The sequence below is a fragment of the Paenibacillus chitinolyticus genome, from assembly GCF_045038035.1.
Classification (GTDB): Bacteria; Bacillota; Bacilli; order Paenibacillales; family NBRC-103111; genus Paenibacillus_F; species Paenibacillus_F chitinolyticus_A.
The window spans coordinates 4890458-5121143 of the sequence record NZ_CP173427.1; the positions used below are offsets into that span (position 1 = coordinate 4890458).

The window sequence follows — 230686 nt, forward strand, 5'->3', positions numbered from 1 at the left end:
CGGGGACGAAAGAGCTCTTGTACAACCCGTACAGCTTTGAAATGGCCAACAGCAGCGGGATGACCAGCGACAAAGTGCTCGCTTCCTTCTCCGGGGAAACCGGCCTCAAATACGGCGAACTGGCTCCGGGCGGCAAAGTTTCGGGCACTCTGGTGTTTGAGCAGCCCAAGGGCGATCCCAAGCTCCAGCTTCTTCACAAAGAAGACGTCCGGCCGGACAAGGCGGTAAAAATCAATCTGCAATAAATTTGCGGTTAAAGCCGAACAATGATAAATGCCCTGTTCCGCCGACGGAACAGGGCATTTATTTTTTTCATGACCGGCTTCATTTCGTTTTCTGTAAGCCTGTCCTTAGCAAGCGCCTCTTGCGCAGGGGGACTGAATCTTCAGGCCAGGCCTGGCCTTCAAATGCGCCTGGCCTTTATAGCGCTCAGTTCCCGCCTGTACAGTCTCCGGTTTTCTAAAACTTTGCTCCAGCCTGCTTTTCAACCGCGTCTTTAAGCATCATGTACACATCCCCGTCGCTTAACTTCTCTTTATTGGCGATGATGCCGAGGGTCGCTTTGCTGAGCAGCCCGCCGTTTTCCAGTGCGGCTTGCGCTTCCGCGGCTTCAACCTTCAGCCCTGCGGCCAGCGCGATGGTGTAGCTCGCCTGCTGCAGAGTCAGCGTTTTCTTCGCGGGCTCCTCCATCCCTTTTACGGCAGCGGAAGGATCTCCCGGGAAAGAAGCGAAGTACATCCGTCTTACGCTGTTCATCTGGTTTACCATCCGCTGCGCGTTCGACGGATTATCCAGATCCTTAAAGCCTACGTTGGCATATGAGCCGTAAGCGATGCCCATAGACACGGCCGCTTTCAGGCCGGGATACGCCTTATGCTTCATAAACGCCGCCTCGTCCAGCTTGTAAGGCTTGAGGTCCATTCCCTGATCGTTCAGACGCTTCTGCAGCTCCGCGATCAGGGATTTGGATTCCGCCATGGCGCGGAAGGTCGTGCCCTTCTCCGCGGCCAGCTTGGCCGCCGTTCCGGCCGCTTCGCCCTCCGCCATGCCGACGGGGATGACGCGGGCGCTGCCGTGCGCCAGCGTGTCGTAACTGGCGCTCCGGCCGACGACGAGAAGGCCGTCTACGTTCTGCGGCACGATGCTGCGGAACGGAACCGCGTACTTCGTCGGATGAACGACGATCGCGCCGTTATCGTTAGGCGACGTTCTTTGGATATCCGCGGGATAAGATCCGAAGGCGATCCGGTCCCATTGGTCGCGGTTTTCCAGCAAATCCACGACGTTGAGTCTGTACAGCCCCTGCATATGGCGGGTTTCACGCACATACAGCTCGGGAGCGATGCTGTCCAGCTCGACGTTCTTGAATTCATCGAACGTCTTCAAAAACTTGACGACATTCGGAATTTCCTTGGCTGCGATCTCCAGTCCTTCCTGCTGGGATTTCGCGTTCAAGCCGTCGATATTGAAAATATGCAGCGCATTGATCAGCACCGTTCCGTCAAGCTGTCTGCCGATATTGAGTCCGCGCATCTTCGTCCGCTCTTTATTGAGCGGCACATATCCCGCCATCTCTTTGCCGTATCCCCAGGCGGACATTTTGTCCAGGCCCGTATCCTTATCGTTGTCGCCGTTCAGCCTTTTGGCCACCTTGGCCCACACATCGTCCGTAACATTTTTGAGCCGGAATACGGCCGTGACGGCCATCCGCGCTTTTTTATCCCCGATATCTTCCCGTCCGATCGTAAAAGGCACTCCCGCGGCCGCGGCGAAATCCGCATCCTGGGTCGCGTCGATAACGCTTTTGGTGCCGATGGTCTGTTTCGTACCATCCTGTTTGGTTACGGTAATGCCGGTTACGGTTTGAGCCGCACCTTCTTGTTTGAGAACCGGTTCCACTGTGTACCCGTCCATCGAGACATCCATGTTTTTCTCATCGGTAACGAGTTTGTTGAACGCATTGGCCGCTGTCGTTACGTCAAAGGAATGACCTTCGATTTTCTCGTACCATTCTTTGAAAATGCCCTGATTGAAATACTCAGGCTCATTGCCGGGCATTGTCGGCACGGTTTTGTCCCAGTTCATATCGATGCTGTTCAGCCAGCCTTCCGTCATAAGGCCGCCCAGAACCGTACGCTTGCGGGGTTCGATCAAAAGAGTCTTCAGCCCGCTGCGGGAAGCGGACACGGCCGCGCTGACGCCTTCGGGATCGGTGCCGACTACAATAACGTCGTAATTGTCTTGCAGCTTGCCGGCCGATACGACTTTGGTCAGCTCCTGCTTGGCCGGAAGCGGTCCTCCGACAGCGGCCTTCCATTTAGAAGAGTAATAATACCAGCCCCCTCCGGCACCCGCCAGAAGGACCAATACCAGAATGAGTAAAAGACCTTTTTTACCTGTAAAAAAAGAACCTGACATTTTCGCACCTCGTAACTTTCATTTTCATTTACATTCATTTCGATTTCATTTCATTTCATTCTTTTCATGCTTATTCATGCTTCATTTCGTTATTTAATCGGGTTCGAAACGACGGTTTTCTGTGTCCGCCTGCCCTTCCACCACATAACCGCACGCCAGCCCAGGACACAATCCAGAATGATGATCAAGGGCATCATCGTGACGTTGTAGCGGTAATCCGCCACGAAACCGAGACGGATCAGGCTCATCACGATGACCGTGAGAGCCAGCAGCGTAACCGTCTCCCTCCAGCGCCTCAGTGCGGCCAGAACGGCTATGGCGCCGGACAGCACAAGTGCGCGGTGAAGCAGGTTCGCGTCGAACGGGATGACCGGATAATAAGGCTGATGGCCCCCGCCGCGGTAGACGCTCTGGTACACGTACTGCATTTTACCGATCGTATACCACTTGATAAACAGCCCCGGCTGGGTCGTGAAGCCCGCTTTCAACCGGGCTATGGCCAGTTCCTTTTCGGTTTTGCCCGCGGGGTCTACCAAGCTCTCGTCGTTAAACGTATTGTACGGATACGTTCCCGCCCGGAACGGGTTTTCCTGAGTCGCCGTCGCGACCCATTGATGCAGCGTGACGGCATTGCGAATCCACCAAGGCGCAAGCAGCAGCACAACGGCTGCGGCAGTGCAGACAAACAGCCGGATCGTCCGCTTCCTCGCTTCTTTGTCCCGCAGCCACTGGAACGCGAAGGCCACGGCAATCAGCGGCAGAAATTCCGGGCGTACCAGCACGGTCAGACCGAGCCAGATTCCGGCGGCGGCAGCCCGTCCGTAAGAAGGCGTTTCGAAAACCCGGATCTGAGCAAGCAGATACCCCAGCAAGAGGAAAATGGCCAGCACCTCGGTCAGAATGGCCCCGTTGGCCCAGACGAACGGCGGATATACGGCCGCGATCAGAAGCGCAATGAGTGCCGTCAGCTCGCCGGAAAACCTTCTCGCAATCCGGTAGACCAGCCCCAAAGCGGCCAGACTCAGCAGCGCCTGTATGTACCGGACCCAGGGAAGCGGATCGTGCTCCTTATAATCCGCGATCTCATATACCGCCGCCAAAAAAAGCGGATAACCGGGGGTCACGAGCGCGTTCGGGGTCTCGCCGTTATAGGCGTATACTCCCGTCTCCAGCAGTTGTCTGACCATCTTATCGTAATTCAGCGAGTCGTGGGGCATCTCGTGATCGACCGAACGGAGAAAATCGATCCTCACATAAGCCGCCAGCAGAAAAATTACCACCAATGCGGCCCATACCCGTTTTTTACGGTTCATGATGCTGCTCCTTTCGGCGTTCCCGTGATTTCTAGTATACAAGAGAGAGTTTAAGGCGCGGTTTAGGACCGCTTACCGCCCGCTTAAAGCATTCTTAAGAAAACTTAAGAAATTCCCAGCCGATAGAAAAAAAGAAGGCCGCTGATAATCGGCCTTCCTTAGCTGTCTGTTCCGGGTTGTCGTGAAGGCTGCAGAGGGAGCCGCGTTTCAAAAACCGTCTGCTTCCGGTTGCTGCGCGCCGCTATTTCCCCGCCGTGCATCTCGATAATGCTCTTGGCGATAGCCAGTCCGAGGCCGGTTCCGCCCGTACGGGACGATCTTGATTTCTCCGCCCGGTAAAACCGTTCGAAGATATACGGCAGGTCCGATTCCGGAATGGGCTCTCCGTAATTGACGATCTCCACGACAGCCGCGTGCCCGCTGCGGGTGATTTTGATATCGACAACCTTGCCTGCGCTGCCGTACCGGATCGCGTTGGAGATCAGATTCTCGTAGGCCCGGACCAGCTGCCTGCCGTCCGCCCGGATATATAGCGTGTCGTCTTCCGCAGTCACCCGGCACGTCATGCCCGCTTTCGATAAAATCGGGACGAACTCCTCCGCCAGCTGCTTCAGAAAGCCGTAGATGTTCACTTTCTTCATTTCAAGCTCGATGCCTTCGCCGGGCAGCGACGTGTATTCGAACAAGTAGTCGATGAGCTTGTTCAAATTTTTCGTTTTCTCAAAAGCGATGCGCGTATAATACCGGAGTTCGACTTCATCCTTGTACCGGTCCGTCTCAATCAGTTCCAGATAGCCCAAAATCGACGTCAGAGGGGTACGGAGATCGTGCGAAACGCCCGTGATCAGCTCGTTTTTCGTCCGTTCCGCTTTTCTTTCCTCTTCGATGGACTTTTTCAGCTTCCGGGTCATCACGTTGATCGTTTCCGCAACTTCGCCAAGCTCGTCGGAAGAACGGGCCACGATTTCGTAGTCCAGATTGCCTTTCGCGATTTCCTGCACGCCCTGTGTGATCTCTTCCAAATACCCGATAATCTTGCGGCTGAAAATAAAAAAATAAACAAGAAACAGCACGCCCCCGACCACGACCATCACGGGCGTAGAACCGATGTTGTTAACGACCCAGCGCAGGGGGCCCGAGTAATAGCTGAGGCCGATGATCGACTTCATTATCCGGTAGGCGAGAAGCACGGTTCCCGCGGCAAACACAATACTGAGAATAAAGATAAAAATAAACTGCCAGCGCACGGTGTGGATAAATTTGTTTTTCAAGTTTGTTCACTCCAGTCTTGCCCCTCCGAGCCGAACTTATTCGATGGTGTAGCCGATTCCCCAGACCGTCTTGATCATTTGCGGACGGCTTGGGTCCTTTTCGATTTTTTCGCGGATTTTGCGGATATGAACCATGACGGTATTGTTCGATTCAAAAAAAGGCTCGTCCCATACGGCTTCGTAAATCTGCTCCATGCTCAGCACCTGCCCCCTGTTGCGTGCCAGCACCTGAAGAATCGCAAACTCTCTGGGCGTCAGTCTGACCTCGCTGCCCTCCACATATACTTTATGGGTTCCCAAATTAATGAGCAGGTCCTCGATAAGAATTTCATTCTCGTTTTTGGCGGGATGGCTGTTGAGCTGCCGGTACCTGCGGAGCTGCGATTTGACCCGTGCCAGCATCTCCAGCGGGCTGAACGGCTTGATCACGTAATCGTCCGCCCCGATGCTCAGCCCCGTGATCTTGTCGATCTCCTGGCTTTTGGCCGACAGCATGATGATCGGCATATGCTTTTCTTCCCGTATTTTCATGCACGCCTCGATTCCGTCCATCCGGGGCATCATGACGTCCAGAATAATCAGATCGACTTCGTTTTCGTTCAAAAGCTCGAGAGCCTCGGAGCCGTCGGATGCTTTCAACAACCGGTAACCTTCATTTTTCAAGTAAATCTCCAGAAGATTGGTGATTTCGGTCTCGTCGTCGACAAGTAGTATCGTTCCCCCGTACATAACTGTACCTCCAACACGGCTAACGGTTTGCTTGGGTAACCGCCCGTTTTCTGTCTTTGTCCTTAATGATACCATATCCTATTTTGTGGGATTTCTTAAACTATTTTAAGATAAGCGCCCGAAACATAGTAAAAAAACCCCGCCCGAAGGACGGAGTTTACGCTTGGCGGCGCCGGAGCTTCGCCAGTTATGTTTACTTGATGTCGTAGAACTTGTACAAATCGTCGAGAAGCAGATTAGCCGCTTTAACGCCGCCTGCCGTGTTCCAGGTTACGTCGTTCACCTTCTGGGCCTTGCCGTTCTTCACCACGTTCAGGTTCTGCCAGAGCGGGTCCTTGGTAATCGCTTCTTCCTGCTTCATACCGTTGCCGTCGCCCGTTTCATACGTGAAGTAGAACAGACGGTCGGAATCCACTTCCGGCACGCGCTCTTTCGTAATTTCCTCCACGAACGTATCCTTGGCTTTTACAGGCGTACGGGCAATGCCGATCTGTTTGAAAATAATGCCGGTAAACGTATCGTCGAGATAGATGCGGGTTTTGCCGGCCATAAACCGTACGATGGAAACTTTCTCTTTCAGCTTGTCGCCCGCTTTGGATTTGAAATCTTCAATGCGCTTGTCGAAGTCCGCGATCAATTTCTCGCCGTCCGCTTTTTTGTTCACCGCCTCGGCATAGAGGCTGAAGTTGTTCTTCCACTCGCCGCGCAGCGTTTCGGAGAATACGGTCGGCGCAATCGCGCTGAGCTGGGCGTAAACCTTCTCCTGGCGCATTTTGTTGCCGATGATCAGATCCGGTTTCAGGCTGATGATCGCCTCCATGTTCGGCTGATGCTCGTCGCCCACGACGGTTACGCCTTCCATATCGGCTTTGATGTGGTCGTACCAAGGGTTACCGGTGAACGATTTAACCGCTCCGACCGGCTTGACGCCCAGCGCCAGCAAGGCTTCCGTTCCTTCATTCGTCAGAATGACGACGCGTTTCGGCGCAGCCGGCACTTCGGTCTCGCCCATGGCATGTTTAACCTTGATCGTTTGTTTCGCTGTATCTCCGGGCGCGGGCGATGCCGCTCCCCCATCCGAAGCCTGGTTGCCTTTGCCGCAGCCTGCCAGAGCAAGCGCCATCGCAAGGACGATCAGACACAATACGTAAGATTTGCGTGCTGCTGATTTCATTCGTTCTATTCTCCCCTGTCCGTTCTCGGTGATAATGATTATCATTCACAAGGAATGATACCTTTTTACTTCGAGGTTGTCAACCTGAAACCTCTCGTTTTCCGCCCAAACGATCCGTTTTCCCGTGTAAAAATCTTCCTCTGTCTGCCGGGTTCTCTCGCTTATAGGAAAGGTTCCTTGTATAATTCCACTAGAAAGACCGGACGGCAAAATGAACACGCCGGCAGTAACGCACAAAAAATAAACGAACGGCAATGCCGCGCGGCATATCGTGCCGTACTTCCTATGACCCTTGCCAAGGTACGAGTCCCGCAAGCACCGGACCCGACGGGGGCGCGATTCCATTCCTTCAAAGGAGAGTCGATATCTCTTGACCATGCTTCTCCTCGCCTGTCTGTTCACCCTGATTATTCACGCGGCCGAAACGTCCGCCTACGCCTTCCGTCTGGCCGGAATCCGGACCGCCAAACTGGCTGTCGCCCTTTCGCTGGCGGGTATGATCGTCCTGATCTCCCGGACCTCGAACATGGTGCAGGGCCTGATGATCTCCGGCATTGCCGATAAGGCCGGACAAACCGATCCCCATCTGGCGCTGGCCCCGTTCCGCTTCGTCCTGATGTCGGCATCGGTCGGAACGGCAGTAGCGATCGTGCTGTTTCCGACCCTCGTCTCCTTGTCGGCGCGGATGATCGCCCATTTCGAAGTCACGGGCTCCATTCCGTCCCTGCTGAAGGCTACGGCTAACGTGCACGGCATCAAGCAGGCCCGCAAGCACCTGCGCCCGCCCCGCCTGCAGATGCTTTCCCGCCTGCGGATCGGCGGGGTGCCCAAACGCCTCGTGCTGCTCAACGTCGTCGTCACGGCCATCTACACGGTCGGCGTCCTGTCGGCCCTGTACGCATCGGCCTTCAGCCCGGACAACAAGTCGCAGGCCACCATGTCCTCCGCCCTTATCAACGGCATCGCCACCATTATTATGACGCTGCTGATCGATCCGAAAGTCGGGCTGCTGACGGACCGGGCCATGCACGGCAAAGCCAGCCAGGAGGCCGTTAACAAAATGTTCGGCCTCCTCATGCTGTCCCGTCTCGCCGGAACGATTCTGGCCCAGGTGCTGCTCGTCCCCGCCACCTCGTTCATTCTGTGGGCGCTCACGCTGTTCTGAGCGGGATAGCGGGCGCGGCCGCGGAACTGCTGCCGGAAACGGACGGCCAGGCAAGCTGTCAGCCGTGTCGGAAGCGCGGCCGTGTGCGGGAGAACGAACCCGCCCGCCGACAGCGCAGCCGGACAGACCGCACAGACCGTCACCCGGACCGTAACGGCTTCCGATTAGAGCTTCGGGGCTTGCCCGTACCGCCTCGCTTCCGTTTGTAAGCCCCCGATTTGCTACCGGGGGCTCTTTCACGTATGATGAGGAAAAAATCGCCTTTCAGGGCTATGACGGGACGGTGTTACTCCTATGATCGGCCCCTCCGCAGGGACTGAACGCATCATCGCGCTCGATATCATCCGCGGCTTCGCTCTGCTCGGTATTTTCCTGGTCAATATGCCGACTTTCAGCGGAAGCGAATTTGCGGTCTACCACGGCGCGGACAGGTGGCTCCGGCTGCTGTTCGATTTGTTCGTCCAGGGAAAATTTTACCTGATTTTCTCCTTCCTGTTCGGGCTCGGATTCTACATCTTCATGTCGCGAGCCGAACAGAAGGGATACGGTCCCGGCCTGTTCCGCAGGCGCCTGCTCGTGCTGCTGTTGATCGGCTTACTGCATTTGGCGCTCTTCTGGAGAGGAGATATCCTGACTCTTTACGCCATCACAGGCTTCCTGCTTCCCGTTTTTTACCGGATGAAGACGGAAACCGTCCGCAAGTGGGGACTCCTCCTCGCGCTCGGCTACCTGCTGCTGATTCTCGGCCTGCCCGCCCTGATCGTGGCGCTGATCGCCTACGCGAGGGGAGGGATCGATCCCTCCCTGGGAGGCCCCTTATACACGGAAGCCGAAGCCGCCGCAAGCCTTCACGCGTTCCGGACGCTCTCCTGGCCCGACTGGCTGGCCTGGCACTGGCGCAGCGAAGTGTGGGACTCGCTGTCCAGCCAGCTTTCCATGCTGCCCGTGGTTCTGGGCATGTTCTTGCTCGGGCTCGCGGCAGGAAGAAGCGGCCTGCTCCATGACGTAAGCGCCCACCGGGAGCGGTGGCGCAAGATCCGCAGCCGGTGCCTTGCGCTCAGCCTCCCGCTTTTGGCGGCCATCGCCGCCATTTACGTGATCGGGGCGGAAACCGATCTCAGCCTCGTGACGTTCTTCCTCGTCTACATGAGCGGGTTCACGCTGGCGTTTGTCTACATCGCCGGCCTTGCCCTGCTTCTCGAAAATCCGGTCTGGCAGCGGCGGCTCCGGTTTCTCCAGCCTTACGGCCGGATGGCGCTGACCAATTATTTGTCGCAGACGGTCCTCTGTGTGGTTCTGTTCCTCGGCTTCCGCTTATACGGTCAAGTCAGTCTGTGGCAGGGCACCCTGCTCTGCCTGGCCATTTACCCGCTGCAGATCGCCTTTTCGGCATTCTGGCTGAAAAGATTCCGCTACGGGCCGGCCGAGTGGCTCTGGAGAAAATGGACCTACGGCCGCCTGTCGCCGGGACGCGGGCAAAGCCGGTGATTAATCTCCGTAATCCGGAATCCCGGAATCTCGGGGGCCCGTACTGCGGCGCTTGCGGCTAAGTTCTGCGGACCCCGGTCCAACGGAAACCCTACACGGCCGGAGCGCTGCAGGACGTCAACGGCGTGCAGCCTTCATCATCCCGCCGACATTCCCGCCCGGATCACGCGTTCCCGCTCCGGCCCACTCTTCCCAGAACTTTCTCAGAACTCCGCGGCCGCACAAAAAAACAGCCCCTTATGCAGGCAAGCATAAGGGGCTGTTTTCGCTGGCTAATAAAGCCTGAATTCTTTCTTGTAAACCGCCTCGTCGTCGTTGGAGTCCATAATCCGGACTTCCAGCGTACACTTGCCGGGAAGCGGCAGGTAAGGTCCCTGGGTGTAATAGGTGTACATGTTGTACCCCTCCAGCCAGTTTTCTTCCTGATTCTCCTGAAGCTCCAGCGGAATCTGGATGGGAGCCAGCGTGGCCTCCTCTTCTTCCTTCGGCTCGTACTGGGCGTTCATCTGCACATGCTTGGGCGGTCCCATCGTATCCAGCACCCAGACCGTCACCTTGAACGTGTTGGTGCCCGGCGCTTTCGGAGACACTTCGGTCGTCATATGCACGCTTTTACCCATCTCGTGCCAGTTCAGCGGCTCATTCGGGGGAGCCGGAGACAAGTAAGTGAGGATGCCGACCACCGCAAGGATAACCAGCATCAAGCTGAAATCCGTCTTGTAGAGCTTCGCTGTCGCCTTGTCCCGCTTGTTCTTCATCGTATAGCGCAAGAAGGCGGCCGTCCCTACGACAAGCACGACGACGCCGACCTTAACGAGCAAAAGAATACCCCACTGGGTATAAATGATCCTATCCAGACTGGGCAGGAATAACAGCGTCAGCACGACACCGCTCACGGTAAGCGCGATAATCGACCCTAGCGCCGCTCCTGAGAAACGGGCCAGGAAGGAGGTAAACTCCTCCCTTCTGTTCCGGTACACCGCCGCTGCCGTCGTCAAGCCGCCTACCCAGACAGCCGCCGCTACCAGATGGATAAAATCGGCGGCTACGCTCGCCGAGACGGGCGAGAATGTCACCGCATGCCCGGACAGGGATTTAACCGCCAGCAGCGCGGCCGCCCAGGCATAGTCCAGCCAGGCGGCTCGTCCGAGCAGTACGAAGCCCGCCAGAGACAAGCCGAGCGCTGCGAGCCAGGAAATACCGATTCCCGTACCCGTCAGCAAACTGCCGAGCTGGGAAAGTCCTCCGTCGCCGAGGAGAGCTTCCACATGTGTAAGAATGACAAAAAGCAAAGCAACCAAGTAAAACCGCTGCAGATTCAGCGTCCATTTCGCGGAAACTTCCTGCGGCAGCTTGCGGCCGGATTCCGAGCGCCTCCAGAGCAGCCAGCCGGTCAGCGCGAGCATCGCCGCGTACCACAGACCGCGCGCCGTATACTGGATCAGCCCGTCCACGCCCGTGCTGCCGAGATTATGGTTGTGCGAAGCGGACGTGCCGCCCGTGTTCCCGTTCTGCGCGGCGGGCGCCGCATTGCCGACCGTGAGCGGATAGCTCCCGCCCACCGGATGACCGTCACCCGAGATGACGTGGTAGGACACCACGTACAGCCCGTCGTCCAGCTTCGGCAGCTGCAAAACGATCCCCGTCCGGTCTTTCGTCATCGTCGCCGCATTGTCCGTAACCTTCGCGCCCGACTGGTCAAGAACACGTATATAGTAGACGCCTTCTTCCAGCGGCTCGTTAAAGGTCAGTTTGATCTGTTCCGGCGCCTGCGCCAGCGTACTGTTCGGAGCGGGGTCCGTCCCGGTCAGAATCGCATGCGCAAAGGCCTCCCGGGGAAACAATCCTCCCAAGATAACGAGCAGGCACAGCAGACCGGCCGTAAAAAGGGCCCGCCGTGCCGTCTTCACTCCCTTTCCTTCCATGTTCAGTCTATCCGCCTCCAGTGTCTTTGTAAGTCACGCTGCCCGGACCTTTAATCTCCGGGAAGCGGTTTGCGGCCCGTGTATCCGTCCTGCCGGCTATGATAATAACCGATGCGTTCCTCTCCGCTGCGCCAGCAGAGGAGGACTTCTTCGCCACCCAGAATGGATGGAAAATCAACAAGGCCGGAATCAATGTCCTTAAGCTCGATACCTTGATGATAAAAGTGCTGAATCATTCCGCGGGCTTCGATCTGCAGAAATTCAAGATCGCATTCCAGCTCGAAGAGCGGATCGTACGCTTCTTTTCCGCCCAGCCTGCGGACCGCCTGTCTTTTTTCACGCAGCTCCGCATACTTGTCCTCAAACTTCTTCTTGATTTCCTTGAGACCGGAGATCTGATCCTGTACCGCAGGCAGCAGGGCGTTGGCTTCCTCTACCGTAAAATACCGTTTGGCCATTTACTCCACCCCCTAAGATGAGTGTACCAGAAACAGGTTGCCCGAATCGAATATCTTGAGCTGTCGGCCTCCTCCAGTATACGCGATGAAAAAGGCGGACAAAGAAAGCCCAGATGACAATTCCATGAAAGAAGGGAGAAGTCCTGCTTCTGTTTCTGCGCTGTACTTTCACAAAAAATTTCATTAAAATTGTTTCAAATCCTATTTCCCGATAAAAAGGCGGTGCCCCCATGAGCTTGTCCAAGCAGGAATTTTATATCGTCGATGTGTTCGCCGAAAAGAAATATGCGGGAAATCCTCTCGCCGTCATCATTTGTCCCGAGCCGCTGCCCGCCCCGGATATGCAGAGCATTGCCCGCGAAATGAATTATTCGGAGACCACATTCCTCCAGCCGGAACCGGATGCGGACGGAAGCTACCGGGTCCGTATCTTTACGCCGAACAGCGAGCTGCCGTTCGCGGGTCATCCTTGTCTGGGAACCGCCTGGATCATCCGTCACCTTTACAGTCCCGATGCACAGGAAATTACCCTGAAAGTTCCCGCCGGAAACATTCCGGTCACCTTCGGCAGCGACGGCGTGCTCTGGATGGAGCAGCTTCAACCTTCCTTCGGAAGCCGTGTGACCGCTTCTGCCGCCGCAGCGGTAATCGGGCTGGAAACGGAGGAAATCGACGAACGCTACCCTGCCCGGGTGGTATCGACCGGCATTCCTTTCCTCCTCATTCCCGTGAAAACCCTCGCTTCCGTGCGCAGCGCGGTTTACCGGGCCGAAGCGGCGGCGGCGCTTCCTGCCGAGGCCGCCGTCCCCGTTATGCCGTTCTGCCCGGAGACTTACGATAACGCGAACGGAATCAACGCCCGCGTGTTCGTGGATGAACTCGGAGTGCCGGAAGATCCGGCTACGGGCAGCGCTAACGGCTGCCTGGCCGCTTACCTGGCGCGTTACCGCTATTTCGGCGGCCCGTCGGTCGAAACGGCTGTCGAGCAGGGCTATGAGATCGGCCGCCCGTCGCGGCTATATCTGCGGGCAAGCGAAATGGACGGCCGGTTCGCCATCCATGTCGGCGGACGCGTATTTTTTACGGCGCAGGGACAGCTCGTGTAAAGCGCTCTTGCTGCCGATGTCCGACCGGGCAATTCCGGCGCCCGGCTTACCTTCCATTAAAAAAACCATTTCAGCCTGCGGCAGGCCTGAAATGGTTTTTTTAATTGGATGAAGCGGACGCACGCCTCTCACTCCAGGAGCCGCTTCACGTTCATTTCCAGCTCGACCATCGAGAAGGGCTTGGTCATGTACTCGTGAACGCCTAGCTTTTGAAGCGTGTCCATGCTTTCTTCTTTTTTCCGACCGGAAAGCATAATCACCTTGCACATGGCTCCCGTCACGGGAGGCTCGGTGTTAAGACGCTCCAGCAGCTCGATTCCGCTCATTTTGGGCATAATGCCGTCCAAAATGCACAAATCTATGCCGCCTTCGCGGATACGCTCGTAGGCGGCTTCTCCGTCCTCCGCCTCTTCGATGTCAAGAGGCAGGTGCTGCAGGCCCGAGACCACAATGGCGCGCAAAATCTTATCGTCGTCCACGACGAGCAGCTTGGGACGATACCGGAGGCTTCCTTCGGAACCGGCCGGAGCGGCTCCCGTTTCCTCCTCGATATAGATCCGGTCTTTGCCGTGCTGCTTCGCCCGGTACATCGCCCGGTCGGCCCGCAGAATCCATTCGTCTATGGACAGATCCGGGTGCCAGGCCGACACGCCCGCGGAGAACGTAATCCAGTAGTTCTCCCCCTCGTCGGACACGATTGGCTGAAGATGAGCCATCTCTAGCAGAGCGCGCACCGAATCCGCCGCCGCTTCCGCTCCCGTCCCCGGCATGACCACGACAAACTCTTCTCCTCCGAAACGGAAAACAAGGTCCGTCGAGCGCATCCGGGTCTGCAGCAAATGCGCGAGACCTTGAAGAACCAGATCTCCCGTATGGTGACCGTGCCGGTCGTTGATCCGTTTGAAATTATCGATATCGATAAAGGCGAGCGAGATGGCGGACGGATAGCGCTGCACCCTCTCCAGCTCCAGCTGAATCTGGTGATCGAAGTACCTCCGGTTAAACACCGCCGTCAAGGGATCGCGGAAGGCCAGCTCTTCGAAATTTTTGGTTCTTTTCACAATCCCGTAAATGCGTGCGGCCAGCTCTTCATATTGAAAAGGCTTCGTCACGTAATCATCCGCGCCCAGATGGAAACAGCGCACTTTATCGCTTAAATCGTCACGGCCGGACAACACGATCAGAGGCACCCATTTCAAAGTCGGATCTTCCTTCAGAAAATCGAAAAGTTCATAACCCGACTGCGGGTACATCATAAGATCCAGCGTAATCAAATCGTAGACCTGCTCCCGCAAAAGCAGCTTGGCGGACGGAACGTCGCTCGCTTCGTCCACTATGTAGCCGTCCAGTTCGAGCCGCCGCACCAGATACGTGCGCAGCACATCGTCATCGTCTATGATCAGCAGGCGCCTTTTGCCGCCCATTGTGTGTACGATCCCGTTTTCCTTCTGTTCGTCCACCTCGAGCTCGATCACCGAAACCTCGTGTTCCATCAGCAGATGACGGATATATTCGCTCGTATGCGTGACGCTTTCATTGACCAGAGGGGTAAAATCCGCCGTTAACGCCGCAGACGGATGAAGGGACTGCGTCCATTCCCACACGCGGACGAGTTCCTCGGCGATTTTGCCGATTCTCCCGAACTGGAACATGGGGGCGCTTCCTTTCAACATGTGCACGATCCGGTACATATCCTGAAGATCCTTCACTTCGGGTGAGGAAGCTATGATCACCAGCAGGTCGTCCATCTGTGCGATTTGATGGGCCAATTCCTTAATGAACAGCCTCCGCCCCTGCTTCAGCAGCCGTTCGTCTCTTCCCTTGGCATTTGCGCCATGCCCCCGGGAGCTCGGTTGATTCATGGTTGAGATTCACTCCGTTCGTTATCGCGTAATCGCTGTCATGCGCCGCCTATAAGAGCCTCCACGGTATCGACCAGTTGAAGAGGGCTAAACGGCTTGACAATATAAGTGCTGACACCGGCCGCAGTCGCTTTCTCGCGATCCTTGTCCAGAGCCTTGGCGGTCAGCAGGATAACGGGCACTTCGCGGTTGACCCCGCCTTCCGAACGCAGCCATTCGCACACCTCGACCCCGGTTCTCTCCGGCATCATGTAATCCAGAATAACCAGATCGTAACGTTCTCTAACGAGCTCGGCAACCGCTTCTTTACCGTCCATAACCTCCGTGATGGCGTATCCTTCGTCCGAAAGCGTCTCGGTCAACAAAAACCGGAGCGCGGCTTCGTCGTCTGCGAGCAAAATGCGGTATGGATTCAAGTCCATTCCTCCTGTTCGTCTGCGGTCTGCTCTACACCGATAGGGTTCGATTAAAATTTCCGAAATCCTTCCATAAACCATCTACCGCAACTTTTTATCTATGATAGCACACGAGCCCGATCCGGGTAAAAAAATTTCCAGCCTCTGGGGGAGACTGCCGGAAGACATAGAAAAACGGCGGCCTTAGAGGTCGCCGTTTTATGGTGTCGCGGCAGCTTCTTTGAGCCGCTCGCGTGTTTTTCCAATGATCTTGCGTATGCTGTCTTCCGATAGATGAAACGTCTGAATCAGCTCCAGCACGGTTGAACCGTTTTGGTATAACCGGAATATTTCGCGGTTGCGCCGTTCTATGATGAGGCGGGTTCCGTTATTTTCTCCCCAGCCTGCGCGCTTCTTCTCTTTCTTCGGAACGTAAATGATCTCTCCCTGAATGTAATTCTGCAGCTCTTTAAGCAAGCTGGCCGGAAGAATATCCTTGCCGTTCTTGTAACTCATCGGATGAAAACCTCCTCGAATTGGTCGTGTATGATCCGTACCGCATCGTCAAACGTAGAGGGTCTTCATCTTCTGCACCTGCTATCATTCTTAAGGAAAGATATACACGATAGGTATCGTGCCGCAGCTTGTATGTATATACAAACAGGTGAACGGTACTTCCATGATGATAGCAGTTAGAAAATGAGCACCTCTACGGTGACTTTCACTCTTACTGTTTGAACAAATTTCATGGAAACCATCTCCTTTCACCTAGTTTTTTTGGGTTTACTATTTCCAATTATATGGAGTCGGCCTGTTTTTGTCACGCATATTTCACATCATCTTCAGGAAAATAAAAACCGGGGGCGCTGCCGCCCCCGGTTCGACACGGGCTTCCGCTTACGCAGAAGCCACCTCCATTGTCGTGTTCATTGTTCCGAATCACTCCTTTCCTGATAGAGTGGAGCCGGCCGGCTGCATCTCTATTAACGCATATTTGCAGGCCCGTTCTCAAGGGGAAGATTCGTTATAGTCGTTCTTTCCAGATATTCCTGGAAAACGCAGCAGCTCCGCGGTTCCAGGCCGGATTCGGCTCTCGCCGTCAGCCGTCCTGAGGCACCTGAAGCGCGCCGCGAACGCGTCGCACCGCGGGCTGTGCACCCGGTTCCGATGGCCCGGCGGTCCTGCGGCGCCTTACCGCCCCAGCCCGCACGAGGCTCCTCACGCGCCCCAAGGCGGTCGGACCGCAACGCCTGCCTCGTCCAGCGCCGCACGGACCGATCGGGCGATGGCCGCCGCGTGCGGGCCGTCCCCGTGCACGCAGACCGTCTCCGCGGCCAGCGGCACGGTCTCGCCGCACGCGCCGGTCACGACGCCGTCGCGCACGAGGCGCAGCACCTGCGCGGCCGCCTGCGCCGGGTCGCTCAGCAGCGCTCCCGGCTCCGTCCGGGGCGTCAGGGTGCCGTCCGGCCGGTACGTCCGGTCGGCGAACGCCTCGGCCGCCGTGCGCAGCCCGTGCGCCTTCCCGGCGCGGAGCAGCTCGCTGCCCGGCGGTCCGAGCAGCACGAGAGCGCCGCCGCTGACGCGCAGCGCCGCCCGGGCGACCGCATCGGCCAGATCGCCGCGTGCGGCCGCCATGTGGTACAGAGCGCCATGGGGCTTCACATGGCGGAGAGTGCCGCCTTCGGCCTGCACGAAGGCTTGAAGGGCTCCGAGCTGATACAAGGTCAGCTCGTAGACTTCTTCGGCGCCGACTGCCATCTCCCGGCGGCCGAAGCCGGCCAGGTCGGGCAGCCCGGGATGCGCGCCTACGGCGACGCCTTGCTCCAGGCAGAGCGCCACTGTCCGGCGCATAACGCCGGGATCTCCCGCGTGGAACCCGCAGGCGATATTCGCCGATGAAATGCTCTCCAGCAGCTCCTCGTCCCGGCCGAACCGGTAAGCGCCGTAGCTTTCGCCCATATCGCAATTCAAATCGATCGAGACCATGTCTTATCTCCCCATCCTTGCGCGTACTCCGGTCTGGAGCAGCCTCAGGTTCATTTCCTGGCGCATCAGCTCCGCCTGCGCCTCATGCAGCGTCACTTCCGCGAAACGCACGGATGCTCCGGGAGCAAGCTGGCCCAGAACCGGCAGATCCGCTCCGATAACATGCCCGATTCGAGGATACCCGCCGGTCGTCTGGCTGTCGGCGGCCAGCACGATCGGCTGTCCGTCCGGCGGAACCTGGATCGTCCCGGGCGCCGTGCTTTCCGATAGGAGTTCGCCCGGAACGGACAGCTCCAGGGCGGGTCCCTGCAGCCGGCAGCCCATGCGGTCCGATTGGGGCCGCACGCGGTAAACACTCGCGGTCAGGGCGTCCAGCCCTCCCTTGAACCGGCCGGTCTCACTGCCGCGGACGACACGAAGCACCGCAGGGTTCGCCGCCGTCCCGCCAGGTCTGACGGCCCAGGATGCCTCCCACGCGGCCGCCCGGACATCGACGTCTTCAGCGGAAGCCTGAAGCCGGAGCTCTGCCGTTAACCGCTCGGCGGCCGGAGACGGCCTGCCCGGCAGCAGCTCGTCGCCCGCCTGAAGCGGCCGTCCTTCCAACCCGCCCAGCCCGGCGCGGGTGTATGTGCTCCGGCTGCCGAGCGCTAGCGGAACGTCGAAGCCGCCTGCAAGGGCGAGATAGCCCCGGCACCCGTTACGCCCGGTTCCGAGCGTTAGTACCGTCCCCGCCCGGATATATACGGGGCGCCAGCCGGGAACGGGTGTCCCTCCGGCGTATACCGCAAGCTCCGGGCCGCACCATGCGGCCAGCGTGTCTTGACGCAGCAGCAGCCGCGGACCCTGCAGCGTCCATTCCAGCACGGCCGCATGCCGGGTATTGCCCGCGAGGATGTTGGCCGCCTGCATCGAGAGGACGTCCATCGCCCCTCCGGAGACAAATCCGAAGCGCCGGAAGCCGAAGCGCCCCGTATCCTGCACGGTCGTGTACAACCCCGGATTTTCAACAAGCAGGCTCATCGGCGGTTCCCCTCCTTAGCCGTCTCCGTTTCTTCATGGCAGAGCCGCTCATAATCCGTTTCGTCTACGGGCACGAAGCGGACCGTGTCCCCCGCCTGCAGCAGCACCGGAGGATTGTGACGCGTCCGCAGCAGATCAAGCGGCGTACGGCCGATAATATGCCAGCCTCCCGGCGAAGGAAGGGGATAGATTCCTGTCTGGCTGCCTCCGATTCCCACCGATCCGGCCGGAATGGCGACCCTGGGATTAAATCTCCGCGCAAGAGCCAGAGAAGAAGGAAGTCCTCCCAAATAAGGGAATCCGGGTACAAAACCGATCATATAGACCCGGTATACGCCTCCGCTGTGCAGCCGCACAACTTCCTCCGGGCTCATCCCGAGAGTACGTGCGGCGTCCTCCAAATCCGGACCGAAGGAGCCTCCATAACATACCGGAATAAAAATTTCCCGAGACGGAGAAGCTGGAAGAACCGGATGCTCCGCGGCGCCGTTTTCCAGAACACGCTCCAGATGCCGGCGGACCCAGGTGTAAACGACAGGCTCCCCGCCTGCCAGCATGGCCTCGGTTTCTTCCAGCTCCGAAGGAGAGAAATGCCTGCCGGCGGCAACCGCCGCCTCTACGACGGAGTACCAGACCGTGACCGTCGTATAAGTAGGTACGATCTCGACCAGGCCCGGAAACGGGCTGCGGCTGATCGTCTCCGCCGCCTCCAGAACACGCCGGTGTACTTCTTCGGATATGCTTTCACCCAGACGAAGCACGACGGCCTGGTCTCCAAGCGGCTCGAAAACGATTGCAGAACTGCATTTAGGCTCCACTTTTTACGTCTCCCCGTTTCAAAATATCCCCTGCCGTGTATTATTTAGTAGACATGAAAAAAAGACCTCTGGCGGGAGATCTTTTTTCGAAAGTCGAAGGAATCAACGGACTCCTTATATTTGAATTGTAATGGACCTTTGGGATACGATTCGATCAACCGATCAAACATATTTGTAAGTCGCTAAGACAATTAAACCACACCAAATAAGCTTTGTCAACCATGTATTTCCGAGGCGTTGTCAGGACGCTCATACAAATCCAGTTTTTCTTTGAGCGCGTAATTTTCCTGCAGCAGGCGTTTGATAAACGCTTTGTCCCTCTCTTTTTTGTCGAGAAGATCTTTATATTTTTTGAACATGCCCAGAGAAACCATCACTTTTTCTTCGATCTCGTCCATCTCTCCGCGGATGTTCGCCAGGCAGCTCCCCGTAATGCGCGACTTGCTGACAGTCATAATATTGGCCAGCAGTACGTAACCGGTAAGCTGCTTTTCTTTGCCCGCTTCCAAATACGTATAGTTGCCTTTAAGTTCTACGGATACGCTCGGAATACCCGCGGTGTGCGTAATAGGCGCGATGATCGTGTTCCCGGAATGTTTGTTGCCGACGTCGTTTTGTAAAACGATGCATGGACGCTCTTTCTCTTCTTCGCTTCCGATGCCTTTTCCCAGATTGCATTTGTAGACTTCGCCGCGGCGCAGGGCGCGCGTTTTCGCTTTATCGGACATGGAGTCCAGATAGATTTTCGTTTTAAGCCACTCCAAGTAATCCTGAATGCGGGTAAGATCCGTTTTCAAAGGGCCACCTCCGTTGTGATTGCGGTTTGCCATGAACAAAATTCCCCTTTCGTGCTGTGTAAGAAATATTCTGTTTTAAGGTAAACTGGGTAACGGATGAATCTGCCGGACACGGACACCGCTTCTGCCCGAGAAACCATTCCGGATTTCATTCGTTATACTAATGTATAAACCCTTTTTTACGAAACATTAAAACAGTGCAGTTGATCTTTCACTACCCGAAAAAGGAGCTCTTGAAACCGCCGTGACTTGGGAATCTATAAAAAGTGTGCTGACCGAAGAAAATATTGCGCAGCTTTTGTCTCATTATAACTCTCTCGGTCCTTTGCCCGGTATTCTGCTGACGTTTATCGAAGCTTTCATTCCCGTTCTTCCGCTGTTCGTGATTGTCATGGGAAACGCCGCGTCCTACGGGCTCGGACTCGGCTTCCTGTACTCCTGGCTCGGCACGAGCCTGGGCGCGACCTGCCTGTTCCTGCTGTTCCGGAGACTGTCCAATACGGCGTTTATGCAAAAGCTGACCCGTTCGCCCAAATTGCGCAACGGGATGAATTGGATTCATAACCACGGGTTCGGCACGATCTTCCTGCTGAGCTGCTTCCCGTTCACGCCTTCTTCGCTGGTTGTGGCGGCGGCGGCTCTGTCCCGGGTCGACAAAATGGTTTTTCTGCCGGCTATCGTAGCCGGGAAGGCGGTTATGGTGTTTACCATGGCGTTCGTCGGGTACGACATCATGTCTTTTATCCGCCAGCCCTGGAAGTTCCTGATCGTCCTGGGCGTGATCGGCCTGCTTTGGCTGCTCGGAAAAAAATTCGAGACCCGCATGCACCGGGCTTAAAAAAACCTTCGCTGTGGGAAAAGCCGCTACGCAGCAGCTGCTTTGAAGCTCCTTGTCGAGGGGCTTTTTTTATTTGTATGCCGTGCCGCTCGGGCACGGCTTCAAAAAAAGGCTTGGAAGCGGGCGGGCATGGAGTAAATCATTGACAGTTTGCTCCGCCTGCCCGGTCTTTATTCCCGCTGCCGTAAAGGATCGGTCCGTTCCACGCAATCCGCGGCGTCCGGCAGGACTTCCGGTGACCGGTCAACGTCACGAACGGATTCTCTCCTGCAGGAAGGCCAAGCGGAATATTTGCTTGGGGCGTCCTTTGGAAACGCCGCGTTCTTCGCCGATAACGTCGACAAGCCCGGCATCCTGCCAAGCCAGCAGGAAGCGGTGGGTGCTGCGCACCGTCACGTCGAGGACGCCCGCAAGCTCCTGCGCCGTGTAATCCAGCTTCCCGAAGCGGGTTACGTACGCGACCAGCCGGCTCAGGTAAGCGGGCGTCATTCCGGCCCTCCCCGCTTCCTTGATCAGCTCGGCGTCGAGCAGGGACAGGTCGAAGCGGTTCGGCTCCGTCATCTCCAGCGGACCGATGACACTGCGGTCCTCGCGGACGATGAACGTGATGTTGCCGCCCGCGTCTTTGGAACGCCGCAGGGCAAGGCGGGCATGCGTACCCGCTTCGTTGGCGGAGCGGCCGAAGCCTATGCCGATGCTCAGCGTGAGGTCGTGCATGAGCGACAAATCTTTGGCCAGCGGGATCGATTTGTAGCCGCCCGTCTCCCGCTCGAATATCCCCCTGGTCGTCATGAACAGAAACTCGTCCCCGCCGAGCGTGTTCAGATACCCGTCGAGATGTTCGACGTAGTCCAGCACGATCCGGTGAAGGTCCAGCTTCATCCGCTGCACTTCGTGCTCGGAGCCCGACCTGGCGGCAAGCCGTTCGAATCCGTCGATGTTAATGAACCCGATGACGATCTGGCCCTCTTTGCTCCGGCGCGTCTCCGTGGAGAGCAGCGCGCGCTGCAGCGAAATCGTCATATCGTGCTCGGTCGGGGCGATCCATTCGCTGCGCAGTCCTTCCTTCGTCAGAGCCTCCGCAACCGCCTTCATTCCCGTTAGGGCGACTGTGTCCGCCGACGCCCCTGCCCGGTGGAAGTCGATCAGCTCCTGCAAGTTGCCGTCGCTCTGTCCGCCGTAACAGACCACGTCCATGCCGTTCTCCCCGAGTTCCCTCAGCGCCTTGGCTACGACAGGCTCCGTCAGCCCGTCTACGGTCAGTTTCCCGGGGGAGCCGGTATGGCCGGCCAGATAGAGCGCACGGTATAAGCCCGTGCCCGTCAGCGGCACATAATGCGCCGGAATCCGGAACGCAACGCTCTGCTTGGCGAGGCGGTATGTGTCCGGGTCCGTAAAAAGCAGCACCTCGGCCTGCTCGCCGAGACGCTGAACGTCCGGAAGCCGGTGCGGCTCCCCTTCCCATTTTAAAGACAAAGGATGAAAAGAAGGAAAAGCTCTGATCGTCTCCTCCGCTTTTTCGAGAAGCTCTTCCGGACCTATCAGTCCGATCACGATTTCGTCCCGGCTGGGGGGTCGTTTTATTTCCAAGCTGCACATCCTCCTTGTCCCTGGCCGGATTTCCGCTGCGATAAGCACGTACCTCGGCAATCCATGCGTTGTAGGCGTTTACATTCTTACTCTATTCTAAAGAAAAACTTTATTTAAAGACAAATCTTTAAATTGTCTTTAAATAAATTTAATGTTCTTTCTTTTTAAAAAACGGTGTGACGAATATCACAGAGGACTTGTCATATCTTAATAGAGAGGTGAGTTTATTTATGTTTGATATACTCATATACCAGAAGCAGAAAGTTAAAGTCAGCTGCGGCAATGATACCATTACCGGTGTCATTTCCAATCACTACGAACAGTTTGGTCTGATTAAGATGGATAACGTCCTTCTGCCGATCGAACACATTCTCATGATTGAAGTTGTGGAGGAAGAGAGCGATCCGTTCTGTTATGCGGTCCTGCCCGCTCAACCGATTAATAAAGGAGCTTCCTTACGGGAAATGCTCTATTGAGTGATCCGCAGCCGGCCCTTTGACCCGAGGGGCCGGTTTTGCTATGCCCGAAGGCTTTTTTTTCGTCCGGAAAAGGACGCTAAACCCATTAGACGAAAGTTTCTCCAAAAAGTCGCGGTCTGCGAAGAGGAAAATTTCTCTCGCCTTGTTGCTCCGGACGCGTTACGGTATATTGGGTACATCCGTTAAGACAAGAATCATTAATCTATGCAAAGGACGGGCTGTTATGTCGCTTAAAACCCTCAAATGGCTGGCCGCTCTGACCCCTGCCCTGTTTATCGGAGGATTCGAGTTTATCCGGCATGAGTTCATGCTGAGCTATATGTCTATGGAAACCGGAAACTGGTACATTACGTTCCTCACTCTCCTCGTCTCCTACGTATTCGCCACCTGGATGTTCCGCAGTATTGAGCGTACCAATAACCGGCTGGCCCGCGAAACGTCCAAACGCGCCGTCTATGAAGAACGCGAACGGCTGGCCAGGGAGCTGCACGATAATCTCGCCCAGACGCTGTTTTTTATCAACGTGAAGCTGAAGCAGGGGAAGACCGAGGAAGCCAAAGCCGCCGTCTCCGAAATCGACCATCATCTCCGTCAGGCGATTTTCAATCTCCGGACCCTGCCCGAGGAAGGGACCTCTTTCACTCTGCGCATCGGCAAGTGGCTGCAGGACTGGGAAGTGCTGACCGGCATTGAAACCGTCCAAAATCTGCGGGCAACCGACGAAGTTCTCACGGCTGCCGAAGAAGTGCAGATTTTCGCCATTATCCAGGAAGCTTTCACCAATATCCGCAAGCATTCCCGCGCGACCCAGGCTTCTATCGACCTGGAAACGAGCGGCCCGGAATGGTCGCTCAAAATCGCCGACAACGGAGTCGGATTCGCGGAGGACGAATCCCAGCGGCACCGCTACGGCCTGACCATGATGCGCAAGCGGGCCGCCGAGCTCGGAGCCTCGTGGGAACTTCAGTCTTCGCCCGAAAACGGTACGGAGCTCTCCGTCACTTCATCAAGGAGGAAACCCCATGTCAGAGACCTGCTATCGCGTTCTCATCGCGGATGATCACCCCCTTGCCCGCCAGGCCATCCAGAGCTTGCTGGAAGACGATTCTTCATTTACCGTCGTCGGCGAAGCCTACAACGGCGAGGAAGCGATCGCCCTCTGCGGCAACCTGCAGCCGGATGTGGTGCTCATGGATATCCATATGAGCCCCGTGAACGGCCTGGAGGCGACCCGCCAGATCAAACAGCGCTACCCTCATATCCGCATCGTCATCCTGACGGTGTCGGACGATGTAGCCGATCTGTTTACGGCCGTCCAGTTCGGAGCACAAGGCTATCTGCTCAAAAATATGGACCCCGACGAGTGGCTGAGCTACCTGCACGCCCTGCTCGACGACAATTCCCAGGTGGCCCGCCAGATGGCGGACCGGCTTATGCGGCGCTTCCGTCAATCGGGGACACCGGCCGCGTCCGGTCAGCCCCTGCCTCAGCTTACGGCCCGCGAACATGAAATCGTCCTCTATGTCGCCGAAGGATACAACAACCGGCAAATCGCGGAAAAGCTGCTTATTTCGGAAAACACCGTTAAAAACCATATGAAAAATATTTTCGAAAAGCTCGGCATGGATAACCGCGTCCAGCTTACCGCCTATGCCGTGAAACACGGTATGTCACGAAAAGATCATAACTAGGGGGCAAAAATAGCCCAGTTGAGTCATACTTTCTCCCGCCCGCTTTGGGTACAGTAGAAGTACTACAAGATTGCGAGAGAAAGGGAGTTACTCATGAACAAGCTCAAAATACAAGCGGCCGCCGTTGTAGCCGGTTTGATGCTCTTTGCCGGCGTGGCCAGCGCTCACGTTACCGTTAATCCTGCCGAAGCGACGGCGGGTTCCTATCAGAAATTTACGGTTCGCGTACCGACGGAAAAAGATGTGCCGACTACCAAAATCGAAGTGAAATTCCCGGTAGACGCCGTATCCGTCTCGCGTTTCGAGCCGAAACCGGGCTGGAAATACGAAATTGCCAAAGACGGAGCGGATAAAATCACGGGTGTGACCTGGACCGCGGAGAACGGCGGCCTGACCAAAACCGAATTCGGCGAATTCAACATGCAGGGCAAGGTGGCCGACAACGCCACTTCCATCGTCTGGAAGGCTTATCAGACTTACCAGGACGGCAGCGTAGTGGAGTGGACCGGCGCCGAAGGCTCGGACAAGCCCGCTTCGGTAACGAAGGTTACCGCTAAACCGGCCGGCGGGGCGACGGACAGCCACGGCCATACAAGCACGGCGCCGGGCAGCGCCACGGCGGCTCCCGCCCAGCAGGCGGGCGCTTCCGCGAGCAACACGCCGCTGTATCTTTCGATTGCCGCTGTGGTACTGAGCGCGGCTTCCCTGCTGCTCAGCCTGTTCAGAAAACGCGCCTAACGTTTCCGTCCCGCTGGAGCAGCCGGGCGGAAACGGGAAAAAGCTGCGGGAATGACGATTCCGCAGCTTTTTTTGTTTACTTTAAAAGGCCTGAACCGCTCTATACGGCGGTTCAGGCCTTTTTTTGCGACGTGACGGAGCGGGGCGGCGAAAGCTAAGCGAGCGGCCTAAGACGCTCCGAGAGAGACGCTGGAGACGGCGCGAAGCGGCCAATGCAAGACGTCGCAAGGCGGCCAAAGGCGCAGCGATGCGAGACGTCGCGAGGCGATACAGTCGGAGCGCCCCCTCGGAGGCGAAGCTCCGTCTACAACAGGACCCGTCGGCCCGTCTCGCGGCTCTCGTTCGCCGCTTCGATGAAGCGGATCACTTCGAGCGTCTCCCGTATGCCGACGGCAGGCTCGCCGCCGCGGAACAGCTCCATGACGCGCTCAAGCAGGCTCGCGTAGAAGGGCTTCGCGTCCGCGGAGATATCGACCGCGCGGCTCCCCCCTTCGCGGTGCACCACCGCGCCGAACGCGGGACTGCCCGCGCGGCTGCCGCGCACGGTCCCGATGCGGCCGTCGGCCCAAACGCCGACCACCACCTCGTGCGACTCCGCGGCTGCCGCCGTGACGTGCACGCAGCCCGGGCCAAGCGCGGCGTACAGCATCTCCACCATGTGGATGCCGTACCAGAACAGGCCGGGCTGCGTCGGCTCCAGCGCCAACGGGCCGAAGCAGTCGGCTCCGGTGACCGCTCCCTTCTCCGAGCCGCCAAGCGCTTCCGTTAAGCCTTCGGCGAAGCGGAGAGACGAGCCGCTCAGGAGCGCAGCGCCGTGGCGTACGGCCAGAGCGGCGATCTCGCCGGCATCCCGCGAGCTGACGGCCAGCGGCTTGTCGACGAACACCGGCTTGCCGTACGGGGCGATCTGCCGGAACTGTTCGGCGTGTACCCGGCCGTCCGCCGATTCAAGCAGGATGGCGTCGCATGCCGCCGCGACGGCCGCGGGAGAGCCGGCCATTTCCACGCCGTATTCGCCGCGGAGTTTCTCGGTGAACCCCTGCACGCGGGAACGGCTCAGCTCGAAGTCTTCCGATCCGCCCGGATAGGCGATCACGACCCGGCCGCCCGGCACATGCCAGGGATGGCCCGGGTCGTTGAGCAGTTTAGTAAATTCGACGGCATGGGAAGTGTCTAATCCGATCATGCCGATTCGTAAACTTGGTTGCTGCATCCTTAACGCCCCCGTTCAGCTTTCCCGACTTATGCAAGCCCCGGGTTAATTGTGTAGCGGTTTTCGAAGGAACTCCGGCAAGAAGACCTGGCAGCCGCAGGGGCAGCAATAACCGGCCTGAGTCCCGCCTTGTTTACCGTCCTTCCGAGTACCCTGCGCAGCCGGATGATCCCCCCGCTGCCGTGCCGGACTCCCGATACTATTCTGACGTATGGGTATCCGCTTGCGATTTCCATTCCGGCACCGGCATTTTCGGCGTCACTGCGCCCGCTCGTACACCCGGAACGTGTAATCGTACGGATTTTTCTCGTCCCGGATACCGGGCTCGTCGGAAACCAGCGTCCATTCGCCGGGATCAATCTCCGGAAAGAACGTATCGGCTTCGAAAGTATCGTCGATAAACGTCACGTACAGCTTGTCAACGTGAGGCCAGAACAGCAGGAACACTTCCGTTCCGCCGATCACGAAAACTTCCCCTTCCGTGTAACGTTCCAGCACTTCTTCCACCGTATGGACGACCGTGCACCCTTCGGCTTTAAAGCCGCTTTGCCGGGTCAAGACAATATTTTCACGATTCGGCAGCGGACGTCCGATTGAATCGTATGTTTTCCGCCCCATCAGGATCGGATGACCGGTCGTCATTTTTTTAAAATATTTCAAATCCGCCGGCAGATGCCACGGCAGCTTGTTATCGTTCCCGATCGCATTGTTGCGGTCCATCGCAAAAATAAAAGAAATACTCAACTGGCCAACACCTCTTCCCGCGACCCATGCGAACCTTGCGGCCGTTCATGGATCATCCTATTTTCCGTCCTAATCCGGTCCGAAACGCGCTCTGCTGACGCCCTGCGCAGTCAGATCGCGATCGGAGCCTTAATACCGGGATGCGACTGGTAGCCGACAAACTCGAAATCTTCATAAGCGTAATCGAAAATAGAATCCGGCTTGCGCTTGATTTCAAGCTTAGGCAGCGGAAACGGCTCTCTCGCAAGCTGTTTCTCCACCTGTTCCAGATGGTTCAGGTAAATATGCACGTCCCCGCCGGTCCATACCAGGTCCCCGACTTCGAGATCGCACTGCTGCGCGACCATGTGCGTGAGAAGCGCGTACGAGGCCAGATTGAACGGCAGACCGAGGAACGTATCGACCGAACGCATCTGGAACATGCACGACAGCTTGCCGTCCGCGACATAGAACTGGAACGCGTAATGGCAGGGCGGCAGCGCCATCCGATCTACCTCTGCGACATTCCAGGCGCTTACGAGATGCCTGCGGGAGTCCGGGTTGGTTTTAATCTGGTCGATCACTTGGGTAATCTGGTCGATAGTCCGTCCGTCCGGCGCCTGCCAAGTGCGCCACTGGGCGCCGTACACACGGCCCAGGTTGCCGTCCTCATCGGCCCACTCGTCCCAAATGGTGACGCCATTGTCGTGTAAATAGCGAATGTTGGTTTCACCTTTCAAAAACCATAAAAGCTCGTGGATAATCGAGCGCATATGAAGTTTTTTAGTCGTCAAAAGCGGAAAGCCTTCCGCCAGATTCATCCGCATCTGACGCCCGAACACGGAAATGGTTCCGGTTCCCGTGCGATCTTCTTTGCGGGTTCCGTTTTCCTTGATATCCTTAAGCAGTTCCAAATACTTATTCATTTCCAAGCGCACCTCAAATCATCGGTTTTCCTTTTTTCCGGATTAAGTCTGTCCTTAGTATATCAGTTTCCTCCTCCCCGGAAAATGAAAAAGAACTTCTCCTTATTCAGAAAAAGTTCCCTGTTCTCCGTTCCCTTCCGGCAAACCGGAAAGAAGCGTCCCCTTTCTTAGGAGGAGAACGCTTCTTTTATAGACCCCGGACGGCTCTGCAGAAGCAGAATCGTCTAGACTTCGGCCCAGATCCGTCTCACGTTATCCATGGCGATTTTGGAGCCTTGTCTGCACTCTTCCATGCCTTCGAATTCGATGGACAGATAGCCCTCGAAGCCGGAACGCTTCACCAGACGCAGTACTTCCCACATGTCGATATCGCCCTGACCGGCAATAGCTCCCCGGAGGTAATTGCCTGCCGTGGTCTTGAACCAGCCTTCACCCGGATTCCGGTAAGAAGGGCGGAGATAGAAATCTTTGATATGTACAATGGAGGCAAACGGCAGATTTTTCTGCACGGAAGCGACCGGATTTTCATCCGCGCACATAAAATTGCCGATATCCAGCGTCGTCTTGAAGTTCGGACGGGCCACGCCTTGAACGACGGTAAGCACCCGATCGCTCGCCTGCACCAGATAGCCGTGATTTTCAATGCTGGTCGTTATCCCGTACTGAGCGGCGTAATCGGCAATCGTCCGGCACGCTTCGATCATGCGGTCCAGATTCGCGTTGAACGTACGGATGGAAACGTCTTCATGGCGGGCCACATCATGGCGCATCAGCTTAACGCCCAGCTCGGCCGCTACATCGACTTCCCGCTTCACCCGGGAAATTTCGTCCTGGTAAGCGCCCTCATTTTCCGTCAGGAAGTTGGCTCCGATCGCATAATTGGAAAGCTCGATGCCTGTGGACTTCGCTTTTTCCTTGATGTTCTGCACAAGCTGGGGTTCCCGGGTAAAATCGATTTCCAGCGGAACGACTTCCATATGTTCGCCGCCGTTAGCCGCAATCCAATCCAACGCACTGACATAGTCCAACTCCCCGGCTCTGATGGCACGGTACAAACTGTAAGAGCTTAATCCGATTTTCAAAATGGGCCGCCTCGTTTCTCTGTAAGGGTTAATAAGTACACCTGTATCATAGAAAACCGTTCCGCAAGAAGCAAGCTCTCTTCTTCTTCATATAGGAGCGTAAACGGCGCCCAGACCCCCTTTTTCGTAAAAATAGCCCCCTATAATCCCTCTTCCTTCCAAAAGCGGCTTCGTACGGATACCTTGTGACCGATTTCGCTGTTTCCTTTAAAAGAGACGGAGGTAATACAGGGTACGGTAAAAAGTCGTCCGTACTCTGCGTACAATTCCGGCAACCAGGCGAAGGAGGAAAACACGATGAATAACGGGCCAAAAAAAGAATATGACCTGCGCCGTCTGGCCGGATTCATTTTTTTGCCGCACGGCATCATCCTGTGCCTCTGCGGCCTGTTCAGCCAAGCAGCGACGCTCTGGAATCCTTACATGTGGTGGGGAAGCGTGATGCTTCTTTTCAGCGCCACTTTCCTGTTCTGGACCGGGTTCGAGCGGGATGCGGAAGAAGAAACATTTTGAGGACTTCCTATGCAATATGACTGGTCCTCCATTTCCCGGACGGTCGGCTTTTACCGGAGGCATCAGGTCATTCCGTCGATTGAAGAGATCGAAGACACCTGGCAGAGGGCCCAGGACGGCAGCCGCGAGGCCGCCATCCGTTTTCTGGACTGGAGACGCCACTGCCTGCTGGCCAAGACGGACGAGCAGCGCGCCGCCATGATCCTCGTGATGAACTATTCGTATAAGCTGTTTAATCGCGGCTCTACATCCCGATAATAAACCGGCCGACCCGGGCATCCCCCTCCCGTCCGGCCGGTTTTTCCATGCCGTTAACGGCGGACAACGGCAAAAAAATCCCCGGCTTCCATTAAGGAAACCGGGGATTTGTCTTGCGCGCGACCGGAGCGATTGTTTACATGCCGGAAGCTTGCATTTTTTGCGAGAATTGTTCGATCGTCAGCGTATCGGTAGGAAGAGGCTGCAGGTTAGCCTTCTTGTTGATATTGCTGTACTCGGTTTTGATTTTCGTACCGATTTTGAACGTGCCCTGCTTTTCGTCGGTGATGTCCAGGTTAGCGTTAATTTCCTGATAAGCCGGGAATTTATCTTTATTGATAGCCGTCAAAATGTTGAAATCGTTGATTTTCAGCACTTTTTTCAGCTCGTCGATCGCCTTCTGGGTATCTTCCTTACTCGAACCGGCGGCCAGTTCTTTCTTTGCCTTCTCGATTTCGGCCGGATCGACTTGAAGCATGTCTTTATACTTGTCGCTGGATACGAGATCCAGAAGCTGCGGAGCTACCTTCTCGACAATCGTTTTGATGGTAGGTTCCAGGTTCTCGTTGGTAATCTGGAATTTCACGACTTGCTTCGCGTCTACGCTCTCGGGCAGTCCCGCGTTTTTCTTATCGACATCGACAAAGTACGTTTTTTCGTCAAAGTTGGTCGTAAAGATTTTCATCGCGTCTTGACCGAACTGCTGCTGTTTCTTTACGTCGATGGCATTTACGTTCACTTTGCCTTCCGTCGTCTGATTCAGCTCGTTGACATCCACGACGATGTATTTACCGACGGTATCTTTCGGAATAGGCAGAAGCGGAATGTTCGGAACTTTCACATACATCTTGTCTTTGGTCATGACCATAGGCAGGGAAATCTTCATCGGCATGTCGCCTTTGAGGTTGGCTTCCAGCGTCATTTCCAGCTGCATAGGATCGGCCTGGTAAACACCTTTAGCCGTAACATCCAGATTTTTCAGGAAGTTAGCTCCCATCGCCAAGCTCGGGTCCGCTTTAAGCGCGGATTCCGGGAAATCCAGGTTCAAGGTCATATTCATGTTGAAATCCGCACTGTTCATGGTAGAAGCAGCGGTATAGGATTCCTCCAAAGCCGTTTTCGGTGATTCTTTTTTGCCGCAACCCGCCAATACGACAGTAAAAGTCAACAGTAATACGAGTACAGACATCCAAATTTTCTTATTCACACGATTTCTCCTCTCTCTCTCCCTCACGATAATTAAGAACATGAACGATTATAATACAGCTTTCAAAGGAAGCAAAGACAAAAATTTGTATAAAGGAGGAAATTGAAGAAATCCTGCCCTATTTGGTGATAACCCGAAATGGAAAGGTGTGAAACGCCAGGAACGGCTTATTTTGGAATTTGGCGCCCCATGCGGAGGTTAGAACGGGATGAATATCCGGGTCATATGGTTTTCCTCGGTATGTGGACATATTCCGCCCGGAATAAACCGAACCTTTTCCGCAAAAAGGGCGAATATAGAGCATACGCGCTTATGGAGGAGGTAAAACCGATGGTTGCAAAACGGAAGAATTGAAAGAGCAAAGAAGGCGTCCGCTCCGTCTCCTGCGGCTTAAGCTTATCCCTGACAATGGCTGCCGGCCTTCTCTCTCTTACGGATAACGCATGAAACGAAAATGCCTTTACTCCGGACGGCGGAGCCGGGCCCCGGGCAGGAACAGCCGGGTATCCCGGATTCAATCCTCGTCGGGATTTTCCCATTTTCTGGAGTATGCCTTATTGGTGATCCAAATCGTTGCCCATAAAATCAGACCCGCCAAAGCCAGGCCGATAATCAGAGATGCGATCATCATAGCTGCTGCCCCCCTTCTTGTTACCCCCATTGTAGCGAATGAAATGGCAAGATGATAGTGTTTTCACCGCTTAGTCACAATTGCCCCGCGTTGGGTTTTTCAATCCGCTTAAGGTATAATAAAACCTGTTGTACTTCGGGCCTGTCCCGCATAAGGATGCGCCTTTTTTAATTCAAGGAGGAACTACCATGACCCCGAAAAAAAGAATCACCCGGCTTCTGATCCTGGCGTCCGCCGTCGCGCTCTTCGCCGGCTGCGAGAACAGCAAGGAAACGGGCGGGAACTCCCCGGCCGCCACGTCGACTCCGGGTACGTCTGCGGTAACTTCGCCTTCCGCAAGTCCGTCCGCGGCACCGGGAAGCACAAGCAAGCCGACGACTTCGCCGACACCGGATTCTACTTCGAAAGGAACCGGAACGGGCAAAGGAACGGATGGCGCGGAACAGGTGGCCGCCAAGCCGGAAAGCATGACCGTGCTGGTTAACAAACAATTCAAGCTTCCGGACACGTACAAGCCTTCCGATCTGGTGTACCCGGATGTGAATTTTGTATTCGCCGAAAAAATCGAAAAGCGCATGATGCGCAAAGAAGCGGCCGGCGCGCTGGAAAACATGTTCGCCGCGGCCAAGAAAGACGGGACGCCGCTGGCCGGCGTGTCCGCTTACCGCTCCCACTCCACGCAGACGACCCTGTTCAACCGTTACGTACAAAAGGACGGCGAGGCCGCGGCCAAAAAATACAGCGCCGTACCGGGACACAGCGAGCATGAAACGGGACTGGCCATAGACGTTACGGGCAGCACAGGCAAATGTGCGGCCGAAGACTGCTTCGGCGGAACGCCCGAAGCCAAGTGGCTGGAAGACCATGCCCACGAATACGGGTTTATCATCCGCTATCCGAAGGGCAAGGAATCCGTCACCGGCTATCAGTACGAGCCGTGGCATCTGCGCTATGTCGGCACCCAGATGGCCAAAGACATCAAGACGAAGAACACGACGATGGAAGAGTATCTGAATGCCGTACCGGTAGCGAAGTAACGCCGGATCATCGAACGGCAATAGAGCCTGGTCATAATGAGAAAATGCCGCCCCTTTTTGAGGGGCGGCATTTTTTTGCGGCCAGGCTGGCTGCCGCGGCCTGACGACGCCGGACTTGACGGGTGAAACGTCTCCGGCCTTTGGCGCGTATCCGCATAAAAAGTAAGAACCGTTTAGGAACTGCCGCTCGGAAACGGCAGTTAGAATGTTCGTTTGGTCCCGCAGGCAATCCGCCGGTCCGTCCCGGCACGGACGGCTAGCAGCCTTCCACCACAAGCGCGTAGACAATACCGGGACCGTGCACGCCGATGGTAAGGTCGTTCTCAATATCCGCCGAACGGCTCGGGCCCGACACGAAATGAATCCCGGCCGGCCTCGCTCCGGCCTCCAGCCCGTCAAGCGGACGGAGCACCTCGCCGAGACGCATCTTCATCCGGCTGGCGGGAACCACCGCGACGAGGACCGCCGGAAGCAGGCTGACGCTTCTGCCTTTGCGGGGCGAGGACATCAGCACGACCGTACCGGTATGAGCCGCGGCGCTGTCGGCCGCCACAATCCCGATATCGGCTCCGGCAGCGTCTGCCAGCCCGGCCTCCTTCTCCGCGTCCGAGGCATGCTCCGCGTTCCAGACGGTCAGGCGGTCGATCCCCCCTGCCGTCTCCAGCCCGGCCGCTATCGCCTCCAGCTCCGGCTGGTCCTGGCGGATAACCCGCCTCGCCTCCAGGTCGCGGATCAGCTGCCGCACGAAAGCCGCCGCCTCCTCCATGGAGGCCAGCTTCTCGGCATGACCGCCCGCCTTGCGCCAGTTGTCCATAAAGAGGCGGATGCGCGCCTCTTCGTCCAAATCTACGGCGTTCCAGAAGTCAGGCGCTCCCCGGAACGGTCTTGCCGGGCGCTCCGTTATCCGGGGACGCCCCAGCCGGGAGGCGATGCCGCCCAAGAACGCCTCCTGCTTCCGCCTGGACTCGGCTTCCAGCCTGTTCAGGAAATCCGCAGCGGATTTACTCATGACGGCCCGCCTCCTTCCCGGCGGTCAGCCATAATCCGCTCCATGCGGCTCTTCACGTCCGCGTCCATCTCCGGCAGGCTCCCGGCGGTTTCTTCGGCGAGGCTTTTCCATTCCTCCCGGAATGTCTTCGGCGGGAGCGCCGGGGCATAGCGGTACGTGTTCCAGCCCTTGAGCGGACCGATTCTTGCTTTGATTGCCCCGCCGCGGGCCACGAACCGCTGGCCGAATCTGCCCAGCGCCGCAGCCCGCCTCAAGCGCTTGGCATCGGCCATGATATAACCGAAAGCGGACATTCCCGCCTTCTCCGCCGCATCCCCGTGGCCCTTCTCGACCTTGCGGCCGCGTAAATAGACCAGCATGTCGTGCAGCGGGATTTTGACCGGACAAGCCTCGTAGCAGGCGCCGCACAAGGTCGAAGCACCGGCGATATCGTCCCATTCGGCCGTGTTCCGGTTAAGCGCCGGGGTGAGGACGGCCCCGATCGGCCCGCTGTAAGTGCCGCCGTACGCATGCCCGCCGATGTGCCGGTACACCGGGCAGGCATTCAGACAAGCGCCGCAGCGGATGCAGTTCAGCAGCTCCTGGAAATCCGGGTCTCCGAGCTGAAGCGAGCGCCCGTTGTCCAGGATAATGACGTGCATCTCCTCCGGACCGTCTCCGTCCGGTTCTCTTCTCGGCCCGGAGATGACCGACATGTACACGGTCAGCTTCTGGCCGGTGGCCGAGCGCGGCAGCAGCGTCGCCATGACCTCCAGATCATCCAGCGAGGGAATGATCCGCTCCATTCCCATGAAGGTGATCTGCGTCTTGGGGACGGTGCTGACCATCCGGCCGTTGCCTTCGTTCTCGAAGAGAACGATGGAGCCGGTCTCGGCGACGGCGAAATTGCAGCCGGTCATTCCGATGTCCGCCTCCAGGAACTTCTCCCGCAGCTTCCGGCGCACGAAGCCGGCGAGCACGGCCGTGTCGGGCGGGAGCGTTTCGCCCGCTTCTTCCGACAGCAGCTCCGCGATCTGGAAGCGGTTTTTGTGGATCGCGGGAATGATGATGTGAGACGGCGCTTCCCCCGCAAGCTGGATGATGTACTCGCCGAGGTCCGTCTCCACGGCTTCAATGCCGAGCTCTTCGAGCGCGCGATTGATGTGAATCTCCTCGGACACCATGGATTTGGATTTTACGACGCTCTTCGCTTTTCGGTGCCGGGCGATCTCCATCGTAATCGAGACCGCCTCCTCCGCCGTTTCCGCGAAGTGGACATGGACGCCCTGCGCCCGCGCATTGTCAACGAAGGCGCCGAGATAATAATCGAGGTGAGCGATCGTATGCAGCCGGATCTGCCGCCCCCGTTCCCGCCATTCTTCCCAGTTTCCCTGCTCGGCGGCCGCGTTCAATTTGCCGGTCTTCAGACGCTCGGTCGTGAACTTGACGGCTTTCCGCAGGAAATCGTTGTTCAGCGCTATTTTCGCCCGGTCTTTTACACTGCCCCCACCGCTAGACATGCTCATCGGCCCGTCTCACTCCTTCCTCCAAAAGTTCCGCCAGATGCATGACCTTAACCGGTCTGCCCCTGTGCAGCAAATTCCCGGATATATTCATGAGGCAGCCCATATCGAGACCGACGAGCACCTCCGCTTCCGTTTCCAGGACATGATCGGATTTCTCCGCGACCATCGCGCCCGATATGTCGCTCATTTTGACGGCAAACGTGCCTCCGAACCCGCAGCAGTCCTCCGCATGCGGCAGCGGAACAAGTTCGAGGCCGCGCACATGCTCCAGCAGGGAGGCCGGTTCGTCCTTGATGCCAAGCAGCCGCGAGCCGTGGCAGGACGGATGGTAAGTGACCCTGCGGGGAAACACCGCACCGAGATCCGTAACGCCCAGCACGCCGACGAGAAATTGCGTAAACTCGTACGTTTTCTCCCGGAGGGCTTCCGCCTTGGCCAGCAGCTCCGGATCGTCCTGAAACAGCTTCGGATAATAATGCTGAACCATGCTCGTGCACGAGCCGGAAGGCGACAAGACAAAGTCGCTGTCGTCAAACGCTTCCAGCAGAGTCCGGGCCGACTTGCGCGCATCGTCCCAGTAACCGCTGTTAAAGGCCGGCTGCCCGCAGCAGGTCTGCACCTCCGGAAATTCGACCCGGATGCCGTACCGGGCAAGCAGCCGCACCATCGCCTGCCCCACCCGGGGATACACGAGGTCGCTCAAACAGGTGATAAATAAGGAAACCTTCAAGATGAATCGCCCCTTTCGGTTGAAAGCGCTCTCTTTTATATGGAAGAAACACGTCGTGATGATTGAAAAATAGCCCTTTCCGCTCCGTGAATAAGATGGGGGAACGGGCAGGGCGGATGTGCGGCGGCTCAGGAAAGCCGGGTAACCTTTACGCCTTTCTCGCGCAGGGTTTCCAAGCTGTCCGCGCTCGTCGCCGAATCGGTGATGACATGCCCGATCCGCTCCCATGAAGCGACGTGGGCAAACGACTGAAGACCGAATTTGCTGTGGTCCGCCAGCAAAAAAACTTCGTCGGAAATGGCGACCATTTTGGCTTTGACCAGCGCCTGCAGCTCGCTCGATTCGGAAATGCCGCGCGCCGTATGCACGCCTTTGCACGACAGGAACGCTTTATCGACATGGTACGTATCCAGGGAGCGTTCGGCCAGCGGACCGGCGTAGGAAAGCGACTGCGGAAGAAGACGGCCTCCGGTGGAAACGACCTGTATTTTCTCTTTGGAGCTGAGCTCCACGGCGACTTGGATCGAGTTGGTCAGCACCGTGAGCGGTTCGTCCGGCAAAATTTGCGCCATATACCACGCCGTCGTGCTCGCATCGAGTATGATCCGGTCGTTCTCCCGGATATGCTTGACGGCTTCCCGGGCGATGCTCCGCTTGAGGTCCGCGTGCACCGTTTCCCGTTCCTTGAACGGAATCTCGGGCTGGGATTCTCCCACGCGAACCGCTCCGCCGTGACTGCGCATCAGCCGGCCTTCGCTCTCCAGCTTGTCGAGATCGCGCCGGATCGTTTCCTCGGTGACTCCGCAAAGCTCGCTGAGCTCCGTCACCCGTATGCTTCCTCTTTCATTGACCAGCGCGAGTATTTTCTGCCATCTTTCCGCTACAAGCATCGTGCATCCTCATTTCATGGTTCCATTCTTGCCGAGGCGGGCCTGCTCTGCTGCCGTACGCACGGATGCAGGCATAGTCCGGGCTTCGCCTCCGTTTCTTTTATTGTACAATATCGGGCGGGAAGGGACTAGACGAACGGTTTTCGGGCGGCCGCCTATGCCGCTCGAAGGCCGCGGCGGCACAGGCGGCGGGCCGGGGCGGGCACGACGATGGGCGTTTGCACACGAGTCGGCATCAACGATGCGGCGCCACGGTCGTATGCACACGAGGCGGCCTCAACTGATGCGGCGTCACGGCCGTATGCAGCGAGGCAGCCTCAACTGATGCGGCGTCACGGCCGTATGCACACGAGGCGGCCTCAACTGATGCGGCGTCGCGGTCGTATGCGACGAGCCTGCATCACCCGGCTCAACGTTCCGTCCCTCCGCCACGAAGCAGCTTAAGCGGGCTCGCCGCGCCTCCAACCGGCTATCGCGTAAACGCCGCCGGAACGCCTCCGTCCACGGTCAGCATGCAGCCGGTCGTCTTCTCCGATTTCGACGAGGCGAAGTAGGCGATCGCTTCCGCGATATCCTGCGGATAGACGTTCACGAGCAGCGTCGTCCGCCGGCGGTAATACTCCTCCAGCTGATCCGGCTCGATGCCGTAAGCCGCGGCGCGTTCGCTGCGCCAGCCGGAATTCCAGATGGCCGAGCCCTGGAGGACGGCGTCCGGCAGCACCGAATTGACGCGGATGCCGTAGGCGCCTCCCTCGGCGGCAACGCAGCGCGCCAGGTGAATTTCGGCGGCTTTGGCGGTGCTGTAGGCGGAAGCGTTTTTGCCCGCGTAGACGGAATTTTTCGAGCCGACGAATACCATGCTGCCGCCGGTTCCCTGAGCCTTCATGATCTTGAACGCTTCCCTCGCTACGAGGAAATAACCCGTTCCCAGCACGTTCATGTTCAAGTTCCATTCTTTCAGCGTCGTATCTTCAAACGGACTCGAGGTCGCCAGGCCGGCGTTGTTCACGATGATGTCCACCCCGCCGAAGGCAAGGACGGTTTGCTTGTATGCTTCCGCGACCTGTTCCTCGCGTGTAACGTCCATTGCGGCGGCTATGACGCGTCCTTGCCCGTACTGCCGGTTAAGCTCCGCCGCCAGCGTCTGCGCCCCCTCCAGATTCAGATCGGCCAGCACGACGTGGGCGCCGCCCTTCAGCAGCTCGCGCGCCGCCGCGCCGCCTATGCCCCCCGCTCCGCCGGTGATGAACGCCACTTTCCGGGAGAATTCGGCTTCCGCCGGGGCAAGTGTCAGCTTGTACAGCTCCAGCGGCCAATATTCGACGTTATAGGACTCGTTTTCACTCAGCGAAACGAAGTTTCCGAGCGCCGTCGCCCCCCTCATCACGGCGATGGCACGATGGTAAAGGGCGCCGCTCACCTGGGCCATGGCCCGGCTTTTGCCCGTATTCACCATCCCGAGGCCGGGAATCAGAATCACTCTCGGCGCCGCCTCGAACATCGCGTCACCCTCATTCCTGTTGCGTTCGAAGTAGGCCTCGTACGCTTCCTTGTAAGCGGCGATGCCGGTCTTCAGCGCTCCGATAAGGGCCGGAACATCAGCCCCGGCGGGGTTCCAATCCACATAGAGCGGCTTCATCTTCGTATGAACGAGATGGTCCGGACAGGCGGCCCCCACCTGGGAAAGCGTCTGCGCCTCGCGGCTGTTCACGAAAGCCAGCACATCTTCTCCGGCGTCGGCCGTCAGCAGCATCTTCCGTTCTCCGCCGACAGCTCCGCGGATGACCGGCAGCACCTGCGCGAGGATCTCTCTGCGTGCGGAATCCGGCAGCGTTTCGTACTTCGCGCCGCCGAACGGCGCAGCGCGGTTCACGCGCGTTTCGATGAAATTTTCCGCCTCCGAAATAATCTCAATCGTCTTCTTGTAGCAGGCCGCCGACGTTTCTCCCCAGGTAACCAGTCCGTGTTTTTCCATCAGGACAAGCTCGGCGGCCGGGTTGCCGCGTACGCCTTCGGCGATCATTTTCGAAAGGGTGAAGCCGGGACGCACATAGGGCACCCAGACAAACCGGTCGCCGTATATTTCGCGCGCCAGCTCTTGGCCGTTATCCGCGCAGCAGAGGGCGATGATGGCATCGGGATGCGTATGATCCACATGCTTAAAAGGAAGAAACGCATGCAGCAGCGTTTCGATCGAAGCCCGCGGGTGCCGGCTGTCCACCATGCAGTGTCCCAGATAGGCGACCATTTCTTCGTCGCTCATTTCTTCCCGCTCCATCAGCGGACGAATATCGTCCAGACGCAGACCCGTGAAATTTTCCGATTTCATGGACGCAAGGTCCGAACCGCTGCCTTTTACCCACATGATCTCGATTTCCCGCCCGCGAAAATCGGTGACTGCCGTTTTGGCCGAGGTATTGCCGCCGCCCCAGTTGGCGACCGTACGGTCAAACCCGAGCAGGTTCGAGCGGTATACCAGTTCGTCCAAACCTTTCTTAACGCGTGCCGCGACTTTCGCATCCCATAAATTTGCCGTCATTTTGTGCTCCTCCTCAGGAATTGAACGAGTATTGGTTTGCTTCATTTGTGTTTGTTTCCTTTTATTGAATACTATCATATCTTTATTTATTTTTGAATGTTTATTTTTATGTTTGTTTTTCTTTGAGTAAATAAAAAAAGACAAAAACGGGAGGGTTCGTCCTGTCCTTGTCTTTATTTTATGGAATTGTCGGTATACTTATCGGGTTGCGGGCTGCGGGCTGCTTCTTGCGGATTAGCGGAAATGGTCCCAGAAGTCCCAATACTTGAAATACTTCGTGCGCAGGAAATATCTCGACGGCAAATGGTCGGCAGGGAGACGGTCTCGCTTCCCCTGTTTCTGTTCATCGCTTCGCACCCTGGGCGGCGGCTGAGTTTCCGTACGGCTCGGCATCCGATTTTCCGGCTGCTTTTCAACCTGGTTTGCGGGCCGGTTTGCCGGCTTTGCTTTTGTACCATCCGTTCCTTCATTAGAATAGGCTTCCGACCGGAGGTTGGCGCAATGTCTGCCGCAGCCTGTCCCCTCTCCGCCGTTGAAAGCCCCCCTGCATGTCCCGTTCCGGCACATGGCGTTCACCTCTTTTGTAAAATTTATTCGCCCGGATTTCCATCCGTCTTACTTCCTCCGTTTAAGAGTTTGCCGCCAGTCCCGGCTCCGGCGCCGTTTTGCGGGAAGCCCACAGCCGGTACGGGATAATCAGAGCAAGACACACAAGAGAAAGCGCGTAGAACTGCGGATTCGGAATCCGGTTGATCCGGAAGACGGCGTCCAGCAGTGCCACGAAAAAGGAAAACGCGATGCGGGCGCTCCTCGTCGCAGGCGTGGACTTGGGGTCCGTGATCATGAAGAAGGCAAACAGTTGAAGGGAGGCGCCCATGAGGGGCCCCAGGGCCGCAAACAAAGGCGCTCCGAAGAAGAAATGCCGCACGAACGCAAACAGCGTAAAGCTCCCGAGGAAAGCCAGCACCGCATCCAGCCGGTTGGCGATGTAGCACACCACGATGCCCAGGCACAAGATCAGAATCATCACGCCGATACCGTTCGTCCATTGCTTGGGAGTACTGACCGCATACTGGGGCAGGGAGTAGAGCATGATGACCATCGCCACGTTGTTGGGGTTGAAAATATGCCCGCCTTTGAAACGGATGGCATATTTCAGCGCAATCGCGATAACGGCAGTGAGCGCATAAGGCCACAGCTGATTGGAACTGAGCAGCAGAGAGATGCCGATCCCCGTGATCAGGGCGCTGAGCGGAAACATCCACGTTTTATTTTTCAGCCGGTTCAAAATGATTTCCGTTCCCGTGGTACAAACGACTGCCGCAAACACCGCATCCCATTTCTGGAAAAAGCCCAGGTACACTTGCCCGGCTATCGCAAAGCTGCTCAGGAACGCCAGAATAAAGTATCTCGGGTCAATCCGGTAATCCCGCCAGGATACGACCGAACGCGGATGCGTATTCATTTCGTTGCGCATGAAATTCCTCCGTTATTTCGAAATGGTATGAGCTTACAAGAACCGACTTAAACGTTAGAAATCCTCCCTTCTCAACATGTCACCCGTCAGGCAGCACGAATGACATCCTTTGAATTTATACCCTGTTCCGATTCGCGATCTGACTTTATTATAAGGACCGCTGCCGCCCTGCCACTCGGCTTTCCATGCGGATGCGGCTCATTCTTAAGGATGTCTCACCTTATAAACAAAAGAAGGATACCCGCTCGGGTACCCTCTCTTATGGATCTGTTTTAGGCTCTGCCGCCACCGATTTGTTCAGTTTGTACGTCTCAACTATGCAGATAGTTTGCCTGACCTGCCCGGCTGCGCCGACGGTATGAAGGGGCTCATCTCTTGCCGGCGAGCTGCATAACGCCTATTAAATTGCCGTTAAGGTCGTAAAACTTCAGGAATTTTGCGAATCCTCCATCGTCAAAGCTGGCAATTGCGACACTTTTCTCCTTCAAATGTTTCACGAGGTTATCGATATCGCCGCTGCTGAAAAACAGGACCGGTTTTAGCTCTCCATCCTTATTGAAACGAACGGGCGAGTAATTCTTCGTTTGCCAAAGCATTAGGTTAGGACCTTTATGAACAGAAAGCATGGCGCTCTCTCCATAATGACCGATCACCTGAAAGCCAAAAATTTCACCGTACCAGTGAATAGACTCTTCCAGATCGGTAACGGGCAATTGAACATGGTCAATCCCGCTTAAAAAAGCTTGGGGCATCATGCGCCTCCTTTGCTATCACAAGGTTTTTTCCACAATTTGTTTAATTGCACCTAATCTTATCCGCTTCTCCAAAAGGCGTCAACCTATTGCTGCCGCACGAAATCTTTCATTCGCAAGTCCCCGAAAGTATACACTCCCCTAACATTCGGCTCGTACAATGGGAAGAGACCGGCCGCTTTCCCACCAAACGAGTAAGGAGTTCCTGCACGATGCCGTTCAACAAAACCAGACCGACCTCTCTTTTTCTTGCGACGCTGATCAGTTTTCTCGTCATTATAGGATTGTTTGCCGCGTTCGACCTGGCGGCCTTCGCTTATTTCAAGACCAAATATCACGGCGAAATTATCGCTCACAACCAGTCCATGCTTAAAAATACGGCCGAAAAATACAGCACGCATTTTTCCCGGATCAAAACGCTTCTCTTCAACACCTACAACGATCCCGGCGTGATCGCTTTCAACCGGCATCTGCAGGGCGCGACGGATGAAGAGCTCCGTTATCTGGAGGCGAAAAGCATCGTTACCCGGCTCCGTTCGGATACCTCGAACCCGCACCTGTTTCTCGACAACCTCGTGGTGTATTTCCTGCCGCACGGCGTCACGCTCGACAAGGACGGCAGCAGCGGTGCGGAAGACCAGTACAACCGGCTGTACAAAAGCGCCGCTTATCCGCTCCCCTTCTGGGAAAACCGCCTGAAATCGGCAGATGCGTTCTCCCTGCTGCCCGCAGCGGATTTCAAGACGGTCTGGAATTCGCCCGACGAGAAGAAGCTGCTGCCCGTCAGCTTTCATCTGAGCGGCAGCAGCTACCTCGTTACGGCTTATCTGGACGTGGACAAGACGCAGCGGGATTTTCTCGGGGAAGGCGGAGACGGGCGCCTCTTTTACGTGCTGAACGGCGATGGAAGCGTTCTTTTCCGGACGGGCGAAGGAGGAAATACGGCGGGACTTCCCGCTTTCGATGGGAATAGCGGAACATCCGTGGCCGGCGGGATGGTTTATTTCCGCTATACCGGCGAGGACGGCCTGACGTACATCACCGGCGTTCCCAATGCCAACGTGGCCTCCCAGCTCCGCAAGCTGAACTGGACGCTGCTCGCGATATTCCTCCTGTCGCTCGGCATCGCCCTTGCCGTCTCTCTGCTGAGCAGCCGCCGGATCAACCGGCCCGTCAAACAGCTGGTTTCGGCATTTATGAGCGGGAGCGGCGGCGGAGAGCCCAGCGCGATCCGGGAATTCGCGTTCATTCAGGAGAAAATCGCCGATCTGCTCAAGGAAAAGGCCGAAATCCGCAGCGAGCTGCGCAGCCGGCAGTCGCTTCTTACGAAGTACAGCTACATTAACAAGCTGAGAAGCATTCATACGGATATTCACGAATGGCAGGATTTTATCGCGAGCGACCAAAGCTTCCAGATTATCGTCTATGAACTCCGGTTCCGGCAGGCGAAACCGGACGGGGAACCTGTCCCGCACGAGCGGCTTGCCTCCTATTACCGTGAGCATCTCGACGTGCTTCTGAGAGAACACAGTCCCGGTTCGCATACGTTCCAGATGGAGAAGAACCAGATATTAACGGTCATCAGCGGCGCAGTCGCTGCCGGCACGCTTCAGGCCATGCTCGGGGACATCCGGCACCTGTTCGATTCCGACAAGGAGCAGTGCCTGGCGGCCGTGGCGGTCAGCTCGCGGTTCGAGCACGCTTCCCAGTTCAACGACGCCTACCTGCAGGCGCTGGAAAGAGCGGGCCAGGCCACCCTGGCGGAGGAGACGCAGCTCATCCTTGAAACGCGGTCCGGCCTGCAGGCTTGCGCGCTAAGCCCCGCCCGGGAGCAGGAGCTGAACGCCTGCCTTCAGGCCGGGGACGACAAGGGGGCCCTGGAGCTGATGGGCCGCCAGCTTGCCGAAATGCGCGAGTCCGGGGCCGGCGTCGTCCAGTACAGGCAGCTTGCGGAGTCCACCGCGGCCAAGATCTGGAAGCTTATGGACATCTACAAAATCGCGCAGGACGCTGCCTGGCCCGTCAAACCGCTTATGAGGCGGCTTAAGGAGTGCTGCACCTTCGAAGATTATATCGAAGGCTACCGGGAACTGTTCTTCTCCGCGGCCTCGCTCATTTACGAGAAGAAAGATACGGAAGATCCCGTGATCCGATTCGTTATGGACACGCTCCGGGACGGCTACGGGGATGAGCTTTCCCTCGAAAATCTTGCGGACCGCCTCCAGATGTCGAGCGCCTATTTATCGGTCTATATCAAAGAGAAAACGGGAGCGAATTTCAGCGACCACCTGAATGCCATCCGGGTTTCCAAAGCGCAGGAACTGCTGACGGGGACTCAGCTCAATATTGTGGAAGTCGGTCTTCGCATCGGCTACCGGAACATCACGTCGTTCAACCGCATGTTCAAGAAGTGGACGGGACAGACGCCGGGCGAATACCGCAGAGCCGCCAAGCTGAACGCCGCGGAATAAAAAAAGCGCCCTTGGGGGGCGCTTTTTGCCTATGCTTATGCGTATACGTTTGCGTCTTGCCGTTGCGTTCGGCCTTGCGGTTGCCTTCGCGACTTGCGTTTACATTCGTGACTTGCCTATCCGTTCTTGCCTTGCGATTGCGTTCGCGTTCGCGGCTTTCGTCGCTTACGTCAATACCCCTCAATCTGGAGGGCTTCCGTCAATTTCTCCGCAGCTTCACGCGTGCGTTCGAAAGCTTCGGTTGCTTCATGATCCGCCGCATTGGCTGCTTTGATGGCTTCCAAAGCCTTCAGCGTAGCTTCCGCGGCTCTCGATGCGGCTTCGCGGCTGGCATGAATCAGCTTGGATAAGGAGCCTGATTCCGTGTTTTCTCTCACGATTTCCGCCATCAGAGCGGCATGTTCAGCCGCTGCCGTAGCTTCGAAACCTATCCGAACCGCTGTTTGCCGGAGTTCGTAGGCCCGGCTGTTTGCCCTGTTCGAAATTTCGCGAGCTTCATTCATCAATTCGACATAAGCGGCAATCTTTTCATTTAAGGTCATCCGGTCCCACTCCTAAAGGGCGAAATAAGAGCTTATACTCCTTCTATAATAAGCTATTCGGGAGTAAGTTCAAACCCAGGTCCGTTCTGCCGGTCCCTCCGGTAGGGAGCTAAATTTAAATGGTTTATTTTAATGTCTAATACTGGAAAATATTTTCAACCTAAATAAGCAACCTTTACTCTTAAGGAGGAGTCCATGAATAACTTGGCAAAAATACTTCCTTTAGCAGTTGCCCTATGCATCATTGTAATATTCATATACCGACTCTCAAGCGGAACGATCAAGACCCGTAAACGAGAAAATATAGGTCTTCTCCTATTCTTAATTTTTATGTTGTGGTTGTTTATTTCATATAAATAACCGCTCATGGGATCAAGACGCCTTTGACGAACGTTTTTCTCGTTCTATAGAGTTAAAAAGGCTGGCCTTTCAGATAGCAGAACGCCTTTTTTTCCTGCGGGACAAAGGCGTTTGTCTAAAGGCTAGAGAGATCCTCGCCGTGCACTTCCGTAAAACAAAAAAGGACAAGCCCATGCTTGTCCTTTTTTCTATTCTCTCCCGTCATGCTCTGTCCGGCCGGCTTCCTGTGAAGCGGGTTCCCGGGGCTCTTTCGGAATCAGCTCGAAGATCTTCCCGGTTTCCATCGCCTCGATCAGCCTCAGCAGCCACTTGTAATAGTCCATGGCGTGAGCGATTTTGGCTTCGTCCGCTTCCAGTACGGCCTGTAGCTCCGGACTCTCTTCGTATTCCTTCTTCATATGCCGCAGTTCGACGAGCGATTTGTTGAGGGCATTCATATTCCCTTCCACCGCTTTACGCCATTTAATGGAGAAAAAATCGCTGAAATTCTGGTACCAGTCCGGTTCCACCTCGTACAGGTCTTTGCGTGTGCCTTTTCCCCATACCTTATCGATCATTTTCAAATCCATCAGCGTCCGCACGCCGGTGCTCATGGATGTCTTGCTCATCCCCATCGTTTTGCTCAGTTCATCCAGTGTGACGGGTCCGTTATTGAAATACATATAGCCATATAAGTGCCCGATCGACAAGGTAATGCCGTATAAATCCATATTTTTGCCGATGGAATCAATAACACGTTCACGGTTTTTTTGAATTTTCTGGCTCTGCTCTGTCGTAAAGCCGCTGAGATCGTTCATGGTTTCCCTCCTGAGGAACAAGCTGCTGCTTCTCAACCTCTAAATTGTATTGTAATCAAAGACCCCTCGATAAGTAAAGAAAACACGAAAGAAGGAATACGGCGTTATACGGAGTATACTTAACGTATCGTACGTAAAGTTAAAACTGTACAAACATTTATAAGCTTATACGGACTTTGACGGTCAAAAAAGAATGCCGTTACACTGAAACAAGTCAGCAAGCCAGTCAAAAGACCCAGGAAAGGAGGTCCACATGCCTATCATTGAGGTAAAACAACTTACCAAAGTATTCGGATCGGACCCCAAGAGAGCTTTGACCCTGCTGGATCAAGGCCGCACCAAAGAACAGATTTTGAAAGAACACAAACTGACCGTGGGGGTCAATAAGGCGGAATTTTCGATTGAGCAAGGAGAAATCTTCGTCATTATGGGACTGTCGGGAAGCGGCAAATCGACGCTCGTCCGTCTGTTAAACCGGCTCATCGAGCCGACGGGAGGCCAGGTTCTTTTTAACGGAACCGATGTGCTTAAAATGAACCCCGAGCAGCTCCGTCAATTCAGACGGAAAAATATCGGGATGGTTTTTCAGAAATTCGCTCTTTTCCCGCACCGGACCGTACTTGAAAATGCGGAATACGGACTTGAAATTCAGGGTGTCGAACGTAAAAAAAGAACGGAGATGGCAACCACCGCTTTGAAGTCGGTCGGCCTGGAAGGCTGGGAAAACAGCCTGCCCGACCAGCTCAGCGGCGGCATGCAGCAGCGCGTCGGCCTTGCCCGCGTGCTGGCCAACGATCCTGAAATCCTGCTTATGGATGAAGCGTTCAGCGCACTGGACCCGCTCATCCGCAAGGATATGCAGCTCGAGCTGCTGGAACTCCAGTCCAAGCTCAAGAAAACGATTGTCTTCATTACACATGATCTGGATGAAGCGCTGCGCATCGGAGACCGGATCGCCCTCATGAAGGACGGCTCCATCGTCCAGATCGGCACGCCGGAAGAAATTCTGATTCAGCCGGCCAACAAGTACGTGGAACGCTTCGTCGAAGACGTGGATTTGTCCAAAGTCCTTACGGCGGCCCATGTCATGAAAAAACCGGAAACGATCTCCCTCGAAAGGGGGCCGCGGGTAGCCCTTCAGCTTATGCGGGACAGCGGCGTGTCCAGTTTGTATTTGACGAGCAAAGGGATGAAGCTGCTCGGAATCGTGACCGCGGAAGACGCCCTCCAGGCTCTTAAGGAAGGCAAGTCGCTGGAGCAGGTCATGCAGCGCTCTATTCCGACTGTTTCACCCGGAACACTGCTGAACGACCTGTTCGAAATGATGGCCGAAACCCGGCTTCCCGTTGCCGTCGTCGACGAGGAGGACCGGCTGAAAGGCATCGTCATTAAAGGAGCGGTGCTTTCGGCCTTGGCCGGAAATGCGGAACCGGAAGCGGGTGTTGCGCGATGAACCTGCCTAAACTTCCGCTCGGCAGTTGGATCGAATTTCTCGAAAGCTGGCTCACCGATCATTTCGGGCCGCTCTTCGGCGCCATCAAAGCGGTCATCGCCGCTATGGTCGGTTCCATCGAGACCGCTCTGACCGCTCTTCCCGCGCTCGTTCTGATCGTTCTGATCACGGCGCTTGCCTACTGGATCGGCCGCTGGAGGATCGCGCTTTTCGCGTTTATCGGCCTGCTGCTGATCGACAACCTGGGCTTCTGGGAGCTGTCCATGCAGTCGCTTGCGCTCGTCCTGACGGCGTCCATCCTGTCCATCGTGATCGGGGTGCCGATCGGTATTCTCTGCGCGCGTCATACGCTGCTGCAAAATATCGTGACGCCGGTGCTCGACTTCATGCAGACGATGCCCGCCTTTGTCTACCTGCTTCCCGCCGTGTCGTTCTTCTCTCTCGGCGTCGTGCCGGGCGTCATCGCTTCGATCATTTTCGCGATTCCGCCTACGATCCGCCTGACCAACCTCGGCATCCGGCAGGTGCCGGAAGAGCTGGTGGAGGCGGCGGACGCCTTCGGCTCGACACCGGCCCAGAAGCTGGTCAAGCTGCAGCTGCCCCTCGCGATGCCGACCATTATGGCCGGCGTGAACCAGACCATCATGCTGTCCCTGTCCATGGTCGTCATCTCCTCGATGATCGGCGCGCAAGGGGTCGGCGCTTACGTGTACCGGGCCGTCACGCAGGCCAAGACGGGCGTCGGCTTCGAAGCCGGTATCGCCATCGTCATTATGGCTATCCTGCTGGACCGTCTGACCCAGAATGTGTTTAAAAAGAAAAAATCGAACTAAGGGGTGTCATCGTTATTTTTAAAAAATGGAGTTTGTTGTTGTCCGTCGTTCTCGCCGTTGCACTGGTCGCCGGTTGTTCCACCGGCGGCGGAGCCAAAGGCAAATCCGTCAAGCTCGCGTATGTAGCCTGGGATTCGGAGATAGCCAGCACGAACGTTGCCAAATACGTCCTGGAGAGCAAACTGGGCTACAAAGTCGAAATGCTCCAGGTTGACGCCGGGCCGATGTGGGCCGGTATCGCCGACGGAAGCGCGGACGCCATGGTTGCCGCCTGGCTTCCCGGCACTCACGCCTCCTATCTGGAGAAATATAAATCCAGCGTGGAGGATCTCGGCGCGAACCTGAAAGGCACCAAGACGGGACTGGCTGTTCCCGCTTACATGAAGATCGACTCGATCGAGGATCTCAAGAAAGCCGATGTAAGCGCGTCGCTGAACAACCAGATCATCGGGATCGAACCCGGAGCGGGCATTATGATGTCCACGGAAAAAGCGGTCGCCGACTACGGCCTCTCCGGCTACAAGCTGGTCGAAAGCTCTTCGGCCGCCATGGCTCAGGAGCTGCAAAAAGCTTATAAAGAACAGAAGCCTATCGTCGTCACCGGCTGGACCCCGCACTGGATGTTCGCCAAGATGGAGCTGAAATATCTGGCCGATCCCAAGGGCGTATACGGCGGCGAAGAAGAAATTCACACGCTCACCCGCAAAGGGTTAAAAGAAGATCAGCCGAACGCCTACAAGTTCCTGGACCAGTTCGAATGGACCCCGGACGACATGGCTAAGGTGATGGTTGCGATCCAGGAAGGCAAATCGCCGGAAGACGCGGCCAAAGAATGGGCCGACGCGAATGCCGACAAAGTGAACGCCTGGATCAAGGGCATCGAATAAAACCCGGATTTCAAGGAGGCGAACTATGTGCTGCCCCCGGCAAAATCGTATAAAACCAGTCTGTATCTGAGCTGTGCCTGGAATAACAAGCCGGCCTTCCGCGAGCTGGTTGCACGGCTGCAAACCTGCCGGAGCCGGGGGTTCCGCTTCGATACGTTTCTGCTGCCGGAAGATCATCCGGCGGCCGCCGCGGATAACGAGCGGTCCCTTTACGAGGCCGTGCGCGGCAAGATGAAATACTGCCAAGCCGTGCTCATTCCGGCCGACGCGCCTCCCGCCTACAGCAGATGGATCAACAAAGAAATTATCGCGGCCACAAGCGAAATGAACAAGCCGCTTATAGCCGTCCGGACCCCGGATTCGGGGGAGCCTTCCCTGATCGTGAAGCAGAATGCCGACCGGATAGTCGGCTGGGACGCGGAAGCGATCGTGCAGGCGATCCTGGAGCTGTCCGCACAATAAGCGCGCACGCCTAGCACCACTCTCCTCCGGGACAGTGGTGCTTTTTTTGTGTGTCACTTTTTCGGGCACGGTGCGTGTTTACAGTTCAGTTCTCCCTCTGCCTTCATCATCACAGCATTCCGCTCGCGATTTCAGTTTCAATTCGATAGAAGCGGCGTAGGGGTATTCGCATATCCAAAACGGGAATAACTACTCTAGTCGAATAAAAAGAGAACGAGAAACGGAAGAGGAGTGCTCCTTAATGACAACTGGTAGGACGAATCCTAAGGTAGATGAATTTTTAAGTAAGGCTAAAAAGTGGAAGGAAGAATACGAAAAGCTGAGAACTATCGTTCTAGACTGCGGGCTGACCGAAGAATTTAAGTGGATGCATCCTTGCTACACGTTTCAGAATAAAAACATCGTTTTAATACACGGATTCAAAGAATACTGTGCGCTTCTGTTTCACAAAGGCGCCTTGTTAAAAGATACCCACGGCATCCTAATCCGACAAACGGCAAACGTACAGGCGGCGCGCCAGATTCGGTTCACCGCTGTTCAAGATATCGTTGAGATGGAAACCGTCTTGAAAGCCTATATTCATGAAGCCATTGAAGTGGAAAAAGCCGGCTTGGAAGTGACTTTTAAAAAGAATACAGACGTCGTCATTCCTGAAGAACTTCAAACTAAATTCGATGAAATCCCGGCCTTGAAGACCGCTTTTGAAGCATTGACGCCGGGACGGCAAAGAGCCTACATTCTTTATTTCTCCGATCCCAAACAATCCAAAACCCGCGTGTCGAGGGTTGAAAAATGGATGCAGCACATTCTTAACGGCATGGGATTGAATGATTAATCTATGAACACAGCCAAAATAAAAAAGCGGCCCTCCAAACCGGATGAGGCCGCCTTTTGGCGATAAGAACTTGCTCGTTTTTTAATTCCTATTAGATAAAAAAGGCATGCTTGTTCCCTCAAGCTCTTACCTTGACCCGGCAGGAGGCCCCACGGGCACAAGGTTCGATTTCACGGTATAGCGCACGGGCTCGCTCAGGCGGCCCAGCTTGTTCTTCGCCGTAATCTCGATCGGATTATCGCCCGGAACGAGCTGAACCTGCTGGGAAACGCTGCCTGTCCCGGCAAGCTGCCCGTTAATATAAATCTCCGGGCTCGGATCGTTGCCGTCCTCCGCTTTAGCCGTCACGGTAACCTTGGCGGTTTTGACCGTCAATGGCGGCTGCTCCGCTTTCAGCAGGGGGCGCGGTACGAGCGTCACCTTTTTGCTCACGGTTTCGGAGGCTTTGCCCGACTTGCTCACCGCCTTGAAAACAAGGGGATTTTCCCCTTCGTTCAGCTTCAGCTCGATGCTCCCGTTCTCGATGATCTTGTCGTTGACATACAGCTTTGTATTTTTGTCGGGGTCCTTCAGCGAGGCTTTGACCGTTACCGTTTCGCTGCCGGTTTTCTCCTGCAGGTCTCCCACGATAACGACCGGAGTCGGAGCCATCCACCCCGATACGGGCTTCCAAAGTACGGCGATAATGGCGATAAACAGGATCAGAAAAATGGAGCCCCTGAGCACGATTTTCCGTTTGTTTTTGGCCCAGATCCGGGCCCATTTGCCGGACTGCCGCAGTCTGACGGTTTCGAACAGAGCCGCGAATGAAGGATTTCCGGTCTCCAGCAGCTTCCGGGACACCGCCTTATTGCGGAAAGCCTGCGGAGCGTGAACATCGAACGCGCGGCTGAGTGCCGCCTTGTAGTAAGGATGAATGGCGCCCTTCTCGTCCCGGAAGCGGATATCCTCCGCGGACCAGGCGGCGAAATCCGTAAACGTATCCGTTCCTTGCCCGGCCGAGGCCACAAAATTCAGCAGCCGTTCGTAATCGTAGCCGGGCTGGCGATCCGCGCTTCCTCCGGTTCCCGGTTTATGGAAAGCCGTCACCAGCTGCCCGAAACGGGCCGGGGTAACCTCGTTTTGCATCAGCTTCTGCAAAAGAAGCTGCGCCCGGTCCAAATCGACAGGGTCCAGACGGGCCATCACATCTTCCGCTTCGGACTGTTTCTTCCCGTCCAGCGTCAGCACTTTGTACGCCGCTTGCAAGACGTGAAGAACTCCTTCCTGATCCCGCGATGCCTGACCGTATAGGTCCGGATTGACCGGATCGAGCAGAAATCCCAGGCTCTCGATATCTTCGATGCCGAGGCCGCTCGGCTTCAAGTCATCCGCCAGCTCCAGATGCACCGCGAGTTTCATCCACCGGCTGAACTGCCTGATGCCGCGGTTCTTCTCCCCGGGCGAATTTTTCCCCAACTGGTCAAAATACGCGGATAACGTCTGAGCCAGGGAAATTTTCTTCCTGACATCCGTCCGCATCAGCCTGCGCAGCGGATCGTAGCATTCCCGGGAGAACAATTCTTCTCCCATCAGCTCTTCGCTGTGCGACTGCCAGAAGCCGATCTCGCCGGTAAAGGCCTGCACCGACTTGACCCGCTTCATCCGATAGCGGATGTAGCCTTCGCCTAAGGCAGGACTGCTCTTCATCAGCCCGCCGAATACTCCGGTGAAAACAGCCGGGTAAGCGGCCAGCAGGTCCAGCAGCGGAGCGGCGCCCTCGATACCGTCTCCAGCCGCCGCATCGGCGGCCCGCGAGACGAAGATGCCGAGGCAGCGGACGATCAGGGCTTTTACCTGCGGATCGGCAAACTTCTCGTAGCGGATAACGGCTTCCACGTAATCCGCCCCGGCTATGCGGTCCCGGTCCGACGCCTCGCGGGTGAGAAGACCGACGAACAGCTCCTTCAGGCGCGGTTTACGCGGGTAAGATTCAGTCGTGAAGAACGACAGAATCCCGTTCATAACAGCGGCCCGGTCCTGTTCGTACAGCTCCGTGCGGCCGCCTTCGATCTCATACAGGACGCACAACCGGGAATAGGCTGCGGCGCTCAGCATCGTCTGGGTATCCAGCCCGGAGACCGCTTCGTCGCAGAAGTCGAAGTACTTCTGCAGCTCAGCCGGGTTGTTCCGGTGAGTCCACACGTAATCCAGGTACGCGTGGTCCTGGGCAGGCAGCTCCGTGTTCAGGAAGCGGCCGCCGGCGAAATCGAAAATGAAATCTTTTTCGATTTTACGGTCGGGCAGCCGGATGCTCCCTTTTTCCGTGAACACGACGTGCAGATGCTGCTTCGCTTCCGGCTCGCTGTTGAAGGTCATAAAGCCGAGCTGCCGGCGTACCGCGTAAGGAAGGCAGCGGTACACAAGTTCCAGCAGACGCTTGGCGTAGATGGCGCTCTCGGAGATGTCCGTGTTCAGGGAAATGAACACTTTCTTCTTGTTCGCCACCGAGGCAAGCACCGCGAAGACGAGCTGGCGGAACAGCTCCCGGTCGATCCCGAGCGTCTCCAGCAGCTTGTCCCCTTCGCCCGCCCGGATTTCCGGCTCGAACGGGATATCCTCCAGCTCGGGGATTTCCTTGCCGCCCCGGATGTCGTAGCGGCTCTGGAAGCCGCGGATGCCGAAGATGCGTCGGGGTTCGCGGATGAACGCTTCTTTGCGCTCCTTCGGAATCACGTACTGGTGCGTGAAGGAAGCGCTGCGCTGCCCCGTAAAGTCCGTCGCCACGTAAACGCTGCGCCCGATTACTAAATCCCCGTTCTCCGCGTTGTAAGCGACGACTGACTCCGGATACAGCCCGGAGTTTTCTTCCCCGCGCTCCAGAAGCTCCTGAGGCGCCTTATAGACGCAGTAGGGATGCAGCGCCGATTTGATAAAGGAAGGGTCCAGCCCGGGCGACTTGGCGACCGTATCGAACCCTTCGCTTGTGCGGAAGACCCCCTCGCGGTCCCGGGTAAACAGCTGCTGTTGAATGTTTTTCTGCATCACGTCGCATCTCTCCTTGCGATATAGCCCAGCTTATGCAGCAGCCAGATGAACGGCTCGTCGACCCGGGTCGGATTAATGACGCCCGAAATCTGCTTGTTCACGGGATTGGTGCCGAGCGCGGAAACCGCGAAGTAAGCCGTATTCGAGAAATACACGTCCACCGCGTCTTTGAACGGGCGGTCTACTTTTTCAATAAAACGGCCGATTTCGCCGTTAATGTTCTCGAACTCCGATGCATCGAGGTAGCCCTGGTGGACGACATTACGGAACACGTTGCTGTTCGGCTGGATGTACTCGCTGTCTTCTTCCTTCAAATACTGGAGCATGTCGCTCTTCGTCAGGACGATAGCCGTCGGGATGTCCGTCTTGGAATTGCTCTGGTGGGCGATAAAATTCTCGAACAGCGAAATAACCACCTCGCGCGGCTCGTCGTACCGGTTGGCGAATTCGCCCTGCTCCCCGCCGACATTAATCTGGATTTTGTCGCGGATGCTCCGGATTTGCAGAGGGTCGACGAGAAACAGAATGCCGGAGGAATTTTTGATATGGGACGCATAAATATCGAGGTATTCTCTCTGAACCATGCCCTCGCCCGCCACGTCGAAAAAGACGATCGTCAGCGGTGCCTCGCGCTCATCCTTAAAAACAAACTGGAAAATAAACGGCTCCTGCTGTTCGTTCGGGTTCGTCGATTGCAGCATGCTGCCCCGTTCGAAAATCGGCTCGTGGTAGTGCTGCCGGAATTTGCGGGAAATTTCCGCGCTCAGCGGCATGCAGGCGGCGTTAAAATTCGAAGCCGTCGTATGCTGGAGCGTATGGATCAGCGAGGTCATATAGACAGACTTGCCGACCTGCGAAGCGCCCACGATGGAAATAATATTGCTCGGCACTTTACCGGCCGAAATCGGCAGCTCGTTGTGGCAGTACGGGCACAGACGCCTTCTGGTCGTTTCCCCGTAACGGTCGGTTACGGCGACGAGCACATTCTGTACATACGTCTTGTACGAGTCGGGAATCGTAGAAGGCAGAATAACGGCCTCCATATCCACCTCGGACAAATTGAACTTGCGCCTCCAGCCGTTCAGACGCGCATCCTCCTGGAGCATAAAATCATCGTCGTTATCCTTGATATGACTGGCCCGGAACACGACATCATCCGGCTCGAATTTATTAAAACAATACGGGCAGACGATGCTGTAATAAGGCGGCCGCTCTTTCTCGGGCGGCTTTTTTTCGAAAAGACTTTTCAGATACCCTAGCATGTGCGCCTCTCCTCATTCCTGGATTAGTTCATAAACATCCCCGTAACGGGAATCCGTGAAAAAAAGCCGCAGAAAATCGTTCTTGCCGATTTCGATCTCCGGCAGGGTCTGCGTGCCCGCCTCGAAATCCCGGCGGAAAGGATAAGCGGTGCCGTCCTGCCGTCCCGCCGGATGGCCGCCCTCCTTCTTCACGTAGCAGAGCGCTTCCTGCGGCACCGGAATCTCGCAAAACAATTGAATTTTCGCGGACTTGTATTTGCCGAACAACCGGCCTCCGTATTTAATCGAATACCGGATCCGGGCTTTGCCCGCGCTGACGCGAATGACGTTGTCCGTGCCGGTCTGGCGGTACGGAGTCACGCGGCCGTCCTTCATGACGCACGGGAAAATGCGGTAACCCCGCATTCCGATGTATTCCATGCGCTCGCGGTAACCGCCGGCCGCCTTGTACTCTTCCCGCGTAAACAGCTTAAGCTGATGCGGGGCAAGCTGCTCGGGCGGCTGCTCGCTTCCGCTCTCGAAGCTGTACACATAGACCGCGCCGACTTCCTTGGGCCACTGCCATGTCAGCAGACATTCCCCTTCACGCGCCGGCTGCGAAGCCAGCTTCGCGATCCGGTTCTCTTCGTTGATTTCTTCCCATAGCATGCGAATCGCCTCACTTGATCACTAGCCTACTTGTTAAATGCCGTGCGCCGGCGCTGCGGCCCCTCTGTGCCGCTAAGTTCCGGTGGGGCTGATTTCTGCGACGTCCCCATGTACCGCCGGTCGTTCAGCGGAACTTCTTACTGACCGGCGAGCTGTCTTTTCTGCCGTAACGTCCCTCTTCGAGCCGGGCCCGCTGATAATTTTTGCGCAGACCCGAATGGGAATCGTTCGTGCTAACCGGGATAATCAGAGCCCCCAGCGATAAAACGAAGGCAAGCACGATGTCCGCTACCGCCCGGTAAAAGAACGGAATGTTCGTTCCGGGCATTCCGGTTTCCAGCACAAGTCCGGCCAGAAGCCCCGCAAGCGTACCGCCGATGGCAAAGCTGAGCGCAAGATGGCGGTTGTCGAAAATAATGCCCAGCGAAAGGCCGATCAGCGTACCGATCAGCAGAATAAACGCCACCCGCAGGAATGCGTGGAACCCGTCCGAAGCGGCGGCTCCGAGGCGCTCGCCCGCAAGATGCCAAGGCTGCTGGGCCGTGTAGATCTGCTCGAACGCATCCGTGATGCGGTCCGCGCTCTTCACGTCGTGGAAGGAGCCGCCCGTCTGCTCGGCGATGCGCTGAAGCAGCTGGATGCCTTCCACTTGCGAATCGTCGATGCCGACCGTATGGACGCTGATCCCCGCCTTAACGAACGGAGACAGCACCTCGGTCGTATTCACATCGCTGTAGCCGTCCGAGATCAGGATAACCGAAGAGGAGCCGTCGGCCGCCCCTTCCTTCTTCAGCTGATCCATAACTGTCGTCAAAGCCCGGCCGATATCCGTCTGGCCCGTCGGCTCCCCGATCTTGTCCAGTCTTCCGCGGACTTCTTCCCTGCCGGAACCGGCAAGCTTCGTAAGCGGCGCGATCAGCTGCGTTTCCTCATTAAACGTAAACACCGCCGCGCTGTTTTTGCCGTCCATTCGGCCGATCAGAGACTTGGCCGCCTGAAGGCTCTGCTTCTGCGGATCGTTCTGCGACATGCTGTCCGATTTGTCGATGACCAGCACATAGTTTTGCGGTGCCTTCTTCGTGCCGAGCACCTGGAAGCCGTACAGGACTTGAAACAGCGCTCCCGCTATAAACAGCATCACGAGCGTGGCCGGGACGAGAAACTTCCACCCGTCGCCCGCGTAACGCAGCCGCCAGTTTTTTCCGTTCAGCTGCGGCGAGATCATCTCCGCCACGAGGCAGAACAGGCCCACAAACAAGGCCAGCTGCCCGAAGTAGACTCCCATCAGCACCGTTTCATGCCAAATTCCTTCCCAGCGGCTCAAAATAAACTCGCCGACGATAAACCCGACGAATCCTCCGATTACGCTGAATAAGGTCAGCAGCGGATTCCATTTTCTCTGTTTCACAGGTCTCCCCCTCTTTTCTTTATTGCCCTACGAGCAGAGTGCTGTCAACTAGCCGTCCTTATGAAAGCTTCGTGCCGTCCGTTCCTGTTTCGGGCAGTTCCATGCAGTGAAAGCGATAGCCGTTCTCCGTGTACGTCTCGTAATAGCGCCTGCCGTTCCGGTACACCATCAGATCCTCCAGCCTGAAGCCGCCCATGAGCCGGAGCTTTTCGATCCCGCCCGGTTTCTTCTCGTGCACGCAGCCAAGCTTGTACGTCCGGCTTCCGCCGTCAACCGCAAACGCATATTGGATAAATTCACTCCGAGAATCGCCGAAAAAGTACTTTTCTTCGTGACGGTTGCGGTGGGTGGAATGATACACATCGATCCGGATCGCGGCTTCGTTTTCAAGCGTCGTATAAAGATCTCGGAAAAGGTCTTCCTTCGAAAGCACGTCCCGGTTGTCGTAGCTCGCGGCGACATTCGCCCGCTCCAGCAGCTCCGCCTCGAACGTCTGATGGAAAAGAGGATGAACGAGCACGTCCCGGCGGGCCGTGTCCATAAGCTTCCGAAGCCACTGCCCGGCATCCCGGTCGATTTCAACGGAAACGTTCCCCAGGAACCGTTCGTCGAAATAAAACCGGCTCTCTCTGCGCCCTTCCATCTCCGTCAAAATCTGCTTCACCACGTGCTCGTAATACTCGTTGATGTTGCGGCCCAGATAGTCGCTCGCCGCCGTAATTCCGCTCCGGCTCGTATCGCGCAGAAGCTTCTCCAGGCTGTCCATCTGCCGGACGGCCGCGGATGCCCGTTCCCTCAGCTCCTCGAGCTTGTCAAGGTAGGCCGTCATCAGCTTCTGCTTCAGTTCCAGAACGAGCAGGTCGCGTCGTAGGCCGTAGGCTTCATCCATCAGGCAGCGGATCAGATTCTTGACCGAGGCCTTGTCGGATTTCCAGCCGAACAGCGAGCCTTTGCCTATCGGCTGCCGGTCCACGCGTTCGCCGTAAAAATTGTCCAGCTCGCCCCGGAGCTGCTCGGCACGGTTCCCCGCGTCCTTCAGCTGCTGCCTCAGTTCGCCCGGCAGACTCCGGCTCCCGGCGCCTTCCTCCGCAAGCCAGCCGTTCAGAGCGTAGTACCCGTAAGCCGGGTCCTCTACAATGCGCTCCTTCACGATGCGCTCCAGCCTCTTGGCGAAGCCGCGTTCCGCGAAGACCGCCTCCGCTCTCTGCCGGACGTTCATGTCGAAAAACCGGCGGGCGCTGTCCTGAAACAACGCAAGCTCCGCCTCCTTCAAGGACATCGACTTCAGCTCCCCGTAAGAAACCGGGTCGTGCATAAGCCCGTACATCTCCTCCACGGCCTGCTCGCGTCCCGGTACGACCGATTCGACTTCACGGTCCCACAACTGGGGCTCCATGGAGATCAGATCGGGCAGGAGCCGGGCGCCGCCCTGGACGTTCTCCTCCATCTTCTCCCGCACATGGCGGTACAGATGATACAGGACGGTCAGGGCGATAGCCTGATTCGGACGGCTCACTCTGGAATAGCCGGCCGATACGTAGCCGACGCCTTCTTCTCCGGGCGGCGCTATATTTTGTTTGAAATGCTGGTGGTTGTATGTGCCCGCCTTGGACGAATCGCCTTCGTTCTCGGCTTTGATATGCCGGTATTTCAGCAAATTCAGCGAGCTGATCGTTTCGTATCCGCCTTTCATGCCGTTCTCGGTAAAAATGCCCCGCTCATCCTTGTCGCTCAAGAGATAGACCGTGTCGAAAAGCGGGGAAGGGCCGTGCTGAGCGGGAAGGGTGATGCCTTCGCCCGTCACTTGAAGCGGGCTCGAGAAGGTATAATCCCTGCTCTGCAGCACGTCCAGCTCTCTGAGGAAGCTGAAGCTCATGGAAGCGCGGAGAGCGAATTCTTCCCCGACCTGCTTCTCTTCGAGCAGCCCGTACAGGTCCACGATCACGGAGCGGAAATGCTCGCCGAAGATCGTCTCCATCAGCGCGGTCAACTCCGGCAGCAGCACGTTGCAGGGGGCGTCGAGCCTGGTGACGACCGCGATGTTCAGCCTTTGGAGATTCGAGTACAGCCTGCCGAATTCGGAAATCCGGCTGTTCATTCTGCGCAGCAGAACGTTCAGCTCCAGCAGCTTTTCCCGGTTGGACCGGAAGCTGTCGTGGAGGTCCGGCCTTGCCGAGCGCGGATTATTCCCCGGGACAGGCAGCGTCCAGGTGTAGATATTAGCGGCTTGCAGGCCGCCGGGATCGGTCCGGTCCGTCCGTAATTCTTCGGCCCCGGTGCTATGCAGCCTGCGGTAGTCTGCGGCATCCTGCCTGTAACCCTCTCCCGTTCCCGGCGGTTCAGTCATCCGCCGTTCCTGCGGAGCCTGCTCCCCCGCATTCTGCGGATCGGCATGCCGCCAATCTCGCGGCGTCCCGCTCTCCTGCTCCGCATGCTGCTTCCCGGTCTCTTCAAGAGACTGCTCGGTTCCGACATGGAGATAAACAACCCCCGTGCTGTTGTTCCAACTGCGGTTGTTGATTTCCGCCATCGTCTGCAGAGCTTCCGCCGATTTATCGCCCAGGAACAGAAAAACGAGCGGATGGTGAATGCTGCGCTGCTCATCTCCGTCCAAACCCGTGCTGTCCGTTTCCGCGGCATATTCGTTTGCGAACGCCACCAATTTCTCCCGCATGGTTTCCTCACTCCTATCCATAGGCGTTATGGCAGAGAAGGACGGTTCGTGTGAACACGCCGTCCCGCCTGCATCCTTTGTTTCCGCGGAATAACCGAGAAAATCTGCATATTTCTCACAGTATTTCTTACGGTAATTCTTATGGTAACTTTGTGGTAACTCTTGTGGTAACTCTCACGGCGCTTCAAGGCATTTCACGATACTTCATAGTACTTCACCGCAATTCACGGCACTTCACGGCACTTCGCCGCACTTCACAGTACATCGCGGAACTTCCACGATAATTGCAGTGTATTTCCCGCAAATTTTACTGCTGCTTTTGACGTGATGTTTCCGGCTAAATTTCCGCTGCTTTGTCTCTGCTTTGTCTCTGCTTGATCCTAATCTTCACTGCGCTACTTCAAGCTTTTCACCATGTCGTTTACTTTGCCCGCCACCAGCTTGTAGAACTGGTACATGTCTTCCCCGGCCGCATATTCGGAACGGTCGTAATCGAGCGCCGATTTGGCCTCCTGATAAGAGGCCGCCATGCCGCGCAGCGTCTCCACCAGTCCCGAGATATCTTCGGAAGCGATCATCTCCTGGCTGCGTCTGGATGATTTGCGCTGCAGCAGGCTGAGCCGCTTGGCGTCGAGGGCGCGCATTTTGCTGTAAATCTCGTATTCGACGAATTTGTTCGTCTGCATGAGATTCACGAACGGCTCCCAAGGATCTTCGTCCGCATCGTGGTCGTAGACATACAGAGCGCCCTTCTTGGCAATCGTCGACGTGTACATCGCTTCGATATACTGCGCGACGAATTTTTCCTCGTCCTGGTGGGCGCTGAGGGCCTGCTCCAGTTCACCGATTTTGCGGACGATGCCGTCGTACTTGCGCACCTCTTCCCTTACCTGCTTGAGCAGTTCGGGAGAACGGATGAGATTTTCCTTCGCCAGCTCTTCGTTAATACTGCCGAAGATATCTTTGCTGCGGTCCGCCTCCAAACCCTTCTGAAGAAGGGCCTTCAGATCGTTGACGCAGCGCTGCAGCTCGCCGAAGTTCGGACGCTGAGAATTCAGCTGGAGATTATAAGCCGAGAGGAACGCTTCGACATCGAACGGCTTCGTCAGCACGCATTCGTAACGGTTGATCGTTCCGCTGTCTTCGCCCTTCAGGCGGACGGAGCGGTAATCCGCGGCGCGGTCGAACAAGCTGCGGACACTCGCGTTGTAGGATTTGACGCGTCCGTTCTCATACGTCTCGCCCCAGGATTTCTCGGGAATCGGAGACGGCAGATACGTCCAGTTCACGCGGTCCGTCTGCACGAGGTGGCGGCCGATGCCTTCCGGCTCGAGAATGGTTCTCTCGTAGCTTTCTTCGTAAACCTTAAGCGGCGTATAAAGGAAGAGCGGAATTCCGTTCTGGGTATTGAGCCAGAAAATCCGATTCTTCACTTCGCTCTCTTTAATCGTAAAGCGCGAATTCGCAATCGCGTTGTCCTGGAAGTTCCGGATGCCCTTGAAAATGTTCGGGGCCTGGACCGGAACCGATACGAATCCCCAGGACGGGAAGTTGAAATGGCCCGAGCTGTTCGTCAGATGGAAAACCGGCTTCGCTTCCTCGTATAAGCGGCTCGCGATGCGGCCTTCCACCAGCTTCTCGATGGAATCTTCGTGGCCGTACTTGATGACGAGATACTCTTCCATCGACTTCGTAATCAGCTCGCCGAAGTGATCCGTCAGGAACTCGGAAACGGAGCCGATGACATCGACTTCCTGCTCCTTGATCCACTGATTGGACTTCTCCAGCAGCTCGTTTGTGAAATCACGGATCAGCTCGTCGGCGTTGCGGTCTTCCGTCACCTGGCCGATCAGCTTCGCGATGTCGGGAACGCTGACCACGTTCCAGTAGTACGTGCGGTTGCCTTTGTGGTCGATTTCCTCGTCGCCTCTTGTGAGGATGTCGCCGTTTTTCTCGAAAATTTTGTTGAGTTCGGAAAGAAGCTCCGTAAATACAAGATAAATGCGGGAGTTTTCCTGGTTGATCAGATTGTACAGATCTTCGTAAAACTCGATCATCTGCTCCATCCGCTCGCGATCGGCATGCAGAAGATATTCCTGGATTTTCGCTTCGATGTAAGCGTCTTTCTTCCGGTCCTTGGAAATGAACGCGCTGCGCGCTTCGGTCATTTTCTGCTCGGAATTTTCCTCGGCCGCCTGGATGTCCCGCGGAATACGGTACAAGCTTTCCTTAAGCGACTCGATATAGGAAGAGATGAGCTTCAGCAGACAGAAACCTTTGTCCTGCAAAATAATCCGGGACACGTAAAACGGCCCCTGCTCCGGATTGCGGAATATTTTCGTCACCTGCTCGGAGAAGGCTTCCTTCACCTGCCCCGGCAGCTGCTTGCGGGATTTGATGTATTCTTCGCGCGCCCGGGACAAGAAGCTCTGCTCCAGCTCGGTGTCGATGTTCACGACCTGCTGCTTGATCACGTTCGAATAGCTGAGCCTCTCGCTGTTCTGGTAGCCCGGGATCGGCTCCGGCACCCGTTTGTCGAACTCGCGGTGCAGCGAATCGGGATCGAGGCCCAGCTTGTGCGCGAGCTTCTCGACCTCTTCCTGCGAAGGGCCGGCGTCGAACATTTTTTCCATCCGTTTGAAGACTTTGTACGCCAGATAGGTGGTCATTTCCTCGATCGGCAGCACCGCCGAAGAAGCCCCCAGAATGTTGTACTGGTAGTTGGCGGCGTACGCCTTCGGCATCTGGTTGATGTTCGTGCGGATGTTGCTGATATAGTCGTGAATGGCAAATTCTTCGCCGGACTGCTTGTCCTCGCTAGCCATGAAGTTGGTGATGTTCTCCGCCGTTACGTTCATGCAGTAGTCGTACGCGTTTTCCAGCAGCTTGCCTTCCAGATTGGTCGCCGAAATGAGGTGCGCCAGGTTGAAAGGCGGCATCGGCGAATTGACCGTCAGGATATTCGCGTACTGCTGCTTGAAGCGTTCCGTACGCTCGTCGACGTTCATCCAGTAGTCGAGTTCTTTGAGCGCCGCGTAGCCGTTCTTCTTGATATACTCGCGCGAATGCTCGGTCAGGCTCTTGTTCGCCAGGTTCACGTCCGGCGTGAACAGATAGCCGAGCAGGCTGACCTTGTCCACGCCCGCGGAGCCGTAATCGCGCTCCAGGATGCCCCGGACAATGTACGAAATATCGAGGAAGCAGCCGCTTCCCGTACCGCCGGACAGGCCGGTCAGAATGAACACCATCAGCTTTTTGTTCGTGCCGATGGATAAGGTTTTGATCTTGCGCTCCAGCGTCTGCACCACCTGCACGATCTTCGTGAACAGAAGCAGACGGCCCGCCTGGCGGACGCCCGAAGCGCCGTTGATGCCGTCGGTGATCGTCAGCTCCGGCGACAGCCATTCCTTGATGTACGGCTCCAGGATGCTGCGGTTCTGCAGCACGCTGCCGATCTCGGCATTGGACAGGAGCACGAATTCCGTCAGCGGATCGAGCCCGATGCCCTTGTATTTCTTGTTGCGGTCGTGCTCGTTCGTTTCAATCGCGAGAAATTCGACGTTGTTCGGCTTTTCTTTCTTTTTCTTCGTAAAAGGATCTTCCGGCAGCTTGAATCTCCGGTTGATCTGGTATTTCAAGCGCAGCAGCGCATCGATGCCCGTACCGCCGAGACCGATGACGAGCATCGGGTTGTCGATCGTATCGACGCGGATTTTATCGCTGATAATTCCGCCGCCGAGAGAGACGTCGAGCTGCTGGATATGTTCCCTGACTGTTGCTTTCATATCAAAAGGCCCCCCATGAGTGCATGTTTTTATTGGTTTTAAGCATGGTTGATTGCGGGATTTTTATTTCAGATATTCCAGCGAAACGGACTTCTGGATGTTCGGAACCGTCACGCGGATGCGGTCGTTTTTCTTGACCTCTTTGCCTTTCGACGCATCGAAGACCCGACCGCCTTTCTCGATGGTGCAAGCGGACTCGTTAAACAGAAGAAGCGTGTCGTTCGGGCCCGGCTTGAAGACGATGCCTTTGGTTTCCGCAAATTCCGGCGCAAGCGAGAGCAACTGGTGGAGCTGAACCTTGCCCTTGAAGCCGCTGAGCTTCTTGTACTGCGGGTTCGTCCGCTCGCCGGTCTCTTCGTCCTTGATCTCCACGACCAGTTGCCCGAAGAAGCCCTTGTTCGCTTTCTTCCAGAAAGCGAGTCCGAACAAGGCGGCCGCCAGCAGGACAACCGCTCCGGCGATCCACGAGCCGGTTTTCACCCAATTGACGCCCTTATCGCCGGACGCTTCTCCCGAAGAGGAGGCGCCGCCGCTTTTGGCGGAAACGGAGGCGGGTGCGGATTCACGCGTGAAGTTGGCGCTTTCCACCTTCACCTTCACTTCGTAAGCGTGGGAATCGGCAACCTTCCAGCTGCCTTCGATGCCTTTGTCCGTAAGCGTCAAAGGCGCTTCGGACGCCTGCTTCGTATCCAGGTCGGTGACGACCAGCGAAGCCTTGGCATTCTTGTACAGCTCGGCGTCGGCCGCCTTCTGGCCTCCCGACTCCAGGTGAGCCTTGACGGCGATGCTGTCGCCGGCTTTAGCCGTTTTGGGGAACTGCGCGTCCAGCACGACCTGCACATCGTAGTTGTACACGAGGTTGATGTCGATTTTTTCCTGCGGGACCCCTTTTATCTTAAGCGTCCAGTCGCCCTGCGCGGGATTCAATATTTTGATCAGCGAATAGGCGTTTGACGAAGTATAGACGATTTTGTCGGACGGAATGTTTTGCTCCTTGCCTTTGGGATCGAGCAGCTTGGCTTCCACCGGTTTGCCCGACATAATGGAGATGTTCGCTTCCAGGACGCTTCCGTTCGGGATCGTCACTTTGACATCCTGAAACTGGCCGTTTGCCGTAAAGCCCTTCAGCGGAACGACTTTCAGCTTCAAATGACTCGCATAAATTTCGCTCAAAATTTTCGGCAGATCTTCCGCCGAGCTGGTGACGAACAGCTTGCCGCCCGTTTCCTTCGAAACCGACTCCAGCTTGTCTTTGTTCAGCTTGCCGTCCGCGTTCAGCCCGATGGTGTAGACGGGGATGCCCTTGTCTTTGGCTTTCTGCACGGCTTCGCCGAGCACTTTGTCCGAATCCGCCTGCGATTTGCCGGGATTCAGAGAGTTGTTGCCGTCCGTCAGCAGCACAATCAGAGGCACATGGCCCTGTTCCGCGCCGGATTCCAGCACCTTCACCGCTTCGCTCAGTCCCACCGCCACGTCTGTATACGGCCCGCGCGTCAGCTGGTCGATAAAGGTTTTCAAATCTTTCTTGTCGCCGGCATTATTGATCTTGAGCAGCGCTTTCTCTCTCAAAATCTGGTCCGTATAAGCGACCACGCCGATCTTGTCTCCCTGTACGGAAGCCATGTCCACAAACATTTTCATCGCTTCGTAGCTGACTTTATTGACGTCGCTTTCGTTCATAGAAGTGCTGACGTCCGCCGCGAGAACGGCGTCGATCTTCGTATCGGTTGCGACATCCGCCGCGAAGACTCCGCCCGGCACCGCCATGACAAGCAGCAGCAATGCCAGAGCCGTATAAGCGTATCGTTGTAATTTCATCACGGGATCGTTTCCTCCAAAGCTTGTAAGTTTACGCACGTCGGCAGGTGTTGAGAGCCGTCCGCGCTTCTTTTGTAGTAAAATGTAAAAGGTGGTAGAATGTTTGAACATCTCATTCACATCTTAACTTTTTCAAGAAGCTAATTCCACTTTTACGGGGGTCCGGAACCTAAAAATCCGGCAAATTTATGAAATTGTCCGATAGGAGAAAGCTATGCTGACGATAATTGTTCTTGCCCTACTGGTCCTCTTCGTCCTGATCCGCTGGCTGACGTGGGCCTCCGCGAAACGCGCGGCCCTGACTTCCGAGAGCATCGACCGGGAATTTATAAACGAGCTGAACGAAGGTGATCCCTCGTGAGCGGCAAAATTCCGGTAGAGCTGCGCAAAGCCCGACAAACGGTCCATACTTATGAACGATTAAAACAGTGCACGCGTTGCGGCACTTACTCCGTGCTCTGGCACGATAACTGCCTCTCATGCGGAGCCGAGCGGAAATTTCTGTCCATCGGGGACATTATCTCTTCCGTGCTTAGACGCAATATCCAGAGAGATGCGCTCATTCTGGCCGCCATCGCCTGCGCCGCCTTCTATCTCGCCCGCACTTTCCAGGAGATGGCCCTGGCGGCCGGAGCGGGCGTTCTGCTCATCGCCGTCTACGCGCTCCTGCGCAGAAGATACGCCGAGGCGCTGATGAACGCCACGCTGCGCAAGCTGCTGCTCGGCGAAAACCGGGCGATCCGCAAAGGCATCCTGCTGGACGTCGACGACGCCGCTTCCGATATGGAGGACGGGGATTTCAAGTCCGCCTACGAGAAACTGAGGGAAATCGGAACCCTCATTACCGGCAGCCATATCCGCAACCTCAAGGTGTACTGCCTGAACCGGTTTATTCTGCGCAGCGATATGGAGCTGGAACTGGGCACGCTCATTCCCGACGAGTTCGAGCCCGGCTTCATCGCTTACCTGTACGAAGCGGCCAAAGTCAATCCGGGCCTGGTACAGCGCGACACCCTCGATTATGTGCAGAAATACCGCGTCCAGATCGGCGGAATGCTGGAAGGGCAGGCGATGCTCGCCCTGGTTGCCGCAGCCGCGCTGCGCGTGAAGGAATACGCATTCGAGTACGCTTCCCTCCTTTACGATTTCGTGGACGAGCTGCCCCGCGAGCGGTTCCTGCGGCTGTGCCGGCTGGTGAAAGAGAGCCCGGACCGGGCTCCCGAGCTGCGGCAGAAAGTACTGGAAACGGCCGCCCGTAAATACGGGGACGATCCCGAATTCGAGGGCTTCCTATGAAAGGACTCCACGTTATGCTAGGTTCTACGTACCACCGGTCCATCCGTTACAGAAACGGAGCCGTTCTCTTGCTGGTCCTCATGCTGGGCCTGGCGGGATACAAAGGATACAGTGTCTGGCACAAGGCCGACCTGTACGCCCGGGCCGCCGCCGAACAAGCCGCGGGCCGCGATGTCGAAGCGGAGAACCTCTACATGCTGGCCCGGGACATTACTTCCTTCGATTATAGAAATGGCGAAATCGACGCTGCCCTGTCCGCCCTGCGCCCGGTTACCGAATTGAAGCGCCTGTTCGCTTCGCTGGCTTCCGAAATCGCCGTAACCAACGGGGGCTCGCAGGAACAGGCCCGGCTGCTGCAGGCTTATGCGGCCTATCAGGCCAAGAAAGCGGAAGTCGCCGCCGCAGACGAATCCGCCAAAAAACGCTTCGGCGAGCTGACGGACGCCTACAAGCTGGACGAGCAGTTTGCCGCCGCCTTGGCGGGAGCGAAGAAGTCGCTTACGGCCTTGCTCCAGCAGGGAAACGGCGCCTCGGCGCAGGAAGGCGAATCCGCCATGTCTCTGCTGCTTCAGCTTCCGGCTTCCGTCTATAAAGACGAGAAAACCAAACGAAAAGATTTGAACACTCTTTTCCAAAAATATGATACGACCCGGCTCCAGACGATTTTCAATCAGAACTCTTTCGAAGAAGCGCTCGGGGAAATCGTCCGGATCCGCCAGTTCTACTCGGAACGCAAAGTGGAGGCGGCCTGGGTGCTCCCTAAAGCGGAAACCTATGTGCAGAGCACGCTGACCCGGCTGCTGGATGCAGGCGACGTCCCCGGATTTCTGACTCATGCGAAAACGTTCCAGAATCTGAAAGAGCTCTCCGGCTCTTCCTCCAAAGTGAATGCCTTTATTCAATCGTCCTTGCGCAAGCAGACGGCCAAAGCGGAGCAGCTTGCTGCCGCAGGCAAGTTTGCGGACGCGATCGCGCTGTACAAAGTGCTCGGGGACTACGAGGATACGGGCAAAGAAATCCGCCAGACCGAGATCCGGTGGATGGCGGCCGAGCCCGGCGTCCTTCTGGCGAAGGCGAAGGACAACGTCCGGTTCGTGCAGACCGCCGGAGCCAAGGGGCTCTGGGGCTCCGAAGCGATCGCCGCCGGCGTAACCGACCGCGGGACGCTGGTAACCGCGCGCCTGCAGGCCGACGGCTCGGTCGTCTCGACGGAAGGCGAGATCGCCGGCGGAACGGCCGTCAAGGCCGTCTCCTTCGCCGACGGGCTGAGCGCGGGCAAGCTCCCGGTCGTGATGCTGGAGAGCCAGTCCCGCACCCGCAATGCCCGGTACACCGCTTACGAAGTGGACGCCTCCAGCCTGAACGTGCTGCTCGACGTGGAAGCCGACGGCTACAAGCTGCAGAGCGCGGGCGTGCTCCTCGTGAGCAACCCCGCCGGGGCGGGCGGCGGCGAAGCGGTCTACAAGCTTCAGGGAAAGCAGTACGCGCTGGCGGAAGTTCCGCAGCAGCTGCCGGACCCTTCCCTCGAAGCGAAGGACATCCAGCCGTCCGAGCTTCCGCAGCAGCAGGCGGAAACGGTTGTCCGCCTGCATCTGGCGATTACCCGGACCGGCAGCGGCATGGCCGTGGCGGAGATGGACGGCCTGTACGTCCTGCTGAACGGCAAGTTCTCCTGGAAGCCCGGCAATGCGGTCGTTACGGGCACCTATACCGGCGAGACGAAGATTCTTCAGGGCGACCGCTCCGTGCCGGCTTACAAAATCAATGTGAGCCATATCGAACAGTGATTCCGGGCTTGTGCTGAAACATGACGGCTCGGAACCGACCGGATTTACATCATTTGAACTTCTTTATCCATGTTAAAACAACGGCAAAGGACATTCCCCCGTCTAAAGACGGGGAAATGTCCTTTTGTTTTTTTATTGAGTTAAATCTATCCGTGTAAAATCAGCCTTGTAAGACCGAGACTGCATGGGAGCCGTGCCCCTGCCTACTTCCATTGGAAGGTCGGTTTCAAGCTCTTGATCCCGTCGGACAGATCGTGATACTCCGCGCTCAATTTGGCGTCTTCCAGACTGTACTGCACATCCGACGGATAGCAGATGTATACGTGCCGGTCCCCTTTGGCGCCCAGATAGACGGTGCGGATCAGTTCGTTGGTCTGCTCGTAATCCTCTTCGAGGCCCACATTTACCGAAAAGAGAAGGCCGCCGGCGGCGGCTTTGCTCGCGCGATGAATGAACCGGACGGACGTGCCTTCTTCTTCGATGTCGATTTGGCCTTCCCACTCCGCCGGAAGTTTGAACGAATATCCGTACGTCTTGTTGGCGTAGGCCACCGTATTCAGCTTGCTCAAATCATAAACCTCCAAACTGCCGGGGCTGGGCCGCAGACGGCTCTCGTTTACTTTAAGCCGCTGCACGAACGTAACGGCCTCGGCCCGGCTCAGCGTATCGTCTTTGCCGAAGCCTTCCGGGGTACGCGCTTCTTTGCCTTCGGCCAGCCCCACATCCAGCAGATAGCGGATGGAATCGTCCACGCTGTAATGTCTGCCCGATGCGCTTGCGAGAAGCTGGGCCGCCCTGCCTCTCGTCAGTCCTTTCCGAGCGGAAGCGTTCCTGTCGATGTCGGACGTTTGAACGACCGGCCACCCCAGCCGGCTCGCATAGTCCACGTAAGGCGAAGCCCAATCGGGACTGCCCGGGTCCGGTTTGAAATCCGCCGGCCGGTAAGCGCGGATCAGCATGGCCAGAAACTCGTTTTGCACCACCGCCTGGGCAGGCTTAAATGTCCCGTCCGGGTAACCGTCGACAAATTTATCGCCCACCGCCCATTCGATTGCTTCCCTGCCCCAGAAATCGCCGGGAACGTCTTTGAACGCGCTCCCTTCTCCGTAAGATGCGGAAGCGCAGACACCCGATAAACCGAAAGCCAACAGCGCAGCCGTGGCCGCTTTAGCCCCTTTTTTCATAGCACCGGTCACTCTCCAGTCCCTTTAACGTATAAAACAAATAAAAAAGACCGGACTCCCTTCCAGAAGTCCGGCCGCTTTCGCCTGATTTGGATCAAATGGAAGACTATTCCATGCTACCAAATTCAGGCAGTCTTTTAAAGTTACAACATTCTCCGCTTTCGTAACCATTTCAAGGATCTCCGTTCGGGCACGGGTCAGGCCGTACGCCGTTATTGCGGGTACAGCCGTGTGACGGAAGAAGACCTCCGGGACGACAGCGATTGAATCAGCACCGCGATCAGGTAGGCGGCAAAAATCGTAAAGATAAACAGGATCGGATACATGTATCTTGAGAACTGGACGAACGGAATATGGACCCCGATCACATACACGACCGTTAACGCCGCCACGAGAATATCTCCCCTGCGCTTGATCAAGGCCGCTATAAAGCCCGCGACTCCCAGCACGCACAAAATAATATGGAGAGCAAGAACGAAATGGTAAGACATGCCCCAGAAGTCCAGCCAGTAGAACGTCTGCTCGAAAGCCAAAATCGTTTTGTCGAACAAATACCATTTGAGCGTTTCAAACGGTTTCGTTTTCAGGCTGTATAAAATAATATGGCCGACTTTCTCCGTCGAGTCGTCGTAGACGTCCGGCGAATATTGCGGATATTCTTTAAAAAATCCCGGAGAAGGCTCGCCCGGAAGCACCCCCATCAGCATCGGATTACCCGACGAGTCCGTAAACGGGATAAACTTGCCGAAATGGACATAGTTCCGGACCCACCAGGGACTTAACAGCAGGCAGGCGGTCAGAACGATGGTCGCCGTGTACAGAACCATTTTCTTGAACGGGACCCGCCGGATCAGCCAAGTGACGCCGATAATAAGCGGAAATAAAATAAATTGCGGCTTAAAATAAGCGCAAAGGGCCAGAAGAGCTCCGATTGCTATGTATTTGCCGACGGACGGCTTCTGGAGCGCGTACAAGGTCATGCACATCATCAGCAGGAAGATGATCTGGAAAATCCCTTCCGACAAGATTACACCGCTGGTGTAGTAGTTCGGCGGATAAAGAGCGGCGATGATACAAGCGACGAGCGCAACCCGGGAATTGAACATGTGCCGGGCGATAACGAACAGCAGATAAACGGAAGCCGCCTGCAGGACACATTGAAAGAGCCTGACGGCGATCGCCGTGTTCTCGTAATCCCCGAAGATCCACATAAAAAAAGCCAGCATCACGGGAAAGCCCGGCATAATGAACAAGGTCGGGTTCGGATAGCTTTTGTAAACGAGCGTCCCTTCCTCCAGAAGCACCTTGGCCGCATACATATATTTGACGTCGTCATTGTCCATTTTCTCGTAGGTACCGAGTAAAAAAGCGTCCCCGTAATAAAGCGCCGTAAATGCGGAAACGGCCAGTACAATTGCCATGAGCGCATATAAAATCCGTTTCGTTCTCAGGCTTTCTTCCTTTAAAGTAAACATTTTCCTATTCTCCCTTCCTCACCGGATCATCATACACTATCTTGGAGGAAGGGTTCAATACTTTGCCTTTATTTCCAAACGGGCCCATCTAAAGGACGTCGGACGTTTCTATTTTACGGATGGACCAGAACGCGATCAGCACACCGGCGGCCGCAAAAACAAGCGGAAGGATATATCCGGCACTCAGCGAGAACCCCATGTTGTTCGAATCGGTGATGGTCACCAGAATGACGGCGGAGACAATCGTCGCCGGAACCGATTTCTTCATCATGCCGAACAGAAGCGGAATCAGGCAAACCCCTGCCGCCGACACGGCGTTCAGCAGAATGCGCAGGACGTGATCCACGACCATTGGGGCGGTTAACGTTTCGGGCACTATATTCAGCCAAGCGTCCGCCAGCAGAAAAACGCCGGTTACAAACAAGCCGGAGAACAGAACCGTAACGAAGGTCCAGAGACTGACCAGCAGCAGCTTGGCTGCCATGATCTTTTTCCGGCGGACCGGGTAGGTGAACAGAATGTTGACCGTTTTGGCATTATACTCCCCGATCACAAGCTTGGCAAGAATGACGGAGGCAAAAATAACGAAGGTGATCTTGACGAACCCGGTGATGACACCGAATGCCATCTTATAGTTCTGGTAAGCATCAATGACGTTGTCTATCTGTTCCGCCACATGAACACCGCCGATAAGCAGCAGAATCACGGCGTTGGCGATCAGAATGCCCGGGAAGTATCCGCCGATTTTATATTTTTTAAGCTCGAGTTTCATCAATTTAAGCATGGACGCCGCCTCCGTGAATGGATTGCAGGAAATAATCTTCAAGCGAGCTTGCCTTCTTGTTCAAGGCCTCGATTCCAACTCCGTTTAGAAGCAGACCTTTGGAAATTTCCGCCTGCGAGACTCCCCGTTCGTAAATGCGCAGCGTTGTATCGCCGACGACTTTGTAGTTGTGCATACCCAGCTTGCTTTCCAGCACATAGACCGCTTTGTTAAGGTCCGGCGTAACCACTTCGATATATTCGGTATGTCTGCCTCTTACCTCGTCCATCGGCACCTGTTCGATCAGCTTGCCCTCACTGATGACGCCGACCGTATCGGCGATTTGTTCGATTTCGCCCAAAATGTGACTGGAGATCAGCAGGGTGATGCCGTATTCCTTGCTCAGCATCTTGAAAAGATTTCTAAGTTCCTTGATGCCGACGGGATCCAGTCCGTTAATCGGCTCATCGAGCAGCAGCAGTTCGGGACGGGTCGTGATGGCCCGCGCGATACCGAGCCGCTGCCTCATGCCGAGCGAGAAGTCTTTGACCGGTTTGCGGTCGATATTTTTCAGCTGGACCAGGTCCAGAGCCTCCCCGATGGCTGCTTTATTATAGAAGCCCATGTATTCGCAGTGGAGCTCCAGATTTTCCAGCGCGGTCAGCCTGTCGTAGAACACCGGATATTCGATAATGCTGCCCATCCGTTTCAAAATTTCGTAAGAATTCTCCGTCAGCTTCTCCCCGAAAATTTCAATTTCCCCGCCGGTCGGTTTAATCAGATTCGTTATCATTTTCATCACGGTCGTTTTGCCCGCTCCGTTCAATCCGAGAAACCCATAGATTTCTCCCTGCCGGATCGTCATATCCACGTCCGAAATCACTTCTTTGCCGTCAAACACTTTCGTCAGCCGCGTCGTTTTCAGCAATGTGCCCATTGGATTGACCCCTTTCGTATCTCCTCTTTCTGATTCTTAGTTTAGCTTCCGGTTTTCTCTTTTTTATTACTCGATTCTTACAAAAATCTTACGTCCTTCCGTAAGCTGTTTTTTTGAGTCTTACGGTGAACGACGTTTTCACGTAAGGCTTGCTGGTCAGCGTGATAACGCCGCCGAGCTTCTCCACCAGCCGTTTCGTGATCGTAAGCCCGAGACCGCTTCCCTGATAAAGAGAGTTGCGGGAATCCTCCAGCGTATACATGCGCTCGAAAACCCGGTCTTGGTGAAACTCGCTGATCCCCTTGCCCCGGTCCCACACCTCGACATAGGCATGTTCCTCGTCCTCGCGCAGAGTGAGGCCCAGCGTGTTCCCGTCGCTGCCGTATTGGGAGGCGTTGGAGATCAGGTTGTTCAAAATGCGCACCAGCGCCTCTTCGTTCCCCATCACGTAGACCGGAGTCTCCGGCATCGCGATTACAACCTCCACCCCCTTGGAGGTCAGCGGTTCATAGAAAGCGAGGATCGTCTGCGAGCACACTTCGTTAAGCAGGATACGGTTCAGGGGGATGTCCCGGTCACCGGACTCCAGGCGGGCGAGATCGAAAAACTGATTGATCAGAGCGAGGACTTCCCGGGCCTTCGCATGGACTTTGTCCAGCAGCCGTTCCCGTTCCTCCGCCGGTGTGGACGGATTTTGAATGAGCGTTTCCATGTAGCCGAACACGACCGTGAGGGGCGTTTTGAGATCGTGAGAAATGTTCGCGAGCATTTTGCGCATCGAATCTTCGGTTTTATTGTACGTAGCCGTCATCCGCTGATTGGTTTCCACAAGCCCGTTTAGCCCGTTCAGCAGAGCGATCAGCTGCTTGTCGTCCGTCACGTGCAGCAATTTCCCCCGGGCGGCGCCTTCGCTTAAAATCTCGTTTAACCGGGCCGTTATGTAAACGAGGCTTTCGTCCCGCTTTTTTTTGCTTCTGTACTGAACGAAGTGAAGAACGAGAGAAACGGCAAGCAGGGTGAGCAGCAATCCCGTCCACCCGGTCATTCGCCGAATTCCCCCAGTTTATAGCCGATTCCCCACAGCGTCTTGATGTAAACGGGATTCGACGGATCGTCTTCGATCTTTTCCCTCAGTCTGCGCATATGGACGTTGATGACATTTTCATCTCCGTAATAGTCGTCTTCCCATACCGAGCTGTAAATTTGCGCTTTCGTAAAAACTCGTTTGGGATGAACGGCAAACAGTTTCAATATATGAAACTCCTTGGATGTCAGCTTCAGCTCCGCCCCGTTTTTGCTTACCGAAAAGTTTTCGAGGTCGATAACCAGCTCGCGGACGCGCAGCACTTCGGGCGGGGCCGGTGTCCGTTCCACGGGCGCGGCCGCCGCATACTGCGTCGCCCTGCGGATCGCCGCTTTGATCCGGGCGGCCAGCTCGATCATGGAGAACGGCTTGGCGATATAATCGTCCGCGCCGAAACCGAGACCGAGCGCCTTATCGACGTCGCCGTCCTTGGCGGACGTAATCAGGACGGGGACGAGGCTCGTCTGCCGCACCTTCTGCAGGAAGTCCATGCCGCCCAGTTTAGGCAGCATCAGATCCAGCAGAATCAGATCGAACGGCTGACCGGCAAACTTGCGGACCGCTTCTTCCCCGTCGTAGGCGCGCACGACAACGAACCCTTCCTTCGTCAAATAATCGCTTACCATATCGCTGATTTCCGTATCGTCTTCCACAAGCAGCAGTGTATTTTGCATGTTCATCCCGTCCATTCCTGCAATCTGTTTCGGTTGAATCATATCATGTTTCGGAAAAGCCCGGTAGAAAGTTCCGGAAGTTTTACGGCAAAATAAAACCTGCCTCGTCGTCCTGGGACGCCGGGCAGGTTGTTAAAACATGGCTCTGTTTCTTGGGGGAGCTGTCTTCCCCCGGACCTCCCTCCGGCACTCAACGGAATGCGGAACATGAGAGCTTCTATTAAATCCGTAACGCGATCGGCGCTTCTCTCCTTATCTCAGTTCCGCACCTTATCAAATTCCCAGAGGCAGGAAGGATTCCTCATGTTACTCATGTTACTCATGTTACTCATGTTACTCATGTTACTCATGTTAATCGTGATACCCGTGTTACCCCGTACCCGCCTTTCCGCGTCTAGCGGATGACGCCTCCCAGCTTATTCAGCAGGTTAGCGGTCACCTGCGCACTTTCGGCGCGAGTGGCGGTGCCTTCCGGCTCGAATCCGTCGGCCGTGCGCCCGTTCACGAGCCCCAGGCGCGAGGCGGCGTCAACGACTTCCCGCACCCATGCGGGAGAAGCCTCGACGTCGGCGAAACGGACGGGCTCGCCTCCGGCTGCCTTCTTGCCGGCCGCAGCCTCGTACGCCCGCACGATCATCGCCGCCATTTCCTGCCGCTTAATGACCGCTTCCGGCGCAAATTCGGAGGCGCTGACGCCATTGACGAGTCCGGCCTTGGAAGCTGCGGCAACGGCGCCCGCGTACCAATCCTGTCCGGACACGTCGGAGAAAGTCGGCACTCCCTCCGCCTTCAGATTCAGCAGACGGACGAGCATGGCGGTGAACTCCGCCCGCGTCACTTTCCGCTCGGGAGCAAACGTGTTCTCGGTCATCCCCTCAATCAGGTGCCGGGCCGTCAGCTCTTTGATGACTCCGGCGGCCCAGTGGTCTGCGGGCACATCGGCATATGCTTTGCCGTATTCCAACACGGCGTACGCGCTGAAATGACTCACATCGGCCGAGAGCTTGCCCAGACGCCAAGTGCCGCCGACATATTCGAGAGCGCCGCTGCCGCCGACATGATAAATGCCGGCAAGCCTTGCGTCCACGCCCGCGCCGACCGGAAGCTCAATCGTGACCGGCTTCGCAAACTTCGTCAGCTCGCTCGTTTTGCCGTCCTTCGTCGTGACGGTCAGACGGAAATCCAGCAGATCGCTTCCCGCCGCAAGCCGTGCGCCGGAAGCGGCCGATGCGCTGCCGAGCAGCCTGCGGGCGTCTTCGCCGGCGATCCGTGCCGCGCTCAGCTTCAGCGTGCTGCCCTCCCGCTCGGCGGCAGGGGCCAGCTCGCCCAGCTCGCGCAGGACGGCTGCGGAAAGCGTCACCGCCACGTTGTCCGCTTCGACGCGGACGGCGGTGCCGTCCAGCAGCTCGCCGGCATTCCCCGGCAGCGCCAGCTCTTCAAACGGCGCGGACGTCGCGAACGTGACCGCGCCTGCGGCTTTCATCGCCGCCAGCTCTGCGGCGGTGGCGGCAAGCTTGCCGGCGGAGCCGGGCTGCGGCTTCACAGGCGGCTCTACCGGCGGTACGGGCGGAGTTCCGCCGCCGTTGTCGCCGCCGGAGCCTCCTCCGCTGCCGCCGTCGCTGCCTCCGCTGCCGGAAGCCTTCACCGTCAGCTCATACTTCGCGGTGAATCCGCCGTAGACGGCGGACAGGACGGTCGTTCCTTCCGTCAGGGCCTTCACCGCTCCGTGCGGGTCGATCTGCGCCACGGACGGCCGGCTGCTAGCGTATGTCACGCCGTCCAGCAGGTCGAACCGGCTGTTATCCGTGTAAACCGCGCGGGTAACCGTCTGATCGGTTTCCCCGACTTTAAGCGAACCCTTGCCGGACAGCTCGATGGAAGCAAGCTGACCCGAAGGTACCCGGTCCACCGTCACGGTCGTCTCTCCGTACACAGCGGGCGCCGTGCCGCTCGTCGCCCGGATCACCGCGGTACCGAGACCCGCCGCCCGGACCACTCCATCGGCCGTCACGGTGACGGCGCCCGCCGGAGTCGAGCTGTACACGGACCATGTCACGCTCTGGTCCGTCGCGTCGGCCGGTTTGACGGCGGCAGTCAGTTTCGCGTTCTCCCCTACGGCCAGCTTAAGATTCTGCTGTTCAATTTCAATTGATGCCGGAGGAACCAGTTTCTTATATAAGCTGAATTCGTCCACGACCCGGCCGCCGACCGTTTTCGTCACAAATTTCAGCTCGTCGCCGTTAATGTCGATGGAAGCGTACATTTGCGTCTGCTCCTCGTCGATCACCCGCTGCCAGTCCCGTTTGGTGACCGGATAAAATTTCGGACCGCTGGAACCGGCAACCACATAGGTCGTTCCCTGTCCGTCCGCCACGATCTGGTTATTTTTCATCGGGTACGTTCTCAAATAAATGTGATCATGCCCGTTCAGCACGAGATCCACCTTGTTCTCCTCAAGCACAGGAGCCCACAAACTCCGCAGTTCGGCGGTATCGTATATACTTCCGTACGGCCCCCGGTGGAAAAGGGCGACCTTCCACTTCTTATTCGTTTTGGCCAGATCCCGCTTCAGCCATTCTTTCTGCTCTTCATACTGATATTCACTGTTCAGCACCACAAAGTGAACGTCCTTATAGTCATAGGAAAAGCTGCTGCCCTTCAAGCTGTCCAGCCCGGTGCCCGGCTGGTTAAAATGCGCCAGGAAGTCGCTGTTTTCTCTCGTTCCCATGACTTCATGGTTGCCGATCGTTCCCACGAGCGTCGTATTCAAAAACGCATCCTGGGCCGCACCGAACCACATGTTCCATTCTTTTTCGTTAAAGCCTTTGTCGACCATGTCCCCGGCATGAACCATGAACTCCGCGTCCGGGTTGTCGGCGACCGCTTTTTTCACCGTGTTGCCCCACAAATTAAAACCTGCCTGATCCCCGGCCTGGGAATCCGCAAAATACAGAAATTTCGTACGGTCTCCCGCAAGCTCCGCCGTCTTGAACGTCCCCTGCTTGCTCGTATGGCCTTTACCGTCTCCTACGCGGTACACGTAAGAGGTTCCCGGCTCCAGGCCGTCCGCGACCGCTTTATGAATACGGATCGTCCCGATATCCAGCGTGCTGTACAAGCTGCTGTCTCCCGTAATCCGTTTCACGCCGCTGCCTTGAAAATCCGTAAATTCCGACTGCTTGACGAGTTCGACCACAGTCGGTTCGGTTCCGGGATTCGTATGCCAGATAAACGCGCGCGATGCGGCCGGGTCCGGACCCATGTTCACGCCAATGTTATAAGGCGTCTCGCTCCCTCCGAGAGGAGATACCGCAAAGACGGAAACCGCGCTGTAGGCGTTCCCTTTCTCCGCCTGCAGCTTGTAGCTTTTGACGGCGGCCGTCAGCGCCTGCGTACGGAGCTTGCCCTGAGCGTCCGTCGTTCCGATGGAGGAACCGTCCGCGAGCACCGTGGCCCCTTCGACAGCGGCTCCCCGCTCGTCTTTCACGGCAAGCTCGGTTTCGTATCCCTGCACGTGACCGTAGTCGTTCCACTCCAGCTTCAACTGGTTGCGGATCTCCGAAGAGAGCGGCAGGCCGAAGAAGGAGAAGCTCGTATCCCCCGTATTCGCAAACGAAACGGAGCCGGACTTAAAGGCGATAAGATTCGTGCCGGCCGCATCCTTGCGGACATCGTACTGAATTTGGCCGATGATATCCTGATCCGTCAGGGATGCCGTCTGAAGCTCTTTCATCTTAAGACTTACCAGACCCGCTGCGCCGTCCATGTCCGCTGTCAGCTGTGTATCGCCGAGCTTCGGACCGCGGACAAGCCGGATGTTTTCGACTTTACCCGGATCGAAAGCGAAGTCGATGCGGCCGTTTTTGATGCTTGCGGCTTTGATGCCTTTAACATCGAGGGAATACGTCCCGCCCGCATACACATCTTTGGGCGTGTCGTACACAATTTTGGCCGAGCCCGTATCGACGTTGAACGTCCATTCTTTGGTCGTCTGGTTGCCCGACAGGTCACGGACCGAAACCTTCGCCTGATGGATTCCGTCCGCCAAAGGCGTACCCGGCGTGTAGTAAATCCGGCCTTCCGGCGGGTACAGGGTATGCTGGATCAAGTCCCCGTCGAGATAGAACCGGATTTTATCCGGATCGATCAGAGTCGTGCCGGGATGCTTGGCGGGATCGTAGCCGTAGTCCTCCCCGTACACTTTGATCGTCGGCAGGTTCGATTTAATCGTCTCGCCTTCGGCCGGCGAGAAATTTTTCAGGACAGGCGGGTCCATATCGTCCTGCGCAGGCCCGTAAAGCGCCCGGATCTGGTCGACGTAGATCGCTCCGGCGTCTTTCTTGGCCGACGAGGTCTCCATATAGCGGACCGGCATATCCATCGTCAGCGGGAGGGTTCTTCCTTTGGGCACGACGGCCTCCAGGTACTTCCACCCCTTGAAATCGACCCCTACCGTCTGGTCGACAAAATCAAGCGCCACGGCACCTTTGCCGTCGCGCATTTGCGCACGAAGCCAGTGCTTGTTCCCGTCCCCGTATACCCACATGCTGATTTTCTCGGGGTAGCCCGGAATCTGGATCGGCTGGGCGCCGCTTTTTACTTGCAAATAAGCACCCGAAGTTCCCGGCATCCCGGTAAAATCGTAGGCCAGCTTTAATGAGTTTTTGCCGAAACGCACGAATTCTTCATCCGTTTCGATGCTCACGCCGGTGCTCTTGAACTGGGCGCCCGCACTCGGATTGTAGCGGTCCAGCCCGTTCTCGAAGTCTTCCAGAATAACCGGAGGGACACCGACATGCACATCCAGAGATGTCTCTACGTTCTTGTATGTGGCGTAAATCTTTCCGGTTTTCTCGGTTTCAGCCGTGGCGGTAAAAACCCCGGCGGCGTCAATCGAGCCGATCGGCCCCTCGGTGCGCCACTGAATCCGGCTGTTGTCCGCCTGAACGACCTGCCCGTCACGTAAAGCCGTTATTTTCAGCGTTTCCGAGCTGCCGGACGTGAAGGTTTTGACGGCGTCGGCAAATTTAAGTTCGGTCAAATCTTCCACGACTTCCACCTTCCCGGTTCCCGTCAACCCGCCCGAGGCGGCCGTGATGACAGCTTCGCCCGCTTTGGAGCCGGCAGTAAACGTACCGTCCGGGGCAAACGTCCCGACCGCCGGATCGATGCTCCACTGCGGAGTCCCGTTAAAAGGCGCGGGATGCAGATTGGCGTCCACGGCAGCCGCATTGAACGCAGCGGACGAGCCGGTCAGCACACGCTCCGTTTGCGGCTGAACGACCAGTTTGTCCGCAGCGCCTTCCGGCGCTTTGTTGACGAGCAGCAGACCGTTGGCGGTTTTACGTTCTCCTCCGTCGGACGGCGTGTTCAGAATTTTCCGCGTTTTCTCGCCGGGCATCCGCGCCACGAAGGTGGAAGATCCGCCGCCGTCGAGGTTCAGCGCATTGACGGCGCCGAGGTCTTTCATCAGTCGGCCCAGCTCCGTCAAGTCCACGCCTTCGCTGAAACCCGGCTGACGGCCGTCTATTTCCAGCAGGATGACGGAACCGTCCGCTTTCGTCCCGATGGCCGTTCTCGGATGGGCCGCCGGATCGCTGTTCGGCTGGGCGGCACCATCCTTGACAAGCAGCCCCGAGCCGCCGATGGCCACCCGGACGTCTTTCCATTCGCCTTCCAGCGTAAAGCTGGCGGTGACGTCATCCCCTGGTTTCAGTTGGGCCAGCGTATCCCGGAACTTGCCCGAGGCCGACAAAACCGCCTGATTTGGGGCCAGCGGGGTATTTCCCTTGTTTTTATGTACTTCGGATACTTTCATCACGAGCGTCTGGCCGCTCTGCACGGCTCCGCCCGTCACATCGAGCATCACCTCGTCCCCAAGGTCGTTGGTCATCGTCGACGTATGAAACTCGGGTGTGTAAAGAACGAGCGACTCCGTCCCCCGCAGCCGGTTGATGTCCGTAAGGGGAGTGCTCTGACCGCCGAACGCAAGGGTCCGGGTCAGCTTCGGGCTCGGCCCGTAAAGACTCGTCCCGTCGGTTTTTATGCCGAAGGCGTACCAGCCCGCGGGGGGACTCGCAAGGATTTCGCCTTCGCCCATAAACAGCCCGGACGGAATTCCCGTGGACATATCGTAAAAATCTCCGTTAACGGCCGCAATGACCCGGTTGCCCGTCCGGTCCGCATCCGCAGCCATTTGGCTGACGCCCTGCATCCCGTAAACCTTGCCTCCGGTTTTGCCCGCCTGCAGCTCCAGAGCCGCGTTTTTGGGATCGAATTCTACAAAATGGAGCTTTTCCGGTCCCCGGTCCAGCTTCATATTCCTCCATTGGTACGTCGCGCCGGGTCCTATTTCCACTACCCGTTCGTCCACGATTTGCCCTGCCGACGCTGTCGTGCCGGGCACTGCCGCTAATCCCCGTCCTGCAGGCAGCAGGATGGAACACAGCATCATTCCGCTTAGAAATGATGCCAGTCTCCGTCTGTTTTTCGCCATTATCGTCACATACCTCCCAAGCTGGTTCAAAGTTTGTCGTCATTTCCGCATTCCGGCTGTTGAGCAGTGGGCCATGCCAGGAAAGTATACGGTTGTCTTGTAAACTCCACCCCCTATCTTTATAAAGATTTTATGAACCGGGAGCACTTTCATTCATGATTTAGAAATACCCCCACCTTTTCTATTATCAGGGAAAGAAAGCGCTTTTTGAAGTATTATTTTATTATTTAATTTAAATATGGTAAAAAATTTTGTTGATTTTCTCTTTTTGAAACTAGAAAAAGACACCGGAACCGTCCCGAGAGACAAAGTTCCGATGTCTTTTGCTATTGGAAAAGATTTTGGCGATTCCGGCCGCTTAGACGGGTCCGCCCACAAGCTCCAGCCTGACGCCGCCCGGATGACAGCCCTCTTCGTCATAGAAAAGGACCTCGTTGCGTTTCTTCAGCAGACTGACCGGAATCTTGTAGGATTCCTGGGGACCGATCTGCCAGTAACGGCCCAGGCAAAATCCGTTAACCCACAAAATCCCTTTGCTGAGCCCGTCGAGCGTGATTTTCAGCTTGGCTCCATCCGGCTCGCCCGCTTGCTCCTCTTGGACGCTGTCCGTACGCTTCAAGCTGTCATCGCCGCTATATTCCGGCCAGTCGAAAGCAGCTTTAAACCAGCGGGGAAGCCTGTCCCGGTCCGGGACCGCCTCCTGTGACGCTGCCGCTGCCGCATTCGGCCCAGGCCCAGACCCCGGCTCCGGCTCCAGTGCCGACCAGTTCGCCGCACCGAGCGGATCGGCCGCGCCCGTCGTAACCCAGCCGGAAATACGGGAAGCCGAAGCATACAGGTAAAGCTTCATTTTCGGAATATGGCTGATTCCTTCGGCGTCGAATTCCAGCTCGTTGCAGCCTTCCCTGAGCAGCTCGCCGATGTCCGCCACCCCATACGGGGCATCGCCGCGGTTCCAGGCCGTCTCGTTGCAGAGCTGAGGAACGACCTTCCGCCCGTTCACGCGCAGCCTGGATAAGCCGTACCCGACGATGACGCCGCTGTCGTACTCTTTGCCGGTATGCAGCGTCCGGTACAGGCCGATCCGGCCTTCGATTTCCGGCAGCGCCCGCAAGGAATGGGAGCGTCCGGCGCCGTCAACCTGCCAGCCCTCCGTCAAATCGGCGGCTGCTCCGTCCAGGCTCGGCATCGCGCTAAGCCCCTTCGGTTCGGCAAGCGTCTGGGTGAAATTGTAGCGGCCCATATTCTGCACGAGAATCCGCAGACGGTTGGCTCCCTGCCGAAGCGGGATATCGAGCGCCGCCGCTCCGATTTCCGTCGTTTGCCCGGCGTACCGGCCGTTTACGTAGACCCGTGCCGGGTCCTCGATGCGCGGAAGCGTGAGCGTACGAAGCGCTTCCTCAGCGGAGTGAACCTCGGCCTCGTAAGCCAGGTACCCGCTGAACCGGCCGAAAGACGTGAAGTCGAGCGGACCTTCGGCTTCGCGGGCAAGCTCCTTCCCGGCATCCGGTTCCTCATCGGCCTGCTGCCAGTCCGTCAGAACCGGGGCCGTTCCCCGGACCTCCGGAATAGAAGCCGCTTCCGCTTCGACGGCCGCACGGTCCGTCACGGTGATGCGGGCGAGTTCCTCGCCGGCGTGTCTCACCGTGATCGTCTGCGGACGTTTCCCGTGGAACAGCGTGAAGACGAGGCGGCCTTCTTCGTCCGTGCGAACGCGCTGCGGCAGCGGACAGTCCGCTTCCAGGCCGGTGAGTCCGGCCGCGGAGAGAACCAGCGCGGACTGCTGGCCCGCTTCGTGGTACACGGCGCCTCTGCCGCGGTCGAAGCCCGTCGTGAAGCCGGTCATCGCCTCCAGCGTGACAGGCTGGCCGGCCCCGGTCCTGCCGATTTCCACGCCGCATACGACCGGCAGGATAGCTCCCGCTTCCACCGTGTAAGGGAGCGGGGAGATCGGCTTCGCGGCTTGGCCGGAAGCGGAGGCTGCGTGCTCGTGCCGACCGGCCGCCTGCGGCGCCCCGGCTTGCATGGAATCGTTGTCTCCTGGAAGAGGACATCCGATTCCGAACTTCTGCAGATCCAGCTCCCCGCTGAGCCGCTCCGTATCGTCGTTATGAATAAACAGAATCGTGCCCTGCGGGCCGGATTTCTTTTTGGCGGACGAGTGTTTGCCCAGTGGAATAAAGGCCGTGCTGCCGGCCGTTTCCGTCAGAAGCGGCTCCATCCAGCGCACGAAATCATGGACAAGCTTCAACGCTTTGTATTTGGCCGTCGGTCTCAAATATTCGTCGAGCGCGGCGTCGTAATCGTAGGAGGTCGTCATAAACGTATGCTCTCCGATCGTTCTGCCGCCCCAATGCCCGAAATTCGTGCCGCCGAAAAACATATAATAGTTAATCGCCGTAAACCCCTCGCGAATCAACTCGTACGTCTTGCGTTCCACCTGGGAGGCCGTTTTCTGGTTGGCCCGCGGTCCGCCCCACTGTTCGAACCAGCCGATCCAGAACTCCAGGACGCCTTTGGGCTGGCCGGCGAAACGCTCTTCCAGCGTGCGGGCATGCTCCTCGGCATGAGACCAGAAATTGCGGAACTCCACCGCTCCGTCTACGGCCCCGTAGCAGGTAACCAGGGGAACGTCGATCCCCCGTTCTATCAGACCGTCCCGCAAATATTCCATATACGCTTTATCCGGCTTGCCGAGCGCCTGGAATTCGTTTTCCACCTGAACCATAATAACGGTGCCCGAATGCGAAAGAAGACGGGGCAGAACGACCGGTACGAGACGATCCCAGTAAAGATCCACGTAATGCAGGAATTCCCGGTGGAATTTCCGGTACTGCATATCCGGCTTACGCTCCAGCCAGTAGGGCAGCCCGCCCATATCCCATTCGGCGCAAATATACGGCCCCGGCCGCACGATCACGTACAGGCCGCGCTCGGCGCAGAGGTCCAGGAAGGCTCCCAGATCTTTGTCTCCGCCGAAATCCCACTGCCCTTCCTCTTCTTCGTGCCAGTTCCAGGGAACGTAGGTTTCGATGCAGTTGCAGCCGGCCTCCTTGGACTTGTCCAGCACCTCCGCCCACTCCGCTCTCGGCAGACGGAAATAATGGACGGCGGCGGATAAAATAAATACCCGTCTGCCGTCGATGATCCAGCTGTTGCGGTCGTATTGTACACGGGTCATGCGCATGTAGCCTCCTTATACGAAAATGTCTCCTTCCAGGAGACATTTTCAATTCTTTATTAAGATTTTTTCATCTATATTCAATGTTCAAGGAAAAATATTCCACCGTTTGTTTTACGCTATCTTACGTGGATTGTTTCGATGCCTTCCGGCGTTTTTTTAATGAGCACAACTTCGCCGAAAATTTGAACGCCTTCCACGACGTAAGACATAATGCTCGTCGATGGCGTCTGGTGGCAGACCACCACAATATGCTGCTCTCCCGTACTCGTCCAAGTCAGGCGGCAGGCTTCTGCGACGGAATCGGGCACTTTGGCTCCGTTGTAGGTGAAGACGTCCGCCTGCTCTACGACCGGAACCTCCGTCTTTCCGGGACGGACCGGGTAAAGAACCTGCATCATGGAAGCCGGGCCCGTCGAGCCGCAGGAGAAGGTTACGGCCGGAGCGGGCGTCATCTCGTTGTACCGGTAGGACACGTAGGCGTCCTCCGTCCGGACGAACAGCGGGCCGCGTCCGGCTGCGCCGCTGCCCGCGGGGACCGCTCCCTCGCCGGGAGTGGGCACGGTGAGGGAGGCCTGGCCGCGCTCATCCGATTCAGCCCCCGGCGATGTGCCGGCGGCCGCGTCCGTATGCGGCGGTGCGCCTGCCCCGCTGACGTCTGTGCCCGCCTGTGCCGGAGCTCCCGCCGTGATCGGCCCGCCGAGGCGAGCTGCCTCCGCACGGTCCCGCAGACCGGCGTCACGCGCTGCCGCATCCGCTGCCAATCTGGCTTGATCGGCGCACCCGGCGCTCCGCTCGTACGTCGCCTTCCCTGCCGGAGCTCCGGCGCCGTTTCCACCGGTCCCCGGCTCCGTTTCCGTCCGTAGAGGCGTCCGCGTAACCGGCAGCAAGTGCAGACCCGCCGCTCCGTCCTCCGTCGTAAAGCCGACTCCCCGCTCTTCGACGCGCACCTGGCCCGGCGCAAAGTGGAACCGCTGCTCGAAACGGTGAGCGTCCCCGCAGCGGAAGCTGTCGGCCAGCAGCCAGTAGTCCGGCTTGACGAAGATCAGACGGCGCTTGGGGATAACGGGATCGGCCAGATGAAGGTAGCCGTCGTGGCTGCCTTCCGCATAGTCGGCCGCCGGTCCCGATGACCACCGGGTTCCCAGCGGAGCCGCAATACGGCCGTAGTCCCACGTGTCGAGGTACTCCGTAAATTCTTTGCCGTCCACGAGGGTCGTATTGTGGGCGGCTCCCAGCTTGAAATACCGGCGGAACTCATCCCCGCCGTAATACGTGTAGCGGCCGGGGTCCATCAGCAAATCCCGGCCGTAGGCGCAGAGATCCACATGCAGCATATCCGCATGGCCGTGACCGCCGCCCATCGGCCCGCAGTTCATGCTGGCGAACCGGGCGTCCGGCTCCCAATCCGAGCGCATGACATACTGCCCGGCTTCCTCGAAAGCTCGGGATGCCGCTTCCGGCCGTACCGGCGTCAGGCGCTCGTAAGCTTCCGCTTTGTGCAGGCCGTACAGCCACAGGTTCGCAAGATCCACGCGGGCGTGGCCGGCGTATTTCAGCTCCGCATCCCCGAACTGGATCGCGCCTGCGGTCAAAGCGTCGCGCATATCGTTGTCGTCGCTGTCGCCTTTCATCAGCTGCCTGCCGCCCGGCTTCACGGAATACAGATTCGCCTTCGCCATACGCCTCACGGCCGAGATCCACTCGGGATACAATCCGATGCCGTTATTCTCAGCGAGGTGCAGCACGTGCATATATTGGAAGAAAACTTCATTATGATAGAGCGGGGACTGCTCCCAATGCATGCCGTCCCGGCCGATCTGGAGGGCCGCCGTCTGCCGCAGCCGGTCGGCGCTTACTTCCAGCCAGAACGCCGCATTTCGGAACTCGGGCATAAAGACGCCGAGCGCGAAGAGGCCCGCGTTTTCGAGCACGCCCCAGTTGCTGAGACGCCTCCAGGGATCGAAAGCCGCGGCAATATACTCGCCGTGTTCATGCAGCGATTCCAGCATCCGGCCGAACAGCTCCGCCGTGAAACCCGGATAGTCCCGGAAGCACTCGTACGCCCGGATCCAGTTGATGCAGCGGAGCCCCGCCTCGATCGTCCGCCACGCCAGAGTGGCGGACGCTTCCGCCGGTCCGGCGGGCACGGGATTGCGGCGCAGCCAGTCGTCCAGCTGCATGCAGAACGCTTCCGCGTACTTGTCGTCGCCCGTGACCAGGTACGCCTGTCCCAGATCGACCCAGTACGCATGCCGGTTCAGCATGTAAGCCCACTCCACATCGCCTGCAGGCACATGCTGCCAGTCGATGTCCTCCGCGAAGGTGACCGGAACGCAGGTCGGCTCCATGTCCCACTCACCGCGGAAAAGGAACGTCTTCGCGGCAACGCGTTCGGCGGAGGCCAACACTTCCCGCATGTCTTCCCCGTAATGATTACGGACATGACTCACAAGCCGCTCTCGTTCTTCCCGGCGGATAAACAGCACCGGAGAGGTGCGTGTTGCGTAGTGCCTTTTCAACGTAGGATAAGCTTCGTTCCGTCCCTCTCCGCCCGGCTCCAAGAGCGCTGCGGCAGCGGCGGCAAGCTCCGGCTGTCCGGCATTCGACCCTTCCCATATCCGGCCGCTCTTCATCCTAAGGTCCGCTCCTTGCGGTCATACCAGTAGCCGGGAATGTTCCGTTCCATGCGCATCAAGGCTTCCAGATAGTAGTAGTCGCCCCACACCATATAGTCATCGAGGCCGAGATTTCCCCGTACATGATAGGACCCGTGCTTAAGCAGCCCTTCCGCATCGGGTTCGCCGGCCGTCGAATACTTTTGAACGAGAGAAGCAAGCGAACGTTCCAGCAAATCCGCGAACTCGGCCCGGTCCGGGTCATCCGGCTCCAGAAGGCCGATCAGCTCATGCAAGCCCGCGGCAACGATAGCCGAAGCCGAGCTGTCCCGCGGCGTCTCCGGCGTTACTTCCGCATAGAAATCCCAATACGCCACGGAATCCTCCGGCAGCTGGGACGCGAAGTAGCGCGCCATCCGCTTGGACGTTTCCAGATACGCCGTATTGCCGGTATACCGGTACGACAGGGCAAACCCGTACACGCCCCAAGCCTGGCCGCGGCTCCATGTGGAACCGTTCGTAAAGCCCTGATGTGTCGCGCCTCCGATCGGCTCCCCCGTAACCGGCTCGAAAAAGAACGTATGGTAAGAGCTGTCGTCCCCGCGCACGAGGAACCGTCTGCTTTTATCCGCCTGAATAACGGCGGTATTGCGGTATTTTTCGTCCCCGGTATGCTCGTAAGCCCAATAAAGCAGCGGCAGGTTAAGCAGACAATCGATAATGATGCGGCCGCCTTCCGTTTCGTCACCCATGGGTCCCCAAGCCTGAATAAACTGCCCCTTGTCGTTCCAGCGTTCGAGCAGCTTGTCGGCCGCCTCCAGCGTTAAATTTTTGGCGTCCTCGTCCCCGAGCACGATCCACTCCGCTTTGGAGGAAAGCGAGTACAGAAATCCGATATCGTGATGGGCGAGCACCTTGTTCTCTTCCATCCGTTTTTTCATGCCTCTCACGGTGCTCCGCGCCGCTTCCAGAAACACTTCGTCCTTTGTATATTCGTAACAGAGCCAGAGCATGCCCGGCCAGAATCCGCATGTCCATTCGTCGTTATCCCGGAGTTCGTACCTGCCGCCGCCGCTCACGTGCGGGAACTTGCCGCCGAACTTCCCGATATTCCGGCGCGTTTTGAGCACCGCATCTTCAATTGCCGCCTTCCACATGGCCATTCCCCTTTCCCGTCTGAAAACCTGTCCTTCTACAATCTGAGTGTGATGCGTCCATTGTAACGGGAGCCGCACCTCCGACACAGGTGTGATTTTGGCAGGGATGTGCACTATTTTGACTTGGGGTCCCGCGGACGAAGCCCTCTGCGCACGGAAATTCGAGGCTAGGCCCACAGCCCCGTTAAGGCACCGCCGCCGGTTCCGCAGCATGCCCGCGGGTCTCTCACAAGCCGACGGCCCGCCTTTTTTACACAAAAAAAGAGCACCGGGTCATCTCTCCCGATACTCTCGCGGCGTCCGGCCGGTGTACTTTTTAAACACTTTGGAAAAATATGTCCGGTCCGAATAGCCGAGCTTGGCGGCGATCAGCTCCACCGGGTCTTCCGACATCTGAAGCGCCTTGCAGGCGATTTTCACTTTGTACCGGTGCGCGTAATCGGTGAAGCTCTCACCCGTCAGGCGTTTGAAGTAGCGGGAGAAATAGCTCGGATTCATGAACAGGTGCTCCGCCACGTCGATCGAGCTCACGTTCTCTCCCAGGTGCCGGTAAATGTAATCGTCGATCACCTGCAGCTTCGGCTCTTTCACGGCAGGGGCCGCACCCGTGTCCCCTCCGATCATCAGGCGCTGAATCATCCAGCCGAAGACGGCGAGCGCATCATCCACGTGCAGAGCCGTCTGCAGATACGGAATCCATTCGTCTTCCTCCGTGTCCGCGCCGGGCCGGGCCTGCTGAATAAACAGCTGGCGGGCCTTCCGGACGCACAGCCGGTTCAGCTCTTCGGGATCGGCCAGCTTGCCGCACGCCGTCCGGCGGATGCGCTCGATCGCCCCTTCCAGCAGCGCATGGTCGCGATGGGCCGCGGCCGCTCCGATGTCTTCCAGCTCCTGCCCGAACAGCCCTTCCGCGGGCAAATAGTACACCTCCGACCCGTCGTCGAACTTCGGCGCGGCATATCCCGAATCCGCGTAATAGAAGCGGTACCGGTTTTTGACCATGCTCCGGAAGGTCGGGCCGGCCGAAGACAGCTCCAGTCTCGCCGGGCTGGTTAAAAACCGCAGGCCCACATGCAGAAACCGGTCGCACTTGTCCCGCAGATCGGCCGTGTAATCGTGCAGGTACTGCTTCTCGTTAAACGTCAGCCCGGGCCGGTAATTGAGCAGGATGACGAGAAAATCGCCCGTGTTGAAAACCGTGACGCCTTCGTACGTCTGGGCTACCTCGCACGCGATGTTGTAAACGCCGTAGCGCAGTAGCGGCATGTCCCGGCTCGCGTATTTTTCGGGAAGCCCGGCGAGAGACAAGTGCCCAAGCAGCAGCGCGTAAGCCGGATGCTTCCACTCCACTCCGAGACGCTCGGCGTATCCGAGCAGGCCGTCCGCCTCCGTCCCCTTGATCAGCCGCTGAAACAGAGATTCCTTCAGGAGATCCCGGTTGCGGTTTACGTCTTCCCGGTAAGACACCTGCTCCAGGCTGACGACGGACTGCTGAATCCGTCCCACGGACTGCTTCAGGCTTCGGAGAAGCTGGTCTTCCGTCAGCTCGTCCTTGATGAGATAATCGTCGGCGTTAAGCAGCAGCGCTTGTTTGGCATAATGAAAATCCTCGTGGCAGGTCAGAAAAATAATCCGGACTCCCGGCTTGATACTCGAGAACTGGGCGGCAAGCTCCAGTCCGTTCATCTGCGGCAGGCCGATATCGGTCACGACAATGTCGGGCAGCAGCTCCTTGAACATCTGAACCGCCCGCACGCTGGAGTAGGTTTCTCCGGCTACGTGAAGACCGCACGCTTCCCAGTCAATCAGCTTGTGCAAATATTTCAGCATCGGCACATCGTCGTCGATCAGCATGACGTTATACATGGCTCTCCCCCTCCAAAGGTTGAATCGGGAACGACAGCCGCACTGTCACGCCCCCGCTTTCGCTGCGCTCCATTCCCATCTCCGCCGACATGCCGTAGGTCAGCCGCATTCGCTGCAGGACGTTCAGCAGGCCGACCCGTCGGTACGAGGACTGCTGGTCCGGGTCCCGGTTCAGCACGGCTTGAAGTTCCCGGAGCTGTCCGTCCGTCATCCCTCTGCCGTTATCGGAGATGCGGATCACGATCCGGTCCTGCGCGCGTTCTGCCGTGAGCGCAATGGACCCGCCCTCCTCCTTGTCGACGAAGCCGTGCACCACCGCGTTCTCGACGATCGGCTGGAGCAGCAGCATCGGCATCGGCTGCCTCTCGAGCTCGGCCGGAATCCGGACGGAAAGCTCCAGCGCGAGATCGTTTCTCATGTTCATGATCTCCAGGTAATGCTTCAAGAGCACGCTCTCGCTGCGCAGCGTGGAGGGCTCGTTCACTCTCATATAAGCGCGAAGCAGACTGCTCAGCGAATCGATCATCCGCCCGTGCAGCTTGTCGTCCGACACGTACAGACTGCATTTGATCGAATTCAGCGTATTGAGCAGAAAATGCGGCCGGATCTGGGCGAACAAGGCCTGCAGCTCCAGCACGCGCTTCTGCTCCTGCTCGGTTTCGATGCCGGCGATAAGCCCGTTGATCTCGTCGAGCATCGAGTTAAAGGAGCGGCCGAGATCGCTGATTTCGTCTCTGCCTTTATCCGGGAAGCGGATGCTGCGGTTTCCTTCCCCGAACTGGTGGGCAATCCGCTGAAGCTTGCGGATCGGACGGTGGAGGCTGCGCGCCAGGAAGAAGGACAGCATCAGGAACATGATGATAAACACCGCTACGGCCATGGCGCTGACAAAGAACGTTTTCGTAATTTGTCCCGTTGCCGTTTTCTCCGGCGTCTCGTACACCAGCTTCCAGTTGCCCTGGGCGATGACCGCCTCGCTGCGGATATTCCGCTCCCCCTGTTTTCTCGGAAGCTCCGGCTCCGTAAAAGCGATGGAGGCATTGCCCGCGATGCGCTGCCCGTTCTTCTCGAAAAGCGTAAATTGGCCGGAAGTCGACGACGAGAAATACGGATCGAAGTACGTGCTGGAAATGCCGATCATCAGCGTCCCGAGCAGGCCTCCGTTATCCGTATCCCGGATGACCCGCGACAAGTAATAGTACGTGTCCTTGTCCGGACCCGATCCAGCGACCGTTCCGAGCCACTGGATACTGGTCGGGTTGTCCAGCACAATCCGCGGCTTGACCGTCTTCCAGTCGCTCTCCATCTGCGGCAGCGTCTGCCCGCTTCCCACGTCCATATACGGCACGATAAAGCCTGTATCGTTAACCAGGAACAGCCGCACATACTTGTTCAAAGCGTTAATCGACACTTGATCGTAGCTGTTGCGGATTTTGGTGTATTTGTTGAAATCGTCAAAGGTATGAATACCGGTCATGCCTTGAATTTCGCGGAGATTATCCCGGATCTCCACGTTTTGCACGTAGAAATGCGAAGCGAAAGAGATGTCGTCCAGCAGCTTCTCGATGTCCTTGGTCATCAGCTGCAAAATCGACTGGTTCGCCGCTTCCATTTTATCCATGGTGGTCCGTTTGATCGTGATGTAAGCGAGCGAAGATACGGTCACGATCGGCAGCAGGATGAAGATCAGGAACGAGAATTGAATTTTGCGGTAAAACGAACTCTGCAGCATGACGCTCCTCCTCTGTCCGGACCTTCGCAAGCGCTTTCGTACCGGGTGTTTTTTCACTATACCAAGAACGTCCGAAAACGAGCTACGGCAAAAACCCCCAGTTCAGGAGGTCTTTGCCGCAGAATCGTCCTTGAATTACTTTTTATTTTTCTCGATGACCTTGTTCGCTTCGTCTACCATCCATTTCTGAACGTCTTCCACTTTCTTGTTGTCCAGAATGAACATGCTGAATCCGTCCGTCAGGATTTTGTCCAGAGCAGCCGCGTAAGAAATGCTGTTCTTGGATGGCGGCAGGGCCTTGATGCCTGCACCGAATAGCGTGTACATCAGGGAATCCACATCGTACAGGTTCTTGTTCTGGCCGATCAGACGTTCCACAAGCGGCTTGGAATCGCCTTTCTTCCAGCCCGGAAGCTCGGCGCGCGCGTCCGTCAGGTTCGTGGACATGAAGCGCATGAACTGGTAGGCTTCCTGTTTATGCTCGGAGCTTGCGCCTACGGACATGTAGTTGCCCCCCATGAACATATCGGTCGAATCGCCTTTCTTTTGAACAGGTACCGGCGCGACGGCCGTTTTGAACGTATGCGGGAATTTTTGCGTATCCCCGATTTCGCTGATCATCCAGGAACCGGACAGCAGCATAGCCGCTTTCTGGTTAAAGAATTCCGCGCGGTAGTTCAGCTTCGCACCGATCACGTCCGCGTAAGGCTTAGCCGTCTTGTCTTCCTTCTCCATCGCGCGGCGGAGATTGAAGAAATAGGTGTAGGTCGGGCTGTCGAAGTTCGTTTTGCCTTCTTCCGTCAGGAACGGGTGCTGCATGTAAATTTGCGCGTCCGGGTTGGCGTACATCGGCCAGTTGTGGAAGTAGGCGCCGTAGCGTTTTTCAGTGCCCTCGCCTTTGTTCAGCTTCTTGGCGTATTCGCGGAACTCGTCCCACGTCCAGCCCAGTTTCGGAACCGGCAGGCCGGCTTCGTCCAGAGCGTCTTTATTCAGAAGCACGAAGTTGGTCGTGATGTTGTTTTGAATGCCGTAATATTTGCCTTCGAACTTCGGATTGACGAAGTATTCTTCTTCCGGCTTAACGTTGTCTTTGGCGTAAAACTCATCCAGCGGAGCCAGCACTTTGTTGGCTACACGCGTATCCAGCTCGCTGATGCTGGGGAACATGACCACATCGACTTTCTCGCCGGATGTCAGCAGGACGTCCAGCTTTTTGAGAGACTCCAGCGAGTTCCCCGGTACCAGAGAAATATGCTGAACCTTGATGTTCGGATATTTTTCCTGGAATTGATCGATATATTTCTTGGTCGATTGCGCCTGGGTTTCGTTATCCCAGTTATAATACTTGATGGTGACCGGTTTGCCGGAGCTGTCTTTGCCTGCGGAGCCTTGTTCGGACTTGCCGCAGCCGCTGAGAACCGTGATGGCCAACATGACGCAGATAAGTACCCATGCCGTCGCCTTTTTCATTGTGTTGTTCCCCCTCAACCTGTATGTTATTTCCTTTACAATCGGTATTATAGCCCCCGCGCCAGGCAAACGTTGTGCAACAATTTGACTACTTCTGTGAACAATTTTGACTCTGTGCACGATTTTGCGCGTTCCGTCGCTATCCTTTCACACCGCCGAGGGCGATGCCCTTGATCACTTGTTTTTGCAGGGCGATAAAAATAACCAGCAGCGGGATAATGGCGGATAAAGAAGCCATCATGAGCACCGCGAAGTTGTCCGCATAATCGTCCTTGAAGAGTTGAATGCCGAGCGTAATCGGATAAAGCTCCTTGTCCAGCAGGAAAATAAGCGGCATCTGGTAGTCGTTCCACGTCCAGATGAATTTGATAATCGCGACTGTCGCAAGAATCGGCTTGCAGAGCGGCAGCATAATCTGCCAGTAAATGCGGAAGTAACCCGCGCCGTCGATTTTGGCGGCTTCGATGAAGTCGCTGTGTATGCTCATCATAAACTGCCGCAGCAAGAATGTGAAATAGATCGAGAACATCATCATCAGGATCAGCGCCGCGTGCGTATCGTACAGGCCGAGCCAGCGGATCAGCAGGAAGCGCGGAATCAGCGTCGCCTGCTCCGGCACGATCATAAACGTCAGTAGCAGCGTAAACGCGATATTGCGTCCCCGGAAGTTCAGCTTCGTGAACGAGAACGCGGCCATCGAGGAGATGATCAGCGTCAGAGCCGTAACGATTACGGACAGTTTGATAGAGTTAAAATAAAACAGGTGAAACGGGACATTTCCGGCCCAGACGGCCTTGAAGTTCCCTAACGCGTTCCATGCCTTCGGAATCCACTGGATCGGGAAGACCATGACGTCCTTCTCGTATTTCATGGCCGCCGAGGTCATCCACAGGAGCGGAATGAGAAAGCACAGGGAGAACAGGCCGATAATCACGGTGTTAAATAATTTCCAGAAGTCGAATTTGCGCAGACTCATACGTGCTTCCTCCTATCCGTAGTGAACCTGGCGTTTCTGAATCTGCCAGGAAATCAGAGTGATAATGCCGACAATGGCGAACAGCAGCCACGAAATCGAAGAAGCGTAGCCCATCCGGAAGTTGCGGAAGCCTTCTTCGTAAATCCGGTAGACCAATACCGTGGAAGCGTTATTGGGTCCGCCGCTCGTCAGGAAGGCGATCAGATCGAATACCTTGAACGAACCCATCAGCAGCGTGATAAACAGAAACGTATTCGTCGGGCCGAGCATCGGCATCGTGATTTTGTAAAACTTCTGCAGGGAGCTCGCGCCGTCGATGCTGGCGGCTTCGTACATATCGTCCGGGATACCGGACAGGCCCGCCATATAAATAATGATCTGGTAGCCCAGTCCCGCCCAGATGGCGATAATCGCGATGGACAGCAGGGCATACTTCGGATCGGCCAGCCACATCGGCGGATTGTCGATCCCCATGCTTTTCAGAAAGCCGTTAATCGGTCCCAGCGAAGGGTGGTACAACGCGCTCCAGACCGCGCCGACCGCGATGATCGACGAAATGTACGGAATAAAAAACGCCACTTTAAAATAGCTCTGCGCGTACACTTTCGTGTGAATCAGCACCGCGAGCACCAGTGACAGCGCCATGCCGACCGGTACCGTAAGAACGGTGTAGATCAAGTTGTTTTTGATCGCGGCAAGAACCTTATCGTCCTGAAACATTTCCACATAATTTTGCAGACCGACGAATTTGACGGAAGACATCCCGCCCAGCAGGTTCCAGTCGCATAAGCTCATATAAAGGGAAAATAAGACCGGAAATAAATACAGCAGCACAATGCCGATCAGCTCCGGGGACAGAAACAGCCAGCCTATCGTCGCTTCTTTCCTCCGGTGATTCCAAAACGGCTTCTTGGGAGCCGACGCGGCCGCCCTGCTCACATTCGAGCTGTCCAGTTTCATACTCAAGCACCTCTCTACCTTGATGGTACTTTCACTATACGATGGCCGGACGGACGGGACCGATTCGGATTCTGACCTAAATGTGCATTATTTTGACTTTGCTTTCGGGGAAGGCTTGAAGGAACCCAGGGTGAAAAATGACTGCCGGACGGTTACCGGAAGGAGACGGAGAAGAAGGGCCGGAAGAGGGCGACCGGCTCAGATCCGAGTTTGTTTGAAAAAAAACGGCAGCATGATCAGCCTCGTCATCCTGACGGGAGAGCCTCAAAACCGCAGCAAATAACCACGGTCGCCGCGACCGTGGTTATTCCGGATGATGACCGGTACTTGAGACAACCGCTCTGTCACAAGGATGTTTTCCCGTCCGCCGGGAACACAAGCCCGATTTGCCTGCGGGCTTCGTCCATAATTTCCATCGCGGTCAGCGAAACCTCGTGGGAATTGACGGCGGATTCCGTCTTGCCGTCCCGGATCAGGTCGATAAATTCCTGAACCTCGTAATACATGTTCCGCGCGATCTGAGGCTGCGTAAGATCCTCCACGGAGCCGTCCCGGTAGCGGATTTCGACTTTTTCCGGCTGACTGATCTTGTCGATCACCATCGTGCCGTTCTCGCCCTGAATCTCCGAGGACTGATAGGAATGCGTAATTTTCGAATGCATGATAACGGCGTCCATCTCCCCGTACTTGAGCAGCACGCTGCCCTCTCCGTCCACACCCGATTCCAGCAGCATGCCGCCGGCTTTGACGGCATCCGGTTTGCCGAACAGCTGAACGGCCGGATGCACGCAGTACACCCCGAGATCCATCATGGACCCGTTGGAAAAAACGGGATTGAACGCGTTCAGGACGGTGCCCTGCTTGTACGCGTCATAGCGCGAAGAATACTGGCAGTAGCTGCCGAAATACCGGCGTACCGGACCGATTTTGTGAAGATTGTCCCGGATGGCCTTAAAGTTCGGAAGCAGCGTGGATTTCAAAGCTTCCATCAGCAGCACTTTGTTCTCCTTCGCCGCCTCGATCATCGCGCGGAGTTCCCCCGTATTGGAAGCGATAGGTTTCTCGCACAGCACATGCTTGCCGCCCTTCATCAGCGCGATCGCCTGCTCGGCGTGAAAAGAATTGGGGCTGGCGATATAGACCGCGTCGAATTCGCCGCTTTGCGCCATGGCTTCCAGGTCCGTATATAGGTGCGGGATATCGAATTTGTCCGCAAATTGCCGCGCGCGCTCCGCCGTGCGGGAATAAACCCCGGTAAGCCGGAAGTCTTCCGATTCCCGGCCGGCATGAATGAGCTCTTCCGTAATCCAGTTCGTTCCAACGACTGCAAATCTGATCATCCTCGTCTCCCTTTCTGTTGAAGCGGTATGTACATGTTCTAGTTTATCATGGCCGGTACTATCGGCAAAATAGCGTCAGCTTGCGCCGCAAGGGCTTCGATCAACATGTGCTCCTGCTGCAAAATCGAGCGGAGAACAGAAATCTGAGGCAAAACGGCGCCGTCCTCCCGTTTATTGAAGCTCGGGTTACGGTTGAGATTTCGGTTAGCGAGAGAACAAGAAGTAAGACAGAAAAGAAACATTCATGTTATATAAATGTTAATAAAATTAACACAAACGATTGATTCACATAAATCCTATACCAAATTCGCAAGTTTAATGTTAGGATAAATAACATAAAATTAAAAGGGGGCTGCCGCCATGTTTGTTGGTTTGCGTGTCGTCAAGACCGTGATCGCGATAGCCGTCAGCATAACGATCGCCCGGCTCCTCCATCTGGAACCGGATCATTTCGCAGGCATTGTGTCGATGCTGGCCGTCCAGCCGTCCGTCTACCGTTCTCTCCATCATACCTTGTCCCATATGGCCAGCGCCCTGCTGGCCTCGGCGCTGGGTATTACTGCGGTCCTGACGCTGGGCAGCGGCCCGCTCGTTATCGCGGCCGCCGCCCTGGTCGTCATGGCGCTTCACGTCAAGCTCGGCCGCACGGCATCCCTGGCGCTCGCCGTCATTGTGACCGTGAACACGATGGGCACCGCCGACGAGCTGACCGGAGGGATGGCCGCCTACAACCAGTTCCTGCTTGTCCTTGTAGGGATGACCGTCGGGACCGCCGTCAACGCGATCCGCAAACCCGTGCACCGGGAACGGGAAGACGTGCTTCTGGCGAAGTCCGAGACGATGCTGCGCGTTCTGCTTTATTACATCCAGCTCGACCTGCGGGCAGGCAAAATGACGCCTTACAAGCCGGACATGCGGCTGCAGATCGAAGAAGTCCGCTCGTATATCGAGAGCGGCAAAGCCGTCTCCCAGCTCGTCCGCGAAGACCGCTGGCTGAGCCGCGGGGACGATCCCGGCGCCGGGGAGCTGTTCCAAACCTACGAGACGATGATCGAGCGCATCCGCGATCTCGTCAAAGCGCTCCAGAAAGCGGATCTGTCCCATCCCGAAGCGGTCCGCCTCGTCCGAGTGCTGGGACTTCTCATCCGCGCTCAGGAGAGAACAACGGAGCGGGGACGATCCATCCCGCTCCGTTATCTGCTTCCCGTCCTGAAGCCCGCCGCCGTCCGGGACGGCCGGACCGGAGCCGAAGACATCGCGCGCCTGTTCCCGTACTACCAGGCGTACGAAGCGATGGCGGACTACGCCCGGGAGCTGGAAGCGAGCCGCCGGGCCGTCGATGCGCGGCCCGCTATCAGACCCGCGCCCGTCAAACGGCTCGGAACCGCTCTGCGCAGCAAGCTGTTCGATCATCCGGCGGGTTGAAGCCGCGGCGGCAGGCCCGTCACGGCATCGGCACAATGCTCGCGGAAGCAGATTCTGCCGGCGCCTCCCGGGCTGCCCGCCATGCGCGAAAAAGCGCCTGCCCGTCGGCTACCGGCGGAAGGCGCTTTTTATGTTTGCAGTCCGTGCGGTATGCGGCCGGTGCCGTTTTAAAAGACTGCCGAATCCACCGGCGTCTCTTCCCCATTTTCAGGAAAGAGACGGTTCCGGCCGACTTGGCATTGCCGATAGCCCAAGAGCAGAGACCGCAGCACCAAGGAAAAAGGGACTGCCTCCCCCTACAGTTTTTTCGCGTCCGGCACCCTCAGCCGCCCGTCTCCCGTAAACCACAGCGGCGCGCTGAGCAAACCGAGCAGCATGGCGGTAAGCGCCGCGGCCGAAGACAGCACGAACATGATCAGAATCTGATAGCGCACCGCCTCCACCGGGTCGGCTCCGGCCGCAATCATGCCGGTCATCATGCCGGGAAGCTGGACGAGTCCCGTCGTCTTCATACCGTCGATCGTCGGAATCATGCCGGAGCGGACCGACCGTTTGATCGACGCGTGAATCGCCTGCTTCGCGGTGGCGCCCAAGGCAAGCAGAGCCTCGATCTCTCCGCGGGCGGCTTCCATTTCCCTTTTCATCGCATTGAGAAAAAGACCCGCCACGATCATCGAACTGCCGATGGTAATTCCGCTGATCGGGATAATAAACTGCGGAATCGCTTCGATGATGCCAAAACCGAGGAGCAGCGACATCGTCACGGCTTCCGTGCAGGCCAAAGCCAGGGCGATCCGGGTTTTGATGCCGGGAATCTCCTTGGCCCGCTTGCCCACGTTCCAGGTAGCGACCGATATCATCGCCGCCACGATTAAGACCATAAACAGCGGGTTCTTGGCATCGAACACCATATGCAGCACATACCCGACAAACAGGAGCTGCACGGCGGAGCGGATCGTGCCGACGATAATTTCTTTCTCCAGCCCCAGCTTCTGCCTCATGGACAGCAAAATCGTCACGGCCACAAACACCAATGTGCTGGCCAGCGCAAGATTGGACATCAGCGCTCCTCCCTTTCCCGGTCCAGACGCGAAATAAAGCGGCGCGCCTGCTCGGTCGAAGGCCCCCCGAAGAATTCTCCGGTCTTCGCCGACTCCATCAGCCGCCCTTCGTCCATAAACCATACGAACTCGCTCGTTTGAGCCGCCTGTTCCAGATCATGCGTAATCCAGACAAGCGACGTGCCGCCGCTTTGCGACCAATCGACGAGCAGGCGTTCGGCCGCCCTCTTGCTGCCGGGATCGAGCGACGCCGTTACCTCGTCAAGCAGCATCACGTCCGGTTGAAGGAGCATAGCCCGGACGAGAGCCGTCCGCTGCTTTTCGCCGCCGGACAAATCTCCGCCCTGCTTCGCCCAGTCCAGCCCCTCGAGGCCGAGCGCGGCCATATACCGCTCTGCGAGTCCGCGGTCGAACGGGGTTCCGTGCAGTCTGCTCACCGTCTGCAAATTCTCTTCCACGCTGCCCGGCAGCATAACCGGCTGCTGGGCGACGTAGCATATTTTTTTACGCCACTCCTGCGGCTTCCATTCGTCGGCGCTCTTGCCGTGAAGCCGGAGATCACCTTCGTCCGGCCGGTCGAGACGGGCCAGGATGCGGAGCAGCGTCGTTTTCCCCTGCCCCGACGTCCCGATCACCGCAACCCGTTCCCCTTCTCCCACCTCCGCCGAAATGTCCCGGAACAAGTAATCGGAGGGACGGTCGTGCCGTTTTTTTGAAATACCGTGCAAAATCAGCCTCGTACCCACTATGTAACCCTCCCTGCCGCAAAGCAAACGCCTCAAGCATCCGCTAGTCGTTATCCCCCATTATAGCCCGGGACGGACCGGACGAAAATACACGGAGGGAAAGCCATCGTTCCGGAGGAAACGTTGGAGACGCACTTCAACCTCACCTTAACCCGTTCTTTTCTAAACATAAGAGAAAAAAATCCGTGCAGCGTTCGACAGGCAGACCGGACCGTCCCGAAATGAACTTGATATCCGCCTCAATATACATAGGCCGTTAATGATGAAGCTCATCAACTAAACAGTTCGCGAAAGGAGCCGGAACAGGCTGCTCCTTATAAACGACAGGCTGCTTAACATCCCCCCTCTGCGAGGTCAAAAATGAACAAGTTTATGGAACTACACCGCCTTTTCAGAGAGTGCCAGCTAATGAACCACATATAAACAACTAAGCCCCATCCAATTGGACGGGGCTTTTATTTATTGCCTAATGTATGGAGTGCTGACCTACTCTTCTTTTGATCCTCCAGCCGCCCAATATCCAGCCGGAAAAGCAACCAGGAATGCAGCAAGTAAGCGAATAGTCATGTTTGAATCATAGTAAAAGTCAAGTCTTGTTGCAATCGTAATGACTGCAAGCACAAAAGGGACGGTCAGAAGTGTTCTTTGGGTGCGAGTTTTCACAGCATCACCACCGCTTTACTACTTATTTCGTAAATTAAAGATCTTAGAAATCTTTAGTAGTCATTACCATTAAATATTACCAATAATTTACATGTAAGTCAAAGATAAAATGTAGCCGCTTTCGCAAAAAAGAAATGCAAACAAACCTATTTTCATGTGTTACTTGGCGAAAACATGTCAATGACCTTTTAACCAGAAGTAAATCCCGTGCAAAAGAAAAGCTGCGACCTCTCCGGTATTCCCGGCAAAGACCGCAGCTTTTTATGTTTTCTATCACCGTTTCCGGGTTGAGCGGAAGTCAATCTTTCATCTACAGGGTTTCGTCCAGCGAATGTCCCTGCTGCGCTTTATTTCAAAAGCTCGCATATCCACCAGAGCTTTCCGCCGCCAAAGACTTACCCCGCTCTAACTTCTCACCACGTACAGTTCCCAGCGTGCTTGCAGTGTGGCGTCGCAGTCAACGAAGGTTGCCTTCGGCCGTCTAAAGCGGAGCGGCGGCCCGGGTGCGGCTGTTACCGCCACCCGTCTGCCGCGGCATCCCCGCTCACTCCGGCCGCTCCAGCGAGAAGATCTCGCCGAGCTTGCTGTAGCTGCTGCCGGCGAGCCGGCTGACCGGCCGGAGCGCGGCCGGGTCGATGCGCCCTCCGCTGTACAGCTCGTCGGCGATGTGGAAGCGGACCACGCGGCCGATCAGCAGATCGCAGGCCGGCGCCGACTCGATGCCGCCGAGCGGGATCGCCCGCTCCAGCACGCACTCCATGCGGATCTTCGCTTCGGATACGCCCGGCACGGCGATTTTGCCGCTCTCGACGAGCGTCAGTCCCGCAAGCTCGATCTCACTCTCATCCGGCGGCAGCCCGGCCGCAGTCGCGTTGATCGCGCCGATGTACGATTCGTCGCTGATGTGAACGACGAACGCGCCCAGATCCCGTGCGTTGCGCGCCGTATCCTTCGGCTCTCCGTTCTTCCGCTGAACGGAGACGGAAATCAACGGCGGGTTTGCCGCCACGATGTTGAAGTAACTGAATGGCGCCGCGTTGACGACGCCTTCTGTGGACAGCGTCGTCACGAACGCGACCGGCCGGGGAATGATGCTCCCGATCAGCAGCTTATACGTCTCGCGTTCGCTCTGGCTTTCCGGATCGATCTCAATCATATTCGCTCTCTCCTTTCCCGCCCGCCTCCGCTTCCGTGGGGCAGGGTACTATGACGCCGGCGTGGTAGTTGCGTCAGGCGGGGTACTGACCTACGAGGGAGTTCCGTTAGCCGGCGCTTCCCTCCCCGCTGGATTCTCCCGTTACGCCGCCGCGATCCTGACCGGTGCCTCGTACGCAGCCTCAGCCCTTAAAATGTTCCGCAAACCAGAGGGCCGCGGCGTTTACTTCCGATCCCGTCAGCTGGTGCCCGTAGTTCTCCCAGTGAATGTCCACTTCGGCGCCCGCCGATTCCAGCAGATTCTTGAGTTCCTCCGTCTCGCCCGGCGTGCAGAGCGGATCGTTCTTGCCCGCTCCGATAAAGACGGGCAGACCCGCGGAATCCGGCAGCTCGATACCTCTGCGGGGCACCATCGGATGATGGAGGACCGCCCCTTTCAAAGCCTGCTTGTAATGGAAAAGCAAGCTGCCCGCAATGTTCGCCCCGTTGGAGTAGCCGACGGCAACGAGATTGCCGCGGTCGAATCCGTACCTTTCCGCCGCCTCGTTCAGAAATCCGTAAAGCTCCTCCGTGCGGAATACGAGATCTTCCTCGTCGAATATCCCCTCCGCCAGCCTGCGGAAAAAGCGCGGCATCCCGTTTTCGAGCACGTTGCCCCGGATGCTCAGCACGGAGGATTCCGGCGAAATGCGCTCGGCCAGCGGAAGCAGATCGCGCTCGGTCCCTCCCGTCCCGTGGAAAAGGACCAGGACAGGCGCCGCCGGATTGCTTCCTTCGCGGTACACATGCTTCATCGTCATTGTTTATCCGCCTCCAATACACGGACTTCGATAGGAGGAAGTCCTTTCTGAATAGTCGCCCGGTGAGGTTCATACCACTCCGGCAGCACAAGCTCTTCGCCCAGCGCGTCGAACGGTTCGTCGCGTGTGAAGCCCGGAGGATCCGTCGCGATTTCGAATAAGATTCCGCCCGCCTCGCGGAAATAAATCGCGTTAAAATACTGACGGTCGATTACCGGCGTCGGCTGGAAGCCGTTCGTCTGGACATGATCTCTCCAGTCCTCGTGGTCTTCGAAGTCTTTGGCCCTCCAAGCGATATGATGGACCGTGCCCGATCCGCCCGAACCTTGAGGCACCACGTCTTTTTTGATATCCACCACGTTGCCGATGTCGCCCTCCGATACGAAACGGACCAGGCCGTCTTCTTCGGCGGTTCTTGTCAGCCCCATCACATGCTCAACGGTATGCATCGTGCTGTCCGGATTCAGGCTGTACAGTACCGCGCCGCCGAAGCCTTTGATCGCTTTGTCGGCAGGCACGCCGCCGAACGACCATTTGCTCTCCGCTCCTTCCGCGCGCTCCACCAGCTCAAGCTCCAGGCCGTCCTTATCCTGGAACTGGATGTACGTTTCCGAGAAACGCTTCGTCTCCCGGAACGGAATATCCAGCTTCCGCAGCCGCTCTTTCCAGAAAGGCAGAGCTCCCTGGGGAACCGCATAGGTCACGATGCCGACCTGTCCGCCTCCGATACGGCCTTTGCGCGACGTTGCCCAAGGGAAGAATGTAATAGCCGTGCCCGGGCTTCCCGATTCATTTCCGAAATACAGATGATACACTTCCGGCGCATCGAAGTTGATCGTTTTTTTCACGAGTCTCAGACCGAGCACACCGGCGTAAAAATCAACGTTCGCCTGAGCGTCTTTTACAAAAGCGGTAATATGATGAATGCCTGCTGTTTTTTTCGTCATGATTCAGCACCTCTTCGGTTTTAATATAGGTTGGCTTTACAGGAGAAAATTAGTCGGGAGCTTCTCAGAACGAGTCCCTGCTTACGAATTCGCCGACCGGCTTGCGGTAGCCCCGCGGCCTTTGGCCGGAAACGTCCTCCTTGCCTATGGCAATGAGAAGGGCCGGTACATACCGGTCCGGGATGTTCAGCGCTTCGCGCATCGCGTCCGGATCGAAGCCGATCATCGGGCAGGTGTCCCACCCTCTGTCTTTGGCGGCCAGCATGAAGGTCATCGCCGACAAGCTCGCGTTGCGGATCGCTTCGTCGCGTTTGAACGCTTCACCTCTGTCCTCGTAAAATGCCGTGACCGCTTCAATCGTCTGGTCATACTCCTGCTTGTTGATCACGCCCAGATTCAGCAGCCCTTCGTTGATCTTACCGGCCTCGTGATGGGCGTCCATATGACCGAGCACCAGAATCGCGGCCGACGCCATTTTTACCTTGTATTGCTTGTTAGCGGCCTCATACACCCGCTCCTTTACCGCCGGATCTTTCACGACCACGTAATGCGCATGCTGCAAATTAAAAGCCGACGGCGTATATTTGACCAGGCTGAAAATCGCATCCAGTTCCTGATCCGGCAGCTCGACACCTTTCACGAATTTGGTGGCCGACCTGCGTTCTTTTAATACCGTTTCGAATTCATTCATGAAAATCTCTCCTCTATTTCGGCAGTGGTAAGTTTGCGTCTATATCAACCGTCAAGCGGATGCTTGCGGGAAATGTGTGTCGGTCGCGCCGCGGCTTCTTTTGCGGGTAATATGCCGGACAAAAGACCGCTTACGGCAGGTCGATCAGCATGAGACGGGCTCCCGTCTCCGAATGCAGGTCGAGCCGCTCCTGCTCCGTAATGCGCGCCGCGTCCCTGCGGGAGAGCTTGTAAGCGCCGTCCGCCGTGGCGGAGCCTTCGATGACGAAGACGTACATCCGTCTCCCCGGCTTCTGGCTGAAAGTCAGCGTATGTCCCGGCTCCAGCTCGGCCAGATAGAGCGTCAGATCCTGATGAATACGGGCCGGCTTCATCCCGTCACCGTCGGCGCCTGCGGCGGTCTCCCGCTGCCTCCCCGTTACGACGGGGACCCATTCGTTACGCCGGGCGCCCAGGTCGTAGGAAGCCTGCTCATAGGAAGGGGTCAGCCCTTCCTCATCCGGGGTAAACCAGAGCTGGAGCAGCTCCACTTCTTCCGAAGCCGAAGGATTCGTCTCGGAATGCTCGATGCCGGTCCCTGCGGTCATCCGTTGGACCTCTCCCGCACGCATGACTGTTTTGTTGCCCAGCGTGTCTTCGTGCTGAAGCTCTCCCCGGAGCACCACCGTCACAATCTCCATCTCCTCGTGCTTATGGAAACCGAAGCCTGTAAGCGGCTGCACCCGGTCATCGTTGAACACCCTCAGCGGACCGAATTCCGTATTCCCCGGATCGAAATACCCGCCGAATGAAAAACTGTGGCTCGTATAAAGCCAGCCGTGATTTCTCGTAATGCGCGCCAGTGCTCCATATACTTTGATCATGAGAACCGCTCCCCTCATCCGAATCGCCGCAATTCGAAATCTTAAATTTGATTATCTTAATTTTAAGATAGTTGTCAAAAAAATTTTCAGCTCTGTTTTTGAGCCGCCGTGCCCAGCTTTTTGATCAATCCGACCGCCAGCTTCTTCTCTTCCGCCGTCAATCCGCCCATACTCGCTCTCACAACCTCGGCATGCTCGGGAAAAATATCGTTAAACAGCTCCGTACCCTGTTCCGTTATCTCCGCATAAGTCACCCGGCGGTCACTTGCACACGAGACGCGTCTCAGAAGCTCTTTCTTCTCCAGTTTGTCGATGTTGTAGGTGATGCTTCCGCTGGTTACGAGAATCTTGTCTCCGATCTGCTGAAGCGGAAATTTTCCTTTATGATACAAAAGCTCCAGTATGGCGAACTCCGAAGGAGACAAGCCGTGTCTTTTCATATCCTTGACCGCGCGGTCCATAATGACCTTCTGGGCTTTCGAAAGGACGACAAACAATTTAAGCGCCAAGTCGGTTTCTTCATTTACCAAAGTGCTGTCCTGTTCCTGCATGGGGTTCACCGCCGTTCCGTTGATATCTCAAATTTAAATATCTTTAATTTAAGATAAATATACACCTCTTCGAAAGAGGTGTCAAGTTGATTTTCCATTGTTTAACCTTCTTAACATCAAACAATCACAAAAAAACAAACCGACCATAAAAGATCGGTTCATTTTTGATTATTTTCATCTTGGCTTCCCGGAAGACGTAGAACTTTCCAACCCTCATTAGTTTGGATCATCGTAAAAGTGTGGTCTTGTACGGTCTCACCACTTGTATTCTCAACTAATTTAACTGTGGTTTTAATTTTCACTTTTTCGTTTGATTCTTGCTGAATCTCTCGTATGGAAACATCTAGAGACTTAATATTTTGAATTTCACGTTGATAGAACTCTTTTTGCAATTTTTTATCCGTGTAGTCCCGGTCATCTAATAGCTGATTGACAGTATCAATATCCTTTTTGTTCATGGCTTCCACGTATTTTTGCAAAGTGATTTTCGCTTCCTCTTTGACGCTAGAACTTTTAGCAAGTGGAAACTTAAATGCTGTCAATAGAACAGCAAGAAAAATCACTGCTGAAATAATTGCCACAAATTTTATTTTTTTCATAAATTATTCCATTCACCCCCTCACTTAGAGTATACTTACTCTTGGATAAATATACCACAAAAAAAGGTAGATGGAAATTTCGAAAAAAACAGTGACCACAGCAATTTTATCTCTTTCTTTACTCAGTGTATCAGCTATTCCAGCAATGGCGGCAGACCATCTAACACCAAGCGATAACCCAGCTAAACCAGAACACAGAGCTAATGCACAAGCTGACATTCTCAATGGAAATGCTCTTCCTGCTAAACATTTTGTTCCTAACAGTTTCACAAATACACTCATTCCTGCCGGTGATCCAGACCATACACAAATTTATGAGTTCACATTCAGTGGTGTATCTGGAACTGGTATTGATTCAAAGAAATTTTATAGCAGCGGTGTAACTCTCGAAATCGATTCATTCGCAGAACGTTCATCCGGGTCAGATGGCAACTACCAAATAACCTTGTACAAAAAAGGTCCGATTTTCAATAAAAATCTAGGTACAAAAACATATAAACATTCTTACGCGGGAACATGGGGTTCAGGTGTTTGGTCAGGTGATGGTTCTGGTGATTATTTCTTCTGGCTTGGCTCAGAAGTTTATCAGCAACTTATCTCTGGAAGAGGTGTAGTTTACGACATTAATTAGATAAAAAGAGGGGTGCGCGGAATGCGTACCTTTTTCTTTTTTAATTTCCGCGCCGAAGTTCCTCTTGCTTGTCCTCAATCCCGAATTAATCATCTTCTAAACGGAAACAGCGAGCGGTAGCTATTTCTAATTTTGTTTCCTGAATCATCAATCAGGAGTTCTAATTCAGAGTCCTCTTCGTTCAGAGAAACGTGGTTCAAGGCCATTTTCTATTAGCAATTCATCAAAATCATCACGTTTTGTAATCATTATTCTGCTGATTGGCATCTACCGAAAAGTGCATAGCAAAAGAGATGGCCCCCGATAACAGAGCCAACTCTAAATTAATATTCAATCAGTTTTCGTTGAGGAACTGAAGTGAGCTTTCATGTTTAAATTAATTTGTCAGGCGCCAGGTAGATCTACGCAACTTGAACCTATAGCTTCTTAGAGTCTTTATCGTTCCAGCGATAAAGATTCTTTTTTTTACCCTTAAACGGGTTGTGATACATAATGTTACAACAATACGTTATGATGCATAAGGTGTCTTTAAGACATTTTAAGTTACCTTAGTGCAACACATATGCAACGCATTATGTTTCTTTACGAAACACATTAAGTGTAACACATAGTGAATACATAAACCTATATCCAAGTAATAGGACTACCTATACCATCAAAAGTCGGATATACAAAAGTAACAAGGTCTCTTCCAAATAAATCCCTCTCCGCGGTGAACGAAGATGCGCTTATCACCAGAAAAACAGCAGGAATGCTTGCATCTATGTTTTGTCCAATATGAGGAGCAAAAGCAGAAGGAAGAAGACCCGGAGGTGTTTGCCTTATTGCATATGGGTCAACATAGGAATAAGCATACATTGAGCAAACCACTTTTCTTAAATGTGTAAACTTCTCCCCTCACTGTATTCGGGTATTTGCCTAAACGACTGGGCCAATAACTAAACTTTCTCAAAAAGCATAAACAATGATTCAACCCAAAAATGCCCTTGCATATGTAAGGGCATTTTAAGAAATTACTTTTCACTCCGGCGAAGGCCCCAGCGGGATGCGGTACTGCGAGCATTCTTCCACGATATGCTCCCCTTGCGAATAAATCCAGCGGAAGCGGAAGTGACTGCCGCCATAGCCCGTTTTCTCGCGGATATCGGGCACGACGACCGTTTCCATATTGTCCAGCAGCGTCCGCTGCATATCCGTCAGTCTCTGCTCGTTTGCCTTCCGGCGCTCCTCCGCTTCCTCTTCGGACGGCGAAGTCTGGAGATAATACTCGCGGCCGACCTCTTCGGCACTCCAATTCTGCGGCAGAGGCGCTCCCGAACCGCGGAATATTTCCTTCACCGTTTCAATCCAATCGTTGTAAAGATCCATTTCTACTTTCAAAATCGGGTCCGTCCCTCCACATTATTATCTTTCCAGCTTTATTTTACTCTATTTTACTTTCCTTTTCTCATAAAAGTTTGTGATACCAAACAGAACAATTCGCCTTACTTAATCGATTCTAACAATATTTTATTCTCTTCCGTTGTTAGCAGCCTTGCCCGATTGCCAACTAATAATTGCATGATTTCTTTTTGTATTTGATCCAATTTTTCACTTGGAATCCCGTAATCAACTTGCTCTCTCTCATCCACATTAGCAAAAAGTTCACTGAAGAACTCGTTATTTTCAGGAATTAATAAGGTGACAGGGACTTGAAAACTTTTGTTATCTTTATAAAGTTCATACACAGTATGAATATGGTAAAAACCCTCACTTTGTTTATCCCCTGGTTGATAATTAAGATCCATCTTTATATTCCTGAACGGCGGAAAAGGATCGTTTTCACTTAATGGCAGTACTTTTTCCTTATATAAATTTTTCAACACTTGAAAATCGGGCTGCTTCTCTATTTTCGTTTTAAAAGCCTGTTTGCTCTTTTCCGAAGTATGCCAAGTGATGCGGGCGTAAGTTTCAAATAGTGCTTCTTCATCCTTTTGCCAAAAGAGTTGGGGATAAAAGTCAGTCAAAAACTCGGTTGCAGTGGATAAAGATCCTATTCGCTCAACCGGGGCTAATTTTTTAGCTATTTCAAGTTGGCGATTTGCCAGTTCTATTTTAGTCTGTGCCTTATCATCGGATGTAGAATTTTGAGCTTGCGGCTGATCCTCCTGTTTTTTTAGTTCACAGCCTGTAAAAATGACTAAGGTCATGATTAGCAATGGAACCATAAACTTATGTTGTTTCATTACATTTCAACCCTTTCTGTAAACCTAGATGAGTAATAAACATGACAGCAACACCAGAAAACCATTGCTTTCTGGTGTCAGAGTACTAAATTCCATAATAATTTAATTTAAGTTCTCGTTCCTTTTCATTTGATATTTCAAAGTATTCTTTGAAATTAGAAAGTTTTACTTCATCTTTCTCAATTGTTTTCTTCCAATTTTCAAATTTGTCTCTTCCAACAAAATCTATCAATGCATTATCAAAGAATAATTCATCATTTTCATCTTCATCGACTTCATATGTTCCTACATCTTCTGCGGAGAATAAAGCATTGAGATAGGTAAAAGTAATGCGAGGATAGGGATAAAAAATCTTTGGATCAATCATATCTGCTTGAGTTAAACCAGTATATTTACCAGCATTATTTACATCAAAGTGAAGATGTGGGTCTACCCCGCCAGAATTCCCCGATACTCCTATTATTTGATCTTTGGTTACTCTCCCACTTTTAACATTTTGTTCGCTTAAATGAAGATATCTTGCAATAATTTTTTTACCTGAATCAGGATCAGTATTATCAGTTTGTAAGATTATATACAATCCACCATTGCTACCCCAGTTACCCGCTCCCAATATGGTTCCATTTTGTGCAGCGTAAACATTAATGAATTTAGCTCTTAAATCAATTCCCTTATGAAACTCGCCTGGCCTGTTGCCGTAATCCGAGGTAATCGTATGTTGGCTACCAGCCAAAGGAAAACCCCACCAAAAATTTGAATAGGGGTTACTAGGATCAAACTGTGGATTTACAAATCCACTGTGACTTTCTGAAGAAGCATTTACTGCTAATGCGGTAGTTTGCAAAGCTCCTGTGAACAGTAAAGCAACAGATGAAGCTAATAAAAGTGTCTTTTTCATATTCGCCTCCAAATCAATTAATTACATTCAATTACAAATGTACCATAAAATACAATTGTATCAAGATATTTTAGATATATTTCCAATATGTTTTGAGCCTTATCAGCTAAAATTTTCATAAAATTTATACAGCGGTGTCCAGCAAAGCCGCGAGCCCTCTCTTCTTATCCGGACTGATCCCACGGACTATGGCCGCAAACAAACGGTAGCATCCGTACCCGACCATAACGCCGGTAAAATTCAGCAGCACATCGTTCACATCTACCGTCCGGTATCCGGCACGGATAAGCAGGGAAAGAACCAACTGGGCGCCCTCGATTGCCAAGCCGAACCTGACTCCAGCCAGAATCATACGTTTAAAACTCACCTTCCGGAGAAAAGGCAGCCCGAACCCGAACGGAACCGAAAGCAAAATATTGTTGTAAATTTGCGCTTCGTCCCAGCGGATGAAGCCGATCGGATTAATGTCATAGGAAAACCGAAACACATTCTGCTCCCCGACGAATAAGGGTATCGGAAACAAGGTGTAGCGGAGCACGTTCACGATATAGATATAAAAAACGGCATAAAGAAACAGATATAAATAGCTGCGATTATGCTTGCTTTTCAGCCGAACGAGTAGAACGATCAGCACAAGGAAAGCCAGCAGCACAGTCGAAGCGTCGAAATCCCAAAGCATCCACACTTCCTCCCAAACTATTCACGATCCGCGATAACAACCTCGATATCCTTATAGAGGCTGTTGTCATACAGAGTTACATTCCAGATGTTCTTTTCTTTGTTAAAAAAAACTTTCTTCACCGTCGGGATCATGCTCTTTTCCTGTTCGAACGCTTTCCGAAGCGCCTCTTCAGGCCCCATAACCGCGCCTTCAGGCTTCTCCGATTTTTCTTTAGAAAGGAAGGTTCCGCTTGTTTGTCCCGGATAGGACGTCATGATTATCCCTATAGTCTCAACCGTAACTTTTTCACCGACATTAACTTGATCCGCAATTCCCGCTATCCATTCCGCATCGTACCTTTCATCGTTCGATATCCTTTCCGTATCGCTCACAAGCAGCGCCCGATTCGCCTCCTTGTCTTTTTGAACTACATATCCGGTAAAAGTGCCTTTTGCCTGTTCCGGACTTTCTATACATCCCGGCAGGCAGACAAGCAACAAAATAACTAGAAGGATGTTTCGGATCATAAACGGCCTCCTATTCTATCCATTTACTTCCACATCCTTACAGACTCCGTTTCTTTAAAAAAGTTTCCTTTCCGTCGGATATTGTTCCCTGCTGAAAAAAAGGACAAAAAAAGATGCCCGGGATCGGGCATCTTTCTTGGATCGTTAAGGCGTCCACCAGTTGCCGGACACCATAATCATGCTCAGCACGCGGATGCTGTTGTCGTAATAGTAGCTGTCGGAGGTCGGCGAGTTCACGATGTCGCTCCACACCTTGTTCAGCCACGCCTGGTTGGACGAATCCACCATCGCACTGACGGCAAAAGGCGCAGTGAACGCGATCGCGTGATCCGCTTCGATCACTTTGCCGCTGAGCTCGTAGCCCGAAGCGATCTTGGCCGGGTTGCCTCCGGTTGCGGACTGGATCCAGCTGTTCATCTTGCGGACTTGGCTCAGCGCCCGGGTATCCCCGCTTATGAGGTAGTCCGTCGCGATCCGCCAAGGCGTCCGGCAGGAATTCCAGCTGTAGTCGTTATCGGTCGGCTCCTCCAGGTAACCTTCCGGCGCCGGCGCGTAAGTGCCGTCCGAATTGCGCACGACGAAATCCGGAAGCAGTCCCGTATTCGGGGAGTTATTTTTGAACACCGTATTGATCACGTTGTAAGTCGTGTCCGACACTTTATCCCAGTTGGCATTGCCTGTGGCGGCCTTGAATGTCTTGAGATGATTCAGCATAAAGTCGGAAGGGCGCGTGCCCGGACCGTATTTGGAATCGCTGTCGGAAGCCCAATCGCCCATCTTCAAATGGAAATATTTCGCGTGCACTTCACGCTTCATGATCGCGTTGATAATTTTCACGGCTTCACTCTTGTAGTTGACCGTTCCCGAGCTGCCCCACTGCTTGTCGGCAAGCAGCAGCGCATACGCGATATCCATATCGCCGTCCGTAGCCGCGTCGCTGCCCGAGGTGTCCACGATATTGCCCGATGAATCTTTCGCCTGCTGCCACGCCATCAGAGCTGGATCAATCGAACTCGGGTGAGCCTTATAGAACCGGTATAAGCCGTCGAAATACGTCTGGGCGTCGGCATCGTGACCCGCCATATAAGCGGTGATCAGCATGCCGTATCCGTGGCCTTCCGAGCAGGAAACGACGTTCTTCGGTTCCGTTACGATTTTTTCTTTATTATAAAATACGTAGTACTGGTTTGAAATCTTCGGATGCTTGACGAGGTATCTCGATTTCCATTCGTCATATTTCGTTTTGACCTGCTGATCGAGCTGGGCCTGGGTATAATTGTTCGGTTTGATCGTGCCGGACGTATACGAGACATGCTGAGGGAACGGTTTCAGGGCGGCTGCCGCGACTGCGTTAACAGCCTGACTTTGTACCAGGGTATCTTCCGAAGCGGATGCGGCCGGTACACCTTGAGCGCCCGCCATAACCGGAGCGGCCACCAGGCTGCATAACAAACAAGCGGATGCGGTGAATCCCAGTAATGTTTTCTTCATCGTTCATTCTCCTCTCTGATTTGCACTGCGTATGAATCGGACCAGCAACATCCCCGCCCATTCGCGCGGGCCACCACCTCCCGGAACGCATCGGCCAGACCACACTCCACAGTCCGGTACATAAAAGTTAAAGCGCTTTAACTTTTGACCGTAAAAAAACAGCTGTCCTTACCTGACCCAACAAATTCGTGAACGAAATTGCGATTTTCAGAGTAATGCGGCAGCTGCTGCGTTTTAATCCTAACTAAAACTATAAGCGCTTTCAATTTCCTTGTCAACCAAAATTTAGGAATCGTTTTATGATTCTATTGTAAAAAATGCTAAGTTATTTAACTTTCCTTATTTTCCGGGCAAGCTTCGCCGGCAGATACGGCTTCGATCACATCCGTAAAGGAGATACCTAAACAACTACGGACGATATAAGCCGATTCATTAAACGCTTCCGCTTTATGAGCGTACCTTTTGGCTTGTCCTTTATATCCCAGGGAATCGTAAAGTTTTGCCGTTAACTGATATTCATTAGCTTGATTAAAAAGCAGGACACACACTTGAAATGCTTTCTCCAATTCTTTCAAGCCTCCAGTTTTCAATTCTATTTTGGTAAAATTGAGGGGCCAAACCGTTTGACGCCTTCATAAAATACCGGTCGAGATGAAATCTTAATTCACCGGCGCTTTACAATAAATGGGATTCTCAACACTCTGATCATACACGATTTGTATAGTTATGTCTATACAAAATAACCGGAGAAGAGCCGACATAGGCTCATCCTTCATGGAATTCATAAAGCTCCTCCATATGGCAACCAAGAGTGAAAGCGACTGTGGCGGCCGCATCGAAAGACATTTTCTCCCGATCGTTGACCCAATTGGAGATTTGATGCCTCGAATAGCCCGTCCTCCGTGCCAATTCAGCCTGTTTCATCCCGGCCCTTTGAAGCAGCAGCCTAAGTCGGCAGTTCCCGCGGGTGTATGCCAACCTTTATTTCTCCCCTCAGTAATTCATGATGTTGGGTTCATTGTATCATTCACGTCATTAATAAGTAAGCGTACCGGCGGCATTTCGGCAAAGATAACAGGTAACGAATCGCGGCAGAAAAAAAGAAAAACCCTTCTTTATAAACGAAGGGTTTAAAAATCACAGACGGCCTTATCTGTCCCCGAGCATCCGCTCATGGAGAAAATCGACGACATGCATGACCTTCATGCTGCCGTCCCCGTGACGCTCGTTGCCCAGCTTCATTTGGAGCAGGCAGCCGGGATTGCTCGTCAGCAGATATCCGGCATCCGTGGCGTTGGCGTGGACCATTTTGTGATCCAATATCTGATTGGCCATATCCGGCTGGGTCAGATTATAGATCCCCGCCGAGCCGCAGCAGCGGTCGGCCTCGAACATCTCCACGTACTCGACGCCCGCCACCTGCCGCATAAGCTTCCGCGGAGCGTCGGAGGAGCGCATCACATTGCGCAGATGGCAGGAATCCTGGTACGTGATGCGCACGGAAGGCGCGGCCGCCGAGGCGTCAGCGGACGCGGCAGACGGCCACGCGGACGCGTCGCCCGCGGCCGCAAGCTCGGCGCCGATGTCCGCGGGAGCGGCCGTCGTGCCGCCGCCGGCGGGTGCCGGACCGCCCGGCTCGGCGAATTTCGGCACCCGGCCGAAGTTGACGAGCAGGTCGCTGACGTCCTTGACGCGTGCGGCAAACCACGCCGCGTCGTCCTTCCACTGCGCGTCCTCATGCAGCAGATGGTCGTACTCCGTCAGGATGGCTCCGCAGCCGCCCGCGTTGGAGACGATATAATCCACGCCGGCTTCCCGGAAGGCGCGGATGTTGCCGCGGGCCAGCGAGCGTGCCCCGTCCGCCTCGCCGCTGTGCGCGTGAAGCGCGCCGCAGCAGTTCTGCGTGTCGGGGATGACCACTTCGAAGCCCGCTTGCGTAAGCAGCTCAACCGTATGGACGTTCGTTTCCGTGAACATCACGTCCATCAGGCAGCCGCGGAAAAGCCCCACGGTCGCGATCTTGGCCCCGACAGCCGGATGGTGGCTGCCGATCCGCTCGATTACGCCCCGCGAGGACGACTCCGGCAGAATCTGTTCCATTTCCCTCATATGATCGGGGAACAGCTTCATGATGCCGCTGCCCCTCGTGATTTTCTGAAGCCCCGAACGCTGATAGAATCCCAGCGCGCCGCCCAGCAGCTTCATCCGGTTCTGCTTCGGGAATACCGCCTTAAACGCCGTGCGGCGGGCAAGCTTCACCCAGCCGCGGTGACTGTCCGTGTGATCCTCGATCGCATCGCGCGCCTGCTCGATAAGCTGCCCGTACTTCACGTCGGCGGGGCAGGCCGGCTCGCAGGCCCGGCAGCCGAGGCAGTGGTTCATCTGCTCTTCGAAGGCGGCGTCCGGCGCCATAATTCCGTCCGCGACCGCCTTCATGAGCGCGATGCGGCCGCGGGGCGACTCTGCCTCGATGCCCGTTTCGCGGAACGTCGGGCAGGCCGGCAGGCAGAAACCGCAGCGCATGCAGTTCGTCAGCTGGTCCTCGTCCAGGCGGAGCTTCAGCTTCTGTGCCAGCGGATTGCTCGTGGTGCATGCCGCTTTCTCAGCCACGGTCGATCACCACCCTTTTACGTGATTCTTTGGCGAAAACTTTGCCGGGATTGAGCAAATTAAGCGGATCGAACGCCTGCTTGATCCCCTTCATGACCTCAATGCCCGCCGCGCCTACTTTCCACTCCAGGAAAGGGGCTTTGACGAGGCCGACTCCGTGTTCCCCGGTAATCGTACCCCCGAGCCGGATCGCCGCTTCGAAAATTTCCTCAAAAGCGGCCTCCACCCGGTGAACCTCCTCCGGATCGCGCGCGTCCGTCGTCGCCGTCGGGTGAAGGTTTCCATCGCCCGCATGGCCGAACGTGCAGATGGTTACGTCATGCTTCTTGGCGATCCGGTTAATCTCCATCACCATATCGGCGATTTTGGAGCGGGGCACGGTCGCATCCTCCAATATCGTCGTCGGACGCAGCCTTGCAAGCGCGGTAAACGCGCTGCGTCTTGCCGTCAGCAGCTTCAGCGCCTCCTCTTCGTCCGCCGCGACGGCGATGCGGGCCGCGTTTTCGCCGCGGCAGATGTTCTCGATCATCGCGATATCCCGCTCCACCGTGGCGGGGTCGCCATCCTGCTCGATCAGCAGAATCGCCTCCATATCGAGAGGCAACCCCAGCTTGGCGAAATCATCGACCACCCGGATGGTCGGATTGTCGAGAAATTCAAGCGTGGCGGGGATGATCCGGCTCTCGATAATTTTCGAAACGGTGCGCGCCGCGCCGTACAAATCTTTGTACATCGCCAACATCGTCTTTTTCGCCTTCGGCGGCGGAATAAGCTTCAAGGTCGCTTCCGTTATAACGGCCAGCGTTCCTTCCGATCCGACGAGCAGCTTCGTAAGGTCATACCCGGCCACGTCTTTCATCAGCTTGCCGCCGGTACGGATAATTTCTCCGTTCGGAAGCACGGCTTCCAGGCCAATGACATAATCCTTCGTCGTTCCGTATTTCAGCCCGCGCAGCCCGCCCGAGCACTCGGCAATGTTGCCTCCGATCGTGGAGATCGACATGGAGCTCGGGTCCGGCGGGTAAAAAAGCCCCAAAGACTCCACATGGGTAATAAACTGTTTCGTATTCAAACCCGGCTGCACGACAGCGGTCAAATTTTCCAGATCCACCTCCAGAATGCGGTTCATCCGGTGCATCACCATCACGACACCGCCCTGCACAGGCACGGTTCCCCCACACAGATTCGTCCCCGATCCACGGCTGATAAGCGGTACCCGGTGTTCGCCGAGCACCTTCATGATGGCCGACACCTGCGCGGTATCGGCCGGATAAATCACGCCGTCGGGCAGCGACTGGAGCATCGGCGTCCCGTCGTAGGAATGGGTTACGAGCGACTGAGGATCGTCTTTGAACCCTTCCGCGCCCGCAATGGCGATCAATTTTTGTCTGACTTGTTCGTTCAGCAAATTCAGCACCCCTTTTATAAAATCGGTCCGTCCTGAAAACGTCTTCATTTCCATGCGACTGCTCTTACTGAAGCCGTTTGGAAGTTGAATAAAATTTCATTAATAGATCAGGTCATCTGATGACTTTCTTTACAATTAAGTATACACTAAAATAAATCAACCGGAAGCCGGAAAATAAAATTTTTGATACGGGGGCTTAACAGATGGATGTAAATACGAACGGACGGCCGCTTAAAAGTCATGAATGGGTGTTGAACGATCTCCGGAAGCAGCTGGAGGAAGGACGGCTCGCGGTCGGCGACCGCCTCTCTTCCGTCGTGGACCTTGCCGCACAGTACGGCGTGGGCCGTTCCACGATCCGCGAAGCGCTGAGCGTCCTGAAGGCCATGGGCCTGCTCGATATCCGGCAGGGCGGCGGCACCTTCATCAAGGCGCTTCCCACAGGGCCCCCGCATCCGGGCCTCCTGCGCCCGGAATGGGTCGGCCGGGCCGAATCGCTGCGGCACATCCTCGAGGTCCGGCGGGTGCTGGAGACCGGCTGCGCCTCTCTTGCCGCCGTCAGCCGGACGGAGGCCGATCTCGCCGCGCTCTCGGGCACCCTCCGCAGCATGGAGGAGCATCTCGGCGACGAAGCGCTGAGCGAGCAGGCGGATGTCCGCTTCCATGAGCAGATCGCCGCCGCCACGCACAATCCCGTGCTGGCCGATCTGATGGCATCGCTTTCGCAGAAGCTGCACGACAGCATGAAAGACACGCGGGCGCTCTGGTTTTACGCCGAGCGCTCATCGGCGGAACGTCTGCTGCGCGAACATCAGGCCATTTACGATGCCATCCTCTCCAGGCAGCCGCAGGAAGCCTCGGCTCGAATGGAGCAGCACATCACCAAAGTGGAGCAGGTGCTCGGGGAAAAAGGCGCCGATGTTCCGTCCCGGTAAACTTCCCCGCCGGACGACGTACATGCGTCGCATTTTTATTGGGCGTGCAGGCACACGCTTGCAAGGCAAACCCTCTTCGCGATCGTCACGCGGCTACGGTGCAGGCAGGTTACCGGCCGGTTTCGTCCAGCCTGTTAGCTGCCGAACGACCTTGCCCGCAATCCCCGCAAGATTTTTCACCCGATTATGTACGTCGCGGCCCGCAGCTCGTCACGCTCCTAACCCGAAAGCCATAGGTTCATGTCCCGTCCCGCAGCCTGTCACGGCTCGCTTCACATCTGCGGGTTCTCTCCGCCAGGGGGCAGTGCCTGCCCCGGCAGCCGACAGCGCGTGCCCAGGCAGGCGGCAGCGCGCGGTGTCCCGGCAGGCGGACAGCCCGTCACACCCTTCCGCAAGCTGAATAGGATGCTACAAGCAACCTTCGGGAGGGATTGTCGTGCCTACCATCAGCCTTTGCATGATCGTGAAGAACGAAGAAGACCATATCGGGCGCTGTCTCGCGTCCGTGGCGGCTCTCGTGGACGAGATCGTCATCGTGGATACCGGGTCCACGGACCGGACGGTCCCCATCGTGCGGGAGTATACGGACCGCGTCCATCATTTCCGGTGGATCGACGATTTTGCCGCCGCCCGCAATTATTCGTTCAGTCTGGCCGAAAAAGAGTACATCCTCTGGCTGGACGCGGACGACGTATTCGAGGAGCCGGACCGGATCAAGCTCGCCGCGCTCAAGAGAACCCTGGAACCTTCCGTGGATGCGGTTAATATGGTTTACAACCTGGCTTTTGACGAATTCGGCCAAGTATCCGCCAGCATCCGGCGCAACCGCCTCGTCAAGAGAAGCTGCGGTTTTCTCTGGCACGGACCTGTACATGAATATCTGGAAGTCCGCGGGATTGTCCGTACGACAGATATCGCCGTCACCCACCGGGCCCTGCACCACGACAGCGGCCGCAATTTGCGCATTTACGAAAACCGGCTGGCCCAGGGAGAAACCTTCTCGCCGAGAGACTTGTTTTATTTCGCCAATGAGTTGAAAGACCACCGGATGTACAACCGGGCCATTCATTATTACGAGGAGTTTCTCGGGACGGGGAACGGTTGGATCGAGGACAACATCTCCGCATGCGGCAGGCTGGCGGACTGTTTCCACGCGCTCGGGGACGAGAAGCGGGAGCTGGACAGCGTGTTCCGCTCGTTCCTCTACGCAAGCCCACGCGCTGAATTTTGCTGCCGGCTGGGTTATGTTTTTTTACGGAAAAAGGACTACCGCACTGCCGCCTACTGGTACGAGGCCGCTTTGCAGGCGGGCAAGCATACCGATTCGTGGGCGCTGACCCATGTCGCCTGCTCGACCTGGCTCCCCCATCTGCAGCTGTGCGTCTGCTACGACCGGCTCGGCAAGCACGAGCTGGCGCACCGGCACAACGAGACGGTGCTGGAGTACCGTCCCGGCGACCGCCAGGCTCTGGCCAACAAGACTTATCTCGAAAGCGTGCTGGCCGGAAAAGAAGGAACCCCCGCGGATTAACCCGCGGGGGTTTTGTTTGCGTTACTCGGCCGGAAGCCCGGAAGCCCGGCCGCCTGAAGGCGATCAGCCCTCCGGCTTCATTGATAACCCATGAACCGCCCGGACCGGACAGCCGGGCTCCCGCGGTTTCCTCCGCCGACGCTAACCCAGCACCGGCGGCTTCCTGCGCGGGCGAAGCTGCTCGAAGGCGTAAGCCAGCTTGATGAGCACGGGCTCCGCGAAAGCTCCCCCCGTGAACATCACGCCGAAAGGCATCCCGCTCCGCAAATACCCGCCCGGCACCGCGATCGAGGGATAACCGGCCTTGGCCGCGATTTCGTCGCCCGCCGTGTTCGGGAACAGCAGCGCATCGAGCTGATGCTTCTGCATCGCGCAGTCGATCCCTTCCGTCCGGGACAAGCGGAGATCGGCCAGCCGGTGAAGCAGATATTCGGGTTCGGTCAGCTTGCCCGAAGTGGCTTCCGACCGGATCAGCACCTGCTGCCCGTACTTCAGCGCTTCGTCCGCGTGAGCCTCGTTAAAGGCGATCAGTTCCTCCAGCGTATGCACAGGGAGTACGTCCGGAAGCCTGCTCAGATACGCGTTGATACCCGCCTTAAACTCGTAGTAGAACACCTTCGAACAGTGACCGGACAGCTCTTCCAGCGAAGGAATCTCCACCGGATCGACGATGACCGCGCCCGCCTCCCGGATTTCCTCCAGCAGGCTTTCGAAAAGCTCCCGCTCTTCGTCGGTGAGCGGGTCCAGATGCTCGCTGCGCGGAACGCCGATCCGCGCGCCTTTCAAGCCGTCCTTGTCCAGATGGACGGTAAAATCCGGCTCTTCCAGGCCGGCCGCGCTGCCTGTCGCCGCATCCTGCGGGTCGTACCCGCAGAGCACGCTAAGCAAAGCGGCGGCGTCCGCCACCGTCCGGGCCATCGGTCCGGCGGTGTCCTGGCTGTGCGCGAGCGGAATGATGCCGCTGCGCGAAATGCGGCCCAGCGTCGGCTTGATGCCGACGACGGAGTTGTGGATCGCCGGGCTGAGAATGGAGCCCGACGTCTCGGTTCCGACGGCAACCGCCGTGACGTCGATGGCGACGGAGGCGCCGCTCCCCGTGCTCGATCCGCCGGCGAACAGGTCCGCCCCGTACGGGTTCAGCACCTGGCCCCCGCGGGAGCTGTAGCCCGAAACCATATCATCGGCCATGAAATTGGCCCACTCCGTCATGTTCGCTTTGCCGAGGATAATCGCCCCGGCTTCCCTCAGCTTTTTGACAAGGAAGGCGTCTTCCCCGGCGTAATGATCCTTGAGCGCCACAGAACCCGCGCTTGTATGCATATTATCCGCCGTCTGAATGTTGTCCTTAAGCAGGACGGGAATGCCGTGAAGCGGTCCGCGGACTTGTCCGAGCCGCCTTTGGGCGTCCGCCGCCTCCGCCAGATGCAGGGCGTCCGGATTCAGCTCCAGGACTGAATTAATGCCGGGCCCCTGCTGATCGAACGCCGCGATCCGTTCCATATAATACCGGACCAGCTGGAACGATGTGCACTCTCCCTGCTCCATGGCATGCTGCAGCCCGGCAATGGTTGCTTCCGCAAATATAGCCATCATGCGGTTCCCCTCTCTTTTTCATCGCTAAGATTAGCTCCGGCTGTTTCCCGGTACTTCTCATCATTCCATTATCCCAGAAGGGGGAGCATGCCTACAAGCGTAAGATTCGTTATAGAAAAAAAGGCCCCTTGCCGGCAGCTTACCCCGGCACAGAACCCTTTTTTATACGGCTGTTCGTATCATCCTTCCAAAAATGCGGCTATCTCCTCCTGAAGGCCGCCCAGCCTCTCCCGGAGGTCTTGGAGGATTCTTTCGTCGGAGATCAGGGAATAGAGATGGAACGCCCGCTTGTACAGTCCGGCCGCCATAAATATCTCCCCGATCAGCCGTGTGACATGATCGCTTCTGGGATGCAGCAGGGAATACGGATGCTCCAGCTGTTTCAGCCGGTTTAACCCCGATTCGGCCCGGGTCACCAGATTCCCAGTGCCATCCGTATATTCATGCAGAAGCAGATAGTACAGCCCGTCGGTGCAATCGGGATAAAGCGCGTTGATTTCCTCGGCCAAGGCATTCAGCGGTTCGTTGTATTGAGGCTGTCTGTCCAGTATACCGGCCAGAAGCAGCAGGCTGCGCAGATGAAAATGGTCCGGCTCGGTACGCGTTCCTCTGAGCCGGAGTCCTTTGCGGATTCCTTCCACGATTTCATGGTCGGGATATCCCGCTTCCTGCTTTTCCCGCGCCAGAAAATAGTGCCACCGGATGTTATCCGGCTCTCTCGCCACCATCTGCTCTTCCAGCCGGATATTCCGCTCGTGCTTGTTCTTCGCCTGGATCACCTTCGGCTCGTACCCGTCATGAGACAGCGTGAAATTCGTCATGAGATGCCGCAGATCCGCGCCTCTTTCATCCATCTCCCTCCGGAGATCCTCGTGAATGACGCCGTAGTATCGAAGCCCGTCTTCCCGGCGGTAAATTCTTCGGGTCAGCGTCAATTCTCCGCCGTCATGGTTGACGATTTTGGGTGAGACGACCAGCGCTTCGGCCGGATAATCGTAGAACAGCCGCAAAAAAGCTCTAAGCTCCGCCCCGTCGCCGATCAGGGCTTCATCCGCATCCAATTGGAAGATCCAGTCTCCGGCCGCCAGATCGTTCAGCCGGTTGCGGATTTCGGCAAAATCGTCCTGCCATTCCGCAAATTCGATCCGGACGTGCGGGTAGCCGCCGCGGATTATGTCGACCGTGCCGTCCGTCGAGCCCGTATCAAGGACGATGATCTCGTCGGCCAGCCCCTGCACACTGTCGAGACAGCGCGCGATACACCGTTCTTCGTTGAAGACGGGAATGACGACCGATATCGACGACCGTCCCGGCCGGAGCAGATTCTCGAGCCGCTCTCCGTATTCGCCGCCGCTCAGCGCCGCTATTTCTTCCCGCATGCCGGGCGGCTCTTCTCCGATGAGCGAGACCAGCTCATCCGAGCATTCCCTCACCTTCTCCAGCAGGGTAATCCGCTCTTCAACCCGGCGGAGCAGATTCTCTACCCGCCCGTCCGCGCTTGACGGTTGCGCGGGATGGACAGGCCCGGAGGACTGGAGCGGCATCCCCGGCTCCGCTTGAGCGCGCGTCTCTCCGAATGCCTGCTCCGGCCCCGGGTTCCGGGACTCTTCCGCGGAACGAAGCAGCTCATTATGTAGGTTTTCAAAGAAAGGGAGATTATACCTGTACTTGTTCAGCCAATCCCGATCCGCGTTAATCATCCGCTCACTCCTCCGCCTCTTGAATCTTTATACCGGGATTATTACCCGGCATAGCGATATGAAAAAACAGGGCCGGTTATACCGACCCCGCCCCGTTTTCTGATTAACAGTTGCTGTTCTTCGCCGGATAAGGCGAGCAGCCCTTGGCCGGTTTGCTGTTGCCTCCGGTCACATCGCCGAGCCCGCAGCCGAGCGGATTCGAGAAGAGGCCCCGCAGGAAGTCAGCCGTCCAGCGCGCATGGTCTCTCCAGTCGCCGCCGTTGACGTTCATCATTTCGGTTTCATCCAGCTTGGTGAAAGAGTGGTTACTTTTGAGTGTTTTCATTGTAAGTTCTCCTTTCCGAAGTAGGTTGAATAACCTCGACTTTATTTACCCAGAGTTCCAAGTTTTAATCATCATTTGGTTATATTATCCATTTATTTAGCGATTTTAACGATTAAAAAACGTGTTATTAATCCCTCTTTAACGGGTTATTTAAAGGTAAGAACCTGCTGTAGGAAGGCGTGATGATGTTGAACTTGAGCCGAAAACCGGTTTGTATCCGGCAGCACGACCGGAAAGATTGCGCCCCCGCCTGTCTGGCTGCCGTGGCCCGTTATTACGGCCTGAAAATGCCGCTCTCCCTGATCCGCGAAGCTTGCGGCACGGATCATACGGGGACGAACGCCTACGGCATCGTCCAGGGGGCCGAGAAGCTCGGCTTCACCGCCGAAGCGGTAAAAGGCGACGCACCGGCTCTGTTCACCGGATTCGAACTTCCGGCTGTCGCCCATGTGATCGACAGGGAAGTTCAGCATTATGTCGTGATCTACAAGATTACGCCCGATAAGATCCTCGCTGCCGATCCGGCCGAAGGAATGCGGACCTACAAAACGGAAGAATTCCTGAACCTGTGGACCGGCGTGCTTATTCTGCTGACGCCCGGCGAAAGCTTCGTACCCGGCAGCCGGGCGACGGGCGCTGCGAAGCGTTTCTTCCCCCTGCTCCGCAGCAACCGGAAGCTTCTCCTGCCGATTCTTGCCGCCTCGCTTCTCGTAACGGCGATCGGCATGGCCGGCGCTTTTTATTTTCAAATTCTGCTCGATACGATTATGGCCGAAAAGCTGCAAGGCACACTCACGCTCGTGTCGGTCGGCATCATTGTCCTCTATGCGGTCCAGACCCTGCTTGATTTCGCAAGAAATCATTTGTTCCTGTATCTTGCCCAACGGATCGACCGCAGCCTTGTGCTGGAGTATTACAATCACGTCGTTTCGCTGCCGATGAGCTTTTTCAGTTCGCGCAAAACGGGGGAAATCACCTCCAGACTGACCGACGCCTCCAACGTCCGGGACGCGCTCTCCGAAGCCTCTCTTCATATTGTGGTCGATTCCTTGACGCTGCTGATAGCGGCTGCCGTCCTTTATAACCAAAACCCGCTCCTCTTCGGCCTTACGCTGCTGCTTGTCCCGGTGTATGTGCTGATTATGGCGGGCTTCCGCGGATTTTTTGACCGGTATAACCGGAAGATGATGAACGAAAATGCCGAGCTGACTTCCTATGTCATCGAATCCATTAAAGGCATCGAGACCGTCAAAGCCTCCACGGCACAAAGGGAAGTAAAAGAGGCCGCAAGGGCGAAATACGAAGCTTTTCTGGCTACGGCGTTTAAGTACGGCCTGATGAACAACGTCCAGTCGGCGTTGAAAACGGCCCTCCAGCTTATCAGCGGAGTCGTCCTGCTGTGGATCGGCGCCCGCCAGGTGCTGGAAGGGGAAATCACGGCCGGCCAGCTCATTACCTTTAACGTGCTCCTGGCCTATTTTCTAAGCCCGCTTCAGCGGTTGATCGACCTACAGCCCGTGCTCCAGTCCGCCTATGTCGCCGCTTCCAGGCTGGGTGAATACATGGATCTGGCGCCGGAAAAAGAACTTTCGCCGGATGAAGCCGCCGTCACCAGGGACTCATTGGACCTGCGGGGAGATCTGCTAATCCGCCATCTCTCTTACCGCTACGGAAGCAGGCCCCTTACCTTAGACGATGTAAACCTCACGATACGCGAAGGTTCCTCGACGGCTCTGGTCGGACCGAGCGGCTCCGGCAAAACGAGCCTGCTGAAGCTGCTGATGAAATTTTTCGAAGCCGAGCAGGGGAGCATCGAGATCAACGGACACGATCTGCGCGATATCCCCGCCGGTATCCTTCGCAGCCGGATCGCGTATGTGCCGCAGGAAACGTTTTTCTACCACGGCACGGTTTACGACAACCTGTGTCTGGGGCTCGATCCCAAGCCTCCCCTGGAAGAAGTTGCGGAAGTCTGCAGGCAGGCGCAAATTCACGACTTTATCGCCTCGCTTCCCCAGCATTACGAGACGGTGCTGGAAGAGAACGGCTCCAACCTGTCGGGAGGCCAGCGCCAGAGGCTTTCGGTAGCGAGGGCGCTCATGAAGAAACCCCATCTGCTTCTGATGGACGAAGCGACAAGCAGCCTGGACGCCGTGACGGAGAAGGCCGTTACCTCGCTGGTCGCCGGCCTCGGCATCACGACGGTCATGATCTCTCACCGGCTGAGCGGAGTGCGGCACTGCGACAGGATCTGCGTCATGGACAAGGGCCGTATCGTCGAGACCGGCAGTCATGACGAGCTTATGCGGCGGGGCGGCGCTTACAGCGCTTTGTGGAACAGCCAGTTTACGGAAGCGCAGGCCGCTTTGTAAGGGGCGGCGTCGGGAGACCCGGTTTTGCTGCCGGGTCTTTTCGGCCTGTCCTTTCATGCGGCGGCCTCTTTCCGGTCAAACTAACCGGACGGAGGCTTGTTCTTTTCTATCCCCCGCAATCTCACAACCGACCCCTTCACCGGTTCCGGCAAGAGGGCTGAGGGGAAGCTCCTGGTCCGCTCCGGAATGGCCAAAGCGCACGGTTCCAGGGACCGGAACAAGCTGCCGGATTTTCCGGCCCCCAGAGCTCCGTACCCGAGATTCCGAATCCGAAGCTCCGTCGTGCCGGGACTAAACCGGCTTATTTTCATGCGGGCGCCACAATTTCTCGAAAAATAATTTGAAAACGAAACCAAATACGTATATATTCTTACATAACGAAATATTTTCACTTTCATAATAAACAATTTGTTCACGAATTGAAACAAATGGAGGCGATCCGAAAATGAACAACCATGAGCCGCCGGAAACCAAATCCGCGGGAATCGACGAAACCGACCGCAAAATTATCCGGGCCTTGAACGCCAACGGCCGCATTTCCTATACCGACCTGGCCAAAGATATCGGGTTATCGCGTGTGGCCGTCCAGGGACGGATACAAGCTCTGATGGAAACGGGAGTAATCGAAAGATTTACCGCGGTCATCAATCCCGAGAAAATCGGGATCGGGGTCTCCGCTTTTTTTAACGTGGAGGTAGAGCCCAAGTTTCTGCACCAAGTGGCCGACCGGCTGGCGGAAGAGCCTTCGGTGACGAGTCTCTATCATATGACGGGTCCGAGCAAGCTGCATATGCACGGGCTTTTTACGAATCATCAGGAGATGGAGCTGTTCCTCAAAGATAAGCTGTACCCGCTGCCGGGCATTACGAGTGTGGACTGCCAGGTGCTGATTACCCGGTTCAAAAGCCGCATGGGAATGAGGTTGTAAGATGGAACAGGCTTCCCGCGGGCGAAAGCCCTACTACGAACTGACCTCGGCAATGGTCAAAACCGGCATTCTCGGCTACGGCGGGGGTCCGTCCGTCATTCCGCTGATCCGCTATGAGGCGGTCAATCATTACGGCTGGATGGAGGACGAGGAGTTCGGCGAAATTCTGGCCTTGGCCAATGCCCTCCCGGGTCCGATCGCGACGAAGATCGCCGCCTACCTCGGCTACCGGCAGAAAGGCACGCCCGGCGCTATCGTCGCCGTCATCGCGCATATTCTGCCTTCGTCGCTGGCGATGATCGCGCTCCTTTCCGCGGTCGGCTACTTGAGCAGCTCCTCCGTCGTGCAGGGAATGATCGCCGCCGTCGTCCCGGTCGTGGCCGTGATGATCGGTCTGATGGCCTACGAGTTCGCCGAACGGGCCGTCAAAGGGCTCGGCAAGCCGGCGGGCTTCGGATTTTTCGCACTGTCGCTGCTGATGCTTGAAGTCATTCAAATCCACGCGGCGATTGTGATCATCGCCTTCCTTGCCTACGGCGCGTTTCATTTCAAAGCCGTCCGCCTGCTGCGGGGCAAGCTGGGCAAACGAGGCACACCGGATGACGGAAAAGAGGACGGTTCATGATGGAAGAATGGCTGAACCTGTTCATCGGTTTTTTCGTCGCCAACGTCCTCGGTTACGGGGGAGGGCCCTCCTCCATTCCCCTCGTGTACCAGGAGGTTGTCACACATTATCACTGGGCGGACGACCGCCAGTTCTCCAACATCCTTGCGCTGGGCAACACGCTGCCCGGACCGATCGCGACGAAGATCGCCGCTTACGTCGGCTACGACGCCGCCGGCTGGTTCGGGCTGGCCGTCGCCATAGCCGCGACTGTCGTTCCTTCGGCGGTCGCGCTGATCGTGCTTCTGAAGCTGCTTCAGAAGCACCGGCAATCCTCCGTCGTGAAAGGTATGACGCTGCTCGTCCAGCCGGTCATCGCCGTCATGATGGTCGTGCTGACCTGGCAGATGGCGGAAGGCTCCATCCAATCCATCGGCATCTGGCAGTCGCTCGGCATTGCCGCCGTCGCGTATTGGGCCATGCAAAGGCGCAAAATTCATCCCGCGTTCGTAATCATTGCCGCTTTCGTCTATGGCGGCGTGGTGATCGGGCATTTCGGGATCTGAGAGAGCCGGAAAAAGCCATCCCTCCGCCGCCATCGGTTCCGGCATCGCTTCAAAACCAAGAACCCCCGGTATTCTCCATACCGGGGGTTACGTTTATGCCTGACGGGCCGGGAGCCGGGCCCGGCTCCGGATACAGCGGAAGTTACACGTAAACGTATAACTCCCGCGGGATTCCTAGGAAGGCTTCTTATCCACGAAGCTTCCCCCCTGAAACGGAGTTTCGTCTTCCTTGATGTTCTCGCGCCGCTGCCGGGCTTCCTCCATCAGAATGGCTGAATCGTCCTGCGGAGCGTAGCCGATCAGTTCTTTTAAATACCCGATGTCGTAATAATTGCCTGTATTCGCCGACGTCCCGTAGAGGACGAGGTACTTCATCGACGCGTCCGCTTCTATGCAGCGCTCGGCAAGCTGCACCATGTCCCGGGACGAAATCCAGATGTGAGCCGAACGTTCGGAATGAGGGCGGTCATCGCCGGGAAAATTGCCGATCCGCATATTGAAGGAAGAAATCCCGTACTTATCCGCATACAGCCGTCCGAGCAGTTCGATATAACATTTGCTGAGTCCGTAAAAGCTGTCCGGCCGGTAAGGGTCCGTAACCTCCACGTCCTCCCCGACCTTGTAAAACCCCGTCGCATGATTGGAGCTGGCGAAAATGACCCGCTTCACTCCGTTCTTGCGGGCGGCTTCGTAGACCCGGTAAGCGCCCGTCACGTTGACCGGCAGCACTTTCCCCAGGAGGTCCTCGTCGTCCTTCGCCCAGGCGATGTGCAGAATCGTATCCACGCCTTTCGTCAGTTCCTCCAGACGGTCCGCATCCGTCACATCCAACCGGACGATTCCGGCCTCTTCATCGGCTTCCAGATCCGCCGCCGTGATGTCGTAACGGTCCAGGCTCCCCAGCCCGTCCAGCAGCGTGCTGCCGATTCTTCCCGCCGCTCCCGTGATGAGAATTTTCCTTCTCACAGCCTTCTCCCCTTCCGAAAATCGTGTACGGGGCGGCTCCCTCCGCGGAAAGCGCCATTCATGGAAGTTTTTCCGCCCGTTATGTGTACCTCTTACCCCCGCTGCCTGCCCGGTAATCCCCTTAAGGCCGCTTACCTTTAACGACGCAACAGTTTCACGGCGTTGACGATTTACGGCGTCAGCCGCTTTTATCGCACAAAAAAAGACATACCCGTTGAGGTATGCCTTCCTTCTTATCGTGCCTAGCCGCACGGCTCAAGTCTCTTTTCTGAAATGCTTCATCAGAAATTTCACGAACACTTCATCCCGGACCAGCCACGCGGCATAATGCCGCTTAATGAACCGCTCGGCTTCCTCGTACGTTTCGTACGAAGCGTCGACTTCTTCGCCGTTAATTTCCATCTTCCACTTTCCGTCAAAGGGATAAAGGAAAAACCGCGTGTCGCTGCGGCCTTCATACAACGTTCCGAAGCTGCTGTTTTTCACGTTGTAGTAGTTGCGGAAAGCGTCCGTGCGGATCGGCTCGACAGAGAACGGCTCGGCCACATAGGACGGGTAAACCTCGTCGGTCAGCGAGCAGCCGGAAGCCTTCGCGTGTCCGCCGCCGCCGTAGCGTCCGGCCACTTGGGAAACATCCACGTGATCGTGGATGGTCCGGAAGCTGACGCGCTTGCCGCCCATATTCAGAATCGCGATGTAGTCCAGATGCGGGTAGTCCTTGCCCAGCTCGTTGCCCAGCTCGGAATGGTACGATTCAGCGTGGACGACGCCTACGCAGTAATCGTGAATAAAGGTCTGGACGATTTCCCGGCGTTTTCTCCGGATGTAGCGCTCGATCTTGCTCTCTTCCATATCGAGAATCTTTTCTTCGAAATCGTCAAAAGCGAACGGCTCGCTCCCCAGGAGGCGGGGCACCATCTTTTCCTCGAACTCATCGATGGACACGAGGTAGAACAGATCGTTCAGCCGCTTGGCCTGCGCGTTGCCGTTCGCCTCCCATTCCCAAGTGTCGTACTGGCGGACCAGCTCGACGAATTCATCCAGCGCCGGAGTCGCTTTCAAAAACCCGTTCCGAAGCAGGTGCTCGTAGAACAGGGACGTCGCGGAAGCGAGCCTCCCGTCGGGATACGCCACGGTAACCGCCGCCCATGGATACGCATTGAAGTGAAGCGCCGTCTTATGGTGGTCGATCATGCTGATTTTGCCGCCGGCTTGCGCGTATTCGTTCAGCTCCTGCTCGTTCTGTTCGTTAACCGACAAATCCGTTATGTAGAGGTACTCGTGCTTGACCTTTCCCTGCCGGGCAAGTTCCAGAAACTTCTGGACCTGGACGTTCAGTCCTTCCACGGAGTTGTACCGGACCTCCGCTTCTTCACCGAACGCGCATTTGGCAAGAATGCCGCAGCCCACTCCGTCCAGGTCGTTATGTGTATACAAATGAATCATCGGACTCCGCCTCCTTGCCGTTAATTTCCCGTCCTTCGCCGGACGGGTTGAATCCCTGCTAATTTTTCCACAGAACGGCCGGACTATGCAACCCTCTTTCTTTCGCTTCCACGACAAAAGGCACTTCCGCCGGTGAGATACCGCGTCTCGCGCGAGTACCTGGACCGGGGAAGTGCCCTGCCGGAACGGCTCTATTCAATGCCATTGTTGAACGTGCAATCAGATGTTACTTGGTCAGTTGACCGGTTCCTTGCCGGATAAATCCCGCCATTTCACGACGAATTCGCTGTGAAACGCTTCGCCCTTGTATTCGCTGTGCTCCTCCAGAGCGTTCCCGCATTCGCAGGAAATCTGATCGGCGCCGTAATTGTCCGTGCCGAACACGATGCGCTCGTCCCGGTAAGCACGCTGTCCGGGCACCACTTTATGTTCTTCTCCGCAGTTCAAACAGCGGATGACAAACCCTGCAGTCATGCCTTTCATCTCCCCCTGCTCTTATGATTCGTCCAGAAAATCCTTCAACCGTTTGCTGCGGCTCGGGTGTCTGAGCTTACGCAGGGCCTTCGCCTCGATCTGGCGGATTCTTTCGCGGGTGACGCCGAATACCTGGCCGACCTCTTCCAGCGTGCGGGTACGCCCGTCGTCAAGCCCGAAGCGCAGACGCAGCACGTTCTCCTCCCGCTCGCTCAGCGTGTCGAGCACGTCCTCCAGCTGCACCTTCAGCAGCTCGAACGCGGCGGCGTCGGCCGGAGCCATCGCGTCCTGGTCCTCGATGAAATCTCCCAGGTTCGTGTCGCTTTCTTCGCCGACAGGGGTCTCAAGCGACACCGGCTCCTGGGCGATCTTCATAATCTCGCGGACTTTCTCTACGCTGAGCTCCATCTCTTTGGCGATTTCCTCGGGAGCGGGCTCCCGTCCGAGATCCTGAAGGAGCTCGCGCGATACGCGGCTCAGCTTGTTGATCGTTTCCACCATATGAACGGGAATACGGATCGTGCGCGCCTGGTCGGCGATGGAGCGGGTGATGGCCTGACGAATCCACCAGGTCGCATAAGTGCTGAATTTATATCCTTTGGTATAGTCGAACTTCTCGACGGCCTTCATCAGTCCCATATTGCCTTCCTGGATCAGATCAAGGAACAGCATGCCGCGGCCCGCGTATCTTCTGGCGATGCTGACGACCAGACGCAGATTCGCTTCCGCCAGAATACGCTTCGCTTCCTCGTCGCCCTGCTCGATCCGTTTGGCGATATTGACTTCCTCCTCAGCCGAAAGAAGCCCTACACGTCCGATTTCTTTCAGGTACATACGTACGGGATCATCCATGCGGATGCCATGCGGCAAAGACAGGTCATCTTGCTGTCCGCCCTGCTCCGCCTCCCGGGAGTCGTCTTTCCCCGGTTTCATAAACGGATCTAGTACCGGTTGGAATTGTCCTGCCTCTGTTCCTGTTTGTTGATCTTTTGTCATATGCTCAGCCCCCTGCTTCCCGAAACCGGAATCACGTCCAGTGCATTGTCGTTCTCTTCGTTCTGCACCCGCCAAAGCCCCGGGTAATGACCGCAACTGCAGCCGCTATAATTATAAGTATTGACATCAAGATGAAATTATGATATATTGTAAATATCTAACTTAAAAATAAGTACTTGTGATTTTATCACAACTTTCCTTTAAATTCAAGCCCTTTTTCACTTTCCGTGGAAAAGGGTTTTTCTATTTTTTTCTTCTCGTAAATCCGCCGAAAAAAGAATCGGCCTTTCCGTATTTTGTGATAAAATGATTCATATTGTATAGCAGATAAAGAAGGATGAGTACTTTGCGAGAATTGATCTTTCCCTCCAAACAGACCGGTGATTCGCTGCTTTTCGCCCAGTCCCATCACGGACACTTGCTTCACCGGATCAAACTGGTTTCCATACTGCTTATTGCCGTCTATCCGTATTACTTCTACGCGGATTTCGTTCTTTACCGGGACGTTCCCGACGAGGCTTACAGGTACGGCTCTATCGGCATTCACACGCTGAGTATGCTGATCTCGGTCCTGTTCCTCGTTCTCTACCACCTGCTTCGGAATCAGGCTGCCGCTTCGCGGACATTCTGGCCGCCCCTCCTTGTAACTACCTATACGGCCCTCTATCTATTTATCGGCATGCTCTCTGCGATCAACAGCCAAAGCCTGACCGGGAACGTAGACGCCTATATCATCATTCTGCTGAGCGCGGCCATTATCCTTCCCATCCACCCCAAGAATTTTTTGGTTATTCTATTAATTAACCATCCGGTGTTCCTAGTCCTTCTTTCTATGGCAAACAAAGACAAGTACTCTCTGCTTACGAAGGAAATCAATACGACCGCTACGGCGGCGATCGCTTTTTTTGTCGCCCTGACCCTGTATAACCTGAGAAAAAAAGATTTCACCAACACCCGGAAGCTTCAAGAGAACGAAATCCGTTTCCGGAAGCTGTTCTCCGTCAACCCGTATCCGCTCGTTCTTTCCAGGATCCGGGACAATACCATCGTACAGCTTAACGCAGAAGCCGCAGAGTTTTTTCAAATCCCGCTGGACAGCGGCACGCCCGCCGACGCCTCCATCATGTATCCCGGCGTCCTGGAGAAGGATGAAATCATCCATGAGCTGCTGCAAAAAGACAGCATCAAGAACCTGATCTGCCAGCTGTCCGTATCGCCTCATACCCACAAATGGGTCATGATCAACTACGAGCTCATCGTATACGATAACGAGACATGCGTGCTCGCGGGAATTACGGACATTACAGAGCTGAAAAAAGCCGAAGCCGAACTGGCGCGCTACGCGTCCCTCGACGCCCTGACCGGTGTGCTGAACAGAGGCCACGGGATGGCGCTTCTCCAGCAGGAACTTGTCCAGTGCGGAGAGCAGGGCGGCGAGCTGGTCGTCTGCTTCGTCGATATCAACAATTTGAAGGAAGTCAACGACCGCTACGGTCATGCCGAAGGAGACTCGCTCATTAACAAAGCGTGCGAAGTGCTGCAGCGAAATCTGGAACCGGAAGATTATCTGTTCCGCTACGGAGGAGACGAATTCGTTCTGGTATTTCATACTCCGCCGGACGCCGCCGACCTCATCTGGAGCCGCATCCGCGAAGATCTGCTTACGCTTAGCCGGGAACCGGACAGTCCTTTTCCCGTTTCCGTCAGCCACGGTTTCTTTCATATAGGGCCGGACACGGACATGTCCGCCGCCGAAGTGATCGATGCCGCGGATAAAGAAATGTATATCGAGAAACACTCGTACAAAAAAAACACGTCTTCGCTTGCCGATACGCTTTAACCGTATCCGTCTCCGAACCTGTCCCCGTTCGCCCTGCCCGGCGCTTTCCCCACCGGCCGGGATCGGGGATTTGTGACTGCTTTCATAATCCGATATCCTCCTCCAATTAATTCCAAGTTCGCAACCAAGCCGAGGCGCGCCGTATCTTCGGGGAATAATTTCATGCCCGCTATTTGTACGATCATCTGTGCGGAAGTCAGGTCCAACTGGAATTGTTCGCTTACATTGTACGGATGCAGCCACTTCTTATCGATCCTCAGCTTGCTGATTTCCTCGTGAAGCTGTATGGCCTGCAGTTGTTGAATGGCCTGGACGGACTGCTGGACGTCTTTTTCCATCAGCGCTTTCAAATCCCTATCGAAAACGATTCCCTGCATAAATTTCAATTTAGTCAGGGCAACCGTTTTAAAATTCAGCATTTCGTGAATTTCCATCGTTTCATGCGGTGCCAGATGCTTTTGATCCATGTGATAGTCACCTCATTTCCCGGCATGTTAACAAGACTGTTTTCACCCCGTTCCGGTCGCTTATACCAAACTCCTCCTTGAAATAAAAGGTAAAAACAAGCGCATATATTTAAACTATGCCGCTTACCCCTCACCCCGATGTCTCATCCAATTTCTGCTTTTATTTTACCGATCCGACGCTATATCTCTTCCAATAATTCCGCTGCCTGTTTTACTCTCATCATTCGCACTCCTTAGAGCTGCAAGGCTTACGCCCCGGTGACCTCGCCTACCCGCGCAGGCCGGCTTAACCGTTAAGCAAATGTTGTCAACAAGCCTCATGACGAAACCTGGTTTTCCTTTCGTTGTAGTTGAAAACGGTTTATTTTACGATTATTTCACTCCCCTTTGTCAGAGAATACAGGTGAAGGGAAATAGGTAAGGAGGATATCCGGATGAGTGAAATGACGAATCAGCAAAATGCTTCCGGCGGCTTGCGCGTATGGGTGCAGCGCTTCGGAAGGTTTTTAAGCGGCATGGTTATGCCGAATATCGGGGCATTCATTGCCTGGGGGTTAATCACAGCTTTATTTATTCCTACCGGCTGGATTCCAAGCGAATACATGGCCAAATTGGTAGACCCGATGATCAAGTACCTGCTTCCTCTCTTAATCGGGTATACCGGTGGACAGATGATTCACGGCGCCCGCGGAGGCGTAATCGGTGCGGTCGCTACCATGGGGGTCGTAGTCGGCTCGGACATTCCGATGTTCATCGGTGCCATGATCGTCGGTCCTCTGTCCGCATGGGTTCTGAAGAAATTCGACCAGGCGGTGCAAGGCAAAATCCGCTCCGGATTTGAAATGCTCGTCAATAATTTCTCCTCGGGCATTATCGGAGCCATCCTGGCTCTCGCGGCTTACACGGGCATCGGCCCCGTGGTAGAAGCGCTGAGCAAAACGCTTGCGGCCGGTGTGGAGGTACTCGTCAATGCCGGTCTGCTGCCGCTTGCGAACATTCTTATCGAGCCCGGCAAAGTATTGTTCCTCAACAATGCGATCAACCATGGCGTGCTCAGCCCGATTGCTTTGGATCAGGCATCCCAGACGGGTAAATCCATCATCTTCATGCTGGAGTCGAACCCGGGTCCCGGTCTCGGCATCCTGCTGGCCTATTGGCTCGTGGGCAAAGGAACCGCGAAGCAGTCCGCTCCCGGCTCGGCCATCATCCACTTCTTCGGTGGAATTCATGAAATTTATTTCCCGTACATCCTGATGAATCCGCGGCTCATTCTGGCCGCAATCGCCGGCGGTGTAACCGGAACGTTCACCTTCTCGCTGTTCAATGCCGGTCTTGTCGCAACCGCTTCTCCGGGCAGTATATTCGCCTATATCGCCATGGCTCCGAAAGGCGGCCTGCTCGCTGTCTTGAGCGGTGTCCTTACGGCGACGATCGTCTCCTTCGCCGTGGCCGCGCTGCTTCTTAAAACGAGCCGCAAAGGGCAGGAAAACGATCTCGAAGAAGCCACGGAAAAAATGAAAGAAATGAAAAACGCGCCGGCTGCCGCGGCTGCAGCCAATCCCGGTTCCGTTTCGGCGGCGGCTGGCGCATCCGCGGCAGAAGCGACGGCCCCTTCCGATCAGAAAAGTAAATCGGAAGTTTCCAAAATCGTCTTCTCCTGCGACGCCGGAATGGGCTCCAGTGCGATGGGCGCTTCGATCCTCCGCAAAAAAATCAACGCGGCCGGAATTCCCGTCACCGTGACGAACACGGCGATCAGCGAAATTCCGGATGACGCGGACATCGTGATTACGCATAAAACGCTGACCGACCGGGCCAAGTTAAAGGCTCCCAAAGCGGAGCATATTTCCATCGACAACTTTCTGAAAAGCCCCGAATACGAAGAGCTCGTCAAAAGACTGGGCGATTCGGAGTAAGGGTCCACGTAACGCTGACGGCTTCCGTCGGCGTTACGGCCATTTCTAACACAGGGATGATGCCATATGAAGGTATCGAAAAGACAACGGCAGATCATTGACTTTCTGCTGGGCAGACAGGACGAAGTGACTGCGGCGGAAATTGCCGGGGAAATTAACGTAAGCGCAAGAACCGTCCACCGGGAGCTGGCAGATGTAGAAGCCGTTCTGCGGCAAGCCGGAATCTCCCTGGTAAGAAGGTCGGGCTTCGGTATTCGGTTGGAAGGCAGCCCGGAGAAACTGGAAGCATTGAAGCAGAGTCTGACACCTCCGGAAAAAGGCCACCATACCTCCGAGGAGCGTAAGGTTCTCATTCTCGGCTGGCTGTTGAGCGGCAGTGAGCCCGTCAAGCTGTTTTCACTCGCCCATGACCTCCGAGTGGCGGTTCCGACCGTAACGGCGGACCTCGACGAACTCGTGGAAGGCTTGCGAGAAAAAGGCCTGAACCTGGAACGCCGCAGAGGCTTCGGCGTTCATATCGACGGTCCGGAGCCGGCGATGCGAAGAGCGATTGCCGAGTTGATCCGGGAGCATATGAGCGACTCCGAATTGTTCGGCAGGCGGGATTCCGCAGCCGCCGATCCCGTCATCCGGCTGCTTCTTTCCCTTCTCGGCAAAGACGACGTCTTCTTCCGGGTGGAAAAAGCGCTCTGGCATCTGGAAACCCGATGGCCGAAAAAATTGCCCGAAGCGGAATACACGCTGCTTCTTATCCGCCTGTCGGTCGCTCTCACCCGAATCCGCGAGGGCAAGCTCGTAGAGCCGCGGGAAGAGGCATCCGGCGAGGAGCCCGCAGACCCGGATGACAAAATCGGCTATTTCCTCGGCTTTCTGGAGATGCCGGTTCCCCCGGCCGAACGCGCCTTTCTCGCGCGTGAGCTCGCCTGCTGGGACAATCCTTACCGGGAGCTCGATGACCGGCTGCTGCCGGGCGACCTCCAGCTGGCCGAGTCGGCCGTCCGGTTAATCCGCTTTATGGAAGAGCGGCTCGGAATCGGGCTGCTCCAGGACCGTTCGCTGATGAACGGGCTCGTCCACCATATGAGACACTCCCTGCAGCGGATCCGGGACGGAACCGTTATCCGGAATCCCCTGCTGACTCAGATCCGGAAGAAATACGAGAGTTTGTTCGATCTGGTTCGCCAGGCCATGACCCGCACTTACCCGGATTTGGCCGTTCCGGACGAGGAAATCGGCTTTCTGGTGCTTCACTTCGGAGTTTCACTGGAACGGGCCAAAGAATTTCCCCGCAACGTCCGGGCCCTTCTCGTGTGCACCAGCGGAATCGGATCGTCCAAAATGCTGGCGGTGCGGATCAACAAGGAGCTGCCTCAAATCGAGCTTATCGGACGCGCTTCCTGGTTTGAAGCGTCCCGCTATCCGGAAGATCAATACGATCTGATCATCTCCACGGTCGATCTTCCCGTCGATCCCAGCCGGTACATCAAGCTCAGTCCCTTGCTTACGAAGGACGAAACCGAGAAGCTGCGTACTTTTATCCAGACTATCACGCTGAAAGAAACGGCGCAGGTTTCCCGGACAGGGGATGCCGCTCATGATTCCGATATGCTCCTCCGGCTGAGGAACGTAAAGAAATATGCGGAGGAAATTATCCATCTGATCGAGCATTTCGAGGTTTACGCCGAAGAAATCCCGCCCGGCGGAACCGATTTGAGAAGCGTTCTGTATAGACTGTGCGGGCGCGCGGAGCTTCAGGGAGGATTAACGGACGTTGAGCCGGTCGTGCAGCAGTTGATCGACAGGGAGGCTCAGGGGAGCCAGCTCCTATCGGATACGGAGCTTGCCCTTTTTCATACGAGAAGCACCGCCGTCCCCCGTCCTTATTTGTCCTTGTTCCGGTTGAGCGAACCGCTCTACTTGAAATCGGACTCCGGGGAAGAACAGCCGGTTCATCACATTTTATTCATGCTGGCTCCACGCGAAATCTCGAAAGAGAGCCTGGAAATTTTAAGCGAAATCAGCGGACTTCTGCTTTCCCCCGAGTTGATCTCGCTGCTTCAAGCGGGCGACAAAGACCCGATCAAGCAGTTTTTTTCACGGGAGCTGGAGCAATTTTTACAATTAAAAATGGAATGGAGAGTTTCATCATGAGTATTCTAGCCGCAGATAAAGTAAAACTGAACGTAAAGGTCACGGACAAATACGAAGCGATCCGCCTCGTGGGGCAAATGCTGGTGGATGCCGGACATGTGCCTGCCGAATATATCGGTAAAATGATCGAACGCGAAGACGATCTGTCCACTTACCTCGGAGAAGGTCTGGCGCTTCCGCACGGAACGAGCGATTCCAAACATATGGTCCAATCGACGGGAATGTCCATCGCCATCGTCCCGGACGGAATCGACTTCGGAGCCGGAGAGCCCGCTTATCTGGTCATCGGCATAGCCGCTTCGGGCCACGAGCATATGGAGATTTTGACGAATGTGGCGGAACTCGTTTCCGACGAAAACACGATGAAACAGATTCTGGATGCCGATACGCCGGAAAAACTCATCGAAATCTTCGAACAAGGGATGCAGGCATGAAGAAGGCGGTCCATTTCGGAGCAGGCAATATCGGCAGAGGCTTTATCGGCTTGCTTCTGTCCCAGTCCGGTTTTGAAGTTTCCTTCGTTGACGTCAATTCGGACCTCGTCAACCTGCTGAACGAGAAGAAACAATATACCGTCACCCTGGCCAATGAACAACAAGATGCGACAGTAGTCAAGCAAGTATCCGCCGTTAACGGTACCGATCTTTCCAAGGTGGCGGAAGCCGTAGCCGAAGCGGACCTGGTCACTACCGCGGTCGGCGTGTCCGTTTTGAAGCATATCGCCGCGGGTATCGCGCAAGGCATCTCCAAGCGATTGCAGACTGACGCACCGTCTCCTCTTCATATCATCGCATGCGAAAATGCCATCGGAGGCAGCACCCGGCTCAAAGAGCACGTGTACAGCCATCTCTCGGCGGATATGCGGGAACTCGCGGACCGCTTCATCGCTTTCCCCGACGCGGCCGTAGACAGAATCGTCCCGATTCAGCGGCATGAGGACCCGCTCGCGGTAACGGTCGAGCCTTTCTATGAATGGGTAGTAGACCGCTCCGCCATGCTGAACGGCTTCCCGGAAATTGCCGGCATTCACGCGGTAGACAACCTGGAGCCCTACATTGAGCGGAAGCTGTTCACCGTCAATACGGGACACTGCAGCGCGGCTTACCACGGCTACCTTCGGGGCTATGAAACCATACAGAAGGCAATGGCCGCCGAGGACGTTCTGGACGAAGTCCGCAGCGTGCTTCATGAAACCGGGGCAATGCTTGTGCGTAAATACGGCTTCGACGACGCGGATCACCGCCGCTATATCGATAAAATTCTGGAACGGTTTGTAAATCCGTACCTCACGGATGAAGTGGTGCGGGTCGGACGTTCCCCGATCCGCAAGCTTTCCCCGGACGATCGTTTGGTCCGTCCGGCGCGGCTGGCCTACGAGCTCGGGCTTGAAACCGGCCGCTTGACCAAAGCGATGGCCGCTGCCCTGCGCTTCGACTATGCCGACGATCCGGAGGCGGTTGAGCTTCAAACATCCATTCGCGCGAATGGCGTGAGCAGAGCGACGACGGACATAACCGGTCTTCCGGAGAATCATCCGCTTCACAAAGGTATCATGGACCATTACGATTCCCTCCGGAAATCTTAACGGCCTGTACAGAAAAAGGACCCGCTGCCGCGGGTCCTTTTTTTCATTCGCTCGTTTAGTTGACCGTCACATAGACTTGGGTCGATTTTTTCGCATACGTAACCGTAATCGTGGCCTTGCCTTTGCCGGTTGCCCGGATGATACCGTCTTTCACATCCGCTACACGGATGTTGGAAGATTTCCACAACGCCTGGACCGTAGCGTCCTGCTCGGACAGATCCTCGAACGTTGCCGTAGCCTTCACGTTCGCCGTAGCTCCCGCTTTCAGCTCCACGGTAACTTTATCGGTTTGCAAGTATTTCAATTTGTCCACATCAACGGGAACCGAAATGCTCTTGCCACCGAACGTTGCGGAGACCGTCGTGCTTCCCGCGCTGACGCCCGTCACTTTCCCTGCGCTCACATCCGCGATTTTGTAGTTGCTGGACTTCCAGAGGACGCTGGAAGTAACGTCTTTCTTGCTTCCGTCCGAAAGGGTCGCCGTTACTTTGATTTGAACGCTCGATCCGGATTTGGTCGTCACGAAACGCTTGTCCACTTCGAGAGAAGAAACGACGCCGATTTCGACCGGAATCGTAACCGTCTTGCCGCCGTACTTCGCGGTGATCGTCGCTTTGCCGCGGGAGACCGGAGTCACGAGACCGTTATCCACCGTGGCGACTGCCGCGCTGCTGGAGGTCCACTCCGCCTCTTTCGTCACGTCTTTCGGCGTTCCGCTGCCATCCGTGCTCGTAAGAGTGATCCGTTTATTCTCGCCGAGATCGAAATTCAGGAACGACGGGTTCGCCGTCAGCTTGTCCGCCATATCGACTTGAACCTTGAATGTAACCGTCTTGTTATTGAAAGTGGCCGTAATGGTGGATTCCCCGGAAGCGACACCCGTTACCAGACCGGCATCTACGGTCGCCGCTTTCTCATTGGAGCTCGTCCAGGCCGCTTCTTTCGTCACATCTTCTTTGGTGCCGTCCGAATATGTCGCCGTCAGGTCCAGCACCTGAGTACCGGCCTTTTTCAATGAAATGGTGGTCTTGCTGCCGGTGGTCAACGTTTTCAGCACACCTACGGACACTTGAACGACAGCCGTTCTCGTACCGTACTTAGCCGTCACTGTAGCGGCACCCGTACCTACGCCGGTAATTACACCTTTGCGTACTTCCGCGATGTCCGCCGCGCTGGAGGTCCAGTCGGCTTTCTCCGTTACATCTTCCACCTTGCCGTCGCTGTAGATCGCGTTCAGCGTTACCTTCTCGTAGCTGCCTACTTGGAAGTTAACGGTTTTCACGCTTGCTTTGATCGTGTTCGGAATATCGACCGACACTTTAACAGTGACGGTTTTGCCGCCGTAAGTCGCGGTTACGTTGGCTTCTCCGGCTTTACGCGCGGTCACTTTGCCATCCGTCACGCTGACAACCGATTCGTTGTCGACCGTCCATTTGGCTTCATCCGCCACGTCTTCCTTCGTATCGTCGGCATAGGTCGCCCATAGGACGATCTGCTCCTCTTTGCCGGTTTGCAGGAACAACGGCTCCTTCTCGGCTTCCAGACGCTTCGGAACATCCACGTCTACGACGACCGAAACGGTTTTCGTGCCGTACTTGGCCGTAACGGTCACTTCGCCCGTAGCATTCGCGAACAGCTTGCCCTTGACGACGCTGACGATATTCTCGTCGCTGGAAGTCCAGTCCGCGCGAGCCGTAATATCATCGGAGCTCCCGTCGGCATAAGTCGCTTTCAGGCTCAGCTGCTCCGTGCCGTTTTTCTTCAGCAGAACCGTTTCCTTGCCCAAGTCCAGCTTGATGGCATTGTCCACGTCTACCTTGATAGACGCCGACTTCGTGCCGTAGCTTGCCTTGATCGTAGCTTTACCCGGTCCGTACCCGGTAACTTTGCCTTTCAGGACATCCGCCACATTCGGGTTGTCGGATTCCCACTCGGCGATGTCCGAAACATCCTCGGAAGTGCCGTCGGGATAAGTCGCGATTAGCGTGATCGCCTCCGAGTCTTTCAGAAGCATGGAGATCTGCGATTTATCGGGATCTACCCGCTTCGCGATTTCGATGCTGACCGGTACGGAAACGGTCTGGTTGTTATATTTCGCGGATACGATCGCCGTACCCGAGCTTTGACCCGTGACGAGACCGTTGACTACCGTAGCCACGGAACCGTTGTCGATGTTCCATTCGGCCTTCTTCGTTACGTCTTCGTTCGTACCGTCGTCATAGTAGGCCGTCAGTTTAATTTGTTCGGATTTGCCTTTGCGCAAATCAATCGTTTGTACGTCTTTAATGAGAGAACGGACATGCTTGCTTACCGTCACGTTGACGATAACCGTTTTCCCTTTATGGGTGGCCGTAATGACGGCTTTTCCTTCTTTCTTCGCCGTAACCGATCCCGCATACACGGATGCGATTTCCGGAGAACCCGAGGTCCAGTCGGTTTTAACCGTTACGTTCTCGGTCGCGCCGCTGTCGTAAACCGCGGTTGCCGTAAGGGAAGCGGAGCCGCCTACCTCCAGCGAAAGTTCGTTTTTGTTCAGCACCAGGTTGGTAACTTCCAACGCCATCGCGCTCATTGCGCCAAAGCTGCTCGATACCAGAGTTAAGGTAAGGAATAAAGCCAAAATCCTCATTGCCCGCATCATTTCATCTCCTAGTCTTTGTTCTTGTTGGACAGCTTCACGGAAACCTGCTTAGACAAACATTCCTTCCGCAACTGTTCAAAAAGCTGACCTTCTTTTCGTGCCGAACCCGAACTGTAATTTCGACGTCCTTGTCGGTACCTGGAAAATGTGAGCCTCCTTTTAGGTCAATGGCGTTCGCCCGGCAGAAACGGTAACTTCCGAATTAAGCGTTTCATTAACGCTTGACTGGCGATTTACCCAATTGTTGGAATCACCTTGTTCTAATATCGACAAAAGGCAACAAAATGTTTAGCCTCGTCTCCATAAACTATCGATCATGCAGAATATCTCCATCTTTTTCCTATCCCTTCTTTTTACGTTGAAAACAAAAAAGAGAGATTCCATAAAAACAGAATCTCTCTTCCTAAAAGAAAATGCCTCCCCTTTAATCAAGAAAGGACGTGACCGCCGAAGCGTTTATTCCCCGTCCTTGCGGCGGCGGGCTACACCGGACTCGTAAGCGGCCTGTACAACGGCGGATCTGACACGGTCGGCAACCTTCTGGTTGAACACGCTCGGGATGATATAGAGCTCGTTGAGCTCCTCGTCCGTGACGACGGAAGCAATGGCGCGGGCCGCCGCCAGTTTCATCTCTTCCGTCACGCGGGAAGCCCGGCAGTCCAGAACGCCGCGGAACAAGCCCGGAAAGCAGAGCACGTTGTTGATCTGGTTCGGATAGTCCGAGCGGCCGGTAGCCATGATCCGGACGTACGGCTCCGCTTCCTCCGGCGAAATTTCCGGCGTCGGGTTGGCCATGGCGAAGACGATGGCGTCCTTCGCCATATTCCGGACGTCCTCTACCTGGAGGACGCCGGGACCGGAGACGCCGATGAACACGTCGGCGCCGGCTATGACATCGGCCAGCCGCCCCGTTTCCCCATGCGGATTCGTGTTCTCCGCATACCAGTTCCACGCGTCGTGTCCGTACTTCGTTCCGCGAACGAGGGCGCCCTCGCGGTCTACGCCGATGATGTTGCTCGCGCCGGCCGCAAGCAGAATCTTCGTGCAGGCGATACCCGCCGCGCCGATGCCGCAGAGGACGATCTTGCAGTCCTCCAGTTTTTTGCCGACGATCTTCACGGCATTCAGCAGACCGGCCAGGAGCACGACGGCCGTACCGTGTTGGTCGTCGTGGAACACAGGGATATCGAGTTCCTCGACAAGCCGGCGTTCGATCTCAAAGCAGCGCGGGGACGATATGTCCTCCAGGTTAATGCCTCCGAACGCGGGCGCGATCCACTTGATCGCGCGGATGATCTCCTCCGTATCCTGCGTGTCCAGGCAGATAGGGAATGCGTCCACACCCGCAAGCTGCTTGAACAGCATCGCTTTGCCTTCCATAACCGGCATTGCCGCTTCCGGACCGATATTTCCGAGTCCCAGCACCGCCGAGCCGTCCGACACGACGGCAATCGTATTGCGCTTGATGGTCAGGGAATGCGCCTGCCGCGGATTTTCATGGATCGCCATGCAAACCCGTGCTACACCAGGCGTATATACGCGCGACAGATCGTCGCGTGTTTTGATCGCCACTTTGGGAGTAACTTCGATTTTGCCGCCCAAATGAAGCAGGAACGTCTGATCGGATACCTGCAGCACTTTTACGCCGTTCAGTTTGCGCAGCGCGCTTACGATCAGCTCACTGTGAAGAGCGTCCAGAATGTTCACGGTGATGTCCCGGACCGTCGTCGTTTTGCCGGCACGGTTCACGTCCACCGCCACAATGTCGCCTCCCGCGTCCGCGATTGCCGCGGCAATCTGCACGAACGAGGTAAGCTCCTTGTCGATTTCAAGCCTTAAAATAATGTTCGTACTTGCACCCGCAGGCACTGACATAGGTTTTCACACTCCATCAATTCAGGTAGGGTCTCTTCCAGCTCGCTGGATTGTAGAAGCTATGACCCACATGGTACCGCTTTCAAAGCGGAGTGTGAAGTTTTCGGGCATATTGTGCCTTTCGGTCTTTTTGTTCACGGGTGTTAGAAAGAAAAGTCGATGTCTTTGCCTACAGCAGCGCGTAACGGTTAATGGGCCTCCCGATGCCGCCGTAAGAGACCTCCAGCCTCACCCTCCGGCTCTTCTCGAGATAATCGAGATAACGGCGTGCCGTGACGCGGGCAATACCGATGCCGTCGGCTACTTCCTCCGCCGAAAGAGCACGGGCCTGCTGCCGCATAAACAGCATAATCTGCCTCATCGTGGCCGGGTTCAGCCCTTTCGGCAGCTCGCCGAGGTCCGGCAGCCCTTCCTCGAAGCGCCCGGACCAGGCGGCCCCGTCAGCCCCGGTGCCGATTCCGATGCCGCCTGCCGGGTATGCGGGCGCTCCGCCGGCGGCAGGACCGGCCGCATGGCCCGGGTACGCTGCCTGGCCGGCGGCCGAAGCGCCGGAGCCGGCCGCCGCATACGGGCCGGAGCGGAATGCCGCGTCTCCCGGAAGCCGCGAAGCACCGTGGTCCCCGCCGCCCGTACCGGCGCCGGTGCCCCCGGGCAGCTCGGCGCCGCTTCCCGGAGGCGCTGGCTCGACGCTGCCGGGGTCTCCGCCCGCAGTTCCGTGAAGGATCGCGTCCAGCTCCGCTTGGGTCAGCGCGCCTTCGGCCGCCAGGGCTTCCCGGTGCGCCCTGTACTGCTCCAGGGCGTCCCTCACCCGTTCGAATTTGAACGGCTTGATAATATAATCCCGAACGCCTCGGCGCACCATCTGCTGGATCGTGGGCGCGTCTTTGGCGGCCGTAACGACGATCACATCTACGGGAAGAGCCTCGGCCCGGAGTTTTCTTAATGTCTCCAGCCCGTCCTGGGAGGGCATGTACACATCGAGAAAAACCAAATCGGGCCGAAGCTCGCCCGCAAGCCTGAGCCCGTCAAGGCCGTTCCCGGCCGCCCCGACGACGCGAAAGCCTTCGACCCGCTCGATAAACTGGCGGTTCACTTCCTGGACCATCGGATCATCTTCGATGAGAAGCACGGTGATAACCGTCTTTAGTTCTTTGACATTCATCGCATTCCCTTCTTTCTGAACAAACTCTCGGCTTGTCCGACTTGTCGCTTCACGCTTTATAGTATAAACCGCATCCCCCTGTATCGTTTCGGGGGAATACGGCCGTATCGCCGTGTCCGCCCGCTAAACCGTCCGCCGGTCCCCGTTCTGTCCCTGCATGGAGAACATGACGATCATGCTTGTGCCGACGTTTTTCTGGGATTCGCATTTCAGCTCTCCCCCGCCTTTGGTTAAAATCCGATTTACAAGAAACAGCCCTATACCGCGGCCTTCCGTGCTTTTCGTCGAAAAGCCCTTTTCCAGCATCCGTTCCCGGGTCTTCTTGTCCATTCCGCAGCCGTTGTCCTCCACAAGCACGGAAAGCACCTCATCGTCCTGTTCAATGCTGATGTACACTTCTTTGTCCGTACGCCCCGAATCTTCCAGCGCATCGAATGCGTTCTCAATCAAATTGCCCAGCAGAAGCACGAAATCGTGCCGGTCGAGACGAGGCGGAAACTGCCGCAAGCCGCTGCGCCGGTCCACGTCTACTCGGATACCGAGCTCCCTGCCCCGGCTCACCTTGCTCAGAAGAAGCCCGGCAATGCTCTCGTCCGTGAAGCTCCCCCGCAGAAACGTCAGCAGCTCTTCCTGCTGCTCGGATACCTCGAACAGATAATCCAGCGCTTTCTCCTTCTGATCCAATTGGATGAGGCCCGCAATCGTATGCAGTTTGTTCATGTATTCGTGATTCTGAACCCGCAGCGCCTCGACAAAAGCCTTCACGCCCGTCAGCTCCTCCGCCATTCTCGTCACATCCGTGCGATCCTGGAAGATCGCCAAAGCCCCGATGGGCGGGTCTCCCGGCTTCAGCCGGATCGGAATCCGGTTGCTCCAGATCAGGGCGTTGCCCACGAGCAGCTCCTGATTGTAGATCGGCTTTTTCAGCTGCAAAATCTCGGGGAGGCGGGTATCCGGCAGCACATCCCGGATCTGACGCCCGACCACGTCTCCGCTGATGCCGAATATCTGCTTGGCCCGGTCGTTGAAAATACTGATCCGCTCCGAATTGTCCACCGCGATAGCGCCCTCGTGCATCGACTCGAACGCAGCCGTCCGTTCCCGGAACATCCGGGCGATTTCCTGCGGCTCCAGGTCGTACATCTGCCGCTTCATATGGCGGGCCAGCTGCCAGGAGCCGAGTATGCCGAATCCCAGCGACAGCACGGCCGTAGCGGCGAACGGTCCCCGCTGGCCCCAGATCATCTGCCCCAGGCTCGGCATCAGCTTGCCTGCCATCACGACGCCGATCTGCTGATGCTGGTCGTCCATCACGGGAACGTAGGCCCTCAGCGCCGTTCCGACCTCGCCTTTTACTTTGGACAAATACGTATGCTCGGCAAAGGCGGGTTCGGCGTCCTTGTCCTCCAAATATTCACCGATCCGCTCCTTTAACGGGTGAGTCAGACGCTTTTTGTCCATATTCAGCACCACAATGTACGAAACGTCGTTAATGATGCGGATATTCTCGCTCGTGGACGACAGATCTCCGCCGGGCGATTTATTTATGACAGCTTCACGGATATCCGGCAGATTCGCAACCGTCCTGGCTGTAATCATCAGCCTTTGTCCGAACTGTTCCTCCTGCAGACGGGTCATACTGCCCAGTATGATAATGCCTCCGATAGCCAGCGAGAATGTAACCAGCCCGAAAGCGAGGATTGCGATTTTCCAGTACATGCGTATGTTATTGAGCAGCATGCCATGTCTCCTTTGCGCCCTGTCGGCCAGATCCCTTCATGTCCCCAGTATACCGAAAAATCCGAGAGTTTGCTCCCTGTCCGCAGAACAACAGAGGATTGCACCGTTTCGGGATGTTGTGAAATAATAGGCGTAACGACCGGGAAAAAGGAGTGGGGAAATGAAACCCGCTGTCATCATAAGCTTGTTCGTCCTTCTCGGACTGTGCGCCGCCGTCATCATCGGATTTCGCCCCAGCCTGTCCTCCCCGCTTCCTCACGACGATGAGCAGAGCGGACTCAAAGAGCGGATCACGATCAAATTCAGTCATGTCGTAGCCGAAAATACACCTAAGGGACTGGCCGCCGAGCATTTTGCCAACCTGGTCGCCCAAAAATCGCAGGACCGCATCGAAATTCAAGTATTTCCGAACGGAATGCTGTACTCCGATCCGACCGAGGTCGATGCCTTGAAGCGCGGCGACATCCAAATGATCGCGCCTGCCTATTCGAAGCTGTCGGCCGAAGCGCCCGCTTTCCTGGCGCTCGATCTTCCGTTCGCCTTCCCGAACCAGCAAGCGGTGGACGAGGCCCTGCAAGGGGACATCGGAAGAACGCTTGCGTCTACGCTGGAAGAGCACGGCATGAAAGGCGTCGCTTACTGGACCAACGGCTTCAAGCAGATGACTGATAACCGGAAGCCTCTGCACAAGCCCGAAGATTTCGCGGGCCTCACTTTCCGCATCATGCCCAGCAAAGTTCTGGCAAGCCAGTTCGCCCGGCTCGGGGCGAAGACCGCTTTTATCCCCTTCACCGAAGTATACCGCAATGTCGAGCAGAACAGCGTCGGTGGGCAGGAAAACACGATTTCCAATATTTACAGCAAACGGCTGTACAAAGTCCAGTCCTTTATGACGCTGAGCAACCATGGTTATCTGGGCTACGCCGTCATTTTCAACAAACCCTTCTGGGACAAACTTCCTGCGGACGTCCGCCGCATCCTCCAGGAAGCGCTGGACGAAACCTCCTTATGGATCGGCATGCAGGCCCGCGAAATCAACAAGCTCCAGCTGGAGGAAATACGCAAAGCGGGGACGATGCAGATCGACGAGCTGAGCGAAGCGGACAGGCAGAGCTGGATGCAAATTCTGGAGCCGCTGTACGGCGAGTACGACAAAGAGATCGGGCACGGTCTCGTCGCCGAGATCCGGAAGCTGCGCGAGCGGTATTCCGCGCCTTGAAGCGGGAGAAGTCCCGCCGCATCGGCCGCCGCCCGCACACCTAGGCGCGAGCCGCAAGGCCTTGCAAGCCGCATCCCGGCTAACGGCAGCAAGGGCCGTTCCTATCGGCCGCCGCCTCGCCGGAGGGTTGGCCGCCATGACCGGCCGGCCCTCTTGGCCGGCTATCCGGCCATGCCGCAGCTCGGCTATAGCTGCGGCACGGCTAATGGCCTGTTCCACGGCCAACAGCCTGCCTAAGCAGCGGCATAACAAACAGCCTGAGGATTTTCCTCAGGCTGTTTGTTATCGTTGCGGGGCGCGATACCGCAAGCGAACGGTACGCGTCCGGCATTATTTGTTCCGGTTCTTCCCGAACAAGCCGCTTAGCTGACGCGCCGCCTCGTTATACGGCCGAATACCGCCGTTATTGACGTGGAAATAGAAATTGCCGTCCGCGAAGCCCAGGTACGTGTTCCGGTCCTTCACCATCAAAATTTCTTCCGACGGCTCCAAGTAATAGTAAGTGGAACCGAATCCTTTGAAAACGGCCACACCCGGCAGCTCGACTTCTCCGGATTGAAGCTTTTCCTCTACCGCTTTATACATAATCCCCGATGTCTTGCCCTCATAGTAAGCGACATAGAAATTTTTGTATTCTTCGGCATCGTCCCCGTCCAGCTCATCCTGCCCTTTCAGGAACGGAGTTCCGAGAAGGGCGGAAACGTCCTCCGCCTTCTGGCCGAGACGCAGTCCGTTCAGCACAAAAGCTCCGGCCTCCACTCCGACAACCGGCTTGTCGAACCGTTGGCCGTATTTGCCCGTTTTCTCCATGACACGGTCGATCAGGACGGCCGCCTCCGCACGGGTAATCGGAGCATCCAACGCCAGATCGCCTTCGGCACGCCCCTGCAGAATGCCTTCTTTTACGCAAAGAGCGACAGCCTCTTCATCCGGAACGGATTTAAACCGCCATTCGGGCCGGATCAGCTTGCTCACGATTCGAACGATGTCGAGACGGGAAGCGGGGTCGAGCATCGTGTTCCGGTAAGCTTCGTCCACCAGGCCTATCTTCGCCTGCGCTTGGTTCCAATAAGCTCCGTACCAGGCCGCGTAGCCGCCGAGGTTGGGTTCGTAAGACGGATCGTTGGCCATAACGGCCATCTTGACGAATTGGATGCCCGTTACTTTCGCATCGGGATCGAACGTTTTCTCGGACACCCCGTCAATCACATGCATTTGGGACGTGTTGATTAAACTTTCCTGTGCCCAAGGCACGCCGTCAATATCCTCGTACAGCCAGTGAGCGCTTGCGGGCGACGCAGCCGTGACCAGAACGAACGCGGCTCCTGCGGTCAGGGCGCCTTTTTTCCAAAAAGATCGTTTCATTCCTCTATGTTCCCCCTTATTGTGTAAGTGCGTCTCCACCACATGGTATGCAGTACCTTTCGCGATAGAAGAAGCAAAGTCCTCTCTCAAACGAAACCAAAACGGAGCCAAAAGACCTTAAAGACCTTTATGACCGAATACTTGTTTGTAACCGCTTACTTTTCTACAATGGGGACACAAATCGCCTTCCGCGTGAAAATCGAAAGGATGTCAGCCATGAAATTCAACTTCCGTAATTTGACGGTCCAGGTCGTTATCGCGATTCTGCTCGGTATTCTAGTCGGTCACTTTTTCCCGGCTTTCGGTGTCCAGCTTAAAGTACTGGGAGATATCTTTATTAAGCTGATCAAAATGGTCATCGCCCCGATCGTCTTCTTCACCGTAGTTAACGGTATCGCCAACATGGGCGACATGAAGAAAGTCGGCCGGATCGGCGGCAAAGCGCTGCTGTATTTCGAAATCGTCACCACCGCCGCGCTCGCTATCGGTATCATCGTCGTCAATCTGGTGAAGCCGGGGGCAGGACTCGACCCGAGCAAAGCGAAGGGCGATATCACCCAGTACACTAAAGCGGCCGCGGAAACGAGCCACGGTTTTATGGACTTTCTTATGGGCATCGTGCCGGACAACGTCGTAGGCGCCATGGCCAAAGGCGAACTGCTTCCGATTCTGTTCTTCGCCATCTTGTTCGGTCTCTCTCTTACCGCTATGGGCAAAAACGCCAAACCGGTTACCGATTTGTTCGACAAACTGACGCACGGCTTCTTCGGAGTCGTCAATATGATCATGAAAGTATCTCCGATTGCCGCATTCGGTTCCATGTCCTACACCATCGGCAAGTTCGGTATCAAGTCTCTGAGCTCGCTGGGCCTACTTATGGCCTGCGTCTACATCACGATGTTCCTCTTCATCCTGTTCGTTCTCGGTTCCATCGCACGGATGTACGGCTTCCGCATTCTCGCTTTCATCAAATATATCAAAGAAGAAATTCTTCTCGTACTCGGTACCTCCTCGTCCGAATCGGCTCTTCCGCGACTGATGGATAAGCTGGAGAAGTACGGCTGCTCCAAGTCCGTTGTCGGCTTGGTCGTCCCGACCGGCTATTCGTTCAACCTGGACGGCACCTCCATCTATCTGAGCATGGCGGCGATCTTTATCGCCCAGGCTTACGGCATCGATCTTACGATCTGGCAGGAGCTGACGCTGCTCGGCATTCTGATGCTGACCTCCAAAGGTGCGGCGGGCGTCACCGGCTCCGGCTTTATTACACTCGCGGCGACACTGGCCGCCTTCCCTTCCATTCCGGTCGCGGGAATGGCGCTGCTGCTCGGGGTAGACCGCTTCATGTCCGAAGCGCGCGCCATCACGAACATTATCGGAAACGGCGTAGCGACGGTTGTCATCGCCAAAATGGAAAATGAATTCCATCCGGAGGACAGCGCACAATCCACCCAAGATTTAAGCAATCTTAACACTAATCGTGTTTTATAATAGCAATCCGTTACTTAACAGTAGTTGAATAAATAAGTAGATTGTACGGCGGACAAGTGAAACTTATCCTTAATCTTTGTATTCGCCCTTTGTATTTCAAATGGGATAAAAGAGTTAAAGGCCGTCTCATCCTAGTAGTCAAAACTACAGGTGAGACGGCCTTTATCCATTGGACGAAAACTAGTTAAATTTTTTTCTGGCCTGGCCTGGGACGCCCTACTAATCAAATAACGCATTCTCATCCAGTTATTTCAAGTTGTCCGAATCCGTTTAACGGCAGCACCTGCGGGGTAAGGATATGCTGTAGCCGGAAGAAGTTAAGCGAAATGAAAGACTCTGTACTAAACTTGAGGAGGTAGTTCAAAATGGATAAAAAAATTGTTGGTGTTTTCGATACAGAAAGAGAAGCTATTCAAGCGATCGACGGTCTTAAACAGCAAGGTTTCCATGCCGACGATATCTCCGTTATTGCCAAGGATAAACAAGATTCAGCCGATATTCTAGATGAAACCGGAACGAAAGCTCCGGAAGGCGTAGCCACGGGCGCAGCTACAGGCGGCGTACTCGGCGGCGTGACCGGCCTGTTGGCCGGCATTGGCGCACTCGCCATTCCGGGCGTGGGTCCCTTCATCGCGGCGGGACCAATTGCCGCTACATTGACGGGTGCCGCTGTCGGAGCGGGCGCAGGCGGTCTCGTAGGCGGCCTGGTAGGCATGGGCATCCCGGAGGATGAAGCCAAGCAGTACGACAACTATGTCAATGAAGGCAAAATCCTCGTCCTCGTCGATTCCGATGCCGAACGCGACACACACGTATACGACACGTTCCGCACGAACCGTTCCCTGAACGCGTCTTCCTACGACGATCAGGTGTTCCGCGATACGGACACCCCGGCATACGACGTCAATTCGGGTCTGCCTTACAACGGAACGAATGACGACATCGACCGTTCCCGCCGTCTGTAAGAACGCATTAAGCTGATCGGAAATGTTCCCTATAAAATAAAACCGAAAGACCCGGTCCTAGTATAAGGACCGGGTCTTTCCTTTATAAATTTCCTAGCCGGGCGCTTATGCTAGGCCATATTACCCTTGAGCTTGCCCGGTGTTGACTCTTGACTGCTAACTGCGTAACGCACATGGAACGTTCGCGGGCATCTGATGCCAACTGGCCGGATTGACCTCCAAAGTATCTTACACTCCGTCACCGGCACCGCAAATATATTCGGCCAGCGTACGCACCATGGCTCCGGTGCCGCCCTTCGGATCGATGCCGCGATCTCCCCAAAGCCATGCCGTACCGCCCGTATCCAGATGAATCCACGGCTTACCTTCGGTGAACGCCTCGATAAACGAGCCGCCCATAATCGCTCCCGCCCACTTGTGGGCGGCCGAATTTTTAATGTCGGCGACCGAGCTGCGGAGCATTTCCCGGTATTCCGGGAAATTCGGAAGCTGCCATACCTTTTCTCCCGCTTGGATCGAAGCCTGGAGAACGGAAGCGAGGAAGGCATCGTCGTTCGTTTGAGCGCTTGTGGCGACATCGGCGAACGAGACGAGAACCGCTCCCGTCAGCGTGGCGATGTCGATCAGCCGGGTTGCCCCTTTCTCAATCGCATAGGTGACGCCGTCCGCAAGGATGAGACGCCCCTCCGCATCCGTGTTCAGCACTTCGACTGTCCGTCCGCTTAAAGTCGTAACGATATCGCCCGGACGCATCGCCGTTCCGGAAGGCATATTCTCGGCGGCCGGTATGACAATCCGCAAGTTGATGCGCGGCTTCAGGCGGCCCACCACAATCAGCAGTCCGAGCAGCACCGCGGCTCCCCCCATGTCGCTGATCATCTCTTCCATGCCGCCCGCAGGCTTGATGGAAATACCGCCGGTGTCAAAGGTGACGCCTTTGCCGACAAGCCCGAGCACCTCGCCCGACGAAGGATCGCCGTCGTAGCTCAGCGTAATCATGCGCGGCGGGTTCGCGCTGCCGAGGCCGACGGCCGCGAGCGCTCCCATGCCGCGCTCCACAATCGCCTGCTCATCCAGCACCTCGCAGGCGATTCCGAACTGCCCGGCCAGCTTCTCCGCTTCCTCCGCCAGATCGGAAGGAAGCAGCAGATTGCCGGGCAGGTTCGTCAGGTCGCGCGCATAGTTCGTCGCGACCGCATACGCTTCGGCGGCGGCCACCGCCGCCTGCAGCGCTTCCCCGTTCAGCGCGTCCCGCTGAACGAACAGCTGCGCCGCGGCCAGTTCCTGCCGCGGCTTCGCCTCCCGCGCGTACGTCGCGATGCGGTACGCGCCGAGCAGCAGCCCTTCCGCCACGGTGAACACCGCCGAGGCGGAAGACGCCGCACCCGCAGGCCGCGCGCCAGCCGCGCTCACGGCCTGCGGTGGGGCGGACTCGCCCGCGGCCGCCGATGCATCCGCCGCGCGCACGACCTGCGGCTCCGCTTGCACGCCGTCAACGCTTGCGGCCTTCACCGGAGCGCTTCCCGCCGCTTTGACTTGCGCCTCTGCGCCGGCAGGGACCGCTCCGGCTCCGCCTACGCCCTGCGCCGCAAGCGGAGCCGCGTAGGTCCCGCCGCGCGGAGGCTCAGCCGGGAAGGCTCCCTCCGGCAGCAGCACGGCCAGGCGGCCCAGCCCGAGCCGCTGTGCCTCGCGGGCCGCTTGTACCGCGGCAAGCCGCAGCGTGTCGCGGCCCGCCGGCGCCGCACCGAGACCGGCGGCGATCACGTACGGCGCGGCCAAGCGCCCGTATGCCGGAAGCACGGTCACTTCACCGGCGCCTCCTTTGAAGCGTCCGGCCCGCTTCAGCCGGTCCAGCTCAGTCCGGAGCTCCGCCGGCAGATCCGGCAGGCTCCCGGGGTCTTCCCCCTCAGCCGTGAAGAACAGCAGGGCATCCGCATCTGCCGAGACCCATCCGCCGCTTTCCGTGATAGATAGTTTCGTATTCGTTGTATAGTCCGCTCTCATCTAAAAATTCAGCCCCTCTCATGCCTCTGGCGGCAAGTCTTTCCCTTCGGTCCGCGTTGGCAGTATTCCCGTTCTAAATAGTCAAAACTCCCTCAGGCCGGCGAGTTTATCAGCAACATCGTCAGCGGGGAGCATATGGGTATTCTTTTCTATTGTAATACACCGTAGCGTCAGTTTAAAGGGAGCTGAATCCGGAAGCTTGTCCCCTCACCAACTTCGCTTTCCACGTGAATAAGGCCGCCATGGTTTTTGATGATGCGGTAGCAAACGGAAAGCCCCAGGCCGGTCCCGTCTTCTTTCGTCGTAAAAAACGGATCGAACAGTTTTGAAAGCGTTTTCTGATCCATCCCTCTGCCGTTGTCTTCTATGTAAATCCATACTTGATGATCCACTTTAATCGTCCGGATGCGAATAAGCCCATGCTCTTTCTGACCGTCGGACATCACTTCTATGGCATTTTTAACAATGTTGAGCAGCACCTGCTTGATCTGCTTCACGTCCACCCATACGTATAAATTCGGGTCGGATTCGCTTAACTGGATATCGCAGCCTTTTAACAAAGCCTCGCTCTCGAACAGCAGCACGACTTCCTTAATAAGCGAGGCGATCTGGATTTTCTGCTTCACCGGAGCCGTTGGCTTGGACGAATTCAGAAATTCAAAAATGATATCGTTGGCGCGGTCGATTTCACTTAAAATAATATCGGCGTAATCCTGCTTGCCCAGACGAAGCAGTTCAGGCTGCAAAAGCTGAATAAACCCGCGGATCGAGGTAAGCGGATTACGGATTTCGTGAGCGATGGAAGCCGCGATCTTCCCCAGCATGGCCAGCTTGTCGTTATAATAGACGGATTGCTCGATCCGCTTGAAGTCGGTCACGTCCTTGACGGAAATGAGAATGTCCCCGTCCAGCTCCTCATCGTACTTGGCCGTCACCAGAAAGTGCTGGCCCTTCTCGTCCAGAACTTCCTGAAAGGGCAGCCGGTACACGAACATCTCGCGGTGAAGCTTGATCAGAAGTTTACGCATGCCTCTCGAAAGCTTCCTCAGCCTGACCAGCTCGTAGAACGTGCGTCCGATCATGCTTTTGCGGGGCAGTCCCAGGAACTGGCCGAGCTTTACGTTGGCGAACGAAAGAAAGCCTTCCTGGTCGAATAACGCTATCCCGCTGTCCATATGCTGGAGCACATTCTCATACTTGCTGTTGGACGACTGGTAGGAAGAGTCCTGCATCAATCTGCCGGTAAAGCGTCTTGACGGTTCCTTGCCGGCCTGCTCGGATTGAGACGTGCAAATGGATATCGCTTCACTAAGTATTTGGAACGATTGCTGATAAAACAGCACAGCATCTTCAGGTCTGGCAGAGCCGGTTAACTCCCGCATGCATCTATCATGCAGAAGAGTCACCTCTTCCGGCAGCATAGAGGAGATAAGCGGCTTGAGGGTGCTGGAATATGAGCGGGCTTCCTCCGGTCCGCTTTGCATCAATACTTGCAAAACTTGCAGATACATCGTTCGGATATCCGGCATGTGACTCCTCCTAGATTATGCGTGGGGTTGTGTACCCGGCACGACGACACTTTTCGTCAAAAATCAAGGTTTTTTCGTCATTTTCTTACATTTTCTCGTGAATTTGCTATTTATCGGAATCTCACTCATTGTAACATAGGAAGGTTAAAATTACGATACGATTTGGAGCGTGAAAAGAGGAAAATGTAAGAGCACGCCTTAAAAACGGCAGCACCTGCCGCTGCCGAAATTACGGTCCCGTCTGGATGTACGAGCTAAATAACCCCGCGGTCGGCGGGGTTATCTTTTCTTATTCGAGCCTGTTTGCAGATGGCCGGCTTATTCGTTCAAGCGTTGAACGGGCAACCGCTCAGCCGATGTTATAATAAACCGGGCCCTCTTTGAATGGGATTCGGAAAGAATGTCCGCCCTTCCAGGAATCGCGGTCGTCCCTGTCGTCGTTCTTCTCCTGATTCTTGTCTTTCTTTTCTTTTTCTATCTGCTTCTCGCGTTCTTTCTCCCGTGCTTTTCTTTCTCTTTCTTCTTTTTCTTTCTGCGCTTCCTGTTTCCTCTTCAGCTCTTCCTGAGCGCGCTTGTACTCCCGCTCCACCTTCTGACGAAGCCATTCTTCCCGTGCGTTGTCCGCGTTGCCGCTGCCGGTATAGGTATTCTCCTTCTTCGGGGTCGGTGTAGGCATCGGCGTCGATTTGGTTCCAGAGGCTTTGCCGGCCGTATTCGACTCGTTCCCCGCCGAATTGTTGGCAGGCGTAGGCGTCGGTGTAGGGACAGGCGTACCAGTGGAATCCGGCTGATTCTTTTCTCCCTCATTAGGAAGAGCCACGTTATCCTTGTTCCAGGAGCCTTCCTTTTCCATGGCGAGCCAATTTGTAAGGTTATCTTTGTTGATGGGCTGTGTGCGGTTATACAGCTTCCCCATGCCGCCCATTTGCTTGGCCAGTGTGTAAATGGACATCTCACGCAGCTGATCGAGGCTGATTTCGGTCCCCATACTCTTCGCGTTCAAATAAATCGCGTACTTGCCCGTGGACAGCTGATGCGTACCCGCTTCCTGCCGCAGTTCAGGCGGCGCCGCGAAAGCCGCGACCGCATATTTGCTCAGGTCGGCATGGTTCGCGATCAGATGGTCCGTTACCTGCTTCTCCATTTTGTCGGCCAGCAGAACGTCGCTCACCTTGCGCTGGTTGCCTACAACCGTACTCGAAATAATAATATCCCCTTCGCCTTTGGCGAGCGGGCCTTGATCAAGCCAATCCAAAATAACGGAAGCGGCCTGGGTCAGAGGCTTGCCTTCCACATGAAGCGCCTTGGCCATCTGTGCGCCGTCCTGATTGAGCCCTCTGATCTCCCGTACGATCTCCTCATCGTCGAGCGCAAGCTCTACGCTCGGGTTAACGTCCATCGTCACATACGCCGCCACTTTTACCTGGCTGCCCATGTTCAACAAGCCGCCGATGAAGACAAAACAAATAATCGCGGCGGCCGTAAGCCCGGATGTCAGCACCAAAATCTGAGAACGCCCGAATCCCCGTGTCGATTTGTAACGGATTTCTTGTCCGACTTGGCAGTTTCGCCCTTTCTTAGAAATGCGCTCGAAACGCCCCTCCTCCGTCATGACAATAATGCTGTTTCCCTTCAGCTCCATGACGATGCCTTTACTCATATGCCTCTCTTCTTTCCTGGAAAGTTTGCTTTGATTGCTCTTTAATATGCAGATATTCTTTGAGATATGGATAGGAGCCGGTGTGTATGAGCGCTATGGCAATCAAATACTTTCGGTTTCGTTCCAGCGTTTTGCGGGAGACGCTAACCTTACCCAGAAGTTCCTTAATAGGAAGCTGCTTTTTGCTAAGCAGAAGACGCATCAGTTCGGGGTCTTCGGAGAGGAGCTTGCCGATCCCGAATAGCATGATACGAGAATCTTCGTGCTTGGGAGAGGCATCGACCAAATCGGTAAATTGAATGGAGAAAACGGCAAGATTGCGGTTAAATTCCACAATTTCTCCGCGGCGTTCTTCTATTCCCTTCTGTTTCTCATACTGTTCCAGCGCTTGATGAATCTCGATGGGATTCACGTAATGATCTTCTTCGTCTTCCTGGTCAAACGCACTGTACGGAATCTGTCCTTTGAACCGCTGCTCCTTTCTCAAATAGTCGATCAGTCTGCGGCGCATCACCGTCTCGGCAAAACCGAGAAACGAACGCCCCATGTCGTGGGAGAACTGATTAATGGCTTCGTTAAATGCGGCTAAAGCAATACTAAATTCGTCGTCTCTGGCAGGATCAATATATCTTTTGCAAAAGCGGCTTGCCACCTTGATGACAAACGGCTGGTAATCCGAGATAAACTGATTGCGCAGACGCAGGTCTCCCTGCTGTATTTTCTTCACAACCTCTTCAGGCTGCGGTGCGTTTTTTTGGTGGTGGCTGGACTGACGCTTGCTGCCGAATAACTTCTTAAACAGTACCAGAATCACTGTTCCACCTCACTTATACAATTCGATTTCCAGCAATTTCTTCGGGGGGTCAATCTTTGCTATTATAGCACAAGCTTTAATATCGGCGAAAAAGTTAAGAGATTTCACAGGATTTTCTCAGAAAAAAGAGCCGAATGCCTCTCATTTTCTCAAAAAACGCGGAAAAAGAATAATTATATTCCAGCATAAGGGTATTAATGGTATTATCAGGTAGGAAGGGAGTGACAGAATGATTCATAAAAAATGGCTTGTATCCATCGCTGCCGCAAGTCTGCTCGTTTCGGGCAGTTCCTTCGCCGCGTCAGCAGCCCCCGTACCCGGAGGTGCCGAAAACTGGGCTAAACCATCTGCCGCTAAAATTCAGACTTACAAAGTTGAAGAGAAACTTCTGTACACTAAAGCCGACGTTCAGTGGAGCCGCGAACAGCTCGACAAGTTTCAAAACAGCGACCGCTACAAACAGTTTTTCCCGGCCTTCGATTTGCAGGTCCATGAATCGGTCGACACTCGGGCCAAAATGATCGTCTCCAACCTCCCGGGAGCCAAATTCACCAGGACAAAAGCCGGCTATACCAAGGGAGAAGAGATAAAACTTTCCGTTCTGGACATTTCGGCCTTGGCCCAAGATAGGCCGTATATCTTCTATACGGCCTGGTTAAACTTGCTGGAAGATCATCCTTCCATCTCTCTTAGCTCGATTCAAAGATATTCCCAGCCCGGAGGCAGTCTGAATGACCTGTCAGGTTCCAAAGATCTGCTGTCCAGAAACGGCTTTACAAATGCGGAGCCTTTGGATATAAAATATAATCGTTTGGGCCTGCCGCTCGGTTTTGACGACCTGTTCAAACAATATCCGCACCAGAAAGAACATTCCGCATACAAAGTAAAAAGTTATTCACTTATCGATTCCAAAGACGCCTTAAATGCTTTCAAAACGGAAGCGGCCAAGACGCTGCATGACTCTTTCGACAGCGAAAAAGTTCAATTTGCGGTAACCTTTAATAAACCGATTTCCACGCAAGTTTTAAAAAATTCCGCAGAAAAATATGATTGGTCACTAAATCAAATTTATGCGGCCGGAATCACTGCGAACAAAGAAGAGTACACGATAAGCTGGTTTGACTCCGACATCGAAATCGCTTCCTTGCTCAGACTCCAGCAGGAGGGATTTACCCAATTCAATTTGACCGAGCTGGAAGGCACTGCAACCGTTGAAGGCTTAAATAAACTCAGAATCGATCTGAATCCCGATGTTATAGAAATCGCTCCGCTTGATGAACCGGCTCCGACCGGTATCCATTGGCTGAACCAAAAATTTCTTAACCAATAATTCCTGGCACCTATTAATTAAGCTGTACAAAAGCTAATACTTCCAGCGCATTTGCACGAAACAAAAAAAACGGCCAGAGCACCCTCCGGCCGTTTTTTTATATGAGAAATCATCTATAAATAAGTGCAGTTGCTTTAAGGCTTACGGACTTTGAGGCGTACGGCCTTTAACAAGCTTGCTCCGGCGGCGGCTGAGCACCTGAAGACGTTTTTTGAGCTGGTCTTCCCACGCGCTGTCCCCGAGAGACTTAGCGACCGAAAGCAGATCCAGTCCCATGTCGATCTGATTCTGGACAATTTCCATCGGTTCCTCATCTTCGTGGTTCACGCAGTTCTCATAAATAGCCGGTCCCTGCTTGCCTTCCACGTAATCGATGAAATCAACCTCGGCGGCACCGTCTCCGTGCGCATATTCGGCCAGCAGCTCATACTCGTTTTCTATCAGATGGTGAACCTCGATCCGGTGACAAACCGGACAGAAAAGGATCGGAACATTGTGAATGCTTGTTCGTATATGTTTAAGGGTCCCCTTCGACCCGATCATACTTGCACCGCAGCAAAAACTCATAATACTTCCCTCCCAAGGATCGTCCTGCAGACCTTCCGGGCCTGCGGAAGTGAATTTACGCATGTCGTTTGCATGTGATGCTTTATTTTACAACATTCCTATTCACCGGCACAAAGGAAAATTCCTCTTTTTCTAGCAAAATAGGCCTCGCTCGGCTCCGTTTTTTGACCCGTAACCGCAAGCTTATCCCCTTCGGGGCCAAGCTTTGCCGTGCTTCTAACTCTAACACAGCCCGCATAAATTAAGAGGAACGGGACTTCCGGGAACTGCGCTATCCACGCCGGAGTCCGTTTTACCACCAGATCGGAGGGACGCGCAATGACGATTATTCCCATCATTTCTCGGCAGATTGCTTTTGCCAAATTCGAGGGCCAGACCGGTGAATTCTCGGTCTACTACCATACGGGAAAGGTGGAGAATTACACCGGTTTCGACCTGGAAGACATTCAAGCCCTATGGGACTCGGCGAACCGTTACGATACGCTGATGCGCTTGACGGAATCGCGGCGGTTTCCCCAGACTACTCCTACATGAAGATGACGGACCGGAGATAAAATAAGCGGCAGTAACCGGACAGCGGAAGCGGGACACCCTGCCGTCGCTCCACGCTCCGGCCCTTCCTCCCCTCAAAGATTGGGAGCTTCCTTCCGCTGTGCTACAATAGAACCATCCAAAACGATACGGCATATGCCCGGCAAGGAAGAGAGGAATTTACTCTGCACGGTATCCGTCCCATCCATTCCCCGCTGCTGCAGCCCAAGCTCGGCAGCGTACATCTTATGATTCAGCAGCAGACGGTTCTGTTTGTTTACTGGTCGCTTTCATCCCGCCTGGCTTCCATGATCGCCGAGTATGGAACCGAAGCCGAACAAGGTCTGGTATCCGTCCGCGTAAACGGATATGATGAAGGCTCTGACGAGTCTGTCGTTTATGAGGTCCGAACCATGCCGCCGGCCGAAAATGCCGGTTCCGCCTATATCCGCACGCAAGGCCGGAAGGGTCAATGGCTGGCGGAACTGGGGATGCTGAACGCCAATAACGGCTTTCTTCCTTTATTGAGATCCGCTCCCGTCAGGACGGGTTACGGTTCCGGCGAAAGTGCGTTCCCGGAAAAAAGACGGCATAGCGGGAACAATCCTCTCCCTTTTCCTCTTCTGCCGGTTGATTTTGGCTTCTATTCTACTTACACGATCTATCCGCCGCCCAAACAGGAAGGAGAAAAGCCGTGAGCATATCCCAGCCCGTTCCCGCTCTGCTCGTTTTTCACGCGCATTTGCCTTACGTCTACCGGCCCGACGGCGGTCTCACTTTAGAAGAATATTGGTTTCATGAAGCGATGTGCGACGTCTATTTGCCCTTCGTGGATTGTATGGACCGTCTGCTAAGCGGCAAGGTCTGCTCTCCGGTGACCTTATCCGTAAGCCCCGTGCTTCTGTCTATGTGGGAGAATCCCGATCTTCAGAAACGTACGCGGGAAATATTGAAACGGCGTGTGGAACTGGGCTGCAAAGAAAAAGAACGGCTTGCAGACAAGACCGGGCCGGCCTCCCTTGCCTCTCGCTATGCCGGAAGGTATGCGGACATGCTTGCTTTACTCGATAAGATAGACGGTAAAATGATCCCGCGGCTGCGCCTTTATGCCGACCGCGGCCTGATCCAGCTGATTCCCGCAGCCGCTACCCACCCTTTCCTCCCTTTGTTCAAAACGGAGGAAGCCGCGTTCGCGCAGCTGTACACCGCCGTGACGGAGTTCCGGCGGTATTTCGGCTTCGCCCCCTCCGGGATCTGGCTGCCGGAATGCGGGTACACGCCCAGGCTGGAACCTATCCTGCTTAGGCTGGGGCTGCGCTTTACCATCCTGGAGGCGCCGGACGACCAATCCGGGGCCGGGCAGGGACCGGCCGCTCCCTACGTCACACCGGACGGCCTCCGGGTTTTCACCCGGGATGCGGCCGCCTCGGCTCTCGTGTGGAGCCGGGACAGCGGCTATCCCGGCCACCCCGATTATCGCGAATATTACCGCGATATCGGGTATGAGCTCGGCCGCGGCACTCCGGCCGAGCAAGCTTACATCCGGCCGTATGTGCTGCCGGATGGCACTCCTGCTGCGACAGGCTACAAGTACTGTCGCATAACGGGCGCCGCCGGGGGCGAAGACGGAGACGGCGGCAAAGCCCCGTACGACGCCGACCGCGCCGCGGAGCTGGCCGCCGTGCATGCGAGGCATTTCCTCGCATCACTCGGCGCAGCGGAGCCCCAGGGCAGCGAAGCCGCAACGCGCGGAGCGGCCGGCGTTGATGCCGCTGCCTCCGCAGCCGATTGGGACGCTGCCGTGCCGGCCGCCCAGGCGGCAGCCAGGCTCGTCTCCTCCGTCTCCGCTGACGCCAAACGACAGCCTGCGGAGGCTTTGGCCCCTACGGTCCCTGCGGGAGACGCCGTACGTCAGACGCCAGCCTTTTCAAACGCTCAACTCCACTACGATCGACAAGCTGCCTGCACAGCGCCGGAAGCCGAGCACACCCTCGCCCCCGGCTGTTATGCTGGAGAAAGCGGGGCCTCCCGACCGGCCGCTTCCGCTTCGGAGGCACGTCTCCTGCCGCCCCGGCCGGTTGCCGTCTGCGCCTTCGACTTGGAGCTTTTCGGACACTGGTGGCACGAAGGCCCTCTCTGGCTGGAAACCCTGCTGCGCGAAGGTGACCGTGAACAGCGGCGGCGGTATGCCGCCGGCGGTTCGCACAGCGGCTCTTCACTCCGCAATACGGAGAAGCAGCCCGTATTTCTTACGCCCTCTCTATATGAGGAGCGCTACGCTTTCGACAAAGGCACGGCCCCCGTTCTATCCAGTTGGGGACGGGGAGGCGATGCCAGAGTCTGGCTCAATCCGGCTACAGACTGGATGTATCCGCTTCTGCATGCCGCAGAAGAAGCCATGGCGCTGGCCGCCGCCAGAGCGGCCCGGATAGGCGTCGCAGCGGAAAAAGCTCACCAAGCCCTCGCCGTGGAACATGACGCTATTTCAAGCTCGGATCCTTCTTGCTCCCATTCTCCTGACTCCGGCCTGAATCGGCGCGATCATGGAATTCTTTCGCACACCGCTCTCACCGGTAGAATTTTACGCCAGGCTGCGCGGGAGCTCATGCTCGCCCAAAGCAGCGATTGGGCGTTTATGATCGAATCGGGAGAAATGGCGGGCTATGCCGCCGAAAGATTTCACGAACATAGGAATAACTTCTATCAACTGCTACCGATACTGGATGATATAGATGCGAGACAACCCGCAATTCTTTCGCCCGGGGAGCTAGAGTTGCTCCATAGAATGGAAAGAAGCGCTGCTCTCTTTCCCGATGTTAATTGGAGAGCCTACCTCCCGGGGGATCTTTCCGAAACGCTAGCGGATAAAAAAACATCCCAGGCACCCGCCTTTGCTCCCCCCGGTCCCTTGCACGAAGAGCAAACGGCCGCCGAAGAGCTCGTAACCGGCAAGCCGGCCGCCGGAAGTTCACAGGCAAAACCGCCTGCCGCAGACTGCTCCACCGCTGCTCCGCATACCGACAAAAAAGCCTCCCTCCGCGTTCTCGTGCTGGCCTGGGAATTCCCGCCTCATCTAATAGGAGGGCTGGGGCGAGCGGTCGGAGACCTTACGGCACAACTGGCCCGAGACGGACATATTGTGCATGTGATAACATGCCGCCGGGATGACGAGGCCTCGGACAGTTTTTGGAACGGAGTGCACGTTCATCGCGTGGAAGTGCTGCAAAGCTCCGAATCCCCGGTTTTTCTCGACTGGGTGTTCAGCTTGAACATCGCCATGATTTTACGCGTGGAACGTCTGATGGAGGAAAATCAGGAGCTTCGGTTCGATATCCTCCACGCGCATGACTGGCTGGTATATTACGCCGCCCGTGACTGCCGGCAGGCTCTTCGTCTGCCGCTTGTCGTTACCCTGCACGCGACCGAACACGGCCGCAAGCTGGGCCGGCTGGACGATCCCGTTTCCCGCAAAATTCACGCTGCAGAAAGCAGCCTGGCGAATTTGGCCGACAAACTTATCGTTTGCAGCGATTCGATGGCGGAGGAAGTGACGTCGCTTTTCAACCGTACAAAATCCGGCGTGACGGTCATTCCGAACGGTCTTCCCGCCGCTTCCGATGCGGAAAACAACCGGGAGCCGCATCCGGTTCCGGCATGCTCCGGAGATTCCGGACAGCCGCAGCGCCCGCCGTTTGCAAAGCGCCGGATTCTATTTCTCGGACGCCTCGTCCCCGAGAAGAACATTCCGCTGCTTCTGGCAGCGCTCCCTTACGTCCTGGAGCGGTTCCCGGAAACGGAACTGGTCATTGCCGGAACGGGACCGGAGGCGGCTTCCCTCAGCGGGCTGGCGGCTCCCTACGGCGACCGCGTACGTTTTACGGGCTTCGCCGACGAAGCCGCCAAAGCCGCGCTTTTGGCGGAAGCCGATGTCTGCGCCGTTCCGAGCCTATACGAGCCCTTCGGAATCGTAGCGCTTGAAGCGATGAGAGCGGGCGTCCCTCTCGTCGCTTCGGACACCGGCGGGCTCGCCGGACTTGTCGAAGACGGTGTAGACGGTTTCCGGCTTCCTCCGGCGGATCCCCGGGCTTGGGCCGGGAAGATTTGCCTTCTGCTGGGCGATCCGGAGCTTGCGGCTCTTTTTACGAAGCGCGCCTCTGCTAAATTACGCACATGCTTTAATATGAAGGAAATCGGAGCCGCCACCACGAACGTTTACCAAAGCGCCATAAATTGCCAAGGATCGACAAAAACTTGTTGACCTCTTCTTCTGAAAACGGTAACCTTATGGCGAATAACCTGGATTTACCAGTAACCAGTAAGGAAGTGATTTTTTGCCCAGACATTTCGTTGTCGGTAACGGGAAGTTTCTCATCAATCTGGATGAACACTCTTACATGCGGGATTTGTACTATCCTTATGTAGGGCAGCTGAATCATATCGGCGGGTATCATTGTCGTGTCGGAATTTGGGTGGACGGTGCTTTTTCGTGGTTGGACGCGCCTGAATGGCAGTTTCAGCGTGCTTATGTGGAAGACTCCTTAGTGACCGACGTGAAGGCGACGCATCCCGGCCTCGGGGTTACGCTTCGCATTCAAGACGGCGTGCATCAGCGGGAGGATATTTTTCTGAAGCGGATTCAGATCACCAACCATCACTCGGCGGTGAAGGAAGTGCGGGTATTTTTTAATCAGGATCTCGTCATCAACGAGACGGAGGTCGGCGACACTGCCGCCTATTACCCGGCCAATCACACCGTTTTCCATTATAAAAAAGACAAATACTTCATGTTCAACGGAAGCACGGGAACGGACGGCATTTTTCAGTATACGACCGGGGTCAAGCGCTTTTACAATGCCGAAGGCACGTGGCGCGACGCCGAGGACGGCCATCTGATGGGCAATCCGATCTCGCAAGGCTCGGTCGACAGCACCATTTCGTTCCGGATGTATGTGCCGCCTTCCGGCGATCATACCCTGTACTACTGGCTGAGTGCGGGCCACACGCTTGAGGACGTGAAAAAGCTCGATAAATATGTCAAGGAAAGCCATCCGGGCAAGCTGCTCGACCGCGTTCAGATTTACTGGCAGCGCTGGGTCAACAAGACGGAGCGGTCGTTCGGCGATCTGAGCGGAGAAGTTATCCGCTTGTTCAAGCAGAGCCTGCTCATTGTGCGCACCCAAACCGACGTGAACGGCGCGATTATCGCGGCCAACGATTCGGACATCATGCAGAGCAACCGTGACCATTACAGCTACATGTGGCCTCGCGACGGCGCTCTGGTCGCCTACTCCATGTCCATGGCCGGCCATCAAGCGATGATGGAGCCGTTCTACCGCTTCTGCGCCAACGTGATTTCTCCCGAGGGGTATTTGCACCACAAGTACAACCCGGACGGAACCGTCGGATCGAGCTGGCATCCTTATGTGCACAACGGCGGCGAGCAGCTGCCGATTCAGGAAGACGAGACGGCGCTCGTGCTGTTCGCTCTCTGGCAGGACTATAAGAAGCACGGCAATCTGGAGCTGGTACAGTCCCTCTACCGCGATCTGATCCGCAAGGCCGCACGCTTCATGTCCACTTATATCGACCAGGAACTGAGCCTGCCTAAGCCGAGCTACGATCTGTGGGAAGAACGATACGGCATCTATACGTTTACCGCTTCCGCGGTTTACGGAGGACTGATCGCCGCCGCTAACTTCTGCAACCTGTTCGGCGATGAGGAACGCAGCAGCCGCTACCGCCATACGGCCGAGAAAATCAAAAACGGCATCCTCACTCACCTCTGGGATGAGAAAGAAGGCCGTTTCGCCCGCGGTTTGTACCAAAAGGACGGAACCTGGGTCCGCGATATGACGTTGGAAAGCTCGGTCTACGGCATATTCGAGTTCGGCGTTCTGCCGGCGGACGACGACCGCGTGGTACGCACCATGCAGGCCAACAAGAACGGCCTGTCCATCAAGACCCCTGTCGGCGGCGTAGCCCGCTATCATCACGATTATTATTTCCAGCGGTCGCAGGATGTGGACCAAGTGCCGGGCAATCCCTGGATCATCTGTACGCTATGGATCGCCGAATGGGAAATCGAATGCGCCAAGACGCTTGAGGACCTGGAGACACCGCGGCAGACGCTGGAATGGGTCGTAAACCATCAGATGGAGAGCGGCATTCTTCCCGAGCAGCTCGATCCGTATAACGGCGATCCTGTGTCCGTGGCCCCTCTCACCTGGTCGCACGCCACCTTTGTTCTCGCCGTCGTCAAATATTTAAGCAAATATGAACAGATTGCGGGAAAATAACCCCGCCTGCTTCCGACAAAAAACCGCAAGCCGTCCGAATCGGCCTGCGGTTTTTTTCATGTCCGGTAAACCCGCTCCGGCCGCCCGACCACTCCGTATGACAAGTCCGCGGCCAGGTCTCCGGTCGAAACGAGATACTCGAGGTAACGCCGTGCCGTCGTCCGGCTGACGCCGATCACCTTGGCAGCCTGCTCCGCCGTCATGCCGGCGGGCTCCTGCGAGATAGCCGCCACCACCTTGTCCAGCGTGAGCTTGTCGATGCCTTTGGGCAGATAGGAGATGCCCGGCGCTTCGCGGCTCTCCCCGCCCTTCATCAGGCGGTCGATCTGGTCCTGGGAAAGCTGTCCGTTCTCGGCCTGAAGCCGGTCCAGCTTTCTCCGGTATTCACGGTACTTTTCAAGCGAATCCCGCATCCGTTCGAACACAAGCGGCTTGATCATAAAATCGAAAGCGCCGCTGCGGATCGCATCCCGAACCGCTTCGACCTCTTTGGCTGCCGTAATCATGATGACATCGATTTTGGGATGATGCGCCTTCATATAGCGGAGCAGCTCCAACCCGCTGGAATCCGGGAAATAAATATCGAGCAGAACCAGCTCCGGCTCCAATATTTCCAGCTGCTCCTTCGCCAGCTGGATATCCGCGGCTATTCCCCGGACATCGAAACCCGGAATTTTGCTTATAAACCGCCGGTGAATTTCGGCAATTCTCAAGTCATCCTCGACAATGACCACATCGATGGCCTTATCGCTTGTTCGGTTGTCCGTCACGCTCGTTTGCCTCCTTTGCAGCCGGTTTTCGGGATCACCACGGTAAATAACGTTCCCGCTTGGAACTCGCTTTTGTAGGAAATAAAACCGCCCAACTGCTGGACCGCCTGACGAACAAGCACAAGACCGATCCCCCGGTTTTGCCCGGATTTCGTTGAGAAGCCGTTCTCGAAAATACAGTTTTCCCAGTAATCCGGAATCCCGACTCCATTGTCCTCGCATTCGATAATCAAATCGTCGCCGAGATCCGTCAGAAAAAGGGAAACCGCCCGGTCCTCCTGTCGTCCGGTCGCATGAACGGCCTCCATGGCGTTATCCAGCAAATTACCCAGAATGGTAACCAGGTGATTTCTTTCTACCGCAGGAGGGACATCTCTGAACGAGCTTTCCGGATCAAGGCGAAGCTCGACTTTAAGCTCCTGGGCCCGGTTGAATTTACCGATCAGGAGCCCTCCTACAATCGGATCGGGCACCTCGCGCATGATAAACTGGACCAGGCTCTGATGCACATTGGATTCGAGGTTGATCATATCGATCGCTTCCTGATAAGATTCCAGTTGAATCAAGCCCGAAATGACGTAGAGCTTGTTGGAAAACTCATGCGTCTGGGCCCTGAGCGCTTCCGCATACCGCTTCACCTGGGAAAGCTCGTCCGCAAGCCGGAACAGCTCCGTTTTGCTCCGGAAGCTGGACACCGCCCCGATTACCGCTCCTCCCGGCCCGAAAATGGGAATACGGTTCACGACCGTTTCCTGATCGCCGATGATCATCTGCCGGTCGAACTCCGCTCGGCCTGTCTCCAGCACATCCGTCAGCCGGGAAAACGGCAAAATCTCGTTCACGTGACAGCCGATAAGGTGCGACGGTTCTTCCGCGCCGATCAGACTTAACGCGGCGGGATTCACCATCGTGATCCTGCCCTTGCCATCCACGGCAATGACTCCTTCCCGGATCGATTCCAGTATCGCTTCCTTCTGCAAATACATCTCGCCGATTTCCTCCGGCTCCAGCCCGAGATTGGCTTTCTTTACTCTCCGGGCGATATAGATGGCGCCGAGACAGCCAAGGACAAGCGCCGCGGCCGCGGCCAGAAGAACCTTCCTTCCGTACGAATCGACAACATTGTCGATATCCTCCATAAGGAAGCCTACGGACACCACGCCGATGACTTCCCCGGAATCGCTGCGGATAGGCACTTTTCCCCGGATGGAGTACCCCATGGAGCCGACCGCTTCCGAAACGATCGAACGTCCCTCCAGAACTTCGTCGTTGTCTCCGCCGACCATTTCCTTCCCGATCCGGTCCGGAAGCGGGTGTGAATACCGGATTCCCTCCCGGTTGCCGACAACGACGTATTCCGCACCTGTTTTAACCCGGATCTGTTCGGCCAGGGGCTGAATCGCGTCAGAAGGATTCTTGTCATCCATCGCCTCGCGGATGATGGGATTTAACGCCGCCGTCTCGGCGACGGTTAACGCTTTCAATCCGATCTGATCCTGAATATTATCCGTTAAAATATACTGAAAGAATGCACCCAAAGCGACGACAAGCCCGCACAAAAGAGAACAGATCACCAGAATCATTTTGGTTTGCAGACGCATCGGCCGCCTCCTTCCGTTGAAGCGAAAATACCCTCCCGTTAAAAAGGGATGGGTATTTGTTAGAAAATGTAACAGAATTGTACGACCGCGCAACCGGAAGATAACCCGGACCGGCCTCTATCCTTCTTCGTTGACAAGCACGCGTCTGCCTCTTTTTTTGAGGATAAAAGGAATCAGGAGCCACAAAACCGCGATGCCGAGAAACACGGCTGACAGAGGTTTTTGTATGAAGATCATAAAATCTCCGTTCGTCGCTGTCAAGGCTCTGCGCATATTGTTCTCGATCATCGGACCCAGCACCAGTCCAAGCACGAGCGGTGCCAGCGGAAAATCGTTCTTCGCCAGAAAATATCCGGCAACCCCGCATCCGAGAAGGAGAAGAAGATCAAAGACGGTAACCTGCACGGCATACACCCCGAAAACCGAAATCGCCACAATGATCGGAATGAGGTACTTGGGCGGTGTCTCGATAATTTTGGCGAACACCTTAACCAGCGGCATGTTCAGAAGAAGCAGCATCAGATTTCCGATAAACATACTGGCGATGAGCCCCCACGCTACCTGGGGATGTTCTTCGAACAAAAGCGGACCCGGCTGGATGTTGTACATGATGAGCGCCCCCATCAGGATCGCGGTTGTTCCGGAGCCCGGGATGCCCAGCGTAAGCAGAGGAATCATGGCTCCGCCCGAAGCGGCGTTGTTCGCCGATTCCGGAGCGGCTACGCCTTCGATGGCTCCCTTTCCGAACTTGCCGGGATTTTTGCTGATTTTCTTTTCCATGATGTAGGAGAAGAAGGAAGCCAGCGTCGCGCCCGCTCCCGGCAGGATGCCGATGAAAAAGCCGAGCAAGGAGCCGCGGGCAATCGGCGCTGCGCTGTCTTTCAAATCCTGCCGGGTCGGAAGAATCCGCTTGAATTTGATGATGGCCCCCTCGTTCGATTCCTTCTCCAGAATCGTCTTGAACACCTCGCCCAGAGCGAACAGCCCGACGGCGACGGTCAAAAACTCCAGCCCCTGGTAGAGAACCGGAACGTCGTACGTAAAACGTGCGACCCCCGATACGGAGTCGATGCCGATGGTCGCGAGCAGGAGGCCGAACACGGTCATGATCATCGCTTTCGTCATCGATTTGCCCGCCAGCCCGCTGACCGCGGCCAGACCGAGCAGCATCAGCGAGAAATACTCCGCGGGCCCGAAGGATATCGCAAGCTCCGATAGCGGCTCCGCGAGGAAGATAAGGCCGATCAGCGAGATCAGCCCGGCCACAAACGAGCCGATGGCCGCGATGGACAAAGCCGAACCGGCGCGTCCCTGCTTGGCCAGCTGATAGCCGTCCAGCGTCGTCACGACCGACGACGATTCTCCCGGCGTGTTCAGCAGAATGGAGGTAGTGGAGCCGCCGTACATGGCCCCGTAATAAACACCGGCGAGCAGAATGATCGAGGAGATGGCGGCTTCCTCCGGAGCCAGCCCTCCCGTGAGCGAAGAAGTGACCGGTATCAGCAGCGCTACTCCGCTCATGGGGCCGATTCCCGGGAGGACACCGACCGCCGTGCCGATCAGGACCCCGAAGAAAGCGAATACGAGGTTATGCCACTGCAGCGCGACGCTAAACCCGTTGAATAAATACGTAAGTGTGTCCATGAAGACAATCTCTCCCCCTGTTCCCTAGAATCCCATCCAGTCCGGCAGAGGCGGAAGAGAGCCCCTCAGCACTTGGACGAACAGCACATACACACCGACGGAGAAGATCGCGGATATGAGGATGGACTTTACCCACTTCCCCCGCTCCATGGTTTGAAAGCCCGTAAGCAGAAATGCAAAGGTTGTAATCACGTATCCCAGCGGTTCGAGCAGCAGACAATAAGCCGCCGCCGCCGTCAGGATAATGAAGAACCGTTTATAATCAAGCCGCGTTTTCTCGCTTTTCTCTTCCTTGTAACGCAGAGTCTCCGTCAGCAGCCGGATGCTCAGCAGAACGAGAATCACGCCGAGTCCGAGCGGAAACAGGTTGGAGCCGACGGCGCTTCCGTATGCGCTATCCAGAATGGTCGTGCTCTGCCAGGCAAATACCGCTCCGATCAGCAGAAAGACGATTCCGGCATAGCGGTCAAACGTTTTATTCATGCGTGAAACCCTCCCTACGGCAGCGTTTTAACTTATTTGGCCATTCCCAGCGCCGTCAGCATTTCCTTCACGAGCGTTTCCTGTTTACCCAGGAAGGCCACGAAATCGGCACTGTTCAAATACTCGCTTTCCCATCCGTTAGCCTGGAGTTCTTTCTTCCATAGGTCGGATTCGCTCAGCGCCTTCAGCTTGGCGTCCCAGTATGTCCGGGCGTCCGCCGACATTTCCTTCGGTCCGAACACGCCCCGCCATATGTTGAACTCCGCGTCGATTCCCTGCTCTTTCATCGTCGGCACGTCTTTCAGATCGCCCCCGAGACGTTTAGGAGCCGATATCGCCAGCACCTTAACCTTGCCCGCTTTGACATATTCGCCTACACTGGAGGCATCCGTCGCGATAACGTCCGCATTGCCGCCCAGAAGAGCCGTCATTGCCTGGCCGCCTCCGTCGTACGAAATGTATTTGACCTTCTTCGGATCGATGCCCGATTTAAAAGCGGGCAGAACCGCAACGAGGTGATCCATGGAACCGGGAGCCGATCCGCCCGCGACGATGACTTTTTCGGGATCGGATTTAAGGGCATCCATAACACTCTTCAGATCGGCATATTTGGAGTTCGCCGCAACCACGATCGCCCCGTAATCTTTCGTAAGTTGGGCAAGCGGAGTCGTGTCCTTGTACCCGTATGCGCTGCTGCCATCCTTCTTCAAATTGTTGATCAGGATCGGTGGAGAGGATACGAACAGCCGGTAATCGTTTTTCTTATCCTGCGTCGCGTACTGCGCCATAAACACGACCCCGCCGCCGCCCGGCTTGTTCTCCACGGTCATGGGCTGATCCACAAGCTTCGCTTCGCCAAGCACCTTGGTCAAGGAACGGGCCGTTTTATCCCAGCCGCCCCCTGCGCCCGACGGAGCCACAACGATAAGCGGCTTTTCCGGGTATTTGGATGCGGCCGCCCCGCCGGTACCCCCGGCAGTTTGGCTCCCGCCGCAGCCAGACAGACTCAACGCCAGAATGCCGGCCAAAGCGGCGGCTCCTATCTTTTTCCCCCTGAACAGGCCATTTTTCCATGTCATAAAAAGGATCCCCCTTAAAATCTTCAATTTATGATAGCGCTTTCTTTTTGGAACAGTCTCATCTTAACATCCTGTTCAGGCCGTTCCTAGATTACGGAGATAAGATCAATAAAGGGAGTTTTGCTCATTTTGTTCATAAAAATTACGAAGGCCTCACGCCTTTTCGGTAATAGCTTCCACCAAGAGAAAAGGCTCCGCTTCCCGCCTTACCTTCCCTCCGGCCTTGCCAGGTCCCGCAAAAAAAAGCCCCGGTACTCAACCGGGACTTTTTCATTTCTTTACGTTTTTTGTTCAATCCTGTCTAAAACCGTTCTTCAAACACATCGGCATATTTCTCCGCGCTCCACAAAGCCTCAAGCTCTTCCGGCTTGTGCATCTCAATCTGAACAAGCCATCCCGAACCGTAGGGAAAACGGTTAATATAATGGGAGTTCTTGATCAACTCCCGGTTAATGGCTACAATCGTTCCGGACAACGGCATAAACACATCCGCTTCCGCCGTAACGGACTCCATTGTTCCCAGAAGATCGCCCGCCTGCAGCTCCTCCCCTTCCTCCGGAAGCTCTGCAAACACAATCATTCCGATCTCCATTTGAGCGTAATCCGTCAATCCGATGGCAGCCCGGCTTCCGTCTACCCGGACCCACTCGTGATTCGGGGTATACAGCAGTTCCTGCGGGATATCCATCCTGCTCCTCCTTTCTTTGCCGAAAGGTTAAATCTTTCTCACTAGCATACACCAATCCGGACGAGAATCGTACTGCTTCCTGTCAGCCGCGCGGTCTCCCCTTCTTTTCCCTCTATCTGAAAATCGGAGTCGATATCGGCTTCCTCCGTTCACTTGCTGCGCCCGCCGACCTTCCGACAATCCTTCTACGTAACAAAAGCTCCCCGCCCGCCGCCGTTAAGCGGAAAGCGAGGAGCTCCTATAATCAGTCCGTCAACTTACTTTACGGACAGGTTTTTGTCGCCAGGTTTCCAGTTCATCGGGCACAGGCCGCCGGACTGAAGAGCTTGCAGGACGCGAAGAGTTTCTTCTACGCTGCGACCAACGTCGTTGTGGTTAACGACTTGGTATTTCAGTTCGCCTTCCGGATCGATGATGAACAGGCCGCGCAGAGCTACGCCTTCTTCTTCGATCAGGACGCCGTAGTCGCGAGCTACGGATTTCGTCAAGTCAGCCGCCAGCGGGAAGTTCAACTTGCCCAGGCCGTTGTCCTCACGAGCGGTATTGATCCATGCACGGTGAGAGTGCTTGCTGTCCACGGAAACACCGAGGATTTCGGTTTTCAGATCCTTGAAAGTGGAAGCAGCTTCACTAAGTGCCGTAATTTCAGTCGGGCATACGAAAGTGAAATCAAGAGGATAGAAGAAAAGTACCAACCATTTGCCTTTGTAATCGGAAAGAGATGCCGTACCGAAATCCGTTCCGTCTCCAAGTGCGGTTTCCATAGTGAAATCCGGAGCCGGTCTTCCTACCAAACGTTCTGCCATGTCAAAAATTCCTCCTTTAATCTTTTCCTTGTCGAATAATAAAATGGTATCATCCGCCCAAAAGAAAGTCAAGATTATAGACTCTATTAAATAATAATTATTATAAAACTATGACCAAAGTGAGAACATTTGCTGCCATTACGGCCTTCGGCTTCTTAATTTTTGTTCGCTAACGCGACGGTTTTCAACGAATCTCTACCTATTATAATAGTGCGCATTTTATACGGCCCCGGACTTCATCTTTTCTTCACAAAAGAAAACACGCAGAAAGCAACTTCTCTTCTGCGTGTCGGTATCAAGAGGCATTTTTTTATTTACGGATAGCCGCGACGATCAGGTCGCCCATTTCTTTAGTGCCGATCGCTTTCGATTTATCGACCGCGATATCGCCCGTGCGGTGACCCGCGTCGAGCACTTCCTTGACGGCACGCTCGATGGCGTCCGCCGCATCGTGGTAGCCGAACGTCAGGCGGAACATAAGCGCCACCGAGAGGATTGTCGCGATCGGGTTGGAGATCCCTTGACCGGCGATATCCGGTGCGGAGCCGTGTACCGGCTCGTACAGGCCGAAGCTGCCTTCGCCCAGCGATGCGGACGACAGCATGCCGATCGATCCGGTCAGCATCGCCGCTTCGTCGCTCAGAATGTCTCCGAACATGTTCTCGGTGACGATGACGTCGAAGCTGGAAGGGCGGCGCAGAAGCTGCATCGCGCAGTTGTCGACGAGCACGTGCTCAAGCTCGACATCCGGGTAATCCGCCGAAATGCGGATGACCGTCTCTCTCCACAAGCGGGAAGTCTCCAGGACGTTCGCCTTGTCGACCGAGGCCAGCTTCTTGCTGCGCGTGCGGGCGATTTCGAATGCCTGGCGTGCGATGCGTTCCACTTCGCTTACGTTGTAAGCGCAGGTATCGACCGCTTCTTGTCCGTTCTCTGTCTCGCGGCGGAATTTCTCGCCGAAGTAAATGCCTCCCGTCAGCTCGCGAACCACGATAAGATCCGTTCCGTCAAGCACTTCCGGCTTGAGAGTGGACGCGTCCTTCAGGCAGTCGAACACGACAGCCGGGCGGATGTTCGAGAACAAGCCGAGCGCTTTGCGGATACCGAGGAGGCCCGTTTCCGGACGAAGCTCCTTCGGATTGTTGTCCCACTTCGGACCGCCTACGGCTCCGAGCAGCACCGCGTCGGCGCGCTGGCACAGTTCCAGCGTTTCCTGCGGCAGCGGCGTGCCTTTCTCGTCGATGGCGATGCCGCCGAACAAGCCGTGCTCCGTCTCAAAGCGATGACCGAAAAGCTCCTCGGTTTTCTTGAGAACTTTCTCCGCTTCCGCAACGACTTCCGGGCCGATTCCATCCCCCGCGATGACGGCGATTTTTTTCACGTCTGACATGTTCGTTCACTCCTTTGGATTGTCCGTAGCTGACAGGGCCGTGCTAATCCGATCCCTACTGCATCTCTACTTTCAGTTTTAACACATTTAGTAACGGATGACTAAGATATAAAAGCTATCAGTTTCATAGGAAAAACCTATAAAACATATTCAGGGTATACCTCCACCCTCTCCTCACTCCAACACACCGCCGTCTCTTTCACCTTTCCTGCCCGCCTTAACGATACAAAAAAAGACCCTGCACCGGTCTTATCTGATTCAAACGTTCAGACATAACCCGGCAGGATCTCTTATAACTCTTCAAAAATTACACTTTCGGCGCAGCCGCCAGCAGAGGCTGCAGAACAGCGTCCAGGCGTTCGAGGCCCAGCCTGATCTCCGCTTCTCCGGCATGCGTATAATTCAGGCGCATGGTGTTTCGCTCCGGCTCGTCGGCGAAGAAAGAAACGCCGGGCACGAAGGCCACTCCCTGCTGAACGGCGGCCGCCAGCAGCACCTGCGTGTCAATGTGCGCCGGAAGTTCCAGCCACAGGAACATGCCTCCCTGCGGATTGTTCCAGTGGACGCCCGGCCAGTTCTTCTCCTGAAGCACCTGTACCATCGTGCGCATCCGCTTTTCGTACTCGACCGAAATCAGCCCGATATGGGCATCCATGTCGAACTGCTCCATCAGCTGGTACAGCGTCATCTGATCGAGGGTGCTCGAGTGCAGATCCGCCGCCTGCTTGGCCTGGGCCATGCTGCGGATAACGGCGCGGTCGCCCATGACCCAACCGGTGCGCAGTGCGGGCGCCACGATTTTGGAGAACGTGCTCGTGTACACGACGCAGCTTCCCTCGGGATGCTGATCGAGCGAGAAGATGGACGGCATGATTTCGGTCGCGCCGAATTTCAGCTCGCCGTACGGATCATCCTCAAGGATGAGCACATCGTTCTGACGGCAGGCCGCCAGAAGGCCTTTGCGGCGCTCCAGACTCCACACGCGGCCGGCCGGGTTGGAGAAGCTCGGATTCACATACACCATCTTCGGCCGGTGCTGCTTGATTTGGACGGCGAGATCCTCGAGGTCCATTCCGTGGCGGTCGCTCCGGACCGACACGATTTTGGCGCCGCGCGCCTGGAATACCTGAATGGCCGCGAGGTAGGTCGGACGCTCGACCAGAATGACGTCGCCTTCGTCGATATAGACGCGGGTAAGCAGATCAATCGCCTGCTGGGAGCCTGTCGTCAGCAGCATGTCGTCCGGCGTAACCCGCATGCCCTTCGTAGCCATGCGGTTGCAGATGCTCTGGCGCAGCGGAGTGTAGCCTTCCGTCAGCCCGTACTGCAAAGCGGACTTGCCGCCCTCCATGACTCTTCCGATCGCTTCTTTGACCGCTTCTACCGGAAAAAATTCCTCAGCCGGAAGACCCCCGGCAAAAGAAATGATGGACTTGCCCTGCGTTAGCTTGAGAATTTCACGTACAGCGGAGGAGGAAAAAGCCTCCAAAGTTTTTGAGAACCGATAATTCATGGTGCCGCCCCTTTCGTGTTAACAAAACACCTCACTTCCGCGCCGGGCGGGAGTGAGGTGCTGCGTATTAAATCAACGTGACATTGCTGCGTTTGGCAGTCGGCGTTTTGCGCTTTTCGATCAGACGGTTCAAGGCATCGATATAGGCTTTGGCACTTGCCTCCAGAATATCCGTGGAAATTCCGCGGCCCTGCACGGAAACGCCCTTTTGGCCCAAAATGACATGAACTTCGCCGAGAGCGTCCTTGCCGTAGGAAACCGATTTGATCGTGTAATCCTCCAGCTCCACTTCCTCGCCGGTCGTTTTATCGATTGCGTTGTAGATGGCATCTACGGAACCGTTGCCGTCTGCCGATTCTTCCAGCACTTTGCCGTCCTCGGCATGGATACGCACCGCAGCGTTCGGAACGGCTTGGTTGCTGTAAGATACCTGCAGGGAATCCAGCACATATACTTCCGGCGTGCTGACCAGCTTCTCTTCGAGAAGAGCGCGGATGTCGTCATCCAGCACGTTCTTCTTCTTGTCGGCCAGATCCTTGAATTTAGCGAACGCCGCGTTCACCTGTTCGTCGCTGAGGTCGTACCCCATATCGACGAGCTTCTCGCGGAACGCGTGGCGGCCGGAATGCTTGCCGAGTACGAGCTTGCTTTCCTTGAGACCGATCGTCTCCGGGGACATGATCTCGTACGTCGTTTTCTCCTTCAGCATGCCATCCTGGTGGATACCCGATTCATGCGCGAAGGCATTGGCGCCGACGATCGCTTTGTTGCCCGGCACATCCATTCCCGTCAATTTGCTGACGAGACGGCTAGTGCGGTAAATTTCGGAAAGCACCAGGGATGTCTTCGCCTGGAAGAACTCCTGGCGCGTTTCCAGCGCCATGGCGACTTCCTCGATCGACGTATTGCCGGCACGCTCGCCGATTCCGTTGATGGTGCCTTCGATTTGATCGGCACCGTTCAGAATCGCCGACAGCGCATTGGCCGTAGCCATACCGAGATCATCGTGGCAGTGGGCGCTGAGCTGGATTTTCTCAATGCCCGGCACGTTTTCTTTCAGCGTTTTGAAAATGTTCCCGAACTCGCTCGGATTCAGAAATCCGACCGTATCCGGAATATTCACCACGGTAGCGCCTGCGCGGATCGCCATCTCGGTTACTTCGCAAAGGAAATCGAGTTCGGTCCGTCCGGCGTCTTCCGGGGAAAATTCGATTTTATCGAAATATTTCTTCGCATAGCGGATAGCGGCTTCGGCCGTCTCCAGCACCTGCTGCTTCTCCATCCGCAGCTTATGCTTGCGGTGAATCGGCGAAGTCGCCAGAAACAGATGCAGGCAAGGATCCTGAGCATGCCTCAGCGCTTCTCGCGCCGCGTCGATATCCTGTTCCCGCGAGCGGGAAAGACCGATAATCGTTGCGTTTCTCACTGCGCGGGCAACGGAAGCGACTCCTTCCAAATCTCCCGGAGAAGCGGCCGGAAACCCGGCCTCGATCCGGTCAACGCCCAGCTTCTCAAGCTGAAGCGCAATTTCGACCTTCTCCTGCATGTTGAGATTGACCCCCGGTGACTGTTCTCCGTCCCGGAGCGTCGTATCAAACACATAGATTTTTCTCACTTGCGTTCACCTCCTGAAGCTTGAGTTTTGGCTATCTATTCGGGCTCAGCTTACTTCTTGATCCAGTGCATCAGTTCACGCAGCTGGGAACCGACTTGCTCCAGCGGGTGCTCGGCTTCGTTCTTGCGTGTCGCGTTCATGAACGCGTTGTTGGATTGGTTTTCAAGGATGAAGTCGCGTGCGAATTTACCTTGCTGGATATCCGTGAGCACGTCTTTCATCGCTTTTTTCGTTTCAGCCGTGATGATGCGAGGGCCCGTTACATAGTCGCCGTACTCCGCCGTGTTGGAGATGGAGCTGCGCATGGAAGCCAGACCGCCTTCGTACATCATGTCAACGATCAGCTTCAGTTCGTGCAGGCACTCGAAGTAAGCCATTTCAGGCGCATAGCCCGCTTCAACGAGTGTTTCAAAACCGGCTTTAACGAGCGCGCTTGCACCGCCGCAAAGAACGGCTTGCTCACCGAACAGATCCGTCTCGGTTTCTTCTTTGAAGGACGTCTCGATAACTCCCGCGCGCGTACAGCCGATCCCTTTGGCATAAGCGAGACCGATTTGCTTCGCGTTGCCGGTTGCGTCCTGCTCGATCGCGATCAGGCCGGGAACGCCGAAACCTTCCACATACGTGCGGCGAACCATGTGGCCCGGGGATTTTGGCGCTACGAGGAATACGTCTGCGTCGGCAGGCGCTTTAATTTGTCCGAAGTGAATATTGAAGCCGTGGGAGAACATGAGGGCTACGCCTTTTTTCATGTTCGGCTCGATCGCTTCTTTGTAAACGCGTGCTTGCGTTTCGTCCGGCATAAGGATTTGGATCACGTCCGCGCGTGCAGCCGCTTCTTCAACCGTGAATACTTCAAAGCCGTCGTTTTGTGCGGTGTTCCAGGATTTACCCGGGCGAAGACCGATGATTACATTCAGTCCGCTGTCGCGAAGGTTTTGCGCTTGAGCGTGACCTTGGGAACCGTAACCTACGATTGCGATCGTTTTACCTTGAAGGGATGCGAAGTCTGCGTCTTTTTCATAGTACATAGTAGCTGCCATTGGATAATATCCTCCTTAAATTAAATAACCGTGTATGATTTCCCCATTGAATGGGCCTTTCAGCTTTCAACCGTCAATGAATTACTGATTTGCAGCAGCAAAGAGTTAAGGGCTGAAAGTCCCATTCAAGGGGACTTAGCCGACGAATCGGCGTTTCTGATTTCCGTAAAGAACGAAGTAACGAAGGGATAAGGTTAAAAAGTCCGTCGGTATCCGGCCGCTTTACTTAATAGCGCCCCGGATCATCGCCGTAACGCCCGTTCTGGAAAGCTCGCGTATTCCGTAAGGACGGAGCAGCTCGATCATCGCGTCGATTTTCTCGGAATCGCCGATGGTCTGGACAATCAGGGAGCTTGGTCCGATATCGACTACGGCGGCCCGGAACGTGTCCACGATGCCGAGAATCTCAGGGCGCTGGGCGGGCTCGGAATTAACCTTGATTAAAGCCAGCTCCCGGGCTACCATCGGATTTTTGCTGAGATCAATCACTTTGATCACATCGATCAATTTGTATAACTGCTTCGAAATCTGCTCCAGCGTATTGTCGTCCCCTTCGGTGACGATCACCATCCGGGAGAGCCCGGCTTCTTCGGACTCTCCCACCGTGATGCTTTCGATGTTATATCCTCTGCGGCCGAACAAGCCGGATACCCGCTGGAGGACGCCGGGCTGATTGTTAACCAGAATAGATATGGTATGCTTCGTGATCATATTAATCGTCCTCCCCCATCAACATCTCGCTGATCGTGCTGCCTTGCGTTACCATCGGGAACACATTCTCGTGCTTGGCAACCACGAAATCGATTAGAACCGGCCCCGGAGTATCCAGAGCTTCCTGCCAAGCCCGCTCAGCTTCCTCTTTGTTCGTGGCCCGCAGACCTTTAACGCCGTAGGCTTCCGCCAGTTTGACAAAGTCCGGGCTTCCCGCGAGATCGATATGGCTGTACCGGTTGTCGTAAATAATTTCCTGCCACTGCCGGACCATGCCGAGCACCTGGTTATTGATGACAACGATTTTGACCGGAATGTTGTTGATGGCGCAGATGGCAAGTTCCTGGGAACACATCTGCATGCCGCCGTCCCCGTTGATCGAGACGACCAGCTTATCCGGATTGCCCATTTGCGCTCCGATGGCGGAAGGAAAACCGAATCCCATCGTGCCCAGGCCGCCCGAGGAAATCCAGGAGCGCGGATGCTGGAATTTATAGTACTGGGCTACCCACATCTGGTGCTGGCCGACATCCGTCGTCACGATCGCTTCGCCTTTGGTCGTTTCGTTGATCATCTCGATCACGTACTGCGGCTTCAACACCGTCTCGGAGTCTTTATACTTCAGCGGGAAGTTCCTCTTATTCTCCTGAAGCTGCGCAATCCAGTTTTCCGATTTGGCCGGCTTCGCTTTCGTGTTGGCGTATTCCAGCACGGAGCGGATATCGCCGACAACCGGAATGTCCGTCTTCACGTTCTTGCCGATTTCGGCGGGGTCGATGTCGATGTGGGCGATTATTTTCGCTTTCGGCGCGAAGCCGTCCAGCTTCATCGTCACCCGGTCGTCGAAGCGGGAGCCAATCGAGATCAGCAGATCCGCATTCTGGATCGCCTGGTTTGCCGTGTACGTGCCGTGCATGCCCGGCATTCCGACCCACAATTCGTGAGCGCTTGGGAATCCGCCAAGACCGAGAAGCGTCGTCGTGACCGGAATCCGTGTCTTGTCGATAAACTCCAGCAGTTCTTTGGATGCGTTGGAGTAAACGACTCCTCCGCCGGCGATGATAAGCGGCTGCTCCGCCTCTTCGATCGCCTTGATCAGCTTCTCTACCTGCAGCTTGTTCGGATGAACCGTCGGGTTGTATCCGCGGATGTTAACTTCGCTTGCCGGGTGGAACATGGCCGTCTGTGCCGATACGTCCTTCGGAATATCGATCAGCACCGGGCCTTTGCGTCCCGTATTTGCAATGAAGAAGGCCTCGTGAATGATCCGCGGCAGGTCGTTCACATCGCGTACCAGGTAGCTGTGCTTCGTAATCGGCATCGTGATTCCCGTGATATCCGCTTCCTGGAAGGCATCCGTACCAATCGCCGTCGTCGCTACGTTGCCGGTGATGACGACGAGCGGTACGGAGTCCATGAACGCCGTTGCGATTCCGGTTACCAGATTGGTTGCCCCCGGACCCGAAGTCGCGATGCAAACCCCCACGTTGCCAGTCGATCTTGCATAACCGTCCGCCGCGTGAATCGCGCCTTGCTCGTGCCGCGTCAGCAGGTGGTTAAAATCGGAGAATCCATGCATAGCGTCGTAAATATAAAGTACCGAGCCTCCGGGATAACCGAAGACGCATTCCACACCCTCGAGCACCAGGCTCCGCAGCAAGATTTCCGAACCGTTAATCAGTTCCGGCTTGCGCATCGCTTCCATCAATTCCTCTTTAGACCTTTTGGCTGTCCCCACATTCATGAGAATCCTCCTCTCGTTTCGTTTCCATTTTTTTGAAAATCAACGCATGGCAGCATGCAAAAAACCCCAATCCTCCCGGCGCCGGAATTCCGGCGTCATACGGGACGAAAGGGGTTTGAATTCTTCCGTGGTACCACCCTAGTTTGTCGTGCGCCTCGCGGCACAGGACCTTAACAGGTTACATTATGTCAGACATAATGCACACTTGGCACGGTAACGTGTGCCGCTCCGATTCTCCCTAATCACCAAGCGTTAAGGCTTAACCAGCCCGCTTGCTTTTCAGGAAAACAGCTCCGAGGTGAGCTCGTACAAAGGGATTATGGCGATGGTTTCAGCGTTTCCGATCGCTCTCTGAGCATAAGGGCCCTTATAACTTCGTCCTCTTCATAGCCGATTTCTGATGAGTCTTACAATTTAGAATATTGATTTAGAGATAATTATATGCACGCCGCTCTCTATAGTCAACAACTTTTCTTTAAAATAATTGTAAGCCCGTTTTACAAGCTCTGACAAAAAAAGAATCGCCATGCGCAGTTATCACGCATGACGATTCGGAAAACGCCGGTTTAGGCGTTCACTTTTTGCTTTGCAGCCGTTGCCAGATCAGCGAAGCCTTTAGCGTCGTTGACAGCCAGATCAGCCAGGATTTTACGGTTAACTTCGATGCCGGCCAGTTTCAGACCATGCATCAGTTTGCTGTAGCTAAGTCCGTTTACGCGAGCAGCCGCGTTAATACGCACGATCCACAGTCTGCGGAAATCGCGTTTTTTCGTACGACGGTCACGGTATGCGTAAAGCAGGGATTTCATTACCTGCTCATTGGCCGTTTTAAACAGACGGTGTTTGGAACCGAAATAACCTTTTGCGAGTTTCAGAACTTTTTTATGACGACGACGGGATGTGAATCCGCCCTTGACTCTTGCCATAATGATGACCTCCTAAACGATTTTGGGTAATGGAAACGAAGTGATTACTTAATTTGTGCAAGACCTTGCTTCAGGCGTCTAACATCGCCAGGAGCCATAACCGGGTTTGTAGCGAGTACGCGCTTTTGACGGCCGGATTTGCCGCTGAGCAGGTGATTTCTGTAAGCTTTGTATCTTTTCACTTTACCGGTACCGGTAATTTTAAAACGGCCTTTCAAGCTGCTGTGGGTTTTCATCTTAGGCATCTGGAAGTCCTCCTCAAATAAAATTCATAGGCAGGGCGCGTTTACACGCGCCCAGAAATTTAGGATGTTGCTTTCGGTGTCAAGATCATGATCATGCTGCGTCCTTCAAGCTTAGGAGCGCGCTCCATGCTGGAGATCTCCTCGGTTTCGGTTGCAAGACGCTGCAGTACTTTTCTTCCGTTCTCGGCGTGAGCAATCTCACGGCCGCGGAAACGGACGGAAGCTTTCACTTTGTCACCGTCGTTCAAAAATTTAACCGCATTGCGCAGCTTCGTTTGGAAATCATGTTCGTCGATCGTAGCGCTCAACCGAATTTCTTTGATGTCCACGATTTTCTGGTTCTTGCGGGCTTCTTTTTCTTTCTTCTGCATCTCGTAACGGTATTTCCCATAGTCCATGATGCGGCATACCGGCGGTTTAGCCGTTGGCGCTACGTTCACCAGATCCAAGTTGGCGTCAACCGCCATTTGGAGCGCTTCACGAATCGGTTTAATGCCGAGCTGTTCGCTGTCGGGCCCGATCAAACGGACTTCTTTCGCGCGAATCTCATCGTTAACCATGTGATCTTTACTAATATTCTCCACCTCCAACCATTGTTTCCAAGCTTGTTGCAAGGATATAAAAAAGGGGATGCAGGCTAACAGCCCACATCCCCACGGTTTGTTTGTTCATGCAAAAACAAAACGTTGACGTTATTTCATCGTAACCAGCCGACGGAATCGGTCAGGTGAGAAGCGGGCGCCTCTTCTTTCAAAAATATGCAGTTGTGCAATCACTCGTACTACTATACCACTCCGCAGAAGACAAGTCAACTTTATTCTGCTCAGATCCCCGTAAGTTTAGCTGACCTGCTTGCTCTGCACTTCTTCCAGGCGGATAACACGCGTATGCTTCGTATGACTCCACTGCTTGTTATTCTGCGTGAAGAACGCGTATACGGTAATCGGCCACCAGGACAGCATGAAGATCGGATAAGCGATCAGGTACTTGTATGTCTTGCCGGACGCCTTCTCGATAAACAGCGAGATCGGCAGCATCACATAAATCGAGATGGCCAGGACGTTGACAATCGGAGCCAATTCGTACAAATTCATGTCCGTTCCGCCCGGCACGATGGCTTTGATCCAGATCGCCACGCTCAGGATGGAACCGAAGAAATAGTTATATACGTTAGCCGAATAGAAAGCGGCGTCGATTTTGGTCCAGCTGCGCTCTTTTAGTCCCTGCCACAGAAGCGGGAACAGATAGCGGCGGCAGACGTCGAAGTGTCCCTGCATCCAGCGCAGGCGCTGTTTGACGGACGCTCTGAACGTCAGCGGCTTCTCGTCGTAGACTTTCGCGTAGTAATTCATCGTCGGCTTAACGCCGAGCTTTACGCAGCGCATCGAGAACTCAAGGTCCTCGACGAGGCTCGTCGCGCCCCAGCCGATCTGCTTCAGCAGGTTCGACTCAAAGCACATGCCTGTACCGCCAAGATAGTTGGCGAGGCCCAGATTCGTACGCGGAACCTGCCAGAAGCGGTTCGCGAAATAATACGAGATGGCGTAGGAAGCCGTAACCCAGGAATCGTTCGGATTCTTGGTGTCCAGATAAGCTTGGATGACTTGGGAGCCGCTGCAAAGGTCGTCGTTCATATGACGCAGATAGTCGTGGCCGACGAGGTTGTCGGCGTCGAACATCACGACGGCGTCATACTGGCGCGGACGCTTCCACAGCTCTTTGAGCATCCATTCGATGGCGTACCCTTTGCCCCGCAGATTCGGGTTGTTGCGCTCGCACGCATACAGTCCGTGGCTGCGCACAATATCGGCGGTGCTGTCCGTACAGTTGTCGCAAATGACGAAAACATCGTACAGCTCTTTCGGATAGTCGAGCTGCTTCAGGTTTTCGAGCAAGGCTCCTACTACTTCTTCTTCGTTATGCGCCGCTACCAGAACTGCGAATGATTTCTGCGGCGGATGCTGCGTTTTCTTTTTCGGACGCTTCCAGCCAAAGAATGTTAGAAACAACTGATAAGCCCCGAATAACACCAATACAATTTGCAAGACCAGCAAAATTGTATCCAGCATCGTAAACCCCCCTTTTAATGTTCACAACAAAGTCTGTTTTTATATTTATCGCTTTGTATGTAACCCATTTTGTTCCATTTGAAGCCATTGTAATCATTTTTTTGTAGAAGCCAATGCAATCGTTCTTGATTGTGACGGGTTTCCAAGCTTTTGTCAAAACCCTATTAATGGACTATTTGGTCGGTTCGAACATTTTAGCGCGAAAAGACCCCAGTAAAGTAATCGGCGCTCGTTCTCGTGTGCGATTGCGGCTTCTTCCCCCGGTTTTCTACTTTTTTGTGACTTTGGCCTCTGTAAAACTCCAAGTTTGCGGGCCTTTTTTTGGTTTTAATTTTCGGCGGACGAGGCCGTCTGCTCCATTATAATCGAGCCGCAGGGCCAAAACAACTTGGACGGTCTGTCCCGGCTCGGCGCTTATTTCACAATGCCTGCCGCTCTTCCGACTCCGCCGCCGGCGTCTCCGGCAACCTCCCTATAGCTTTCGTAGAGGGTTGCGAAAATTGAGTCCCAACTCCTGGTAAGCGCGTGCGACCGGCCCTCAAGCGCCAGTTTTCGACGCAGTTCGGGGGCTTCGTAAAGCATTTGCACCGCCGCGGCCAAAGCGGACGCATCGTCAGGCGGACAAAGCAGGCCGGTATACCCATGCCTGACGTTATCCGCCACTCCGCCGGCGTTCACGCCGACGACGGCCGTTCCGGACGCCATCGCCTCCAGCACCACGTTGCCGAACGTTTCCGAGGCGGACGGGAACACGAATACGTCGGCGGCCGCGTAGAGCTCCGCCAGCTCCCTGCCCTCCACGAAGCCGCAGAAGCGGACGTCCGGGTACGGGGCCAGCCGCTTCTCCAGCTCCCCCCGCATGGGACCGTCTCCCGCAAGGATCAGCGCGCACTTCGCGCGGAAAGCTTCGGGCAGATTGGCGAAGGCGCGCACCAGCGCATCCAAACCTTTTTCGGGCGCGAGACGTCCTACATAGAGTAATACGAATTTGGCGGGCAAAAGGTTGTGCTTATGCAAAACTTTTCGCCTGTCCGTATGAGGGCGGAATTCGACCGTATCGATGCCCCGCCCCCATAATTCGATACCCTTCAGCCCTTTTGTATGGAGTATTTCACCGGTCGAAGGCGAGGGTACATATATTTTTACACAGTTTTGGTGAAACCAAAGCAGATATTTCCAGAGCATCGGTTCCATCCATTGGAGGCGGTAATGCGCCAAATACTGGTCGAAATGCGTGTGATAGGAGGCGACCAGGGGGATGCGGTGCTTTTTCCCGTAGTGGAGGCCCGTCAGGCCGAGGTTAAACGGCGTCGCCAGATGGATGAGGGTCGGGCGGAATTCCTTGAGCATCCTGCCGACCAGCAGGGGATTGGGTATCGCCATTCTGCAATCCGGATACAATGAGAAAGGAATACTGAAAAATCGTTCCACGCTCCGGATGCCCGAGGTTCCGGCCTCCCCGGCCGCAGGCGCAAATACGCGGCACACCGCCCCACGGGATTCCAGGTAGCGGACCCAGCGTCCCAGCGTTTTGGCGACCCCGTTGACATCGGGAAGAAACGTATCCGTAAACAACGCGACTCTCATAAGACAGCCCTCCGTTTCCACAGCTCGGATGCCCCCCGGAAACTGCAGTCCGCTGCGCTCCGAGGAGTTTCTCTTCTCGATTGTATAGGGCGTTTGTTAACGAGAAAGCTTTGAAAAGTCATAACCCGGTTAATAACTTGTAAATATCCGGTCGCGGCCCCGTTGATACTGCGCTAACAAAATGCTTTTATACTGAAGGTGTCCGAGGGAATTCCTCGTCAAAATAAGAAACGAAGAAAATCCATGAAAAATTAAACCTTTCTTAAGAATTAGCACTCGTTCTCGTTAAGAATTAACAGGTACACTACGGTTGTTAGCCATCAGGGAGGGAGGCATCATCATGAGCAAAGTCGTTCATTGGATGCACCGGCACGAAACACGCATGTTTCTCTATGTCAACCAGCGGTTCCGGCACACCATACTGGATGGTATCCTCGGGACGCTTACTCATCTCGGGGGAGCGACTGCCACCATTGCGATCACGCTGCTCCTGTCCCTATTCGGAAAAGGAGTCTGGCAAATCGCCGGCATTCAGGCGCTCGCCGCCCTTGCGATAAGCCATATTCCGGTCGCCATCGTCAAAAAACTGTATCCTCGCAGACGCCCGTATCTGGTTGTGCCCAATACGAGAACCGGCCGAAATCCGCTGCAGGACCACAGCTTTCCGTCCGGTCATACGACCGCCATCTTCTCTGTGATCGTCCCGTTCGCGGCCCATATGCCCGTTCTAGGTTTCGTCCTCATTCCGCTCGCCCTGCTGGTCGCTCTGTCCCGCATGTATCTTGGGCTTCATTATCCCAGCGATTGCCTGGCCGGCGCGGTAATCGGCTCGGGAGCGGCTGCTGCCTCCGTTGCGCTGTGGCCTTAAATTGAGTATGGTAATAGGATGGAAATTCGTGGATAAGAAGGAAAGGTGAATAGACTTGCGCAAAAAAAGAGTACTGCTGTTATCCGAAGGCTTCGGTGCCGGACATACCCAGGCCGCTTACGCCCTTTCCGAAAATATGCGGCAGCTGTATCCAGGCATCCAGACGCGCGTTCTGGAACTCGGCGCTTTCCTTCACCCAACGTTAGCCAGATGGATTTTTTCCGCCTATCGCAAAACGCTTCATTCCCAGCCGAAATTATACGGAAAGCTTTATCGCTTCCAATACAAAAAATCATTGAACCCCATCACGCAAATGGCGCTTCACCGGATCTTCTACGCCCAGACGGCCCAGATCATCACCCAACTGCGTCCGGACGCTATCGTCTGCACGCACCCGTTCCCGAGCATCGTCGTATCCCGTCTGAAACGGGCCGGACTGTCCGTGCCTTTATGCACGGTCATAACGGATTATGATGTGCACGGCACCTGGATTTCGCCGGAAGTCAACAAATATCTCGTGTCTTCCGACAAAGTCAAAACCAAGCTGCTCCACCGCGGAGTAGCCGAAGACAAAATCGAAATCACCGGCATTCCGGTGCATCCCGGTTTCCGCCAGCCTCAAGACAAGACGGAAATACGCCGCCGGTTCGAGCTGGCCTCCATTCCTACGGTGCTCGTCATGGGAGGGGGCTGGGGACTCATCGGGGGCGATACCGTTCTTGACGAGATGCTCCGCTGGCGCGACCGGGTCCAGCTTATTTTCTGCTTCGGCAGCAATCAGAAGGCACTGGCGAAATGCCAGGAGGACCCGCGGTTTCTTCATCCTCACGTGAAGCTGCTCGGCTTTACGAACGAAGTCGACAAGCTGATGGAAGTCTCGGATTTGCTGGTGACCAAGCCGGGCGGAATGACCTGCACGGAAGGCCTGGCCAAAGGCATTCCGATGCTCTTCCACAAGCCTATCCCGGGACAGGAAGAGGAGAATCTGCTGTTCTTCACGGAAAACGGCTTCGGGGAATCCATTTTGTCGGAAGAAACCATCCGCTTGTGGTTCAAAGGATTATCGGAACGCGGAAACGAAATGCGGCGGATGCGGGAAGATATCCGGGAAAGCTGCCGCAATATGTTCCAAACGGACTACTCTCAAGTCATCATGACGCTTATACACAAAGAAGAACAGCAGTCCGTTTAGGACTGCTGTTCTTCTTTTAGGCGTTCGACGTGTTCGGCAAGAGCCCGGGACCCGAGCACCACTTCCACACGGTGTATATTCATGCCCTGCTTGGCAAATTTCGTTTCGTATTCCGTCATGACGTGATCCGGATTAAACCCTTCTTCGAAACCGCCGTGCAGATCGAGGGAGATGTTCCGCATTCTCAGATCCAGATCCGCAAAAGAATTCAACGAGAATTCGAACAAGGATCTGGAGTCCGTTTTGAAGTGAATTTCGCCGCGCTCGTTAAGCGCGTGTTTGTATTTATGGACGAAGACGGCATGGGTCAGGCGGCGTCTGGCATGCTTCTTCTTGGGCCACGGATCGCTGAAATTCAAATAAATCCGCTCCAGTTCATTCTCGTCGAAAACTTCTTCCAGACGTTCGATATTGAACAGAGCCAGCCGGATGTTCTCCAACGATACATCCACGGCCGATTCCTCGATGCCGTGCGCGATCCGGACCTTCTCGCTCGCTCTGCGGATCAGTTCATCGTACATATCTACCCCGATGAAATTAATCCCGGGATTGCGCCGGCTCATTTCACTGATGAACTGGCCTTTCCCCATCCCGAGCTCCACATGAATCGGATTGCCGTTCCCGAACACTTCCGCCCACTTTCCTTTATATAAAGCCGGTTCCAGAACAATGAGATCGCGCTGCTTCTCGATTGCTTCCCGGATGCCTTTTCTTCCTCTTAAACGCATTGCTTACCTCCCCTAATCCTTATCCGGTCACCTGCAGCCATTCCCTGTGGGATCACGGAAACATGCTTCAAATAATAGACGATTCCCCCGGAAAATGCAAAGGAAAATAAGCATCCGGCAAGCCCCGGAAACGTTAAAAATCAACGCCCTATCCGGTCAAAAGCTCAGCGGTTAATCAAAACGGCATCCAATTGACGGCGTACTTTGCGGCGCGCTTCGGCCGCGGCCCGGGCGTCGTAAGCAAAATTTGCGGTTCCCGCCAGGATCATGGCTTCTTTCGGGGTAAGCTCAAGCGTGATTCGAGTCGTTTCCCGGGCGTCGCCGCTGCGGGTCAGAGTCAGCATTTCTTTTCACCTCCCTGTCAGCGAATTAACAATTCCGTTTCAAAAACGGGAAAGGACATCTCCAAAAGAGATGCCCTTCTGCTTCCCGTGGATTAACGGTTGTGGATTTCGTTCTCTCTTTTGTTGCGTCCGCCCAAACCGGCCAGACCGACGAGGCCGAGAAGACCGAGCCAGCCCCAGTTCGTATCGTTGCGGGTCGTTCCGTACGTACGGTAAGTGGACGTGTCGTAAGCACCACGGTTGTTGGTGCCCGTCGTGCTCATACGGTCCATCATACGGTTGCCGTTGGTACCGACCGTACCGGTCGTCCCGTACGTGCCTGTGTTACCGTTGTAGCCCGTACCGTAGGTATTCACGCCGCTGGTTGTGCCTGTCGCTGCGCCTGTCGCCGCACCCGTTGCCGCGCCGTTTACGGCACCGGTAACGGCACCGGTCACACCGCCGGTTACAGCGCCTACCGTACCTGTTACGGCGTTACGGCCCGTGTTGTATGCGCGGTTCAACTGATCCGGAGCTGTGGCGTGCGGGTTCGTACCGTTCATGGTTGTCCCCGGAGTCGTCGTGCCGGTCGCCGTCGTGTTGGTCGTTCCCGTTGTCGAACCTGTTGCCATCGTGCTGGCGTGCGCGGCACCCACCGTAAGCATAGAAGTCAGGGCAACAGCAAGCGTAGCATAACGAAGCTTTTTCATGGACAGTCCCCTTTCAAAGCAGTTGTTTTATTGCTCCCTTAGGATGTCCGGCCCGGGTTGCTTTAAACGGGGTACATACTGGCAGAGGAAGGGGTGCATTCCCTTTTGTTTTGGGCTACAATAGGAAAAGTCAGATTGAAAAAGGAGTACTGAAACCTCATGAACGCAATTACAACCGAGCCTCTCCTGTGGGGGGATAAACGGTTTCATACATGGAATTACGAGATGCGCCGCCAGTTCGGCGAGAAGGTATTTAAAGTCATGCTGGACGCGGGTTTCACATGCCCGAACAGGGACGGCAAAATCGCTACCGGAGGCTGCACGTTCTGCAGCGCAAGAGGGTCCGGCGACTTTGCGGGGAGACGCCGCGACGACCTGGTGACGCAGTTTAACACGATCCGGGACCGCCAGCATCAGAAATGGCCGGATGCGAAGTACATCGGCTATTTTCAGGCCTACACCAACACTTACGCGCCCGTGGACGAGCTGCGGGAGTATTATGAAGTCATTCTACAGCAGCCCGGCGTTGTAGGGCTCTCCATCGCCACGCGGCCGGACTGTCTGCCCGACGATGTCGTGGAATATTTGGCCGAGCTTAATGAGCGCACCTACCTGTGGGTGGAGATGGGCCTTCAGACCATTCACGAAAGCACGTCGACCCTCATTAACCGGGCCCATGACACGCAGTGCTATACGGAAGCGGTCGCCAAGCTGAGAAAACACAACATCCGCACGTGTGCGCATATTATTTACGGACTGCCTCAAGAAACCGATGAGATGATGATCGAAACCGGAAAAGCCGTCGCCGCCATGGATGTGCAGGGCATCAAAATCCATCTGCTCCACCTGATGCGCAAAACGCCGATGGTGAAGCAGTACGAAGCGGGCCTTCTGCGCTTCCTGGAGCAGGACGAATACATCAAGCTCATCGTCGATACGCTCGAGCTGCTCCCGCCGGAAATGATCGTTCACCGGCTGACCGGCGATGCGCCCCGCGACCTGCTCATCGGCCCCATGTGGAGCCTGAAGAAATGGGAAGTGCTGAACGCGATCGACGCCGAGCTCAAACGCCGGGATACTTGGCAGGGGAAGCTCTGGACGCCCGCAGCCCCCGCCGGACCGGTATAAGCGGAGGCCGCCATGGGATTTCTCTCCATTCTGAGCTGCGCGCATAAATGGATCGAGGAACGTGTCCGCCCCGGGGATACGGTGATAGATGCCACCGTAGGCAACGGAGTGGACACCCTCTTCCTCGCCAGGCTCGTCGGCCGCGGCGGCCGCGTGTACGGCTTCGATATCCAGCCGCAGGCGCTGGATACGGCCCGTACGCGGCTGGAACGCGAGCTGGACGGCTCCGGCGGCGCGCAGCGGGTCACGCTTCTGCTGCGCAGCCATGCCGACATGGCGGACGCGGTCCCGGACGACTGCCCGGGACGGACGGCCGCCGTCATGTTCAACCTCGGGTATCTGCCCGGCGCAGATCCCGGGGTTATTACCGTGCCGGCTTCCACGCTGCCCGCGCTGGAAGCCGCGCTCCTTCTTCTGCGCGAAGGCGGCATCCTCACCATCGCCCTGTATCCGGGCCACGATGGCGGGGCTTCCGAGGCGCAGGCGGTCGAAAGCTGGGCCGCCGCGCTTCCCCAGGAGAAGTGGAGCGTGCTCTGCTACCGGTTTATCAACAGTGCGGCACGGTCGCCTTACTTGATTGGTATAGAGAAAAAGAAACCGAGAGGAGTACTGAAATGAAACCTTACCCGATTCATTTTCAACCCGATTTTAAACACCGTGTATGGGGCGGCCGCGCCCTGGAGGAATTCGGCTACGAGATTCCCGAAGGCCATGTCGGCGAAGGCTGGATGATCGCGGATCATGCGAACGGCACCTCTACCGTTACAAATGGAGAGCTGAAAGGCCTCGGTCTGGACGAAGTCCGGGAAAAGCTGGGCGCCGAATGGTTCGGTACGAAAGGCGCTTCCGCCGGAAACGGACGTTTTCCTCTGCTCGTCAAGCTGCTTGACTGCAACGACGACCTGTCCGTTCAGGTACACCCCGGCAATGACTATGAGAACCTCGCGCAGGGCGAGCTTGGAAAGACCGAGATGTGGTACGTGCTGGACGCCAGGCCCGGAGCCAAGATCATCTACGGGCTGAAGGACGGGATCACGCGTTCCGAATTCGAAGCGGCCGTCCGGGAAGACCGCATTCTGGACACCATGATGTCCGTGGAGGCGGAGAAGGGCGACAGCTTTTATATTCCTTCGGGTACGGTTCATGCGCTGGGCTCCGGCGTGCTGGTAGCGGAAATCCAGCAAAACTCGGATACGACTTACCGGCTGTACGACTATAACCGCCCCGGACTCGACGGCAAGCCGCGGGAGCTTCATATCGAAGACTCCCTGAACGTCATCGCCTTCGGAAAGGCCGGCGCCACTTTCATGAAAACGATGAACGCCGCGCCGAACGAATGGCTGGAGCTGGCCGCTTCCCCTTATTTTGTGGTGGAAAAAGGCGTCGTAACCGCTCCTTGGAACCTGTCCACAACGCCGGAAAGCTTCACGCTGCTGATCGCCTGCGAAGGCAGCGGCTCCCTGGAATGGGCGGACGGCTCCCTGGCGATGAAACCGGGCGACTGCTTCCTGCTCCCGGCCACGCTGGGCGGGTACACGCTAAGCGGCAGCCAGACGGTGCTGCGTTCTTATCTGCCTTAGGCCCCAGGCGTCAGGCTCTTAGCCTGTAGATAAGCCCCTGCGGCCAACATAAAAAAGCCTTCTTCCCTCCGTGCCGGAGCACGAAAGGAAGAAGGCTTTTTAGCGTTGTAAGAGACGGAAGGCCTCAACGGGTATGTTCGCCCAGGCTCTCCAGAGCCTCTTCGGGAAGCAGCCCGACCCGGACAAGCCCCTTGAGGATGCCGTCTTCGGAGCACGAGTCGGTGACTACATCCGCCGCGGCTTTCGCTTCCGGTGCCGCGTTGCCCATCGCGATTCCCGTTCCTACGCTGGTGAGCATCTGAATATCGTTCAACCCGTCGCCGAAAGCGTAACAATTCTCGTTCGGAATTCCGACGGCTTTGAGCATTTCCTGAATGCCGATCGCTTTGGAGCTTCCGGCAGGCAGAACGTCAAGAGCATGCTCGTGCCAGCGGATGAACTGAAAATGCGGGTATCGCTCCGCGTACTGTTTCTCGGCTTCAGCGTCGCAGAATAAATGTCCCTGAAATACCGCAGAATGTTTGTAAAACTCCGGATCGGCTTCCGGACACGGAAGCTTGAGGTTATCGTAGCTTTCCTTTACATGCGGATGCGAGCTGCTTACGCGTGTCTCGGGGTGGCCGCAGTACGCCAGGGGATGGCCCTGCTCGTCCGCCGCTTGGACCAGTTCCGCAAGCTTCGCGGGATCCATCGGATTCGTATAAATTTCACGGCCTTCGAACAGTACGTACTGTCCGTTAATGGACACGTAGGACGAAATGCCGAGTTCTTCCCTTACATCCTTGAACATGGACGGTACGCGCCCGGTCGCTATGGCCGTAAACACGCCCCGTTCCTGCAGCAGCCTGACGGCTTTGCGGGTGGATGCGGGAATCTGTTTATTTTCATCCAGCAAAGTTCCGTCGATATCAAAAAATACGATCGCTCTCTCCATCTCTCTATACCCCTTCCGGTATAAGTTCGTTTTAAAAATCTGTCGAGGTATCAAGGTCTTGATAAGAAGCCCTCCGCCTCATCCGTAACGCCCCGGAGGTTACGCCGGACGGGGACGTGAAGGCTTGCGAATTAAGCGTAAAGTATGAAATGCTTTTCACGTCAAGTCTCTCTTCCGAATTTTTTGACGCGGACGATCGGGCTGCTTTAAACTGAGGACAGAAAGGAGGCCGGACCTATGGCCAACATCAAGGACATTGCCAGACTGGCCGGAGTCTCCGTAGCGACCGTTTCCCGCGTGCTCAACGACCATCCTTACGTCAGCGAAGCCAAACGCGCGGCTGTACAGGAAGTCGTACACCGCCTTAACTATTCCCGCAATGTGAATGCGGTTCATCTCATCACCGGCAAAACGAACATGGTCGGTGTGGTCATCCCCTACCTTAATCTGCCCTACTTCAACAGCATTATGGAAGGAATCGCGCAGGAGGCGCTGGAAGCCAATGTGCACCTGCTCGTCAGCCAGACCAACTATGCGGCGGATAAAGAAACCGAGCTGCTGAACATGCTGAAAATCAAACAGATCGACGGCCTGCTGATCTGTTCCCGATCCTTGGAGTGGGAAGTCATCGAGGCTTACTCGCAGTTCGGACCGATCATCGCCTGCGAATATATCGAGAGCGACCGGATCTCCTCCGTCCATATCGACCATTACGGAAGTTTCCGGCTGGCCATGCAGCTTCTTCTGGAAAAAGGGCACACCCGCATCGGCTACTGTCTGGGACGGGGGCACAGCTTTAACAGCCGAAACCGGCGGCGCGCCTTCTCCGACGCCCTCTCTTCAGCGGGTGTTCCCGTCCGGGAGGAGTGGATGTTCTACCAGATCTACTCCATCGAAGACGGAGCGGAGGTAGTCCGCGGCATCCTGGACATGGAGGAGCGTCCGACCGCCCTGCTCGTGGCGGGCGATCAGGTAGCCGCCGGCATCATCAGCGAGGCGGTCAAAAACGGCCTCCGCGTACCGGAGGATCTGGCGATCATCTCCTTCGACAATCACCCGATCGCACAGCTGTTCGATATCACCACGATCGACAACCGGCTCGTCGAAATCGGGCGCACGGCCTTCTCCCTGCTGCTGAAGCGGCTGCAGGACCCCGCCAGCCCCGTGGAACACCGGGAGCTGCCGTTCCGCCTCATTGAACGCGCGACCGTGTAGCGCGTTTCAAGGTGCCAGGCTTGGCGCGGAGCGGCATGCCGTTGGCGCCCGTCTTGCGGCCCTTCCGCTCGGCGGAAGCCCTGCAACGCGGCGGGAGCCCGGCAGCGCGGTTGGGCTGCAACAGGCGCCTGGGGCGAAGTTGCCGCGCATCTCGCGGCTTCGCCCCGGGAGGTTGGTCGCGGACCCGGACCAGCCATCATTACCCGGCCGCGCGAGGCTCCTGACACCGGATACGTGATAAATCCGCCCAAAAGGAAACGAGCGCAGCGCCTCACTACGAAGCACATGCGCAAACAAAAAAGGCTGCCTCCCCGTAAGAGGGGAGGCAGCCTTTCTGCCGCGCGTGCGCTCAGCTTCGTGCGGACGCGGACGCCGCCGATGGACGGCCCAGCGGCATCGAATACACGGACGGACGGCCGCCCGCTTCCGGCCGGTACACGGCCAGCAGCAGCGATTCCGCCGAGGTATCGAGCGAGCCGTCCTGCAGATAGCGCTGCAGGTCGAACGGGACCACTTCGATGACGGCATGCTTGTGGAGGTCCTTTTCGCCCATGCGCAGCTCGCTGAAATTGCCGGAAACTTCATCCGGACGATCCGCGGCTCTTTTTAAATAATCGCTCTGGCCGGTTTTGTCCAGCTTGAAATCCCACCAGATTTTACGCGGCTTGTATTTGTGATTCAGGAAATAATCGAGCTTCATCAGCCCTTCGATAACGTCCATCCGTTTGGTGCCCCGCCAGGTCAGGAAAGCATGAAGCCGGGTGAATAAATCTTCCAGCTGGTGGCCGATTTTCTGCCAGCCTCTTTCCTCCCAGTAATCGCCGAACTCCTGGAAAAAATCGAATCCCGAAGAAAATTCCGAGGCAATCAGGTAGTTCACGGTATGGTCAGTGCGGTGGGCGTTCCAGTATTTCTCCAGCACGTCTTCTACACGTTTGATCCGGATCAGGTCGGTAAACGGCAGAATGTCATTGCCCAAAATCTCATAGGGCGCCTGGTCCATGAAAATATAGCCGTACTTGGCCGCATCGATGCGCAGACCGGTTCCCCGGAGCATTTTCAGGAACCCGAGCTGAAGCTCCTCGGGGCCAAGCGCGAAGACGTCGTTGAACGTTTTGCGGAAGGAGTCGTAGTTCTCTTCGGGAAGGCCGGCAATCAGATCCAGATGCTGGTCGATTTTGCCGCTTTCCTTCACCTTCGTCACCGTGCGGGTAAGCTTGGCGAAATTTTGACGGCGCTTCACCAGGTTGTTCGTCTCATCGTTCGTGGACTGGACGCCGATCTCGAAGCGGAAAATTCCCGGAGGCGCGTTCTCGGCGAGGAAATCCAGCACTTCGGGCCGCATAATATCGGCCGTAATCTCGAACTGGAACACGCAACCCTGATGGTTGTCAATCAGGAACCGGAAAATTTCCAGGGCGTAATCCCGCTTAATATTAAACGTCCGGTCGACAAACTTGATCAGTTTGGCTCCGTTCGCTATGAGATACAGGATTTCGGACTTTGTCCGCTCCATGTCAAAATAGCGCACCCCCACCTCGATGGAGGATAGGCAGAACTGGCATGAAAACGGGCAGCCCCGGCTCGTTTCGAAGTAAACGACCCGATTCCCCAGGTCCTTAAGATCTTCTTCGAACCGGTGTGGAGAAGGAATCGCATTCAGGTCCAGCTTCGGACGTCCGGGGGTCAAAATAATTTCTTCCCCTTTGCGGTACGCGATGCCGTACACGAAATGAAACTTCCGCGTAGTCGACAGCTCCTGAAGGAAATGCTTGAACGTCTCTTCCCCTTCGCCCATGACGATAAAATCCACTTCCGGAACGGTGCGCATCCATTCCTCCGTATCGTAGGAGACTTCCGGTCCTCCGAGGACGATGGTCAGATCGGGACGGATTTTTTTGATCATGCGGATGACGCGGAGTGTTTCTTCAATGTTCCAGATATAGCATGAAAAACCGAGCACGTCGGGATTTTTGCCGTATAAGTCCGAAACGATGTTCATCGCCGGATCTTTGATCGTGTACTCCACGATATCAATCGGAAATTCGGGCTCGCTGAATGCCTTCAGGTACCGCAGCGCCAGCGAAGTATGAATGTATTTGGCGTTCAATGTGGCAAGAACGATATTCATGGTCGTTTACAACCTCTTTTATCAATAAAATCAAGGATCGTTCTTATTCTACACGAACCCCGCCGAGTTGACAAAGCGGAGGGATACGGGCGCATGCGTCTTGTCAGCGCGGCGTGTCGAATTCCGGCTCCGTGTCCTCCCACCCGGCGCCCGTCTCGGAAGACCAGGAAGGAAACTGATCGGCGGTGGGCAGAGCAGGCACATCGGCGTACACGTTCCTCCACCTCTCCGCCTGCTCCATCAGCTGCCGCTCCACCTGCTCCTTGCGCTGCATAAGTTCGCCGGGGTCCCCCGCCTCCTGCTGAATCGCCTTGCGGATGCTGGTATGCTCCTGAAGCCATTGGGTAAGCTGGTACAAAATCATGGGCGTCTCCTCCTTTATAAAGCGCTGTCATTTTGGTACCAGGTTGCCCCTTTAGGCGCCGCGTCATACCGTATGGAAAATCCGCAAAGCGAAAATTTTACACATTTTTCTTTTATTAAAATATTTATTCTGTCCGTGCGGTCTAAAGTTTCAAAGCGGACGGACCTAGTTACGGATAAACCGACGGACCGAAAAATTGGATGAGAAGGGCCGCGGAGAACTGTTGAAACGGCCCGAAACCGTCTACGGACCGAATCAGGCCGCCCGTTTTTTCGACTACGGCTACAGGAAAGAAAGAGACGGCAGCTATCTCTCGCGTCTCGCGTCCGGGGGACCATCTCCCCCTGTGGAAGCTGAACCGCAATGCAACATCATCGCCACCTAGTAGATCGCAGGCGGGAAAACCATCGTTTCCCTTAAGGGAGAAATCGAATATAACCTGGACCGAAAAACATTCACAGACCCAGACCGGTACAAACAGCGGAACAATCGATCCTCTTACGTTAAAGATTATCGTTACCGCTTATCTGGCTCTTCCGACCTGAATGCACGGGGCCCTTTATCAAAACAATAAAAAAACCGTTTCCTGTTACGGAAACGGTTCTCTGCTCTATGTTCGGGCGGTTCTTTTATGACGTCCGCTTATTCCCATTTGAAGGTAAAGCTCGCAATCGCGAAGGCGACGACCATCCAGCCGCCGAGGATAAGGGCCTGCGGCCACAGCACGGTTAAATCCGCCCCCACGTTCATGACCTGCCGCATCGCCGTCGACAGATGCGTGATCGGGATCAGGTTCACGACCGGCTGGAGGAAAGACGGAATGCTGTCCGCCGAGAAGAAGACGCCCCCCAGAAAGAGCATGGGGAATGAAATAAATCCCGCGATCGGTCCGGCGCTTTCCGGTGTTTTCGCCAGCGACGCGACGATAAAGCCGACTGACATAAACGCCAGCGTGCCGAGAATAACGAAAAGCAGAAGCAGCCCCCACGAGCCGTTTACTTTCGTACCGAAGATGACGGACGCGATGAGCAGAACAATCACCGCCTGCAGTCCGTTCAGCAATAGCCTCGCCGTGATTTGCGAGGCGATGAACGTGGACGACTTCAGCGTGGTGCTCTGCATCCGGCGAAGAATGCCCCTCTCCCTCCAGGAGGCGATCTGTCCCGCCACACCGTTGAGGTTGTTGGACATGATCATCATCGATACGATGCCGGGAACGAGGAAGTCGATATACGATAGCTTCAGCGCCTGAACGCCTTCCGCTTTGACCGTTATCGCCGGCTTGTAGGCCGTCTTCTCTTTGGAGATGCCGTCCGCCACCTGGGCCACGACGGTTTTGCCGAGCTCGGCGGTCATCATGTTCGTCTGATCAAAGTAAACGTTGACGGAGGAGGCCTCTCCCCCCTTGACGGCGGCATCGAGTCTGTTGCCGTATCCCGCGGGGATGACAACCACCATCTGAAGATCGCCGTTCTTGAGCTTTTGGAGCCCCGGAGCCGTATGCTCCTCCTGTTTGAGCTTCATGGCAGGTGTCTTCATCAGAGCGCCGACCAATTGAGCCGACTGGACCGACCGGTCCTGGTCGATGACGACTCCGTTGATGGACATGCTGCCGCCCCCTCCGAAGAACGTGCCGAACATGACCATGAAGAAGACAGGGAACAGAAAAGACCAGAGAAGCACCTGCTTGTTCCGGATAAAAATCCGGAGCTGCGCGAGCGTCAATTGAAGGTACGCTTTCATTCTTCTCTCAGGCTCCTTCCTGTCATGTGAATGAACACGTCCTCCAGCGTGGCTGTCCGTGTCAGCAGATCCGTCAGCTTCCAGCCCCGCAGCTCCGCCTCCCGGATCAGGCCGGTGAGCGACTGCTGGAGATGGTCGGTGTACAGCACGAGGGTGTCGCGGGCAAGCTCCACCTGCTTCACGCCCTGGAGCCTGCGCAGCGTGTCCGTCAGCTCCGTCCGCTCCCGCGTGGAAGCCGACTCCGCCTGGGGCAGCCGGAATTCAATCGCGTTCTCCGATTGAAGGCTGCGCACCAGGTTGGCCGGCGTATCCAGCGCGACGACCTGCCCCTTGTCGATCAGGCAGATCCGGTCGCACAGCACGTGCGCCTCGTCCATGTAATGCGTGGACAGGACGATGGTCTTGCCCTTCTCCTTCAGGCGCAGGATAATGTCCCAGAGCGTGCGCCGCGCCTGCGGGTCGAGACCCGTGGTCGGCTCGTCCAGGAACAGCACCTGCGGGTCGTTGACCAGCGCGATCGCGATGGCGAGCCGCTGCTTCTGTCCGCCGGACAGGTGCTTCACGCGGTCACCCGCTTTCTCTTCCAGCGTCATATCCGCGAGCAGGGGGCCGACAGGCACCGATTTCGGATAGAAGCTGGCGTACATCTCCACGATCTCGCGCACCTTCAGCAGATCGAACAGAGAGGTCGATTGCAGCTGGACGCCGATCACTTCCTTGACCTTGCGGAGCTCCCGGATAGTGTCGTAACCCGCAATACGCGCCGTTCCCCCGTCGGGCTTGCGCAGCCCTTCCATCATTTCGATGGTCGTGGTCTTGCCCGCGCCGTTGGGACCGAGCAGCCCGAACACCTCTCCTTTGCGCACCTGGAAGCGCACGCCGTTAACGGCCGTGAAGCTTCCGTACGTTTTGACCAGTCCGTCCACATCAATGAGAATTTCGTCTGTTAATCCGTCCGTCTGCGGCATTCCCAGCCTCCCTTTTTTCAATGTTTATGTACGTTTTATTTCGGCACTACCCAAACCAAGCGAGTTTTCCGCGTTCAATTTTCCTAAAAGGATTCCAGCTTTTCCATTATATCACTCGATCCGGCACTTATCACGAGCCCGGCCGGGATGAAATTAAATCCCCGATGCGCTATAGTAAATGGATAGAAGATCCGAAGGAGCCAACCTATGCGAAAACAGCGTCCCCCTTTTAACTCCAAAACGAAACCGGCCAGGCCGTCCGCCCCGAAAACGGACAAAGAACCGACTCAATTCGAAGTCGGGCAGGCGGCCGAGCTGATGAAATTTTTGCTTGAAAAGCTTGCGAATAAAGGAAGAAACACCGTTAAGGGCATTCTGTCCAGAGGCCAAGTATCCGTGAACGGCAAAAAAACGACCCGCCACGACCATCCTCTCCAGCCCGGCGACCGCGTAACGGTTCAGTGGAGCGTCTTTACCGAAGAGGAAAAACCGATCGGACTGCACATCCTGCATGAAGACGAGGACCTGCTGGTTATCAATAAAGAAGCGGGCCTTCTTTCGATCTCCGGCGGAGACGAGAAGGAATTGACCGCCTATTGGCAGCTGACCGAGCATGTCCGCAGAAAAGACCCGAAAGCTCGTATTTTCGTCGTCCACCGGCTGGACCGGGATACGTCGGGCGTTATGCTGTTCGCCAAGAACGAGAAAACCCAGCAGACGCTTCAAACTGCCTGGCAGGAAGCCGTGCACGAGCGTTCCTACGTGGCGCTCGTCGAACGAAAGGTCAAGAAGCCTGAAGGCACGATCGTCTCCTGGCTGAAAGAAAGCAAAACGCTGCTGATGTATTCCAGCCCCGTGGATAACGGCGGTCAGAAGGCGGTCACGCACTATAAAGTGCTGCAGGCTTCCTCCGACTACTCCCTGCTTGAAGTCCAGCTCGAAACGGGCCGTAAAAACCAGATCCGCGTCCACATGCAGGACATCGGCCATCCGGTTGTCGGCGACAAGAAGTATGGCTCCGTGAAAAACACGATCGGCCGGCTCGGCTTACACGCCCGGGTCATCGCGTTCGAGCATCCTACCACGGGACAGCCGATGCGGTTCGAGACCCAAATTCCGGGCAAGTTTCTGCGGGTTTTCGCCAGCAAGCCCACTTCATAAAAGGAGAATCCCATGAACGGACAATCGAGAAAAAATATTCATGCCGGACTGACCGTCGACATTGTGCTCAAGCAGGATCAGCGTACCGGCAAACGGACGCGCGGAGTCGTGAAAGATATTTTGACGAATTCGCCCAATCATCCCCACGGCATCAAAGTCAGACTGACGGACGGCCAGGTCGGCCGGGTGCAGGAAATTGTACAAGAGCCCTAAACCCTATTGTAAAGCGTCCTGAAAACCAATAAACTAAAAGTAATGAACGCAGTGAGGTGATACGAATGTCAGAGAATCAACAGACACCGCAATCCGCAGAAACACAACCGGCCGAAGGGGCCGAGCCGCGCAAAGTTTCGCTCGCGGAAGCCATGAAGCAGAAAATGGCCCAGAAGAAAGCGGCGCAAGCCCAGGCCAACTCCCAGCAGAAGCACCAGGTAACCGGCAATCAGATGATGAAAAGCCAGCAGACCAAGAAACAAAACAATCAAAGAAGACGTATGGGTGTCTAAACTTTGAACGTCATAAGCAGTAGGCAAAGACATGGGGGTTCCGCTTCATGTCTTTATTTTTGCAGGAACCGGCGGTAAATCCGCCAAGCCTCCTGCTTCAACACACTTCCGCCGGAGGTTCCTGAGATGTCCATGCTTTTATTTGTAATCGCCGGGCTCGCGGAAATCGGAGGCGGCTATCTCGTCTGGCTGTGGCTCCGCGAGGGCAAGCCTGCCGGGTACGGAATCGCGGGCAGCCTGGTGCTCGTCCTGTATGGAATTATCCCGACTCTCCAGGCCTTTCCTTCTTTCGGACGGGTCTATGCCGCATACGGGGGCGTTTTTGTCGTACTCGCTGTTGTGTGGGGGTGGCTTGTGGACAAAAAGACCCCCGATTTTTACGATTGGCTCGGCGCGGCCGTTTGCATCGTCGGCGTGTCCATTATTTTGTGGGCGCCCAGAACCTGATCAAATGTCTTGAAGGAGGCGTTTACCTATGAGTTTCCTCGACAGTCTGGTAGAGCAGCGTATCCAGGAAGCGATTCGCAACGGCGATTTCGACAATCTGCCCGGCAAAGGCAAACCGCTCGTTCTAGAAGATTGGTCCGCTGTTCCGGAAGAGCTTCGTTTGTCTTATAAAATCATGAAAAATTCAGGATTCCTTCCCGAAGAAATGCAGCTCCGCAAAGACATGATCACACTGGAGGAACTCCTTGCATGCTGTCATGACGAAGAGGAACGAGGCAAGCTGAAGAAAACCCTCAACGCCAAGAAGCTCCGCTTCAATATGTTAATGGAAGAGCGGAGTATGAACCTCTCGCCCGCGCTTGCCCGGTACCGGGACCGGATCGAAACGAAATTTTCCGCAGAACCGGATAAACCGTCCGAATAGGATGAGAAACAGGAGAAACCGAAATGAACCTTACTACTCAAAATTTGCTTGAGCTTACCCGCGACATCCAAGAGCGGCACGTCAACTTTGCCGTTTCGGACGTAAACTCGCATGTGCTCCGCATCGCGGTCATGACCGGCAATTACCGCTGGCATTTTCATCCCGATTCGGATGAACTGTTTATGGTGCTTGAAGGAGAACTCTTCATAGACTTCGAGGACGGAACGACTGCCTCGCTAAAAGCGAACGACACGCTTACGATTCCGGCGGGTACGGTTCACCGGACGAGGTCGGACGTGCGCACCGTCAATCTCTGCTTCGAAGCCAAAGAAGCGGAAACGGTTTTCGTGGACGAGCCTGCGGGGCAGGACAAATAAAACGAGCTATGCAGAATGCTCTGCATAGCTCGTTTTATTTCTTCATCCAGTTTGGCCTTGGGCGAGTCGGGGTTTGCCCGGTTCAACCCGGGCCCCGGCCCATTAAAAGGAGCAATGGGCATTCAAAGGCATTGCTGCACGCCCGAAAAAAGCCGGAATTGGTTACTTGAGCCGAAAGCCGCCCTCCGAATGGAGGATCTGGCCCGTAATCCACTCCGCTTCCTCGCCCGCGAGAAACGCGATAAGTCTGGCGGCGTCTTCCGGTCTGCCGATCCGGCCGAACGGGAACTGACCTGCGAGCCCGTTCCGGAGCTCTTCCGTCATCCAGCCGGTGTCGGTCGGACCGGGATTGACCGCGTTGACGGTAATCCCTTTGGGTGCCAGCTCGGCAGCCAACGTCACGGTCATAGCTTCGACAGCCGCCTTCGTAGCCGCGTAGGCGATCTCTCCCCGCATCGGGCCCAAAGACTGGCCGGATGTCAGGTTAATAATCCGGCCGCCCGATCCCCGGTTAAACCGGCGGCCGAATTCCACGCTGAGCAGGGCGGTGCCCCTCATGTTCACGGCGTAATGAGCATCCAAATTCGCCGCATCAAGCTTCTCGTACCCGTCATTGACCGAGTAGGCCGCATTATTGACGAGGACAGACGGAAACCCGAGCCGCTTCTCCGTTTCGTCCACAATTCGCTTCGCCGCTTCCGGATCGGACTGGTCGATCTCCAGTCTTTCGCAACGGATTCCCGACTCGGCCAGCTCCCGCAAAATCGCGTCAGGCCCCTCTTCATCCGCTCCCCACGGCGTTCCCTTATCGAATGCGGTCCAGGATGTGAATAGCACATCCATTCCTTTGGCCGCCAGCGCCCGGCATATAGCGGCGCCGATACCGATACGGCGGGAAACTCCCGTAACGATGGCAACTGGAGCGCGACCTGCCTTGGCTCGTGTTCGTATAGCAGCCTCATTTGCCGAATCCGGCCAATTTTCGTGCATGAATACCTCCATCCGCCTCCCGCTAACGTTGATTAGGGAGGGCTTTTTGTTACTTCCAGTATAGAACGGCATCACGATCCCCTGCTGAGAATGTTCGATTATAAAGGGAATTTCCACCGCTCCCTTACATGGGCGGATCAAATGCGTTATAATGAGACGGTTCTGATGCGAGGCACGGCTTGGAACGGAACCATGAAAGTGCCGGATTCATAACCCAATAAGAAAATCCATATGCCCCGCGCATATGGGAGAGGTTCGCGAACTCCCTCTATAAAAAACTAAGGAAAAACAATATCCCTGGATATTCGGCACAGCTGCTTAAAAAGCGGGCGCTATGTGTACGTTTTTTTGACGTTCACTTCCGGTTCGCTTTCTGATTGCGCTGCGTCCTTCCTTGAGGCATTGTTTTTGTTTTGTTTAAAATGACGGATCAAGAACTCTCTCCATCACCTATTTTTTATTTAAAAGGAGACGGAAGAGCGATGAAACATGAAAAAGCGGTTGTCGTATTCAGCGGCGGACAAGACAGCACGACGTGTCTGTTCTGGGCCCTGAAGCATTTTGGCGAGGTGGAGACGCTCACGTTCGATTACGGGCAGCGCCATAAACTCGAAATCGAGTGCGCGGCGCAGATTGCGCGCGAGCTTGGCGTAAAGAACACCGTACTGGACATGAGCCTGCTGAACCAGCTCGCCCCCAATGCGCTTACGCGCGGCGATATCGAAATTGAAGAAAAAGAAGGCGAACTTCCTTCCACGTTCGTGGACGGACGCAACCTGCTGTTCCTTTCTTTTGCAGGCGTATACGCCAAAGGGGCCGGGGCCAGACACCTCGTTACCGGCGTGTGCGAGACGGATTTCAGCGGCTACCCGGACTGCCGGGACGCTTTCGTAAAATCCCTTAACGTGACCCTGAACTTATCCATGGATTATCCATTCGTTATCCATACGCCGCTGATGTGGCTGAATAAAGCGGAAACGTGGAAGCTTTCCGACGAGCTGGGAGCTTTCGATTTTGTGCGCACCAAGACGCTTACGTGCTATAACGGCATCGTCGGAGACGGCTGCGGCGGGTGCCCGGCATGCAAGCTCCGTTCGGCCGGTCTGCGGAACTATCTTCTGGAGCGCGAAGGAGCCGATGCCCGATGAAGACGCCAGGCGAATTCCGCATCGTAGAGAACCTTCAGCGGTACGGGCAGGACATCCGGCACGAACAGCTCCGTTACCATACCAAGCGGGTCCTCGTTTCCAAAGAATTTACGTTCGATGCGGCGCATCATCTCCACGCTTACGAGGGCAAGTGCAAAAACCTTCACGGCCATACGTACAAAGCCGTTTACGGAATCAGCGGCTATGTCAACGAGATTGGCCTCACGCTTGATTTCGGAGAGATCAAAGATATCTGGAAAACCCGGATCGAGCCTTATCTCGATCACCGGTATCTGAACGAGACGCTCCCGCCCATGAACACTACCGCCGAGAATATGGTTGTCTGGCTGTACGAACAGATGGAGACGGCTCTGCAGTCGGATGAGATACAGGCCAAAGCCCGGGGCGGCAGGGTCGAATTCGTCCGTCTGTACGAGACGCCGACAAGTTATGCCGAAGCGAGACGGGAGTGGATGTGCGAATGAGCGCGGATCTTTCCCGTACGACAGCTCTACCTGGCGCACCGGCCAAGACCGCGGCGGCAGGCCATGCGGGAGCGGCGAACGAGAGCCCGCTCAACGGCCGGACTACCGGAGCTTCAAGCCCGGATGCCGGCCGGAGCCAACGCCACTCCCCGCAAAGCCGAAGCAGGGGCGGCTCCCCTTCGGCAGACGCGTACGCCCCCCTTCCGGGCAAAGCGGCGGCTGCTGCCGTGTCCCCTTCGGGCACGGCAGCAGCGGGTGAAGCGACCATCCCCGTGCTCGAAATCTTCGGCCCGACTGTCCAGGGCGAGGGCATGGTCATCGGGCGCAAGACGATGTTCGTGCGCACCGCCGGCTGCGATTACCGCTGCTCCTGGTGCGATTCCGCGTTTACGTGGGACGGATCGGGCGCAGGCGATATCCGTCCGCTCACCGCGGAAGCGGTCTGGGAGGAGCTCGTCCGCACCGGCGGCAGCCGCTTCTCCCACGTGACCTTGTCGGGCGGCAATCCCGCCCTCCTGCGCAGCCTGGGCCCGCTCGTGAAGCTGCTGCGGGCCAAAGGCATCCGCACCGCCGTCGAGACGCAGGGCTCCCGCTGGCAGGACTGGCTGACCGAGATCGACGAGGTCACGCTCTCTCCCAAGCCGCCAAGCTCCGGCATGGAGACGGATTTCGCCAAGCTGGACGACATCGTCCGGCGGCTGAACCCGGACGGCATCAGCCTCAAGGTGGTCGTGTTCGACGAACGCGATTTCGCGTTCGCCCGGGAGGTCCACCGCCGCTACCCTGCCGTCCCGTTCTATCTGCAGGCCGGCAACGAGGACGTCCGCCTCGCGGACGACGACCTGCTCCGCGGGCAGCTGCTGCGCAAATACGAGTGGCTCGTCGATTTGACGATGGCGTCCGAGGATTTGAACGACGTGCGCGTGCTGCCTCAGCTTCACGCCCTGCTGTGGGGCAACAAGCGGGGCGTCTGATCTCCGCGGACGCAGCGGCCTGACCCTGCGTCCGTCCATGGTGATCGGGCTGCCCTAAGCAGAGCTGCAGCCTGCTACCCGCTTGCATTTATCGAAGGCGGAGCAGCATGACTTCCTCCAGCCTTGCCTAACATGCGGTCGCCCGCAGTCTTATGAATTTAAAACCGGAGGTGCCTTTTATGGCCGGAAGAAACCAGGAAGAGCTCGATCTTACTCTGCTTGGCAACCAGCAAACTCAATACCCGTTTAATTATGCGCCGCAGGTGCTTGAATCCTTCGACAATAAACACCCTTACCGCGATTATTTCGTCAAATTCAACTGCCCGGAGTTTACGAGCCTGTGCCCGATCACCGGACAGCCCGATTTTGCCACCATTTATATCAGCTATATACCGGACGCCAAAATGGTCGAAAGCAAGTCGCTCAAGCTGTATCTGTTCAGCTTCCGCAATCACGGCGATTTCCATGAGGACTGCATGAACATCATTATGAACGATCTGATCAAGCTCATGGACCCGAAATACATCGAGGTCTGGGGCAAATTCACCCCGCGCGGCGGAATTTCCATCGATCCTTACTGCAATTACGGACGTCCCGGCACCAAGTACGAGCAGATGGCGGAGCACCGCCTGATGAACCACGACCTTTACCCGGAAAAAGTCGATAACCGCTAAGCCGCCGACCATTTAACCGGCTATAAACGGCTTAGCCCGTACCCGTATATGACCGAAAATGAGTTCCGGTATTTTCAACGTATCGCCCGCCGATATGCCTAAAGACCCCTTGGGGGTCTTTTTTTGTGCCGATGGGATGCCGATAACTTTGGTATACTAGGAAAGAACATCTAATTGGAGCTGGGTTGAAGGGCTTTCGGAATGGGAAAGGAAAATAAATGGAAAATTTAGGGGACTATTTCAAATCGTTTTTTGCCAATATAAGCACCTTGCTCACATTTACTTATTTAGGCAGTCTGGCTTATAAATATGTTTTGTACCGGGTCCCCGTCAACTGGATGAAGGTGCTGTACATCCTGCTTTCGATAGCGGCGGGCTGGCTCTCCATGATATACGGAGCCCGGCTGACCCCGTCGGTCATCTTCGATTTAAGATTCGTTCCTATCCTGGCGGCTCCCCTGTTCCTGTCGCGTCCCTCCCACATTATGCTCATCGGAATCGGAATCGGACTGGCGCGCTTATCGTTCGGCTTGAATCACGCCGCTTGGGCGGGCTTTGGCAATATGGTCATCCTCGGCGTCATAACCGCGCTGACCAGCGAGCTGCTCAAACGCACCTCTCTGCGTCAGACCGTCCGGATTTTGCTGCTAATTCTCATCGTAAATCTGTTCAACGTGACGGACATCGCGATTCTCGGGGTATATCCGGTCGCTACGTATCTGATCGAGCTTGCTCCGCTGTCCGGTACGGCGGGCCTGTTTTTCAGCTTTTTCTTTACGTTTATCCTGCACGATTTCAAAGCGGATTTTCTCCGGCGGGAAGCGCTGAACAAGACCAATCGGGAATTGGCCGAACAGTTCCGGCTCGCTGAAGAAAGAACCGCGGAGCTGCAGCGGATTCACGACGAGCTGGAAGTGAAAAACGAAGAGCTGGTGGCCGCTTCCCGCTACAAATCCGAATTTCTGGCGAACATGTCTCACGAGCTCCGGACCCCGCTGAACAGCATGCTGATTCTGTCCCAGTTCCTGGCCGAAAATCAGAACGGGACGCTTTCGGATGAAGAGATTGAATTTGCCGGGATTATTCACAGCTCCGGCGAGGATCTGCTTACGCTGATTAACGATATTCTGGATTTGTCCAAAATCGAAGCGGGACATATGTCCATCATGCCGGGAGAAGTGAACGTCAGCGAAGTCGTCGAAGCGATGACCCGCACGTTCGAACCCGTTGCCGCCCAGAAGGGCCTGTACTTTCACATCCGTTCAACCGGCGTTCCCGACATCATTCATACGGACGAACAGCGGCTTCAGCAGATTTTGAAAAATCTGTTGTCCAACGCGTTCAAATTTACCCAGCGGGGCGGAGTTACGCTTACCTTTTACGTTGAAATGGACGCCAAAGGCGTTCAGCATCCCGCCGCCGCCATCCGGGATACCGGCATCGGCATCCGGGCGGACAAGCGGGAGCAGATCTTCGAAGCCTTCTACCAGGCGGACGGCACGACCAGCCGCAAATTCGGCGGAACCGGACTCGGCCTTTCTATTTCGCGCCAGTTTGCCCGGCTGCTGGGCGGAGAAATCCGGCTGACCAGCGAAGAGGGAACCGGCAGCACGTTTACCCTCCTCCTTCCTTCCAGCAGCTTGAGCGGTCAGGAGCAGGAACTTCGGCAGCTCGTGGACGACGCCAAGCTTCCCCGGCTTACGCCTCTCTCCTCTCCGCTTTCGGAGGGAAGCAGCCGATCATCGCTCTGACCGCCCGGACCCTTCCTGGAGACCGGGAAGGCTGCGTCAAAGCCGGCGCATCGGACTGCATCACGAAGCCCGGCCGATAACCACGCGCCCATGATGCCGGTGAAGCAATGGAGCCTCAAGCCCGGCAGATCCCATAGAAAAAAGCCTTCTTTCCTTGTCGGAAAGAAGGCTTTCTTGGTTCCGGCCCTTGAAGATACGGCTATGGCATCCTTGCTTTAGCCGATGAACCACAGGGCCATCTATCTTAAAAACCTCGCGCCGGAAACGATAGGACGGCCGGTGCCCTTCAACCATCCGCGAAAGCCGGCGCCATGACACCATGCGGGAAGGGGGGAATTCCTCCTGCATGGCGGCGGGCCGCTTAACCTGATGGAGAAGAACACTGCCGTGCTGCGTTTCCCAGGCCCTTACCCGTGACAATTAACGCGGAGGCATTTGTCCGGAACCGGAACCCGCTCCCTGCGGAATAAAACCGCTGAGATCGATTCCGAGCCCTTCCGCAAGCCGTGTCCCGTATTCCACATCGGCACGGAAGAAATTGCAGACGGCGCGAAGCTGGATTTGCATGTCCGTTTGTTTGAGGTCGTTCACGAGGTTGCCGATCAGGTTAGCGCGTTCTTCCGGCGTAAACCGGCGGTAACGCTCGCCTGCCTGCGTGAAATCGTCCGTTTTCTCGATTTTGCGGCGTGTAGTAGAACCCGTCAGCGGCTTCTCGCTTTCCGCATAGGCGCTTCCCGCTTCTTTCGGCGAATGGTCGTAGGAATTCGGCTCGTAATTGATCGCCGAATGGTCCTGGCGAACCGCCATTTGACCGTCCCGCTGATAATTGCGCACCGGCGCATAAGGGCAGTTTACCGGAATCTGCATGTAGTTCGGTCCCAACCGGTGGCGCTGTGTATCGGGGTAGGAGAACAGACGGCCCTGCAGAAGTTTGTCTTCGGAGGGTTCGATCCCCGGCACAAGCACGCTAGGCGCAAAAGCCGACTGCTCGACTTCGGCGAAGAAATTTTTAGGATTCTCGTTCAAGGTCATTCGTCCTACTTTAACGAACGGAACAAGGTCTTCCGGCCACTCCTTCGTCGGATCGAGGGGATCGAAGCTGAACTGATCCAAACGCTCCGGTTCCAGCATCTGTACATTCAGCTCCCATTCCGGATAATTGCCCGCCTCGATAGCGTCATACAAATCGCGCGTCGCGTGATTGTGGTCGCGGCCTCCTTGCTCCTCCGCTTCTTTGCGGCTTAAGGAGCGTACACCTTGCAGCGATTTCCAGGTGTATTTGACGTAAACGGCCTTGCCTTCTGCGTTTACCCATTTGAAGGCGTGCACCCCGAATCCGTCCATTTCCCGGTAGTTGGCGGGAGTTCCGCGGTCGGAGAATACCCAGGTCAGCATGTGGGTCGATTCGGGAGAAAGCGACATGAAATCCCACAAGTGATTTGGCGTTTGAACATTTGTATGCGGAGCCGGCTTCAGCGAGTGAACCATGTCCGGGAATTTCAGCGCATCGCGGATAAAGAATACGGGCAAATTGTTGCCGACCAGGTCATAATTTCCTTCGGACGTGTAGAACTTAACGGCAAAGCCGCGCGGATCACGAAGCGTCTCCGGGGATCCACTCGGATGAATAACCGTCGAGAAGCGGACAAGCACTTTCGTTTCGACGGAAGGGTCCTGCAGAAAAGCTGCCTTGGTATACTCGCTCATGCTCGCATAAGGCCGGAATACTCCAAACGCCCCCGCACCCCGCGCATGCACGACACGCTCCGGAATACGTTCACGGTCAAAATGTGCCAGCTTCTCCAAAAGGTGATAATCTTCGAGCAGCGTCGGACCGTGGGTACCGGCTGTCTTCGAATTCTGGTTGTCGGCAACGGGCGCGCCTTGATTCGTTGTGAGATAAGGACGATGTGGATTCATTCTGCACCTCTTTATAATTATTATTATCTGAAAATGATTATCAATGTCATGACGGTAGTATAGCATCGTCTTCTTGTCTTCGTCAATAGAATCACTATAAAATTATAATCATTTTAATATAAAATAAAATCGCCTGATTTTTACAAATTCTGACGAGGAGGCAATTGCTTTAACCGACCGTGCTTGTTTACAATAAGAATAATCCGGTGGGAAGCAGCAATGTCCAGTCCAGGATAAGAAAGGAAGATTTTGCAGGATGTCGAGCCCTATTTTAACAATCGTGGTGCCTTGCTATAACGAAGAAGAAGTTCTCCCGGAAACGGTAAGCCGGTTAAGCGCGGTTCTGGACCGCCTCATCCAAGAAAAGCTTGTCGCAAAAGAAAGTGTGATGCTGCTGGTCGATGACGGCAGCAAGGACCGGACCTGGGAGCTTATCGATCAATACAGCCGTTCCCATGACTATGTAACAGGCGTTAAGCTCGCACGGAACGCGGGCCATCAGAATGCCCTGCTTGCAGGTTTGATGACGGCGCGGCATACATCGGACATCGTCATTTCCATCGATGCGGACCTGCAGGACGATACGGACGCGATACGCGAATTTGTACTTAAGTATCTGGAGGGGGCTGAGATCGTTTATGGAATCCGCAGCGACCGGACGACCGACACCTGGTTCAAAAAAACGACCGCCGAATCCTTCTATAAATTAATGCTACGTCTGGGCGTCCAGATTAAGAACAATCATGCGGATTACCGGCTTATGAGCAAACGCGCGCTGGATTATTTGTCCCGCTATAAGGAAGTCAATGTGTTTCTGAGAGGGATTGTCCCGCTACTGGGACTGCGTACGGCCGAGGTCATGTACGAGAGGAAAGAACGTTTTGCCGGGGAATCGAAGTATCCGCTGCGCAAAATGCTGTCTTTTGCACTGGACGGGATTACGTCCTTCAGTGTCAAACCGATCCGCATGGTGACGATCACGGGATTTCTGCTTTCCATCTTCAGCGTGTTCGCCGGCGCTTACGCCATCATTTCTAAATTATGGGGAACGACGGCTTCCGGTTGGACTTCTCTTATTTTATCCGTCTGGTTTATCGGCGGGGTGCAGCTTCTTGCCCTGGGGCTGATCGGAGAATATATCGGCAAAATCTACCGGGAGGTCAAGCAGCGGCCCTTGTATCTCATCGAAAAGTCAATCCCGGCGCACCAGGACTATGCAGACCCGGCAGACTTTGACCGGATTCCGGTAGGGGCGGAACGAGCAAGGCGTTAGTTTGGACGGGAACCGGCTTTCCGTGAAATTATGCATCCGCCTTTTGCCGGAAGTCCCGGGACGGGATATCCTGACGTCCGGCTTCAGCACGAGGCTTACCTCTGCGCTGCGAGCCTTATGCCCATAGTCTTGTCATCACACCGTGTGCTTACTGCGCACGGTGTTTTTCTATACGGACTGCCTCAGGCTCCGGGGCTTATGACTATTTTGCCGGACCGGATACCGCCGACCCCTTGATACTCCGGGAACTCTTGGGCATCCTAACCGCAGGAGGTGATAGCATGGCAAGAAGACGAAGCCGCAGAGCCGCTGTTCCCGGAAGCGAACGCAGCCTGGATAAGTTCAAGGGCCAGGTTATGAGGGACGCGGGCTACAACGTGTCCGACGATCAGCCGAACCTGGTTAAATACGAAGTCGCCCGCACCCTTGGAGTGCCTCTGGAGCCGGGCAACAACGGTCAGCTCCGCACCGAGGATGCCGGTAAAATCGGCGGCGAAATCGGCGGCCGCATGGTGCGGGAGCTTGTCCGGATGGCGCAGAAGCAGCTCGCGGAGCGCAGCGGGCCGAAGTAATACCGGCACGCCGGGCGGTCCGCCGCCCGCAAGGCTGACTGCCCGCCGAGCCGCTCTGCGCGGCGGAGCATAAATCCGCGGCTCCGTCCGTCACCGGCGGGCCAAATCGGCCCGGATGACCAGAGAGCCGTTTTCACGGGTCATCCGGCATGAACCCGGCCGGATAGGCCTGAACAGGCGGATAATCTGCTTCCCGCCGATCCGGCTGCCGCTAAGGCGGATGCTCGACCTGTACGCCGCCAGTTCAATCTCTCCCGGGCGTATCCCCGAAGGCTGCTGCACGATAACCGTCAGCCTGCCCCCGCCCTCGGTTATCGAGTAGGCAAAAGGCTGCTCCGCCGCCTTAACCTTGACGGTTTGCCGCTTCTTGCTTCCCGCAGCGAGGCCTTTAACCGGCTTTCGTCCGGAAAAAGGATTGGCCGCGGGAAGCTGGGCGGCGGCAGGCTGATCTCCGCCCGCCCGGCGTTTCTCCCCGCCGCGCGGCGGAGTGTCTCCCTGCGCGCTCTGGCCCGCCGGACCCCCGGCCGGTTCGTTTTCCCAATCGCTCCCCATCCACTCCGGAATCCGGTAGCCCGGCATTGCCTCCCGGAGAAGCTTATCCAGCCATTGGTCCAGCCACGCCGTGTTTTCCGGGTCTTCTGAAATCCGTTTGGACAGCTCGGTAAATAAAGTCTCCCCGCCTCCGAAAATGGAGGAAAACGAAGGAATCTCTCCGGAACGAAATCCGAATTTCCGTTCCCACTCTTTTTCATAGTCGAACTCGCTCTTTCCTCCGCCCATCTTCTTCCCCTCTTTCCGCTTGTTTCAAGAAACGCAGCGCATCCCGCCGCCTTATACACACCAGACTATTCCGGAGCCGGACCTTTAGTGTTTGGTCAAGCCCGCCCGCAAATAAAAAAACAGGTCCCGTAGCCGGAACCTGTTGTACTGTCTCGCTCTTTACCAGAAAAATCCGGGGCCGCCGAAACCGCCGCCGTAACCGAATCCGCCTCCGAAACCGCCGCCGTAACCGAATCCGTTGACAAACGGGGATGTGCCGATGGCAAGCAGGTCGAACAAGACGAGAGGAACGAACGCTTTTGTTTGAGCGGTTCCCTCTTGAGGCTCGAGAATCAGCTCGTTACCTTGAATACGTACCAGTTTGCCTCTGACCATGGAACCATCCTTGCGGACGGCCACGATGTTCTGCCCGACTAGTTTGGACGCGTCATTACGAAGTGTTGAACTCATACCGTATACCTCCCTTTTCAGCAAATCATGCATGCTACCTTACATCATATGCGGCCAGATAGCGGCCCGATTGGATAGCTGTCCCTTCTCCCTGTTTTATTGGGTCAAGGTATTCTTTTCAAGTGAGTGCAATTGATCGCAAGCAGAAGGAAAGTGTCTTTTTTTCATAGAAAAAAGCCCCCCTGCCGGAAGAATTCATCTTCATGCAGAAAGGCTTTTCGCAAAAGGGTAAGCAAGCAGGCTTCAGGCCTTGCGGAGCTTGCCCAGTTCCGTTGTGATCGCGTCAATTTCGCTAATGCTGAAATTGGGCTTGCTCATCACCAGATCGTACAAATCCTTAAGATCTTCATATTGTTCCTGGCTAAAGTTGGACGCTTTAATAGATCCGCCTGTCGCCATTCTCAGTTTGGTTTTGATTTCGTCGAACATATACTCTACGTTCCGTTCCGACCATACCGCCAAATCCAATGCGTTTCATCCTCTCGTTATCCGGTTATGCTTTCATTGTACCACGTTTTGACACCGGAAATCCCGTCCGTTACGATAGAATCTGATCCAAGTCTGGCTTGACCTGCCGCGCATACAAGAGGATACCCAGCCTGTCCGGCTTCCTAGGCCTCAGATCCTCATTGCACGCCGGTTACAAAAGCCGCAAGGAGGAAATTCGCTTATGCTGCATACCTACGATCTTATTACCCGCAGACGGGACGAAATGGTTGAAATTACAGACATCGTGGCTAGGCTGGTTCAGGAAAGCAGTCTGGAAGACGGCACCGCCATTGTATACTGCCCTCATACGACGGCAGGAATTACGATCAATGAAAATGCCGATCCCGATGTAAAAAGAGACGTACTCATGCGCCTGGATGAAGTATTTCCCTGGGAGCATCCGCGCGACCGTCATGCGGAAGGCAATACGGCCGCTCATCTGAAAGCCATGACCGTCGGAGCCTCGCAAACCGTATTTATCCGCGGAGGCCGCCTTCAGCTGGGCCGCTGGCAGGGAATCTACTTCTGCGAATTTGACGGGCCCCGCAGCCGTACGTTTACCGTTAAGCTGATTCGTGATTGACCAGACTGACTTTGGAAGACTCGGAACGGGCCGCCGTAGAGACCATATTGCTGCACAGCAGCTGTACATGCTCTTCGGCGAGCTGTTCTACCAGCTCGTACGTCTGGCCGTAGTGAATGGAATACGAGATGAATCCGTGCATGGACATGAACAAATTCCAAGGGAGCCGGTATTCCTGATCTTCCTTGTCCGGCATTCCCGAAATAACCTGGCGCACGACCGTGGCAAACAGATCGAAACATTTCGCCTGCTCGGTCCTCGAGTACTGGCGCAGCTCCTCGTCCCGGATCATAAACATGATTTCGTAATGATGCGGGTTCTCCAACCCGAACCGGATAAACTCCATCATCAGTTTCTGCAGCAGGGGAACCCCGAGAACAGCGGATTCAACGATGATTTGCCGCTGCCGCTGCAGGAGTATGCCGAAATCCTCCAGTATGAGTGCATTAAACAGCTCTGCTTTTTCTCTAAAATGATAGTATAACGCGCCATGGCTGTAACCCATTGCTTTAGCGATGCTTCGCATCGTTAAAGCGCGATAACCGCGAGTTACGAATAACTCCCTGGCCTCTTCAAGAATCCGCTCTCTGCTAAGTTCCTGAGCGACTGCCTTCCTCGCCATAAGAATCCCTCCGCTTCGGTGGTGTATGAAATTGTTAGGGTAGCTCGCTATGTTCGATATATGTATGTTCGCCGCGTATGATGTTTCCTTGACCTTGGGTCAAATCGGTAAACCAGTCGGCAAAAGAATCCGCCTCGGCAGATAAGGGGTAGCACCGGAGGATAACCTTGTCGGTAAATTCCGTATCGCCCATCCGCATGTTGCGGTTCCGCAGCTCGTTCTCCACTTTACCCAGCCAAGTATAATCGATTTCAGCGAGCAGTTCCTGATGACTTACTTTGTAAACGGGCACCGCGGCCTGTATTCCCGCGACGGCGCCATCCGTGTAGGCTCTGATCAGCCCGCCGGCTCCCAGCATAATACCGCCGAAATACCGGGTAACGACTACGGCCACGTTCTTGAGATCCATATTCCGGATCACTTCGAGAATCGGCTTGCCGGCTGTGCCGCTCGGTTCCCCGTCATCCGACTGTTTCTGAATCTCGTTGCGTTCTCCGATCATGTAAGCGGAGCAGTTGTGGGTCGCCATCGAGTGTTCTTTCTTCACGCCGGCAATAAAAGCAAGCGCTTCCTCCTCGGACGAAACCTGCATCGCCTGCCCGATAAACCGGGAACGCTTGATGATAATTTCATCGGCTCCATGCTTTTGTACCGTTCTGTAGGATGCTATCATGTCGCTTCTTCATTCCATTTCTTAACTAGTGCGCCTTCTGTTTCATATCATTTTACACAAATCAGAATATTAGTACAATAGTTAATTTAGTTCTAACATTATTTCCAATAAAAAACAGACCTATTCCCGCAGGAAAAGGCCTGTTTTGGTTCAAAACCCGCTCACAGAGCCCGATACGGGTTCTGTCTAGACGAAACTAGTCGTTCAGACGGGCTTCCAATTTTGCTTTGTCTTCTTCGTAACCGGGTTTGCCGAGAAGCGCAAACATGTTTTTCTTGTAGGCTTCCACACCCGGCTGGTCGAACGGATTCACTCCGAGGAGGTAGCCGCTGATGCCGCATGCTTTTTCGAAGAAGTAGACCATATAACCGAACGTGTGAGCCGAAGTGTCAGGCAGGGTCACGATCAGGTTAGGTACCCCTCCGTCCGTGTGAGCCAGCATAGTGCCCTGGAACGCTTTTTTGTTCACGAAATCCATCGTCTTGCCGCTCAGGAAGTTAAGCCCGTCCAGGTTCTCTTCATCGGTTCCGATGACGATCTCCTCTGCGGACTGGTCTACGTACAGAACCGTTTCAAACAGGTTGCGGCTGCCTTCCTGAATGAATTGGCCCATGGAGTGAAGGTCTGTCGTAAAATCGACGGCAGCCGGGAAAATCCCTTTGTTGTCTTTGCCTTCGCTCTCGCCGTAAAGCTGCTTCCACCACTCCGATACATAATGCAGAGAAGGCTCGTAGTTCACGAGAATCTCCGTGGTTTTGCCTTTGCGGTAAAGAGCGTTGCGGACAGCCGCATACTGGTAGCTCGCGTTCTCGCTCAGCTCGGGGCTGGAGAAAGCTTCGCGCGCGTCGGCTGCGCCCCGCATCATTTCTTCGATGTCGATGCCGGCAACGGCAATCGGCAGGAGGCCTACGGCCGTCAGCACGGAGTAGCGTCCGCCCACGTCGTCCGGGATCACGAAGGACTCGTAGCCTTCGCCGTTGGCAAGCTGCTTAAGAGCGCCCTTCTCGCGGTCGGTTGTAGCGTAGATGCGCTTGCGCGCGGCTTCTTTGCCGTATTTTTTCTCCAGCAGCTCACGGAAAATACGGAAAGCAATCGCCGGCTCCGTCGTCGTTCCGGATTTGGAAATGACGTTTACGGAGAAGTCTTTGCCTTCCAGCAGCTGCAGAAGGTGCGTTACGTATGTAGAACTGATATTCTGGCCGACGAAGTACACCGCCGGAGTTTTACGCTTGTCTTTATCAAGCAGGTTATAGAAAGAATGGGACAGCATTTCAATCGCCGCGCGGGCTCCCAGGTAGGAGCCGCCGATGCCGATCACGACAAGCGCCTCGGAATCGGATTGAATTTGTTTCGCCGCCTTCTGGATTCTGCCGAACTCTTCTTTGTCGTAAGCGACCGGAAGATCGATCCACCCTAAATAATCACTACCGGCTCCGGTTCCGTTATGCAGTTGGTCGTGTGCGGTACGGATCGGCCCGGCCAGGTAATCAATTTCGTGCTGGGCAACGAAGTCAAGCGCCTTGCTGTAATCAAATTGCAGCTTCTGGGTCAACTTTCTCTCCTCCTCGGTTCTTTTACTTGGTTCTTTCCTCTAGCATACCGCTTCTGTGCCGCTGTCCGCAAGTCGCGCGCCCAAGGCATGCTGCCTCTCCGCAAAACGTGCTACAATAGGAAAAACGCCTAGTGCCGTACCTTCACCCGATCGCTTGCGGGGATGGCTTCATAGAACGGATACGTGCGGGCGGGGCCTGCGGGACAGCCCTCCGGTAGTATTGCCAGGGCGGCGGATTTATTCTCCGAAAACACCCGGCCCATCGGCTTCGCATGCATTGATTCCTTACTATAAAAGCTTTCCGGACAAACTGCAAGTGAAATTATCGTGTCTGGCGTGACTCTAAACGAGGTGATTAGTGATGAAACAAATCGGATTTATCGGATTAGGCACCATGGGCGCTCCGATGGCCCTGAATCTGCTCCGAAAAGGGTATGCGGTCACCGTATACAACCGCAGTGCCGATAAAACGGCGGAGCTTGTCCGGGCGGGCGCTTCGCTGGCCGCGACCCCTGCGGAAGCCGTCTCCGGGGCCGAGGTTCTGTTCACGATGCTGAGCAACGATTCCGCCATCGAGAGCGTTTTCTACGGCGAGAACGGGGTTCTGGAGAAGGCAGGCGAAGGCCTTACCGTGATTGATTCGAGCACCGTCTCCCCGGCCCTCAGCCAGCGTCTTCACGCCGATCTGGGCAACCGCGGCGCGTACTTCCTGGACGCGCCCGTCACGGGAAGCAAGCCCGCTGCCGAAGCGGCGACGCTCGTGTTCATGGTCGGCGGAGACCGCCCCGTGTTCGACGCCCAGCACGCGCTGCTGAGCGATCTCGGCAGCAAGGTGCTTTACATGGGGCCGTCCGGTTCCGGCTCCTATACGAAGCTGGCCCACAACACGATTGTGGGCATCAATGCGATCGGCCTGATGGAAGGCCTCTCGATCGCGACGAAAGCGGGCCTGGCCCCCGAGCAGTTCCTGCAGATCGTGCAGGCGGGTTCCGGGAACAGCAAGCAGGCCGAGCTCAAAGGCCCGAAGATCCTCGAGCGCGATTTCAGCAACCAGTTCTCACTGAAGCTGATGCTGAAGGATCTGCTGCTGGCGTCGGACCTGACAGGCAAATTCCAATTGCCCGCTCCCATGCTGCATGCAGCCACCACCGTCTTCCAGATGGGCCTGAGCAAAGGTCTAGGCGAGGAAGACCTGGCCGCCGCCATCCAGTGCTACGAGGAATGGATGAATGAGCGGGTAGAGAAAAAGGGCGGGCAGTAAAGCGCGCCCTTGAAACTGGCGGGTACCAGTGTAACCGCTGACTGGGCTTGCATCTCCGCTTGCCTCGTGATTTATCCGCCGTATAGGGACTCGCAACCGTTGAATACGCGGCGTTCGTCCTATTAATAGCATCGGCATCGCATGCGATTCTATCGGCGTTTATCGCATACTGCCGCCTACCGTGTAAAACATGCTGGCATAGGCGGAGTAAGCTCGCCGCTCCGCTTGCGTTCGCTCGCGAGATCCGCAGGAGGCACACGCCCCTGCAACCCGGGCTTCGGTGGACCACGCCGTCATGCAAAGCCAAACACCGCCTGCGGAGAGCTCCGCATGGCAAAGAAAGGCCCTTCCGAACGCAGCGTTCGGAAGGGCCTTTCTATTGCCTGCTGTGGTGTATTACGCTGCGTATGGGCTGCGTGTACCACCTGCGGCGTGTACCTCGGTCACGTGCTGCCCGCAGTTTCGTGCAACCTGCTGCCTCGTGTACCGCTTTTGCGTGTATCTCGGTCGCGTGTATCTCGGTCCGTACTATCCGCTCTTGGACCTGCTGTTGCGTGTATCTCGGTCGTGTACTGCCCGCAGTTACGTGTACCTGCTGCTGCGTATACCCGCAGGCGTACTGCCCACAGTTTCGTGTACCTGCCGCCGCGTGTAACTCGGTCACGTAATGCCGCAGTTTCGTGTACCTGCTGTCGCGTATATCTTCTGTCGCACATGCCTGCTGTTGCGGTACTGCCCGCCCGCACCGCATGTACCTGCTGCTGCGTATACCCGCAGGCGTACTGGCCCGCAGCCGCAGCCGAAAACCTATTCCTCGATGTAGGAGCAGCAGTAGTCCGTGACGGTCCGGACTTTCAGCTTGAATTTGGCGTTAGCCGGGACGGTAAACTGCCCTTCACCCTGGATCTCCGTCCAATCGGATTCCCCCGGAAGGAGAACGCTCAGGTCGCCGGCCAGGATTTCCATGATCTCTTTGGAGTCCGTACCGAATTCATACTCTCCCGGAAGCATGATGCCCAGCGTCTTCTTCGTGCCATCCGCGAACAGAACGGCACGGCTGGTCACTTTCCCCTCAAAATAAACGTTCGCTTTCTTGACTACGGTAACTCCTTCGAAATTCGACAACCTGTTCTCCCCCTCGTGATTGGCGCCTGCACATAAGGACGACCCTGTGGAAGCGGTCGTCCGGATGGCATTCCTTTATTTATTTAAGCAGTTCTTTGACGCGCTTGGCGACATTCTCTGCCGTAAATCCGAATTCCTTGATGAGCAGATCGCCCGGAGCCGAAGCGCCGAACGTGCTGATTCCGAGGATAGAACCCTCGTCGCCTACATAACGCTCCCATCCGAGCGGATAAGCCATCTCTACGCCGAGACGCTTTTTGACATCCGGAAGCAGGACGGAATCCTTGTACTCCTGGGACTGTTTCTCGAACAGCTCCCAGCTCGGCATGCTGACAACGCGGACTTGGATGCCTTCTTCGGCGAGCAGCTTCTGAGCGGCCACACCGTGCTGAACTTCCGAGCCCGTCGCAAGGATAAGCGCGTCTGGCTTGCCGTTAGGCGCGTCGGATACGACGTAAGCGCCTTTGGAGAAGTTTTCGCGCGCATATTTGGCGGAGCCTTCGAGCTGCGGCAGGTTTTGACGAGTCAGAATGAGCGCGTACGGTCCGTCGTTGTGCTCCATCACGTAACGCCAAGCTTCGCTCGTTTCGTTGCCGTCCGCAGGACGGAGAACGGTCATGCCCGGAATGACGCGAAGAGCCGCAAGCTGCTCGACCGGCTCGTGAGTCGGGCCATCTTCGCCTACGCCGATGCTGTCGTGCGTGAAGACGTAGATCACCGGCTGCTTCATCAGGGCAGCCAGGCGGATCGACGGACGCAGGTAGTCGGAGAACACGAAGAACGTGCCGCCGTATACGCGGAGACCGCCGTGCAGGGAAATTCCGTTCAGGGCGGTGCCCATTCCGAATTCGCGTACGCCGAACCAGATGTTGCGGCCCGCGTAATTTTCCGCGTTGAAGATCGGAGCGTTCTTGATCTCCGTATTGTTGGAGCTTGCCAGGTCGGCGGAACCCCCGAAGAAGAACGGAACGTTCTTCGCTACGGCGTTCAGCGCGTTACCGGAAGCGGCGCGCGTTGCCAGAGCCTTGTCTTCCGGCGTGTAAACCGGCAGATCGCGGTCCCAGCCTTCCGGAAGCTTGCCGCTTTCGCCCAGTTCAAACTGCGCGGCGAGTTCCGGGAAAGCTTTGCGGTAGTCGTCGAACAGCTTCCTCCATGCCTGCTCGGCCTGGATACCTTTTTCTTTAACCGCCGCATAATGCTCGCGGACTTCTTCAGGAACATAGAAATCTTCTTCGTAGTTCCACTTGTAGAATTCCTTCGTCAGTTTGGTTTCTTCCAGACCGAGCGGGGAACCGTGCGGTCCGGCATGTCCGCCTTTGCCGCCTTTGTTCGGGCTGCCGTAGCCGATCGTCGTTTTGACTTCGATCAGAGTCGGACGGGTGGTGTCGGCTTTTGCCTCTTCAACCGCACGGTTGAGGGCTTCCAGGTCGTTCTGCTCTTCTACGCGGAGCACCTGCCAGCCGTATGCTTCGAAACGTTTTTGAACATTTTCGGTAAAGGAAACGTGCAGATCGCCGTCGAGCGAAATGTCGTTGGAGTCGTACATCATGATCAGCTTGCCCAGCTTAAGGGTTGCGGCCAGAGAAACGGCCTCGGAAGACACGCCTTCCATCATATCGCCGTCTCCGCAGATGGCGTATGTATAGTGATCGATAACCGGGTAGCCTTCACGGTTGTACAGGCCTGCCAGATGAGCTTCGGCCATCGCCATACCCACGGCCATGCCGATACCTTGTCCGAGCGGACCGGTTGTCGCGTCTACACCCGCCGTGTGGCCAAACTCGGGATGTCCCGGAGTCAGGCTGCCCCACTGGCGGAAGTTTTTGATTTCTTCCATCGGAAGATCGTAGCCCGTCAGGTGCAGAATCGCGTAAAGCAGCATGGAGCCGTGGCCTGCGGACAGGACAAAGCGGTCGCGGTTGATCCATGTCGGGTTGGCCGGGTTATGGGTCATTTGATGCGCGAACAGCGTATAAGCCATAGGCGCGGCTCCCATTACGATGCCGGGGTGGCCGGACTTGGCTTTCTCGATAGCGTCGATTCCGAGTGTACGGATCGTGTGGACGGCAAGTTGCTGAATAGGCGTATTGCTTGCAGACATGGTGTATCCTCCTATGAATGGTCTCGTGTTATACTGTTGTTATTCTCACCAATATTTAAGCTTTAGTTCCATTATAAAGCTAAAATCCGAAACCGCAATGTCAGTCCCTGGTGTTAGCGCCCGCCTGGTGACAAGGAGAGTGAAAAGCGGATGAGCCGCCCTTTTTTTGAAAACGGAAACATGCTTTTCCTGCGGGGCTTTGTTTTCGGGCTGGTGCCCGGGGTCGCACTCGCTCTGCTTTTTAAAGCCGTGGAAATCTTTGCAGGTTCCCGCGTGTATACGCTGCTGCTCAATGTCGACTTTATCCCGGGTCTTGGGAGCGATCAGCCTGAATGGTTCGAACTGACCCTTCATCTGTCCGTTTCGGTCCTTATCGGTTTCTTGTACGCGATTCTGCTCGGACGTACGGGAAAACCGTGGCTGCCGGGGATCCTGCTCGGTATCTCGCCCATCCCCTTGTTCGTACCTCTTACCCAATTAGCCGTATCGGCGAAAACACCCGTCCTTTCGGATGTAAGCGCCATGATCTGGTGGATCGCGGGTCACCTTCTTTACGGCGTAATACTCGCCGCCTTAGGCACCAAAGCTCTGCAAGCCTCCAAAAAGGAATGAACCGCTTTAAAGCGACATAGTCCAGGGGAATGCTCCTTTAATAAAATCCGAAGCGGCAGAGAAGCCTCTTCGGATTTCTTTCTGGATAAGCCCCGGTACGATATCGCTTCACGGCTTCGGCTCTAGCTGAATACGACCGTTTTGTTCTGATGAACGAGGATGCGGTCTTCCGTATGCCAGGAAACGGCCCTTGCCAAGACGATCCGCTCGATATGGCGGCCGATGCGCTTCAAATCGTCGACATTGTCGCGATGGCTGACGCGCTGCACGTCCTGCTCGATGATCGGACCTCCATCCAGTTCTTCGGTCACGTAATGCGCGGTCGCCCCGATCAGCTTAACTCCCCGCCCGTGAGCCTGCGCGTAAGGTTTGCCTCCGACGAAAGCCGGAAGGAAGGAATGATGAATATTAATGATCCGGTTCTGGTAATGCTTGATAAAAGAAGCCGGAATAATCTGCATGTACCGGGCAAGGATGATCAGATCCACCTGGCCTTCGAGCAGCTCCAGATGGCGCTTCTCCACCTCGGCTTTCGTATCCGGAGTTACCGGAATATGGTGGTACGGAATACCGAACGGCTCGACGAGCGGCGCCATATCCGGATGGTTGCTGACGACCATGGCGATATCCGCGTCAAGATCCCCGGCGCGCCAGTGCCACAGCAGCTCAAGCAGACAGTGATCTTCCTTGGACACGAAGATCGCCAGGCATTTTCTCTGACTGGCCAGCGACAGGCTCCAGTCCATGGAGAACTCGGCCGCCACTCCGGCAAAATCGGCCTCAAGCTGCGGCTTGCGCTGCTCGAGGTCGGTTAAGTCAAATTCGATCCGGATAAAGAACATGCCGCCTTCCGGATCCATGGTGTACTGGTCCGACTGGACGATGTTCGCCCCGTATTCGGACAAAAATTTGGATACCGCGGCCACGATTCCAGGCCGGTCCGGGCAGGAAATGAGCATTCTGCCGCGGTTTTGTTTGCCGGCTGCGCCGGACGTTTTTGCTGCTGCCATCTCTACTGGATTCTCCTTTGTACCTGTAAAATAATCACCTATCGGTCCGAGCCGGTGATGTTAACGGCGTTAACCGGTCACTTACAAAGATTTAAGCAGATCTTTGCCGGCAAACCATGCCGTCAGACGCTGATTGATCTGCTCTTCGGACAGCTCGGGGAACAGACGCTCTTCCGCGATCATGTCGTACAAGCGCTCCATCGGTTCGCGTCCGTCCGCTTTTTTGGCTTTCGCGTCGGTTTTGAGCAGCTCCCAGGTTTGCAGGACGAAGCCGCGCGAATCGACTTCTTTCTTCTCGAAAAAGAAAGCCAGCCGCTCCACGTCTTCCGCGAAGGATTCGCCGAACCGTTCCAGGACGGTTCCGCTGAGCAGTGCGATTTCCGCTTCGTACATCGGACGCTGGGTTTTCGGGTCCTTCCCGATCCACGGAGTCTCCAGGATCATCGGCAGGCCGAGCAGCTTCTCGTGATGGACGACGCGGTTCATCGCTTCGAAGCCGATCCAGCCCGCTCCGACCGGAGCATGGCGGTCTTTGGACGCGCCACGCGGATTTTTGCTGTCGTTAAGGTGGACGACCCCGATGCGATCCAGACCGACCACGCGGTCGAACTGGTCCAGCACGCCGTCCAGGTCGCCTACGACATCATACCCTGCATCGTGGATGTGGCAGGTATCGAGGCATACCGTCAGGCGGCCGTTGTCTTCGACCTTGTCGATAATCCGCGCCAGCTCCTCGAAGCTGCGGCCCATCTCGGTGCCTTTGCCCGCCATGGTTTCCAGGGCGATATGCACGCCCGTGTCCTTGACGCCCGCGAGGACTTCGTTAAGCCCTTCCGAAATGCGGGCGAGGCCGTACTCCGCATCCTTGTCCGTAAACGCGCCGGGATGAAGCACGATATTTTTCACACCCAGATAGTCCGTGCGGCGGATTTCATCCTGCAGGAATTGGACCGCCAGCTCGTACGTGTTGTCTTTGTAGGAACCCAGGTTGATGATGTAAGGGGCATGAACGACGATTTCGCCGATCCCGTGCTCCTGCATGACTTCCCGGCCCTCTTCGATATATTGCGTTTCAATAGGCTTGCGCCGTGTATTCTGAGGTGCACCCGTATAGATCATGAATGTGCCGGAGCCGTACGAGACAGCTTCCCGGGCCGCATTCAGCAAACCTTTGTCGGAAAATGAAACGTGTGAACCGATTTTAATCATAGGGATTAGGCTCCTTGCTTAGTAAAATCTTTTCCCCCTATTTTACAGGCAATGTCGCAAGAAAGCCAGAAATAAGGTATAATTTCAAGAGTGATCCAGTGCTTAAACCTGGCCCAGCGCGGGAATAATAGATTCCGAGGTGACGAGTTTTGAACAACTCCCTGTTTATGTGGTTTATTACTTTCTGGCCCCTTGTCCTCATTGGTCTGATGGCGATCGGCGGTTATTTTATGTTCCGCAAATTCCTGAAGGTGCTCCCCAAGGCCGACGGAAAATCCAAGCTCGACTGGCAGAACTATTACGTGGAGAAATCCCGCCATATGTGGACAGACGATTCCAAAGCCTTTCTTAACAAACTTGTCGCCCCTGTACCCGGCCCGTTCCGTGACATCGCCAAGCACTCCATCGCGGCCAAAATCGGGCAGATCGCCTTGGAAGAAGAGGCGGCGGAAGTTACACGCGAGCACTGCATCAAAGGCTACATCATCGCCACTCCCAAGCGGGATTACCGGAGCCTGATGAATTTCCTCGAACGCGAGAAGATCGATTACACGCCTTACAAACATCTGATCAATTCCTGATTCTTCTATTATACTCGCAGGAAAATTTCAGTAAGTCTGATCGGGATTAACGCCAAAAAAACCGCTCGGTCCTCTCGGGACAGGAGCGGTCATTTTTTTACGCAAAGTCAAAGCGGCACACAACGCGGCGGGATCGGCTAGAGCAGCCAGAGGCCCAGCGCCAATGAAACGATCCCCAGAAGCAAATAAAGCGAGCTGATCAGCCAGCGGAGCCAAGGCTTCCATGCTTTATCCCCCTCAACAACCATTCTTCTCATCCTACTTTCCCTGACCTGAACGTTACCGACTTGGGGAGCATGTAACCCGGTTCTGCTTTATGCCATCAACGGAAGGCGAGTCTCATACTCGTTCAAACGTCCGTGATGCGGCAGATCGTGACAGCTCGTGGTGTTCGAATTCGGGGTTGCACAGCTTTTGCAGCTTGCCAGCGGTATCGACACCCGGTAAAATCCGGTTTTGAAAATATGATCCGCCTGTGTCCGGGACACAATCGAACCGCAGTGAATGCAGTAGACCAAATCCAAAGCTTTCATTCTCACACACCTCTTCATTTTGCTTCTTGTTGTCGCAACTTGTTACATTCTGTATTTGTAAATTATTATAAGATACGTTTTGTAACAAATCAAGAAGTTTTTGGGTGATTCGGTGCGTTTTTACGAGATTTTTGTAGAATTTTTAGAAAAAAATAATACATCGCTGTACCCAAAAGGGCACCGCAGGTATCCAGGATAACGTCTTCAATTGCAGCGGTTCTTTGTGCAACGAAGGATTGATGAAATTCATCCAATCCTGCGAACAAGGCGGAGGCCGAGATAACCGCGACATAAACGGTCAACTTACTTCGTCCTAGCCCGCGATGCACTAAACGAGCCATGAGAATAGCCAGTACCACATATACAAATAAATGGGCCGCTTTGCGGATAAAAAATTCTACAAAGCCCCATGTTCCGTTCTTTCGGATACTTACCTCTTTCCCGTTATACTGAATCCTAGATTCGGAAAACAATTGGTTAATACGTTTATCGGAAAATTCCTGCTTTAACCAGGGTCTAAGATTCTGCTTGGTGTATGGCTCGGAAGAGAAATGGTAAATGACAGCCATCCAGATAAGAAGAGGGAGCCCAAAAAGAATGAAAAATCTCAACCGACTGCGGTGTCGCATGACGATCACTTCCATTTCCCTGTAAACTAAAAAAGCTTCCCCCATCCGATCGTGCAGATCGTTGGGGGAATGGTTAATTGGGTGGTCCTGATTGTTCTAAAACATGAGGTAATAAGATATGCTTCAGGTCTTCAACAAAAGGTTTTATTTGAAGCCGGGAAAATGGGGCTGGTTGCTGCTCGACTTTTTCAATGAATTGCTGCAAGTTTACAAGCAACTGATTCGAATGATTATCCATACTAGCGCTCCCCATTCAGATTCACACGGAAAGAACTACGTTCGGAGCTAGGGCTGCGGGACGTCCGATTGAGTAATATTCAAAGCCTTCCTGCCGCATTCTCTCCAATGCAAAGCAGTTCCTTCCATCGACAATTACAGGCTTTCTTAACAATTCACGGACATGACCAAGTTCCATTGTGACGACTTCTTTCCATTCGGTCAAAATCACGCAGGCATCACAGTCCCTAACGGCGTCGTACAAATCTTGGGTGTATACCACACTATCGGGCAGATAGCGGCGCGCCTCTTCCACCGCAATAGGATCATACGCCTGGACGCGAGCCCCTTTCTCCATTAACTTGGGAATAAGCGTAAGAGAAGGTGCTTCCCTTACATCGTTTGTATTGGGTTTGAAAGCAAGGCCCAATACAGCGATCTTCTTGTCTGTCAGATTGCCGATCGCCTTTTCCAATTTCTCGATAACCAGCAGTCTTTGCTTGTCATTCGTCTCAATAACAGCCTCAAGAAGCTTAAAATCGTAACCGGAAACATCGGCTATATGCTTTAAAGCATGGGTGTCTTTAGGAAAACAGCTTCCCCCGTAACCAATGCCCGCTTGAAGAAATTTGTTGCCGATGCGGCTGTCCAGCCCCATCCCTTTGGCTACTTCGGTCACATCTGCTCCAACTCTTTCGCAAATATTTCCAATCGCATTTATAAAGGAAATTTTAGCAGCCAGAAACGTATTCGCTGCATATTTAATCATCTCCGCGCTTTCCAGACTCGTTTTAAAAATCGTTGTACGGAAAGGCTCATGCAGCCTGGCTATGATCTCGGCTGCTCTGTCACTTGTGGCCCCGATAACGGCCCTTTCCATATTCATGCAATCATGAACAGCTGAACCCTCGCGCAGAAATTCTGGGTTGGATGCGACATCGAAAGGGATAGAAGGGTCCGACAGGTTGCTCCGAATGATCTCCTGAACGAGTCTTCCCGTTCCCACAGGAACCGTACTTTTTGTAACAACCACCGTATAGTCACGAATACTTTGCCCTATAGCAGCGGCGGCTGCTTTCACATAGCTCAGATCAGCTTCTCCACTCGGTGACATCGGCGTTCCCACTGCAATAAAGATGACATCGCTGCTGCGGATAACGGAGGCTATATCATAAGAAAAAGAAAGTCTTTTAATAGTTGTATTTCGCTTTACCAGTTCTTCAAGACCAGGCTCGTAAATCGGGATTTCGGCCTTTTGCAATTTAGCGATTTTCGCTTCATCTATATCGCAGCAGACGACCTGGTGACCCACTTCCGAAAAACAAGTTCCGGAAACCAGCCCCACGTATCCTGTTCCAATCACTCCAATAGTGCTCACCGCTGTCAGCCTCCTTGTAAAATAAGATCCTTCTCGTATATCTCCCGTATGTAACGGTGTAGATCCCGGTTTAACTCCGGCCTCTGAAGCGCAAAATCGATTGTTGCTTTGATAAAACCCAATTTATCCCCGACATCATAACGAATGCCTTCAAATTCATAGGCAAAAGTTGACTGAGTCTCATTAAGCCGTCTTATGGCGTCCGTCAGTTGGATCTCCCCGCCGGCTCCTGGCTTCTGGGTCTCTAGAATATTAAATATTTCGGGAGTTAAAATATACCGTCCCATTATCGCATAGTTGGACGGAGCTTCCGATGGCTGCGGTTTCTCGACGAGAGATCGGACAGGAATTACATGACGGTCCACAATCTGTTTGCCTGCGTCCACAATGCCGTATTTGTTGACATCTTTATCCGCGACCCACTGAACACCTACAACCGTTGACTTATATTTTTCATAGACTTCAATTAGCTGGGCGGTACAAGGATTTTCCGCCTGAACAATATCGTCCCCAAGCAATACGGCAAACGGTTCTTGCCCGATAAAAGATTTTGCGCACAAAATCGCGTGTCCTAATCCTTTCGGTTCCTTCTGCCTCACATAATGAATGTTCGCCAAATTCGAGATGGCCTGAATTTGCTTCAGATCTTCTAATTTCCCTTTTTGCTCCAATGTTTCTTCCAGTTCAAAAGATTTATCGAAATGGTCTTCAATCGCACGTTTCCCCCGGCCGCTTATGATCAGAATGTCTTCAATTCCCGAGGCAATGGCTTCTTCGACGATATATTGAATAGTTGGTTTATCCACAATGGGAAGCATCTCTTTGGGCTGCGCTTTCGTTGCCGGCAGAAACCTGGTCCCAAGACCGGCTGCGGGAATGATCGCCTTTTTGATTGTCATGGTTCCCTCCTACTAGTTTTTACAAGACTACGCATTTAAAGAAAGCTCTGTCTCTTTGTGAAGCTCTTTGTAATAATTAAGAGTCTCATTTAAACCATCGTATAAAGACGTTTTTGGTGTCCAGTCCAGAAGGCTAAGAGCATTTTTGTTTTCCAGGTAACTATGAATAATGTCTCCTTGTCTAGGTAGTTCATAGTTTGCTTTGATGTCCAAATTTAGAATATTTGTCATCTGCAAGAATAAAGAATTTATAGTAGTAGCTGTATTCGTGCTGACATTTACAATACATTTCTCGCCGAGTTTTGTAGCGGATACAACTGCTCTTGCTACATCATTTACATAAATAAAATCTCTGGTCTGCTCCCCGTCTCCATAAATTTTCGGACTTTCACCTTTAAGCAATTTATCCACAAATATTGAAACAACTCCGCCCTCTCCCTTAGGATCCTGTCTTGTACCGTAAACATTAGCGAACCGTAAAATGGTATAATTCAACTCTGTTGTAGCCGCTAACACACGAATGTACTGCTCGGGAGTGTATTTGGAAATCCCATATGGGGATAACGGACAGATTGGATGCGATTCGTCCACACTTAAATAAACCGGGTCCCCATATACTGCAGCGGATGAGGCATATACTAATTTTTTTACGCCTGCTTTAGTACACGCCCCAAGAAGATTGATTGTGCCCCCTATATTAATATCCGCGTCTACCCCGGGTTCCATTAGAGACTTCTGTACATCTATTTGTGCAGCAAGGTGTACGACCACTTCCGGCTTTAAATCATCCATAATCTTCATGAGGCTATCCGATTCAATATTTTCCTTATAGAACCGAGCTTGTTTATTTATATTTTCTAATTTTCCCGTACTTAAGTTATCAATAACAGTTAATTCATGGCCTTCTTCTATTAACTGATCCACGACATGTGATCCTATAAAACCAGCTCCACCAGTTACTAATACTCGCATGAGTTTCCCCCCAAAAAGAATTAAAAAATAACACGATGGACAAATAAAAAACCGATTTCTTGAGAGAAACTCAGAAATCGGTTTTTTATTATTTTTGGACCAAGCTGTAATATTCTCTATACCACTCAACAAATTTCTTAAGTCCTTCTTCAATCGAAGTGGTTGGTACAAACCCGGTATCTCGCTGCAAGGCTGAAATATCTGCGAAAGTTTCTTTGACATCACCATCTTGCATAGGATGAAACTCAATAATAGCCTCTTTTGTCAATTGTCTTTCAATTATTCTGATAAACTCCAGCAACTCAACAGGTTTGTTGTTTCCAATGTTATATAGCGCATAAGGAGCGCCCGTAGGGTTAGTGTTATCTGACGATTCTAATGTAAGACGATTATCATTTGGGACTTTACCAAGTAGTTGAATTATTCCCTGCACAATATCATCAATATAGGTAAAATCTCTACGCATATCTCCATTATTAAATACTTTAATAGGTATACCTTTCAATATACTCTGGGTGAAGCTAAAGTAAGCCATGTCAGGCCGTCCCCAAGGACCATATACGGTAAAAAACCGCAATCCAGTTGTCGGAACACCAAATAGATGACTATAAGTATGTGCCATAAGTTCATTAGACTTTTTGGTTGCTGCATATAAACTCACCGGATGATCCACTCTATCCTGAACAGCAAAAGGGATCTTTTTGTTAGCTCCGTAAACTGAACTCGATGAAGCATAGATTAAATGGTCGACAGGATACTTTCTACAAGCTTCAAGTATATTCATAAAACCTACTATATTGGAATCGATATAAGCATGAGGATTATTCAAAGAGTACCTGACACCAGCTTGAGCAGCCAAGTGAATAACGATATGAGGTTTATACTGTTCGAATAATTTATTCAAATTGTTGCCATCGCTAATATCTATCTCATGAAAACGAAAATTTTTATTTTGCAGATTTTTT

The 230686-nt window shown here is 55.5% G+C and carries 197 protein-coding genes, 3 pseudogenes and 1 riboswitch (2 of these 201 cut by a window edge); of the genes and pseudogenes, 65 read left to right on the top strand and 135 right to left on the bottom strand.

Features of this window, described 5'->3' with window-relative positions; genetic code table 11:
* A protein-coding gene (locus ACI48J_RS22075) for a DUF4352 domain-containing protein (RefSeq protein WP_405080264.1) crosses the window boundary here: on the top strand, positions 1 to 245 show its 3' portion. The gene continues 298 nt to the left of window position 1, outside the view; the window shows 245 of its 543 coding nt (coding positions 299-543); the start codon falls outside the window, past its left edge; it ends in the stop codon at positions 243 to 245.
* Between the two features lie 214 nt (positions 246 to 459).
* Here the strand turns inward: ACI48J_RS22075 and ACI48J_RS22080 are convergent, their stop codons facing one another.
* The 5 genes from ACI48J_RS22080 to ACI48J_RS22100 form a co-directional block, all read right to left on the bottom strand.
* The gene (locus ACI48J_RS22080) at positions 460 to 2418 is read right to left on the bottom strand and encodes an FAD-dependent oxidoreductase (protein ID WP_405080265.1); all 1959 of its coding nucleotides are present in this window, start codon (positions 2416 to 2418) and stop codon (positions 460 to 462) included.
* Between the two features lie 89 nt (positions 2419 to 2507).
* A complete protein-coding gene (locus ACI48J_RS22085) occupies positions 2508 to 3731 on the bottom strand; it encodes a glycosyltransferase family 39 protein (RefSeq protein WP_405080266.1) in 1224 nt (407 codons plus the stop codon).
* Between the two features lie 158 nt (positions 3732 to 3889).
* Positions 3890 to 5002 carry a sensor histidine kinase gene (locus tag ACI48J_RS22090; RefSeq protein ID WP_405080267.1) on the bottom strand — a complete coding sequence of 371 codons (1113 nt, stop codon included), beginning with the start codon at positions 5000 to 5002 and terminating at the stop codon, positions 3890 to 3892.
* Positions 5003 to 5038: 36 nt separating this feature from the next.
* On the bottom strand, positions 5039 to 5731 hold the full coding sequence (locus tag ACI48J_RS22095; RefSeq protein WP_405080268.1) for a response regulator transcription factor: 693 nt from the start codon (positions 5729 to 5731) through the stop codon (positions 5039 to 5041).
* Between the two features lie 193 nt (positions 5732 to 5924).
* Positions 5925 to 6905: an ABC transporter substrate-binding protein gene (locus ACI48J_RS22100; protein WP_405080269.1), complete on the bottom strand. Its 981-nt coding sequence runs from the start codon at positions 6903 to 6905 to the stop codon at positions 5925 to 5927.
* A gap of 376 nt (positions 6906 to 7281) precedes the next feature.
* Here ACI48J_RS22100 and ACI48J_RS22105 point away from each other — a divergent pair, with 376 nt between their 5' ends.
* Positions 7282 to 8070 carry a lipid II flippase Amj family protein gene (locus tag ACI48J_RS22105; RefSeq protein ID WP_405083267.1) on the top strand — a complete coding sequence of 263 codons (789 nt, stop codon included), beginning with the start codon at positions 7282 to 7284 and terminating at the stop codon, positions 8068 to 8070.
* A gap of 294 nt (positions 8071 to 8364) precedes the next feature.
* Positions 8365 to 9558 carry a DUF418 domain-containing protein gene (locus ACI48J_RS22110; protein WP_405080270.1) on the top strand — a complete coding sequence of 398 codons (1194 nt, stop codon included), beginning with the start codon at positions 8365 to 8367 and terminating at the stop codon, positions 9556 to 9558.
* A 272-nt stretch (positions 9559 to 9830) separates the two neighbouring features.
* Here the strand turns inward: ACI48J_RS22110 and ACI48J_RS22115 are convergent, their stop codons facing one another.
* Together ACI48J_RS22115 and ACI48J_RS22120 are read right to left on the bottom strand one after the other, a co-directional pair.
* Positions 9831 to 11483 carry a copper resistance CopC/CopD family protein gene (locus ACI48J_RS22115; RefSeq protein WP_405080271.1) on the bottom strand — a complete coding sequence of 551 codons (1653 nt, stop codon included), beginning with the start codon at positions 11481 to 11483 and terminating at the stop codon, positions 9831 to 9833.
* 50 nt (positions 11484 to 11533) lie between these two features.
* Positions 11534 to 11941 (bottom strand): DUF2203 domain-containing protein, encoded by a 408-nt coding sequence (locus ACI48J_RS22120; RefSeq protein WP_405080272.1) that lies wholly within the window; start codon positions 11939 to 11941, stop codon positions 11534 to 11536.
* A 230-nt stretch (positions 11942 to 12171) separates the two neighbouring features.
* Between ACI48J_RS22120 and ACI48J_RS22125 the strand changes: the two genes are divergently transcribed.
* Positions 12172 to 13047 (top strand): PhzF family phenazine biosynthesis protein, encoded by an 876-nt coding sequence (locus tag ACI48J_RS22125; RefSeq protein ID WP_405080273.1) that lies wholly within the window; start codon positions 12172 to 12174, stop codon positions 13045 to 13047.
* Positions 13048 to 13175: 128 nt separating this feature from the next.
* On the opposite strand, the gene ACI48J_RS22130 is transcribed toward ACI48J_RS22125, so the two are convergent.
* The 7 genes from ACI48J_RS22130 to ACI48J_RS22160 form a co-directional block, all read right to left on the bottom strand.
* Positions 13176 to 14909, bottom strand: coding sequence for a diguanylate cyclase (locus tag ACI48J_RS22130; RefSeq protein ID WP_405080274.1), 1734 nt, complete (start codon positions 14907 to 14909; stop codon positions 13176 to 13178).
* A 38-nt stretch (positions 14910 to 14947) separates the two neighbouring features.
* On the bottom strand, positions 14948 to 15325 hold the full coding sequence (locus tag ACI48J_RS22135) for a response regulator (RefSeq protein ID WP_405080275.1): 378 nt from the start codon (positions 15323 to 15325) through the stop codon (positions 14948 to 14950).
* Positions 15326 to 15523: 198 nt separating this feature from the next.
* Positions 15524 to 15820, bottom strand: coding sequence for a CD3324 family protein (locus ACI48J_RS22140; RefSeq protein ID WP_009676152.1), 297 nt, complete (start codon positions 15818 to 15820; stop codon positions 15524 to 15526).
* 702 nt (positions 15821 to 16522) lie between these two features.
* Complete coding sequence (locus tag ACI48J_RS22145) at positions 16523 to 17290, bottom strand: LamB/YcsF family protein (RefSeq protein WP_405080276.1); 768 nt, start codon at positions 17288 to 17290, stop codon at positions 16523 to 16525.
* Positions 17291 to 17293: 3 nt separating this feature from the next.
* A complete protein-coding gene (locus ACI48J_RS22150; protein ID WP_405080277.1) occupies positions 17294 to 18310 on the bottom strand; it encodes a biotin-dependent carboxyltransferase family protein in 1017 nt (338 codons plus the stop codon).
* A complete protein-coding gene (gene pxpB, locus ACI48J_RS22155) occupies positions 18307 to 19128 on the bottom strand; it encodes a 5-oxoprolinase subunit PxpB (protein ID WP_405080278.1) in 822 nt (273 codons plus the stop codon). The genes ACI48J_RS22150 and pxpB overlap by 4 nt, the downstream gene beginning before the upstream one ends.
* 215 nt (positions 19129 to 19343) lie before the next feature.
* Positions 19344 to 19925 (bottom strand): type II toxin-antitoxin system PemK/MazF family toxin, encoded by a 582-nt coding sequence (locus ACI48J_RS22160; RefSeq protein ID WP_326057233.1) that lies wholly within the window; start codon positions 19923 to 19925, stop codon positions 19344 to 19346.
* Positions 19926 to 20169: 244 nt separating this feature from the next.
* Here ACI48J_RS22160 and ACI48J_RS22165 point away from each other — a divergent pair, with 244 nt between their 5' ends.
* Positions 20170 to 20763, top strand: coding sequence for a TVP38/TMEM64 family protein (locus ACI48J_RS22165; protein ID WP_326057231.1), 594 nt, complete (start codon positions 20170 to 20172; stop codon positions 20761 to 20763).
* A gap of 249 nt (positions 20764 to 21012) precedes the next feature.
* Here the strand turns inward: ACI48J_RS22165 and ACI48J_RS22170 are convergent, their stop codons facing one another.
* On the bottom strand, positions 21013 to 22353 hold the full coding sequence (locus ACI48J_RS22170; protein WP_326057228.1) for a hypothetical protein: 1341 nt from the start codon (positions 22351 to 22353) through the stop codon (positions 21013 to 21015).
* A gap of 230 nt (positions 22354 to 22583) precedes the next feature.
* On the opposite strand from ACI48J_RS22170, the gene ACI48J_RS22175 reads away from it, so the two are divergent.
* The 4 genes from ACI48J_RS22175 to ACI48J_RS22190 all read left to right on the top strand — a co-directional run bounded on the left by ACI48J_RS22175 (position 22584) and on the right by ACI48J_RS22190 (position 25261).
* On the top strand, positions 22584 to 22829 hold the full coding sequence (locus ACI48J_RS22175; RefSeq protein WP_326057227.1) for a hypothetical protein: 246 nt from the start codon (positions 22584 to 22586) through the stop codon (positions 22827 to 22829).
* A 226-nt stretch (positions 22830 to 23055) separates the two neighbouring features.
* A complete protein-coding gene (locus ACI48J_RS22180) occupies positions 23056 to 23892 on the top strand; it encodes a sensor histidine kinase (protein WP_326057225.1) in 837 nt (278 codons plus the stop codon).
* Positions 23855 to 24523: a response regulator transcription factor gene (locus tag ACI48J_RS22185; RefSeq protein ID WP_326057222.1), complete on the top strand. Its 669-nt coding sequence runs from the start codon at positions 23855 to 23857 to the stop codon at positions 24521 to 24523. Before ACI48J_RS22180 ends, ACI48J_RS22185 begins: the two co-directional genes overlap by 38 nt.
* Before the next feature lie 93 nt (positions 24524 to 24616).
* A complete protein-coding gene (locus ACI48J_RS22190; protein WP_326057219.1) occupies positions 24617 to 25261 on the top strand; it encodes a YcnI family protein in 645 nt (214 codons plus the stop codon).
* 304 nt (positions 25262 to 25565) lie between these two features.
* Here the strand turns inward: ACI48J_RS22190 and ACI48J_RS22195 are convergent, their stop codons facing one another.
* From ACI48J_RS22195 to ACI48J_RS22210, 4 genes are all read right to left on the bottom strand, one after another.
* Positions 25566 to 26474, bottom strand: a complete 909-nt coding sequence (locus tag ACI48J_RS22195; RefSeq protein ID WP_405080279.1) for a Gfo/Idh/MocA family protein — start codon at positions 26472 to 26474, stop codon at positions 25566 to 25568.
* Between the two features lie 258 nt (positions 26475 to 26732).
* Entirely contained in the window at positions 26733 to 27218 is a 486-nt protein-coding gene (locus tag ACI48J_RS22200) for a dihydrofolate reductase (protein WP_405080280.1), read from the bottom strand.
* A 110-nt stretch (positions 27219 to 27328) separates the two neighbouring features.
* A complete protein-coding gene (gene thyA, locus ACI48J_RS22205; protein ID WP_405080281.1) occupies positions 27329 to 28123 on the bottom strand; it encodes a thymidylate synthase in 795 nt (264 codons plus the stop codon).
* A gap of 224 nt (positions 28124 to 28347) precedes the next feature.
* Positions 28348 to 29205 (bottom strand): sugar phosphate isomerase/epimerase family protein, encoded by an 858-nt coding sequence (locus tag ACI48J_RS22210; RefSeq protein ID WP_405080282.1) that lies wholly within the window; start codon positions 29203 to 29205, stop codon positions 28348 to 28350.
* A gap of 297 nt (positions 29206 to 29502) precedes the next feature.
* On the opposite strand from ACI48J_RS22210, the gene ACI48J_RS22215 reads away from it, so the two are divergent.
* Together ACI48J_RS22215 and ACI48J_RS22220 are read left to right on the top strand one after the other, a co-directional pair.
* The gene (locus ACI48J_RS22215) at positions 29503 to 29718 is read left to right on the top strand and encodes a hypothetical protein (protein ID WP_326054949.1); all 216 of its coding nucleotides are present in this window, start codon (positions 29503 to 29505) and stop codon (positions 29716 to 29718) included.
* A 9-nt stretch (positions 29719 to 29727) separates the two neighbouring features.
* On the top strand, positions 29728 to 29976 hold the full coding sequence (locus ACI48J_RS22220; protein WP_405080283.1) for a hypothetical protein: 249 nt from the start codon (positions 29728 to 29730) through the stop codon (positions 29974 to 29976).
* A 136-nt stretch (positions 29977 to 30112) separates the two neighbouring features.
* Here ACI48J_RS22220 and ACI48J_RS22225 read toward each other — a convergent pair whose 3' ends face one another.
* The gene (locus tag ACI48J_RS22225) at positions 30113 to 31183 is read right to left on the bottom strand and encodes a hypothetical protein (RefSeq protein ID WP_326054947.1); all 1071 of its coding nucleotides are present in this window, start codon (positions 31181 to 31183) and stop codon (positions 30113 to 30115) included.
* 819 nt (positions 31184 to 32002) lie between these two features.
* Between ACI48J_RS22225 and ACI48J_RS22230 the strand changes: the two genes are divergently transcribed.
* On the top strand, positions 32003 to 32851 hold the full coding sequence (locus tag ACI48J_RS22230; protein ID WP_405080284.1) for a D-alanyl-D-alanine carboxypeptidase family protein: 849 nt from the start codon (positions 32003 to 32005) through the stop codon (positions 32849 to 32851).
* Between the two features lie 256 nt (positions 32852 to 33107).
* On the opposite strand, the gene ACI48J_RS22235 is transcribed toward ACI48J_RS22230, so the two are convergent.
* The 7 genes from ACI48J_RS22235 to ACI48J_RS22265 all read right to left on the bottom strand — a co-directional run bounded on the left by ACI48J_RS22235 (position 33108) and on the right by ACI48J_RS22265 (position 41756).
* The gene (locus tag ACI48J_RS22235) at positions 33108 to 33860 is read right to left on the bottom strand and encodes a lactate utilization protein C (protein ID WP_405080285.1); all 753 of its coding nucleotides are present in this window, start codon (positions 33858 to 33860) and stop codon (positions 33108 to 33110) included.
* On the bottom strand, positions 33857 to 35365 hold the full coding sequence (locus ACI48J_RS22240; RefSeq protein WP_405080286.1) for a LutB/LldF family L-lactate oxidation iron-sulfur protein: 1509 nt from the start codon (positions 35363 to 35365) through the stop codon (positions 33857 to 33859). Before ACI48J_RS22240 ends, ACI48J_RS22235 begins: the two co-directional genes overlap by 4 nt.
* Positions 35352 to 36095 (bottom strand): (Fe-S)-binding protein, encoded by a 744-nt coding sequence (locus ACI48J_RS22245; RefSeq protein ID WP_405080287.1) that lies wholly within the window; start codon positions 36093 to 36095, stop codon positions 35352 to 35354. The genes ACI48J_RS22240 and ACI48J_RS22245 overlap by 14 nt, the downstream gene beginning before the upstream one ends.
* Before the next feature lie 128 nt (positions 36096 to 36223).
* On the bottom strand, positions 36224 to 36985 hold the full coding sequence (locus ACI48J_RS22250; protein WP_405080288.1) for a DeoR/GlpR family DNA-binding transcription regulator: 762 nt from the start codon (positions 36983 to 36985) through the stop codon (positions 36224 to 36226).
* Positions 36986 to 37454: 469 nt separating this feature from the next.
* Positions 37455 to 39524, bottom strand: coding sequence for a bifunctional aldolase/short-chain dehydrogenase (locus ACI48J_RS22255; protein WP_405080289.1), 2070 nt, complete (start codon positions 39522 to 39524; stop codon positions 37455 to 37457).
* A 628-nt stretch (positions 39525 to 40152) separates the two neighbouring features.
* Positions 40153 to 41001 carry an RnfABCDGE type electron transport complex subunit D gene (locus ACI48J_RS22260; protein ID WP_405080290.1) on the bottom strand — a complete coding sequence of 283 codons (849 nt, stop codon included), beginning with the start codon at positions 40999 to 41001 and terminating at the stop codon, positions 40153 to 40155.
* Between the two features lie 368 nt (positions 41002 to 41369).
* On the bottom strand, positions 41370 to 41756 hold the full coding sequence (locus ACI48J_RS22265; RefSeq protein ID WP_405080291.1) for a VOC family protein: 387 nt from the start codon (positions 41754 to 41756) through the stop codon (positions 41370 to 41372).
* A gap of 209 nt (positions 41757 to 41965) precedes the next feature.
* Here ACI48J_RS22265 and ACI48J_RS22270 point away from each other — a divergent pair, with 209 nt between their 5' ends.
* Positions 41966 to 44224, top strand: a complete 2259-nt coding sequence (locus ACI48J_RS22270) for a helix-turn-helix domain-containing protein (protein WP_405080292.1) — start codon at positions 41966 to 41968, stop codon at positions 44222 to 44224.
* Between the two features lie 170 nt (positions 44225 to 44394).
* Here ACI48J_RS22270 and ACI48J_RS22275 read toward each other — a convergent pair whose 3' ends face one another.
* The gene (locus ACI48J_RS22275) at positions 44395 to 44766 is read right to left on the bottom strand and encodes a hypothetical protein (protein WP_326055338.1); all 372 of its coding nucleotides are present in this window, start codon (positions 44764 to 44766) and stop codon (positions 44395 to 44397) included.
* Positions 44767 to 45314: 548 nt separating this feature from the next.
* Positions 45315 to 45923 carry a GbsR/MarR family transcriptional regulator gene (locus ACI48J_RS22280; RefSeq protein ID WP_405080293.1) on the bottom strand — a complete coding sequence of 203 codons (609 nt, stop codon included), beginning with the start codon at positions 45921 to 45923 and terminating at the stop codon, positions 45315 to 45317.
* Positions 45924 to 46176: 253 nt separating this feature from the next.
* Between ACI48J_RS22280 and ACI48J_RS22285 the strand changes: the two genes are divergently transcribed.
* The 5 genes from ACI48J_RS22285 (at position 46177) to ACI48J_RS22305 (ending at position 50393) form a co-directional block, all read left to right on the top strand.
* The gene (locus ACI48J_RS22285) at positions 46177 to 47376 is read left to right on the top strand and encodes a glycine betaine/L-proline ABC transporter ATP-binding protein (RefSeq protein WP_405080294.1); all 1200 of its coding nucleotides are present in this window, start codon (positions 46177 to 46179) and stop codon (positions 47374 to 47376) included.
* Entirely contained in the window at positions 47373 to 48209 is an 837-nt protein-coding gene (locus ACI48J_RS22290; protein WP_326055342.1) for a proline/glycine betaine ABC transporter permease, read from the top strand. Before ACI48J_RS22285 ends, ACI48J_RS22290 begins: the two co-directional genes overlap by 4 nt.
* Positions 48210 to 48247: 38 nt before the next feature.
* Positions 48248 to 49096, top strand: a complete 849-nt coding sequence (locus tag ACI48J_RS22295) for a glycine betaine ABC transporter substrate-binding protein (protein ID WP_326055343.1) — start codon at positions 48248 to 48250, stop codon at positions 49094 to 49096.
* A gap of 27 nt (positions 49097 to 49123) precedes the next feature.
* A complete protein-coding gene (locus tag ACI48J_RS22300; protein ID WP_405080295.1) occupies positions 49124 to 49558 on the top strand; it encodes a TIR domain-containing protein in 435 nt (144 codons plus the stop codon).
* A gap of 241 nt (positions 49559 to 49799) precedes the next feature.
* The gene (locus ACI48J_RS22305) at positions 49800 to 50393 is read left to right on the top strand and encodes a YdeI family protein (RefSeq protein WP_405080296.1); all 594 of its coding nucleotides are present in this window, start codon (positions 49800 to 49802) and stop codon (positions 50391 to 50393) included.
* Between the two features lie 126 nt (positions 50394 to 50519).
* Here the strand turns inward: ACI48J_RS22305 and ACI48J_RS22310 are convergent, their stop codons facing one another.
* From ACI48J_RS22310 to ACI48J_RS22340, 7 genes are all read right to left on the bottom strand, one after another.
* The gene (locus ACI48J_RS22310) at positions 50520 to 53417 is read right to left on the bottom strand and encodes a hypothetical protein (RefSeq protein ID WP_405083268.1); all 2898 of its coding nucleotides are present in this window, start codon (positions 53415 to 53417) and stop codon (positions 50520 to 50522) included.
* The gene (locus ACI48J_RS22315; protein WP_326055347.1) at positions 53417 to 54682 is read right to left on the bottom strand and encodes a TRAFAC clade GTPase domain-containing protein; all 1266 of its coding nucleotides are present in this window, start codon (positions 54680 to 54682) and stop codon (positions 53417 to 53419) included. Before ACI48J_RS22315 ends, ACI48J_RS22310 begins: the two co-directional genes overlap by 1 nt.
* 12 nt (positions 54683 to 54694) lie before the next feature.
* Positions 54695 to 55330, bottom strand: coding sequence for a hypothetical protein (locus ACI48J_RS22320; protein ID WP_405080297.1), 636 nt, complete (start codon positions 55328 to 55330; stop codon positions 54695 to 54697).
* A gap of 124 nt (positions 55331 to 55454) precedes the next feature.
* The gene (locus ACI48J_RS22325; protein WP_326055351.1) at positions 55455 to 56738 is read right to left on the bottom strand and encodes a vWA domain-containing protein; all 1284 of its coding nucleotides are present in this window, start codon (positions 56736 to 56738) and stop codon (positions 55455 to 55457) included.
* A 58-nt stretch (positions 56739 to 56796) separates the two neighbouring features.
* Complete coding sequence (locus ACI48J_RS22330; RefSeq protein WP_405080298.1) at positions 56797 to 59412, bottom strand: hypothetical protein; 2616 nt, start codon at positions 59410 to 59412, stop codon at positions 56797 to 56799.
* 395 nt (positions 59413 to 59807) lie between these two features.
* Positions 59808 to 63197 (bottom strand): tubulin-like doman-containing protein, encoded by a 3390-nt coding sequence (locus ACI48J_RS22335; protein ID WP_326055354.1) that lies wholly within the window; start codon positions 63195 to 63197, stop codon positions 59808 to 59810.
* A 63-nt stretch (positions 63198 to 63260) separates the two neighbouring features.
* On the bottom strand, positions 63261 to 65015 hold the full coding sequence (locus tag ACI48J_RS22340) for a vWA domain-containing protein (protein ID WP_405080299.1): 1755 nt from the start codon (positions 65013 to 65015) through the stop codon (positions 63261 to 63263).
* 214 nt (positions 65016 to 65229) lie between these two features.
* On the opposite strand from ACI48J_RS22340, the gene ACI48J_RS22345 reads away from it, so the two are divergent.
* The 3 genes from ACI48J_RS22345 to ACI48J_RS22355 are packed head-to-tail and all read left to right on the top strand — an operon-like array spanning position 65230 to position 68098.
* Positions 65230 to 65376, top strand: coding sequence for a hypothetical protein (locus tag ACI48J_RS22345; protein WP_405080300.1), 147 nt, complete (start codon positions 65230 to 65232; stop codon positions 65374 to 65376).
* Positions 65373 to 66311 carry a hypothetical protein gene (locus ACI48J_RS22350; RefSeq protein WP_405080301.1) on the top strand — a complete coding sequence of 313 codons (939 nt, stop codon included), beginning with the start codon at positions 65373 to 65375 and terminating at the stop codon, positions 66309 to 66311. The genes ACI48J_RS22345 and ACI48J_RS22350 overlap by 4 nt, the downstream gene beginning before the upstream one ends.
* A gap of 14 nt (positions 66312 to 66325) precedes the next feature.
* Positions 66326 to 68098 carry a hypothetical protein gene (locus ACI48J_RS22355; RefSeq protein WP_405080302.1) on the top strand — a complete coding sequence of 591 codons (1773 nt, stop codon included), beginning with the start codon at positions 66326 to 66328 and terminating at the stop codon, positions 68096 to 68098.
* Between the two features lie 203 nt (positions 68099 to 68301).
* On the opposite strand, the gene ACI48J_RS22360 is transcribed toward ACI48J_RS22355, so the two are convergent.
* From ACI48J_RS22360 to ACI48J_RS22435, 16 genes are all read right to left on the bottom strand, one after another.
* Positions 68302 to 69282 carry an S-layer homology domain-containing protein gene (locus ACI48J_RS22360; protein WP_405080303.1) on the bottom strand — a complete coding sequence of 327 codons (981 nt, stop codon included), beginning with the start codon at positions 69280 to 69282 and terminating at the stop codon, positions 68302 to 68304.
* 212 nt (positions 69283 to 69494) lie between these two features.
* Positions 69495 to 70757, bottom strand: coding sequence for an ArnT family glycosyltransferase (locus tag ACI48J_RS22365; RefSeq protein ID WP_405080304.1), 1263 nt, complete (start codon positions 70755 to 70757; stop codon positions 69495 to 69497).
* Between the two features lie 88 nt (positions 70758 to 70845).
* On the bottom strand, positions 70846 to 71541 hold the full coding sequence (locus tag ACI48J_RS22370) for an ABC transporter permease (protein WP_405080305.1): 696 nt from the start codon (positions 71539 to 71541) through the stop codon (positions 70846 to 70848).
* Complete coding sequence (locus tag ACI48J_RS22375; protein ID WP_405080306.1) at positions 71534 to 72457, bottom strand: ABC transporter ATP-binding protein; 924 nt, start codon at positions 72455 to 72457, stop codon at positions 71534 to 71536. Before ACI48J_RS22375 ends, ACI48J_RS22370 begins: the two co-directional genes overlap by 8 nt.
* An 88-nt stretch (positions 72458 to 72545) precedes the next feature.
* Positions 72546 to 73502, bottom strand: a complete 957-nt coding sequence (locus tag ACI48J_RS22380) for a sensor histidine kinase (RefSeq protein WP_405080307.1) — start codon at positions 73500 to 73502, stop codon at positions 72546 to 72548.
* Positions 73499 to 74221 (bottom strand): response regulator transcription factor, encoded by a 723-nt coding sequence (locus ACI48J_RS22385; protein ID WP_405080308.1) that lies wholly within the window; start codon positions 74219 to 74221, stop codon positions 73499 to 73501. The genes ACI48J_RS22380 and ACI48J_RS22385 overlap by 4 nt, the downstream gene beginning before the upstream one ends.
* Positions 74222 to 74609: 388 nt before the next feature.
* Positions 74610 to 80711, bottom strand: coding sequence for a phosphodiester glycosidase family protein (locus tag ACI48J_RS22390; protein WP_405080309.1), 6102 nt, complete (start codon positions 80709 to 80711; stop codon positions 74610 to 74612).
* A 358-nt stretch (positions 80712 to 81069) separates the two neighbouring features.
* Positions 81070 to 83892 (bottom strand): beta-galactosidase, encoded by a 2823-nt coding sequence (locus tag ACI48J_RS22395; protein WP_405080310.1) that lies wholly within the window; start codon positions 83890 to 83892, stop codon positions 81070 to 81072.
* A 119-nt stretch (positions 83893 to 84011) separates the two neighbouring features.
* The gene (locus tag ACI48J_RS22400) at positions 84012 to 86528 is read right to left on the bottom strand and encodes an alginate lyase family protein (RefSeq protein WP_405080311.1); all 2517 of its coding nucleotides are present in this window, start codon (positions 86526 to 86528) and stop codon (positions 84012 to 84014) included.
* Positions 86525 to 87667 (bottom strand): glycoside hydrolase family 88 protein, encoded by a 1143-nt coding sequence (locus ACI48J_RS22405; RefSeq protein ID WP_405080312.1) that lies wholly within the window; start codon positions 87665 to 87667, stop codon positions 86525 to 86527. The genes ACI48J_RS22400 and ACI48J_RS22405 overlap by 4 nt, the downstream gene beginning before the upstream one ends.
* Before the next feature lie 273 nt (positions 87668 to 87940).
* A complete protein-coding gene (locus ACI48J_RS22410) occupies positions 87941 to 89533 on the bottom strand; it encodes a helix-turn-helix domain-containing protein (protein WP_326052411.1) in 1593 nt (530 codons plus the stop codon).
* The gene (locus tag ACI48J_RS22415; protein WP_405080313.1) at positions 89526 to 91265 is read right to left on the bottom strand and encodes a sensor histidine kinase; all 1740 of its coding nucleotides are present in this window, start codon (positions 91263 to 91265) and stop codon (positions 89526 to 89528) included. The genes ACI48J_RS22410 and ACI48J_RS22415 overlap by 8 nt, the downstream gene beginning before the upstream one ends.
* 135 nt (positions 91266 to 91400) lie before the next feature.
* Positions 91401 to 92735, bottom strand: a complete 1335-nt coding sequence (locus ACI48J_RS22420; RefSeq protein WP_326052414.1) for an extracellular solute-binding protein — start codon at positions 92733 to 92735, stop codon at positions 91401 to 91403.
* Positions 92736 to 92874: 139 nt separating this feature from the next.
* On the bottom strand, positions 92875 to 93711 hold the full coding sequence (locus tag ACI48J_RS22425; RefSeq protein ID WP_326052416.1) for a carbohydrate ABC transporter permease: 837 nt from the start codon (positions 93709 to 93711) through the stop codon (positions 92875 to 92877).
* A 12-nt stretch (positions 93712 to 93723) separates the two neighbouring features.
* Positions 93724 to 94671, bottom strand: a complete 948-nt coding sequence (locus ACI48J_RS22430; protein WP_009672143.1) for a carbohydrate ABC transporter permease — start codon at positions 94669 to 94671, stop codon at positions 93724 to 93726.
* Between the two features lie 344 nt (positions 94672 to 95015).
* Entirely contained in the window at positions 95016 to 96011 is a 996-nt protein-coding gene (locus ACI48J_RS22435) for a Gfo/Idh/MocA family protein (protein WP_405080314.1), read from the bottom strand.
* Between the two features lie 360 nt (positions 96012 to 96371).
* Between ACI48J_RS22435 and ACI48J_RS22440 the strand changes: the two genes are divergently transcribed.
* Positions 96372 to 97436, top strand: coding sequence for an FUSC family protein (locus ACI48J_RS22440; protein WP_405080315.1), 1065 nt, complete (start codon positions 96372 to 96374; stop codon positions 97434 to 97436).
* 296 nt (positions 97437 to 97732) lie between these two features.
* On the opposite strand, the gene ACI48J_RS22445 is transcribed toward ACI48J_RS22440, so the two are convergent.
* The 9 genes from ACI48J_RS22445 to ACI48J_RS22485 all read right to left on the bottom strand — a co-directional run bounded on the left by ACI48J_RS22445 (position 97733) and on the right by ACI48J_RS22485 (position 105511).
* On the bottom strand, positions 97733 to 98497 hold the full coding sequence (locus tag ACI48J_RS22445; protein WP_326052419.1) for an ABC transporter permease: 765 nt from the start codon (positions 98495 to 98497) through the stop codon (positions 97733 to 97735).
* Entirely contained in the window at positions 98497 to 99243 is a 747-nt protein-coding gene (locus ACI48J_RS22450) for an ATP-binding cassette domain-containing protein (RefSeq protein ID WP_405080316.1), read from the bottom strand. The genes ACI48J_RS22445 and ACI48J_RS22450 overlap by 1 nt, the downstream gene beginning before the upstream one ends.
* Before the next feature lie 1207 nt (positions 99244 to 100450).
* Entirely contained in the window at positions 100451 to 101062 is a 612-nt protein-coding gene (locus ACI48J_RS22455; protein WP_405080317.1) for a flavin reductase family protein, read from the bottom strand.
* Between the two features lie 181 nt (positions 101063 to 101243).
* Positions 101244 to 101855 carry an alpha/beta hydrolase gene (locus ACI48J_RS22460; protein ID WP_405083269.1) on the bottom strand — a complete coding sequence of 204 codons (612 nt, stop codon included), beginning with the start codon at positions 101853 to 101855 and terminating at the stop codon, positions 101244 to 101246.
* Between the two features lie 2 nt (positions 101856 to 101857).
* Positions 101858 to 102808 carry a ring-cleaving dioxygenase gene (locus ACI48J_RS22465; protein ID WP_326057267.1) on the bottom strand — a complete coding sequence of 317 codons (951 nt, stop codon included), beginning with the start codon at positions 102806 to 102808 and terminating at the stop codon, positions 101858 to 101860.
* A 64-nt stretch (positions 102809 to 102872) separates the two neighbouring features.
* Complete coding sequence (locus tag ACI48J_RS22470; RefSeq protein WP_405080318.1) at positions 102873 to 103499, bottom strand: nitroreductase family protein; 627 nt, start codon at positions 103497 to 103499, stop codon at positions 102873 to 102875.
* A 130-nt stretch (positions 103500 to 103629) separates the two neighbouring features.
* Positions 103630 to 104361 carry a pirin family protein gene (locus tag ACI48J_RS22475; protein ID WP_326057272.1) on the bottom strand — a complete coding sequence of 244 codons (732 nt, stop codon included), beginning with the start codon at positions 104359 to 104361 and terminating at the stop codon, positions 103630 to 103632.
* A gap of 86 nt (positions 104362 to 104447) precedes the next feature.
* Positions 104448 to 104912 carry a MarR family transcriptional regulator gene (locus tag ACI48J_RS22480; RefSeq protein ID WP_326057273.1) on the bottom strand — a complete coding sequence of 155 codons (465 nt, stop codon included), beginning with the start codon at positions 104910 to 104912 and terminating at the stop codon, positions 104448 to 104450.
* Between the two features lie 158 nt (positions 104913 to 105070).
* Positions 105071 to 105511, bottom strand: coding sequence for an NTF2-like N-terminal transpeptidase domain-containing protein (locus ACI48J_RS22485; RefSeq protein ID WP_405080319.1), 441 nt, complete (start codon positions 105509 to 105511; stop codon positions 105071 to 105073).
* Positions 105512 to 105581: 70 nt separating this feature from the next.
* On the opposite strand from ACI48J_RS22485, the gene ACI48J_RS22490 reads away from it, so the two are divergent.
* A complete protein-coding gene (locus ACI48J_RS22490) occupies positions 105582 to 106142 on the top strand; it encodes a hypothetical protein (protein WP_405080320.1) in 561 nt (186 codons plus the stop codon).
* A gap of 1020 nt (positions 106143 to 107162) precedes the next feature.
* Here ACI48J_RS22490 and ACI48J_RS22495 read toward each other — a convergent pair.
* From ACI48J_RS22495 to ACI48J_RS22540, 10 genes are all read right to left on the bottom strand, one after another.
* Complete coding sequence (locus ACI48J_RS22495) at positions 107163 to 107522, bottom strand: hypothetical protein (RefSeq protein WP_326057275.1); 360 nt, start codon at positions 107520 to 107522, stop codon at positions 107163 to 107165.
* Between the two features lie 104 nt (positions 107523 to 107626).
* Positions 107627 to 108367, bottom strand: coding sequence for a hypothetical protein (locus ACI48J_RS22500; protein WP_405080321.1), 741 nt, complete (start codon positions 108365 to 108367; stop codon positions 107627 to 107629).
* An 85-nt stretch (positions 108368 to 108452) separates the two neighbouring features.
* Positions 108453 to 109265: a M23 family metallopeptidase gene (locus ACI48J_RS22505; protein WP_405080322.1), complete on the bottom strand. Its 813-nt coding sequence runs from the start codon at positions 109263 to 109265 to the stop codon at positions 108453 to 108455.
* A 124-nt stretch (positions 109266 to 109389) separates the two neighbouring features.
* On the bottom strand, positions 109390 to 109944 hold the full coding sequence (locus ACI48J_RS22510; RefSeq protein WP_405080323.1) for a VanZ family protein: 555 nt from the start codon (positions 109942 to 109944) through the stop codon (positions 109390 to 109392).
* Between the two features lie 17 nt (positions 109945 to 109961).
* Positions 109962 to 110453 carry a DUF3221 domain-containing protein gene (locus tag ACI48J_RS22515; RefSeq protein ID WP_405080324.1) on the bottom strand — a complete coding sequence of 164 codons (492 nt, stop codon included), beginning with the start codon at positions 110451 to 110453 and terminating at the stop codon, positions 109962 to 109964.
* Between the two features lie 144 nt (positions 110454 to 110597).
* Positions 110598 to 111944 carry a glycosyl hydrolase family 8 gene (locus ACI48J_RS22520; protein WP_405080325.1) on the bottom strand — a complete coding sequence of 449 codons (1347 nt, stop codon included), beginning with the start codon at positions 111942 to 111944 and terminating at the stop codon, positions 110598 to 110600.
* A gap of 329 nt (positions 111945 to 112273) precedes the next feature.
* Complete coding sequence (locus tag ACI48J_RS22525) at positions 112274 to 112510, bottom strand: hypothetical protein (RefSeq protein WP_326057285.1); 237 nt, start codon at positions 112508 to 112510, stop codon at positions 112274 to 112276.
* A 199-nt stretch (positions 112511 to 112709) separates the two neighbouring features.
* The gene (locus tag ACI48J_RS22530) at positions 112710 to 112868 is read right to left on the bottom strand and encodes a helix-turn-helix domain-containing protein (RefSeq protein WP_405083270.1); all 159 of its coding nucleotides are present in this window, start codon (positions 112866 to 112868) and stop codon (positions 112710 to 112712) included.
* Positions 112869 to 113093: 225 nt separating this feature from the next.
* The gene (locus tag ACI48J_RS22535) at positions 113094 to 114554 is read right to left on the bottom strand and encodes a (Fe-S)-binding protein (protein ID WP_405080326.1); all 1461 of its coding nucleotides are present in this window, start codon (positions 114552 to 114554) and stop codon (positions 113094 to 113096) included.
* Complete coding sequence (locus ACI48J_RS22540; protein ID WP_405083271.1) at positions 114547 to 115962, bottom strand: FAD-linked oxidase C-terminal domain-containing protein; 1416 nt, start codon at positions 115960 to 115962, stop codon at positions 114547 to 114549. The genes ACI48J_RS22535 and ACI48J_RS22540 overlap by 8 nt, the downstream gene beginning before the upstream one ends.
* A gap of 203 nt (positions 115963 to 116165) precedes the next feature.
* Here ACI48J_RS22540 and ACI48J_RS22545 point away from each other — a divergent pair, with 203 nt between their 5' ends.
* The gene (locus ACI48J_RS22545; RefSeq protein ID WP_405080327.1) at positions 116166 to 116897 is read left to right on the top strand and encodes a FadR/GntR family transcriptional regulator; all 732 of its coding nucleotides are present in this window, start codon (positions 116166 to 116168) and stop codon (positions 116895 to 116897) included.
* 436 nt (positions 116898 to 117333) lie between these two features.
* Complete coding sequence (locus ACI48J_RS22550) at positions 117334 to 118428, top strand: glycosyltransferase (protein WP_405080328.1); 1095 nt, start codon at positions 117334 to 117336, stop codon at positions 118426 to 118428.
* 141 nt (positions 118429 to 118569) lie between these two features.
* Here the strand turns inward: ACI48J_RS22550 and ACI48J_RS22555 are convergent, their stop codons facing one another.
* The 3 genes from ACI48J_RS22555 to ACI48J_RS22565 all read right to left on the bottom strand — a co-directional run bounded on the left by ACI48J_RS22555 (position 118570) and on the right by ACI48J_RS22565 (position 122046).
* Positions 118570 to 120021, bottom strand: a complete 1452-nt coding sequence (locus tag ACI48J_RS22555; protein WP_405080329.1) for an amidase — start codon at positions 120019 to 120021, stop codon at positions 118570 to 118572.
* 179 nt (positions 120022 to 120200) lie between these two features.
* On the bottom strand, positions 120201 to 121721 hold the full coding sequence (locus ACI48J_RS22560) for a glycosyltransferase family 2 protein (RefSeq protein WP_405080330.1): 1521 nt from the start codon (positions 121719 to 121721) through the stop codon (positions 120201 to 120203).
* 103 nt (positions 121722 to 121824) lie between these two features.
* Positions 121825 to 122046 (bottom strand): bacteriocin-type signal sequence, encoded by a 222-nt coding sequence (locus ACI48J_RS22565; protein WP_009672156.1) that lies wholly within the window; start codon positions 122044 to 122046, stop codon positions 121825 to 121827.
* A gap of 182 nt (positions 122047 to 122228) precedes the next feature.
* Here ACI48J_RS22565 and ACI48J_RS22570 point away from each other — a divergent pair, with 182 nt between their 5' ends.
* The 4 genes from ACI48J_RS22570 to ACI48J_RS22585 all read left to right on the top strand — a co-directional run bounded on the left by ACI48J_RS22570 (position 122229) and on the right by ACI48J_RS22585 (position 126516).
* Positions 122229 to 124418, top strand: coding sequence for a peptidase domain-containing ABC transporter (locus ACI48J_RS22570; protein WP_405080331.1), 2190 nt, complete (start codon positions 122229 to 122231; stop codon positions 124416 to 124418).
* Between the two features lie 445 nt (positions 124419 to 124863).
* Positions 124864 to 125346, top strand: coding sequence for an Lrp/AsnC family transcriptional regulator (locus ACI48J_RS22575; RefSeq protein WP_405080332.1), 483 nt, complete (start codon positions 124864 to 124866; stop codon positions 125344 to 125346).
* A 1-nt stretch (position 125347) separates the two neighbouring features.
* A complete protein-coding gene (locus ACI48J_RS22580; RefSeq protein WP_405080333.1) occupies positions 125348 to 125971 on the top strand; it encodes a chromate transporter in 624 nt (207 codons plus the stop codon).
* Positions 125971 to 126516: a chromate transporter gene (locus ACI48J_RS22585; RefSeq protein ID WP_269212178.1), complete on the top strand. Its 546-nt coding sequence runs from the start codon at positions 125971 to 125973 to the stop codon at positions 126514 to 126516. The genes ACI48J_RS22580 and ACI48J_RS22585 overlap by 1 nt, the downstream gene beginning before the upstream one ends.
* Positions 126517 to 126690: 174 nt before the next feature.
* Here ACI48J_RS22585 and ACI48J_RS22590 read toward each other — a convergent pair whose 3' ends face one another.
* From ACI48J_RS22590 to rpoD, 4 genes are all read right to left on the bottom strand, one after another.
* Positions 126691 to 127482 carry an NAD-dependent epimerase/dehydratase family protein gene (locus ACI48J_RS22590; protein ID WP_405080334.1) on the bottom strand — a complete coding sequence of 264 codons (792 nt, stop codon included), beginning with the start codon at positions 127480 to 127482 and terminating at the stop codon, positions 126691 to 126693.
* Positions 127483 to 127737: 255 nt separating this feature from the next.
* Positions 127738 to 128928, bottom strand: coding sequence for a DHH family phosphoesterase (locus tag ACI48J_RS22595; protein WP_405080335.1), 1191 nt, complete (start codon positions 128926 to 128928; stop codon positions 127738 to 127740).
* A gap of 234 nt (positions 128929 to 129162) precedes the next feature.
* Positions 129163 to 129402: a hypothetical protein gene (locus ACI48J_RS22600; RefSeq protein WP_231392109.1), complete on the bottom strand. Its 240-nt coding sequence runs from the start codon at positions 129400 to 129402 to the stop codon at positions 129163 to 129165.
* Between the two features lie 21 nt (positions 129403 to 129423).
* A complete protein-coding gene (rpoD, locus tag ACI48J_RS22605) occupies positions 129424 to 130335 on the bottom strand; it encodes an RNA polymerase sigma factor RpoD (protein WP_196809670.1) in 912 nt (303 codons plus the stop codon).
* A 400-nt stretch (positions 130336 to 130735) separates the two neighbouring features.
* Here rpoD and ACI48J_RS22610 point away from each other — a divergent pair, with 400 nt between their 5' ends.
* On the top strand, positions 130736 to 132238 hold the full coding sequence (locus ACI48J_RS22610) for a diguanylate cyclase domain-containing protein (RefSeq protein WP_405080336.1): 1503 nt from the start codon (positions 130736 to 130738) through the stop codon (positions 132236 to 132238).
* Positions 132239 to 132522: 284 nt separating this feature from the next.
* On the opposite strand, the pseudogene ACI48J_RS22615 reads toward ACI48J_RS22610, so the two are convergent.
* A pseudogene (locus ACI48J_RS22615) lies at positions 132523 to 132705 on the bottom strand (spore coat protein); the annotation flags it as partial.
* A gap of 443 nt (positions 132706 to 133148) precedes the next feature.
* Here ACI48J_RS22615 and ACI48J_RS22620 point away from each other — a divergent pair.
* The 4 genes from ACI48J_RS22620 (at position 133149) to ACI48J_RS22635 (ending at position 138357) form a co-directional block, all read left to right on the top strand.
* On the top strand, positions 133149 to 134621 hold the full coding sequence (locus ACI48J_RS22620; RefSeq protein WP_405083272.1) for a PTS mannitol transporter subunit IICB: 1473 nt from the start codon (positions 133149 to 133151) through the stop codon (positions 134619 to 134621).
* 66 nt (positions 134622 to 134687) lie between these two features.
* Entirely contained in the window at positions 134688 to 136772 is a 2085-nt protein-coding gene (locus tag ACI48J_RS22625; RefSeq protein ID WP_405080337.1) for a BglG family transcription antiterminator, read from the top strand.
* Positions 136769 to 137206 carry a PTS sugar transporter subunit IIA gene (locus ACI48J_RS22630; RefSeq protein ID WP_326052161.1) on the top strand — a complete coding sequence of 146 codons (438 nt, stop codon included), beginning with the start codon at positions 136769 to 136771 and terminating at the stop codon, positions 137204 to 137206. The genes ACI48J_RS22625 and ACI48J_RS22630 overlap by 4 nt, the downstream gene beginning before the upstream one ends.
* On the top strand, positions 137203 to 138357 hold the full coding sequence (locus ACI48J_RS22635; protein WP_405080338.1) for a mannitol-1-phosphate 5-dehydrogenase: 1155 nt from the start codon (positions 137203 to 137205) through the stop codon (positions 138355 to 138357). The genes ACI48J_RS22630 and ACI48J_RS22635 overlap by 4 nt, the downstream gene beginning before the upstream one ends.
* A 55-nt stretch (positions 138358 to 138412) precedes the next feature.
* On the opposite strand, the gene ACI48J_RS22640 is transcribed toward ACI48J_RS22635, so the two are convergent.
* The 5 genes and pseudogenes from ACI48J_RS22640 to ACI48J_RS22660 form a co-directional block, all read right to left on the bottom strand.
* Positions 138413 to 140998, bottom strand: a complete 2586-nt coding sequence (locus tag ACI48J_RS22640; RefSeq protein ID WP_405080339.1) for an Ig domain-containing protein — start codon at positions 140996 to 140998, stop codon at positions 138413 to 138415.
* Positions 140999 to 141454: 456 nt separating this feature from the next.
* Entirely contained in the window at positions 141455 to 142873 is a 1419-nt protein-coding gene (locus ACI48J_RS22645; protein WP_326052164.1) for an NAD-dependent malic enzyme, read from the bottom strand.
* A gap of 169 nt (positions 142874 to 143042) precedes the next feature.
* A pseudogene (locus ACI48J_RS22650) lies at positions 143043 to 143267 on the bottom strand (helix-turn-helix domain-containing protein); the annotation flags it as partial.
* A gap of 459 nt (positions 143268 to 143726) precedes the next feature.
* Positions 143727 to 144035, bottom strand: a pseudogene (locus ACI48J_RS22655) (response regulator); the annotation flags it as partial.
* Between the two features lie 123 nt (positions 144036 to 144158).
* Positions 144159 to 145775 carry an ATP-binding protein gene (locus tag ACI48J_RS22660; protein ID WP_405080340.1) on the bottom strand — a complete coding sequence of 539 codons (1617 nt, stop codon included), beginning with the start codon at positions 145773 to 145775 and terminating at the stop codon, positions 144159 to 144161.
* A gap of 160 nt (positions 145776 to 145935) precedes the next feature.
* Here ACI48J_RS22660 and ACI48J_RS22665 point away from each other — a divergent pair, with 160 nt between their 5' ends.
* Positions 145936 to 146994, top strand: coding sequence for a DctP family TRAP transporter solute-binding subunit (locus ACI48J_RS22665; protein WP_405080341.1), 1059 nt, complete (start codon positions 145936 to 145938; stop codon positions 146992 to 146994).
* 330 nt (positions 146995 to 147324) lie between these two features.
* Here ACI48J_RS22665 and ACI48J_RS22670 read toward each other — a convergent pair whose 3' ends face one another.
* The gene (locus ACI48J_RS22670) at positions 147325 to 148359 is read right to left on the bottom strand and encodes an S-layer homology domain-containing protein (RefSeq protein WP_405080342.1); all 1035 of its coding nucleotides are present in this window, start codon (positions 148357 to 148359) and stop codon (positions 147325 to 147327) included.
* Between the two features lie 216 nt (positions 148360 to 148575).
* Between ACI48J_RS22670 and ACI48J_RS22675 the strand changes: the two genes are divergently transcribed.
* Positions 148576 to 149850 (top strand): dicarboxylate/amino acid:cation symporter, encoded by a 1275-nt coding sequence (locus tag ACI48J_RS22675; protein WP_405080343.1) that lies wholly within the window; start codon positions 148576 to 148578, stop codon positions 149848 to 149850.
* 365 nt (positions 149851 to 150215) lie between these two features.
* A complete protein-coding gene (locus ACI48J_RS22680; RefSeq protein WP_405080344.1) occupies positions 150216 to 150815 on the top strand; it encodes a general stress protein in 600 nt (199 codons plus the stop codon).
* Between the two features lie 228 nt (positions 150816 to 151043).
* On the opposite strand, the gene ACI48J_RS22685 is transcribed toward ACI48J_RS22680, so the two are convergent.
* From ACI48J_RS22685 to sigI, 4 genes are all read right to left on the bottom strand, one after another.
* Positions 151044 to 152819 carry a leucyl aminopeptidase gene (locus tag ACI48J_RS22685; protein WP_405080345.1) on the bottom strand — a complete coding sequence of 592 codons (1776 nt, stop codon included), beginning with the start codon at positions 152817 to 152819 and terminating at the stop codon, positions 151044 to 151046.
* 170 nt (positions 152820 to 152989) lie between these two features.
* A complete protein-coding gene (locus ACI48J_RS22690; protein ID WP_405080346.1) occupies positions 152990 to 154348 on the bottom strand; it encodes an ATP-binding protein in 1359 nt (452 codons plus the stop codon).
* 349 nt (positions 154349 to 154697) lie between these two features.
* On the bottom strand, positions 154698 to 156008 hold the full coding sequence (locus tag ACI48J_RS22695; RefSeq protein ID WP_405080347.1) for an anti-sigma factor domain-containing protein: 1311 nt from the start codon (positions 156006 to 156008) through the stop codon (positions 154698 to 154700).
* Positions 156001 to 156822 carry an RNA polymerase sigma factor SigI gene (gene sigI, locus ACI48J_RS22700; protein WP_009672036.1) on the bottom strand — a complete coding sequence of 274 codons (822 nt, stop codon included), beginning with the start codon at positions 156820 to 156822 and terminating at the stop codon, positions 156001 to 156003. Before sigI ends, ACI48J_RS22695 begins: the two co-directional genes overlap by 8 nt.
* Positions 156823 to 157051: 229 nt before the next feature.
* Between sigI and ACI48J_RS22705 the strand changes: the two genes are divergently transcribed.
* Positions 157052 to 158152: a hypothetical protein gene (locus tag ACI48J_RS22705; protein WP_405080348.1), complete on the top strand. Its 1101-nt coding sequence runs from the start codon at positions 157052 to 157054 to the stop codon at positions 158150 to 158152.
* Positions 158153 to 158293: 141 nt separating this feature from the next.
* Here ACI48J_RS22705 and ACI48J_RS22710 read toward each other — a convergent pair whose 3' ends face one another.
* On the bottom strand, positions 158294 to 158719 hold the full coding sequence (locus ACI48J_RS22710) for a hypothetical protein (RefSeq protein WP_009672238.1): 426 nt from the start codon (positions 158717 to 158719) through the stop codon (positions 158294 to 158296).
* A 318-nt stretch (positions 158720 to 159037) separates the two neighbouring features.
* Here ACI48J_RS22710 and ACI48J_RS22715 point away from each other — a divergent pair, with 318 nt between their 5' ends.
* From ACI48J_RS22715 to ACI48J_RS22730, 4 genes are all read left to right on the top strand, one after another.
* Complete coding sequence (locus ACI48J_RS22715; RefSeq protein ID WP_326053924.1) at positions 159038 to 159253, top strand: hypothetical protein; 216 nt, start codon at positions 159038 to 159040, stop codon at positions 159251 to 159253.
* Between the two features lie 245 nt (positions 159254 to 159498).
* Positions 159499 to 159948: a DUF4912 domain-containing protein gene (locus ACI48J_RS22720; RefSeq protein ID WP_405080349.1), complete on the top strand. Its 450-nt coding sequence runs from the start codon at positions 159499 to 159501 to the stop codon at positions 159946 to 159948.
* Entirely contained in the window at positions 159945 to 163508 is a 3564-nt protein-coding gene (locus ACI48J_RS22725; protein ID WP_405080350.1) for a 1,4-alpha-glucan branching protein domain-containing protein, read from the top strand. The genes ACI48J_RS22720 and ACI48J_RS22725 overlap by 4 nt, the downstream gene beginning before the upstream one ends.
* Before the next feature lie 73 nt (positions 163509 to 163581).
* Positions 163582 to 165546, top strand: coding sequence for a glycoside hydrolase family 15 protein (locus tag ACI48J_RS22730; RefSeq protein WP_405080351.1), 1965 nt, complete (start codon positions 163582 to 163584; stop codon positions 165544 to 165546).
* A gap of 56 nt (positions 165547 to 165602) precedes the next feature.
* On the opposite strand, the gene ACI48J_RS22735 is transcribed toward ACI48J_RS22730, so the two are convergent.
* From ACI48J_RS22735 to ACI48J_RS22820, 18 genes are all read right to left on the bottom strand, one after another.
* Complete coding sequence (locus tag ACI48J_RS22735; protein ID WP_326053933.1) at positions 165603 to 166316, bottom strand: DUF977 family protein; 714 nt, start codon at positions 166314 to 166316, stop codon at positions 165603 to 165605.
* Entirely contained in the window at positions 166313 to 167917 is a 1605-nt protein-coding gene (locus ACI48J_RS22740) for an ATP-binding protein (RefSeq protein WP_405080352.1), read from the bottom strand. The genes ACI48J_RS22735 and ACI48J_RS22740 overlap by 4 nt, the downstream gene beginning before the upstream one ends.
* Positions 167918 to 168034: 117 nt before the next feature.
* Positions 168035 to 169561, bottom strand: coding sequence for a tripartite tricarboxylate transporter permease (locus tag ACI48J_RS22745; protein ID WP_405080353.1), 1527 nt, complete (start codon positions 169559 to 169561; stop codon positions 168035 to 168037).
* A gap of 24 nt (positions 169562 to 169585) precedes the next feature.
* Positions 169586 to 170044 (bottom strand): tripartite tricarboxylate transporter TctB family protein, encoded by a 459-nt coding sequence (locus ACI48J_RS22750; protein ID WP_326053940.1) that lies wholly within the window; start codon positions 170042 to 170044, stop codon positions 169586 to 169588.
* A gap of 32 nt (positions 170045 to 170076) precedes the next feature.
* Positions 170077 to 171123 carry a tripartite tricarboxylate transporter substrate binding protein gene (locus ACI48J_RS22755; protein ID WP_405080354.1) on the bottom strand — a complete coding sequence of 349 codons (1047 nt, stop codon included), beginning with the start codon at positions 171121 to 171123 and terminating at the stop codon, positions 170077 to 170079.
* A gap of 301 nt (positions 171124 to 171424) precedes the next feature.
* Positions 171425 to 171811, bottom strand: a complete 387-nt coding sequence (gene gcvH, locus ACI48J_RS22760) for a glycine cleavage system protein GcvH (RefSeq protein ID WP_405080355.1) — start codon at positions 171809 to 171811, stop codon at positions 171425 to 171427.
* 257 nt (positions 171812 to 172068) lie between these two features.
* Positions 172069 to 172617 (bottom strand): peroxiredoxin, encoded by a 549-nt coding sequence (locus ACI48J_RS22765; protein ID WP_103994370.1) that lies wholly within the window; start codon positions 172615 to 172617, stop codon positions 172069 to 172071.
* 310 nt (positions 172618 to 172927) lie between these two features.
* On the bottom strand, positions 172928 to 174007 hold the full coding sequence (leuB, locus tag ACI48J_RS22770) for a 3-isopropylmalate dehydrogenase (protein ID WP_405080356.1): 1080 nt from the start codon (positions 174005 to 174007) through the stop codon (positions 172928 to 172930).
* Positions 174008 to 174314: 307 nt separating this feature from the next.
* Positions 174315 to 175520 (bottom strand): PLP-dependent aminotransferase family protein, encoded by a 1206-nt coding sequence (locus tag ACI48J_RS22775; RefSeq protein ID WP_405080357.1) that lies wholly within the window; start codon positions 175518 to 175520, stop codon positions 174315 to 174317.
* Between the two features lie 67 nt (positions 175521 to 175587).
* Positions 175588 to 177135: a 2-isopropylmalate synthase gene (locus ACI48J_RS22780; protein WP_405080358.1), complete on the bottom strand. Its 1548-nt coding sequence runs from the start codon at positions 177133 to 177135 to the stop codon at positions 175588 to 175590.
* A gap of 50 nt (positions 177136 to 177185) precedes the next feature.
* Entirely contained in the window at positions 177186 to 178178 is a 993-nt protein-coding gene (gene ilvC, locus ACI48J_RS22785) for a ketol-acid reductoisomerase (protein WP_326053956.1), read from the bottom strand.
* 222 nt (positions 178179 to 178400) lie between these two features.
* The gene (gene ilvN / locus ACI48J_RS22790) at positions 178401 to 178889 is read right to left on the bottom strand and encodes an acetolactate synthase small subunit (RefSeq protein WP_009672217.1); all 489 of its coding nucleotides are present in this window, start codon (positions 178887 to 178889) and stop codon (positions 178401 to 178403) included.
* Position 178890: 1 nt separating this feature from the next.
* Positions 178891 to 180633 (bottom strand): biosynthetic-type acetolactate synthase large subunit, encoded by a 1743-nt coding sequence (ilvB, locus tag ACI48J_RS22795; protein WP_405080359.1) that lies wholly within the window; start codon positions 180631 to 180633, stop codon positions 178891 to 178893.
* Between the two features lie 566 nt (positions 180634 to 181199).
* On the bottom strand, positions 181200 to 181559 hold the full coding sequence (rplT, locus tag ACI48J_RS22800; RefSeq protein WP_009672035.1) for a 50S ribosomal protein L20: 360 nt from the start codon (positions 181557 to 181559) through the stop codon (positions 181200 to 181202).
* 44 nt (positions 181560 to 181603) lie between these two features.
* On the bottom strand, positions 181604 to 181804 hold the full coding sequence (gene rpmI / locus ACI48J_RS22805; RefSeq protein ID WP_009672104.1) for a 50S ribosomal protein L35: 201 nt from the start codon (positions 181802 to 181804) through the stop codon (positions 181604 to 181606).
* Positions 181805 to 181863: 59 nt separating this feature from the next.
* Entirely contained in the window at positions 181864 to 182364 is a 501-nt protein-coding gene (gene infC, locus ACI48J_RS22810; protein ID WP_326053987.1) for a translation initiation factor IF-3, read from the bottom strand.
* A gap of 279 nt (positions 182365 to 182643) precedes the next feature.
* Positions 182644 to 183873: a glycosyltransferase family 2 protein gene (locus ACI48J_RS22815; protein ID WP_009672028.1), complete on the bottom strand. Its 1230-nt coding sequence runs from the start codon at positions 183871 to 183873 to the stop codon at positions 182644 to 182646.
* A 414-nt stretch (positions 183874 to 184287) separates the two neighbouring features.
* Positions 184288 to 185460 carry a glycosyltransferase family 4 protein gene (locus ACI48J_RS22820; protein WP_405080360.1) on the bottom strand — a complete coding sequence of 391 codons (1173 nt, stop codon included), beginning with the start codon at positions 185458 to 185460 and terminating at the stop codon, positions 184288 to 184290.
* Positions 185461 to 185800: 340 nt separating this feature from the next.
* Between ACI48J_RS22820 and ACI48J_RS22825 the strand changes: the two genes are divergently transcribed.
* Positions 185801 to 186328 carry a phosphatase PAP2 family protein gene (locus ACI48J_RS22825; protein WP_009672199.1) on the top strand — a complete coding sequence of 176 codons (528 nt, stop codon included), beginning with the start codon at positions 185801 to 185803 and terminating at the stop codon, positions 186326 to 186328.
* A 55-nt stretch (positions 186329 to 186383) separates the two neighbouring features.
* The gene (locus ACI48J_RS22830) at positions 186384 to 187520 is read left to right on the top strand and encodes an MGDG synthase family glycosyltransferase (RefSeq protein WP_326053967.1); all 1137 of its coding nucleotides are present in this window, start codon (positions 186384 to 186386) and stop codon (positions 187518 to 187520) included.
* On the opposite strand, the gene trmB is transcribed toward ACI48J_RS22830, so the two are convergent.
* From trmB to ACI48J_RS22845, 3 genes are all read right to left on the bottom strand, one after another.
* A complete protein-coding gene (trmB, locus tag ACI48J_RS22835) occupies positions 187517 to 188248 on the bottom strand; it encodes a tRNA (guanosine(46)-N7)-methyltransferase TrmB (protein ID WP_405080361.1) in 732 nt (243 codons plus the stop codon). The genes ACI48J_RS22830 and trmB overlap by 4 nt on opposite strands.
* A 164-nt stretch (positions 188249 to 188412) precedes the next feature.
* The gene (locus ACI48J_RS22840) at positions 188413 to 188592 is read right to left on the bottom strand and encodes a hypothetical protein (RefSeq protein ID WP_405080362.1); all 180 of its coding nucleotides are present in this window, start codon (positions 188590 to 188592) and stop codon (positions 188413 to 188415) included.
* A gap of 92 nt (positions 188593 to 188684) precedes the next feature.
* Positions 188685 to 189281, bottom strand: a complete 597-nt coding sequence (locus ACI48J_RS22845; protein ID WP_405080363.1) for a WGxxGxxG-CTERM domain-containing protein — start codon at positions 189279 to 189281, stop codon at positions 188685 to 188687.
* A 159-nt stretch (positions 189282 to 189440) separates the two neighbouring features.
* Here ACI48J_RS22845 and ACI48J_RS22850 point away from each other — a divergent pair, with 159 nt between their 5' ends.
* Genes ACI48J_RS22850 through ACI48J_RS22860 form a run of 3 tightly spaced genes read left to right on the top strand, consistent with a single transcriptional unit; the run spans position 189441 to position 191989 of the window.
* Positions 189441 to 190409, top strand: a complete 969-nt coding sequence (locus ACI48J_RS22850) for a TIGR01212 family radical SAM protein (RefSeq protein ID WP_326053975.1) — start codon at positions 189441 to 189443, stop codon at positions 190407 to 190409.
* Positions 190410 to 190421: 12 nt separating this feature from the next.
* Positions 190422 to 191027, top strand: coding sequence for a class I SAM-dependent methyltransferase (locus ACI48J_RS22855; RefSeq protein ID WP_326053977.1), 606 nt, complete (start codon positions 190422 to 190424; stop codon positions 191025 to 191027).
* The gene (locus tag ACI48J_RS22860; protein ID WP_405080364.1) at positions 191024 to 191989 is read left to right on the top strand and encodes a type I phosphomannose isomerase catalytic subunit; all 966 of its coding nucleotides are present in this window, start codon (positions 191024 to 191026) and stop codon (positions 191987 to 191989) included. The genes ACI48J_RS22855 and ACI48J_RS22860 overlap by 4 nt, the downstream gene beginning before the upstream one ends.
* Positions 191990 to 192113: 124 nt before the next feature.
* On the opposite strand, the gene ACI48J_RS22865 is transcribed toward ACI48J_RS22860, so the two are convergent.
* Positions 192114 to 192923 (bottom strand): Cof-type HAD-IIB family hydrolase, encoded by an 810-nt coding sequence (locus tag ACI48J_RS22865; protein ID WP_326053981.1) that lies wholly within the window; start codon positions 192921 to 192923, stop codon positions 192114 to 192116.
* Between the two features lie 237 nt (positions 192924 to 193160).
* Between ACI48J_RS22865 and ACI48J_RS22870 the strand changes: the two genes are divergently transcribed.
* Positions 193161 to 194138: a LacI family DNA-binding transcriptional regulator gene (locus ACI48J_RS22870; protein WP_405080365.1), complete on the top strand. Its 978-nt coding sequence runs from the start codon at positions 193161 to 193163 to the stop codon at positions 194136 to 194138.
* Positions 194139 to 194487: 349 nt separating this feature from the next.
* Here the strand turns inward: ACI48J_RS22870 and ACI48J_RS22875 are convergent, their stop codons facing one another.
* The 4 genes from ACI48J_RS22875 to ACI48J_RS22890 form a co-directional block, all read right to left on the bottom strand.
* On the bottom strand, positions 194488 to 196269 hold the full coding sequence (locus ACI48J_RS22875; protein ID WP_405080366.1) for a B12-binding domain-containing radical SAM protein: 1782 nt from the start codon (positions 196267 to 196269) through the stop codon (positions 194488 to 194490).
* Between the two features lie 103 nt (positions 196270 to 196372).
* Positions 196373 to 196633: a hypothetical protein gene (locus ACI48J_RS22880; RefSeq protein WP_405080367.1), complete on the bottom strand. Its 261-nt coding sequence runs from the start codon at positions 196631 to 196633 to the stop codon at positions 196373 to 196375.
* A 642-nt stretch (positions 196634 to 197275) separates the two neighbouring features.
* A complete protein-coding gene (locus tag ACI48J_RS22885) occupies positions 197276 to 198376 on the bottom strand; it encodes an ABC transporter permease (RefSeq protein ID WP_405080368.1) in 1101 nt (366 codons plus the stop codon).
* A complete protein-coding gene (locus tag ACI48J_RS22890) occupies positions 198373 to 199344 on the bottom strand; it encodes an ABC transporter ATP-binding protein (protein ID WP_405080369.1) in 972 nt (323 codons plus the stop codon). Before ACI48J_RS22890 ends, ACI48J_RS22885 begins: the two co-directional genes overlap by 4 nt.
* A 207-nt stretch (positions 199345 to 199551) precedes the next feature.
* On the opposite strand from ACI48J_RS22890, the gene ACI48J_RS22895 reads away from it, so the two are divergent.
* From ACI48J_RS22895 to ACI48J_RS22920, 6 genes are all read left to right on the top strand, one after another.
* Positions 199552 to 200505 carry an RluA family pseudouridine synthase gene (locus tag ACI48J_RS22895; RefSeq protein WP_405080370.1) on the top strand — a complete coding sequence of 318 codons (954 nt, stop codon included), beginning with the start codon at positions 199552 to 199554 and terminating at the stop codon, positions 200503 to 200505.
* A 12-nt stretch (positions 200506 to 200517) separates the two neighbouring features.
* Positions 200518 to 200718: a YwbE family protein gene (locus ACI48J_RS22900; RefSeq protein ID WP_009672054.1), complete on the top strand. Its 201-nt coding sequence runs from the start codon at positions 200518 to 200520 to the stop codon at positions 200716 to 200718.
* A 65-nt stretch (positions 200719 to 200783) separates the two neighbouring features.
* Positions 200784 to 201011, top strand: a complete 228-nt coding sequence (locus ACI48J_RS22905; RefSeq protein WP_009672142.1) for a hypothetical protein — start codon at positions 200784 to 200786, stop codon at positions 201009 to 201011.
* 126 nt (positions 201012 to 201137) lie between these two features.
* Positions 201138 to 201458 (top strand): YnfA family protein, encoded by a 321-nt coding sequence (locus tag ACI48J_RS22910; protein ID WP_326054065.1) that lies wholly within the window; start codon positions 201138 to 201140, stop codon positions 201456 to 201458.
* Between the two features lie 28 nt (positions 201459 to 201486).
* Positions 201487 to 201882, top strand: coding sequence for a DnaJ family domain-containing protein (locus ACI48J_RS22915; protein WP_405080371.1), 396 nt, complete (start codon positions 201487 to 201489; stop codon positions 201880 to 201882).
* Between the two features lie 23 nt (positions 201883 to 201905).
* Entirely contained in the window at positions 201906 to 202259 is a 354-nt protein-coding gene (locus ACI48J_RS22920; protein WP_326054063.1) for a cupin domain-containing protein, read from the top strand.
* Between the two features lie 162 nt (positions 202260 to 202421).
* On the opposite strand, the gene ACI48J_RS22925 is transcribed toward ACI48J_RS22920, so the two are convergent.
* Entirely contained in the window at positions 202422 to 203249 is an 828-nt protein-coding gene (locus ACI48J_RS22925) for an SDR family oxidoreductase (RefSeq protein WP_405080372.1), read from the bottom strand.
* A gap of 244 nt (positions 203250 to 203493) precedes the next feature.
* Positions 203494 to 203537, top strand: a riboswitch (PreQ1 riboswitch).
* A 194-nt stretch (positions 203538 to 203731) separates the two neighbouring features.
* Between ACI48J_RS22925 and queC the strand changes: the two genes are divergently transcribed.
* The 5 genes from queC (at position 203732) to ACI48J_RS22950 (ending at position 208281) form a co-directional block, all read left to right on the top strand.
* Positions 203732 to 204397 (top strand): 7-cyano-7-deazaguanine synthase QueC, encoded by a 666-nt coding sequence (queC, locus tag ACI48J_RS22930; protein WP_326054061.1) that lies wholly within the window; start codon positions 203732 to 203734, stop codon positions 204395 to 204397.
* Positions 204394 to 204882, top strand: coding sequence for a 6-carboxytetrahydropterin synthase QueD (queD, locus tag ACI48J_RS22935; protein ID WP_405080373.1), 489 nt, complete (start codon positions 204394 to 204396; stop codon positions 204880 to 204882). Before queC ends, queD begins: the two co-directional genes overlap by 4 nt.
* 311 nt (positions 204883 to 205193) lie before the next feature.
* Positions 205194 to 205856, top strand: coding sequence for a 7-carboxy-7-deazaguanine synthase QueE (gene queE, locus ACI48J_RS22940; protein ID WP_231392153.1), 663 nt, complete (start codon positions 205194 to 205196; stop codon positions 205854 to 205856).
* A gap of 179 nt (positions 205857 to 206035) precedes the next feature.
* The gene (gene queF / locus ACI48J_RS22945) at positions 206036 to 206530 is read left to right on the top strand and encodes a preQ(1) synthase (RefSeq protein ID WP_405080374.1); all 495 of its coding nucleotides are present in this window, start codon (positions 206036 to 206038) and stop codon (positions 206528 to 206530) included.
* A 218-nt stretch (positions 206531 to 206748) separates the two neighbouring features.
* Positions 206749 to 208281, top strand: a complete 1533-nt coding sequence (locus tag ACI48J_RS22950) for a sensor histidine kinase (RefSeq protein WP_405080375.1) — start codon at positions 206749 to 206751, stop codon at positions 208279 to 208281.
* Positions 208282 to 208701: 420 nt separating this feature from the next.
* Here the strand turns inward: ACI48J_RS22950 and ACI48J_RS22955 are convergent, their stop codons facing one another.
* Positions 208702 to 210201: a catalase gene (locus ACI48J_RS22955; protein WP_405080376.1), complete on the bottom strand. Its 1500-nt coding sequence runs from the start codon at positions 210199 to 210201 to the stop codon at positions 208702 to 208704.
* Positions 210202 to 210457: 256 nt separating this feature from the next.
* On the opposite strand from ACI48J_RS22955, the gene ACI48J_RS22960 reads away from it, so the two are divergent.
* Positions 210458 to 211474, top strand: coding sequence for a glycosyltransferase family 2 protein (locus tag ACI48J_RS22960; protein WP_405080377.1), 1017 nt, complete (start codon positions 210458 to 210460; stop codon positions 211472 to 211474).
* A gap of 281 nt (positions 211475 to 211755) precedes the next feature.
* Positions 211756 to 212046 (top strand): alpha/beta-type small acid-soluble spore protein, encoded by a 291-nt coding sequence (locus ACI48J_RS22965; protein ID WP_405080378.1) that lies wholly within the window; start codon positions 211756 to 211758, stop codon positions 212044 to 212046.
* A 90-nt stretch (positions 212047 to 212136) separates the two neighbouring features.
* Here ACI48J_RS22965 and ACI48J_RS22970 read toward each other — a convergent pair whose 3' ends face one another.
* From ACI48J_RS22970 to ACI48J_RS22980, 3 genes are all read right to left on the bottom strand, one after another.
* A complete protein-coding gene (locus ACI48J_RS22970) occupies positions 212137 to 212826 on the bottom strand; it encodes a hypothetical protein (RefSeq protein ID WP_405080379.1) in 690 nt (229 codons plus the stop codon).
* 159 nt (positions 212827 to 212985) lie between these two features.
* Positions 212986 to 213276 carry a hypothetical protein gene (locus ACI48J_RS22975; protein ID WP_326054049.1) on the bottom strand — a complete coding sequence of 97 codons (291 nt, stop codon included), beginning with the start codon at positions 213274 to 213276 and terminating at the stop codon, positions 212986 to 212988.
* A gap of 243 nt (positions 213277 to 213519) precedes the next feature.
* On the bottom strand, positions 213520 to 213744 hold the full coding sequence (locus tag ACI48J_RS22980) for a DUF1128 domain-containing protein (RefSeq protein WP_009672213.1): 225 nt from the start codon (positions 213742 to 213744) through the stop codon (positions 213520 to 213522).
* Between the two features lie 202 nt (positions 213745 to 213946).
* Between ACI48J_RS22980 and ACI48J_RS22985 the strand changes: the two genes are divergently transcribed.
* Entirely contained in the window at positions 213947 to 214348 is a 402-nt protein-coding gene (locus ACI48J_RS22985) for a secondary thiamine-phosphate synthase enzyme YjbQ (protein ID WP_405080380.1), read from the top strand.
* Here ACI48J_RS22985 and ACI48J_RS22990 read toward each other — a convergent pair.
* From ACI48J_RS22990 to ACI48J_RS23000, 3 genes are all read right to left on the bottom strand, one after another.
* On the bottom strand, positions 214329 to 214970 hold the full coding sequence (locus tag ACI48J_RS22990; RefSeq protein ID WP_326054047.1) for a TetR/AcrR family transcriptional regulator: 642 nt from the start codon (positions 214968 to 214970) through the stop codon (positions 214329 to 214331). The two genes, ACI48J_RS22985 and ACI48J_RS22990, sit on opposite strands and share 20 nt — an antisense overlap.
* A 34-nt stretch (positions 214971 to 215004) precedes the next feature.
* Positions 215005 to 215643, bottom strand: a complete 639-nt coding sequence (locus ACI48J_RS22995; protein ID WP_326054045.1) for a YigZ family protein — start codon at positions 215641 to 215643, stop codon at positions 215005 to 215007.
* 196 nt (positions 215644 to 215839) lie between these two features.
* Positions 215840 to 217195 carry a glucose-6-phosphate isomerase gene (locus ACI48J_RS23000; RefSeq protein ID WP_326054043.1) on the bottom strand — a complete coding sequence of 452 codons (1356 nt, stop codon included), beginning with the start codon at positions 217193 to 217195 and terminating at the stop codon, positions 215840 to 215842.
* Between the two features lie 361 nt (positions 217196 to 217556).
* Between ACI48J_RS23000 and ACI48J_RS23005 the strand changes: the two genes are divergently transcribed.
* Positions 217557 to 218456, top strand: coding sequence for an NAD(P)-dependent oxidoreductase (locus ACI48J_RS23005; protein WP_326054042.1), 900 nt, complete (start codon positions 217557 to 217559; stop codon positions 218454 to 218456).
* 807 nt (positions 218457 to 219263) lie between these two features.
* On the opposite strand, the gene ACI48J_RS23010 is transcribed toward ACI48J_RS23005, so the two are convergent.
* Together ACI48J_RS23010 and tkt are read right to left on the bottom strand one after the other, a co-directional pair.
* Positions 219264 to 219581 carry a pyrimidine/purine nucleoside phosphorylase gene (locus ACI48J_RS23010; RefSeq protein WP_405080381.1) on the bottom strand — a complete coding sequence of 106 codons (318 nt, stop codon included), beginning with the start codon at positions 219579 to 219581 and terminating at the stop codon, positions 219264 to 219266.
* Between the two features lie 79 nt (positions 219582 to 219660).
* Positions 219661 to 221682, bottom strand: coding sequence for a transketolase (gene tkt / locus ACI48J_RS23015; RefSeq protein WP_405080382.1), 2022 nt, complete (start codon positions 221680 to 221682; stop codon positions 219661 to 219663).
* 150 nt (positions 221683 to 221832) lie between these two features.
* Between tkt and ACI48J_RS23020 the strand changes: the two genes are divergently transcribed.
* Positions 221833 to 222294, top strand: coding sequence for a hypothetical protein (locus tag ACI48J_RS23020; protein ID WP_405080383.1), 462 nt, complete (start codon positions 221833 to 221835; stop codon positions 222292 to 222294).
* 122 nt (positions 222295 to 222416) lie between these two features.
* Here ACI48J_RS23020 and purU read toward each other — a convergent pair whose 3' ends face one another.
* Both purU and ACI48J_RS23030 read right to left on the bottom strand, forming a co-directional pair.
* The gene (gene purU, locus ACI48J_RS23025; RefSeq protein WP_405080384.1) at positions 222417 to 223304 is read right to left on the bottom strand and encodes a formyltetrahydrofolate deformylase; all 888 of its coding nucleotides are present in this window, start codon (positions 223302 to 223304) and stop codon (positions 222417 to 222419) included.
* A gap of 81 nt (positions 223305 to 223385) precedes the next feature.
* On the bottom strand, positions 223386 to 224513 hold the full coding sequence (locus tag ACI48J_RS23030) for a deoxyribonuclease IV (protein WP_405080385.1): 1128 nt from the start codon (positions 224511 to 224513) through the stop codon (positions 223386 to 223388).
* A 167-nt stretch (positions 224514 to 224680) separates the two neighbouring features.
* Between ACI48J_RS23030 and ACI48J_RS23035 the strand changes: the two genes are divergently transcribed.
* The gene (locus ACI48J_RS23035; protein WP_042229966.1) at positions 224681 to 225094 is read left to right on the top strand and encodes a DUF2621 domain-containing protein; all 414 of its coding nucleotides are present in this window, start codon (positions 224681 to 224683) and stop codon (positions 225092 to 225094) included.
* Between the two features lie 314 nt (positions 225095 to 225408).
* On the opposite strand, the gene ACI48J_RS23040 is transcribed toward ACI48J_RS23035, so the two are convergent.
* From ACI48J_RS23040 to ACI48J_RS23070, 7 genes are all read right to left on the bottom strand, one after another.
* Positions 225409 to 225627, bottom strand: a complete 219-nt coding sequence (locus tag ACI48J_RS23040) for a hypothetical protein (protein ID WP_326054034.1) — start codon at positions 225625 to 225627, stop codon at positions 225409 to 225411.
* An 89-nt stretch (positions 225628 to 225716) separates the two neighbouring features.
* On the bottom strand, positions 225717 to 226271 hold the full coding sequence (locus ACI48J_RS23045; protein ID WP_405080386.1) for a VanZ family protein: 555 nt from the start codon (positions 226269 to 226271) through the stop codon (positions 225717 to 225719).
* Between the two features lie 58 nt (positions 226272 to 226329).
* Positions 226330 to 226494 (bottom strand): hypothetical protein, encoded by a 165-nt coding sequence (locus tag ACI48J_RS23050; RefSeq protein WP_405080387.1) that lies wholly within the window; start codon positions 226492 to 226494, stop codon positions 226330 to 226332.
* A gap of 21 nt (positions 226495 to 226515) precedes the next feature.
* Positions 226516 to 227850, bottom strand: coding sequence for a UDP-glucose 6-dehydrogenase TuaD (gene tuaD, locus ACI48J_RS23055; protein ID WP_405080388.1), 1335 nt, complete (start codon positions 227848 to 227850; stop codon positions 226516 to 226518).
* 5 nt (positions 227851 to 227855) lie between these two features.
* Complete coding sequence (gene galU, locus ACI48J_RS23060) at positions 227856 to 228749, bottom strand: UTP--glucose-1-phosphate uridylyltransferase GalU (RefSeq protein WP_326054028.1); 894 nt, start codon at positions 228747 to 228749, stop codon at positions 227856 to 227858.
* Between the two features lie 27 nt (positions 228750 to 228776).
* Positions 228777 to 229721, bottom strand: coding sequence for an NAD-dependent epimerase/dehydratase family protein (locus ACI48J_RS23065; protein WP_405080389.1), 945 nt, complete (start codon positions 229719 to 229721; stop codon positions 228777 to 228779).
* An 88-nt stretch (positions 229722 to 229809) separates the two neighbouring features.
* A protein-coding gene (locus tag ACI48J_RS23070; RefSeq protein WP_405080390.1) for an NAD-dependent epimerase crosses the window boundary here: on the bottom strand, positions 229810 to 230686 show its 3' portion. 134 nt of this gene lie beyond the right edge of the window; 877 of the gene's 1011 nt are visible here — the last part of the coding sequence; the start codon falls outside the window, past its right edge; it ends in the stop codon at positions 229810 to 229812.

Excerpts from the sequence above, each read along its gene's own strand:
- ACI48J_RS22500 (WP_405080321.1), bottom strand. The coding sequence starts at position 108,367 with ATGAAACAACATAAGTTTATGGTTCCATTGCTAATCATGACCTTAGTC.
- ACI48J_RS22565 (WP_009672156.1), bottom strand. The coding sequence starts at position 122,046 with ATGAAAACACTCAAAAGTAACCACTCTTTCACCAAGCTGGATGAAACC.
- ACI48J_RS22235 (WP_405080285.1), bottom strand. The coding sequence starts at position 33,860 with ATGAGTAAATCCGCTGCGGATTTCCTGAACAGGCTGGAAGCCGAGTCC.
- ACI48J_RS22610 (WP_405080336.1), top strand. The coding sequence starts at position 130,736 with ATGAGTACTTTGCGAGAATTGATCTTTCCCTCCAAACAGACCGGTGAT.
- ACI48J_RS22600 (WP_231392109.1), bottom strand. The coding sequence starts at position 129,402 with ATGACTGCAGGGTTTGTCATCCGCTGTTTGAACTGCGGAGAAGAACAT.
- ACI48J_RS23030 (WP_405080385.1), bottom strand. The coding sequence starts at position 224,513 with ATGATTAAAATCGGTTCACACGTTTCATTTTCCGACAAAGGTTTGCTG.
- ACI48J_RS22510 (WP_405080323.1), bottom strand. The coding sequence starts at position 109,944 with ATGCTTTGGGATTTCGACGCTTCGACTGTGCTGCTGGCTTTCCTTGTG.
- ACI48J_RS22125 (WP_405080273.1), top strand. The coding sequence starts at position 12,172 with ATGAGCTTGTCCAAGCAGGAATTTTATATCGTCGATGTGTTCGCCGAA.
- ACI48J_RS22395 (WP_405080310.1), bottom strand. The coding sequence starts at position 83,892 with ATGACCCGTGTACAATACGACCGCAACAGCTGGATCATCGACGGCAGA.
- ACI48J_RS22375 (WP_405080306.1), bottom strand. The coding sequence starts at position 72,457 with ATGGGCACATTGCTGAAAACGACGCGGCTGACGAAAGTGTTTGACGGC.
- ACI48J_RS22080 (WP_405080265.1), bottom strand. The coding sequence starts at position 2,418 with ATGTCAGGTTCTTTTTTTACAGGTAAAAAAGGTCTTTTACTCATTCTG.
- ACI48J_RS22115 (WP_405080271.1), bottom strand. The coding sequence starts at position 11,483 with ATGGAAGGAAAGGGAGTGAAGACGGCACGGCGGGCCCTTTTTACGGCC.
- ACI48J_RS22305 (WP_405080296.1), top strand. The coding sequence starts at position 49,800 with ATGACAACTGGTAGGACGAATCCTAAGGTAGATGAATTTTTAAGTAAG.
- ACI48J_RS22545 (WP_405080327.1), top strand. The coding sequence starts at position 116,166 with ATGGATGTAAATACGAACGGACGGCCGCTTAAAAGTCATGAATGGGTG.
- ACI48J_RS22385 (WP_405080308.1), bottom strand. The coding sequence starts at position 74,221 with ATGAACATGCAAAATACACTGCTGCTTGTGGAAGACGATACGGAAATC.
- ACI48J_RS22620 (WP_405083272.1), top strand. The coding sequence starts at position 133,149 with ATGACGAATCAGCAAAATGCTTCCGGCGGCTTGCGCGTATGGGTGCAG.
- ACI48J_RS22240 (WP_405080286.1), bottom strand. The coding sequence starts at position 35,365 with ATGAGCATGTCTAGCGGTGGGGGCAGTGTAAAAGACCGGGCGAAAATA.
- ACI48J_RS22575 (WP_405080332.1), top strand. The coding sequence starts at position 124,864 with ATGAACAACCATGAGCCGCCGGAAACCAAATCCGCGGGAATCGACGAA.
- ACI48J_RS22975 (WP_326054049.1), bottom strand. The coding sequence starts at position 213,276 with ATGAGTTCAACACTTCGTAATGACGCGTCCAAACTAGTCGGGCAGAAC.
- ACI48J_RS22390 (WP_405080309.1), bottom strand. The coding sequence starts at position 80,711 with ATGGCGAAAAACAGACGGAGACTGGCATCATTTCTAAGCGGAATGATG.
- ACI48J_RS22640 (WP_405080339.1), bottom strand. The coding sequence starts at position 140,998 with ATGATGCGGGCAATGAGGATTTTGGCTTTATTCCTTACCTTAACTCTG.
- ilvN (WP_009672217.1), bottom strand. The coding sequence starts at position 178,889 with ATGATCACGAAGCATACCATATCTATTCTGGTTAACAATCAGCCCGGC.
- ACI48J_RS22330 (WP_405080298.1), bottom strand. The coding sequence starts at position 59,412 with ATGCGGGAGAAATTGGTGGCGTTCGCAAACGAATATGCCGCGGAAACG.
- ACI48J_RS22950 (WP_405080375.1), top strand. The coding sequence starts at position 206,749 with ATGGAAAATTTAGGGGACTATTTCAAATCGTTTTTTGCCAATATAAGC.
- ACI48J_RS22460 (WP_405083269.1), bottom strand. The coding sequence starts at position 101,855 with ATGAAGCATGTGTACCGCGAAGGAAGCAATCCGGCGGCGCCTGTCCTG.
- ACI48J_RS22890 (WP_405080369.1), bottom strand. The coding sequence starts at position 199,344 with ATGCCGCAGACGGACGGATTAACAGACGAAATTCTCATTGATGTGGAC.
- rpmI (WP_009672104.1), bottom strand. The coding sequence starts at position 181,804 with ATGCCTAAGATGAAAACCCACAGCAGCTTGAAAGGCCGTTTTAAAATT.
- ilvC (WP_326053956.1), bottom strand. The coding sequence starts at position 178,178 with ATGGCAGCTACTATGTACTATGAAAAAGACGCAGACTTCGCATCCCTT.
- ACI48J_RS22665 (WP_405080341.1), top strand. The coding sequence starts at position 145,936 with ATGAAACCCGCTGTCATCATAAGCTTGTTCGTCCTTCTCGGACTGTGC.
- ACI48J_RS22670 (WP_405080342.1), bottom strand. The coding sequence starts at position 148,359 with ATGAAACGATCTTTTTGGAAAAAAGGCGCCCTGACCGCAGGAGCCGCG.
- ACI48J_RS22560 (WP_405080330.1), bottom strand. The coding sequence starts at position 121,721 with ATGATTAACGCGGATCGGGATTGGCTGAACAAGTACAGGTATAATCTC.
- ACI48J_RS22845 (WP_405080363.1), bottom strand. The coding sequence starts at position 189,281 with ATGAAAAAGCTTCGTTATGCTACGCTTGCTGTTGCCCTGACTTCTATG.
- ACI48J_RS22920 (WP_326054063.1), top strand. The coding sequence starts at position 201,906 with ATGAACCTTACTACTCAAAATTTGCTTGAGCTTACCCGCGACATCCAA.
- ACI48J_RS22105 (WP_405083267.1), top strand. The coding sequence starts at position 7,282 with ATGCTTCTCCTCGCCTGTCTGTTCACCCTGATTATTCACGCGGCCGAA.
- ACI48J_RS23005 (WP_326054042.1), top strand. The coding sequence starts at position 217,557 with ATGAAACAAATCGGATTTATCGGATTAGGCACCATGGGCGCTCCGATG.
- rplT (WP_009672035.1), bottom strand. The coding sequence starts at position 181,559 with ATGGCAAGAGTCAAGGGCGGATTCACATCCCGTCGTCGTCATAAAAAA.
- ACI48J_RS22880 (WP_405080367.1), bottom strand. The coding sequence starts at position 196,633 with ATGATTTTGTACCAGCTTACCCAATGGCTTCAGGAGCATACCAGCATC.
- leuB (WP_405080356.1), bottom strand. The coding sequence starts at position 174,007 with ATGTCAGACGTGAAAAAAATCGCCGTCATCGCGGGGGATGGAATCGGC.
- ACI48J_RS22515 (WP_405080324.1), bottom strand. The coding sequence starts at position 110,453 with ATGATCCGAAACATCCTTCTAGTTATTTTGTTGCTTGTCTGCCTGCCG.
- ACI48J_RS22520 (WP_405080325.1), bottom strand. The coding sequence starts at position 111,944 with ATGAAGAAAACATTACTGGGATTCACCGCATCCGCTTGTTTGTTATGC.
- ACI48J_RS22530 (WP_405083270.1), bottom strand. The coding sequence starts at position 112,868 with ATGAAACAGGCTGAATTGGCACGGAGGACGGGCTATTCGAGGCATCAA.
- ACI48J_RS22405 (WP_405080312.1), bottom strand. The coding sequence starts at position 87,667 with ATGTGGAAGGCGGCAATTGAAGATGCGGTGCTCAAAACGCGCCGGAAT.
- ACI48J_RS22180 (WP_326057225.1), top strand. The coding sequence starts at position 23,056 with ATGTCGCTTAAAACCCTCAAATGGCTGGCCGCTCTGACCCCTGCCCTG.
- ACI48J_RS22715 (WP_326053924.1), top strand. The coding sequence starts at position 159,038 with ATGACGATTATTCCCATCATTTCTCGGCAGATTGCTTTTGCCAAATTC.
- ACI48J_RS22485 (WP_405080319.1), bottom strand. The coding sequence starts at position 105,511 with ATGAAAAAAATAAAATTTGTGGCAATTATTTCAGCAGTGATTTTTCTT.
- ACI48J_RS22345 (WP_405080300.1), top strand. The coding sequence starts at position 65,230 with ATGCTGACGATAATTGTTCTTGCCCTACTGGTCCTCTTCGTCCTGATC.
- ACI48J_RS22190 (WP_326057219.1), top strand. The coding sequence starts at position 24,617 with ATGAACAAGCTCAAAATACAAGCGGCCGCCGTTGTAGCCGGTTTGATG.
- ACI48J_RS22960 (WP_405080377.1), top strand. The coding sequence starts at position 210,458 with ATGTCGAGCCCTATTTTAACAATCGTGGTGCCTTGCTATAACGAAGAA.
- galU (WP_326054028.1), bottom strand. The coding sequence starts at position 228,749 with ATGACAATCAAAAAGGCGATCATTCCCGCAGCCGGTCTTGGGACCAGG.
- ACI48J_RS22680 (WP_405080344.1), top strand. The coding sequence starts at position 150,216 with ATGGATAAAAAAATTGTTGGTGTTTTCGATACAGAAAGAGAAGCTATT.
- ACI48J_RS22865 (WP_326053981.1), bottom strand. The coding sequence starts at position 192,923 with ATGGAGAGAGCGATCGTATTTTTTGATATCGACGGAACTTTGCTGGAT.
- queD (WP_405080373.1), top strand. The coding sequence starts at position 204,394 with ATGAAGACGCCAGGCGAATTCCGCATCGTAGAGAACCTTCAGCGGTAC.
- ACI48J_RS22095 (WP_405080268.1), bottom strand. The coding sequence starts at position 5,731 with ATGTACGGGGGAACGATACTACTTGTCGACGACGAGACCGAAATCACC.
- ACI48J_RS22175 (WP_326057227.1), top strand. The coding sequence starts at position 22,584 with ATGTTTGATATACTCATATACCAGAAGCAGAAAGTTAAAGTCAGCTGC.
- ACI48J_RS22185 (WP_326057222.1), top strand. The coding sequence starts at position 23,855 with ATGTCAGAGACCTGCTATCGCGTTCTCATCGCGGATGATCACCCCCTT.
- ACI48J_RS22895 (WP_405080370.1), top strand. The coding sequence starts at position 199,552 with ATGCGAAAACAGCGTCCCCCTTTTAACTCCAAAACGAAACCGGCCAGG.
- tkt (WP_405080382.1), bottom strand. The coding sequence starts at position 221,682 with ATGTCTGCAAGCAATACGCCTATTCAGCAACTTGCCGTCCACACGATC.
- ACI48J_RS22765 (WP_103994370.1), bottom strand. The coding sequence starts at position 172,617 with ATGGCAGAACGTTTGGTAGGAAGACCGGCTCCGGATTTCACTATGGAA.
- ACI48J_RS22840 (WP_405080362.1), bottom strand. The coding sequence starts at position 188,592 with ATGCTGACTCTGACCCGCAGCGGCGACGCCCGGGAAACGACTCGAATC.
- ACI48J_RS22910 (WP_326054065.1), top strand. The coding sequence starts at position 201,138 with ATGTCCATGCTTTTATTTGTAATCGCCGGGCTCGCGGAAATCGGAGGC.
- queE (WP_231392153.1), top strand. The coding sequence starts at position 205,194 with ATGGTCATCGGGCGCAAGACGATGTTCGTGCGCACCGCCGGCTGCGAT.
- ACI48J_RS22280 (WP_405080293.1), bottom strand. The coding sequence starts at position 45,923 with ATGAACGATCTCAGCGGCTTTACGACAGAGCAGAGCCAGAAAATTCAA.
- ACI48J_RS22380 (WP_405080307.1), bottom strand. The coding sequence starts at position 73,502 with ATGACCGGGTGGACGGGATTGCTGCTCACCCTGCTTGCCGTTTCTCTC.
- ACI48J_RS22740 (WP_405080352.1), bottom strand. The coding sequence starts at position 167,917 with ATGCGTCTGCAAACCAAAATGATTCTGGTGATCTGTTCTCTTTTGTGC.
- ACI48J_RS23065 (WP_405080389.1), bottom strand. The coding sequence starts at position 229,721 with ATGCGAGTATTAGTAACTGGTGGAGCTGGTTTTATAGGATCACATGTC.
- ACI48J_RS22400 (WP_405080311.1), bottom strand. The coding sequence starts at position 86,528 with ATGAAGAGCGGCCGGATATGGGAAGGGTCGAATGCCGGACAGCCGGAG.
- ACI48J_RS22885 (WP_405080368.1), bottom strand. The coding sequence starts at position 198,376 with ATGAAAGCGTACCTTCAATTGACGCTCGCGCAGCTCCGGATTTTTATC.
- ACI48J_RS22685 (WP_405080345.1), bottom strand. The coding sequence starts at position 152,819 with ATGAGAGCGGACTATACAACGAATACGAAACTATCTATCACGGAAAGC.
- ACI48J_RS22720 (WP_405080349.1), top strand. The coding sequence starts at position 159,499 with ATGATTCAGCAGCAGACGGTTCTGTTTGTTTACTGGTCGCTTTCATCC.
- ACI48J_RS22490 (WP_405080320.1), top strand. The coding sequence starts at position 105,582 with ATGGAAATTTCGAAAAAAACAGTGACCACAGCAATTTTATCTCTTTCT.
- queF (WP_405080374.1), top strand. The coding sequence starts at position 206,036 with ATGGCCGGAAGAAACCAGGAAGAGCTCGATCTTACTCTGCTTGGCAAC.
- ACI48J_RS22875 (WP_405080366.1), bottom strand. The coding sequence starts at position 196,269 with ATGAATATCGTTCTTGCCACATTGAACGCCAAATACATTCATACTTCG.
- ACI48J_RS22625 (WP_405080337.1), top strand. The coding sequence starts at position 134,688 with ATGAAGGTATCGAAAAGACAACGGCAGATCATTGACTTTCTGCTGGGC.
- ACI48J_RS22900 (WP_009672054.1), top strand. The coding sequence starts at position 200,518 with ATGAACGGACAATCGAGAAAAAATATTCATGCCGGACTGACCGTCGAC.
- ACI48J_RS22085 (WP_405080266.1), bottom strand. The coding sequence starts at position 3,731 with ATGAACCGTAAAAAACGGGTATGGGCCGCATTGGTGGTAATTTTTCTG.
- ACI48J_RS22430 (WP_009672143.1), bottom strand. The coding sequence starts at position 94,671 with ATGAAACTGGACAGCTCGAATGTGAGCAGGGCGGCCGCGTCGGCTCCC.
- ACI48J_RS22580 (WP_405080333.1), top strand. The coding sequence starts at position 125,348 with ATGGAACAGGCTTCCCGCGGGCGAAAGCCCTACTACGAACTGACCTCG.
- ACI48J_RS22675 (WP_405080343.1), top strand. The coding sequence starts at position 148,576 with ATGAAATTCAACTTCCGTAATTTGACGGTCCAGGTCGTTATCGCGATT.
- ACI48J_RS22705 (WP_405080348.1), top strand. The coding sequence starts at position 157,052 with ATGATTCATAAAAAATGGCTTGTATCCATCGCTGCCGCAAGTCTGCTC.
- rpoD (WP_196809670.1), bottom strand. The coding sequence starts at position 130,335 with ATGAAACCGGGGAAAGACGACTCCCGGGAGGCGGAGCAGGGCGGACAG.
- ACI48J_RS22645 (WP_326052164.1), bottom strand. The coding sequence starts at position 142,873 with ATGTCAGTGCCTGCGGGTGCAAGTACGAACATTATTTTAAGGCTTGAA.
- ACI48J_RS22110 (WP_405080270.1), top strand. The coding sequence starts at position 8,365 with ATGATCGGCCCCTCCGCAGGGACTGAACGCATCATCGCGCTCGATATC.
- trmB (WP_405080361.1), bottom strand. The coding sequence starts at position 188,248 with ATGCGTTTAAGAGGAAGAAAAGGCATCCGGGAAGCAATCGAGAAGCAG.
- ACI48J_RS22820 (WP_405080360.1), bottom strand. The coding sequence starts at position 185,460 with ATGAGAGTCGCGTTGTTTACGGATACGTTTCTTCCCGATGTCAACGGG.
- ACI48J_RS22440 (WP_405080315.1), top strand. The coding sequence starts at position 96,372 with ATGTTTGTTGGTTTGCGTGTCGTCAAGACCGTGATCGCGATAGCCGTC.
- ACI48J_RS22270 (WP_405080292.1), top strand. The coding sequence starts at position 41,966 with ATGCCGTTCAACAAAACCAGACCGACCTCTCTTTTTCTTGCGACGCTG.
- ACI48J_RS22340 (WP_405080299.1), bottom strand. The coding sequence starts at position 65,015 with ATGAAATTACAACGATACGCTTATACGGCTCTGGCATTGCTGCTGCTT.
- ACI48J_RS22315 (WP_326055347.1), bottom strand. The coding sequence starts at position 54,682 with ATGCTAGGGTATCTGAAAAGTCTTTTCGAAAAAAAGCCGCCCGAGAAA.
- gcvH (WP_405080355.1), bottom strand. The coding sequence starts at position 171,811 with ATGGATATCCCGCAGGAACTGCTGTATACCCCGAATCACGAGTGGGTC.
- ACI48J_RS22995 (WP_326054045.1), bottom strand. The coding sequence starts at position 215,643 with ATGATAGCATCCTACAGAACGGTACAAAAGCATGGAGCCGATGAAATT.
- ACI48J_RS22250 (WP_405080288.1), bottom strand. The coding sequence starts at position 36,985 with ATGCTTGTAGCGGAAAGATGGCAGAAAATACTCGCGCTGGTCAATGAA.
- ACI48J_RS23040 (WP_326054034.1), bottom strand. The coding sequence starts at position 225,627 with ATGAAAGCTTTGGATTTGGTCTACTGCATTCACTGCGGTTCGATTGTG.
- ACI48J_RS22265 (WP_405080291.1), bottom strand. The coding sequence starts at position 41,756 with ATGATGCCCCAAGCTTTTTTAAGCGGGATTGACCATGTTCAATTGCCC.
- ACI48J_RS23045 (WP_405080386.1), bottom strand. The coding sequence starts at position 226,271 with ATGGAAGTGATCGTCATGCGACACCGCAGTCGGTTGAGATTTTTCATT.
- ACI48J_RS22465 (WP_326057267.1), bottom strand. The coding sequence starts at position 102,808 with ATGACGAAAAAAACAGCAGGCATTCATCATATTACCGCTTTTGTAAAA.
- ACI48J_RS22230 (WP_405080284.1), top strand. The coding sequence starts at position 32,003 with ATGACCCCGAAAAAAAGAATCACCCGGCTTCTGATCCTGGCGTCCGCC.
- ACI48J_RS22750 (WP_326053940.1), bottom strand. The coding sequence starts at position 170,044 with ATGAATAAAACGTTTGACCGCTATGCCGGAATCGTCTTTCTGCTGATC.
- ACI48J_RS22130 (WP_405080274.1), bottom strand. The coding sequence starts at position 14,909 with ATGAATCAACCGAGCTCCCGGGGGCATGGCGCAAATGCCAAGGGAAGA.
- ACI48J_RS23020 (WP_405080383.1), top strand. The coding sequence starts at position 221,833 with ATGAGCCGCCCTTTTTTTGAAAACGGAAACATGCTTTTCCTGCGGGGC.
- ACI48J_RS22260 (WP_405080290.1), bottom strand. The coding sequence starts at position 41,001 with ATGCGCAACGAAATGAATACGCATCCGCGTTCGGTCGTATCCTGGCGG.
- ACI48J_RS22870 (WP_405080365.1), top strand. The coding sequence starts at position 193,161 with ATGGCCAACATCAAGGACATTGCCAGACTGGCCGGAGTCTCCGTAGCG.
- ACI48J_RS22140 (WP_009676152.1), bottom strand. The coding sequence starts at position 15,820 with ATGAGTTACAAGAACGGCAAGGATATTCTTCCGGCCAGCTTGCTTAAA.
- ACI48J_RS22120 (WP_405080272.1), bottom strand. The coding sequence starts at position 11,941 with ATGGCCAAACGGTATTTTACGGTAGAGGAAGCCAACGCCCTGCTGCCT.
- ACI48J_RS22755 (WP_405080354.1), bottom strand. The coding sequence starts at position 171,123 with ATGACATGGAAAAATGGCCTGTTCAGGGGGAAAAAGATAGGAGCCGCC.
- ACI48J_RS22410 (WP_326052411.1), bottom strand. The coding sequence starts at position 89,533 with ATGTATAACGTCATGCTGATCGACGACGATGTGCCGATGCTGAAATAT.
- ACI48J_RS22335 (WP_326055354.1), bottom strand. The coding sequence starts at position 63,197 with ATGAAAGCAACAGTCAGGGAACATATCCAGCAGCTCGACGTCTCTCTC.
- ACI48J_RS22215 (WP_326054949.1), top strand. The coding sequence starts at position 29,503 with ATGAATAACGGGCCAAAAAAAGAATATGACCTGCGCCGTCTGGCCGGA.
- ACI48J_RS22695 (WP_405080347.1), bottom strand. The coding sequence starts at position 156,008 with ATGAGTAAAGGCATCGTCATGGAGCTGAAGGGAAACAGCATTATTGTC.
- ACI48J_RS22425 (WP_326052416.1), bottom strand. The coding sequence starts at position 93,711 with ATGAGTCTGCGCAAATTCGACTTCTGGAAATTATTTAACACCGTGATT.
- ACI48J_RS22145 (WP_405080276.1), bottom strand. The coding sequence starts at position 17,290 with ATGGTCTCGATCGATTTGAATTGCGATATGGGCGAAAGCTACGGCGCT.
- ACI48J_RS22595 (WP_405080335.1), bottom strand. The coding sequence starts at position 128,928 with ATGATTCATTTGTATACACATAACGACCTGGACGGAGTGGGCTGCGGC.
- ACI48J_RS22435 (WP_405080314.1), bottom strand. The coding sequence starts at position 96,011 with ATGATCAGATTTGCAGTCGTTGGAACGAACTGGATTACGGAAGAGCTC.
- ACI48J_RS22415 (WP_405080313.1), bottom strand. The coding sequence starts at position 91,265 with ATGCTGCAGAGTTCGTTTTACCGCAAAATTCAATTCTCGTTCCTGATC.
- ACI48J_RS22420 (WP_326052414.1), bottom strand. The coding sequence starts at position 92,735 with ATGAAAAAGGCGACGGCATGGGTACTTATCTGCGTCATGTTGGCCATC.
- ACI48J_RS22290 (WP_326055342.1), top strand. The coding sequence starts at position 47,373 with ATGAACCTGCCTAAACTTCCGCTCGGCAGTTGGATCGAATTTCTCGAA.
- ACI48J_RS22370 (WP_405080305.1), bottom strand. The coding sequence starts at position 71,541 with ATGCTTAAATTGATGAAACTCGAGCTTAAAAAATATAAAATCGGCGGA.
- ACI48J_RS22965 (WP_405080378.1), top strand. The coding sequence starts at position 211,756 with ATGGCAAGAAGACGAAGCCGCAGAGCCGCTGTTCCCGGAAGCGAACGC.
- ACI48J_RS23035 (WP_042229966.1), top strand. The coding sequence starts at position 224,681 with ATGTGGTTTATTACTTTCTGGCCCCTTGTCCTCATTGGTCTGATGGCG.
- ACI48J_RS22555 (WP_405080329.1), bottom strand. The coding sequence starts at position 120,021 with ATGATGGCTATATTTGCGGAAGCAACCATTGCCGGGCTGCAGCATGCC.
- ACI48J_RS22320 (WP_405080297.1), bottom strand. The coding sequence starts at position 55,330 with ATGCTATGGGAAGAAATCAACGAAGAGAACCGGATCGCGAAGCTGGCT.
- ACI48J_RS22955 (WP_405080376.1), bottom strand. The coding sequence starts at position 210,201 with ATGAATCCACATCGTCCTTATCTCACAACGAATCAAGGCGCGCCCGTT.
- ACI48J_RS22310 (WP_405083268.1), bottom strand. The coding sequence starts at position 53,417 with ATGCAGAAAAACATTCAACAGCAGCTGTTTACCCGGGACCGCGAGGGG.
- ACI48J_RS22925 (WP_405080372.1), bottom strand. The coding sequence starts at position 203,249 with ATGCACGAAAATTGGCCGGATTCGGCAAATGAGGCTGCTATACGAACA.
- ACI48J_RS22100 (WP_405080269.1), bottom strand. The coding sequence starts at position 6,905 with ATGAAATCAGCAGCACGCAAATCTTACGTATTGTGTCTGATCGTCCTT.
- ACI48J_RS22860 (WP_405080364.1), top strand. The coding sequence starts at position 191,024 with ATGAAACCTTACCCGATTCATTTTCAACCCGATTTTAAACACCGTGTA.
- ACI48J_RS22570 (WP_405080331.1), top strand. The coding sequence starts at position 122,229 with ATGATGTTGAACTTGAGCCGAAAACCGGTTTGTATCCGGCAGCACGAC.
- ACI48J_RS22285 (WP_405080294.1), top strand. The coding sequence starts at position 46,177 with ATGCCTATCATTGAGGTAAAACAACTTACCAAAGTATTCGGATCGGAC.
- infC (WP_326053987.1), bottom strand. The coding sequence starts at position 182,364 with ATGGTTAACGATGAGATTCGCGCGAAAGAAGTCCGTTTGATCGGGCCC.
- ACI48J_RS22690 (WP_405080346.1), bottom strand. The coding sequence starts at position 154,348 with ATGCCGGATATCCGAACGATGTATCTGCAAGTTTTGCAAGTATTGATG.
- ACI48J_RS22470 (WP_405080318.1), bottom strand. The coding sequence starts at position 103,499 with ATGAATGAATTCGAAACGGTATTAAAAGAACGCAGGTCGGCCACCAAA.
- ACI48J_RS22915 (WP_405080371.1), top strand. The coding sequence starts at position 201,487 with ATGAGTTTCCTCGACAGTCTGGTAGAGCAGCGTATCCAGGAAGCGATT.
- ACI48J_RS22970 (WP_405080379.1), bottom strand. The coding sequence starts at position 212,826 with ATGGGCGGAGGAAAGAGCGAGTTCGACTATGAAAAAGAGTGGGAACGG.
- ACI48J_RS22195 (WP_405080279.1), bottom strand. The coding sequence starts at position 26,474 with ATGCAGCAACCAAGTTTACGAATCGGCATGATCGGATTAGACACTTCC.
- purU (WP_405080384.1), bottom strand. The coding sequence starts at position 223,304 with ATGGCAGCAGCAAAAACGTCCGGCGCAGCCGGCAAACAAAACCGCGGC.
- ACI48J_RS22630 (WP_326052161.1), top strand. The coding sequence starts at position 136,769 with ATGAGTATTCTAGCCGCAGATAAAGTAAAACTGAACGTAAAGGTCACG.
- ACI48J_RS22365 (WP_405080304.1), bottom strand. The coding sequence starts at position 70,757 with ATGTTTACTTTAAAGGAAGAAAGCCTGAGAACGAAACGGATTTTATAT.
- ACI48J_RS22985 (WP_405080380.1), top strand. The coding sequence starts at position 213,947 with ATGCTGCATACCTACGATCTTATTACCCGCAGACGGGACGAAATGGTT.
- ACI48J_RS22585 (WP_269212178.1), top strand. The coding sequence starts at position 125,971 with ATGGAAGAATGGCTGAACCTGTTCATCGGTTTTTTCGTCGCCAACGTC.
- ACI48J_RS22355 (WP_405080302.1), top strand. The coding sequence starts at position 66,326 with ATGCTAGGTTCTACGTACCACCGGTCCATCCGTTACAGAAACGGAGCC.
- ACI48J_RS22480 (WP_326057273.1), bottom strand. The coding sequence starts at position 104,912 with ATGCAGGAACAGGACAGCACTTTGGTAAATGAAGAAACCGACTTGGCG.
- ACI48J_RS22775 (WP_405080357.1), bottom strand. The coding sequence starts at position 175,520 with ATGAATTATCGGTTCTCAAAAACTTTGGAGGCTTTTTCCTCCTCCGCT.
- ACI48J_RS22220 (WP_405080283.1), top strand. The coding sequence starts at position 29,728 with ATGCAATATGACTGGTCCTCCATTTCCCGGACGGTCGGCTTTTACCGG.
- queC (WP_326054061.1), top strand. The coding sequence starts at position 203,732 with ATGAAACATGAAAAAGCGGTTGTCGTATTCAGCGGCGGACAAGACAGC.
- ACI48J_RS22660 (WP_405080340.1), bottom strand. The coding sequence starts at position 145,775 with ATGCTGCTCAATAACATACGCATGTACTGGAAAATCGCAATCCTCGCT.
- ACI48J_RS22360 (WP_405080303.1), bottom strand. The coding sequence starts at position 69,282 with ATGAAAAAAGGGGCTAAAGCGGCCACGGCTGCGCTGTTGGCTTTCGGT.
- ACI48J_RS22710 (WP_009672238.1), bottom strand. The coding sequence starts at position 158,719 with ATGAGTTTTTGCTGCGGTGCAAGTATGATCGGGTCGAAGGGGACCCTT.
- ACI48J_RS22745 (WP_405080353.1), bottom strand. The coding sequence starts at position 169,561 with ATGGACACACTTACGTATTTATTCAACGGGTTTAGCGTCGCGCTGCAG.
- ACI48J_RS22905 (WP_009672142.1), top strand. The coding sequence starts at position 200,784 with ATGTCAGAGAATCAACAGACACCGCAATCCGCAGAAACACAACCGGCC.
- ACI48J_RS22635 (WP_405080338.1), top strand. The coding sequence starts at position 137,203 with ATGAAGAAGGCGGTCCATTTCGGAGCAGGCAATATCGGCAGAGGCTTT.
- ACI48J_RS22505 (WP_405080322.1), bottom strand. The coding sequence starts at position 109,265 with ATGAAAAAGACACTTTTATTAGCTTCATCTGTTGCTTTACTGTTCACA.
- ACI48J_RS22825 (WP_009672199.1), top strand. The coding sequence starts at position 185,801 with ATGAGCAAAGTCGTTCATTGGATGCACCGGCACGAAACACGCATGTTT.
- ACI48J_RS22275 (WP_326055338.1), bottom strand. The coding sequence starts at position 44,766 with ATGACCTTAAATGAAAAGATTGCCGCTTATGTCGAATTGATGAATGAA.
- ACI48J_RS22815 (WP_009672028.1), bottom strand. The coding sequence starts at position 183,873 with ATGCTGGATACAATTTTGCTGGTCTTGCAAATTGTATTGGTGTTATTC.
- ACI48J_RS22475 (WP_326057272.1), bottom strand. The coding sequence starts at position 104,361 with ATGATCAAAGTATATGGAGCACTGGCGCGCATTACGAGAAATCACGGC.
- ACI48J_RS22855 (WP_326053977.1), top strand. The coding sequence starts at position 190,422 with ATGGGATTTCTCTCCATTCTGAGCTGCGCGCATAAATGGATCGAGGAA.
- ACI48J_RS22850 (WP_326053975.1), top strand. The coding sequence starts at position 189,441 with ATGAACGCAATTACAACCGAGCCTCTCCTGTGGGGGGATAAACGGTTT.
- ACI48J_RS22445 (WP_326052419.1), bottom strand. The coding sequence starts at position 98,497 with ATGTCCAATCTTGCGCTGGCCAGCACATTGGTGTTTGTGGCCGTGACG.
- ACI48J_RS22455 (WP_405080317.1), bottom strand. The coding sequence starts at position 101,062 with ATGATTGAGATCGATCCGGAAAGCCAGAGCGAACGCGAGACGTATAAG.
- ilvB (WP_405080359.1), bottom strand. The coding sequence starts at position 180,633 with ATGAATGTGGGGACAGCCAAAAGGTCTAAAGAGGAATTGATGGAAGCG.
- ACI48J_RS23050 (WP_405080387.1), bottom strand. The coding sequence starts at position 226,494 with ATGGATAATCATTCGAATCAGTTGCTTGTAAACTTGCAGCAATTCATT.
- ACI48J_RS22255 (WP_405080289.1), bottom strand. The coding sequence starts at position 39,524 with ATGACGGCAAATTTATGGGATGCGAAAGTCGCGGCACGCGTTAAGAAA.
- thyA (WP_405080281.1), bottom strand. The coding sequence starts at position 28,123 with ATGAATAAGTATTTGGAACTGCTTAAGGATATCAAGGAAAACGGAACC.
- ACI48J_RS22990 (WP_326054047.1), bottom strand. The coding sequence starts at position 214,970 with ATGGCGAGGAAGGCAGTCGCTCAGGAACTTAGCAGAGAGCGGATTCTT.
- ACI48J_RS22150 (WP_405080277.1), bottom strand. The coding sequence starts at position 18,310 with ATGAGCCTGCTTGTTGAAAATCCGGGGTTGTACACGACCGTGCAGGAT.